The sequence below is a fragment of the Listeria sp. PSOL-1 genome, from assembly GCF_902806445.1.
GTDB lineage: Bacteria > Bacillota > Bacilli > Lactobacillales > Listeriaceae > Listeria.
Genome location: NZ_LR760298.1, coordinates 807,401 through 1,038,086, shown reverse-complemented (window position 1 = coordinate 1,038,086; position 230,686 = coordinate 807,401). Strand labels below are relative to the sequence as shown.

The following is a 230,686-nucleotide window of genomic DNA, read 5'->3' as shown; positions in this document are numbered from 1 at the left end:
GTTTTAAAGAAGAGTTTGGAGCAAAAGGCAATGCACCTGATGCGATCGTCACCACTTATAAAACAGCAGGGAAAACGGTCATTTATAGCGCGATTGCTGTTTTAGTTGCTTTTGTTTCACTTTATTTTGTCCAGTTTGACCTTTATCGTTCTGCTGTTGCTGTAGGCGTGGGCATCGTTGTCTTACTTCTTGGACTTTACACGATTGTACCCTTTTTTATGGTACTACTAGGACGTTATTTATTTTGGCCATTAAGTAAAAATATCGAGCACAAAGAAAATAAATTATGGGGATTTGCTGGGAGCTTCGCCTTTGCACGCCCATTAATAGCACTACTTATCGTTGCCATTATCACAATTCCACCAATTATCTTGTACACAGGGCAGGAAAATTTTAACTCACTTGATGAAATTAGTGATAAATATCCATCTAAAAAAGGATTTGAAATTGTTTCTGATCGTTTTGGCGCTGGAAAAGTTGCACCAACGCAAATTTTTCTCGAAAATGATGACAATATGAAAACGGGCGAATACATTGCACTAATCGAAAAAATTTCTAGCGACTTAGCTGGTTTAAAAAACGTGGACATGGTCATGAGTGCAAGTCGACCTGCTGGCGAAAGATTAAAAGATATCTATGTTAATAACCAAGCAAGTGGCGTTCATCAAGGTGTGAATAAAGCGAACGATGGGATCGGACAAGTACAAAAAGGCTTGAACTCAGCAAGCCAACAGTTGGATAAGTCGACACCACAATTAAATCAAGCTGTGTCAGGAATAGATGGTTTACAAAATGGAACAGATCAAACCAAAAACGGTATAAACAATTTGCAAAAAGCTTTCACTCAAATCTCCACGGGGATCAAACAAGGGGCAGCGGGTGCAAGCGATTTAAAAGATGGTGTGAAAAAAGCAAGAGCTGAACTTACTAAATTGCGTTCTGGAGAAAAAGCGATCCAATCTGGCTATCGCCAAGTTCAGCAAAATTTAACAAAAGTGGCAAATGGCTTAAATCAAATTGGTGGTAGCAATCAACCCGCCATCGATACAAGCGCGTTAGAAAACCAAATGAAAAAAGTAGCTGCTTCTTACCAAGCGCTAGCAAAAGAACATCCGGAACTTGCAACGGACTCAAGCTTTGTACAACTTGGGAAAAATATTCAAGGTTTGAATGGGGCGACTAGTCAATTTCAGCAAAATTTACAAAAACAAATGTCTACCATGAAAACGCAACTACAACAATTAAATCAAAATATTTCGAGCCTCTCTTCCGCGATGAAACAATTAAATGAACAATCAACGCAGATCGCAAATGGCCTTGATTCTTTTGATTCAGGACTGGCTCAATTAGAACAGGGCTTAAATCAGCTTGAAACAGGCCTAAATCAAACAGCTGCTGGACAAGATCAAGCGATTAGTAAGATGCCACAAATTACGGCTGCTCTCGACCGAATTTCAACCGGCCAAAATGAACTTTCTAAAGGTTTTTCCAGTATGGGATCACAAATTGGTCAGTTAACAAGTGGTTTAAAAGATGGAGCAAGCGGTCTTGGTCAAGTGAAAACAGGCTTGAATTCGGCAAACAGCTTAATTTCTGACTGGTCAAAAGAACCTTATGCCAACTCAGGAATCTATGTACCTGATCAGCTCATGCAAAATAAAAATTACCAAAAAGCGCTTGAACAGTATATTTCAAATGATGGAAAACTTGCCACAATCAATGTTGTTTTAAAAGAGAACCCCTATTCCAATCAAGCAATGAAAGCAATGGATCAAATTAACGATCGACTAGATGCAAGCTTAAAAGGAACAAAGCTAGAAAATGCTCATATTGGTATTGGTGGAATGACGAGTATGAATCATGATACGAAACAAATGTCGAGTGCCGATTATCACCTTGTTTTAATCGTTGTTCTTGCGAGTGTTTTCGTTACATTAGTTCTTTTACTCAGATCGATTATTATGCCAATTTATTTGATTGCATCGCTTGTCTTAACTTATTTTACAGCGCTTGGCTTTACGGAAATCATTTTCGTCCGAATGCTTGGACAAAATGGAATCACTTGGGCTGCTCCGTTCTTTGGCTTTGTTGTACTCGTTGCGCTGGGTATTGATTATTCGATTTTCTTGATGAATCGTTTTAATGAGTATGTAGGCATGCCAATTAAAGAACGTATGATTTTAACAATGAAAAATATGGGTGGCGTGATTTTCTCAGCAGTCATTATTCTTGGTGGAACATTTGCCGCAATGATGCCAGCTGGAGTATTGTCACTTCTTATTATCGCAACAATTGTTTTAATCGGATTGGTACTTTACGCGCTTGTGATATTACCACTATTTGTACCAGTCATGGTGAAATTGTTTGGTAGAGGGAATTGGTGGCCATTTACATGGCGCCGTGGCGATCGTTAAGGTTTGTTGACATACACAAAATAAATCGGCGACAAGCGCGCTCGTATTGAAGCAGTTGGCCAGACTTCCGGTTCTCACGTACAGTCGTACGCTCTGCTTCCGGCTTCTGGCCAACTGCTTCAATACAAACGCTTTCGCTCGATTTGTCGTGTTTGAAATGTAGCACCTACGCTCTATTTTTTAAATCGTAGGAAGCCTTGACTCTTGTTTTTTAATTGAAAGTAGGTAAAGACATTTTAATTTTTAGGAGCACACAAAAAATGAAAAAATGGAAACGCATCTTAATTCCTTTATTCATACTTATTGTCTTAAGTATAGGAGGTCATTATTTGTATGTACATATGATTACAAAACGTGCAGATAATGAAATAAATAAAGTTATTCATAAATCAGGAATTCCACAAGATGAAATCATTGCTATTAAAAATATAAAATGCCATATTCCTCCATTTGCATATGGCCATGAATGGTTTTCTAAAACGATCACAACGAAGAAAGATTACGCAAATTGGCAAAAATGGGTAAAGGAAAAAAACATTTTGTTAATGGACAGCCGTTAACCAGTAAAAATGAACAAAAATTAAATTCACCAAACAACTGCGAGCTAGCGTATTCTTTTGCTTATTACAATGATTCTAAAAGGATTTATGCTTACTATGCTGTTGGTAATGACGCTTTAATGAAAGAAGACCAAGTAAAAGGAAGGTTTGCTTATACCATCCTTTCAAGTGTTTTATATTATTCCTATTGAGCATTGAAGTGCTTCATTCATCAAATAGTACAATCTCCATGAATAAAAAGTGCTTCTTGTTCATTTTTTTTGTATAATAAAGGAAAAAAGATGGGGAGACTAAAGCATGATACATATTGGTAATGATTGGGACGAGTTATTAGCAAACGAATTCAAGCAAGATTATTATTTAAAGCTTCGTGAGTTTTTAAAATCTGAATATGGGACAAAGCCAGTTTATCCAGACATGTATGATATTTTTAATGCGTTAAAATATACTTCTTTTCATCATACAAAAGTAGTCATCCTTGGGCAGGACCCGTATCACGGAAAAGGGCAAGCTCACGGGCTTTCGTTTTCTGTGCAAAAAGGGGTTAGAACGCCACCTTCCTTGCAAAATATTTATCAGGAGTTACAAAATGATTTAGGCTGTTACATCCCAAATAACGGCTATTTAAAGCATTGGACCGATCAAGGCGTTTTGCTATTGAATACAGTTCTCACTGTTCAAGGAGGTCAGGCTAATTCACATAAAGGAAAAGGGTGGGAAGCGCTAACAGATAAAATTATCCAGCGATTAAATGATAAGAAAGAGCCGCTTGTCTTTTTGCTGTGGGGGAATAATGCCAAACAAAAGCAAGCGCTGTTAAATAATCCAAATCATGCTGTGTTTACTTCAAGCCACCCAAGCCCTTATTCTGCTGATTACGGATTTTTTGGTTCAAGGCATTTTTCAAAAACAAATGCTTTTTTGGCGGAACATGACTTAACGCCAGTTGATTGGCAAATTCCTAATGTTTAATGGTTTTTAGCAATCTGTTTGGCTTTTTCAGTGTTAGCAAAGTGTTGTTTTGTGTACTTAGACAGCGTTTCTAGGCCGTACCGCTTGATAATTTCAGCAGCGACCTGATCAACGCGTGAACCCGCTCCTTTTGTAAGAGGCATGCCTAGTTCGCGTTCCATTTCCAAAAAGGCTTCAACAAATTTATAACGAGCAATAATTGAAGCGGCAGCAACGGCTAAATGTAAACCTTCCGCTTTTGTAGCGAAATAAACATCTTCGCGAATAATTTCAGGTTCTTCAGTAAGATAACGATAATACGTATTTTTTTCGGCAAATTGGTCAATTAAAATGGCTTCGGGTTTTTCTGGATAAATGCGTTTTAGTACATTACTAAGTGCGCGGTTATGTAATAGTGCTTTGATTTTGCCTTGGTTCATACCTTGGTGCTCGATCTCATTGTATTTTGGGTTTGGACAAATAAGGACGCTGTTTGGAATAATTGGGATGATTTGTTTTGCAATCGCACAGATTTCTTGATCTTTCATTGCTTTGGAATCTTTGACGCCGAGCTGTTTTAAAAGTGGCATTTTTTCGCGTGTAACATAGCAAGCGGCAACAGTGATTGGGCCGAAGAAATCGCCAGTTCCAACTTCATCTGAGCCAAGAACATTTTTTTCAGCAAAACCTTGGGGCAATACAGGTCGCTGTTTTTGTGGTTTGGTGTTGGGGAGAGAAGTTGCTTTACCCCAGAGAGCCGCTTCATTTTGACTATTTGTACCTTGAAACATCACTTTACCTGATTTGTAAGCTGTAATCGTCATTCCTGCTTTTTTTGCGCTAAAAATGGCACCAGGAGGAACCTTGGCTATTAAAAAAGGGGAGTAGCTTTCTTTCATTTGCATCATACATGACATTTCTACTTGGATAACAGTATTCATTGTTAAACGCTCCTTCTTTTAATTAGTCCCTATTGTATCATATTTAGGGATAAGAAAGCAGCTCCGTCTCTAGATGGATTATTTTGGCAAATGATGGCTCATTCTTTCATTTGAGTGTTTTTCATGATACTATTGAAAGAAGTAAAGGTAACATTTTCAGTTAAAGGAGCGATTTTAGTGGCTGATGAGCAAAAGAACCGAATAACAACGACAATTTATGGACGCGAATATACCATTGTCGGTACTGAATCTGCCGCACATCTTAGACAGGTTGTAAGAGCTGTTGATGATAAAATGCACGCGATTAGCTTACAAAATAAAACGCTTGATAGTGGAAGATTAGCGGTTCTAACTGCGGTTAATGCCACACATGATTATCTTCTGCTCGAAAAAAAGGTTCGCGATTTGGAAGAACAACTAGCGAAATATAAAGGACTAGATTCATGATTTTAAATATTATTATTATCATTTTACTTGTTTTTGGATTGATGAATGGCTATAAAAATGGCTTTATCCGACAGTTGATTTTAACCTTAGGCTATATTCTGTCGCTGTTTGTTGCTTATAAATATTATGCGATGTTAGCCCCGCACTTGTCTTTTATTCCATATCCTTCAGCGGATAAGTCAAAAGAGGTTTATCAGTTACTTGAAGTACTTCATACAAAAGAAGCGTATTATAATGTGCTTGCTTTTATTTTGATTTTTCTTGTTGCGGTCATTATTGTGCATATGCTAGCATCACTTGTTACTGGTGTTACGCGCATTCCTATTTTACGTCAAGTAAATGGGCTTATTGGCGGGTTATTAGGACTTGTTCAAGTTTATTTGATTATTTTTTTAGTGTTATATATCGGTGCGATTTATCCAGCACATTGGATGGTTAACTTTATTCATGATTCTAGTATTGCCCAGTGGATACTAGAAAATACACCAGTTTTATCAAAGCGTTTTTATGAATGGATGACTGGAGTAATTCCTAAATAAAAGAACTAGGAAGCTTAGATGATTATGAAATAAATGAACGGCAAGCGCTTTGTTTTCTTTGGTTTCTCATATTTCCGGTTTATAAGCATCTACTTCCGGATTTTGTCAAACGCTAGAAAAACAAGCGCTTTTGTTTGCTTATCTGAAAGAATCAATATAAGAGGTGAATTGAGTGGTAAAAAGTAAAAAAGAAATCATTCATTTATTAGAAGAGATTGCCACATATATGGAATTAAAAGATGAAAATCCATTTAAAATTTCAGCTTTCAAAAAAGCAGCACAAAGTATTGAAAACGATCAACGTAGCTTAGCTGAGATGGATGATATCCTCTCTCTTAAAGGAATCGGAAAAACAACAGGACAAATCATTCAGCACTTCCTTCAAACAGGAAAATCACCTGAACTTGATCAGTTAAAAAAAGAAGTACCAGCTGGTTTAATACCACTTCTAGACGTCCAAGGCTTAGGTGGAAAAAAACTAGCTCGCTTATATCATGAGCTAGGTGTTATCGACCGAGAAACGCTATTACGTGAAGCTCAAAATGGACATATTGAAGCGCTAAAGGGGTTCGGGGAAAAATCAGTTCAAAAAATAATGGAAGGTGTAAAAGAGCTTGGAACACGTCCGGATCGTTATCCAATTGACGACGTGCTTCCGGTTGCTGAAGAGATTGAAGAATATTTAGCAAGCATTCGTGAAATTAAGCAGTTTCACCGAGCTGGCAGCTTACGACGTTTACGTGAAACCGTTCGTGATTTGGATTATGTGATTGAAGCTGAACATGCAGATCAGGTTCGGGCGTCATTACTTCAATTACCGCTAATCAGTGAAGTAACAAATGCCGGTGATACAAAAGTTTCGATCGAGGTAAATACATCCATTCAAATTGCTATTGATTTTCGTATCGTAAAACCTGATAAATTTATAACAGCATTGCATCATTTTACTGGTTCTAAGGATCATAATATTCGCATGCGTCAAATTGCTAAAGATCAAGGTGAAAAAATCAGTGAATATGGCGTTTTAGAAGCAAATGGCCATACGCTTACTTTTTCATCCGAAGAGGCCTTTTTTAAACATTTCAAACTACCATTTATTCCCGCTGAACTAAGACTTGATGGAACAGAAATTGAAAAAATAAAGACAAAGCATGACTTTGTTTCAGTGGCAGATATTCGTGGTGATTTGCATATGCACACAACCTGGTCAGATGGTGCTTATTCTATTCAAGAAATGATTGAAGCCTGCATAAAAAAAGGATACGAATATATGGTGATTACGGATCACGGCAAGTTTTTACGAGTAGCCAATGGGTTAAATGAAAAACGATTACTCGAGCAAAATCAAGAGATAAAAAAAGCAGCTGCAAATTATCCTGAAATTGATGTTTATGCTGGAGTTGAAATGGATATTTTAACAGATGCAACACTTGATTTTTCAGATGAAGTGTTACAGCAATTGGATTTTGTGATCGCTTCGATTCATTCTGGTTTTTCACAAACTGAACAAGAAATTATGAAGCGCTTAGAAACAGCCTGTTCAAATCCGTATGTTCGCCTAATCGCTCATCCAACTGGCAGAATTATTGGCAAGCGTGAACCTTATAAAGTCCGTGTGAAAGAACTTATAAAAATGGCAAAAGAAACCCATACGGCACTTGAGTTAAACGCTAACCCAAAACGCCTTGATCTAAACGCAGAACATCTACAAATGGCGCAAGAAAGCGGCGTGAAACTGGCTATTAATACAGATGCCCATGACACGACTCACCTTGATTTTATGGATATTGGCGCACGAGTTGCTGTGAAAGGCTGGCTTTCAAAAAGTGATATTATTAACACGATGACAAGAAAAGACTTTAAACAGTTTTTAAAAAAGAAATGAACCAAAAATGAGGAATGACAAATGAAAAAAAGAGTTGAAAGTCTACTTGAATTTGACAAAATAAAAAAACAACTTGAAGAATATGCTGCCTCACCACTTGGTGTAAAAGCGATTAAATCCCTTTCACCAAGCATCAATTTTGATGAGGTAGAAAAAGCACAAGCAGAAACAGAAGAAGGGGCAAAAGTGATCAGATTGCGTGGTAGTGCCCCAATTGCTGGTCTATATGATGTTGCCGCTCAGCTGAAGCGCCTTGAAATTGGTGGAGACTTAAATGGGCTTGAAATTTATCAAATTGGTAGTAACTTGCGTGTTAGTCGAACAATGAAAGATTTTATGGCAGATTTAGTAGAGCAAGGCGTATTGTTGCCGCGCTTAGAAGCGTTGGCAGCTGAACTAATGGTATTACGTGAATTAGAAGAAGTCATCACGCTGTCTGTTGATGAAACAGGGCTTTTGCTTGATACAGCCAGTGAAACCTTAAGAAGCATCCGGCAATCGCTTAGTCGAACGGAAGGACGTGTACGTGATAAATTAGAGTCCCTTTTACGTGATCGAAATGCAAGTAAAATGTTAAGCGATGCTGTGATCACGATTCGAAATGATCGCTATGTTTTACCAGTTAAGCAAGAATATAAAGCTCATTATGGCGGGATCGTACATGATCAATCGGCTTCTGGGCAAACTCTTTTTATTGAACCACAAAGCGTTGTTGATTTAAATAATCAACGACGTGAGCTCCAGGCAAAAGAAAAGCAAGAAATTGAACGCATTTTAGCTGCGATTTCTGCTGAACTAGCTGAACACGTTCAGGAAATCCATCATAATACGTATGTGCTTGCTCAATTCGATTTTATTATAGCTAAGGCAAGGTATGGTAAAGCAATAAAATCTGTCACACCTAAATTAAATCAAGAAGGGCAAATTAAACTTTGGGCAGCAAGGCATCCTCTGCTTGACCCTGAAAAAGTAGTAAGTAATGATATCATTTTAGGTGAAGATTACCAAGCTATCGTTATTACTGGTCCAAATACCGGTGGGAAAACCATCACCTTAAAAACACTCGGCTTACTTACATTAATGGCTCAATCTGGTTTACAAATTCCAGTCCAAGAAGATTCTGTTATTGCCATTTTTGAAGAAATTTTTGCTGATATCGGTGATGAGCAGTCAATCGAACAGAATTTAAGTACATTTTCTTCACATATGACAAATATTGTCGAGATTATCAAAAAAATGAATAAACGCTCGCTTATTTTGTTTGATGAACTTGGTGCTGGAACAGATCCACAAGAAGGCGCTGCGCTGGCGATTGCTATTTTAGATGCTGCACTTAGGCAAGGAGCGACAATCGTTGCAACCACACATTACCCTGAATTAAAGGCCTATGGTTATGAACGAAAACAAGTGACAAATGCTTCTGTTGAGTTTAATATTGAAACACTTAGCCCAACTTATCGATTGTTAATTGGCATACCAGGTCGAAGCAATGCTTTTGACATTTCTAAGCGTCTCGGATTAAATGAAACGATCATCCAAGAAGCACGTTCTTTAATTGATACAGAGAGTGCTGATTTAAATGAAATGATTTCAAGCTTAGAAGAAAAACGCAACTTAGCAGAAAAAGAATACCAAGAAGCGAAAGAAGTCGCACAAGGTGCAGAAAAGTTACTACAAGATTTGCAAAAAGAAATTCGTACCTACTACAACCAAAAAGACAAACTCATAGAAAAAGCGAACGAACAAGCAAGAGAAATTATTGAAAAAGCAGAAGTTGATGCTGAAGCGATTATTCATGAGTTAAGGACACTGCAATTGCAGGGAGCAAGTGGTGTGAAAGAGCACCAACTAATCGATGCTAAAACAAGACTCACCCAAGCTAAACCGAAGACGATACAAAAAAATGTGATTCATTCGCCAAAACAAGTAGATCATAAGCTAACATCAGGGGATGCAGTCCGTATCTTGTCACTTAATCAAAAGGGGACATTGCTGGATAAAGTAAATCAGCATGAGTGGAACGTTCAAATCGGGATGATTAAAATGAAGATCAAAGTAACAGATCTTGAATATATTGCAAAAGAGGAACCAAAAAAAGAACGAATCATCACGAATATTCGCGGCAGTGATCCAGTGAAAGCCGAGCTCGATTTAAGAGGCGTACGCTACGAAGATGCATTACAACAACTAGATAAGTACATTGATGAAGCACTTTTAGCAGGTTATGGACAGGTAGCGATTATCCATGGTAAAGGAACAGGAGCACTTCGAACAGGTGTCACTGAATTCTTAAAAAATCACCGCATGGTTAAATCGTTTCGTTTTGGCTCAGCAGCAGAAGGTGGAAACGGCATTACAATTGCTGAATTAAGGTAAACAATAAGCAAATAAATAGCGAATTCACTAGAACGAATGTATACTAAGATAAGAGAGTATTTTTTGAAGGAGATGGTGTAAAATGGCAATTCAAGAAATTACAGATGCACAGTTTGAACAAGAAACAGGAACTGGCCTTGTTCTAACTGATTTTTGGGCGACTTGGTGTGGCCCTTGCCGCATGGTAGCGCCTATTTTAGAAGAAATCGCAGCAGAACGCGAGGGTCAATTAAAAATCGTTAAAATAGATATTGATGCTAATCAAGAAACACCAAAACAATTTGGTATAATGAGCATCCCGACACTTTTAATAAAAAAAGACGGAGAAGTAGTCGATAAGGTTATCGGTTATCGTCCAAAAGAAGATTTGGATGAAGTTATCAATAAATATTTATAGCTTATGCTAAAGTGAAAGAGAGTTTGTGACATAAAGCGATTTAGCCATTTGAAGAATATGGTGTAAATACGCCGATTTCAAGTGATCAATCGAGCGAGAGCGAAAATCTCGTCGCCGATTTATTTCGCTTATGTCCCAAACTCTCCTTTATTTTATTAAGAAAAATGGAGTTGGAATTACATGGTATCTAGTCATATTCAAAATAAATTAGCATTGCTTCCAGATCAGCCAGGTTGCTACCTAATGAGAGATAAGCAGGGAACGATTATCTATGTAGGGAAAGCAAAAATTTTAAAAAATCGCGTCCGATCCTACTTTACAGGCACCCATGATAGTAAAACACAGCGCCTTGTCCAGGAAATTACTGATTTTGAATATATTGTCACTTCGTCTGATGTTGAAGCCCTTTTACTTGAAATTAATTTGATCAAAAAACATGATCCACGCTTCAATATTCGTTTAAAAGACGATAAAACCTATCCGTTTATCAAAATTACAAATGAGCGGCACCCACGCCTCATCATTACGCGTCAAGTAAAGAAGGACAAAGGCAAATATTTTGGTCCCTATCCAAATGTATATGCCGCAAATGAAGTAAAAAAAATCCTTGATCGCCTTTATCCACTTAGAAAGTGTACAACATTACCAAACAAAGTCTGTTTGTATTATCATTTAGGACAGTGTTTAGCACCATGTGTTTTTGAAGTAAGCAAAGAAACATACCAAAAAATGTTTGACGAAATTGTTAGTTTTTTAAATGGTGGTTATAAAAAAGTAAAGCAAGAACTGCTTACAAAAATGAACCATGCCGCTGGATCAATGGAATTTGAAAAAGCTGCTGAATTTCGTGATCAAATTAACGCGATTGAAACAACAATGGAAAAACAAAAAATGACGATGAATGATTTTGTCGATCGTGATGTATTTGGTTATGCTATTGATAAGGGCTGGATGTGTGTTCAAGTATTTTTCATTAGACAAGGGAAGCTCATTGAACGCGATGTATCGCAATTTCCTTTTTATAATGATGCAGATGATGATTTTCTCACATTTATTGGCCAGTTTTACGAAAAAGCAAACCATATTGTTCCAAAAGAAGTTTTCTTGCCAGATGATGTGGATCAAGAAGCTGTGCAAGCGCTTTTACCTGATACAAAAGTACTTGTCCCCAAAAGAGGGAATAAAAAAGAACTCGTAAAACTCGCTTATAAAAATGCTAAAATTGCCTTAAATGAGAAATTCATGTTGCTTGAGCGCAATGAAGAAAGAACGGTGGGCGCAACAAATAAACTTGGTGAACAAATGGGAATCCCCACACCAACACGCATTGAAGCGTTTGATAATTCTAATATCTACGGAACAGACCCTGTTTCAGCGATGGTCACTTTTCTTGACGGAAAACCAAGCAAAAATGATTATCGCAAATATAAAATTAAAACCGTAGCAGGTCCAGATGATTATGCAACCATGCGTGAAGTAGTAAGAAGGCGTTATTGGCGCGTGCTAAAAGAAGGTTTGCCACTTCCAGATTTAGTCTTAATTGATGGTGGAAAAGGACAAATTGACAGCGCAAAAGATGTTTTAATTAACGAACTTGGACTGGATATTCCAGTTGCAGGCTTAGCTAAAGACGATAAACATAAAACAAGCCAATTACTTTTCGGTGAGCCACTTGCGATTATTCCCCTTGAACGAAATAGCCAAGAGTTTTATTTATTGCAACGCATTCAAGATGAGGTCCACCGGTTTGCGATAACTTTTCATAGACAACTACGCAGTAAAACAGGCTTTCAATCAATTTTGGATGGTATTCCAGGTGTTGGACCAGGACGTAAGAAAAAAATCTTGCAACATTTTGGTTCCATGAAAAAAATCAAAGCTGCATCAGTTACAGAATTGCAAAAAAGCGGAATACCAAAGCAAGTTGCCGAAGCCGTTTATCAAAAAGTTAGCGATTTAAGTAAAGAAATGAACAACAATGAAGAATAGAGGGAGGAAAAAGTATGGGGCTTGTAGTCTTAAAATTTGGTGGAACTTCTGTAAGCACTACCGGAAAAATTGCTAAAACAGCAGAGCAAGCAATTCGTGAACAAAAAGCAGGGAACAAAGTGATCGTCGTTGTTTCAGCAATGGGGAAGTCCACTGATAAATTGCTGGGAATGGCAAATGAAATCAGCCAGACTCCTGATAAGCGCGAGATGGATATGTTACTTTCAACCGGAGAACAAGTTACGACTTCGCTACTTGCAATGACACTTAAAGCGCACGGACAAAAAGCGATATCACTCACTGGCTGGCAAGCAGGAATTGAAACGGAAGAACTTCATGGTAATGCCCGAATTTTAGATATTGATACAGATCGTCTTCAAATGGAGTTAGATGCCGGGAATATTGTTATTGTAGCAGGATTTCAAGGAATAACGGCTAGCGGTGAACTAACAACGCTTGGCCGCGGAGGCTCTGATACAACAGCAGTGGCGCTTGCTGTTGCGATGAACGCAAATAAATGTGCAATTTGTACAGATGTTGATGGTGTTTATACAACAGACCCCCGTTATGTTAAGCGTGCAAAAAAATTAACACAACTCACTTATGATGAAATGCTTGAATTAGCCCATTTAGGAGCAGGAGTACTACATCCGCGCTCCGTTGAATACGCGAAAAACTTCCGTATACCACTGGAAGTACGTATGAGTCACGGAACAGAAGTAGGGACAATGATTGAGGAGGAAATAACAGTGGAAAATACGAAAGTTGTAAGAGGCATTGCTTTTGAAGACCAGATGACTCGTGTCACGATTCATTGGGAAGATAAAAAAGAAATGCACGTCTCAAAAGTATTTACAGAACTTGCCCAAAAAAATATTGATGTTGATATTATTATTCAAGGAATTACTGGCCTTGGCCATGGCAATCTTTCTTTCACAATCAAAAGTGCTGAATTACTCGATACACTTACTGTTTTAGAAGATAAAAAAGCGGAAATAGGCTATAGCGACTTAGAATCTGAACAAAACCTTGCTAAAGTTTCGATTGTTGGCTCAGGGATGGTATCAAATCCAGGTGTTGCAGCCCGCATGTTTGAAGCATTAACCGAAGTGGATATTCCAATTAAAATGATTAGCACCTCAGAAATTAAAGTTTCAACCGTAGTCCCCGATAAAAAAATGGTAGAAGCCGCTCAAGTTCTTCATGATATATTTGAGCTAGAAAAATGAGTCTGGATATACACAAAATAAATCAGCGACAAGCGCTCGCAATTCGCATTGAAGAGGATTGCCAGACTTCCGGTTCTCACGTACAGTCGTACGCTCCGCTTCCGGGTTCTGGCAATCCTCTTAATCGTGTTCGAAATGTAGTATCTACGCTCTATTTGTTGAATCGCATTTTCTCATTATTATTCTATAGTTTCTTTACGATCCCATTTAACAATGAGAACGGCTTCTTTTTTACGTGAATTAATTTCATCATAGGCTTCTGTATAAAGCTTTTTTTGTGATTGTAGCGATTCTGCAATAAAGCCTGCTTCTAATTTAAAAGTTGGTGAATTTTGTTTTTCAAAGCGGCCTGATATTTGATTTCCAAAAAGGCGAATATGAAGTTCATCTTTTTTATCCTTCATGATTTCTAAATCACCGAAAGAAGCTTTTTTAAAGAAAGCGACAACCTCATCAAATGTTTCAAGTGGAAACTGACGAGCGAGATCTTTTCCTGCCCAATATAAAATATGAGGAGCTTCTTCACCAAGTAATTCTGGTAGCAAATAATCACGATATAATTCATGCGCAAAACTAGGAACAAGTTCAAGCTCCATTTGTTCTACGTCGTTATTTTCAATTTTGTCTGTCATATGGTTAACCCCACTTTCCTGTAACTATTATAACCAAAATTGTCCATAAATTGGAAGCAAAATTATAATTTCACAAAAAATACTTGCTAAATGCAGAAAAAAATAAGAAAATATATACGTATAGTTTTTTGGTATTAATAAATAGAAATTGAGGCGAAACTGTGAAACAAGCAATTGGTTTTATTGATTCTGGGGTAGGCGGTTTGACAGTAGTAAAAGAAGTATTAAAACAGCTTCCTCATGAACAAATTTATTATTTAGGCGATACTGCACGTTGTCCTTATGGCCCGCGTGATATAGAAGAAGTGAAAGAATTTACTTGGCAAATGACTAATTTTTTAGTTGAACAAGGTGTTAAAATGATTGTCATTGCCTGTAATACAGCAACAGCAGCGGCGCTAAAAGATATTAGAGCGAACCTTAATATCCCAATTATTGGTGTTATTCAACCTGGTTCACGTGCTGCACTGAAAGAAACACGAAACAATCACATCGGCGTGATCGGAACGGTTGGTACAGTACAAAGCCTAGCGTATCCTAATGCTTTACGAGGATTAAATCAATATGTTGAAGTAGACTCGCTTGCTTGTCCAAAATTTGTTCCTATTGTTGAATCCTTTGAATATAAAAGTCCTATCGCCAAAAAAATTGTTGCCGAGTCTCTTTTACCACTTAAAAGCACAAAGATCGATACGCTTATTTTAGGCTGTACTCATTATCCGCTTCTTAAGCCAATCATCGAGAATGTTATGGGCGACGATGTAACTGTTATTAATTCTGGTGAAGAAACAGCCAGCGAAGTAAGCGCATTACTTGATTATCATGATTTATTAGAAAAACAAGTAGGCAAAATCAATCATCGTTTTTTCACGACCGGATCGGTAGATATTTTTAAAGATATTGCTTCAGACTGGTTAGATTTTAAAGATATGGTAGTAGAACACATCCATTTAGGATAAACAAAGGAGATTAGATTTTAAGATGAGAGTCGATGAACGAGAAAAAAACCAACTACGCGAAGTGATCATTGAAAAAGATTATTTACTTCATCCAGAAGGTTCTGTTTTAATCACTTTTGGCGATACAAAAGTCATTTGTTCTGCAAGTATTGAAGAAAAAGTCCCTCCATTTATGCGTGGAGAAGGAAAAGGCTGGATTTCAGCAGAATATGCTATGCTACCAAGGGCAACACAAACACGTAATATTCGCGAATCTGCAAAAGGAAAAGTGACTGGTAGAACAATGGAAATCCAGCGCTTAATTGGACGAGCATTGCGTGCTGTCGTTGATCTTGAAGCACTAGGCGAAAGAACAGTATGGCTTGATTGTGATGTTATTCAAGCAGACGGTGGCACAAGAACAGCTTCTATTACAGGAGCTTTTGTCGCAATGGCCCTTGCTATTAGCCGCCTAAATGAAGAAAAGCCATTTGAGAAATTTCCAGTTCAAGATTTTCTTGCCGCTATTAGTGTCGGTATTTTAGAAGATGAGTCTGTGGTTTTGGATCTGAATTATATAGAAGATAGTCGAGCAAATGTTGATATGAATGTAATTATGACCGGTAGTGGCCGTTTTGTAGAACTTCAAGGCACTGGAGAAGAAGCCACTTTTTCAAATGAAGACCTTACTGAATTACTCAAGCTTGGTCAAATCGGAATCAACCATTTAATTGATCTACAAAAAGAGATTTTAGGTAGCGAAATTACTGCCCAAATCAAAGGAGCCGAATGAATGAAAAAATTGGTTATCGCCACGCATAATCGCGGAAAAGCCAGAGAATTTGAAGCGATGCTAGCTAAATATCAAGTAGAAGTTTTAACACTAGCAGATTTCCCAGATATTAAAGAAATTGAAGAAACCGGGACAACATTTGCCGAAAATGCTGCGTTAAAGGCGGAAACAGTAGCTAAAAAACTAGGAACAACCGTTATTGCTGATGACTCTGGCCTCATTGTGGATGCGCTTCACGGTGCTCCAGGCGTTTACTCAGCTCGTTACGCTGGATTTGATCATAATGATGCTAAAAATAACGAAAAATTACTAGCAGAATTAAAAGGAATTCCAAAAGAAAAACGAACCGCTCGTTTTCATACAACGTTAGCAGTTAGCTCACCAAGAACGACAACTGATTTTTATACTGGCGAATGTTCTGGCCTTATTGCTGAAAAACCATCTGGAGAAAATGGCTTTGGCTATGATCCACTTTTTTATGTCCCTGAAAAAGGAACAACGATGGCCAATTTACCTTCAGAAGAAAAAAACAAAATCAGTCACCGAGCGAATGCACTAAAAGAACTTGCAAAAAACATCGAAAAACTACTAGCAAAAATTGAAGAAAAATGAGAAAATATAACACAGAGCACAAAAGGAAGGACGATAAATTTGAAATTATTAGTAGTTAGCGATAGTCACGGGGAACAGGACTGTTTACTTCATTTGAAAGAAAAATATGCTAATGATACCGATGCGCTAATCCATTGTGGCGATTCAGAACTAGAAGCGAGTAATAACGCAATAGATGGCTTTAAAACAGTACGAGGTAACTGTGATTTTGGTACAGATTTTCCAAATGAACTCGTTTTTGATGTGGAAGGTTATCGGGTTTTTGTAACCCATGGCCACTTATACAATATCAAAATGACGTTAATGAATTTACGTTACCGTGCGCGTGAATTAAATGCTGATTTTGTATTTTTTGGGCATTCACATGAACTTGGCGCCGATATGATGGATGACACACTAATTTTAAACCCTGGCAGTATTTCATTACCACGTGGCCGCGTCAGAATAAAAACCTATGCCCTTGTTGAAAGTGCTGAAAATGGCGTTTGTGTACGTTTTATGGATAACAACGATCAAGAGCTAACGGAGCTAACGCAAATTTTTCCATTAAGAAACGCATAAATTCATCTTTTTGGGAAATTTTTCTAAGAACTTTTAGAAAACCATTGACAAAAGCGTAGATTCAACATAGAATGATAGTTGGCTGTGAATTTTTAGCCATTTGTCCTGATAGCTCAGCTGGATAGAGCAACGGCCTTCTAAGCCGTCGGTCGGGGGTTCGAATCCCTCTCAGGACGTTGATTTTAAAGATATGCTATTACCGAATGGGGCAGAGGCTGGGCAGAAAAGGTTAAAATGGGTTTTAAACTCAATTTAACTTTTTCTGATCAGTCTTCTTTTTAGTTCAAGTGCAGTTAGTTTCCCAGCACGACAGCTTGTAATTAGAGCGACTATTTTATCATCTCGCTCATTATTTTAGACTGAAAAAGTATAAATACCTTGTTCTTGGACACTTTGAAATGGGGCGGGTAAGTTATTCTACTGAATCACTAAAACTTTAATTTGTGAGGAGCTGAATTGAGTTGAAAAATATAATTTTTGGCAATGTATTTAATTATTATGACGCTGCTTGGGTAGTGATTGCCCCGATTATTTTAATTGCTATTTTAGTAGTAGCATTTATGTCAATACGTTATTGGATAAAGAGATTTAAGAATAAAAAGTTTATTAATCATAAACAGTGATAAAAAAACAGAGCTTTAAGAGTGTGAAAATTAATTACTCTTAAGGCTCTGTTTTACTCTATATCATCTCAAATGTAGTAGAAGGCCACTTCTATTCATGATATAATAATTATGCAGTGGTAAAGCAAGAAAGATGGTGGCTAAATCTCTAATTAGGGGTGATGCCTATGGTTTTGCTTCCAGAAAGGAACACACATGTCTTCTTACGAAGCATTGATGTTTGCGGTAGCATTTGCTACGCTCATCGTGTTATAGTATTAGACTTCAATAAACCAAAAAAGTAACCATCAATTTTAGCGAGGCGATTAATGGTTACAACGTAACTTTATAAAGCTAGCTACCGTCTTTTAAACGGTACCACTGCAGTTTAGAGAGATATGTTCGAGCATGTCTCTCTTTCCATAGTTTATTGTAACATATATTTGTGTTTACGTAAATCTAAATATACGCATTGCATTTGAAAAATTATGCCTAAAAAGTTTGGAGCAGAAATGGGGAAGAACTTAACAACTTTCAACTATTTTTGACTTCTTTTATCTGCTTTGTTAAAACCCCAAATGGCTTTAAATAGCGGTTGAATTCTCTAAAATTCGGTTTTCTCTATGGGCATCTAAGCCGTTGGACAGGAGTTCGAATTCCTCTCAAGATGTTTTTTAATGATTAAATTTATATAGTATATTCGTGGCGTTTTTTGTGACAAAATATCTTAATCATAATTAAAGAATTTATCAGCTTCAACTAATTATTTTTAAGTGTGCCATTACTTAAATAACTATAATATGTCCTAATCGATCTACTACTCTAGCTTCAACACATAATCTTCTATATGTGTGACAAAATTTATTTGCTTATTTTTTTCGTTGCAATAGTTCTGGGAGACTATTATCGATTTCGCAAAAAAACGATCAAAATAAGGAATTAATCTTCACACTTTGACTGTATGCAGTTTTAATGTAAGAACTTACTAAATGAAGGGTGTTTTAACTATGAAAAAGTGGAAAATTATTCTAGGAAGTTTACTGTTATTCATCGTTTTAGCAATAAGTGGCGTTTATCTGTATATTTATCTTACTACAAAGCACGCTGATCAAGAGATTGATAAAGTCATTCATCAATCTGGAATTCCAAAAGATCAAGTGATCGTTATTCAAAAGACAGAATGTAACTTTCCTTCTGTGTCTTTGGGTTACGAATGGTTTACAAAAAAAATCACGACAAAAAAAGATTATGCAAACTGGAAAAAATTAGTACAGACAAATCATCGTTTTCTAAACGGCCAAAGATTGACAGATAAGAATAAAGAAAAATTAAATTCTCCTGTTAATTGTGAGCTTATTTATTATTTTAGCTACTCTAACTACACTAAAAAAGTGGATGCACGTTATGTTCCTGCTACTAAAGCAAAAGAAGTAAAGAGCAAGTTTGCTTATACTTTATTGGATAGCGCTTTGGTTGTGGATTGATCTTATGTTTATCCTTAAAGCAGACATCCAAAAACAACTTATCAGGCTAAACAGAATGACGTTATTGACGTATCAAAACCAATGGATTTCCCGTGTGTTATTTGCATGGGAAGTTTTTACTTATGGATGTGCTAGTAAAGCAAATGCAACAAATACTAAAAATGTTGAGCCTTATGAATATGTCTAGATGACAAAAGTGTAAGGATATATGCTTGGCCATTCATGATATAATAATAAAAAAATAGATTGGAGAGAGTCGATATGAAAAAAATAATTTTTCCAATTTCATTATTGATTATAGCTGTAATATTACCATTAATTGAATTGTCAGGTCGTTTTGATTATCTTGATGAAAATAACGTACTACATGAAAATGGTTTTTTTAGTGTTCAACTAGCAGTATTACTATTTACCACTGGATTAATATGGTTAGTTATCATTTGCGTCAGGTCTTTTTTTAACAAAAAGAAGTTGAATAAGGCAAGTTGATTCTGTAGAGGTTTACAGGATCAAGTTATTTTCACGAATGGGTTTGTTATATTCCTAATAGTGTAAAGAAAGTCTGAATTGCAGTTTGCAAGATCTTTAAATAGAAAAAATAGCACCTAGCCAATTTTTTGGCTGGGAGTTATTTTTAATAACTATCACTAAAAATAAAAAATAAAAGTAACTCTTGGAGTAGTACTCGAGATTTTTTTAGTTTTAATATAAATATTTAAGAAGTTTACGCTTATATATTTAACGTTTATGATAAAAAGTGGGTCATTCATTATATTTTTTGTTTTGTATCCGATTTCATGATATGATGAAAATGGAAATAAATAACAAAAAAGGAGAGAGTAGAAATGAGCATGAAAAAAGGAGTTCTTGCTTTGGTTATATTTGGATTGTCTTTAGTTTTAGGCATGTCTAGTCTATCAATTGTAGCTGGGGCTAACAATGATCTTTCTCAGAATGAAACTCAAGCGAGTCAGGATGCAGTTATTCATGCCCTCTATGAAAAAGCAATTAGACAGGGGAAAGTTGTTGAAAAAAAATATAGATACGCTGCATTTAAAGAAAATTATAATCTTTCGAAGCAAGATTATGAAACATGGAAAAAGGCTCTTGGAAAAGGGCTCAGTTATGATGAATGGTTTGATAAGATTGTTAATTATGGTGCATTTCCAGATGGGGAGGGGCATTCACCATCTGAACCGAAATTGAGCTTACGTGGTACGCAAACACAAAACGGAAATAAATTAAAAAACGCGATCCAAAAAGGTGATATCTTGATTATATCTAACGGAGGATTCGGGCACGCAGCTATAGCAACTAGTGATAATTATATTCTTGAAATGTATGGTGGAGGGAATATTTGGAACTGGACGACAAGTGGTATTAGCAATAATAATCGACAGTTTAGTAAAAATAATTGGATTTTTGGTGAAAAAGAACAGGGATTAACATCAAGAAGATATATCGATAATTGGATACAACTTTGGCGAATACCTAATAAAAGTATGGCGAATAAATGTGCGAGCTATGCAGATGCTACATTTTGGAATAGTTCTCATGGTTATAAGAAAAATAAGTACATTAATTATCGTGTAACATCTGCGACAACAACAAGAGATCCTAACTATTGTTCCAAAATGATCTTTCAATCCTTTTATTATGGTAGTGGAAGTGCTGAAGTAGTTGATTCTGCAATGGCAGGTTTAACTTTTATCAGTCCAGGCGCTTTGCCAAATGTATTTACAGGAAAATATACACCATATAAAGTAGGGACTTACTAAATGGAGGAAGTGACAACAATGAAAAAGTGGAAAATTGTTTTACTAGTTTTACTTATTTTAATTGTGGTGGCAGTTCTTGGTTATCTTGCTTATACTCACCTTAAAACAAACCAAGCTAATAAGCGAATAGATCAAACAATTAAATCAGCAAATATCCCGGACAGTGAAATTATTGTTTTGCGTAAGCCTACTTATAATTCTGAAGTTTTTGGTTCAGAATGGTTTACAAAAGTTATTACTACTAAAAAAGATTACCAAACTTGGAAGAATATGGTGAAGAAAAAACATAAATTCTTAAATGGTGAAGAATTAACAAATAAAAATGAAGCTAAATTAAATTCTGTTAAAAATTGTGAATTAACCTATGAATTAACTTATGAATCGGTAAATCGTTCTGTGAGATCTGTTTATGGATATGGTGAAAACTCTGCTACAAAGCAGCAAGTAGAGACCGATTTTTCATATAGAATATCTAGGAAAGATTTTTAGTAGTTTTCATTTAGAGCTATAAAAAAATGTTGAATTCACTTTTATGCGAATTAGAATAATAAATAAATTTTTGCACAACTCATAATCAATGGATTAGGGATTTTGGTGTCCACACAATCCACTAGTTACAGAGTCTCAGGACGATTGGCGTTTAATGACGTTTAGAAAATCGGTCTTGAGGCTCTCTTTTGTTCTCTGGTACAGGGCCTTAATCTTTAAGTCCACTTATCGATATCATCTAAATAACACCTCGTATAATGATTTGTAGGTTTTTTGCGAGCTCTTGGTTAGGGAGGGCTAGACGATTGATTTGTAGCTAAACTATTTAAAAATAAAAAAAACATGCCCAAAACGGGTTACTAACCTTCTTAAGCCTTTGTGTGATTTTTCCTTTTGCTAAATTAAGTATATTTTAAAGTAATGTATATTTACCACTTGAAATGTAAGCGGTTACATGATATTCTTTAATTAAAGTAAGCGCTTTTAAATTTAAAATATCAATAAAGAATAATAAAAGCACCTTAAATAACCAATAAATGACCATACTCAAAGGAGGTGTATCTCATGTGAAAAATAAATCCCAAATGTTTCTTGTCTAAGGAAATTATAAAAACACAACACGAGATTAAAGGAGATGAATACAATGAAAAGAAAAGTTATCCAAACACTTAGTATTGCTACAGTCATTGGTTTAGGAGGAATGACTCTCCCACTTGACCAAGTAAGCGCTAAAGGAGAAAATGAAAGCGCATCTAAAAGTAAACAACAACAAATCACTGAGCTTCAAAAGAGTACAAATAAAGCACAACTACGCGTATTAGGAGATATTGGAAATGGATACGAAGCCATTTCACATAAAATGGTCAAGCGCGATAAATATGCTAAATGGGGCATTGAACCCCTTAATTTGACAAAACAGCTTGTAGATGGTTGGTATGCAGCTTTACCCAAAAAATTTAACGATGGCAAGATCTCATTTGATAAACTAATTTGGTTATTGTGGAATTACCAAAATATAATGAAAGCAGCAAAAAATGAAGACGCAGCATATGATTTCCTAAAAGATGAGATCGGTCTTAAAATACAAGGCGGCAATATGGAAACAGTTAAAACAGATTTACAGAAAGCAACTAAAAAAAATCTATATACAACGATTTCTAATCCTTATATTAATCGTACAAGTGATATACAAAAATTCAATACCTCTTCTTTCCAAAAAAAATATACGCAAACGATTAATACCAAACTAACCAATGGCTTAAAATCTACTTTTGGCTATAAAGTAACAACTTCTGCTACACTTCCAGGTGTTGGAGGTGTAAGTACAGAATTAAGCTTTGGTCTAGAATATAATATGTCTCATGAACAAGGAACAATCACATCAGAAGAACGCACATACACTGCTCCAAGTCAAACGGTTACAGTGAATCCGAAAAGACAAGTTAAGGTAACCGAAGTTTTGGATCTTTATTCACAAGGTGGAACACAGAAAATGAAAGGTAACTTTACAGTAACATTTGACAAAAATAAAACAGGCATTGCTGTTAACCTAAATGATATCAATTCCGGTCTGATTTGGCTTGAAGTTGACCAAAATCATATGAATAGTGTGTACGGACTAACTGAGATCTTAGGACCTGATACAGGCCAAATTGATGGGAAAACAATTGAAACAGAGGGCTTAGGAGGAACTTTCAATATTGACGGGACAGTAATCGGGCATACTGTATTGCTCCAAGAATTCGATTTAGATGGAAATCCTGTCTCAGGATCTAAAGTTCTTAGTAAAAAATTTGTTAAACAGTAAACAATAAGTTGTATGGGAAATATTCAAAAAAAGAAAGCTAGCGAGATAAATTGCTAGCTTTCTTTTTTTGATAAGCTCTATTAAGCGCCTATATGTAGCATCGAAAATATTTCATTTTTATAATAATTTAGCGTGGGCACTTCATATCATTTCGTATGCAATTGTGATAAAATAAAAGCTGAAATTATGAAGGGAAATCAGATCGTAAAGGTATCAAAAAAATACCGATCAATGATAAAATAAGAAATCACATATATAAGGAGAACGTGATGAAATGACCTATGCACTTGAAATAAAAGATCTAAAAAAAGTATATTCATCAGGAGTTGAGGCGTTACGTGGGATCAATTTAACTGTAGAAGAAGGAGATTTTTATGCACTTTTAGGGCCTAATGGTGCCGGAAAATCAACAACAATTGGCATTATTACTTCACTTGTTAACAAAACATCAGGAAAAGCAAGTGTTTTTGGTTATGACTTAGACAAAGACTTGGTTCAGGCTAAACAGCAGATTGGCTTAGTTCCTCAAGAGTTCAATTTTAACCCATTTGAAACTGTCCAACAAATTGTTGTTAATCAGGCTGGATATTACGGAGTTTCGCGTAAAGAAGCATTAAAGAGGAGCGAAAAATACTTGAAACAATCAGACTTATGGGAAAAACGTAATGTCCGCGCTCGAATGTTATCAGGTGGAATGAAACGCAGACTAATGATTGCACGTGCATTGATGCATGAACCAAGCTTACTTATTTTAGATGAACCAACAGCAGGAGTTGATATTGAATTAAGACGAGAGATGTGGAAGTTCTTAAGAGAATTAAATCAAAAAGGAACAACGATTATTTTAACTACGCATTACTTAGAGGAAGCAGAAATGCTTTGTCGCCATATTGGGATTATTCAGTCAGGTGAGTTAATTGAAAACACCAGCATGAAAGCGCTCCTAGCAAAATTACAGTTTGAAACATTTATTTTTGACTTAGCACCTTTTGAAAAAAAACCAGAAATTATCGGATATAAAAGTTCTTTTGAAGATGAGTTAACACTTGCAGTAGAAGTCGAACGCAATCAAGGAGTTAACGAGATATTTGAGCAGCTCACAAGGCAAGGAATAAAAGTCCTTTCTATGCGTAACAAGTCCAACCGGTTGGAGGAACTATTCTTGAAAATCACAGAAGAAAAACACCAAATGGAGGAGAAAAATGTTTAATCTTTATTTTACAGCCTTAAAAAGCTTAGCGGCAAAAGAAACCAGTCGCTATATGCGTATCTGGGTGCAAACACTAGTACCACCAGTCATTACGACATTGTTATATTTTGTTATTTTTGGCAACCTAATCGGGGGACGTGTCGGACAAATGGCAGGGTTCTCTTATATGGAATTTATTGTACCAGGACTTATTATGATGTCAGTCATTACAAGTGCTTATTCTAACGTGGCTTCATCTTTTTTCTCGCAAAAATTCCAGAAAAATATTGAAGAATTGTTGGTTGCACCTGTTCCTGCACACATTATTGTTTGGGGGTTCATCATCGGGGGGCTTGGAAGAAGCGTTCTTGTTGGGGCACTTGTAACCATGATTTCGCTGTTTTTTGTGCCACTTCATGTTCATTCGTGGTTTATTGTTATTATTACACTGCTTATGACAGCTGTTTTATTCTCACTTGCAGGTTTATTAAATGGCATTTTTGCTCGGTCTTTTGATGATGTGTCCATTGTACCTACATTTGTTTTGCAGCCATTAACTTATCTTGGTGGTGTATTTTATGCGATTTCAATGCTCCCACCAATATGGCAGGCCATTTCAAAAATCAATCCAATTGTTTATATGATTTCAGGATTTCGATATGGATTTCTTGGAACAATCGATGTACCGATTCTATTATCTATGGCCATTCTTATTCTTTTTATCGCAGCGCTTTATATTAGTTGCTGGTATTTGATTGATAGAGGGCGAGGATTGCGAAGTTAGTATCCTATTTCCGGGGAATCATAACGGTTCGCTTGATTAAAAAAACAATTATAAGGGGATGAGCAGATGGTTATGATTGTGATTACGGTTATCGTTACAGCATTGATTATCGCTATTGAAGTCATTCAAACAGCAAGGAAGAAAAAGAGACAACAAGTGAAAAAACGCGATTTAAAAGAAGTCATGCAAACCAAACATTTATCACATATTGTTGCCTCTTTTTTATCTGAAATCGTGTTGTCAGTATTACTTGTTGCTTTAGTTTGGATGTTATATTTTCTAGCAATAGTGATTACAGAACACAAAGAGGCAGCCTATGCCATGGATGTTACGACAGTTATTGTTGGGGTTGTTACCGTTTTTTCTGCATTAATTGCTTTTTATGAGTTCAAGCAAAGAAAATAAAGGCCGGTAGTAGAAACGCGTGCGATTTGTAAATGATTCATTGAATATTTTCGAATTAAATATGTAATAAAAATAACTAATTATAACTTTAAAGATTCAATTTATACAAGAGTTTTACACAATGGATGTGCACGTAAAAATTATTAAATAAAATAATTTTTATAAAAATTGGGGTGACATATTCGAAAAGCTAAGGTACAATATGATTACTGACTGTTATAGAAAAAGAAAGAATGATAGGTTTATGCTATCATCTATTTCTTTTTTCTAAATATCATAGCAGCTTCATTTGATTGAGAGGAGAAAGATGAAGAAAAGAACGATTGGTGTACTGTTTCTGTTAGTTAGTTTTTTGACATTGTCAATATTTGGGGGGCAAGTAAATGCAAATGGAATAATTAAACCTGATTCTAAATTAGGACCTGGTTATTATTCTGCCAATACCCAAGAAAGAGCTATTAAAGCAACAGACCCTACTAAATTTTTGGCTGACATAAAAAATGGTGCACTAGAAAGTTGGAAAAAATATCATGTTCTTCCATCAATTACTGCTGCTCAAGCGGCACTTGAAAGCGGATGGGGAACTTCGGAGTTATCTACAAAAGCACATAATCTTTTTGGTATTAAAGGTGACTATAACGGCCAATATGTAATGATGCCAACGAAAGAATTTATTAATGGGCAATGGGTAACAATAGAAGCTAAATTTAAAAAATATCCAAGCAAAAATGAAAGCATGATTGATCATGGTGATTTTTTACAAAAACCACGTTATCAAAATATTATCGGTGAAACTGACTATAAAACTGTGGCTAAAAACTTACAAGCTGATGGTTATGCAACAGATCCAGAATATGCTAGTAAGTTGATCTCAATTGTTGAACGTTGGGGCTTAGTTAATTGGGATAAAGAAGCTTTTACTAAGGGCAATTTAAAATGGATCTGGGCTTTAGATGTGATGAGTGTTAGAGAGCTTCCCGATTGGAATTCAAAAACAGTATTCCAAGCATATAAATACAAGTCTTTACAGGTTGATTGGGATGTAAAAAAAGATGGTTGGTACCAAGTTCTACTAGATGGTAAAGTAGGGTGGATGAAACCGGCTTATTTTACAAATAAACAACCTTTTGATGAATATAAAGTTCGTGATGCAGTAGCAAATTTCCGCACAGGAGCTGATTGGAATACTCCAGTAGCCTATCAATTACAAAAAAACCAAGTAGTAAGTGTTTCAAAAATAGAGAAGCCAAAAAATGGTTTTTATCCTAGTTATTTCCGAGGCAAGCAAGGGTTTATGCCGATTCAGTATTTAGTTAAATTATAATTCGTGTCATGAATAAAGAAGATAAATCAATGATGATTTATCTTCTTTTATTTGTCGTTTAAAAAAATAAGATGTCAGTATACATGATGTACTATTATTTGATTTTGTATAAATTAAATATATAATAAAGTGCTTTTTAATATGATTTTAACGAAAAAACAATAGAATTTTAACATATATATGCAGGGAGATGCAGTATAATAAAATTACATAAATGACAACAAACTAGTTTTTTGAAAGCGCTTTTTTAATGTGGAATAAATTGTTCCTAAAGATAAGGTTAGGCTAACAGTTTATTTATAAAAAACGAAACGAGGTGAAATTGGTTACGATGTTTTTGTTTTAATAAAATGCGAGGAATGAGGGTGAAATGGATAAAATGAAATTAAAGGGGTTAATTGTTGTTGGAGTAGCATTTGCCATGAGTGTAACTGGATCTGGAATAGCTGAAACCGCTAGTGCGCATGGTTTTATGAGTTCACCAGGCGGAAGAGCTTATTTAGGAAGTAAGTACTTTACACAAGATACTGGCTCAAGACCAGTAAATGAAAATATTGGTTTGGTACAATATGAGCCTCAAAGTATTGAGGCGTTAAAAAACACATTTATTTATGGCAAAATAGCAAGCGCAGGTATTGGCCATTTTAGCCAATTAGATGAACAAAATGAGTCAAGATGGTATAAGACGAATATAAACAGTGGCCCATTAACGGTGAAATGGCGTTTAACAGCTGCACATAGAACATCCACATGGGATTACTATATGACCAAACCAACGTGGAATAAAAATCAACCTTTAAACATCCTTAACTTCGAAAAGATTGCAAGCATTGATGATCACGGATTAATTCCATCCAAAAATGTACAGCAACAAATTAACGTACCAACAGATCGAAAAGGATATCATATCATATTAGCTGTTTGGAATATCCAAGATACAAAAAATGCTTTCTATCAAGTAGCAGATGTTAATGTAAAATAATTTCCAATCGATGAAAAGCGTGTATTTAAGGTTAACAAGAGCCTTAAATACACGCTTTTTATCGCTCTTATTCACTACTAATCTGTTTTGAAAAACCTTCACCAATCACGCTTTGAGCATCATTAATAATAAAAAATGCTTTTTTATCATGTTTATTTACAATTTTAGTTAGTGAAAGCAGTTGTTGTTTGCTAACAACAATATAAAGGATCTTTTTTTCTTGACGCAAGTAATAGCCTTCACCGTTAAGAAGTGTGATGCCGCGCGAAAGTTTCAGGTCGATTTCACGAGCGATATCTTCGTATTTTTCTGAAATGATTGTAACCGATTTTTTGGGGTTGTAACCCTCTAAAATAAAATCAAGAACTTTAGTGGAAATATAAAGTGATACGATTGTAAATAACATATTTTGGAAACCTATCACAATCGTAGAAGGGACAACAACAATTAAGTCAAAGAAAAGAAGGGCATAGCTTGTATTCCAGCCAAGATATTTATTAGCAATTTTTGCTAAAATTGCACTTCCAGCAGTGGTACCACCGCCTTGCATGATTAATCCCATGCCAAGTCCCATTAGCGCACCAGCAGAAATGGCTGATATAATCGTTTGATCTGTATGAAAAGAAAGCATTTTGGTTAACTGTAAAAATAAAGAAGTAAAACTAATGGCAACGACTGTAAGAATAATCGTTAGGCGATCCAAAAAGCGATAACCGATAATAAGTAAAATGCCATTAAACGCTAATGTAGTCAAAGCAGGAGCAATTTTAAATAGGTAAAATAATACCATTGTAAGCCCAGTAACGCCACCTTCACCAAGATCATTTGGCAATGCGAAAACATTTACAGCAAGTGAAAAAATAAAGGCGCCAACAATGATTTTAAGAAAAGTATATCCCCATTCTTTTGGTTTCATAGTGATTCTCCTTTCAAATGGGCGAGACAAAAAAACTCCGAACAACCTAAGTGGAAGTCGGAGTCTTTTTTATAAAAAAGCATTAACAGATGATTATCTATTAACTATCTCACCATAAAAAGTCAATTTATTCTACTTATAATCATAGCATAATGGCACTGAAAAGACAACGCAATCAACCAAAAATAGCAAGAAGTGGCATTAAGTTTAAGAGAAAAAGTCCGATAACAACACCAATAATAATTTTAATAACCATGGGTTTTTCGCTTTCTGCATTTTTCATTATCCAAAACCTCCTTAATTGATCCAGTGTGCGAATTCATTTTTTAACGGCATGTAATTTGCTGTTTTTTTCTTATAGATTTGATAAATAACTAATCCACATAAAAAAGCAGGAAAAATAATAGCAGTTAATATTAATATAATACGAAGCATAAAAACTCCCCCTACTCGTATGAAGCGTAATAATATATTTAGTATATCATAAAATGGCATTGCAGGGTGTAGATATCCCTTCTTAACAATGAAATGTGCTACAATAATTTTGGGTGAGTTGATTTGAATAAAAAAAATAAATTTTATGATATCTATTTAAAACTTGAAAATGATATTAAGTTAGGTAAATATGCCCCTGGTGAACTTTTGCCAAGTGAAAACGAAATGGCAAAATATTTCGCTGTGTCACGTGAAACCATACGAAAAGCATTGGTTTTGTTGCTTGAAAATGGTTATATTCAGAAGATGCAGGGTAAGGGTTCTGTTGTCATTGATCGTAAGCGATATGCTTTTCCAGTGTCAGGTTTGACGAGCTTTAAAGAATTACAAGAAACACAACATTTGAATGCGGCAACGAAAGTAATTAAGAATACATATGAAGTGCTTCCAGAAGACATCAGGAAGTATACTAGCTCAGCTCAAGGTACGTATGCTTGGCACATTGAGCGAGTGAGATATTTCCAAGATGAAGGAACGATTCTTGATTACGATTATTTATTAGACCCTAATATCAAGCGAATAGATAATGCTGTTTTAGAAGACTCTTTATACGCTTTTTTAGAAAATGCGTGTGGTTTTGAAATTAGCTATGCACAAAAAGAGATTACAGTGGAGCGAATAACTGAGAATGATAAAAAATGGCTCACACTAGATCATGATACACATATTGTCGTTGTACGAAGTGCTGTTTTTTTGAAAGATACTACTTTATTTCAATATACAGAATCGAGGCATCGATTGGATCGCTTTCGCTTTATTGATTTTGCAAGGAGGAGGTAAAGATGTCTGTTAATTTTCTTGGTATGCGTATCTGCCTTTATATAAAACAAAGGCAGCAGCTGTGATAAGGAGTACTCCCATCATTGCTGGGGCAGCATGACCAAATGTCACATAAATTTGACCACCGATAATAGGACCGATAATTCTTGCTAGCGACTGGATAGACTGGCTCCCCCCTTGGATTCGCCCTTGCTCACTAGAAGCAGCGGATTTTGAGATCATCCCATTAAATGATGGCCCAAATATCGAATCTCCAAAACCAAAAATAAACATTCCGATAATAAATAATGGATAGTATGAGAATAAAGCAGATAAAGCAATTAAGGCGTAACCAATGATTTCTGAGGTCATGCCAAGTAGCGTTATTTGCAGGTCGCTAAGCTTTAATAAAAGCTTTGGCATGATGAGCCCTTGGGAAATAATATCTTGAATTCCCATAATGGAAAACATGAAGCCAATGATTACTGGCGCCCAGTGGAAACTATCAAGTGAAAACTGTGAAAAAATCGCTTGAAAAGAGCCGTTTGGAATCCAGAGTAAGAATGCTGAAATAAGTAGTCTTTTTAGTGTTTTTACAGAAAGTACATGAGCAAGTTGGCTAAGAGGATTAAGCCTAATCACAGTGATTTTTTTCAAGCGGTTTTGCTTTTTGAGACTTTCAGGCATGTAAAAGAATCCATAAACAAGATTGAGTAAAGTAATAAGTGCGCCAAAAAACATCGGAACAGCGTAGCCAAAATGAGCGAGTAGACCACCAATTGTAGGGCCAATCGCAGCACCAACACCGACCATCGCGCTAGCCCAACCAAAATATTTTGTTCGTTCTTCTCTAGGAATAATATCAGCAAAATAAGCAAATATTGTACTAACAACGCCACCAGTTAGGCCTTCGATGATGCGGCCGAGAAATAGAATCCATAATGCACCGCCGATACCAAATATGAAGTATCCAATAGCGGATCCTAAAAGGCAGCTTAAAAGGATTGGGCGGCGTCCAAAACGATCACTTAAAGCGCCGATACCGGGAGCAGCAAAAAAGACACAAAACGCATAAACCGAGGTTAAAAGCGTAACGGAAATGGCTTGTGCTTCTGGGCTATTTACATAAGGTTTTACTAAAAATGGAACAACTGGTGCAATGATGCTAAAGCCTATTCCACAAAGGAATACGGCCATAAGTCCAAATATTAAAGCGCTTTTTTCAACGCTTTCTTTTTTATTATTGGATTTAAAGTTGAACATGAAGTTCTCCCCTCAACAGATATTTTTTATTTCCTTGGAAACATTAATAAGTTTATTCTATTTTTGTTTCTTTGTCAACAAAAAATAAAGAATAAAAAAAGCCTTCACAAATAAATGGAAGACCGCTTTTTCATTTCTATCATTTTAAGGCATTAAATTTCTCAGCTTGTTCCATTGAAAATCGCAAGCTATCGATAAGATATTGCGCTGAAAGATCCGTAATCACTTCACCAGAAAAGGTAAGTCCTTCTTCATTTTCAATGTCTTCGCAAATTTTATCCATTCGATATTTAATATCTTTACTCACTGCTTCATCAGATAATTTATACGAAGGAATACTATTTTCCCCTAACAAATAATCGACACTGACGTCGTAAAGGGCAGCAATCTGTGTAAGCCGTTCTAAATCTGGCTCACGAATCCCATATTCCCAGTTCCCATAAGTTGAAGGGGCTTTTAATCCTAACCGTTTCGCTGTTTCTGCTTTCGTCCAACCTTTTTTCTCTCTAAGTAAAGTTAAGCGTCGACTCAGTTTTGGCAAATTCATTCACTCCTTAGTTTGTTGTTTTACATAATAATGTGAATAAGATAGTGAAAATATGTAGTAAGATATCTTCTTTCACCATTATATAATAATTTCGTTATTTTAGCTATAATTCAACACATTTGGATCATTTATCGTTTGACATACACGATTTGAGTTTCTAAAATAGAATAAAGCATCTCAAAATGTGTTGGGAGGTACAAAATGAATGGTACAGCAGGGCATTAAGAGGGTCAACGTCAAAAAAATTAGAGAGATTAGGTTAAGCAGGGGGATTACACAAGCATTTATCGCAAGGAAGATGGGTTACCGTTACACATCTGGTTATTCCAATATCGAAAAAGGGGTCGTTAGGTTATCTTATAGGAACGCTTTAATTTTAAGCGAAATATTGATGTGTGATTTAGAGGATTTTTGTGACGAAACATCTTATATCCAAGGAAGAAACTAATAGGCGGTTGATGTGCGTTTTCGAAGTGAACGCGCATTTTTTATTGTAAGTGCTTTTGGCTAAATTGATTATATAGGAAGCGAGAGGAGCAGTTCTTTTTTTATGAATGGATGGTTCACGAAATCACAAGTTAGGGAACTATTCTTGATATGGAAGAAATACAGTGAAGTTTCATTGGATTTATGCTAAAGTAAAGTTATTAGTAAATACGAGAAATATTGGAAGCGGTTCATCGCTTGATGGTATTTGATGTAATTAAAGCAGTATACGATTAGGAGTGATTACATGTAGCTCTAACCTTATCTTGAGTGGTATGGATGGCAATAGATTTTAGGAGGTGTATCTTATGATGGGAAATCGTAATTTTTATATTAGAGCCCTTATCATTACTGCGATTTATTTATTGTGTGTATGGAAATGGGGAATTTATAACGTAACTCCTTTTTTGTTTGCCTATATTGTGTTACAGATATTAATTACTTATTTAATAACAAAAAAAAGTAAGAATAAAAGGTGCTAAATGAAGGTGATTATACATACTGGCTTGTGCCAATATCGAAAAAGGTTAGTGACACGATCACAGAGGTGCACTTTAATTTCACGTGAAATATGAACCTACATTTTTCTTACACCCCACATTTGGTACTTTTGCCTAAATTGATGATACCCAAAGTAGGACGAATGATCCTTTTTTTACGAATGGATTGTTCATGGAATCACAATTTGGTAAACTATTGGTATAAGGAGTGATAATGATGAAACAAAGTTTAGCCCATGCGCAAATGTTTGATTATTTATTAAAAAAATATCGCAACCAAGAGCTGTTTAAAGAAATACAAATGGTTGTTGAAATGGATGGCAAATTATGGACTGGCGATTTTATCCATTTAGAAGATTGTCATATTATTGAAACGGATTGGGAAGACCGCTCTTTTTCTCGAGTTGAGCGGACACGTGATGCGATTAATAGTGAGTTTGATCAAAAAATCCAGGCTTCAAATGTTAATGTCAGTCAGAATCGAATTGATGCAAAAATTGCGAGTTTAAAAACCAGTGAAATTCTTTATCAAGAAATTACTAATTTTATCCAAACCATTGAGGATGATACAACAACGCTTAAGCCTTTTCTTTATAACGCTTATTGTCTAGATACGCGTGTAAAATTGCCTTTCTTAGCTATTTCGAAGCAATCAATCAGCATTGTTTCTTTAACAAAATAATGATCTAAAAGAGTCTTTGACGTAAACAAAATAAATCGACGACAAGTACTTGCGATTAAAAAGATTTGCTAGACTTTCGGTTCCGTACGCTCCGCTTCTGGCAAGTCTTTTAAATACAAGTGCTTTCGCTCGATTTGTTGTGTTCAATATGCAGACCCTACGCTAATTTTTTAAATTATATTTTCTTAAAAAATAGCGTTAAATCGTATAATGTCTCAGACTCTTTTTGTGCCCAAAAAAATGGTTGCGCTTTCACTGGAAATATAGTATATTTATTATACAACTTGTATATACAAGTTTTGAGAGGAGGAAAAAGTTTTTATGGCAAATTATACTCAAGAGGCAAGCGAACTACTTCACTTAATCGGTGGAAAAGCTAATATTTCTTCTGTTACTCATTGTGCTACGCGGATGCGTTTTGTATTACAAGACCCTGCAAAAGCGGATGTTAAAAAAATTGAAGAGCTCACATCTGTTAAAGGAACGTTCACCCAAGCTGGGCAATTTCAAGTTATTATCGGAAATGATGTACAAGTTTTTTATAATCATTTTACAAAAGTTGCTGGAATTGAAGGCGTTAACAAAGAGGAAGTAAAAATGGACGCAAAAAAGAATATGAGCATTTTACAGCGCATGCTTGCAGCGCTTGCGGAAATTTTTACTCCGCTTATACCAGCGATTGTTGTTGGTGGTCTCATTCTAGGTTTTCGCAATGTAATTGGTGATATTAAAATGTTAGAAGATGGAACAAAGACGATTGCACAAGTTTATCCTTTTTGGAATGGTGTATATAGCTTTCTTTGGCTTATTGGTGAAGCTATTTTCCACTTTTTACCTGTTGGAATTACATGGTCTATTGCTAAGAAAATGGGAACAACACAAATTCTTGGGATTGTCCTTGGTTTAACCCTTGTTTCACCGCAATTATTAAATGCTTATAGCGTGGCAACAACTGCTGCAAAAGACATTCCAGTTTGGGATTTTGGCTTTGCGCAAGTTCCAATGATTGGTTATCAAGCCCAAGTTATTCCAGCCATGTTAGCCGGATTTTTACTAGCTTATCTTGAGATTGGTTTACGAAAAATAGTGCCCAATGCAGTTTCAATGATTGTTATTCCGTTTTTTGCACTTATACCAACAGTTTTAGCGGCACATATTATTCTTGGGCCAATTGGTTGGAAAATTGGTGATGTGGTAGCAAGTGTTGTTTATTCTGGTCTTACAAGTAGTGTTAGTTGGCTGTTTGCCGCCTTATTTGGTTTCTTGTATGCACCACTTGTTGTCACAGGCTTACACCACATGAGTAATGCCATCGATCTACAGTTGATGAGCCAATTTAATGGAACAAATCTGTGGCCAATGATTGCGCTTTCTAATATTGCACAAGGTTCGGCTGTACTTGCTATTTTCTTTTTACATCGTGGTAATGAGAAAGAAGAACAAGTATCGATTCCGGCAACAATCTCTTGTTATCTTGGCGTTACAGAACCAGCGATGTTTGGAATCAACCTCAAATATCTTTATCCATTTATTGCAGCGATGATTGGCTCGTCAGTTGCAGCGGTAATTTCTGTTTCAAGTGGAGTGATGGCGAATTCGATTGGGGTGGGTGGTTTACCAGGGATTCTATCCATTAAGCCACAGTTTTATGTTATTTTTGCCATTTGTATGATCATTGCGGTGATTATTCCATTTATGCTGACTATTTTATTCCGCAAATATAATATTTTTAATAAAGTTGATACTGCACCCATCAGCACATTTGGTAAAAATGAATATCGGAAAGCTGCTAATATGGTGAAGAAAGAGGTTTAATATTTATGAAAGATATCGCAAGCATGACCATTTATCAGGTTTATCCACGTTCATTTTATGACACCAATAAAGATGGGGTAGGCGATATTCCTGGGGTTACTGCAAAACTTGATTACATTCAGTCACTTGGTATTCAGATGATTTGGATTAACCCTTTCTATCCTTCCCCGCAAAATGACAATGGGTATGATATTTCTAATTATACCGCAATTGATCCACTGTTTGGGACGATGGCTGATTTTGAAGAACTCGTTTCCGAAGCCAAAAAAAGACAAATGGGGATTATGATTGATCTGGTTTTGAATCATACATCAACAGAGCATGAATGGTTTCAAAAAGCTTTAGCAGGAGATCCATATTATCGCGATTTTTATTATTTCCGAGAAGGCCGTTCGGATGGCTCAGCCCCGACAAACTGGGAATCAAAATTTGGCGGTAGCGCTTGGGAAAAGCTCCCGAATAAAAATGAATATTATTTGCATCTTTATGACGTGACTCAAGCGGATTTGAATTGGGAAAATAGGAATGTTCGTCAAGCGCTTTATGATGTTGTCCACTTTTGGATGACAAAAGGTGTGTCGGGATTTCGTTTAGATGTCTTAAATGTAATTTCAAAACCAGCCCGCTTTGAGGATGATCTTTTAGGTGATGGCAAGCGTTTTTATACAGATGGACCTAAGATTCATCACTATTTAAAAGAACTTCATGCAAGCACATTTGGTCCTTTGAGCTTAGTAACAGTAGGCGAGATGTCTTCTACAAATGTAGAAAACTGCATTCGCTACAGCAATCCAAATGAAAAAGAGCTCAATATGGTGTTTCATTTCCATCATTTAAAAGTAGACTATAAAGATGGTAAAAAATGGCAGCTTGATCGTGTGCGTTTTGCTGAGTTAAAAGAACTTTTTCATTCATGGCAAATAGAGATGGCAGATGGGGGAGGTTGGGATGCTCTTTTTTGGAATAATCATGATCAACCGCGGGCACTTGGGCGTTTTGTCTCTGATAAGTCAGAGTACCATTACCAGGCGGCAACACTTCTTGCAGCAACGATTCACTTTATGCGCGGAACACCTTATGTTTATATGGGCGAAGAGATTGGAATGATTAATCCAAAATTTACAGAAATTGATAAGTATCGTGACATTGAAACAATCAATCATTACAACATTCTCCAAAATGATGGCTTCACTGAACAGGAAACAATGAATATTATTAAAGAGCGTTCACGTGATAATAGTCGAATTCCGATGCAATGGGATTCTTCGCATTATGCTGGTTTTTCGAGTGTTGAACCATTTTACCCTATTTCAGATAGTAAAAAATGGATCAACGTAGCGGAAAGTGTAACAAATGAGCAAAGTATCTTTTACTTCTATAAAAAACTGATTCAGCTGCGTAAAGAACTCGATGTCATTCAAAAAGGAAGCTACATACCTCTTTATTTAGAACAAGAGCGAGTGATTAGCTATTTACGTAAAAATGATACAACAGAATTACTTACAATCCACTACTACGGAGAGGAACCTGTACAGCTCCAATTGCCTGACCATTTTTTAGAGGCAGAAATTTTATTAAGCAACAGTGATCGACAAGAACTTACAAAACAAATAAAGTTGAAGCCTTATGAAACTTTAGCTGTCATTCGGCAGGATTAAATCTTATAAAAAGCTTGGATATAAACGAATTAATTCAGTGATAACGCTTGATTACATCGTTTCGATCTCCAAGCTTTTTGTATCATTAAAAATAGGAATCGTGGAGTCATGTCAATTTGTAGCTAAATTCACTAAGTTGTTATATAATTGTAAAAGAATAAACTTTAATGTATATTTTGCTAATCAATAAAGTTTAAAAACGGGAAAGCAAGATATAACAACAAACCAAGGAGTGAATGAACTTGCCAAAACTGAACAAACGTTTAACTTTACTTAGAGAGAAAAAAGGTTGGACGAAAGCAGAAACAGCGAGACGGTTAGGATTAAAAGCCCCTTCAACTTATGGGAACTGGGAATATGGGATTCGTGAGCCAGATTTAGAACGGCTTACACAGATTGCTGCCCTTTACGACGTCAGTGTCGATTATTTGTTAGGAGAAAATAGTATTCCTTCGTATAAATTATCTGATGAAGCAGTGAGTAAAGATATTAAATATCGAATGGATAAAATTTGCGAAGACATTGAAAACGAAGAAGGACTTACCTTCTCTGGTGAAGTGATTACGGATCTTTCAGCGCAATATCTTATCGATAGCTTGCGATTTTCAATGGAGCAAGCTGAGAAATTTAATGCCTTAAAATGATACCGCTTTTCCAAGGGGTATTTTTTTTGAAAAAAAGCACTTCCAAAATCGCTAAATTTGTGTAAAATAAAATTAGTATGGAAGAGAGGATATTAAGTTATGCGCAGAACTTTAAAAAATTGTAAGCGAATTGTCATTAAAGTAGGAACCAGTACATTAATGCATGCAAACGGAAATATAAATTTACGAAGAATTGAAAGTTTAGCGATGGTTTTATCAGAACTTCGTAACGAAGGGAAAGAAGTTGTCCTTGTATCTTCTGGTGCAATTGGTGTGGGGGCACGAAAATTGCGATTAAAAGAGCGACCAAAGTCAATTCCAGAACAACAAGCCGTTGCAGCAGTCGGGCAAAGTGAGCTTATGCATATTTATAGTAAGTTTTTTGGTGAACTTGGTTATACGGTTGGGCAAGTTCTCCTTACACGCGATGTTATAGACTATCCAACGAGTAGGGAAAATGTTATTAATACATTAAATACATTAATTGAACAAGGAATTATTCCAATCGTTAATGAAAATGATACAGTTTCAGTTGATGAAATTGAGCACATTACTAAATTTGGTGATAATGATCGATTATCTGCCATCGTTGCTCGCCTAGTTGATGCTTCTTTGCTAATTATGCTTTCAGATATAAATGGTTTTTATGAAAGCGATCCAACTCAAAATCCACTTGCAAAAATGTTTCATGAGATTAACGCGATTACACCAAATCTCGAAATGCTTGCAGGTGGAAAAGGTTCAGATTTTGGAACAGGTGGCATGCTTACAAAACTAGCGGCTGCTGATTATTGTCTTAAATCTGGTCAGAAGATGATTTTAACAAACGGTGAGAACCCGAAATTGATTTTTGATATTTTAGATGGAAAAAAAATCGGAACATTATTTGCTGAGTCGAAAGAAATAAAGGAGGATATGTCTGGTGTCTGAACTCATTTTAAAAGGGAAAGCGGCAAAAGAAGCCAGTCAATCGCTTTCTTTAGCCGAAACAAATAAAAAGAACGCAGCGCTTGTTGCTCTTTCTGAAAAATTATTACAAGAAGAAGAGCGCATTTTAGAGGCTAACCAAAAAGACTTAATGGTAGCAAAGAAAAAAGGAATCGTAGAGGCGATGCTTGATCGTCTGCGTTTAACCAAAGAACGAGTAGCAGAAATGGCAGAAGCCGTAAAACAAGTAGCCAGTCTAAAAGATCCAATTGGCGAAGTTACCAATATGTGGCAAAATGAAGCAGGTCTTTCGATTGGTAAAAAGAAAGTACCGCTTGGCGTTATTGGTATTATCTATGAATCACGTCCTAATGTGACTGTAGATGCAGCTGTTCTTTGTTTTAAGACAGGGAATGCAGTCATTTTACGTGGTGGAAGTGATGCGATCCATTCGAATCAAGCACTGGTTGGAGTGATTAGAGAATCTTTAGCGCATTCTGGGTTTCCAGTGGATAGTGTACAATTAATTGAAGATACCTCTAGAGAAACCGCGCAAGAATTAATGCGCTTAAATCGTTTCCTTGATGTACTTATTCCAAGAGGAGGGTCTAAGCTCATCCAAAGTGTTTTAGAAACGGCCACAGTACCTGTCATTGAAACGGGAACAGGAAATTGTCATGTGTATATCGATCAAGATGCTGAAAAAGAGATGGCGATAAACATTACAGTTAATGCGAAGTGTTCACGCCCTTCCGTTTGTAATGCGATCGAAACACTTGTTATTCATGAAGATGTTGCTGCAAAGTTTTTGCCAGAAATCGAACAAGCATTAGCGCCTTATCATGTTGAACTTCGAGCAGATGCGCATGCTTTAAATTACTTAAGCCAAGCTAAGCTAGCAACAGATGAAGATTTTCAAACGGAATTTTTAGATTTTATTTTAGCAATAAAGGTCGTTCAGTCTATTGATGAGGCGGTTGCACATATTAATTATTATGGAACAAAACATTCAGAAGCTATCGTAACAACAAATTATTTTGCTGCTCAAAAATTTCAAAGAGAAATCGATGCGGCTGCGGTTTATGTTAATGCTTCGACTCGTTTTACTGATGGCTTTGAATTTGGTTTTGGGGCGGAAATTGGAATCAGTACACAAAAGCTTCATGCACGCGGACCGATGGGGCTTTCAGAACTTACATCAACAAAATATATCATTTTTGGTGAGGGACAAATAAGGTAAAGTTAATAATGAAAAAAGGAGTTCTACTGAATGACACAGTTTCCCGAGATTATTACACGTTTTTTAAAAGAAGGGATCTCAAGTTTAAGCTACTCAGAAGTGCAACACGCGATTGTTTTTTTAGAGAATTTGCACGAAGAGAATACGGCTGATGAAAAAGCTGTGGTGTTGCTTTTACAAATTTATAATCAATTAGAAGAATTTACACAAGCACTCCAGATTGGCCAGACCTTTTTGTTAGAATATGGTTATTCCAAACAGGTTTTAGCTGAGCTTTCAACGAGCTATCTGCAAACAGGTCAGATCGATACGTACTTTACATTAGTTCGTGATTTTATGGCAAAATCAGGGGTTGCAAAAAAAGAGCCAACCCGAAATAATGTGATTTTGTTTCCTAAAAAAAGAGTGGACGAGCATGTTATCGGCCAATTTTTAGAGATTTCAGTGCCAGAGCAGCTCGTTTTTTTACGAGGGATTCAAACAACAGATATTTCAAATTATGTTCCTTTTTTTCGTGATTTTTTACAAAATGATGAGTTGTCACCTTACGTGAAGACTGTTATTTTTGAGTTGCTAGAAATTGCAAACAGTAATGAAGAATTTTTAATAACTAAACTGAATTTAGAAGGAAGTTTTAATCCAAGTAAACTTGAAAAGTCCGACTTTATTAACATATTAAAAAAGGAGCTTGATAAAAGGTTAGAGAATGAAAACCCCATATTATTGGAGCAGCTTTTAACAACCGTTGATCGACATTTGTTTATGGTCTATCCGTTTACTTTTGAGCCGAATAGAGTCGAGTTGTGGGTCGAAGCTTATCTAAAGTGGGCGGAGGATTTATATCAAGATGCTAACAAAATAGATAGAATAAAAGATCCTGAATTAGAAAAAGCATTAGCATTTATCCATACCTTAGAAAATTATGAGCGAAATTCATTAATTTAACGGTTTCTTGTTTTCAATACAATGTAATTTATGCTATCATGAATTAGTATGGCTGAAACTTGCCATAAGAGCAGTGAATTGAACTAAATCGATGTTGGAGGGAATATACCATGTCAGTAAATTGGGAAAAAAAAGAAGGAAACATTGGGACCCTTACTTTTGAAATTAGCCAAGAAGAAATTAAAACGGGTTTAGATCGTGCATTCCAAAAAGTACGTAAAACGATTAATGTGCCCGGTTTTCGTAAAGGAAAAGTATCACGTCAAATCTTTAACCAACGCTTTGGAGAAGAAGCACTTTATCAAGATGCTTTGGATATTATGCTTCCTGAGGTTTATTCTAAAGCAGTCGAAGAAGCTGGAATCGAGCCTGTTGATACCCCACAAGTTAATGTTGAATCAATGGAAAAGGATGAAAACTGGAAACTTTCTGCTGAAGTAACTGTAAAACCTGAAGTAAAACTTGGTGAATACAAAGGTCTTGAAGTAGCCAAACAAGATGCTGAATTAAAAGATGCGGAAGTAGAAGCCGAGCTTAAAACATTACAAGAACGCCAAGCCGACCTCGTTGTAAAAGATGAAGATCAAGCCGCGGAATCAGGCGATACAGTTGTGATCGATTTTGAAGGACTTAAAGACGGTGTGGCTTTTGAAGGTGGTCAAGCAGAAAACTTCTCACTTGAGCTTGGATCTGGTCAATTTATTCCAGGATTTGAAGAACAATTAGTGGGAATTAAAACTGGTGAAGAAAAAGAACTGAATGTAACTTTCCCAGAAGAATACCATGCCGAAGATTTAGCTGGAAAGCCAGTTGTCTTTAAAGTAAAAGTTCACGAAATTAAAACAAAAGAAGTACCTGAATTAGATGACGAACTTGCAAAAGACATTGATTCCGAAGTCGAAACCGTTGCAGAACTAAAAGAAAAAGTAACAAAGCGCCTAAAAGATGCCAAAGAAGAAGCGGCTGTTCAAGGAAAAAAAGACGAAGTGATTGCTAAAGCCGTTGAAAATGCTGAAGTGGATATTCCGCATGCAATGATTCATCACGAAGCCGATCACTTAATGAATCATTTTGCGCAAGATTTAGAAGCTCAAGGTTTAACACCAGACCTTTACTACCAATTTACTGGGCAAACTGAAGAAGCAATGCACGAACAAATGGAAAAAGATGCTGAAAAACGCGTGAAAATGAATCTTGTTCTTGAAGCGATTGCTAAAGCTGAAAAAATTGAGCCATCCGAAAAAGAAGTAGATGATGAAGTGACAACACTTGCTGAAAAATACAACATGGAAAAAAGTGCTGTCTTAAAAGCTTTAGGGAATTTAAGCGAGCTAAAAGAAGATATTAAAATCCGCAAAGCAACAGATCTTCTAGTAGATCAAGCTGTAGAGAAATAATGAAGTAGCTTGATATAATTCGAGTAAAACGTTTGAATTTAAAGGTTTGACAGCATCATTTCGCTATGCGTCCTTTTATCATGATGGACTCACCACATGAAAAGTCTGCAAAAGCGTTTTGATCACTCTGTCAAACCTTTGAAATGCAAGCATTTGCGCGTCTTCTACTATGTTTTAGATTAAATAATGTACATAATAATCAACAAGTGATATGATAAATGAACATACCTATGCAAATATGTTCAAAAGACCAATCCTATGCGAAGGGGTGAATATTTTGTTTAAATTTAATGATGAAAAAGGTCAATTAAAATGCTCCTTTTGTGGTAAAACACAGGATCAAGTTCGTAAATTAGTGGCTGGCCCAGGAGTTTATATCTGTGATGAGTGCATTGAATTATGCAATGAAATCATTGAGGAAGAATTAAATAATTCTGAGTTTGTTGACTTTGGAGAAGTACCAAAACCACAAGAAATTCTTCGTATTTTAAGCGATTATGTTATCGGCCAAGAACGTGCTAAGAAGGCGTTATCCGTCGCTGTATACAATCATTATAAACGCGTTAATGCAAATGAAACAAGTACAGATGAAGTTGAGCTTTCAAAAAGTAATATTTGTTTAATTGGGCCAACCGGAAGTGGGAAAACCCTTCTTGCTCAAACGCTAGCTCGTATTTTAAATGTGCCTTTTGCAATAGCTGATGCGACGTCACTAACGGAAGCAGGTTACGTTGGTGAAGATGTCGAAAATATTTTGTTAAAACTGATTCAGGCAGCTGACTATGATGTCGATAAAGCTGAAAAAGGCATTATTTATATCGATGAGATTGATAAAGTTGCCCGTAAGTCAGAGAACCCATCGATTACACGTGATGTCTCAGGAGAAGGCGTTCAACAAGCCCTTCTTAAAATTCTTGAAGGTACAGTAGCTAGTGTTCCTCCTCAAGGTGGCAGGAAGCACCCGCATCAAGAGTTCATCCAAATTGATACAAGTAACATCTTATTTATTGTTGGCGGCGCATTTGATGGTATTGAACAAATCGTTAAAAATCGAATGGGTGAAAAAGTGATCGGTTTTGGTACAGATAGCATCTCACTAAAAAATGAAGAAACTTATTTGTCCAAAGTTGTCCCAGAAGACCTACTTAAGTTTGGTCTTATTCCTGAGTTTATCGGTAGGTTACCGGTTATTGCAACACTGGAACAATTAGATGTACAAGCTCTAATCTCAATTTTAACCGAACCAAAAAATGCACTTGTTAAACAATATCAGAAAATGCTAGAGCTTGATAACGTTGAGCTTGAATTTGAACCTGAGGCGTTAAATGAGATTGCTAAAGAAGCTATTGAGCGTAAAACGGGAGCACGTGGCTTAAGATCAATTATTGAAGGTATCATGCTTGATGTTATGTTTGAAGTTCCAACGCGTGATGATATTGTAAAATGTATTATCACCAAAGAAGCTGTTTCAGGCGAATCTGAACCTAAGCTGCAACTCGACGATGGTTCAATTATTCCAATTAAGACATCTGCATAAATTAAATGAGCTGCTTGGCTACTATGCCAGCAGCTTTTTTAATAATAAAGTGTTTAACAAAGACGATTTCATGGGTATAAAATACAAATTTAAAGGCAATAAGTATATGTAGAAAATAATATATGCTATAATCTAACAATAACGAGTAAAGAGGGAGAGGTTTTAATTTAAATGGGTAAAGAGAAAAAGAAAGGGACGAAAGCACGTGTTATTTGGGGATGGATGAAAGTCATTTTAATCGCATTAGTTATTGCTTTTTGTATTCGCTATTTTTTAATTTCACCTGTCACGGTTTATGGCGATTCAATGGATCCAACCTTACATGACGGAGAGCATCTATTCATCAATAAAGTTTCATCTCCAAAGCGATTTGATATTATCGTTTTTCCAGCACCAGATGAAAAAAATGCTGAATATATTAAGCGAGTTATTGGGCTTCCTGGTGATAAGATCGAATATAAAGATGACGAGCTTTACATTAATGGAAAAAAATATAAAGAACCTTATTTAGATAAAGAAAAAGAATCACTTTCAAGCGGCCTTTTAACTGAAAGCTTTAAGTTAAGCGATTTACCAGCTTGTGGTGGCCTTAAAAAAGTACCTAAAGGCAAACTTTTTGTTCTAGGGGATAATAGACGAATCAGCAAAGATAGCCGTTATATTGGTTTTATCAAAGAAAAAACTGTACTTGGAAAAGTTATTTCTTTCGGAGATTCTTTACAAAAATAAATAGAAATGGCATAATGAATCTAACAGAAAATAAGTTTTAGCTTAGAAATAGATTACGAGAGGAAGCAAGATATGACAGATAAAGTGAAAACAAAGAAATCGATCACCTATCAAATTGTTAGTTGGTTACTTGTTATTGTAGTGGCTTTTGCGGTTGCAATGCTTGTTCGTACTTTCCTTGTTGCGCCAGTTAAAGTAGATGGAAGGTCAATGGAGCCAACTTACCAAGATGGCAATCATTTATTTATAGAAAAGATCACAAAGCCAGATCGTTTTGATAAAGTCGTATTTGATGCACCAACTTCAACTGGTGATGAAGGTTCATATTTCATTAAACGCGTTATTGGAGTTTCTGGTGATAAAATTGAGTTTAAAGATAGCAAGCTATACGTGAATGGTAAAAAATATAAAGAAGATTATTTAGCAAAAGGCATGCCAACTTATAGTCAACCAGGTTCAAACAGAAGTACATTTACTTTAAAAGATATCACCGGTCATGAGAAAGTTCCTAAAGGTAAGCTTTTCGTCTTAGGAGACAATCGTGAAGGTAGCATGGATAGCCGCATGTTCGGATTTATTGATGAATCTGCTGTTGATGGTGTAGTTATCAGCTTTTCAAAAAAATAGGTAAAAGAAAAGACTGGGATATAAAACGATTTAGCTATATTTTTTAAAAAGATATAGCAGCAGTGCAGGTGTTTCAAGCACAACAAATCGAGCAAAAGCGATCAGCTTACCGCCGATTTATTTCGTTTATATCCTGGTCCTTTCTGCATTAAGAAGAGTATTTTTTAGGGCGGTGAAAAGGATGAAAGAAAAAAACTTAAAAGCGCTATGGAGTTGGATATGGGCCGCAGTCGTAGCCATTATTATTGCTCTTTTTATACGTTTTTACCTTTTTATTCCTATACTCGTTGATGGTGTTTCCATGATGCCAACACTTCATAATGCTGATCGTGTGATTATTAATCGCTTTGGTAAAATTAACCGTTTTGATGTCATCGTCTTTCAAGAAGGTAAAAATAAGTATATTAAGCGAGTCATTGGGATCCCTGGTGATGTCATTGAATATAAACAAGATCAGCTTTATATTAATGGTAAAAAGTATAGCGAACCATATTTAAGCGATTACCAGAAGAAGATGGAAGACGGCCCGCTAACGGATGATTATAGTACAAAAGAGCAACTTCAAGAAGGCAAAATACCAACAAAAAGTTATTTTGTCTTAGGAGATAACCGACGTGCAAGTAAAGACAGTAGAATTATCGGACCGATTCCAAAAACAAAAATAATGGGCAAAGTGCAGATTGCTTACTGGCCTTTAAAAAATGCTAAATTAATAAAGTAGGGGAAAAAATGACAATACAATGGTTTCCAGGACATATGGCAAAAGCAAGGCGTGAAGTAACAGAAAAATTAAAATTAGTTGATGTGATTTTTGAACTTGTAGACGCAAGAATTCCATACTCTTCTTCTAACCCAATGCTTGAAGAAATTATTCATCAAAAAAAGCGAATAATTATTTTAAATAAAGCGGATACGGCTGATGATAAAAGAACCTCAGAATGGATTGACTATTTCCAAAGTAAAGGATTAAAAGCAGTGGCTGTAAACTCATGGCAAGGAAAAAACATGCATGCGATTGAACGTGCAGCCAATGAAGTCATGGCAGAGAAATTTGCAAGACTTCGCGAGCGCGGGATGAAGCCACGTGCAATTAGGGCGATGATTCTTGGCATTCCAAATGTTGGAAAATCAACGCTTATTAATCGACTGGCACATAAAAATATTGCAAAGACTGGAAATAAACCGGGCGTCACAAAAAGCCAGCAATGGATAAAAGTAGGTAAAACACTCGAATTATTAGATACACCAGGAATTCTTTGGCCAAAATTTGAAGACCAGTCAGTAGGTTTTAAGTTAGCTTTAACTGGTGCAATTAAGGATGATTTACTACATATGGAAGACATTGCATCCTTTGGCTTACAGTTTATCCAAGAGAACTATCCTGAAGCGTTAAAAAAATGGCTAAAAGTAGCCGATTTACCAAGTGACATCACTACATTGCTAGCTTTTATTGCTGAAAAGCGTAGTTTATTTGATCGCTATCATGAACCTGATTACGGAAGGGCTGCTGAACTTATGGTAAGAGAAATAAGGCAACAGAAATTGGGAAAAATGACATTTGATTTCCCTGAACATTTAGGTGAAGAAAATGGCTGAAGCAATGGATGTAATCAAAGAGAAATGTTATTTAGCAACAAGTGAAGCCGATTTAATTCCTTTTCTTGAAGATTCACGAAAAGGCGTTCAAAAACTAATCGAACAAACAAAAAAGCGCTTCGAAAATGAAAAGAGACAGCTTACTCAACTTGAAACAATGAAATTTCATGAAAAAGAAGGTTATGCAAAAGGATATCAATGGATTGCAGGTGTTGATGAGGTAGGACGTGGACCACTCGCTGGACCTGTAGTCGCAGCCGCAGTCATTTTACCAGAATCTTTTGCCATTCTTGGTGTGAATGATTCTAAAAAACTGAGTGAAAATCAACGTGAAAAATTATTCGATCTTATTTCAGATTGTGCAGTGAGTATTGGGATTGGAATCATTGCTAATGAAATCATTGATCAAGTAAATATTTACGAAGCAACCAAGCTAGCAATGAATGAAGCGCTAGCACAGTTGAGCCCGCAACCAGATTTTACACTCATTGATGCTATGCCACTTCATTATAGTGATTGTGAGCTTTCGCTAATTAAAGGAGATAGCAAAAGTGTTTCGATTGCTGCTGCTTCGATTATTGCAAAAGTAACACGAGATCGCTTAATGAAACAATATGACCAGCTATATCCCGGGTATGAGTTTGCTAGAAATATGGGTTATGGAACGAAAAAGCATTTGGAAGGACTCCAAATGTTTGGAAGTTGCCCCATTCATCGTTATTCATTTGAACCTGTAAAAAGTCATTTTATGAAAATATAGATCGATAAAAAAAGTTAGTTTATCGTTAAAAGAAGATTTCCAAAAGAAATCTTCTTTTTTATGGCTATGAAAACGTGATTTTTGCCATTTTACCATCTATTTAAAAGTCGTTATACTATTAAAAAGGAGTGAGCGGGTTGAATTTAAAAGAAAAAGAAACGTGGTTACATTTGCTTCATTTATCCAGTAGAAGGCGTGCATCGATTTGGAATTTTGCTTTTAAAAAACAACAATTCATATTTTCTGAAAAAGAATTCCGCAAGCTATTTTTAAAGCCAGAAGAAGCGCTTTATACAAAGCGTTTTAAGCGAGAAGAAATATGTGTATTTATTGGTGAAGCTGATTATCCGCCCCTTCTTCGAGAAATTTATTTAGCGCCACCTTTACTTTTTTTTAAAGGAGATATTAAATTGGCCCATAGACGTGCTATGTCGGTTGTGGGTGCTCGGGACATGAGCGATTATGGGAGACTAGCGACAAATTATTTCGTCCGTGAACTAGTTTCGGCTAATTATACAATCGTAAGTGGCTTAGCCATTGGAATAGATGCGCAGGCCCATCAAGCCGCCCTATTTAATGAAGGGAAAACAATTGCCGTATTAGGTAGCGGATTAGAAAATATTTATCCAGCGTGCAATCAAAACCTCAGTCAGAAGATAAGTGAGGTAGGGCTTCTTTTAAGCGAATATTTACCAAATCAAAAAGCAAGGCGCTGGCACTTTCCGGATCGTAATCGTATTATTAGCGGCTTAGCACTTGGTACATTGGTTATTGAGGCATGCGAACGGAGTGGCTCTCTTATTACTGCAATGAATGCACTTGAACAAAATCGTGAAGTTTTTGCTGTCCCTGGTAACATCTTTTCACCATTTTCTGACGGCACACATGAACTTATTCAACAAGGTGCAAAATTAATCTTTAGAAAAGAACATATAATGGAAGAATTGAATTATTTTTGTAGGTAAGTGATTTGACTTGCAATTCTCGTTTTTTTAAGATAAGTTTGCTAAGAAGTAGTAAAGGCAGTGGAGCATTTTCAAAAATTCCCATTGACAAACTGATTTGAAAGAGCTATCATTTACTACTGAATTATCTCATCGCTAAAATGTTGAGAAAAACGAGACCTAAAATAGCAGATAGAGACTCTATTTAGTCCGTTTATGACCCATACAGGGAGGAATTTAATTGGCAGATTATCTTGTAATTGTTGAGTCACCTGCAAAAGCAAAAACAATTGAAAAATATCTTGGTAAAAAATTTAAAGTAAAAGCATCCATGGGCCACATACGCGACTTACCTAAAAGTCAAATGGGCGTTGATGTTGAGCACGATTTTGAACCACGTTACATTACAATTCGTGGTAAAGGCCCTATTTTAAAGGAACTAAAGCAAGCCGCCAAAAAAGCAAAGAAAGTCTATCTCGCAGCTGACCCCGACAGAGAAGGAGAAGCGATTGCTTGGCACTTAGCAAACAGTTTGAATTTAGATCAAAATGATAAGTTACGCGTAGTTTTTAATGAAATTACGAAAGAGGCTGTCAAAGAATCTTTTAAAAGCCCACGTAAAATCGATATGGATTTAGTTGATGCCCAACAAGCACGCAGAATTTTAGATCGACTTGTTGGTTATAATATTAGCCCAATTCTATGGAAAAAAGTAAAAAAAGGATTAAGCGCCGGAAGAGTTCAATCGATTGCTCTTCGGCTTATTATTGATCGAGAAAAAGAAATCAATAACTTCAAGCCTGAAGAATACTGGACGATCGATGGCAATTTTAAAAAAGGTCGGAAAGCATTTCAGGGTAGTTTTTATGGCATCGATGGCAAAAAGAAAAAGCTTAAAAATGCAGAAGATGTAAAAGAAGTGATGTCAAAAATTAAAGGAAAAGAGTTTGACGTCGTTAATGTAACGAAAAAGGAACGCCTAAGAAATCCAGCTGCCCCTTTTACAACCTCCTCTCTGCAACAAGAAGCAGCACGTAAATTGAACTTCCGCACACGAAAAACAATGATGCTTGCGCAACAACTCTATGAAGGGATCGCTCTTGGGAAGCAAGGGACAGTCGGTTTAATCACGTATATGCGTACTGACTCGACAAGAATTGCTGATTCCGCCCAAGCAGAAGCTCATGATTACGTTGTTAACCAATTTGGAAAAGAATTTGCTCGAAATAAAAAGCGTACAGATAAAAATCAAAAAGGCTCACAAGATGCGCACGAAGCCGTTAGACCAACAAGTGTTCTCAGAGCTCCACAAGAGGTTAAAGAATATCTAAGTCGTGATCAATTGCGTTTATACAAGCTAATCTGGGAACGATTCATCGCTAGCCAAATGACTCCAGCTGTTCTCGATACAATGCGTGTCGACTTGGAAAATAATGGCGTTTCTTTCCGTGCAAATGGTTCTAAAGTAAAGTTTGCTGGATTTATGAAAGTTTACGTCGAAAGCAGCGACGATAATAAAGAAGAAAAAGAGAATATCTTACCTGAGTTAGAAAAAGGCGATAAAGTTACTTCAGAAAGCCTTGAACAGCGTCAGCATTTCACACAACCCCCACCACGTTATACAGAAGCACGGTTGGTTAAAACATTAGAAGAAATTGGTATCGGCCGTCCCTCTACGTATTCACCAACACTTGATACGATTCAGCGCAGAAACTATGTCTCTTTGACGAATAAACGCTTTACACCAACTGAATTAGGTGAAATCGTCAATGAATTAATCGAGGAGTATTTTCCAGAAATCTTAGATGTCAGGTTCACTGCAAACATGGAAGCAGAACTTGATGAGATTGAGCATGGGAAAGCAAAATGGGTAAAAGCAATTGATAATTTTTACAAACGCTTTGAACCAAACGTTGAACGTGCTGATAAAGAAATGGAAAAAATTGAAATAAAAGATGAACCAGCAGGGATTGATTGTGATGTTTGCGGAGCGCCAATGGTTTATAAAATGGGGAAATACGGTAAGTTCCTGGCATGTAGTCGTTTTCCAGAATGCCGTAATACGAAGCCAATTGTAAAAGAAATTGGTGTAACCTGTCCAAAATGTGGGAAAGGGCATGTGATTGAACGAAAAAGCAAGAAAAAACGTATCTTTTATGGCTGTGATCGTTATCCAGACTGCGACTATGTTTCTTGGGATAAACCAGTAGCGCGTCCGTGTCCAAAATGCGGCGAGCATGCTTTAGTTGAAAAGAAATTAAAAAAAGGTATCCAAGTTCAGTGTACAAATTGCGATTATAAAGAAGATACTCAAGAATAAAACAGCATCTTGTCAAGCTTTTAGGAGGAATTTTAGTGGAAAAAGTAACAGTAATTGGGGCAGGGCTTGCTGGAAGTGAAGCCGCTTGGCAACTAGCCAAAAGAGGCGTTCCAGTTGATTTGTATGAAATGCGACCGGTAAAGCAAACGCCCGCTCATCATACAGATAAGTTTGCTGAGCTTGTTTGCTCAAACTCACTTCGCGCCAATGGATTAACAAATGCGGTAGGCGTTATAAAAGAAGAAATGCGTGTGCTTGATTCCATTATTATGGAAGCTGCTGATCAGGCATCTGTTCCTGCGGGTGGAGCACTTGCAGTCGATCGACATCATTTTTCTGATTTCGTTACAGAAAAAGTAAAAAAACATCCTCTTGTAACAGTCTATACTGAAGAGGTCACTAACATTCCGGAAGGCCCTACGATTATTGCAACAGGACCGCTTACAAGCGAAATACTAGCTGAGCAAATTAAATCTCTTACCGGTGAAGACGATCTATACTTCTATGATGCTGCTGCGCCAATTATTGCAAAAGAAAGCATTGATATGGAGAAAGTTTATCTTAAATCGCGTTATGATAAGGGAGAAGCTGCTTATTTAAACTGTCCTATGACAGAAGAAGAATTTAATGCTTTTTATGAAGCGCTTATTACAGCTGAAACAACTGAATTAAAACAATTTGAAAAAGAAATCTTCTTTGAAGGGTGTATGCCAATTGAAGTGATGGCAAAGCGCGGAATTAAAACGATGCTGTTTGGACCGCTTAAGCCAGTTGGATTAGAAAACCCAAAAACGGGAAAAAGACCGTATGCTGTTTTACAACTTAGACAAGATGATGCGGCAGGGACACTCTACAATTTAGTTGGCTTTCAAACGCACCTTAAATGGGGCGAGCAAAAAAGAGTCTTTCAGATGGTTCCTGGGTTAGAAAATGCAGAAATTGTTCGCTATGGTGTTATCCATCGCAACACCTTTATCAATTCTCCAAAAGTATTACTTCATACTTATCAATTAAAGGCAAGAGCGGATTTGTTTTTTGCCGGGCAAATGACAGGTGTTGAGGGGTATGTAGAATCTGCTGCTAGCGGACTAGTTGCTGGTATTAATGCTGCAAGATATGTTACCGGCGAAAAACCCATCTCATTTCCTGAAGAAAGCGCAATGGGAAGCATGGCTCGATATATTACAAGTACGAGCGCAAAAACATTCCAACCAATGAATGTTAATTTTGGACTTTTCCCTGAACTATCTGAAAAAATAAGAGCGAAACAAGAAAGAAATCAAAAATTAGCGGAAAGAGCCATAACAGCCATAAAAACACTTGCGGAGGAGCTATAAAACAACTATAATAAGTAATGGCTAGACCCATTGTCTAGCCATTACTTCATTCATTAGTTTGTGAGAGAGTAAACAGTAATCATTTTTGAATACTTGCTGTCATTAAAATTCAATTTTTTCAGTTATGAAGAAATAGTCTTTATTCATTCTGGATTAATTGGAAATGTTTCGAAAAATGTGTAAATTAATTGCAACTCAAGTTGAGTTGTGCTAATATGGTAGTGTTTGAAAGGTGTGACGATTTTGAAAGACTTGAATTCTTTGATAGAAGATTTTATGCAATATCTTCTAAATGAGCGAAATTATTCACAAAATACTGCACTTGCTTACAAACAAGATATTCTGGAATTTCAAACTTTTTTAATAGAACAAAACGCTAACTTTCAAAAACTTGACTATATTGAAATACGAATTTACTTAACGATGCTTAAAAAAGCAAGGTTTTCACGGAATTCTGTTGCTCGCAAGCTTTCTGGATTACGGAGCTTTTATACTTATTTATTGCGCGAAAAGCAAGTAGAGAATAATCCATTTTTGTCTATATCTCATGCAAAAAAGCAACTTAGGTTACCAAAATTCTTTTATTCAGAAGAAATGGAAGCATTATTCCAGGTGGTTTATGAAGATGAAAGGCCACTTACACTGCGAGATCGAGTTTTACTTGAATTATTATATGGTACTGGAATTCGTGTTTCTGAATGTGCGGGCGTGTTACTTACAGATATAGATAGATATTATCAAGCGATCTTAGTTAGAGGAAAAGGGAATAAGGAACGTTATGTACCTTATGGGTCCTTTTTAGAAGATGCCATCGCATGCTATTTAAAAGCAGGACGACAAGAGCTTATGGAACCGTTTCACAAGTCTCATCAGACACTAATTGTTAATCATTATGGTGACCCATTAACGACAAGAGGAATCAGATATTGTTTAAATAAAATCATCGAACGAGCTTCACTTACAAGAAAAATTCATCCACATATGTTAAGGCACACGTTTGCAACGGATTTGTTAAATAATGGAGCAGATATGAGAACGGTGCAAGAGCTTTTAGGACACGCCAGTCTTTCATCTACCCAAATTTATACACATATCACAAAAGATCATTTAAAAGCAACCTATATGAAACATCATCCAAGAGCATAATAGTAGGAGGCGAAATAAGTTGGAGATGCATGCAACAACTATATTTGCTGTTCAGCATAATGGAAAATGCGCAATGGCTGGAGACGGACAAGTGACGCTTGGGGAATCAGTAATCATGAAGCATACAGCAAGGAAAGTTCGACGGCTATTTCATAATAAAGTAATCGCTGGCTTTGCTGGTTCTGTAGCAGATGCTTTTACACTTTTTGAAAAATTTGAAACCAAGCTAAATGAATATAATGGTAATTTAGAACGGGCTGCGGTTGAACTTGCTCAGCAGTGGCGTAGCGATAATGTTCTTCGGAAATTAGAAGCGATGTTGATTGTAATGGATGAGGAGACTTTATTGCTTGTATCTGGTACAGGAGAAGTTATTGAACCTGATGATGGCATCCTTGCTATTGGTTCTGGAGGAAATTATGCTTTGGCGGCTGGTCGAGCGCTTAAAAGGCATAGCGCTAAACAAATGGAAGCTAAAGACATTGCAAGGCACGCTCTTGAAATTGCATCAGAGATTTGTGTTTTTACAAATAACAACATCATTGTAGAAGAGTTATAAAGGAGTGATAAAGTTTGAGTAATAGTAGCTTAACGCCTAAAGAAATTGTCGAGCGGCTTGATCAATATATCATTGGGCAAACAGGAGCTAAAAAATCGGTTGCTGTTGCCCTTAGAAATCGTTATCGTCGTACACTTATGGATGATGATATTCGCGATGAAGTCATTCCCAAAAATATTTTAATGATTGGTCCGACTGGTGTTGGAAAAACAGAAATTGCTCGCCGTATTGCTAAAATTGTGCGTGCACCTTTTTCAAAAGTTGAAGCAACGAAGTTTACAGAAGTAGGTTATGTTGGTCGTGATGTTGAATCAATGGTTCGTGATTTAGTTGAAGTTGCTGTCCATTTGGTAAAAGAAGAAAAGATGCAGCTTGTTCGTATTCAGGCTGAAAAAAATGCTGAAAAACAGCTAATCAAACTTTTAGTACCAGGGCAAAAGAAAAAACAAACGAATACGCAGAATCCATTTGAAGCTTTGTTTGGGGCGGGAAATCGTCAAGAAGAACCTGAAGAAGCTGAAACGGATGAGCTTCAAAGTAAGCGTAGTAAAATCGAGTGGCAGCTTCAAAATGGTGAATTAGATCATGAGATGGTTACAGTCGAAGTGACCGAGCAACAAAATAAAATGTTTGACCTTATGCGCGGCAGTGGCATGGATCAGATGGCTGGGATGCAAGATGCTTTTTCAAGTCTTTTTCCAGCGAAGAAAAAGAAACGCAAAGTCACAGTGAAAGAAGCACGCAAAATGTTATTTGAAGACGAGGCAGCAAAGCTGATTGATCAAGATGAAGTCGCCTCAGAAGGTATTAGACGTGCTGAGCAGATGGGAATCATTTTTATTGATGAAATTGATAAAATTGCAAGCAAAGAAGGCTCGGGTAATGGGCAAGTTTCACGAGAAGGAGTTCAGCGGGATATTTTACCAATTGTTGAAGGTTCACAAATTGCAACCAAGTATGGTACAGTAAACACAGAGTTTATTTTGTTTATTGCTGCTGGTGCCTTTCATATCTCAAAACCTTCTGATTTAATTCCAGAGCTTCAAGGTCGTTTCCCGATCCGGGTTGAACTTGATAAACTTACACAAGATGATTTTATTAAAATACTTACAGAGCCTGATAATGCACTTATTAAACAATATAAAGCCTTGCTTCAAACAGAAGGCATTGAACTTGTTTTTACGAAAGAAGCTGTGTTTCGCTTAGCTGAGATTGCTTTTCAAGTAAACCAAGATTCAGACAATATTGGTGCACGGAGGCTCCATACCATTCTTGAAAAACTGCTTGAAGATTTATTGTTTGAAGCACCTGAGATCAATTTAGACTCTGTTACTATTACTGAAAAATATGTAAATGATAAATTGCAATCTATTATGAACAATAAAGATTTAACACAGTTTATTTTATAATATATAAATTAGGAGGTTCTAATAATGTCTTTATTAGAAAAAATAAGAAAAATTAATTCAATGTTACAAAATACAACATCAAAAACTGTAAATTTTAAAGAAATGGCAGACACACTTGGTAATGTAATCGATGCTAATGTATATATCGTTAGTCGCAAAGGCCGGCTGTTAGGTTTTTCCGAGAAGACGCGGATTGAAAACGAGCGCATCCAGCAAATGTTAGCTGATCGCATGTTCCCTGAAGAATATACTTCAAGCTTATTTAATGTTAGTGAAACTTCGGCAAATCTAGAAGTATCTAGTGAATATACAGCATTTCCAAGTGAAAGTAGTGGTTTATTTACAGATGGTTTAACGACGATTATCCCAATCATGGGAGGAGGAGAACGCTTAGGGACACTCGTTCTTTCACGTCTTGGTGAAAGATTTAATGATGATGATTTAGTTCTAGCTGAATGTGCCGGTACGGTTGTTGGAATCGAAATTTTATATCAAAAGTCAGGTGAAGTTGAAGAAGAAGCTCGTAGTCGTGCTGTCGTCCAGATGGCTCTAAGCTCTCTTTCTTTCAGTGAACTAGAAGCGATTATCCATATTTTTGAAGAATTAGCAGGGGATAAAGGACTCCTTGTTGCTTCAAAAATTGCAGATCGTGTGGGGATTACTCGTTCTGTTATTGTTAATGCGCTTCGTAAGCTTGAGAGTGCAGGTGTTATTGATTCTCGTTCGCTAGGAATGAAAGGCACATACATTTCTGTATTAAATCGAAAATTCATTCCTGAACTCGAAAAAATCAAAAATAGATAAGCTTTTTAACAAGAGAAGTTGGAGCGTAAGGTGATTCAATTTAGTGTTCAGTGCTAACTTGCTTTATCTATGTTTTAACTTCTTTTTTTACGGGAAAAATGATACATAGTCCTGTTTTTTACTAACATTGTTTTGAATTGTGATGTGTGGAGGGAGGAAAAAATATGGCATATAGTGAAACGACCATTGAAGTTCGTTATGCAGAAACGGATCAAATGGGCGTTGTTTATCATGCCAATTACCTGGCATGGTTAGAAATTGGTAGGAAAAATTTTATGGATGACCTGCATCTTAGCTATTATGAAATGGAGCAAGAAGGTTATTTTATGCCGGTTTTAGATGTCTCATTACATTATGTAAGCCCCCTTCGTTACGGACAAAATGCAGTAGTGAGGACGTGGTTAAAAGGGTATGATGGGATTCGCACCATTTATGGTTATGAGGTGCGCATCGAAAAGACTGGACATATTGCGCTTATCGGTGAAACAAAACACGCATGTGTCCGTAAAGATAATTTTAAACCCGTTGCAATGCGCCGTGTTCTGAAGAAATGGGATAATAAATATCAAGAACTTATAAAGGCAGGAAGTGAAGGATAATGGCATTTGGTGTGACTCGGAGCGAACTTGAAGCTTTTAAGCAGAAAGCAAGTGAAGGAGGTATCGCTATTTTAACCCATTACTGGATGGATGAACGTTTTCCAAATTCTGAAACGGTTACTAAAGTAGCGAGTTCTAATTTAGAGAATCTTTTAGAATGGGGGGCAAAATATGATTTACCAAAATCTTATATTGATTTTGGTCATACGGGTTTACCGCATTATGATTTATTCGGTGAGCTCCAATTACGGATTTTAAAAAAAGAAGGAAAGCATGAACAAATTGAGCGCTTTCACTTGGAAGGAGAAGACAATGATTAAATTAGAGAATGATGCGCTAATTGTTGAATTAAAAGAAGAAGGTGCGGAATTAACGAAAATTTATTATAAAAAAAGCAAACTTAACTATCTATGGAATGCAGATGAAACGTTTTGGGGAAGACACGCTCCTATTTTATTTCCAACGGTCGGGAAATTGGTAAATGATACGTATTATGTAGATGGTGAGGCATTTCATTTGCCACAGCATGGTTTTGCGCGTGATCGTGAATTTACTGTTGTTGAATTGCTGAAGGATAAATGTGTTTTTGAGTTAGTTGCTGATGAAAAAACAAGATTGGTATATCCTTATGATTTTCGCTTACAAATAAGTTATACACTTCTAGAAAATCAAGTACAGGTTGAGTATAGTGTGGAAAATATTGATTCCAAGCGAATTTATTTTTCAATTGGAGCACATCCAGCGTTTAATGTGCCGCTTACTGATGATACACACTTTGAAGATTATTATCTTGATTTTTTTGAGACGGAGAAGCTTGAGTCATTGTTGCTTGATGGACCTTATCGTAATGGTCGAGTTAAACGAGTGAAAGAGCAACCGGCGAGATATTTGCCACTTACTTATGATTTACTTGCAGATCGTACACTTATTTTTGAAGGTTTAAAAACCAACGTTATTGCGATACGTTCTGATAAACATAATCACGCTGTTAAGATGACATTTCCTAACTTTTCATTTGTAGGTATTTGGACACCAGGAAAAGACGCTCCATTTGTTTGCATTGAACCGTGGTATGGCATTGCAGATGGTGTTGGAAGCTCTGTTGAATTGCGTGATAAAGCAGGAATTGAACAATTAGAACCAGAAGCCATCTTTAGTGCGAGTTATACTATTGAGGTAAACTAAGTGAGGTGCAGGACATAAACAAAAGAAACCGACAATAGACACGGACATTTTCATTTTTTATCCAAATTAAGAAACCGGTTTCATAAAAGGATTCACATCATCGAGTAAAAGACGCTCTACCCTGTTTTCAACGTCGATAGCTCACGCAGAAAACAATGGAGATGCTTTTACTCGATTTTTGGTGCTATTCTGGACATTTAAAACCAACTAATTTTAGGTTCTTCACCATTTTTAATGCGTGTAATATTTGCTCGATGACGCCAGATGATAAATAAAGCAATAAAGACCATTAATGTGATAAGAAGTAAATCACCAGTAAACAAAGAAGCTACAAATGCAAAAAGCGCAGCAACCATTGAACTAAGTGAAACGTATTTGCTTAACTTCAGCGTTAAGAAAAAGATGATTGCAGCGAACAGGCATACAAATGGTGCATAAGCTAAAATGACACCGGCAGAAGTAGCTACCGCTTTGCCACCACGAAAACCTGCAAAAATCGGAAAGCTGTGACCAATGATGGCACAGATCCCGGTTAATAGCAAGTAATGATGGTCTAAGTTTAACGCAAAGAAAAAAGGTAATAAAGTGGCGACTGTACCTTTCAAAATATCGATAACTGTTACTGCAATCCCTGGTTTTACACCTAGTACACGAAATGAATTCGTTGCTCCTAAATTTCCGCTGCCAAATTTCCGGATATCTTTTTTATAGAATAACTTTCCAATCCAAAGACCTGATGGGATGGAACCAATAAAGTAACCTAGAATCATCAGCAATATAAATTGAATGCTCATACCAAAACTCCTCTAATTTAACAGACATTTTATGTTGAAATTATAGCATACATTTGGCTATTCAGGTAAAAAACTTTGTGTTATTTTAGAAATCTTACTTTACTTTCTCACGATATAAAGCTAAAATTAATTTAGGAATACTAAAAAAAAGAAAGAAGGGAACAGCTTTGAAAACAACAGTTGCTGGTATTCAGTGGATGATTTTTATGATTGCAGGAGCAGTAGCTGCGCCGATTGCTATTTCTGATATCTATCATTTATCCGCTTCTGAAACCGCTTTTTTTATGCAACGCACTATTTTTGTCCTTGGAATTGCAGGCTTCCTCCAAGCGTTATTTGGTCATAAATTACCGATTCATGAAGGGCCAGCTGGTCTTTGGTGGAGTGTATTTACCATTTACGCTGGTTTTATTGGGGTAATGTATTCGACTAATATCGCAGCACTGCAAGCTTTATCTGGTGGAATGATCATTAGCGGCATCTTTTTCATTGTTTTAGCATCATTTGGTGTTATTGAAAAACTTGCCAAATTATTTACACCAACTGTGACCTTTATTTATTTGGTGCTACTCATCTTGCAATTAAGTGGCTCGTTTTTACGTGGGATGTTTGGTTTAACTGCGAAACAACAAACATTGGATCCAATTGTGGCTTTGCTTAGTTTTCTTGTTATTTTGTTAACTTTCTTATTCGGGCGCTCGAAAATTATGTGGTTAAGACAATTTTCAGTTATTTTTGCTTTAGTTATTGGTTGGCTCTTATTTATTCTTTTTGGTAAAAATTCGCCAATTGTTGCAGCTGATCATTGGTTTTCTATGCCGAAAATTTTTGCTTTTGGCTCTCCTCATTTTGATTCTGGTAGCATTACAACAGCGATTTTCATCACCTTATTGCTCATTACGAATTTGGTTGCTTCGATTCGCTTGATGGAAGGGATTGTACATCCTGAGGAGGCAAGTGCAACTAGTCGTTATCGTCGTGGTGGTTTTATTTCTGGGATTAATCAGTTGCTTGGTGGAACGTTTGGAGCAATTGGCTCCGTTCCAATTAGTGGGGCAGCTGGCTTTGTTTCACAAACTGGTGAGAAGCGGATTCAACCGTTTATTATCGGCTGTGTGCTAACGGCGGGTATTTCTTTGTTGCCACCGATTATGAATGTCATGGCTTCACTTCCAGCACCTGTTGGTTACGCGGTTACATTTGTATTGTTTTCAAATATGTTTGTTATGGCACTTAAGGAATTAAAAAAAATAACAACACTTGAAGATAATCGCTATTTGACCATTGGTATTTCTCTTCTTACAGGTGTTGGTACAATGTTTATCCCAGCAGCAGCAACACAAAATTTACCAGCAGCGCTTGTTGCTATTTTAAATAATGGATTGATTGTGGGTAGTGTTATTGGTATTATTTTAGAACAATTTTTCATTTTTATACATAAGCCAAGCGAATGAATGCTGTTATTGTTCTTAGTGTGTTGCTTTTATCAAGATTCGTGCAACTCGGAAACAGGCTCATCAATTGAGCCTGTTTTTTAAGTCATTCTTTCATTAAGGAGAACTAGTTAACTGATATTTGTTTTGATTATTCTTCATGATAGTGCTATTCTGGAAAGGTAACTTTTAAAGCGATAAGCTTGAAGTAGGAAATGACTTGGAAGGAGAATTTTAAATGGTCAATGAATATAATGATGATTCCATCCAGGTGCTAGAAGGATTAGAAGCAGTCAGAAAGCGCCCAGCCATGTATATTGGATCAACGGATGTACGCGGCTTACATCATTTAGTATATGAAATTGTCGATAACTCAGTCGATGAAGCTTTAGCAGGCTTTGGTAATGAAATTAAAGTGATTTTACATGATGACTATAGCGTTAGTGTATCTGATAAAGGGCGCGGTATGCCTGTTGGAATGCACAAAATGGGAAAACCAACTGTTGAAGTGATTTTAACAGTTCTACATGCTGGAGGAAAATTTGGACAAAGTGGTGGCTATAAAACAAGTGGTGGCCTGCATGGTGTCGGTTCTTCGGTTGTTAATGCTTTATCAGAATGGTTAATTGTCACGATAGAGCGTGATGGTGCTGTCTATGAACAGAAGTTTAAAAACGGCGGGATACCAGACGGAACACTTCGTAAAATAGGGAAGTCGAAAGAAACAGGGACAACGATTCGTTTTAAACCTGATCCAACCATTTTTCCAACGACTTCTTTTAACTATGAAACATTATCTGAACGCCTTTTAGAATCTGCTTTTCTATTAAAAGGAATGCGGATTGAATTGATTGATGAGCGTGTCAATATGGGAGAAGTTTTTCATTTTGATGAAGGAATTAGAAACTTTGTCGAATACATCAATGAAGGAAAAGATGTGCTTCATCCAGTTGTTTCTTTTGCAGGTGAAAGTGGAACGATTGAAGTTGAGATGGCTTTTCAGTTTAATGATGGCTATTCAGAAAATACTTTAAGCTTCGTTAACAATGTGCGCACACGTGGGGCAGGTACGCATGAAGCCGGGATGAAAGCAGCAATAACCCGCGTCTTTAATGAATATGCGAAACGCGTTGGCCTTTTAAAAGAGAAAGATAAAAACTTGGAAGGAAGCGATATTCGAGAAGGAATTTCTGCAGTGCTTTCTATTCGCGTTCCAGAAAATTTACTACAATTTGAAGGACAAACAAAAGAAAAGCTAGGGACAACAGAAGCTAGACAAGCAGTAGATGCTGTTACTTCTGAACATCTTGCTTATTTTTTAGCTGAAAATCCGGAAACAAGTGCGTTGCTTGTTAAAAAAGCAATAAAAGCACGTGAGGCTCGCGAGGCAGCCAGAAAAGCACGTGAAGAAACAAGAAGTGGCAAGAAGCGCAAACGTTCTGAAACCATTCTTTCAGGGAAATTAACACCCGCTCAGTCACGGAATCCCAATAAAAATGAACTTTATCTTGTCGAAGGAGACTCTGCAGGAGGATCTGCTAAGCAAGGTCGAGATCGGCGTTTCCAAGCGATTTTACCTTTGCGTGGAAAAGTCATTAACACTGAAAAAGCAAAATTACAAGATATTATGAAGAATGAGGAAATTAGTACGATCATCCATACTGTCGGTGCTGGTGTTGGCGCTGAATTTGATGTAGCTGATTGTAATTATGATAAAATTGTCATCATGACCGATGCGGATACAGACGGGGCGCATATTCAGGTGCTTTTACTTACATTTTTCTACCGTTATATGAAACCATTAGTTGAAGCAGGGAAAGTCTTCATTGCTTTACCGCCTTTGTATAAAGTTAGTAAAGGTACTGGAAAAAAAGAAGTAACTAGTTATGCTTGGACAGATGATGAGCTAGATAGTTCGATTAAAAAAATTGGTAAAGGTTATATTATTCAGCGCTATAAAGGTTTAGGCGAGATGAACGCAGATCAACTCTGGGAAACGACAATGAATCCTGAGACGCGGACGTTAATTCGGGTACGGATTGATGATGCTGCAAGAGCTGAAAGACGTGTTGCAACGCTTATGGGTGATAAAGTTGAGCCTAGACGTAAATGGATTGAAAGTCATGTTGAATTTACTTTAGAAGAGGATCAAAGTATTTTAGAAAATGAAAATATGTTAAACGGGGAGGCGAGTGAAGCTTGAGCATGCAGGAAGAACACATTCAAGATCTTGCATTAGAAGAGGTAATGGGAGATCGTTTCGGAAGGTATAGCAAGTATATTATTCAAGAAAGAGCTCTGCCAGATGTGCGTGATGGACTTAAGCCTGTACAGCGACGCATTTTATTTGCGATGAATGAGGAAGGAAATACCGCTGATAAAGGATTTCGTAAATCTGCTAAAACAGTAGGGAATGTGATTGGTAATTACCATCCACATGGTGATAGTTCTGTCTATGACGCGATGGTACGGATGAGTCAGGACTGGAAAGTACGTAATTTTTTAATTGAAATGCACGGTAATAATGGTAGTGTCGACGGGGACCCACCAGCAGCAATGCGTTATACAGAGGCACGCTTATCTGCCATTAGCTCTGAATTGTTACGAGATATTGAGAAAGAAACCGTTGATTTTGTCCCTAATTTTGATGATACATCAAGTGAGCCGACCGTTCTTCCAGCGCGTTTCCCTAATTTATTAGTAAATGGTTCGACTGGGATTTCAGCTGGCTATGCGACAGATATTCCACCACATAATTTGACCGAAGTGATTGATGCTGTGATCAAGCGAATCGATCAACCAGATGCTGATTTAAACGATATAATGAAAATTGTAAAAGGCCCTGATTTTCCTACTGGGGCTATTATTCAAGGCGCTGAGGGAATAAAAAAAGCTTATGAAACTGGAAAAGGCCGTGTTGTTGTTCGTTCTAAAACGGCAATTGAGGATCTTCGCGGTGGTCGAAAGCAAATTACAGTTCATGAAATCCCTTATGAAGTAAACAAAGCAAATTTAGTAAAACGAATGGATGAATTACGAGTTGAGAAGCGAATTGAAGGAATTTCCGAAGTTCGCGATGAAACGGATCGAACGGGATTAAGAATCGTCATTGAGCTAAAAAAAGATGCGAATGCTGAAGGTGTTTTGAATTATCTTTTTAAAAATACGGATTTACAAGTAAGCTATAACTTCAACATGGTAGCTATTTACAAAAAGCGGCCTAAGCTACTTGGACTACTTGAAATGATCGATGCCTATATTAATCATCAAGTTGAAATGATCACGAAGCGCTCGGAGTTTGATATTAAAAAAGCCAAAGCAAGGCAACATATTTTAGATGGTCTAATGAAGGCTTTGTCGATTCTTGATGAGGTCATTAAGCTGATCCGTTCTTCAAAGGATAAACGTGATGCAAAATTAAATTTGCAACAAAGCTTTGATTTTAGTGAAAAACAAGCAGAAGCGATTGTTTCTTTACAGCTTTACCGTTTGACCAATACAGATATTACTGAACTTCGTAAAGAAGCGGAGGTATTAACAACACGTATCGCTTTTCTTGAAAAAATTTTAAGCGATAAAAATGAACTGCTGCTTGTGATCAAAACAGAGCTAAATGATATTAAGAAAACGTATAAAAGTGAACGTCGTACAGAAATTCAAGCCGAGATAGCTGAAATTAAAATTGATACAGAAGTTTTAGTAGCAAGTGAAGATGTGATCGTTTCTGTGACGAAGGAAGGTTACATTAAACGCACAAGTATTAGATCTTATACAGCTTCAAAAGGCGAAGAACTAGCAATGAAAGAAAGCGATCGTGCGCTCTTTATTCAAAAAACAAATACGATGAACGCTCTTTTATTATTCACAAATAAAGGCAACTATATATACCGTCCTGTTCATGAACTTCCAGACATTCGCTGGAAGAACTTAGGGGAGCATATTAGCCATTTAGTAAGTGAAATGACAAGTGATGAAGAAATTATCGCAGTCCAAAGTCTTGCCGATTTTAGCGAAACAGAATACTTTTTATTTATAACCAAAAATGGCATGATTAAAGCTTCAAAAAGCATAAATTATAAGCCACAACGTTATTCTAAAGCGATGATGGCGATCAAGTTAAAAGATGATGATGCGCTTTTAAACGTATTCCAAATGAATGGCAGAGAAGACGTCTTTTTAGCAACAAAAATGGGGTATGGGCTTCGTTATCATGTAAGTGAAGTCCCTGATTCAGGGGCAAGAACTGCGGGTGTTAAAGCTATTAATTTAAAAGATCGGGATCAAGTTGTTGGTGGTGTTTTGCTTGCTGAAAATGAAATGCGCCATTTAGTAGTAGTGACACAACGCGGTTCATTAAAACAAATGAAAACAAGAGAATTTGAGCCTATTTCAAGAGCAAAGCGAGGCCTGTTAATGCTACGGGAACTGAAAAACGATCCTCATCGATTTGTCAAAATCATACTTGCAGGTGTCAATGATGAGCTTGTTGTTGAAACAAATAAGGAACAACGAATTGGTTTAGATATAGCAAGTATAAGAACAACCGATCGCTATTCTAACGGCTCGTTTATACTGGATGAAGCGCTCGAAGGCAGTCCAATTGATATGTGGCTCGTTATTCCAGAAATTACCGATGATGTAGACGTTGAAGAAAATAAGGAGGGAAAATAAAATGTCTGAGAAGATGAATGTAGAAAGTTTCAACCTTGATCATACAAAAGTAAACGCCCCATATGTTCGCTTAGCTGGAAAAAAAGCAGGGGTCCATGGTGATGAAATTTATAAATATGATGTCCGTTTCAAACAGCCAAATCAAGAGTATATGGATATGCCAGCACTCCATTCACTTGAGCACTTAATGGCCGAGCTTTCTAGGAATCACTCGGAAAAAATTGTTGATATCAGTCCGATGGGGTGTCAAACAGGATTTTATCTCTCACTTATTAATCATGAGGACTATGAAGATGTTCTAGCGATTCTTGAAGCAACCCTAACAGATATTTTGGAAGCAACTGAAGTCCCTGCTTGTAATGAAGTTCAGTGCGGTTTTGCTGCAAGCCATAGCTTGGAGGGTGCACAAGAACTTGCTCGCGAATTTTTAGCAAAAAAAGCGGAATGGAAAGATGTCTTTTAGTAAAATCTAAAAATAGTGGGTCAGTTCTTTCGTCAAAGAACCGGCCCACTATTCATTTTTGCTTCATGGCACCTGATAATAAATTAACATATGCTTGTGATCCCGTTTTGGTTAAGTGAACGCCATCGCGAGAAAAATAACTAGAGTGTTTGCTTGCTAGTGAATACCAGTCAACAAGCGTTACATTGTTTCTTGATGCTTGGTTTCTAATTGAAGCGTTGACTTCAGATTCCCAGCCCCGTGGAACTCTTGTATTGACGAGGTAGATATCAGCTTGGTCAAATTGGTCGAGAAGTGTTGTCAATTGTTTTTCTGAAAATGGGCCATTTGTACCTAGTTCGATGATGACAGCACTACCTTTTGTATTAAATTTTTTATAGCCAGTTGCAACATTAATCGCATCGGCAAGCTGTCGACCAACTTTTCCATCGATGGTTATATTAGGAATGGCTTCTTTTAAAAATGGCTCGATATCAATCATGATGGAATCACCAATAGCAAATGTTTGCGTGTAGTTAATTTTACCAGTAACCGGTTTTGGTTGTTCCGGTTCTTCTGGTTCTTTTTTTTCTGGTGGCTTTTTCTCTTCGGCTTTTTTGGGCTCTGGTTTTTTTGCTTCTTCATTTTGCTTTTGTTTTTTCTTTGGTTCGCTTTTTGTTTTAACTTCAGTTACTGTACGCTCGGCATTTGTTTTAACAGAAAGAATGCCACTTATCCCTACTGAAAAAATGCCAAAAACTAAAACGAGCGAAACAATAGCAGCCCATTTACCAATCGGTTTTTCGTTAATCACTGGGAACTTTCTATGTGTAAACCCTTTAATATAGGCAATGAATCCTTTTTTTCGAATTGGCATTTCAATAAAACGATAAGAGAGCTCTGCGATGATAAATGTAGCGGCTACTTGGATGAGCGCGCGTAAAATAGTTGGTTGGCCAATGGAGGTAACTGGGGTAGTCAGTGTGATAATTGGATAATGCCATAAGTAAATACCATAAGAGCGTGTCCCAATCCAGCGCAGTGGACGTAAACTAAAAACACGGCCCAAATAACAAGAAGGATGAACGATCGTAGCAATCATGATAGCACCTAGTAGCGCAACAACAAGCAAACCACCTCGATATAACATGGTCTGATATTCATTTAAGTTGATAACAAAAAGAATAAACAAGACGATACTGAGCGTTCCAGCGCTATTCAAAACAACTTTACTTTTTAAAGGGATATGTGGACTTAGACGTGTAAATGGCCAAACAAAAGCGAGGGCGCAACCAGTAAGTAGATCAAACATTCTTGTATCTGTACCGTAATAAACGCGACTAGGATCTGTACCAGGCTGGTAAAGAATGGCCATCAGCAGTGCTGAAAATAACGCAATGCCAACAATTACGCGTAAAAGTAACTTTGGCCTTCTGATCCAGCGCATGAAACCATATAAAAAAAGCGGCCAAATAAGATAAAACTGTTCTTCAATTGCAAGTGACCATAAATTCTTTAGTGCTGATGGGATCCCAAATGAGTCAAAGTAGGAAACATTATGAAAAATAAACCACCAATTGCTCATATAAAAAAATGAAGCAATAGCATCGCCGCGTAATGTTGTAAGCAAACTCCGATTAAAGATGACCGCAAAAATGACAACAACAACAATCATGACGTAGACAGCTGGAATTAATCGCCTAAAGCGGTGTAGCCAAAATCGCTTTAAATCCAATTTATTTTTATTATCCCACTCTGTGAGTAAAAGATTTGTGATTAAATAACCTGAGAGTACAAAAAAGATATCAACACCAATAAATCCACCTTTTGCCCAGGAAAAATTTAAATGGTAAAAGATAACGGCAAGTACAGCTAATGCACGGAGTCCATCGATACTCGGTACATATTTTCTATTATAACGAGCTGTTCGTTTCAAAATAACATCTCCTAAATCTATGTTTGTTTATAAAAGATTAAATTTCTCTCTCAATCATAATACCATATAACACCTGTGTTGTAACGCGAGAGAGCCAGCTTTTTTAGCTAGAAAAACAATTTGAGACTATCGTCATATTTGAAGAAGATTCTCTGAGCAAATGGCTTTCTTTTTTTTACTAGAAAGCGCTATAATAAGGTTAAGTTAATAAAGGATGATTGTCTAAGATTCGGAGAGACTACAAAAGCGAACAGGTATCGCTTCATTTGTAGTCTCTTTTTTGTTTTATATCCTACAAAATGGCGAAAGTGTTTAACCGCCTTAATTTAGTGGAAAAGTAGCAAAGAAGAGGATGACAATAGTCCAATTTGGAGGGGGCAAATTTAACATGGTACAATTATTTTCAGCATTTGATCGAGAAACAATTGCTAAAAAACTAGAAGACAATACATACGACATGGTTGTTGTTGGAGGTGGAATTACAGGAGCAGGTGTTGCACTTGATGCCATTTCAAGAGGGCTATCTGTGGCTTTAGTTGAAATGAATGATTTCGCAAGCGGAACTTCTAGTCGTTCAACAAAGCTAGTTCATGGCGGACTTCGCTATTTACAGCAATTTGAAATAAAAGAAGTAGCAGAATTAGGGAGAGAGCGTGCGATCGTTTATGAAAATGGACCACATGTTACAACACCTGAAAGGATGATGTTGCCATTTCATAAAGGCGGTAGCATGGGTAAAAGGACAGCTAGTTTTGGTATCAATTTATACGATCATTTAGCAGGTGTTAAAAAAAGTGAACGACGTCAAATTTTAAATCCAAAACAAACGCTTGCTAAAAATCCTTTCATTAAAAAAGCCGGGTTAAAAGGTTCAGGTTACTATGTTGAGTACAAAACAGATGATGCTAGGCTCACCATTGAAGTCATGAAAAAAGCCGTTGAACTTGGTGCCCAAGCGATTAATTATACAAGGGCAGAAAACTTCTTATATGATAGTAAAAAAGTAAGCGGCGTTACTGTAACAGACCTCATTACGGGTAAAGCTTATGATATTAAAGGTAGAAGAGTCGTCAATGCAGCGGGACCTTGGGTAGATAAAGTGCGGAAACTAGATAACACAGCTGGAAATAAGCATTTACGGCTTACAAAAGGCGTCCATTTAGTCATTGATAAAAAAAGATTCCCCATGGAGCAAGCTGTTTATTTTGACACAGAAGATGGTCGCATGGTTTTTGCAATCCCGCGTGGTAAAAAAGTTTATGTTGGGACGACAGATACCTTCTATGATGAAGATCCAATTAATCCAAAAGCACTTGAATCCGATCACAATTATGTTATTAAAGCCATTAATTATATGTTTCCAGATATTAAAATTACAGAAAAAGATATTGAGTCAAGCTGGGCTGGCGTCCGTCCCCTTATTTATGAAGAAGGAAAAGACCCATCAGAAATTTCACGAAAAGATGAAGTATGGATTTCTGAGAGTAATCTAATTACAATGGCTGGAGGAAAATTAACAGGATACCGTAGAATGGCTGAAAAATTACTTGATAAAGTTGTGAAAAGTTTAAGCAAGGAAACCGGTAAAAAATATAAACCAGTGCAAACCAAACATTTACCGATTTCTGGTGGAGACATTGGAGGTTCTAAACATTTAGATTCATTTATTGATAAAAAAGCGAAGGAAGGAAATCATCGTTTTGGTTGGACAATTGAAGAAGGTCGCGAGCTAGCAAAACGTTTTGGCACAAATATTGATCAACTCTTTACGTATGCACAAGAACATAAGGAAAAAGGGAATAGTCAATTACCAAATCGTTTGTACGCCGAGCTCCACTACTCGATTTATTATGAGTCAACCATTCATCCAGTTGATTTCTTATTGCGTCGAACAGGCTATTTATTGTTCGACATGCCATATCTACTACAGTGGAAGGACGCTGTTTTGGAAGAAATGAATAATCTATTCCAGTGGGATGAAGAAACGAAAGCAAAGCTAGAACAAGAATTACAAACACAAATTGATGATGCACGTGAACCAGCCGATTGGCATGATCGTAAGCCATTTTCTGAGAATGAAAAAGAAGCGAATTAAAAGATTATGGAATATCACATGATTCAGCTATATAGAGCGTAGTTTTTACATTTTTGAACATGACAATCAAGCGAAGGCGTTTGTATTAAAGAAGTTTGCCAGAAGCCGGAAATAGAGCGTACGATTGTACGCGAGAGCCGGGAGTTTGGTAAACTTCTTTCATGCGAATTGCGACCACTTGCCATCGATTTATTTTACGTATATCAAAAAAAGCTCTTTTTATTTTTTTCATTCCGTAGTCATGATCTAGTGTTTTTGCCATGTTAGCAGGATGGGAAATGCTTTTAGACGTGTGATCAAATTGTTTTTAATAAATTTCTATTTTCATTCTGTCACTTTCATGATAAATTAGTAGTAGACGAAAAGGAGGGTTTTTTTTGAATAAAATTCCTGTTGTCGTCCTTCTCGGCCCAACAGCGGTCGGGAAAACTGCTTTAAGTGTGCTTCTTGCCAAAACGTTTCATGCTGAAGTTATTAGTGGGGATTCAATGCAAGTATACCGTGGCCTTGATATTGGTACTGCTAAAATCACTACAGAAGAAATGCAACAAGTGCCTCACCATTTAATTGATATTTTAGATCCTAAAGATGCCTACACAGCAGCAAAATTTAAAAGCGATGCAGTAAAGCTTATTCATGACATTGCAGAACGCGGTTATCTACCAATGATTGTTGGTGGGACAGGCCTTTATATTCAATCTGTCTTTTATGATTACGCTTTTGGCGGTGTAAAAGAGGATCCAGCTTATCGAAAAAAACTGGAAGCGCGCTCAGAAGAAGAGCTTTGGCTTGAACTTAAACGGCTTGACCCTGCAAGTTCTAAAGTGATCCATCCAAACAATAAGCGCAGAGTGATTCGAGCCCTTGGCGTTATCCAGCAGACAAAGCAACCATTTAGCGCTTATCAAACGCACTTGACGCTAGGAGAGCAATTTACGCCTTGTTTTATTGGTTTAAATTTGCCACGTGAAAAGTTGTACGCTCGGATTAATCAGCGTGTTGACATGATGTTAGAACTAGGACTATTAGCAGAAGCGGAAAAACTATTTCATATGCAGCTTCTAAATGCACCGGCAACTCGTGGCATCGGTTATAAAGAATTGTTTCTTTATTTTGAAGGTAAGTTAACCCTTGAAGAAGCGACTGAACAAATGAAGAAAAATTCGCGTCATTTTGCTAAAAGACAATTAACTTGGTTCCGAAATCGAATGGATGTAACTTGGATTGAAGCAGAGCAACCAGAAACTTTACAAACAGCAAAGCAGGTTATAAAAGAATTTTTACAGCTGGATGACCGTTTACGGTTTTAGTCATCCAAAATCGGGGTAAGAGTTAGAGAGCATAGTGCTTATATAGTTTTTCACTACTCTAACTGGGAGTAAGATGATAAAGAGAGATGGGAGAGAAGTTAGATGAAACAAGGTGGGCAAGCTTTACAAGATCAATATTTAAACCAACTTAGAAAAGAGAAAAATCCAACAACCGTTTTTTTGACAAATGGTTTTCAATTGCGTGGACGTGTCGTTAGCTTTGATAGTTTTACTGTGTTGCTTGATGTCGAAGGAAAGCAGCAGCTTGTTTTTAAACATGCGATTTCAACATTTTCGCCGCAAAAAAATGTAGCTTTAAATCAAGAATAAGAAACGATCCAAGAAGGGCAGGCATTGATCCTGCTTTTTTTGTGTATGAAGGGATTTTATGATGGAAAAAGAGCGTGTTATTTTAGTTGGCGTGATTTTACCAAAAACAGAAGAATCACAATTTCAATATTCAATGCTTGAGTTGAGACGATTAGTCGATACCGCTCATGGAGTGGTCGTCCAAACATTAACGCAAAAAATTGAACGAGTCAATCGTGCCAGTTTTATTGGATCAGGTAAACTAGAAGAACTGGCGACACTTGTTGAAATGGAAGAGGCAGATACCGTCATTTTTAATGGCGAATTAAGTGCTACGCAAATTCGAAACCTAGATCAGACGCTTGGTGTTAAAATCATCGATCGGACGCAACTTATTTTAGATATTTTTGCGATGCGTGCTAAAAGTCGTGCGGGAAAACTTCAAGTTAGCTATGCCCAAGCTAAATATCTTCTTCCACGTTTAGCAGGCCAGGGCGTTACACTTTCAAGGCTTGGTGGCGGTATTGGTACAAGAGGTCCAGGTGAAAGTAAGCTAGAGCTTGATCGACGTTTTTTAAGACGTAATATGAATGAAATAAAAAAACAACTTATTGAACTAGAAAATCATCGCAGTCGTTTACTTAAAAGAAGAGTAGAACAGAAACCATTTCGCTTTGCTTTAATTGGGTATACCAATGCTGGCAAGTCAACCATATTTAACCGCCTATCATTAGCCGCAGTTTTACAAGAAAATCAGTTGTTTGCGACACTTGATCCAACAACACGCAAGGTGAAGCTAGACGGTGGTTTAGAGGTGCTTTTAACGGATACAGTAGGTTTCATTCAAGATTTACCAACCACTTTGATTGAGGCTTTTAAATCGACGCTTGAAGAAAGCCGTGAAGCAGATTGCCTGCTTCACATTGTGGATAGTTCTAATCCTGATTATGTTAGTCATGAAAAAACGGTCTATGCCATTTTAGCTGAACTAGAAATGGGCCATATTCCTTGTGTGACAATTTATAATAAAATAGATAAGAAAACCGCGAGTTTTACACCAGATCAACCCTATTTTGAAGAAATTTCTGCTGTTAGCGAGGCGGCGCCGAAATATTTAAAACAAATGATGGAAAATCAAGTTCGTAAAGTCTGGAAACCTTATTATGTAGAAATAAAGGCAACAGAGGGCAAAACTTTAGCAAAATATAAAGCGGAAACTTTAATAGATGAGTTATCGTTTGATGAAACAACTGAAAGCTATCACCTTCGTGGCTTTTACTCAGGAAAGGACAAATTAGAATGAACATAGCAGAAAAGCGAGCACGCGTTGAGCAAAAAATCGCTAAGCTAAATCAAGAAACAGATCTCATCGCTGAAAAAAACCAAGCAAAGGTACTTAAGAGTTTTAATAAAAATAAAGTAAGTGATTTTCATTTTAACCCTTCAACAGGATATGGATATGATGATGAGGGCCGTGATACATTAGAGCGTGTCTATGCTGATGTTTTTCACACAGAACATGCGCTTGTTAGGCCACAATTAATTTCTGGAACGCACGCCATTAGTACGGTTTTATTTGGTGTTTTGCGCCCAGGAGATGAGCTTCTTTATATCACGGGCGCTCCTTATGATACGCTTGAAGCGATTGTTGGAATACGTGGAGATGGGCATGGCTCGCTTAAAGAATTTAATATTGGTTACCAATCTGTTCCTTTAAAAAATAATGAAGTTGATTTTGAACGTGTAAGTGAAAAAATGACACAAAAAACAAAAATGATTGGAATCCAACGTTCAAAAGGGTACGCTAGCCGCAAATCTTTTACAGTTGAACAGATTGAAGAAATGGTTTGTTTTGTCAAAAAAATCAATCCTCATGTGATTGTATTTGTAGATAATTGTTACGGTGAATTTGTAGAGGAAAAAGAGCCAACTGATGTGGGTGCAGATATTATGGCTGGTTCACTTATTAAAAATCCAGGTGGTGGCTTGGCTAAAATTGGAGGATATATTGCAGGAACCCATGAGTTGATCAAGCTTTGTGGTTACCGTTTAATAACGCCTGGAATTGGTATGGAAGCCGGGGCCTCACTTTATAGTCTACTTGAGATGTATCAAGGTTTCTTTTTGGCGCCACATGTAACGGCTCAAGCTGTTAAAGGAGCACGTTTTACAGCAGCTTTACTTTCAGAATTTGGGATCGTAAGCACGCCGGCATGGAGTGATCAGCGCACAGATTTAATTCAAAGTATTACTTTTGAGGATGAGAAAAAAATGGTCGCCTTTGCTCAAGAAATTCAAGCAGCATCTCCTGTAAATGCCCATGTTTTGCCAGTAGGTGCTTACATGCCAGGGTACGCCGATGATGTGATTATGGCAGCAGGGACGTTCATTCAGGGCGCTAGCTTAGAATTAACAGCAGATGGCCCTATCCGTCCACCTTACGAACTGTATGTCCAAGGTGGTTTAACGTATGAACATGTTAAAATAGCCATTACACAAGCTGTTTGCAGATTGATTGAAAAAAAACTTTTACCTTAAAATGGAGCGAGTCTTTATCACCATCTTTTTTAGTTGTTTTTTACTAAAAAGATGGTGAAATTGTTTTATGTTAGATAATGTAACATAAATTTGACAAAACTTCTTACATATATTAAAATGCAAGTATTATCAAAACATATGGGGGAAAAATGCTATGAGTGAGAAGGAAATTCGGCGGAATATGCCTCTTTTTCCAATAGGGCCCGTAATGAAGCTAACCGATTTGACGGCTAGACAAATACGCTATTACGAAGACCAAGGTTTAATTCATCCCACTCGAAACAAGGGAAATCATCGCCACTATTCTTTGCAAGATATTGACACATTACTTGAAATAAAAGACTATCTAGATGATGGGCTGAATATTGCCGGGATTAAAAAAATGTATCAGCTAAAAGAAAAAGAACAAAAATCTTTGTTAACTGATGAAGATGTTCGAAAAATCTTGCGTGCAGAAATGCAGCAAGCTGGCCGTTTCATCAGACGTGATCAGACAGGAAAGCAACAGTTACCTAAACTTTAGATATTTACTTTTTTAAGTTAATATAAAAATTAATTTTAGGAGGGTTTTATTATGGCAAATTATACGAAAGAAGATATTTTTCACTTTGCAGAAAAACAAAATGTTAAATTTATTCGACTGCAATTTACGGACATTTTAGGTGTTATCAAAAATGTTGAAATTCCAATTAGTCAGTTAAAAAAAGCCTTGGATAACAAAATCATGTTTGATGGTTCATCCATTGAAGGTTTTGTGCGTATTGAGGAATCAGATATGTACTTGTTTCCTGATTTAAACACATGGGTTGTTTTCCCATGGACTGCCGAAAAAGGAAAAGTTGCACGTATGATTTGTGACATTTACAATCCTGATATGACACCATTCCTTGGCGATCCAAGAATGAATTTGAAACAGGTTTTAGCAGAGATGCGAGAGCTTGGTTTTACTGATTTTAATTTAGGACCTGAGCCAGAATTTTTCCTCTTTAAATTGGATGAAAATCGTAAGCCAACGCTTGAATTAAATGATTCAGGTGGCTACTTTGATTTAGCACCAACAGATTTAGGAGAAAATTGTCGTCGTGATATCGTGCTTGAGCTAGAGGAAATGGGCTTTGAAATTGAGGCTTCCCATCATGAGGTAGCTCCAGGTCAGCATGAAATTGATTTTAAATATGCAGATGCCGTAACCGCTTGTGACCATATCCAAACATTTAAGCTCGTAGTAAAAACGATCGCTCGTAAACACGGTTTGCATGCTACGTTTATGCCAAAACCTTTATTTGGAGTCAATGGTTCTGGTATGCACTTTAATATGTCTTTATTTGATGAAAAAGGAAATGCTTTTTTTGATAAAAAAGGCAAACTTGAACTTAGTACAACAGCTTATCAATTTTTAGCTGGAATGATCAAACATGCAAAGGGTTATACGGCGATTACAAATCCAACCATTAATTCTTATAAGCGCTTGGTACCTGGTTATGAAGCACCTTGTTACATAGCTTGGAGCGGTAAAAATCGTAGCCCGCTTATTCGTGTTCCTAGTTCCCGTGGATTAAGTACACGCCTTGAGTTAAGGAGCGTTGATCCCACGGCCAATCCATATCTCGCGATGGCTGTTCTTCTTAAATCAGGTCTCGATGGGATTAAAAATAAGCTAACACCACCGACACCAGTAGATCGTAATATTTATGGTATGAATGAAGAGGAACGCCATGAAAATGGGATTTATGATCTACCTGAGAATCTGAGTTGCGCACTTACTGAACTGGAAAAAGATGATATTGTGTGTGAGGCGCTTGGCGATCACCTTTTTGAACACTTTGTTGAGGCAAAAACGATTGAATGTGATATGTTTAGAACAGCTGTCCATCCATGGGAGCGAGAGCAGTATTTAGAAATTTATTAATTTGTGCTATAAATAACGATAAGCCCTTTGGTTTACGAGTTTTGATGATAACTCGTAAATCAAAGGGCTTATGCATGATACTCTATAGCTGAATGTGATATAAAACGTGTTCTTGCAAAGAAGATATGGGATCAACTTGCGGATGAAAAAAAGTTTTTTCATAGCTTAAACCAACTTTTTCCATAACACGTATGGAAGATTTGTTTAGTTTAGCAGTCAAGCTATAAAGTTCTTTTAAATCAGTTTTTGTTTTAGCAAACTGAATAACTGCGAGTGCTGCTTCGGTTGCTAAGCCTTGATTCCAATGTGAGCGAGCAAGCCGCCAACTAATTTCTGTTGCAGGCGTGAAGTCCATTTGAAAGGTTATCTGATGTAAACCAGTAAAGCCAATGAATTGGTCGTTTTCTTTCATACGGATAGCAAAAAGACCATAACCAACTGTATCGATTTCTTTTTGGATTGCACAAATTTGTGCAAGGCTTTCCGCATGAGTTAACGTGTTTGGGAAATAGCGCATGATCTCTTTATCGCTATTCATCGCTGAAAAATGCGGTAAATCAGCTTCAGTATAGCTTGTTGCCAGAAGACGCTTAGTTTCAAAATAAATCATTTTTGAGTTTACCTTTCTACAAATAAGTGGGTAGCTTCTTCAGCGAAAGAAGCTACCCACTTATTTGTTTTCATTAATAAACGTCACGGAACAAACCGATGACTTTGCCTAAAATAGAGACTTGACTTAAAATAATGGGCTCCATTGTATCATTTTCCGGCTGTAGCCGAAAATGATCTTTTTCTTTAAAGAAACGTTTGCAGGTGGCTTCGTTTTCGTCTGTCATCGCAACAACAATATCGCCGTTATTTGCATTTGATTGCTTGCGGACAATGACTTTATCACCATCAAGGATTCCAGCATTAATCATGCTTTCACCGGCAATTTCCAGCATAAAAATATCTGATTCACCAGCTGCCATGTATTCTGGTAATGGAAAATATTCATCAATATTTTCAACAGCTGTAATTGGCATCCCAGCTGTGACTTTCCCGATGATTGGGATGTTTACAACAGGTGGTGTAGGTGCTTCCTCTTCTAAAGCCAAAATTTCAATGGCACGAGGTTTGGTCGGATTGCGGCGAATTAAGCCTTTTCCCTCTAGACGAGCAAGATGACCATGGACGGTTGAGCTCGATGCAAGTCCTACCGCTTCACCAATTTCACGGACGGATGGCGGATAGCCTTTTGTTTTAACTTCGGATTTTATAAAATCATAAATATTTTGTTGGCGTTTGGATAATTTCATGCTTTCACCCCGTTATTTTTAATTCAGTATAACCTGTTTCAAGTATAGCAAATGTTTTCTGCATATGCAAACAAAGGTTCGATTTTTTTATTGACATTTAGGAACAAACGTTCTATACTAATAAAAAGCGAACGTATATTCTTTTGGAGGGATGAAAATGGTGCTTAAAACAATGTGGAATAAATATTATGCAACAATAATTTTTACAGTAGGTTGTTTAGCGATGGGATTAGTTGTTTTACTGTTAAATATTTCAAATAATGGTACGGATTATACAAAAATAGCAGTGGCAAATGGGGAGTCTGTATGGCAAATTGCTGAAAATTATGCAGAACAAACCAATATGGATAAAGTAGCTTTTGTTAAATGGGTAGAACAAGAAAATAACCTTATTGATGGCCAAGTTAGAGAAGGAGAAGACCTCGTTATTCCTGTGAGAAGTAATATACAACAAAATAAATCAACCATTCAATTAGCAAACAAGTAACCTTCTGACTTTATTTTCTTTCTGAAATTCGTTAAAATGATTCATGAAAGGGATGAAGTAAATGAAATCATTATTTAGTGAATTTAAAGCATTTATTGCAAAAGGAAATGCACTTGGAATGGCTATAGGGATCGTTATTGGTTCGGCTTTTACTTCGATTGTTAATTCATTAGTCAATGATATTCTTATGCCCCCACTTGGTCTACTTATTGGGAATGTGGATTTTAGCAACTTATTTGTCAGCCTTAATGGGAAGAGCTACTCATCTTTAAAGGCCGCTCAATCAGCTGGGGCTCCGACCATTAATTATGGTATGTTTTTGAATAATTTAATCAGCTTTGTCATCATTGCTTTTGCAGTATTTATATTGGTCAAATTAGTCACAAAATATATCATGGCTCTTGAACCAAAAGCACCAGCGACAAAAACTTGTCCATACTGTCAATCTGGTATACCCGAAGCGGCAACAAAGTGTCCCAATTGTACATCAGATCTACCAGCAGAAGAAGTAACGATTGAAAGCTAGTCAAACTTGGTATTCGGTAAGAAAGTATCCATCGGTGCTTTCTTATTTTATTATATGGATAAGGGTGATTTTTTATGTTGGAAAAAGCAAAAATAGAAAGAATCAATGAGCTATCAAGAAAGAAAAAAGCAGGTACATTAACAGCGGAAGAAAAAATAGAGCAAGAAAAGCTTAGAAAAGAATATATAGCATCCTTCAGAAATCACATGGAGTCAACACTTCAAAACACAACCATCGTTGATCCGCATGGCCAGGATGTTACGCCTCATAAGATTAAAAAAATGCGAAATAAAAAACATTAAATGAATAGAAACACTTATATTTCAAGCTTTTTAGTAGTATTTTTTCTATTTTAAGATTAAGATAAGTATATCTAATATTTTTAAAAGAGAGGATGTTTTTTTTGTTCGATAAAATGGATCAATTAGCTATTAATACGATCAGAACTCTATCAATTGACGCGGTGCAAAAAGCAAATTCTGGTCATCCTGGTTTACCTATGGGAGCTGCTCCAATGGCTTATGCACTTTGGTCACGTGTTTTAAACACGAATCCTGCCCATTCTAAGTGGTTTAATCGTGATCGGTTTATATTATCAGCTGGTCATGGTTCAATGTTGCTTTATAGTTTATTACATTTAAGTGGGTTTAAACTGAGTTTAGATGACATTAAGAATTTTCGGCAGTGGAATAGTTTAACACCAGGGCATCCGGAATATTTACATACAGATGGTGTTGACGTAACAACAGGGCCTCTTGGCCAAGGAATTGCAATGGCTGTTGGTATGGCAATGGCTGAACGTCATTTAGAAGGGCTTTATAATCAAGAAGATTTTGCGATTGTTGATCACTATACATATGTTTTATGTGGTGATGGAGACTTAATGGAAGGCGTCGCATCTGAGGCTGCATCTTTAGCTGGTCATGAAAAGCTAGGTAAGCTAGTTTTACTCTATGATTCAAATGATATTTCTCTTGATGGAGATCTTAATAAATCATTTTCTGAAAACGTTAAAGGCCGTTTTGAAAGCTATGGATGGGAACATTTATTAGTCAAAGATGGCAATGATACAGCAGAAATTTTAGCTGCGATTGAAAAAGCCAAACAAAATACAACACAACCGACCATGATTGAGGTTAAAACGGTCATTGGTTTTGGTTCACCAAATGCTGGTACAAGTAAAGTTCACGGAGCACCTTTAGGCGAAGAAGGTGTGAAAGTAGCAAAAGAAGTTTATGGTTGGGAATACAAAGAACCTTTTTATGTTCCACAAAAGGTTTATGATCGCTTTAAGGAAAGAGTAGCCGATCGTGGAGCAAAACGAGAACAAGAATGGAACCAACTGTTCACAAAATATAAAGAAAAATTCCCTAAATTAGGAAAGCAACTTGAAGAGAGCATAAAGAATCAACTTCCTGCGAATTGGGATAAAAAACTACCAGTATATGGTGCAGATGATTCCCTTGCTACGCGAGCTTCCAGTGGTGAAGTGATTAATGCCCTAGCTGAACAAGTTCCAACATTGTTTGGAGGCTCAGCTGACCTTGCTGGTTCTAATAACACGACAATTAAATCAGATAAACAGTTTACAAAAGATGCAAAAAAAGAACGTAATATCTGGTTTGGCGTTCGAGAATTTGCTATGGGAGCAGCTCTTAACGGAATGGCTCTTCATGGCGGGCTAAAAGTATATGGTGGTACATTCTTCGTCTTTTCTGATTACATGAGACCTTCCATTCGTCTTGCTGCGATTCAGCATTTACCAGTTACGTACGTGCTTACGCATGACAGTATTGCTGTTGGAGAAGATGGACCAACACATGAACCGGTAGAGCAATTAGCTTCTCTTAGGGCAATGCCTGGACTTTCTGTGATTCGCCCTGCTGATGGAAATGAAGTGGTTGCAGCTTGGAAGTTAGCGATTCAATCAACAGACCTGCCTCATGCTTTAGTTTTAACACGGCAAGGGCTACCAACACTTCCAAATTCTGCTAAACTTGCAGATGAAGGTGTAAGTAAAGGCGCTTATGTTCTTTCTCCTGCAGATAAAGAGACACCTGATCTTCTTCTTTTAGCTAGTGGATCAGAAGTCAACTTAGCAGTAAAAGCACAATCTAAATTAAAAGAAAGTGGCATTTCTGCTTCTGTTGTTAGTATGCCGTCATTTGACCTTTTTGCTAAACAAAGTGATGAATACAAAGAAAGTGTGCTTCCAAGCGCAGTTAAAAAACGGGTGGCTATCGAAATGGCTGCAAGCTTCGGATGGGAACGTTATGTTGGTACAGACGGAAAAATTATTGGCATTGATAAATTTGGTGCGTCTGCTCCTGGTGACACAATTATTGAAAATTACGGATTTACAGTAGAAAATGTGGTTTCTATTGTAAAATCACTACTATAGTGTAAAAACACATATTATAATGTGTCAGACTGTAGACAAAGTAAATAAAAAACTTTGTTTACAGTCTTTTTTAATTTATAATAAAATGGTATTTCCGCACAGTTTCTTCAATATACGTAAACCCAAATATACGCATTGTTTTTGAAAAGTTATGAGACGGTCGAGAGATTGAATTTAACAAATTTAATTAACTTTTTAATATAAATCAATAACTAAATATATAAAACTTACATTTATATATTTAACGTTTATGACAAAAAACGGCTCATTTATTATATTTTTCGTTTTTGTATCCGGTTTTATGCTATGATGAAAGCGTAAATCATTATAATTAAAAAGGAGAGTTTAAGTGGTGGCTTAATAAGTAAAGTCAATAGTTCTCAATCTTCTGTTGTCTATAATCACAATCCTATAGTACAATTATCTCTAAAGAATCGAACACAGTATATTTCTCACGACAAACAAGCTTATGCTCGTGCTAAGTATAGTTTCAGAGTCGGCCCTATAAAAGGATTATCAACACAAGCAGGTATTGAAGCGGTATCTGTTGCTGGAAATAGATTCGGTAATCTTAGTTATACAAACGCTTGGAAGGAGCATTAATAATGAATAAAAATGAGAGTGTTTTAAAAGTTAGTTATACTCAAATTATTTGTTTCTTAATCTTATCATTTGTTTTGCCGTTTCTCGGAATCATTTTTGCTATCTTACTTTTTACTTAGCAATACCAGAGATTCAATAAATCTCTAAGATTTTTGAACATATATCTAAGTTTACAATTGTACTCATAGTTGCTATAATAATAGTACAAACGAAAAATTGATAATCAGAGATTCAAAAGCACAAAAACCCATCCTACTGGGAATAGGATGGGTTTTCTTTATGCCCGAATTTTGCTGAACATGTGGGCTGGAAACAACTTGCTTAATTGCCTTCTCTCTTCTCTAGCCAAAAAGAAAATAGTCTAAGTATTATACCTACTAGGATAGGCGCGATAACTAACGTGAAAAATTCATACATCTAGGTTCATCCCGCTCTCGTGGCAATTGCCAATTGAATTGCACTATTTTTATATCAATAACAAATGAAAATGGTCCTATCACACATACTAGTTCTTTTCAGAAAATGAAATAAAAATTATTTTTATTTCAAAACCACAAAATGGTATTTCCACACAGTTTTTCCTTTTCAGCCTAAGGTAGGAGTAAAAAAATGTTGTTTGTTCAAAGCAAATCAAGTACAATGAAAGAGGTATATTCGTTCAAGGAGGAGAAAGAAACTATGTGGATTTACATTCTTGTCGGTCTGATTTGCTTACTTGTAGGGCTTGCAGGCGGTTTTTTCATTGCGAGACGCTATCTAATGAGCTATTTGAAAAACAACCCGCCAATTAATGAGCAAATGCTTCAAATGATGATGGCTCAAATGGGTATGAAGCCTTCGCAAAAGAAAATCAACCAAATGATGAGTGCAATGAGTAAGCAACAAGAGAAAGAAACCAAGAAAAAGAAAAAATAATTCTTTGTATAATGAGGGATTTCATCGCTTTTTAGCATCTTAAAAAAGAGTTGCATTATCTCAAATTAGATTATTTTAGTTAAATCTTATACAAAGGAACGAACCATTATAAATATTTTTGGTCGATTACGATATCAAAAAAGGTAAAAATCGCCAGCATGAACTAAATTACTTTACTTCATATTTCTCGTATAAAAGAGAAATATCAGTGGTTGAAGAAAAGGCGTTAAAACGCACGATATAAAAGGTTACTAAGCTCATAAATAGCCAAGTAACTTTTCTATCCGTGCGTTTTATTTTGCATTTCGCATCTTTCTAAATGACCGCTTCTTAGCCAAAAAAGTCCTTATTGCTTTTACTTAAAGGTGTATTTATGCGCTCAAGTGGTGACAATAAAACATTCGAAATATAAACCTTACCAAAAAGATCGTTTAACGAGAAGACCTACTATGATTGGTCTCTTTCTTAATGTATTCATTTTTAGGAAAGCGCTTGCTATTTTAGAATACAATTTAGTATACTTATGGTGTAACTTTTTTTAAGAAAGAAGGGCTTCAAGTGAAAACAAGAAAAGTTTTAAAAATTGCAGCACCAATCATGGTTGCTTCATTAGTCTTTGCACCAATAGCCTCGCCAATTTCTGCATATGCTTCTGAAAATGAAAGTATTGTTAGTCCTAAGTTAGAAAGTGAAGCAACTGAAATACTAAATAGCATAAATATAGAACAACTTCAAAATCAAGCAAAGCAAATGGGTACTTATGATTCAGAAGGAAATGTAACAATAACAGATTCAAAGCTAGTTAGGTTAATGCAATCACAGAATATCCAAATACCAGTGGAATTGAAAAAAGCTGTGATACAAAGAAAAGCTGATGTGACAAAGGTTGTTAGAAAGAATGGTTATACAACTTTTTATTTAAGTGCAACTACTGCTAGTGCGATTTGTGGCGGGAGTATAGCTGCTGCGATGTTTCTAACTGCAATTACAGGAGGTCTAGGCTTTCAACTTGCTATTATCGTTGTGAGTACCGTTTCTTCGATGTCATGGTCGTACATGAAGGGCGGTATTTGGCTTAAATTTAAGGGACTAAAATTAGTAAGTAAAGGAAAACAATAAAACAATGAAATTAAGTAAATTGCAAATTACATTGATGGTAATAATTGTTTTAATAACGATTATTAGTATTATTGGGATTTATAACCAATATCAAATCTTTAATTATATATGGAATGTCACTTTAATTATTGTAGCGCTAATCTCAATTTTTAGTAGCAGAAAAAATAAATGATGACAACATTAAGAACACGTACTTTAACATAGTATAACCGTTTGTCCCTTAATCAAAGATCACACACTAACTTACCAGTATGTATCCTCCGTTCATGCTGGTTTTTTATTTTTTCATCACCATCAGCCATCGCTTGTTCTCTTTCTGTGATTCATTTTTTAAGTTCTTCTAAATACTCTTTGGTTATACATGATTTTGCGGATGAATGGCTACTGTAATATCGTGCTTGCCCTTTGTTGTTTTCCTCTCACTTTCTTGTGCTCCTTCCCAGCAAATGATCAGCGAAGTAGTTCGCGATTTTTTTGTTAAAGGATTGTTGGTTTTTTAATAAATCCTTCTTTTAAGCTAACGATTGTCATTTTTAAAGCAAAGCGTTTCTCTTTCGTTAAAATTTGAACTATAATAACAACATGTAGTACGTAAGGGGGAAAGAAAATGTCGCTTTTGTTATCTACTGCGATTACATTGATTTTTGGTTCGATGATTATTGTTATTCGGATGAAAGCTTCAAAACGGCCTGCGAGTGTCAAGGGGATTTTGATTCCACCTGTCATGATGTCAACAGGGGCTTTCATGTTTATTGTGCCATATTTTCGTGTAACAATGATTGATATTATTGAAGCCGTTTTTATGGGGCTCATTTTTTCGCTTATTTTAATTTGGACGACGAAATTTGAAATGAAAGATAAACTTATTTTTATTAAGCGGACAAAAGCTTTTCCAATTCTGCTAATGCTGCTTTTGTTTATTCGCTTGCTTTTAAAATACTGGATTAGTGGAAGTGTTGAGTTAGGTGAGCTCTCTGGTATGTTTTGGATTATGGCGTTTGCAATGATTGTTCCGTGGCGCATTGCGATGTATTTTCAGTACCAAGCTGCGACAAGGAATTTGGAAGAACCAAGCGCTTCGGCTGAATAAAAAAGGGCCACTTGAAAAATAGCAACAAGACTATTTTTCAAAATGGCTCTTTATTTTTTCATGGTTTTGATCTCTTGACGCAGTGTGTCAAAAGTAGCTAATAATTCAGTTGATTTTTCTTCTAAAATATCTTTTTGCTCGCGAGATGATTCATTTAAATGAATTAGGTCACCAAAACGAATGATAATTTTTTTGCGTTTGAGTAACTCTTTTATTGTTTTTGGACCGTCATAAACAGCGGGTAGCAGGGGCACACCTGCTTTATAGGCAACGGTTACGGCTCCACGCTTTAATTGGATATTGCTTTGGTTGCGTGTACCACTTGGGAAAATACCTACTACTTTTCCGTTTTTTAAAAGTCTAATCGGCGCTTTAAGTGAGCTTGGACCAGGTTTTTCACGGTTTACTGGAAAGGCATTGAGATGAGTCATTAACCAGTTTAAGAAACGTCCTTTAAATAATTCTTGTTTCGCCATGTAATGAATCGATGTTGGATAAAGGGCAAAGCCTAGATAAATAATTTCAATCCAAGTTGTATGTGGCGAAACAACAACAAAAGGAGCTTTTGGGATTTTATTTTTATTTTGTACTTGAAATCGTCCACCAATAATGGCTAAAATAACATGAACGACTGTTTTGGCAAATTTGTAAAACAACTTTTTCACTCCCTAATTTTTGTAACTATTTATAGTATACTTAAAAAAGAGCAAATTTGCATCAAAAAATATGCACAGAAAAGAGGATATCATGAAACTTTTACATACAGCGGATTTGCATTTGGGAAAAATAGTAAATAGTGTGTCGATGCTTCCTGATCAACGCTATATTTTAGAGCAAATAACGGCGATTATCGAAAAAGAACAGATCGATGGGATTATTCTTGCCGGCGATTTATACGATCGAGCAATTCCGCAAGTAGAAGCGGTTAATTTATTAAATGATATTTTATTTCAGTGGAATGTGAAAAAGCAGTTGCCAATTTTTGCCATTAGTGGTAACCATGATAGTGCTGACCGACTTTCTTTTGGATCAGCATGGTATGAAAATCATCAATTTTATATGGCTGGAAAGTTAACCGCTGAAATCAATCCTATTCCATTTATGGATAGCGAAATTTGGCTTATTCCTTTTCATGAACCAGCCGTTTTACGCGATTTAACGGGAGACAAAACGATTCATAGCTACGAAAATGCCATGCAAAAGATTGTTCAACAAATTAAACAGAAATGGAATCCCGCAAAATGTCAGATTTTCGTTGGTCATGCTTTTATTAGCGGAGGAATTCCAAGTGATTCTGAACGGCAGCTTTCAATTGGTCATGTAGATCGTATTTCAACAGATTGTCTAGCAGATTTTACTTACACGGCGCTTGGGCATTTGCACCATCCTCACGCCATCAACCATCCGACGATTTTTTATAGTGGATCACCACTTAAATATTCATTTTCAGAGGTCAATGATAGAAAGAGCGTTCGAATTGTTGAATTTTCAGGTGTAAAATTAAAAAAGGTAAGAGAAATTCCATTAAAACCAAAACGTGATTTACGGATAATTGAAGGGACGCTTGAAGAGTTGACAACAGAAATTGCTGAAAATCCAAACGATTATTTGCAAGTCAATTTAACAGATCAAGGGGCACTTGTTGATCCAATGGGAAAATTGCGTCAATTTTATCCAAATATTTTACATTTAGAAAGAACGACAGCAATACTTTCAGAGGGGAAGCCCGAGACATTCACCGAAGTGTTGAAAAAAGAAGACATACCACTTTTTGCGCAGTTTTTTGAATACGCAAGCGGGCAAGTTTTGACAGAGGAACAGAAAGAAAAGATGCAGCTAATCCTAAATGAAGTAAATAGGGAGGCTAAAGATATATGAGGCCGCTTAAACTAACGATGACTGCTTTTGGCGCTTATGCTGGAAGAGAAACCATTAATTTTGAAGAATTAGGAAACGAGCGGATTTTTGTTATTTCTGGCAAAACAGGCGCAGGAAAATCGACCATTTTTGACGCGATTAGTTACGCTATTTTTGGTAGAAGTAATACATTTGATCGAGAAGGTTTTTCAATGCGTAGTCACTTTGCAGAAGCTAGCGAAATGACACAAATAGAATTAACTTTTCTTTTGCGCCAAAAAAAATATTACATTAAGCGCACACCGCAGCAAGAAATAGCTAAAAAACGGGGAAGCGGAACAACAACACTCCCCCAAAAAGCTGTACTTTATGAACTGCAAGATGATAAAGAAATTTTGCTTGCAAGTTCTGTACGAGATGTCAACATAAAAATGGAAGAAATCATTCAGCTTAATGTTCACCAATTTCGGCAAATACTGATGATTCCTCAAGGTGAATTTCGGGAGCTGCTTGTATCTGAAAGTAAGGAAAAAGAAGTCATTTTACAACGCTTAGCTCATACGGTTTACTATAAAAATATCGAAGAAAAACTATTTGAGAAGCAAAAACAAGCAGAAATAGAAGTTAAAGAATTACGTGCGGAAATCAACCAGCTACTTCTAGAAAGTTTTGCTGATGAAGAAGGTTTAACCGATGCTAAAATCGAAAAGCTGTTTACTGAGAAGATCGCACAACTTATTGAGCTGGAAGAAAAAGCAGATCAAGAGCTTACTCATATCCAAAAAGAAGCTGAACTAGCTATTCAGCAATTAGCAATAGCCACTCAGCAACTTGCTGATTTTGAAGAGTTCAAGCAAGTCAACATGCAACTTGCTGAACTAAAAAAAGAAGCAGAGCTGATAACAAGTTTACAACATAGATTAACTAGGCAAAAACGTGCCGAAAAGATTCGGCCATTAGATGATTTATGTAAAAAATTGACGCAAGAATTTGCGACAAGCAAAACGCAGTACACAACAAGTCAAATGAAGCTTGAACAAGAGAAAAAGATGTTATCTGAGCTTGAGCAAGAACAAAGCGATCATGAAAAGTTGGCTGAAACAGCAGAGAAGTGGCGCCGGAATTTGTTTCAATTTGAAGAAATGGAAAGTAATATTCATGCCTTAGCGAAAATCAACCAGCAGGAAGAAGAAGCCCAAAAAGCGATGATTCAAAAGGAAAATAATTTTTCTTTACAAGAAAACGAATACCATCATTTGATTAGCGAGCAAACAAAAAATGAACAAGCACTTGCTGCATTTGAAAATCTTGAATCCAAGCAATTAACAAACAAAATGCAACATGATGAAACGTTACGTACAATAACAGAGGTAAAAAAACAACTTGAACAAAAAATGACTTTAAATCAACTTGAGCAAAAAAAACGTCATCTTATCGAAAATCACAGTCAACAAATGAAAAAGCTAAGCAAGGTAGCTGAACAAAAAAAAGTGATTGAGCAAGCTTTTTTAGAAGAACAAGCTTATCTTCTTTCTAAACATTTAGTTCATGGAGAGGCTTGTCCGGTTTGCGGAGGTTTAGAGCACCCTCATCCAGCCGTGAAACATACGCTATATTCAGCAGCTCATGAGAAAGAAATTAACGAAAAATACGCAGCTTTACAACTTGATGTGGAGGCACAAACAAAAGAAATTGATAAAGTCACTTGGCAAATTGATGGACTAGCTGATTTGAAAGAACAATCGCTTGAAACGCTTCAGGAAAACTTGAAACAAAACGAACAAACTTTAAAACACTATGTAAGTCAAAAAAAAGAATTTGAAAAACAAATAATCGCTAAAAAGAAGCGACAACAAGCGCTTGCTCAAATAAAAGAAGAAGTCGTAGTCATTGAAAAAGCGCAAAAAGAAGCTTTAGCTGAACGAAATAAAAGTAAAGAAGAACATACAAAAATAAAAACAAAACAACTTGTCTTAGAAGAGAATATTCCAGCACAATTGCGCGATTTAGCAATGTTTATCAAAACTAAACAAAGAATTGTGCATTCATTAAAATTATATACAGAAAAAGAGCAGCAATTAATAAAAAAAATTAACCTTGCCAAAGAAAAACAAGCGGCATTAAAAGCAAATGAAAAACAACAATATGAGCAAATGATTCAATTTGAAAATAAATTATCACTTGAAGAAAAAAATTTTCAAACAGCCTTATCACAAGCCGGATTTAACGAATATGATGACTTTAAGCAAAGTCTTCTAACCGATACAGAAATAACCGAGTTTGAAGCAAGAATTGAAAGTCATTCCCATAAAAAAATACTTGCTGAAAATGAACATGCCCGCTTACAAAAGAAACTAGAATCACTAGAAAAACCAAATATTGAGGAACTAGAAGCTCATTTTGCAACAATTAAGCAAATACGCTTGCAAAAAGAACAGCTTTTATCTGAAATAAAAACCAAACACAAAGAAACGGAAAGACAGCAACGAAACTATCAGCAAAAAAATCAAAGACGAAGTGAAGCCGAAGAAAAATATCGTGATATCGGTCTTCTTGCTGATGTAGCAAGAGGAAAAAATGAACGTAGGATTACATTTGAACGTTACGTGCTTGCTACTTTTTTAGATACTATTGTCCGTCATGCCAATACAAGGCTTGCAAAAATGACAAATGGACGTTTTTGGCTACACCGAAAAGATGAAAAAGCGAGAGGAAATGCCCAAAGCGGATTGGAGCTTGAAGTGTACGATGAATATACAGGTTTATTGCGACACGTTAAGACTCTTTCTGGTGGAGAATGTTTTAAAGCGTCACTTGCTCTTGCTTTAGCATTGGCTGAAGTTGTACAAGAAATGGCAGGGGGTATATCTCTTGAGACGATGTTTATCGATGAAGGATTTGGAACGCTTGATCCCGAATCTCTTGACATGGCAGTCGAGTGTTTACTAGAGACACAAGAAAAAGGTCGAATTGTTGGCATTATTTCACATGTCCCAGAACTAAAAGAGAGAATCCCTTCACGCTTAGAAGTAACGGCAACAAATCATGGAAGTAAAGCACATTTTATCGTACCAGTCATTTAAAAGAGAGGTGGATTGAGTTTGCCAACGATTAATATTTTAGATAAAATGATTCCTTATCATATTAAACAAGAAGGAAAACAGCTTTTACTTGAAACAAAAATCATCAGGACAGAATTAGAGAATGAGCGGAAATATGCTTTTTCTGATGGTGAAATAGTAACCAGTAAAAAAGAAGATCATTTCGACTGTAGTTGTCCTTTTCATCAAGAAGAGGGAAGTGTTTGTAAGCATATTTATGCAGCTTATCTTGATGAGAAAAAATGGCAACAGCAGGTCAAACAAAAAAGCATAAAAGAACGGATTTTAGAACAAGAAGCAGAGACGATGTTATCGCTTTTTCAAACGAATGTGGCAAAGCAATTTGATCATCGTACCTATATACCGAAAATGAAATTACATGTAGAATATATTCTAAAAATCAAGCAACAACTGCTTTCTTTGGAGTTGAAAATTGGAATGACACGCACGTATGTTGTCAAAAATATCAATGCATTTTTAAAAGCCATTTCAAAACAACAACTTCTTGAGTTTACAAAAAGTTTTACTTTTGACCCGAGTGAGCATGATTTTTATGAAGAAGACAAGCAAATTTTTGAAGCGTTAATCCAAATGAATGACATCGCCAAGTTATACGAAACAGAAGAGGATTATTGGATGAAAAGCTATGCATCAGATAAAATGCTAACCATACCAAGCAGCATGGCTTCTGATTTCATTAAGCAGCTAACAACACGTGATACACAAGTTCAAATCCTTTCAGCGAAAAATGAACTTCAATTAAAATATCTAAATCCAAAATATAGCGAAGGAAAATTAGCGCTTGATTTTTCTTTAACCGAGCGTGAACATCAACAATATACATTAGAATTGGATGCTTTTAGGCAAGCTGTTTTTTTAGAGAACTATTATCTTATTTTTTGCGATGGCATTTTTTATACCGAATTAAAACCTATCTGGCATGAACTCACACCGTTGATCGAGTTTTCCAAGATCACACATGCTGAATTTATCCAGTTTAATGAAGCAAAACTTAGCGAAGTCATTTCTTATATTCTTCCAGCACTTGAAAAATGTGGGCATGTCGATATTGATGAATCAATAAAAGCACGAATGATGAAGCCTCCGCTAAAAGCTAAGCTCTCTCTTTTTCTACAAGATAAAAGACACGCGCTTAGACTTAGATATCAATACGAGGATCAGACTTTTGATCCGTTTGTAGAGGAGGGGATCCCTTCCAACCAAAAGGCTATTATGATTCGCGATATTGAAAAGGAATCTTTAATTATGCATTTAATTGAAAATGCTCCAATTCAGTTTTCAAATGGCCAAATGGTTGTAAGCTCGAAAGAAGAAGATTTGTATTTATTTTATTATGATGTGCTTCCTGAGCTTTCTAAAGTACTTGATGTTGAAACAAGTGATGCACTAGATCAAGTTATTTTAAACACAGTAAAGCCGCATACCTCGCTTGAATTAACGAATGATCACCACTATCTTGCTATTTCGTTTGATTTTGAAGGGATCCCAGAGCAAGAGATCAACGCCGTTTTAGAATCTTTACGTGAAAAAAGACGCTACCATCGTTTAAAAGACGGCCGCTTCATTTCTTTAGAAAGTAAAACGTATCAGCAACTAAGCAATGTCTTTGATTTACTTGAAGTTCGTAAAAAAGATGTCAAGAAAAAATTAATTGTGCCATTTTATCGTGGTGTTCAAATTTATCAAGCCCTTGATGCAGAAAATGAACAAAAATACCAACATATTAGTCATCAGATCTATCAAGCGTTAACGGAGATTACGACACAATCAAAAACGCAATATTCACCGCCTAAGGGATTACATGCCAAGCTACGTGATTATCAAATAACGGGCTTTAGATGGCTCAAAAGCTTAGCTAAATATCGATTAGGTGGGATTTTAGCAGATGATATGGGGCTTGGAAAAACAGTCCAAACGATAACGTATCTTTTATCAGAGTTAGAAGATGAGCCTGAGTTAGCGCCTATTTTAATTGTTACGCCGGCTTCTTTATTATACAATTGGTTAAATGAATGGCAAAAGTTCGCGCCAGAAGTTCCTGTTACTGTGATCCATGGAACAAAGGAAACGCGTAAAAAACAAGTTGCAGCGATCACATCTGGCCAAGTCTATTTGATTTCCTATCCTTCGCTTAGACAAGATGATGCTTTTTTCAAAAACCATCACTTTTCGACAGTTATTTTAGACGAATCCCAAGCGATTAAAAATTATCATACAAAAGCAAGCCAGGTTGTTCGATCACTAAAATGTGAAAATATTTTTGCGTTAAGCGGTACACCACTTGAAAATTCAACCGACGAATTATGGGCAATCTTCCAAACCATTATGCCGGGCTTTTTCCCTTCATTACGCAAATTCAAAGAGCTAAGTCATGAAAAAGTAGCCAAAATGATTGCTCCATTTTTGATGCGGCGATTAAAGCAAGAGGTTGTCCGCGAGTTACCAGAAAAAATCGATACCAACTTATACTCTGAGCTAACCACAGAACAAAAAACCATTTACCTTGCTTATTTAGAAAAAATTCAACAGGATCTTTCAAAAACGGAATTTAATCAAGGAGAGGAGCGAATGAAGCTACTTGCTGGCCTTACTCGCTTACGGCAAATTTGTTGCGATCCTAGCCTTTTTATTGAAAATTATCATGATGATTCTGGAAAGTTGTTGCAGTTATTTGATACAATACAGACAGCAGAAGAAAATAATAAGCGAATCTTGATTTTTTCACAATTTACAAGCATGCTTAAAATTATTCGTGATCGCCTTACGCAAGCAGGGTATCATTCTTTTTATATGGATGGTAAAACACCAGCCAAAGAGCGAGTGGAGCTTGTAGAGGCGTTTAATCAAGGAGAAGAACGACTCTTTTTGATTTCTTTAAAAGCTGGCGGAACAGGATTAAATCTAACAGGAGCAGATACGGTTATTTTATATGACTTATGGTGGAATCCTGCTGTTGAAGAACAAGCGGCATCAAGGGCCCACCGAATTGGCCAAAAAAATGTGGTTCAGGTCATCCGTATGATTGCAAGAGGTACAATAGAAGAAAAAATCTATAACCTACAAAAGAAGAAACAAGCGATTGTAGATGATCTCATTCAACCAGGTGAAAAGTTACTAAATAAGTTAACGATAGCAGAAATTAAAGAGATTTTGAAAATCGATTAGAAGGGAAGCGTTTTAAATGGATAAATGGCAAGTTTTTGTAGCAGAAAATGAGGGTATGGCTACAGTAAAGATTGAAGAGCTAACAAAACAAGGTTACAAGAAGGAAGATATTTCTGTCTTAGCCAAACATCCTAAAGATTTAACTGAGCTTAAAGAGAAGGAAGAAGTAGAGATTGAAAAACCAGTGAACGAAGAGGCCTTTGGTATTATTTCGGGTATTTTGCAATCGCTAAGTGGCGGAATTGTTATCCCTCAAGTATATAATCCAAATTACGGAGCGCTTTATGCAGCTGGTCCTTTTGCTAAATGGTTTTCGAGAACAGACGATAAAAGTGTGAAACGGTTATTGGAGGATTTTGATCTAACAACAGAGCAGATAGAAGATTTTGTTCGTTATTTAGATCAAGGTGAGATTTTAATTCTCGCTCGATAAGATGATAACAACGAAACAAAAAAAATTATTTTTCGCTTGTTTATTCTTTACCTTCTTAATTTTTATTTTAATTGTTGTCATGCAAACGAAAACTACAGATATTGCTCAAAAATATGAAACAACTATTCCGCAAGAATACATCCCGATTTATCAAGCGGCTGCGAAAGAGTATCATATTAGCTGGTTTTTGCTTGCTGCTATCCACCGCGTTGAGACCAAATTTTCAACTTCTGAGCCCATGGTCTCAAAAGCAGGTGCTGTTGGGCCAATGCAATTTATGCCGTGTAGCTTTGTTGGCTGGAAGGAAAAAAGTTGCCCACTAACAAACGGTCTAGGAGCAATTTCTGAAAAAAATATGACGGATCCTGCTTATATAAAAAAACATGGGGGATATGGTGTAGATGCTAATCATGATGGAAAAGCAGATCCATGGGATTTAGAAGATGCCGTGTTTAGCACAGCCAATTTTCTTGCGGATAACGGTGCAGCACAAAAGGAAGAGTCAAAAGCAATTTATGCTTATAATCACAGTAAGAAGTATGTTCGCGACATTTTATCTTTTAAAACAAAATACCAAAAAGAATGGCAGAATCATAAGTAATGGATCTGCTGTTTTTTATAACAAAAACTTATGAATTTTAAATAATTCCCCTTGATTTACTTATCGTTTTATTTTCTGTACAATTAAAGCAGAATGTTATTTCTATTTTTAAAGAAGGAGACATTAGTGGTGAGTTGGAAGAAAAAAGCAAGATCATCTTTTACGTTAGGTAAAAAGAAATATAACTATTATCAATTAAGTGCACTTAAAACGGATATCAGTAGGTTGCCTTATTCTATCCGAATTTTATTAGAATCTGTACTTAGACAAAGTGATGGGCAAATCATTACAGATAAGCACATTGCAGATCTAGCTCATTGGTCAAAGGAAGGTAATGAAGGTGAAGTTCCTTTTAAGCCAGCGCGTGTTATTCTACAAGATTTTACCGGCGTTCCCGCTATTGTTGATCTTGCCTCCCTTAGAAAAAGTGTAGCAGATATGGGGGGAGATCCTGAAAAAATAAACCCCGAAATTCCAGTAGATTTGGTAGTCGATCATTCTGTACAAGTAGATCGTTATAGTAATCCTGAAGCATTAAAAATGAACATGGATCTTGAATTTGAACGAAATATGGAACGCTATCAGTTTTTAAATTGGGCGCAAAAAGCCTTTAGTAACTATCGTGCAGTTCCTCCTGCAACAGGTATTGTTCATCAAGTAAACTTAGAATATTTAGCGCAAGTCGTTTTAGCAAAAGAAGATCAAAATGGCAGTACAGTGGTTTTCCCTGATAGTTTAGTAGGAACAGATAGTCATACAACAATGATCAATGGAATTGGTGTGTTTGGCTTTGGTGTTGGTGGTATTGAAGCAGAAGCTGGTATGCTTGGGCAACCCTCTTATTTCCAGATTCCAGATGTAATCGGTGTAAAATTAGTAGGTGAACTAAGCAGTGGCAGCACAGCAACTGATTTTGCTTTAGAAGTGACTAAAATTCTCCGCGAAAAGAAAGTTGTTGGCAAATTTGTTGAATTCTTTGGTCCGGGCGTAACAAGTCTTCCTGTTGCAGATCGTGCAACAGTTGCGAATATGGCACCAGAATACGGGGCAACGTGTGGTTTTTTCCCAGTAGATGACGAAGCGCTTCTTTATCTACGCTTAACAGGACGAACAGAAGAACAAATTGAGCTTGTTGAGACCTATCTCAAAGCAAACGACTTATTTTATACACGCTATTCAAAGGAACCAGAATATACAGAAGTTGTTGAAATTAATTTAAGTCAGATTAAAGCGAATTTATCTGGGCCAAAACGCCCGCAAGATTTAATCCCATTAAGCCAAATGAAAGAAGTATTTGAGCAAGCTGTAACAAGACCAGTAGGAAATCAAGGTTTTGGTTTACAAGAAAATGAGTGGCATAAAGAAGCAAGGGTTACTTTTGGAAATGGCGATGAATCAAGGATGAAAACGGGATCTGTTGCTATCGCTGCCATTACAAGTTGTACAAACACATCAAATCCCCATGTGATGATCGCATCCGGCCTTGTTGCCAAAAAAGCGGTTGAATTAGGATTAGAGGTCCCCAAGTTTGTTAAAACATCGCTTGCACCAGGCTCAAAAGTAGTGACAGCTTATTTAAAAAAAGCCGGCTTGTTACCTTATTTGGAAAAACTAGGTTTTGATTTAGTCGGGTATGGTTGCACCACATGTATTGGGAATTCTGGCCCTTTAAAAGAAGAAATTGAAGCAGCGATTCAAGAAAATGATTTGCTTGTTTCTGCAGTATTAAGCGGTAATCGCAATTTTGAGGGACGGATTCATGCTTTAGTCAAAGCTAATTTCCTTGCTTCACCACCACTGGTAGTCGCTTATGCACTTGCTGGAACAACAAACATCGATCTATTAAATGAACCACTTGGAAAAGGACAAGGAAAAGATGTTTATTTAAAAGATATTTGGCCTAATCGTGAAGAGATCGATGCATTGATCAAAGACACCGTAACACCTGCTCTTTTCCGTGAAGAATATCAACGTGTATTTGATGAAAATGAAGCATGGAATGCAATTGAAACGACAAATGAAGCACTTTATAAGTGGGATGAAAATTCTACGTATATTGCTAATCCACCATTTTTTGTTGATTTATCTCCTGAAATAGGCCGCGTGGAGCCTCTGCTTAATTTAAGAGTCATTGGTAAGTTTGGTGATTCTGTTACAACAGATCACATTTCCCCAGCTGGAGCGATCGGAAAAGATACGCCCGCAGGAAAATATTTAAAATCATGTGGTGTAGCCATCCGTGATTTTAATTCTTATGGTTCAAGACGAGGGAACCATGAGGTAATGATGCGTGGCACATTTGCCAATATCCGCATTAAAAATCAACTTGCAGGTGGGAAAGAGGGTGGATATACTACGTACTTTCCAACAGGTGAAGTTATGCCTATTTATGATGCTGCGAGGCATTATCTTGCTAGTGATACCGGGCTCGTTGTTTTAGCTGGAGATGATTATGGTATGGGGTCTTCTCGGGATTGGGCAGCAAAAGGAACAAGATTACTTGGTATTCAAGTGGTTATTGCCAAAAGTTATGAAAGGATTCATCGCTCGAATTTAGTGATGATGGGCGTTTTACCCTTGCAATTTAAGCCAGGAGAGAGCGCAGAAACCCTTGATTTAACCGGTCCTGAAACCATTTCTGTTCAAATTGATGAAAATGTTCGGCCACATGATAGCGTATCCGTTATAGCTGCTTTAGAAGATGGTAAAGAAATTAAATTTGAAGCCGTTGTCCGTTTTGACTCGGATGTAGAAATTAATTACTATCGACATGGAGGAATTTTGCCAATGGTTTTAAGAGATAAATTAAAAGAATAAGGAGCTGAAAAAGATGACCGGGTTGCCATGTGCTTGGGCAAGGAATAACCCATTAATGTTAAAGTATCATGACGAAGAGTGGTGTGTTCCAAGTTATGATGATCGCTATTTATTTGAAATGTTAAATCTAGAAGGAGCACAAGCTGGACTATCTTGGCAAATCATTTTAAACAAGCGTGCAGGGTATAAAGCTGCATTTAAAAACTTTGAAATAGAACGTTGCGCAGCTTTAACTGATAAGGAACTTGAAGAAATTCGTTTACGTGGAGATATTATTCGTAATCGTCTAAAAATCCAAGCCGTCCGAACAAATGCCAAAGCTGCACAAAATATTCAAATAGAATTCGGTAGCCTAGCTAATTATATGTGGCATTTTACGAATCAAAAAAGAGTGATTCATCAAGTGACATCAGAGCAAGATAGGCCTGTGAAAAATAACTTATCTAAGCAAATTAGTGCTGATTTGAAGAAGCGAGGATTTAAATTTGTAGGAGAAATCATTATTTATTCCTATTTGCAGGCGATCGGAATCATTGAGGATCATCAAGTGACTTGTCCAAAGTATAACCAATCTTTGACATAAAAAAATCGGCGACAAGTGATCGTATTGAAGAAGTTTACCAGACTTCTTCAATACAATCACTTTCGCTCGATTTATCGTGTTCGAGTGTAGAACCTATTAAGTTAAAGCAACATCACGCTTTTTGAAAATCGTAAATGTTAGGATTAAAATAGCAATCATATAAATAACAATGCCAATCCCCATTTGCCAAATCGCTAACTCTCCAGGTGTCATGTTACCCTGAACCGTTTGATTGAGATTGAGTAGGTTAAAGACTAACCATTTTAGCCAATCATATTTTTCAATAGCAAGCGGAAGTAAGCTTGCCAAAATACTACTTGAAAATAATGTACCAATGCCGACGCCGACTGCAAGTGCTTGTGAACGAACAACACTTGAGAAGAAGAAAGCAACAGTAACATAGAAAATCATTAAGAGCAAATTGCTAAGCGAAAGTTGGATAGCAAGACTAAGTGCAGTTGTTGCACCCAAATTAGCCGCAATTGGTAAAAGAACAGAGTGATACGGCAACATAAACGAGAACACAAGAGAGCTAATAAGTAGGACAAACGCAGTCAATAGTGCATAGATAAAGCAAGTAATATATTTAGACCACAAAATCTGACTACGTGAATACGGTCGTGCTAAAAGAAGCTTAATTGTACCACCAGAAAATTCAGCGGCAACGATTGTACTTGCAACAATCACAACAAAAATGGTTGCAATACTTGTTGCAGAACTAAGGTAAGAAAAGAAGTTAGCGCTAGTTAAAGATTTGTTAGCTGGTTTTTCTCCGGCATCGACATAAGCTTGGTAATAATCAATTTGCTTTTGTAAACTCGCTTTTTCTTTCTTAGAATGAACCGCTTGTTTTTGTTGCTTTAAAAATGTAAGTGTTTCTTTTAATGTTAGTTGTTTTTCATTTACTTTTTCATCATTCATTTTTGCTTCATTATACTGGTCTTCATTGAGTGTTTTTCCGGATTGATCTTGATAAATGGTCATACCAACATCGCTTTTATTTCCATCCGTTGAAGGGGCTTCTGTGTTGTTAGCAGACATCATCATCATCGCTAGTAAAAAGACAATGGCAACTAGCATAAGTTGCATAATCCAGCTTGATTTTCTCTTAAATAGCTTAATCAGTTCATTTTGTATTAAATTTCCCATTATTCTTCACCTCTGTTAGTAAGTTGTAAAAAGCGCTCTTCTAGGGAGGCTTGTTGTCGTACAAGCTCTAGTAAATCAATATGATTAGCTACTAAAGCTTTGGCAACTTGTGCAATTTGTTCTTTTTCAATTTCAAATTCTAACATATCTTCTTGGCTATCTGTGATATTTAGATTTAGCGCAAGAAGTGCTTGTTTTGCAGCATTTACGTCTGATACGCGAATGCGGTAAAGCATTTGCGCTGTATTTTCTAAATCGCTAATCGTTTGAATATGAGTTAATTTACCTTTTTCAATGATAGCAAAGCGATCCGTAATTTGTTGAATTTCACTTAGTAAGTGGCTGGAAATCAAAACGGAGGTTCCTTGATTAGCCAGTAAGCGAATAAGTTCACGGAATTCAGCCATGCCTTGAGGATCTAATCCATTCGTTGGTTCATCGAGGATAAGTAAAGTCGGGTTGTGAAGTAGTGCTTGTGCTACGCCAAGGCGTTGACGCATACCAAGCGAGTAAGTTTTTACTTTTTGATGAATGGCATTTGTTAATTTAACTTGTTCAATGACCTCATCAATTCGTGCAGCACTAATTTCTTTCCGACTCATTCGTGCAAATTGCTTTAGATTATCTAAACCACTCATATATAAATAAAATTCTGGATTTTCGATGATTGCACCAATATTTGCAATGGCTTCTTTAAAATGGTTATCAATATCCTTGCCATTTATGATCACTTTCCCAGAAGAGCGATTGATCAGACCGACAATGGATCGAATAATGGTTGTTTTACCAGCACCATTTGGGCCAAGAAGTCCAAAAACTTCACCTGGTTCAATGTCGAAGCTGATATCATGTATGATCGTTTTGCTGCCGATTTTTTTAGTTATTTCGTGTAATTGTAAAACAAATTGTGCCATTTTGTCACTTCCTTAGTTAGAGTTAGGTTTTATTATATCAGAACATTTCACATTTTGCCTAGGTCGTAAGATGTAATACATGTTATTTTTATAATTTAACTGAATTATAAGAAATTATTTTAAAAAAAAAACGATAAACAAGCTTTTCTTATTCTTTGTTTATCGCTCTTTTTCAAGTCATACGCCCTTATAAGCCTCGACATAAATTTGTTTCAATTCGCTTACAAGTGGTTGCTTGGGGTTTGCAGTTGTACATTGATCCATGAATGCTCGGTCAGCTAAAGTATCAACTACAGTATCAAATGTTTTTTTATCAACATTTTGTCCCATGAGACTCATATTGATGCCAATATCTTTACCAAGTTTAATAATTTCATTCACAAGGGATGTAACGCCATCTTCTATTGTATTTGCTTTTAAGCCAAGAATGCGAGCAATGGCTTGATAGTCCTTGTCGGCGGTATAGTTTTCATATCTTGGGAAGAGGGCATGTTTTCTAGGTTTTGCTGCATTATAGCGAATGACATGAGGCATTAAAATCGCATTGGCGCGTCCATGAGGGATATGGAATTCTGGCCCAATTTTATGAGCTAAGCTATGATTGATTCCTAAAAAAGCATTAGCAAAGGCCATACCTGCAATTGCTGAAGCATTATGCATTTTTTCGCGAGCATCTGGATCTCTTTTTAAAACAGCGTCACGAAGGTTTTCAAAAACAAGCTCGATAGCGCGAATAGATAAACCACGTGTATAATCACTAGCCATGACAGAAACAAAGGATTCCATTGCGTGGGTTAAAACATCCATCCCTGTATCTGCTGCAATATGAGCTGGGACCGTAGTAACATACTGGGCATCAACAATAGCAACATCAGGTGTTAATTCGTAATCAGCTAATGGATATTTAATGTTATTCTCTTTATCTGTAATGACTGCAAAAGGGGTGACTTCTGATCCGGTACCACTAGTTGTTGGAATCGCAACAAATTTAGCTTTTTCACCCAGCTTAGGATATTTAAATGTCCGTTTACGAATATCAATGAATTTTTGTTTTAAGCCAAAGAAGGAGGCTTCTGGATGTTCATAAAAAAGCCACATACCTTTAGCTGCATCCATTGCTGAGCCGCCACCTAAAGCAATGATACAATCAGGTTTAAAAGCTTTCATCATTTCAGCCCCTTTATAAACGGTTACATCAGATGGGTCTGGTTCTACATCAGCAAATACTTGAAAGCTCACTTCATTTTCACGGCGTTTTAAATGGTCAATAACTACTTCTACGTATTTAAATTCAACCATTCCAGGATCAGTTACAATAAAAACACGATTTAAACCTTCCATTTTTTGTAAATATTGTGTTGAATATTTTTCGAAAAACACTTTGGGAGGGAGTTTAAACCATTGCATATTATTTCGCCGATCTGCCATACGCTTTATGTTAAGTAAATTTGTTGCGCTCACATTTTGTGATATGGAGTTTTTTCCATAAGAACCACAACCAAGTGTAAGGGAAGGAATGAAATGATTATAAATAGCACCAATTCCACCTTGTGAAGATGGTGCGTTAACAATGATTCGGCAAGCCTTCATGTGTAAGCCAAATTGTTTTTGTATTTCTTGATCTGTTGAGTGAATAACAGCTGAATGTCCTAAACCACCATATTCTAGCATTGCTTCAGCATAATCAAAAGCAACTTGTTGATTTTTTGCTTCAATAAAAGCAAGGATAGGGCTTAATTTTTCATGTGAAAGAGGATAAGAATCACCAACGCCACTAATTTCTGCCATTAAGATTTTTGTTGTTTCTGGTACGGTGAACCCAGCCTGTTTAGCAATCCAAACGGGAGACTTACCAACAATATCAGGATTAAGCGCGCCTTTTTCTGGAGGGATGACATAACTTTCTAATTTCTTTAATTCGCTGCCTGTTACAAAATAGCAATCATTGGTTGCAAATTCTTCTTTGACGGCTTTGACCACCTCTTTATCAACAATAACCGCTTGCTCAGAAGCACAAATCATTCCTTGATCGAATGTTTTAGAAAGAATAATATCATTCACTGCTCGTTTAATTTTTGCTGTTTTGTCAATATAAGCTGGGACGTTTCCTGGGCCAACACCAAGTGCAGGTTTGCCCGTTGAATAAGCAGATTTAACCATTCCTGAACCTCCAGTAGCAAGGACTAAAGCTACTTTATCATGATTCATTAATTGTTTGGTTGCTTCAAGGGATGGCTTTTCAATCCATTGGATCGCGTGCATAGGAGCACCAGCTTGAATAGCAGCTTCATAAACAATACGCGCAGCTTCTCTGGAACACTTTTGAGCGTTTGGATGGAAAGCAAAAATAATTGGATTACGGGTTTTGATAGCGATGATTGCTTTAAAGAGGGTTGTGGAAGTTGGGTTAGTTACAGGTGTGACACCTGCAACAACGCCCACTGGTTCAGCCATTTCGATGATACCAGTTTGTTTATCCTCATTGATAATGCCAACTGTTTTATTTGTTTTTATATTATTCCAAATATATTCAGTTGAAAAAATATTCTTGATACACTTATCTTCGTATAGGCCTCGACCTGTTTCTTCGACAGCCATTTTTGCAAGAGACATATGTTGATCAAGACCGGCAAGTGCCATTTGATGAACGATATTGTCAATTTGCTCTTGTGTGTAACTTTCAAATGATTTCAGTGCCTCTTGACCATTGTTGGCTAATAGATTGATTGTTTTTTGTACCTCTAAAAATTCTTGAGTCGTTTCTTCTTTAACTGCCATAATATTGTCCTCCTCGTGTTGTGGGACCATATAGGACCACCATGTGTGCTATATGACCCTTATGATGTGAAAAAATCGTAACCCCTTTGGTTACATTGTTAGTATAACTGATCCAAAAAAGTTTGTCTATTCCTTCACGTGAAAACTATCACAAAAAGAAAAAAGGGGAATAAAGGCCTATATTATTATTTTTTACTCAAAAAAACTTGCTAAATAAAAACGAATCTGTTAACATAAAAACAACCTAAAAAGAGGCGATGAAAAAGAGTAAGTAGCATGATGGAAGTTTTAAAGAGAGCTGATGGTTGGTGCGAATCAGTAACGGAAATGATGTGAATGGACTTTGGAGCCACTGGTCTGAACGAATTTTTTCTAGTAGGATACCAGCGATTAAGCCTTATCGTTATACAAGGCACCATTTACGAAAAAAAGTAATAGATGGAATGAAGCGAACTAATAATTGTTAGTTAACCAAGGTGGCACCACGGGTCTCTCGTCCTTGTCTTTGATAGACATGGAGAGAGGCCCTTTTTTATTTGCCGCCATATTTAAAAATCGTTAAGCAAGAATAGTAGAATATGAAAAGTTTTCTAAGAGAGCCGGTGGTTGGTGCAAATCGGTATTCTTTTCTATTCGAATGGGCCTTGCAAGAGTTTCCTTGAACAATCGAAGTAGGGGAAAACGGGTGCCTCCGTTATTTGGCGAATGAGATGGGAACGAGTTTCCTAATATGAGGTGGTACCGCGATAATTCGCCCTCTACAAAATAAATTTATTTTGTAGAGGGTTTTTTAATTTTTAAAAAGAGAGGAGTAAAACAATGCGTAAAATAAAAAAATTAGCAGCCGATACACTTACGATGATGTTGATTTATCAAAGAATATCAGGGACATATAAAAGTTTGTTAGAAGGAACAGAACAAAATACCGAGACAGGTCGTTATTCTATTTTAGCGTATAACCCAGTACATGAAATCAAGGTGTTTGGCACGAACTATATCATAGATGGGGAAATGAAGATCGTTTCTGATCCGCTTGCTGAACTTGAGCGCTTAATTCGCAGAAAAACACAGGTAGAAGAGCTACCATTTGAAGCTGGAGCTATTGGTTATGTTGGCTATGATGTTGCTTCATTGTATGAAAAGATTGGTGATGCACCGTATGACTCGCGCGAGTTACCAGATATTCACTTTTTCTTGTATGATTCCTATTTAATATTTGATCATGAAAAGGAAACAGTAACGTTGGTAGAAGAAAATACGTATAGCGGGCGTCAAGAATCTGAATTAGAAGCAGCCTTGATAAAAAAACAACAAGAATTAGTGATAACAAAGCTAGGTGAACATCAGCTTATGCCAGTTACTCCAATGGATTTTAAAAGTAATTATACACAAGCTGAATATATGGCTTTAGTAGAACGTGCGAAAAGTTTCATTAAACAAGGAGATTTTTTCCAAGTCGTATTATCACAGCGTTTAGAAGCGGATTTTAATACCGATCCATTTACCTATTATCGACATTTACGCAAACTAAACCCATCCCCTTATCTATTTTATATCGATTTTGGCAAAACAAAGCTAATTGGTTCATCACCAGAAAGCCTAATTAGCAAGAAAAATCAAATGATTTCAACAAATCCTATTGCAGGAACGAGACCTCGTGGCAAAACAAAACAGGAAGACACAGCGCTTGCTTATTCTTTATTACATGATGAAAAGGAGTTAGCCGAACACCGCATGCTAGTCGATTTAGGCCGTAATGATCTTGGGCGCATTTGTCAGACTGGAAGCGTAGAAGTCCCTGTATATCTTGCAATTGAGCGTTATCGCTTTTTAATGCACATTGTTTCGGTTGTACGCGGAAAGCTTAAGCCAGGCCTTTCAGGAATGGATGCTTTAAAAGCAACCTTGCCAGCTGGAACCGTTAGTGGGGCTCCAAAAATACGCGCGATGCAGCGGATTTATGAATGGGAAAACGTCAAACGCGGGCCATACGCAGGAGCTATTGGTTATTATACACACCGCGGGAATTGTGATTTTGCACTTGCCATCCGCACACTCGTTTTAAACAATAATAAAGCTTATGTGCAAGCTGGTGCTGGGATTGTATTTGACTCTGAAGCTAAAAGTGAATATGCTGAAACCTTACAAAAAGCAAAAGCATTAATGGAGGTGGGGAAATGATTTTACTTGTTGATAACTATGATTCATTTACTTACAATTTAAAACAATATCTAGAAGTAGAAAAGGAAGTGGTTGTCCTTCGAAATGACGATCCTGATTTACTTCAAACGGCACACTTAGCAGAAGCCATTTGTTTTTCCCCAGGGCCAGGAAAACCTAGTGAAGCAGGACAGATGAAGGAAGTCATCGAGCAATTTATTTTTAAAAAACCGATGCTTGGAATTTGCTTAGGCCATCAAGCGCTTGCGGAAGTTTTCGGTGCCACTATTTCTCAAGCAAAAACAATCAGACATGGAAAAATCTCACCCATTAAACAGAATGATCCCGAGTTATTTCATGGTCTCAAAGCCGAGCTTCGAGTCATGCGTTACCATTCGCTTAGCATCAAACCAGAAAGTTTATCAGAATTGTTTGAGGTGACAGCTGTAGCTTTAGATGATCAAGAAATTATGGCCATAAAATTACAAGGTTATCCAGTTTATGGCATCCAATTTCATCCGGAATCGATTGGAACATTAAAAGGAAAGCAAATGCTGAAAAATTTTATTGCAGTGATAGAAAGGAGCAAATTCAATGCGTCAACTTATCCAAAATCTATATGATCAAAAAAATTTAACAGAAGAAGAAATGAAACAAGTAGCCATTACTATTTTTTCCGGCAAACTCTCAGATGCTGAAATGGGCGCGTTACTCCTAGCACTCAAAATCAAAGGCGAAACGGTTGAGGAAATTACTGGGCTTGCGAAAGTTATGCAAGAATTAGCACTTAAAATCCCTGGTGTCGCGTATCATGTCATGGATAATTGTGGGACAGGTGGTGATCGCTCCGGTAGTTTTAATATTAGCACAACAGCTGCTTTTATTTTAGCCGCAGCGGGAATTCCGGTGGCTAAGCATGGGAATCGGAGCATCTCAAGTAAATCTGGAAGTGCAGACGTTTTAAGCGAATTAGGGATAGAAATGGCTACGACGCCTGAAAAAATAGCTCATTTACTAAAAAAAGCAAATCTTACTTTCTTATTTGCGCCAAATGTTCATCCAAAAATGAAACAAATAACAGCTGTGCGAAAACAACTAGCAACAGCAACCATCTTTAATATCATTGGCCCTCTAACCAATCCTATTCCATTAAATTCACAATTAATGGGGGTTTATCGCAGGGATTTATTAGAAGTTATCGCATCTGTTTTGAAAAATTTAGGAAGGGAGCGAGCTGTTGTTATAAATGGACCAGGTGGTATGGACGAAGCAGCACTTCACGGGGTCAATCATCTTGCCATTTTAAAAAAAAATGAAATAACAAAATTGCAGTTTACGCCAGAAGATATTGGCTTGCCCTCTTATTCTCTTTCAGAAATTCAAGGCGGTGATGCTCGGTTTAATGCCGAGATTTTGCAAAGTGTACTTCGTGGGGAGCCTGGTGCTTATCTTGATACAGTGTTATTAAATGCAGGGCTGGGGCTTTTTGCTTGTGGAAAAGCAAAAACGATGAACGAAGGCATAAGAGAGGCCAAAGACATCGTAGCTTGCGGAAAAGCACTTGCTAAACTAAAAGAAGTACAAGAAAAACAAAAGGAGATTAGATCATCATGCCATTTTTAAAAAAAATTTTACAAGAAAAACAAAAAGAAGTTGCTCATTTACCAGATGAAAAAGTTTATGATAGTAAGCATAGAAAAAAGTTTTTTGAAATTTTACAAGAAAATGCAAATCAAATCCAAGTGATTGCTGAAGTAAAACGAGCTTCACCTTCAAAAGGCGTGATTGATTTAAACGTCGATCCAGTAAAGCAAGCACAAGCATATGAACAGGCTGGTGCAGCAATGATTTCCGTATTAACCGAACCTTATTTTTTTAAAGGAAACATAACGGATCTAAAAAAAGTAAGTGATGCGGTCACCATTCCGGTGTTATGTAAAGATTTTATCATTAGCAAAAAGCAACTCATTCGCGCTAAAAATCATGGAGCTTCTGTTGTTTTATTAATTGTTGCTGCACTTTCGCCTGAAAAATTGAAAAGTCTTTATGAAGAAGCGATCCATCTTGATTTAGAAGTATTAGTTGAAGTGCATAATCAAACAGAATTAGAGCTAGCTGAGCAGATTGATGCGAAATTGATAGGCGTTAATAATCGGGATTTGCACCATTTTACAGTAGATATTTCAACCAGCGAAAAACTCCTTTTACAAGATAAAAAAGATCGTTTTTATATTAGTGAATCTGGCTTTAAAACTAGAGAAGATGTCACACGAATAAAAGAGTATTATGCAGCTGTTTTAGTTGGAGAAACACTTATGAAAAGTAGCCATATCGCACAAAAAATATCAGAATTGCAGGTGGAGAAATGACCCTTGTCAAAATTTGCGGCTTACAAAATGAACAAGATATAAAAAGTGCAGTAAGCGTAAAAGTAGACTTTGTTGGATTTGTCTTTGCAACAAGTAAACGGCAGATCACAATGGAAACGGCTGCTAAACTAGTGAAAGAATTACCAGGTTCTATCAAGAAAGTGGGAGTGTTTGTAAACCCAACATTAGAGGAAGTAAAGGAAGCCATCAATAAAGTACCACTTGATTTGGTCCAACTTCATGGAGAGGAAACGGGAAACTTTATTGAACAAATCCCTATTCCAACCATCAAGGCAATCAAAATCGTTAATGGTAAGCCAAATGTAGCGATAGGTGATTATCCAAAGAGCATGATTTTACTAGATGCTCCTACGCCAGGAGACGGTAAAACTTTTAGCTGGGATAAAACCGACTTAGCAATACTTCCAAAAGAAAGATTAATCATTGCTGGCGGATTACAAGCAGCGAACGTTCAAGCGGCTATCCATTATTTCCATCCACTGGCAGTCGATGTTTCTAGCGGTGTCGAAACGAATCAACAAAAAGACCCTCAAAAAATAAACGCTTTTATAAAAGCAGTAAAGGAGTCAGAAAATGAATTATAAAATGCCAGATAAACAAGGATTTTACGGTGACTTTGGCGGGAAGTTTGTACCAGATTCGCTAATTTATGCGATCACTGAATTAGAAGAAGCCTACAAGAATGCCCAAAACGAAGAAACATTTAAAGAAGAGTTAAACGCTTATTTAAAACATTATGTAGGCCGAGAAACACCACTTTATCTTGCTGAGAGGCTAAGCGCGCATGCTAACGGTGCCAAAATTTACTTAAAACGAGAAGATTTAAATCATACAGGGGCACATAAAATCAACAATACAATGGGCCAAATTCTCCTTGCTAAAAAAATGGGAAAAGAAAAGATCGTTGCAGAAACAGGTGCTGGGCAACACGGGGTGGCGACAGCGACTGTTGCAGCTTTATTTAATATGAAGTGCACTATTTTTATGGGGGAAGAAGATGTCAAAAGGCAACAGCTCAATGTTTTTCGAATGGAACTTTTAGGTGCAAAAGTAATTAGTGTAGCCTCAGGGAGCAAAACGCTAAAAGACGCAGTGAATGCGGCCTTACGTTATTGGGTAAGTCATGTAGAAGATACGCATTACATTATGGGCTCTGTTCTTGGACCGCATCCATTTCCAGAAATGGTTCGCGATTTTCAAAGTGTCATTGGCCGTGAAGCAAGAACACAACATCTAGCGTTTGAAAATAAATTGCCAGATGCGCTTGTTGCTTGTGTTGGTGGGGGAAGCAATGCGATGGGCTTGTTTTATCCGTTTGTAAACGATCAAACAGTCAGAATGTATGGTGTAGAAGCTGCTGGAAAAGGATTAGATACAAATCAACATGCAGCCACGATTGCTAAAGGGGAAAAAGGAATTTTACACGGTGCAATGATGGATGTTTTACAAGATGAAAGCGGGCAAATCCTTGAAGCTTTTTCTATTTCAGCGGGATTAGATTATCCAGGTATCGGGCCAGAACATAGTTATTTTCATACAATCGGCCGAGCAAAATATGTTTCTGCAACAGATGATGACGCTCTTTTGGCCTTTCAATTATTATGTGAAACAGAAGGGATTATTCCTGCACTTGAAAGTTCACATGCGATTAGTTTTGCTGTTAAATTAGCTCGTAAAATGAAAAGAGATGAAAGCATTATTGTTTGTTTATCTGGCCGGGGAGATAAAGATATTGACCAAATAAAAGCAAAAATGGAGCGTGAAAAAGCATGAAAACGTTAACTAAACAATTGCAAAGTTCCCATAAACCACTTGTTGTTCCATACATTATGGCAGGAGATACAGGGTTAGATCATTTGGAAGAGCAGCTTCTTTTTCTAGAAAAAAATGGGGCGGTAGCCATTGAAGTAGGCGTCCCATTTTCTGATCCAGTAGCAGATGGGCCTGTCATCCAAGCAGCAGGTCTTCGTGCTTTAAGTCATCAGGTTACACTGGAAAAAATATTGACGGTTCTAGCTAAAAGCCAAGTGAAGGTTCCGCTTATTATCATGAGCTATTTTAACCCTATTTTTCGTTATGGTTTGGAAAAATTTGTGACAATGGCAAAGAACACGCAAATAAAAGGTGTGATTATTCCAGACTTACCATTTGAACACCAAACCATGTTTGCACCGTTTTTAGCAGAAAGTGATGTGGCGCTCGTTCCACTTATATCGTTAACAAGTCCGACTAAGCGCATTGAAGAAGTAGCTAAGCAAGCAGAAGGTTTTATTTATGCCGTGACGGTTAACGGGATCACTGGAGAACGAAAAAGCTTTCATCATGACTTAAAAAAACATTTAGCTTATATAAAAGAAGTGAGTAGTGTGCCTGTGCTTGCTGGATTTGGTATTTCAGAATTGCAGCATATTCAATTTTTTTCTGAGGTTTGTGACGGAGTGGTGATTGGGAGTAAAATCGTGCAAATGTTTCATCAAGGAAAACAGGCAGAACTAGAGAACTTTTTAAAAGCAGCTACAAGTAAATAAATTCCTGTAGTTATTTTCTTCACAAAATTAGCAGTTAGTTCTTTTTTTTTAAATCATTAAATGGTAAAGTAAACAGTGAACTGTTAATTTAATTGTAAAGGAAGTTTTTAATTGATGGGGTCAAAACTACTAAGAGGTACCTTTATCTTAACGCTTGGTACGTTAATTTCTAAAGTGTTAGGGATTTTATATGTTATACCATTTTATGCCATTATTGGTGGAGATAAACCAGCGCTTTTATATAATTTTGGCTATGTGCCGTATCAATTATTTTTAAGTGTAGCTACAGCAGGGATTCCACTTGCCGTTGCGAAATATATTGCCAAGTATAATGCCATGGAAGAATATGCGATTGGTAGACGCTTATTTAAAACGGGTGTCTACTTGATGATCCTTTCAGGGATTTTATGTTTTGTGGTTATGTACGCTCTTGCCCCAGTGCTTGCTAGTATGCAGCAGCTTCAAGGGGGGTATAGCTTAGAAGATGGCATTCAAGTTATTCGTGCGGTAAGTTTTGCACTGCTTATTATTCCTGTCATGAGTTTACTTAGAGGTTTTTTCCAGGGCTATAATTCAATGGGGCCTTCTGCAATTTCACAAGTATTAGAACAAGTTGTTCGGATTTTCTTCTTATTATTAAGTACTTTCATCATCATCTACGGCTTAAAAGGAAGTGTAGTAACCGCTATTAGTATGGCGACATTTTCAGCTTTTGTTGGGGCTTTTGCTAGTTTATTACTTCTTTTATGGTACTTTTTTAGTCGAAAATCAAAGCTTGATGAGATGCTCATTCATGACCGGAGTGAATTACGAGTTTCCATTTCAACGCTTTATAAACAAATTATTTTGTCGGCGATTCCTTTTATTATTGTAGGATCGGCCACTTCACTTTATCAATTAGTCGATCAATTTACATTAGGCAGAGTATTAGAGTACATTGGAATTACTGCAAAAGAGGTTAATTCTTATGTTGCGATCATCAATTTTGATGTGCAAAAATTAATTATGATTCCTGGAACGCTTGCCATTGCTTTTTCGATGGCACTCGTTCCTCTTGTTACAGCTGCTTATGTAAGAAATGAACGTAAACAAGTGAAGCGGCAGTTAAATGATGTTTTTCAAATTCTATTATTCTTGACCATTCCTGCTTGTTTTGGCATTGGATTACTAGCAAGGCCACTATTTACCGTTTTTTTTAAAGCAAGTGAAGCAGGGACTGATTTATTACAATTTTTTGCACCAATTGCTGTACTCTTCTCACTCTTTAGCGTGACAGCTGCTGTGCTTCAAGGTATTGATGAACAGCGCTATACAGTTTTAGGACTTTTACTTGGTCTTCTTACAAAATCAGTGTTGCAAATGCCACTTATTATGTTGTTTGAAGCAAAAGGGTCTATTCTTGCGACAGGCCTTGGTTATGCGGTTTCTTGCATTTTTATGCTTTATATTATTAAACATTATGTTCATTTTTCATTCTCATTAATTTTTAGAAGAGCCGTATTATTCCTTGTACTTACAGGCGTTATGGCGATTGCGGTCATGATTACTTACTTTATTTTTGGTTCATTTATTAGCCCAGATCATAAATTCCAAGCTTTAATTTTGACAATGATTTGCGGTGGTGTAGGTATATTTGTTTATGGGTACTTAGCACTGAAATTGCATTTATCAGATAAACTTTTTGGACCACGTGGGACGGCTTTACGTAAACGATTAGGAGTTCGTTAAAAGAAGAAAGACGCTTTTAGTTTCCTTTTTTGTGGGGAATTAGGGGCGTTTTTTATGTTGTGGTTGGATCATGTGATTTAGAAATAATACGACAAGAGGTTTGCCAGAAACCGGGAGTCTGGCAAACCTCTTCAACACGCGAATGCTTGTTATCGATTTATTTTGTTTAGGTCAAAACGCTACTGCTCTTCCATTTCACTAAATATCTTCAAATACGTTGGTAATTGTTCGGCGATTTCAGTAGGCAAGACAACGAATTTCTTTTTCGCCAAAATATCACCAATGTAACTATGGAAAAATACAGCAGCAAGAAGACCACTAAGCGGTTTTTCCGTTTGTTTCAATAAACCACCAATAATTCCAGCGAGCATATCTCCCATGCCACCTGTTGCCATGGCTGGAGAACCGTATATATTTTGCCAAGTTTCTTCTTGGCCATAGACTTTCGTGCGATGTGATTTTAAAACAACAATTCCATTTAATAGGTGAGCAGCTTCTAAATTATTATTTGCATCTGGTACAAGTTGTAACAATCTTTCCCATTCACCAATATGCGGTGTGAAAATTAACTGGGCTTTTGTTTTAGGAAGATCTCCTTTAGCATAAAGCGTGATTCCATCACCGTCAATGACAAGGTTTTGATTAGCTGTTGCTCTTGTTAGAATGAGTTGCATCAATTCATAGGCTCGTCCATCTAGCCCAATTCCAGAGCCAATAACAATCGTATCATACGTTGGAATAGCATCGCTTAAAAAAGTCAGATCTTGTGTATCAAGAAACATACATTCTGGAATTCTAGCATGTAGTGCCGCCCTATTTACAGCGTCACTAGCAAGCGTTGTTAATCCAGCTCCACTATATACTGCGCCTTGTGCGACCATAATCGCCGCGCCACCATACATTTTATTTCCAGCAACAATAAGGACTTTACCAAATTGGCTCTTATAGGCCTCGTCGTCTCTTTTTTTAATCACTTGACAGACAAGTTTCGGCGTGATTTTCTTCATCACAATCTTCCTTTCTGCTCACGTAAATTGTTTTTTCTAAGTGAACACGGTAAAATAGATGTCTAAAAGGATTATACCTATCTTAAAGGAAGAAGGGATTTTTGTAAAATGAAACCAGTTATTCCCGCTGTTAAAGCGGTTATTATTCAAGATGGAAAATTTCTTGCTTTAAAAAGAACACAACCTGAAAACGGCAAAATGGATTTGCCAGGAAGTCAAATGAAATACGGAGAAACACATGCTGAATGTCTATATCGTAGCGTTAAAGTTGATACAATGTTAGAAGTACAACCTTTTATCTTATATGATACATGGGAAATTTTTCTACCTGAATTTCAGCTAACCGGTGTTTTTTATCTTGTTGAAATGCCAAAGGAAAAAGTCATCACATTATCTGATGAATACATTGAATATCAGTTTTTACCGCTTGAAAAAGAAGTGTTAGCGAGTATCGAGCCTGTCTTTGCTGAGCGCATGGCAAGATGGGATTTTGAAGCGATTAGAGGCTTCATGAACAGGTGAATTTTAACAAATAGAAAAGTTCCTGCTTTAAACCGTTGTTAAAACAGTTTACAATAGATAAGGAAAAGAACTTTGTGGAAGGACTGAATAAGCTAATGAGTGAAATCGATTGGCAAAAAGAAGTAGAAAGTCGTAAAGAAGATTTTTTGAAAGATTTGAAAGGATTACTTAAAATTCCAAGTGTTCGTGATGATAGTAAAAAAACAGAAGATGCCCCGTTTGGCCCGGATGTACTACGTGCGCTTCATTACATGTTAGAACTAGGCGAAAAAGATGGTTTCAAAACAAAAGAAATCGACCATGTTGCTGGACATATCGAATACGGGGAAGGGAAAGAGCTAATTGGCGTTTTAGGCCATGTCGATGTCGTTCCTGTTGGCGATGGCTGGAGCCACGATCCATTTGATCCCATTTTAAAAGATGGGAAGCTATATGCGCGTGGCGTTGCTGATGATAAAGGACCAACTATTGCTGGCTATTATGCTCTAAAAATCTTAAAAGAGCTTAATTTACCTATTTCGCGCCGTGTTCGTGTAATTATCGGCTCTGATGAAGAGAGCGGCATGAGTTGTGTAGAGCGCTACTTTGAGAAAGAAGAACAACCAACGATGGCGTTTGTTCCTGATGCGGAATTTCCGATTATTCACGCTGAAAAAGGGATTTCCGAGCTTGATGTTTCCTTTAAAAATGGTGAGCAAACGGAAGAGGCCGATTTCCATTTAATTAGCTTTGAATCCGGTGCACGTTACAATATGGTACCAGACCATGCGAAAGCCATTCTAGAAGGTATCAAAGATCCTCTAACACTTGAAAAAGAATGCAAGGCATTTCTCGACAAGCATGAAGTCAGTGGTGAAGTAAAAACAAGCGATAATCAAATAGAAATTACATTTGTTGGAAAATCAGCTCATGCGATGGAGCCAAAAAATGGGATCAATGCTGGATTATACTTAGTTGCTTTTCTTAGCCAGTTCCATTTAACAGGAAGTGCAAAAGATTTTGTTACTTTTGGTCATGATTATCTGTTTGCTGATTCACGTTCAGTTAAGCTTGGCATTCGCTATGAAGACCAAGAAAGCGGTGAACTGACAATGAATGTCGGCATCATTCGTTACAGTAAACAAGATGGCGGCAAATATGGCCTAAATTTTCGCTATCCAGTAACAGCTAATATGGATGAACTAAAAGAGAAGATGGAACCAGCCGTACTTAAATATCGCGGTGAATATACACATTACAGTAATTCTAAACCACTTTTCGTTCCACAAGACCATCCGCTTATCCAGACACTTCAAGAAGTTTATACAGAACAAACTGGTGAAAAAGCAACTCTTCTCGCTATTGGTGGTGGCACGTATGCACGTCACTTAGAAACAGGCGTTGCTTTTGGAGCACTTTTCCCAGGCCGTGAAGATACAATGCACCAAAAAGACGAATTTAGCTACTTTGAAGATTTATTAAAAGCAACAGCGATTTATGCTGAAGCGCTTTACAAACTAGCAAAATAACAGGTATAATTAAAAAGTGTTTGAGAAATCCATCCATTTCACAATTAAAAAATCTGACATAGGTATGTGCATGTAAGGTACAATCCATGCGCGCTCAAACCCTTTGTTTCACAGAAATTAGGAGTGATTCGAAATGAAAGTACTAGTTAATGATCAACTGTTAGAGCGAGATCAAGCGTTTGTTGACATAGAAGATCGTGGTTATCAATTTGGTGATGGGGTCTATGAAGTGGTTCGTCTATATAATCGCCGTTTTTTCACATTTAACGAGCATATTGACCGTCTATATGAAAGTGCGGCTAAAATCGAACTAGCCATTCCTTTTTCCAAAGATACGTTGCGTGAATTACTTACGACTTTAGTCAAAGAAAATGATATTCATACTGGAAATGTTTATTTGCAAGTTTCACGAGGCATTCAAATGCCACGTAATCATATTATTCCTGATGATTTTCCGTTAGAAGGCGTGCTTACCGCGTCAACCACAGAAGTCCCACGTAACTTGGAAAAATTTGTTTCTGGAGGCTCAGCAATTACAGCAGAAGATGTTCGTTGGCTTCGTTGTGATATTAAAAGTATCAGCTTACTAGGAAACATTATGGCAAAAAATAAAGCCCATAAAGCAGGTGCGCTAGAAGCGATTTTACACCGAGGAGATATTGTAACGGAGTGCTCCGCGTCAAATGTGATGATCATTAAAGATGGTGAATTATGGACACACCAATCAGATAATCTCATCTTAAATGGGATCACACGCCAAGTTATTTTAGATGTCGCTAGAAAAAATGGAATCACCGTGCACGAAGCTGATTTTACATTAGCTGACTTACATGGAGCAGATGAAGTCTTCATTTCTAGTACAACCTTAGAAATTACACCCATTACGGCCATTGACGGTACTGTGATTGGGAATGGCTTGCGTGGACCGATTTCTGCGCGTCTCCATGAACTATATGAACAAGAAGTGATTCGTCAATGCGGCGAATTTGAAGCCGTTAAATAAAAATAGATCCTCTTCAAAAACTAATTTAGTGATTGAAGGGGTTTTTTTATGTGCTGAAAGAGGGTTGACTTTTTTTCCTTAAGGCGTATAATTTAATACGATAATAGTTCGTATGCGAAATGTTTTTATGCGAACAAAAAGGAGCATGCAAAAAATGAATGAAAAACTCGTTCGTGAAGTGATTTTATCATTCCGTGAAGTCCAGCGAAAAACGCATTATTTTCTTGCTGAAGAGGCAAGTAGACGTGAAATTACAGTGATGCAGTTACTTGCACTTAGTACAATTAAAAAGGAGCCACATTTGACATTAGGAGAGCTAGCTGAGCGGATGAAATTAGGAAAAAGCACTGTTTCAGGTATTGTCGATCGCTTAGTTAAAGCAGGTTTTTTATCGCGTACACGTAATGATCAAAACCGACGTACTTTAAATTTAAAGTTAACAGAAATGGGCGATCAAAAAGCAACAGAAACCTATGATCTTTTTTTCAAAAGACTTGATCCCATTTTAGAAATTGATGAAAAAGAATTGCAAAATATGCTAAAAACCCATCATAAAATTTTAACAATCTTAGAAAGAGAGGGAGCCAATAAATGAATATGAAAGCTTCAACAAGTGCTGTAAAACGAGACGGAATTTTAATTGTGATGTTAATGGGCGCTTTTGTAACAATATTAAACCAAACATTAATGAATGTTGCTTTACCAAGTATCATGCGTGATTTTAATATTACTGCAAGTCAAGGACAGTGGCTTTCGACTGGATTCATGCTTGTAAATGGCGTGATGATTCCGACCACTGCTTTTTTGATTGAACGATTTACAACACGGCAACTTTACCTATTTGCAATGATGACTTTTGCCCTTGGGACGCTCATTGGAGGATTTTCTTTCAATTATCCGATGTTAATCGCAGGAAGAATGATACAAGCTATTGGAGCAGGGATCGTTATGCCTTTACTTACAGTTGTCGTTTTAAATTTATTCCCGCTAGAAAGACGTGGTCGGGCAATGGGATTGATTGGACTTGCAATGAATTTTGCGCCTGCTATTGGTCCGACGCTTTCTGGTTGGATTGTTCAAGACTTCGATTGGCGCGATCTTTTTTTCATCATTATTCCTTTTGCCGTATTAGATATCATCGTTGCGATATTCTTACTTAAAAATGTTGGTAAACGTTCATTCCCACGATTAGATATTCTGGGATTAATCATGTCGACGATTGGCTTTGGTAGCTTATTACTTGGATTTAGTAATGCTGGGGATCATGATTGGTTAACCTTTAAAGTAGCCGGTTTTATTGTCATTGGATTAATTGTCCTTACACTTTTTGTCACTACCCAAGATAAAAGGAAGGCACCACTCCTTAATTTTAAAGTGTTCAAGAATGTGACATTCACTTTAACGACAACCATCAGCTTTTTCGTCATGATGGGCCTTTATGGTGGTATGTTATTACTTCCTATTTTTTTGCAAAATGTTAGAGGCTTTTCACCGCTTGAATCAGGGGTAGTACTTCTTCCTGGTGCTTTTATGACAGCACTACTTTCACCAGTTACAGGAGCTATGTTTGACAAATTTGGCGCTAAGTATTTGTCGTTTGTTGGTTTACTTATTATGACCATTACAACCTTTATGTTTACCAATTTGGATGAAGAAACAACACTTGTGTATGTTGTGATTGTTCAAACCATCCGTGCTAGTGGCATGGCAATGGTTATGATGCCGCTTCAAACCGCTGCTTTAAATTCGTTACCATTAAGTGCAGCAAGTCATGCTTCAGCGATGTTTAATACAGCCCGTCAAGTTGCTGGATCTATTGGGACGGCTGCGTTAATTACAGTCATGTCAAAAAGCGCTACAAGCTTTTCAAAAAATTTAACGTTGGCTGAGGTAGCAGGAAAAAGTAAACAAGAAATTGCTAATCATGTTCTTATTCATGGTATCGAAATGGCCTTTATGGTTGCTGCCATTCTATCAGCAGTTGCTGCGGTTTTAACACTTTTTATTAAGCGAAAAATAAATGGACTAAAACAAGTTTAAAAATGGTTGATAAATTAAGCGAAAACATCTCAATTTCAGAGCTTAGATGTAAAACTTCAAAAGCCCTTGTAAAGCGAGTGTTTATCGCTGGTTTATTTTATTTAGGCAGTAAATTCGAACATATGTTGACTTGACTTGCTCCGTTAAGAGAAGTAAAATTTAATTTAACAACAATCATTGAACGTTCTTAGGATTACTTTTGGGATGAATGAAAAAGTTCTAAAAGAAAAAGGTGTGTTTTGTTATGAAGGATTATTTTTTCGGAACTGAATATGATATTAGTCCGGCTGGTGGAGAGACCGGCCAAGCATTTGTAGCCATCCATAAGGACGAGAAATTCTTCTTAAAACGAAATTCCTCGCCTTTTTTAGCGGCGCTTTCTGTTGAAAAAATTGTCCCTAAGTTAATTTGGACAAGGCGCGTTGAAAATGGGGATGTTATCACTGCTCAAAAATGGATTAACGCTCATATTTTAACTGCTGATGAAATGACAGACCCACGTGTGACTGAAATCCTTTTTAAGATCCATCAATCCAAGCCACTTCGAGCAATGCTTGCTAAAATTGAAGATCGTGATTTATCTGCACCCATTTTGCTTGAACGATTAAAAGAGAAACTTCCTGTTGTTTTGACTGAAGTAGAACAAGCCGCACTCTGCTATTTAGAAGAAAAAGTATCCGAAATCATTGAAGAAGTCCATACTGTTTGCCACGGTGATATTCATCATAATAATTGGATTATCTCAGAAGCAGGCGAAATGTTTCTTGTTGATTGGGATGAGGCTTTGCTGGCTGATCCGGCCATTGATCTGGCTATGCTTCTTTATCAATACATACCGAAAAACAAATGGGAAGAGCTATTATCTTCTAGTGGAATTATCCTTGATGCAGCTTACCAGCAAAAGTTGAAGTGGTATGCCTTTTTACAAATTCTTAACAGACTGCACACAAAAAACCATTTTGCAGAAAAAGAAAAACTACAACATCTGTTAATAAGTATCACAAACGAATAAGGAGAAATGAAATGCGCGTAAAACATAAGCCTTGGGCAAAAGACAAATTACTAGCACACCCTGAAATTTGTGTGCAAAATCCTACAGAGCTAAAGGGAAATTGGCATACAGTATTTGGCAACCATCATCCGATTCATATTGAGATTGGTTCTGGCAAAGGACAATTTATCTCTGGGATGGCGAAACAAAATGAACGGATTAATTACATTGGAATTGAAGTAGTAGAAAGTGTTTTGGTCCTTGCACTTGATAAAGCACTGGCCGCTGATGTGAAAAATCTGCGCCTCCTTGCTGTAGATGGAGGCAACTTAACTGATTATTTTTCACCAGATGAAATCGAACGTATTTATTTAAATTTTTCTGATCCATGGCCTAAAAAAAGACATACTAAGCGAAGGTTAACCAATCCTCGTTTCTTAACAATTTACCAACATCTTCTACCGCAATCAGGTGAAATCCACTTTAAAACAGATAATCGCGGTTTGTTTGAATATACACTCCAAGCTTTTTCTGAGTATGGCCTTTTACTTCAATATGTTTCATTAGATTTGCATCAAAGTCAGTTTGAAGATAATATCATGACAGAATACGAGGAGAAATTCTCTAAACAAGGCTATCCTATTTATCGGTTGGAAGCTTCTTTTAAGGCAAATTAAAGTCTCTAGATCTTGTTTCTTCACGAAGCAAGGTCTATTTTTTTAAAAAGATAACAATAATTATATTATGTAAACTAAGAGGTGGGTAAAAATGGATAAACTGCAAATAGGTGAAATTACTATTTATTGGTTAAATGGAGGAATTACTGGTTTTGATGGTGGAGCGATGTTCGGTGTTGTTCCTAAAGCGCTTTGGCAAAAGAAATATCCAGCAAATAATAAAAATCAAGTCCTAAACGTTACGGATCCAATGTATTTTACTTACCAAAATAAGCATTTTCTAATTGATGCAGGGCTTGGCGAGGGGCGTTTGACTGATAAACAGAAAAGAAATTACGGCGTAGTAGCGGAATCTTCTGTTATTAGAGATTTGGCTGCACTTGGTGTTGCACCAGAGGAGATTGATTTTGTTTTAATGACGCATCTTCATTTTGACCATGTTCTTGGCTTAACCGCTTATGATCATGAAAAAAAGAGTTACCATTCCCTTTTTAAAAATGCTCAGATTATTACTTCTGAAATAGAATGGCAAGAAATGCAAAAACCAAATATCCGTTCAAAGGCAACCTATTGGGAAGAAAATTACCAAGCAATTAAAGAGCAAATCGTTTGTTTTAAAGAAAATAAAGAAGTTGCACCTGGTATCAGTTTACGTCATACTGGCGGCCATAGCGCTGGGCACGCAGTTGTTACAATCGAAACAAATGGAGAGCGTGCCATACACATGGGTGATATTTTTCCAACAAGCGCGCATCAAAATGTGCTCTGGGTCACAGCTTATGATGATTATCCCATGGATTCAATTTACAAGAAACAAGAAATCTTTACCAAATGGATGGATGGGAAAAGTTGGTTTTTATTTTATCATGACTATTTTTATCGTGCTGTTAAATTTGATGTTTTTGGAAATCGGGTGGAGGAAGTAAAGCGAATGAAATGAATGGATGTTTCAGGGTATAATGCTTTTTTATCAAAGGAAACCTAAGGACCGTCGACATTGCTAGACTTTTTATCCCGGCCCAGGGGTTCTTCTGAATATAGGGGGGGTGGGTATCCGTGGACGAAATCAAACGCACAAAAATAATTCATCGCATGGCGAAAATAGAAGGGCACGTTCGGTCGATTAAAACAATGCTTCAAGATGAACGCGATTTAGCAGATATCATGATTCAAATAGGCGCAGTAAAAAAAGCATTAGAAGGAACGCAAAAAGTCATTTTTGAAGAGCAAATTACAAGCTCGACTAGTGCTAAAATCAATAAAGTCGATTTGAAGAAACAAATTGATTCATTTTTGCGCTAAAGATAAAGCGGTTGTATTTGTGGATTTTGATCATTTCCACAAATACAACCGCTTTACCTTCGTTTTTCTAAAGCAATTAAGTTAAATAAACATCAATAATGGTACCTGTGTTTACATCTGCAATAAATTCAAATTGCAATTTCTCCCCTTCACGAACTGCGGTAATGCCACCATGGTAAACAAAAGTGTCAATGGCATACTTTTTGTAGTGCTGTTTTTTTAATTGAATCCATGAACCTTCAATAGGTCCTTCTTTTTTAAACGCCTCTTTCACTTTTTCTAAAATAACATCGCCTGAGATGGCTTTATCCTCTAAAAGATAATGATAAATTAAGTGACCGACTGCCGCTCCTGCTAAAGATCCGGCAATAAAAGTTTTCCAGTTCATTGTATTCCTCCCTAGTTTTTATTGCGATTAAGCTTTGTAGTTTCTACTTATCATTATACTATACTTTAAAAGAATGAAAAGTTTTTTGTTAGACGCTTTCAAATGAAAACAACAAAACAGTTTTTATCACTAGAGTCTGCTATAATAAAGCTGAAAATAGAGAAAAGGATGATTAAAAGGTGAATAAAGAAACGTTATCAATGTTTAAAACACTAACTGAATTACAGGGTGCCCCAGGTGATGAATTTCGCATTCGTGATTATGTTATGAAAATGATTCAACCATTATCAGATGAAGTCATTCAAGATGGGCTAGGTGGTATCTTTGGTGTGCGTTATGGTAGCGAATCAGGACCACGCATCCAAGTCGCGGGACATATGGATGAAGTTGGTTTCATGGTTACGCGAATTTCTGAAAATGGGATGCTCTATTTTGAGGCGCTTGGTGGTATAAGCCCGCAAGTTATACAAGCGCAACGTGTTCAAGTCATGACAAAAAGCGGTCCTGTGATTGGTGTTATTTCCTCCATTCCGCCGCATTTACTTTCTGCTGCTGAAAAAGCAAAACCAATTGAGATAGGAAAGTTATTTATTGATATAGGCGCTGATTCCAAAGAAGATGTTTTAAAACTAGGGATCAAACCTGGTCAATTCGTTGTCCCAGTTGCAGAGTTTACACATCTAGCCAATCCGAAAAAAATCATGGCGAAATCTTGGGATAATCGCTATGGAGTAGGGCTTGCCATTGAGCTTTTAAAAGAGGTTCAGGGTGAAAAATTACCTAATACGCTTTATGCTGGCGCTAACGTGCAAGAGGAAGTAGGATTACGAGGTGCCGGTGTTAGTGCACACCTGATTAAACCTGATTTGTTTTTTGCATTAGACGCAAGTCCTGCAAATGATATGATTGGTGACAAAACACAATTTGGACAATTAGGCAAAGGATTTTTGCTGCGTATTTATGACAGGACAATGATCATGCATCGTGGTATGCGTGACTTTCTTCTTGATACAGCAGAAACAAATAAAATTAATTATCAATATTTTATTTCCCCTGGTGGAGGGACAGATGCAGGGAAGGTTCATACTTCGCTAGCTGGAATTCCAAGCGCAGTGATTGGTGTTCCTGCTCGTTATATTCATTCTTCTAATTCAATTTTGCACATGGATGATTATGTAGCTGCTAAAGAAATGATCACAACGATTATACGAACGCTCGATAAAACAACTTATGAAACGATAAAAGATAACGCCTGATGGAAAAATGGTTAAAACAACCGGTCGTTTGGCTTGGCAGTATTTTAGTGATAAGTTCACTTGTTTTTTTACCTGCTCATTTATGCGAATGGCTTATTTTAAGCAGACATCTTTTGGATGGATCATAACGTCATTTTGTAGTGGCATCTTAATTTTAGCTGTTAGTGCTTTTGATTTTTATAAATATGAACGCAAAAAGAAATAGAGTGAAGGAGCTGCATTTTTATGAAAAATTTAGAAACGGTTGAACAGTTCAAAAAAATAAAAGCACAAGGAAAGAACGTTTTCATGTTTAGCGCTGACTGGTGTGGTGATTGCCTTTTTATTAAACCGGCCATCCCTGAAATCGAACAAGAAAACCAAGATTTTAACTTTTATCTTGTTGATCGTGACGCCTTTATTGACCTTTGTTCAGAGCTCGCCATTTTTGGAATTCCAAGTTTTGTTGCTTTTGATGATGATGAAGAAATTGGACGTTTTGTAAGTAAAGAACGCAAAACAAAAGAACAAATTAATGATTTTTTAGCAGCGCTTTAAACGGGGGATAAAATGAAGATCACGACTTTAATGATGAAAGAGAAATTAGAAGCATGCCTCAAAGGCGAAAATCGCACCTTTTTGTTTCAACCTGATAAAGAACAACTCGTTGTGACGGAGCAAAATAAAAAGATCACCTTGCAAATCCCCCAAATTATTCACCGCTTTGAAGAAGAAGGCGAAAGTGCGCTACAAAATATCGTTTATTATGTCAACGAAGGATTCAGAGCAGAAAATTTAGTGGTTGATTTAAAAGGACATCCAGAAAAAATATTTCCTGTCATACGAGCAGCTTCTTTCCCAAAAAGCTCGAAACAAGGTGAAAAATTCATTTCTACCGAACATACAGCAGAGACAGCGATTTATTATGTCTTCGATAACCAGCATGCTTATCGCTTTATTACAGAAAAAGATATCAACAAAGCGAACTTCCAAATTTCAGATATTAAAAAAATAGCTCTTCATAATATCTGCAAATTAGAGACAACGCTAAAAAAAGATCATGTTGGGAAAAATGATTTTTATTTCATGCGGGCTAACGATGGCTATGATGCAAGTCGCTTACTAAATGCTCCATTTTTAGAAAAATTAAAGCAGCAATTCCAAGGGGAGATGGTGCTTTCTATTCCGCATCAGGATGTTTTAATCATAGCGGATATTAAGGACGATAGTGGATACGATGTTTTAGCACATATGACCATGCAATTCTTTGCAGAAGGCTTTGTTCCGATTACGTCTTTACCATTCGTCTATCATCATGGTAAACTTGAACCAATCTTTATTATGGCAAAAAATAGACCAAAGGAGTAAGAAAAGTGATTGTAAATTTATTTTATAACAAGGAAGGCATCGGCGACACATTAATTGTTGCGATTTCTGATGTCGAAAGAGAGAAAAGAACCTTTATCAAAAAAGGAGATGTAGCTAAAATAATGAATCAAGAAAATGGTGAACTTAGTGGATTCAACATTTTCAATTGTTCAAAATATCTTCAAATTACTGAAACAGGCAAAGTAACACTTGATGAGGAGCTACTTCTTAAAATCAATCAAGTAATCCATCATAGTGGCTTCGATGACACATTAGTAGCTGATCTAACACCGAAATTTGTTGTAGGTTATGTAACCAAAAAAGAAAAACATCCTAATGCTGATAAATTGAGTATTTGTTTAGTAGATATAAAGGATGAGCAACTCCAAATCGTTTGTGGCGCTCCAAACGTGGCTACTGGTCAAAAAGTAGTTGTCGCTAAAGTAGGGGCTGTCATGCCAAGTGGTTTGATTATTAAGCCCTCTAATTTACGTGGAATTGAGTCATTTGGTATGCTGTGTGCAGCGCGTGAACTTGCTATTCCTTTAGCTCCAGAAGAGAAAGGCATTTTAGTTCTAAGTGATGAATATGAAATAGGCGATATTTTCCCTGTTACTGGAACAGACACAAAATAATGAAAGAGGTTTGCTAGATTTCCGATTCTCACGTACAATCGTACGCTCTGATTCCGGCTTCTGGCAAACCTCTTTCATTGTAAACACTTTCCATTGATTGGGCATGTTCGGAATGTAGAGCATACGCTATATTTTTTTAAATATAGCTGAATCGCATGATGTTCTAGACTCTTTTTAACTCAATTAAATGTACACAATATAATAAAAAAATGTACTTTTTTGTATGAGAAAACGAAAAATAAGTAAAAGTTATACCAGGGAAACCCGCTGTATTACAACTATTTTGGCGTCTATAACCACTCTTTTTATCAAATTAATTAGCTAACAATAGATTATTTTAAAAATGTCTGGTAGAATCAAACAAGAAATTAATAATTAGGTGTGATAATTATGGGATGGTTTAAAGACTTTTTCTTTGGAGACATGGAAACGGAAGAAGAATATGTAGAAAAACCAGCAAAAAAAATTCTGCCAATTAAAAAAGCAGAGCAAGCAACAAAAAATAAAGTAAAACATTTACATGTAGCCGAAGAGAAGCAGAGAAATCATCAGCAAACCATACAACGAAGCAAACGAACGGTACAAACAAAAATGACGTATCAATATCCAAAAGGAGAATTTCGTTTTCCACTGATACCCGATGAACCAAAAAAAACTGTAAAAATACAAGATATTGCTCATGATACGCACATATCTCCCACACAAGAAGCTGAGCCAATATTAAAAAGCCCTTTTACTGCAACAGATGTTCCTTCTCCAGTATTTGCATTTAACAAACGCCCAAGCAATTTTGAGTTCAACTTAGAGAACAATGTAGAAAGTACGTCTTTACCTGAAATCGAAGAAATTATTTCAGAAGTGAAGGAGAGCGAAAGAGAACGAACTTTTGAAAAAAATGAACAGCATAAAATGGTTTCCATTGAAAAAGAAGAAAAACCAGCTAATTTAGACGCTCAATCAAAAGAAAAAGAACGGTCAAATGACCAAGAACAAGTAAAGTCTTTCACAAAGCAGACAGAAACAAGACAAAAAAGCCACATTCCATTTAATGTCATGATGGTCAATCAAGATTTGGAAAAAAATGGAGTAAACGCAGAAAAAGAGGGTAATAATCAAATGTTATCCAATTATAATTTTCCTTCTTTTGGCTTATTAACACCTCCTGTTACAACAACTCATGATGAAAAATGGCTCGATCATCAAGAAGTACTTTTAAATGAAACATTACAAAATTTCAATGTCAAAGCGCGTGTCGTTAATCGAACGCAAGGACCCGCTGTTACTCGCTTTGAAGTTCAGCCAGAAAAAGGAGTTAAAGTTAGTAAAATAACCAACTTAACAGATGACATTAAATTAAATTTAGCTGCTAAAGATATTCGTATTGAAGCACCTATTCCTGGAAAGAGTACAGTTGGCATTGAAATACCTAATCTCAGAAGTCGACCCGTTATGCTTTCTGAAATTATGAATACAGCTTTATTTCAAAATAATTCATCACCACTAACAGCTGCACTTGGGCTTGATATCTCAGGTACACCAATTATTACGGATTTACAAAAGATGCCACACGGGTTAATTGCAGGGGCAACCGGTTCAGGTAAAAGTGTATGCATCAATTCACTGCTTGTAAGCTTGCTATATAAAGCAACACCAGATGAGTTAAAATTGCTTTTAATCGATCCAAAAATGGTAGAACTTGCACCATATAATCGAATCCCACATTTGGTCAGTCCGGTTATTACCGATGCCAAAGCTGCAACGGCTGCTTTAAAATGGGCTGTAGAAGAGATGGAACGCCGCTATCAGCTATTTTCTCATACAGGTGTACGTAATATGGAAAAATATAATGAATACGCTAGCCATCCTGATCATAGTGGTGAAAAATTACCTTATGTACTCATTGTGATTGACGAATTAGCTGATTTGATGATGGTAGCTCCATCAGATGTGGAAGAAGCCATTAGTCGAATTGCTCAAAAAGCCAGAGCATGTGGAATCCATATGATCGTTGCCACACAACGCCCATCTGTTGATGTCATTACTGGTTTAATCAAAGCAAATATTCCAACTCGTATTTCATTTTCAGTTTCGAGTTCAATTGATTCACGTACGATTCTTGACTCAAGCGGCGCTGAGAAGCTACTTGGAAGAGGGGATATGCTCTTTTTAGCAAATGGTGCAAACAAACCAGTGCGTTTGCAAGGGACATTTGTTAGCGATGAAGAAATTGATGCAGTTGTTCTTTCTGCAAGAGAGCAGGGCGAACCGAGCTATCTTTTTGAAGAACAAGAGTTACTAGCAAAAGAAGTATCTCGCGTAGAAGATGATGAATTATTTGACGAAGCGTGTGACTTTGTGATGAAACAAAATGCTGCTTCAACGTCTTTACTTCAAAGACACTTTAGAATCGGTTATAACCGTGCAGCGCGCTTAATGGATGCACTTGAAAGTAGACAAATTGTTTCTGGAACAAATGGTTCTAAGCCTAGGGATGTCATTATTACACGCGAACAATTAGAAAAATTACGAGAGAAAAAGGAAGCTATAATTAGTTATTAGTCCTAGTGCTAAAATCGCACTTAAAAACATTATCTGGTAATTGTAAACCGTTTTTGTGCGACCTTTTTCGTGAATTACGACAATTATTTTTTATATTGCCAGTAAAATGCTATAATGAATTATTACAGTAACGTTACAATATTTTAGTAAGTAAGATGATGTCTAGAAAACAGTTTTTGTTTTCCCACTTTTAGTTGCTTTTATTAAGCAATTTTTGAGGTAAATAGACACCCTCTTCCAGATCAATTTATGGGGGCCGATTAGATATGACAGTTTATCATTTTATTGGAATTAAAGGAGCTGGGATGAGTGCCCTTGCACAAGTCCTATTCGATAAAGGTTATCAGATTCAAGGTTCGGATGTTGAAAAATATTTTTTCACTCAAAAAGCTTTAGAAGAAAAGCAAATCCCAATTTTGCCTTTTTCAGAAGATAATATTCATGAGGGCCTAACAATTATTGCTGGGAATGCTTTTCCTGATACGCATGAAGAGATAAAAAAAGCATTAGAGCTTGGTTTACCCGTTGTTCGCTATCATAAATTTTTGGGGCAATTTATTGAGGATTATACAAGTATTGCAATTACTGGTTCACACGGTAAAACGTCGACAACTGGCCTTCTTGCGCATGTACTCGAGTCGATTCGTCCAACTTCTTATTTAATTGGTGATGGTACAGGTAAAGGTGTAAAAAATGCTGAATACTTTGCGCTTGAAGCTTGTGAATATCAGCGACATTTCTTAGCTTACAAACCAAATTATGCCATTATGACAAATATTGACTGGGATCATCCGGATTATTTTAAAAGTGTAAATGATGTTTTTAATGCGTTTGAAACGCTTGGAAAACAGGTGAAAAAAGCTGTTTTTGCGCTTGGTGATGATGTAGAACTACGTCGTTTAGAACTTGATATTCCAACGATTTACTTTGGGTTTGGCGAAGAAAATGAGTTTCAGGCAAAAAAAATTATCAAAAAAACAACAGGAACAACCTTTGATGTTTATCACGAGCAAGAATTTTTAGGAACTTTTGAAATCCCAACTTATGGTGACCATAATGTGTTAAATGCACTTAGCGTTATCGCTCTTTGTCATTATGAAGGTTTAAGTATGGATTTAGTACGAGCGGAATTAAAGACATTTCAAGGTGTTAAAAGACGCTTCAGTATTACTGAAAAAGCCCATCAAATTTTAGTCGATGATTATGCACATCATCCATCTGAAATTCGAGCTACTGTGAATGCTGCACGTCAAAAATATCCTGATAAACAAATCATTGCTGTTTTTCAGCCACATACATTTACAAGGACGGAAGCTTTCTTACAAGGCTTTGCGGACAGTCTTAATCTAGCTGATAAAGTTTACCTATGTGATATTTTCGCTTCTGCACGTGAAAGAACAGGGAACTTATCTATTTTAGATCTTGCGCGGAAAACAAAAGGACATCATGTTATGAAAGAAAATCATACAGAAGAATTATTGCCATATGAAGATGCAGTTATTCTCTTTATGGGCGCAGGAGATGTGCAAAAATTTCAGGCAGCCTATGAGAAAATACTTGATGAAAGTCCTATTGCATTAAAAAAGCAGACGGCTAATTAAATAAAAAACCTAGATCGAGAATAAGTCTGGACATAGACGAGCTCATTCGTTTTATGTCCTAGCACTTTCATTATATATCTAGGCTTTTTTTATTTTTTGCAGGCTACCATGATTAAATCGAGAAAGTTTTCTGTCTCTTAAAATTAAATGAATATTTGCTATCCTAGTAATTGAAAAGCGAGTAGTTCAATAACGGCAGCTGAACCTTAAATCAATGCTAATCTACCATTCATGGACTAAATCTCTTCATTTACACGAACAATCCATATTAGTTTCTTTTTTAGTGTATCCTTGCTAAAATGTAGCTAATGGTAACTTTGTTTTACGACAAAGGTTCCAAATAAAAGTTTTACATACTTTAGCTTAGGGTAAAGAAGTAGGAATATGGAGGTGTGGATGATGATTGTTATTTTATATATTGCAGCATTAATTGCAGGTATTGCATTATTTGTAATTGCACTTTCTGTCAGTAAAACATTGAAGGCTACTGCGCAAACGATGGATGAAGTAAGTAAATCAATCGACAAAATGACGGTAGAAGTACAGGGAATTACTGATCAGGCACAAAAAATGCTCGATAAAACAAATCATTTACTAGAAGATGTTAATGGCAAAGTTGCCAAAGTGGATCCTGTATTCGATGCAATTGGCGATGTTGGGGTTTCCTTACTTGGCTTAAGTCAATCTGTTCGTGAATTAACACAATTGGCTACGAATAAAGTTCAACATAATGAGACAAAACTTGCGCGAGCAGTCTCTATAAGCAATTCAATTCTTGCTTTTCGAGATAAAATGAAAGCAAATAAATCCACTAAGGAAGCAGTTAAAGAAACAGAATTTGGAGGGATTAATGATGGCAGATAAAGACGGTATGAATGTAAAAGATTTTCTAATCGGTGGATTAATTGGAGGAATTGTTGGTTCCGTGACAGCACTTCTTCTGGCACCAAAATCTGGTAAAGAACTTCGCGGAGATTTAAACGACCAAGTAGACGTACTTAAAGAAAAAGGAACGAAGCTAAAAGACGTTGCTTATGAAAAAGGTATTGAAATTGGAAACGTAGCAAAAGAAAAGAAAGACCGATTAGTAGATACAGCAAGTGGTCTTGTTGATGTTGTCAAAGATAGATCAACTCGTTTAGCTGATACAACTGCAAAACAAGGCAAAGCAGTAAAAGAACAAGTTGTTGATCATGCTGAAGAAAATAAGCAAGCAGTAAAAGAGGCCGCAAACGAGGTAAAAGATGAAGCCGAGTCGGCTTCTGAAGATGTTGCTAAAGCTGCAAAAGATGCTAAAAAAGATACAAAAAAAACACTTAAAGAAGGCAAGAAAGAAGCAGAAAAGATTGCTAAAAAATAATGAATAAAAATGAGTTTGAGACGCGAACAGTTTAGCCATATTGATCTTGAAAATATGGCATAGATGCCAAGACAAATCAAAAGTTTATCACTGATTTGTTTCGTTTGTGTTTCAGACTCATTTTTTGCCGTTCTTTTGTTGTATACTCCTTGCATTTTATGCCTTTAGATGCTATTATAATAAATAACGCATCACTTTAATGGTTAAAAGCGGTTAAGCATAAAAGTGATCAAGATAAAAAGATATGTCCGATTTATGATGAATCGTAAACTTAGAAGGGTGGAAATCGCATGGCAAATACAGATTTAGATCAACTTAGAAATGAAGTTAATCGCTTAAACATTGAGTTGCTTCAATTAATTAACAAACGTGCAGATGTTATACAAGAGATTGGAAAGATTAAAGGCTTACAAGGTTCTCTCCGATTTGATCCTTTGCGTGAAAGAGAGATGCTTAATCAAATTGTAGATGCCAATCATGGACCTTTTGAGAATTCTACGATTGAACATTTATTTAAGCAGATTTTTAAAGCAAGTTTAGAACTACAAGAAGAGGACCACTCTAAGGCCTTACTTGTTTCACGCAAAAATAAAAAAGAAGACACAATTGTTGAAGTAAATGGTTTATCAATTGGTAATGGCAAACCGGTATTTGTATTTGGGCCATGCTCTGTTGAGTCTTATGAACAAGTTGCTCAAGTGGCTAAAGAGATTAAGGCAAAAGGTTTAAAGCTTATTCGCGGAGGTGCGTTTAAACCACGTACAAGTCCATATGATTTTCAAGGACTCGGGCTTAATGGACTCAAAATTTTAAAACAAATTTCTGAAGAGTACGGGCTAGGTGTGATTAGTGAAATTGTAACACCTGCTGACATTGCGACAGCTTTAGAATATGTGGATGTTATCCAAATCGGTGCACGTAACATGCAAAACTTTGAACTGTTAAAAGAGGCTGGGCGTGTTGATAAACCGATTCTATTAAAGCGTGGTTTATCAGCGACAATTGAAGAATTCATTGGCGCTGCTGAATATATCATGTCACAAGGGAATGGCAAAATCATTCTTTGTGAGCGCGGCATTCGCACATATGAAAAAGCAACACGAAATACACTTGATATTTCTGCTGTTCCCATTTTGAAAAAAGAAACGCATTTGCCTGTTATGGTTGATGTTACACATTCAACAGGGCGCAAAGACTTGTTGCTACCATGCGCAAAAGCTGCTCTTGCAATTGGTGCAGATGGCGTTATGGCAGAGGTTCACCCTGATCCAGCTGTTGCTTTATCTGACTCTGCTCAACAAATGGATATTCAAGAATTTGACGCTTTCTGGAAGGAAATTTTGGCATCTAATTTAATGAAATAACAAGTAAAATAAAGCTAGGCTTTTTGCAAACTTGCTTTTTAAAGCGAGTTTGCCTTTTTATTCTAAAGGGTATTTGGTTTGAAAAAGAGCTATACTAGTTTGCTATGAAAATAAAAGTTGAAAACCATTGCATAACGAAAAAAGTTAGCGTATTATACAATAGAGGACAACTTTGATTACGTTTACAAGGTGGTATAGAAATTTTTTATGATGGAGTGTGAAGATGATGAACGTAACGATTTATGATGTTGCCCGAGAAGCAAGTGTTTCCATGGCGACAGTTTCGCGAGTAGTTAACGGAAACCCTAATGTAAAACCTATTACACGAAAAAAAGTATTAGATGTGATTAAACAGTTGGGCTATCGTCCTAATGCTGTAGCGCGTGGTTTAGCAAGCAAGCGGACAACAACAGTTGGTGTCATTATTCCGGATATTTCAAATGTATTTTATGCTGAGCTTGCGCGTGGCATTGAAGATATTGCTACAATGTATAAGTATAATATTATTTTAAGTAGCTCTGATGAAAATGAAGATAAGGAATTACAAGTTTTAAATACTTTATTAGGTAAACAAGTAGATGGAATTATTTACATGGGTGAGAGAGTGACAGAACAATTACAAGAAGAATTTGAACGTTCCCCTGCGCCAGTTGTTCTTGCGGGAGCGGTAGACTTAGCTCAAAAAGTGGCTTCTGTCAATATTGATTATCAAGCCGCTACGAAAACGGCTGTTAAACACTTCATTAAAAACGGTCATAAAGAGATTGCTTTTGTAAGTGGTGCATTAAATGAACCGATCAATGGGAAACTTCGCTTAGCAGGTTATAAAGAAGCCTTAAAAGAAGCTGGTATCGAATATAACGAGCAATATGTTGTTGAAGCAGGAAGTTATCATTATGATGCAGGTATTGAGGTATGGGATAAATTAAATCGCCTAGAAGTTAGACCAAGTGCCGTTATTGCGACTAATGATGAACTTGCTATTGGTATTTTAAATGCTGTTCTTGACGCAGGCATACAGGTACCAAAAGACTTTGAAGTCATGACTAGTAATAATACAAAATTGACATTAATGGCGCGTCCTCAGCTTTCAACCATTGTACAGCCACTTTATGATATCGGTGCAGTTGCGATGCGGCTTTTAACAAAGTTAATGACCAATGAAGACGTTGAGGAAAAAACAGTGATTTTACCACATAATGAAAAATTGTACGGTACAACAAGATAATTTGTAAATGGATACGCTAAATATTATGCATATGCCTTTTTGTGTTTATTGACGTTATAAATAAGGGAACCACGCCCAAAAATATGCTTTTTCGTATTTTTTTGCGTACTGAAAAGGAGATAAGAAAATGAACATTATTGATGAATTAGAATGGCGTGGCGCGATTTATCAGCAAACGGATGAAACCGGCTTAAGAGAACTGATAAATAAAGAGGCGATTTCGCTTTATTGTGGCATTGACCCAACTGGGGATTCAATGCACATTGGCCATTTAATTCCTTTTATGATTTTGTGCCGCTTTCAAAATTATGGGCATAAGCCGATTATTGTCGTTGGCGGGGCTACTGGAACAATTGGGGACCCAAGTGGTAAAAAAGAAGAGCGTAAATTGCAGTCAATTGAGCAAATTAATCAGAATGTTGCTAGTTTACGTGCGCAATTAGAAAAAATATTTGACTTTACAGGAGCTTCTGCAGCGATCATGGTTAATAACTATGATTGGACAAAAGATCTTAGTATTTTAGATTTTTTAAGAGACTATGGTAAGAACTTTAATGTGAATACGATGTTGGCTAAAGATATTGTAGCCAGTCGTCTTGAAATAGGAATTTCATTTACAGAATTTGCTTATCAAATTTTACAAGCGATGGATTATAATTATCTGTATGAGCATCATCACTGCAAGCTGCAGATTGGCGGTAGTGACCAGTGGGGAAATATTACAGCTGGCCTTGACTTAATTCGTAAAAAACAAGGCGAAAATGCTAAAGCGTTCGGTTTAACTATTCCGCTATTAACTAAAGCTGATGGAACAAAATTTGGGAAGACAGAAGGTGGGGCAATTTGGTTAGATCCGGAAAAGACAACACCATATGAGTTCTATCAGTTTTGGATCAACACAGATGACCGCGATGTGATTAGATATTTGAAATATTTCACGTTTTTATCGCAAACAGAAATCGCAGAATTAAGCATACAAGTAGAAAAAGAACCTCATCTACGTGCTGCTCAAAAAGCACTTGCAAGCGAAATGACGGAATTTATTCATGGAAAAAATGCGCTTAAACAAGCAATTAAAATTTCACAAGCCTTATTTAGCGGTGATGTAAAGTCGCTTACTGCAAGTGAAATTGAACAAGGATTTAAAGAGGTACCAACTTTTGAAGCCGCTGATGAAGATGCTTTGTTAGTTGATTTTCTTGTGGAGCTCGGTATTGAACCTTCTAAACGACAATCACGTGAAGACATTGCGAATGGAGCGATTTATTTAAATGGTGAACGTACCCAGAATTTAGAAAAAGTCGTCAAGGCAACAGATCGAATTGAAAATAAATTTATTATTATTAGGCGTGGAAAGAAAAAGTACTTTCTTATAAAATTCTAGAAAAAAGCAAGCGATTCTTTGGATCTGCTTGCTTTTTAGCGTTAATCTAGCTGTTTAGCAGCTTTTGTTGGAATTTCTTTTTGCTTTACTTCTTCATATGAAGTAACACCTTTGCCTTTTTTATAGAAAATTTTTAAGTAAGCTTTTTTTCGTAAGTTTTTCTGGGCTGTGAATTCTAGCTTTTTGGGGGTGCCATCGTCTTTATAGCCTGTTAGTTGATATTTATAATTCATAAATTTTTGGCCATCATCCGCGGTAAAGGCCGCTGCTTTTCCGTCTTTTGTGACTTTTAGGTAATAATTTTCGGCACCAATGCGATTGAAATCGAGATAAAAGAAAGCAATGACTCCAATAGCTAGAAGGATAGCAATCGCAATAAATACTTTTTTCATGTTTGTCACCCTCTTCCTTTTTAATATTATAAAGATATTAGGGGAAAGAATCATGCGAAATAGATGACAAAAACGCTGGTTTAGCTTACAAAATTGTCATTTAGCGCATAAAAAAAACTGCGATAACCAAAAAATGATTATCACAGCTTGAACCTTAACGGCTGTAAAATTCAACGATAAGTGCTTCGTTAATTTCAGCAGCAATCTCAGAACGTTCTGGTAGGCGTTTTAAAGAGCCTGTAAGTTTTTCTGCATCAGAAGTAACATATTCAGGAACGAAGCTTGAAACTTCAATACTTTCAGCGATTGCAGAGTTTTTAGCAGATTTTTCACGAACAGAAACCACTTGACCAACAGATAATTGGTAAGATGGAATATCTACGCGTTTGCCATCTACTAAAATATGACCATGGTTTACTAATTGACGTGCTGCGCGACGTGTACGCGCTAAGCCCATACGATAAACAACATTATCAAGACGTTGTTCAAGTAGGATCATGAAGTTTTCACCATGTTTACCTGGAAGTTTACCAGCTTTTAAGAACGTATTTTTAAATTGACGTTCAGTTAAGCCATACATATGACGTAACTTTTGTTTTTCCGCTTGTTGTAAACCATATTCAGACATTTTTTTACGTTGATTAGGACCATGTTGTCCTGGAGCATACGGGCGACGCTCTAATTCTTTACCTGTGCCGGTAAGTGAAATCCCTAAACGACGGGAAATCTTCCAGCTTGGACCAGTGTAACGAGCCATTAATAGACTCCTCCTTTAATTTGTTTTAGCATAAAACAAACGAGTATGACATGAGGTTAGGGCAGTTTATCTTTATATATCTTCACCTTAGCAGCCGCAGGGTTACACAATATACCACAGTGTTCTGGGGATAAACAACACACCAACTTCAAGATTTCATACAAGCTGCATTTTACACGAATTTTAGTATAGCTGAAAAACAAGCGAATGTCAACTGATTACGGCATTTCATTTACTAACAGTTCACAAACTTTTTCAAGCCATTTTTGGTCAGTTTCATCAAATCGATTCATATTTGGACTATCTATATCAAGTACGCCAACTCGTTGTCCATTTTTAAAAAGCGGGATAACAATTTCTGAATTTGTTTTAGCATCACAAGCAATGTGGCCGTCAAATTCATTAACATTAGCTACAATTTGAGATTTACCACTTTCAGCTGCAACTCCGCAAACACCTTTTCCAAGTGGGATACGGATACATGCAGGAAGCCCTTGGAATGGGCCCAAAACCAATTGATTGCTTGTTTCCTCGTATAAATAAAAGCCCACCCAATTAATTTCAGTTAAGGCTTGATTAAGTAACGAGCTTACATTGCTTAAATTGGCAATGATACTTGGCTCACCGTTAATCATTGCTTTAATTTGTTTCAAACATAATGCGTAATTTTCTTCTTTTGTGCCGTTGAATTTTGGGACTTCAATCATCTGTTATACACCACTTTTCTTGAAATATAAAATATTTTCAATTATATCATATCGCTATAAAAAACAAAATAGCCGTCCCTTAGTAGAAAAATTTAAGAGAATGATGAATATAAGAAGTAATTATTGAAAAATCATGTTAAAATAAAAAATGTATATACTCAGTATGTTAGAAGTAAAATAGAGGGGAACGCAGCGTTACATACATAATATGAATAAATATACTAAGTTCAAATAGTACATGTTGATTGGAGGATTTTTGATGCTTTATTTGTTAATCGGTTTTATTGTTTTAGTTATTATTCTTTTTAGTGCCGGTTATTTTTTGAAGAAAAAACATTATACGCGAATAAATGAGTTAGAGGAACAAAAAATAGAATTACGGGACCGCCCAGTAATTAGCGAACTTTCTAAAGTGAAGAAATTAAAATTAACAGGAGAAACAGAAAAGTTATTTGAATCATGGCGCTCTTCTTGGGATGAAATTGAAACAAAGCTTTTTCCAGATGTAGAAGAAGTGATTTTAGAGGCAGAAATGAGTACGGATCGTTATAAATTTCGTGATGCAACAAAAAGCGAAAATGATATCAGTCAAATGCTTGCTATCATTGAGCGGCAAATAAATCAAATTCTTAGTGGCTTGAGTGAACTTCTTACAAGTGAAGAAAGAAACGCAGAAGAAAGTCGTTTGATAAAAGAACAGTTTTCTGAACTTAAACGAGAGGTTTTGGCTAGAGGCTTTAAACTTGGCGATGTACTTGAAACAGTCAAGCATGAACTAGATAAAATCACGCTTGAGATTGACCGTTATGATGAGTTAACAGATCAAGGCGATCACTTAGAAGCACGCGAATTAATCATCGGTGTAAAAAAAGACGTTGCCTTAATTTCCGAGCAAATCGAACGTATACCAAGCCTTTTACATGAGACAGAGATTGTTTTACCCAATGAATTGAAACAGCTTCAAGCTGGCTACGATGAAATGGTACATAAAGGTTACTACCTAGAACAACTTGAATTAAGTCGTGAGCTAGAGCGAATGAAAGCGCAAATTGCGAAATTGCGAAAAAATATTCATGATCGTGAACTTGATGTTGCCGAAGTTGGTAAAAAGGAGCTTCATACGATCATTAATTTATTTTATGATATGTTAGAACAGGAAGTGGATGCTAAGGCTTTTGTAAAAGAAAACCGAAGTATTATTTTTGATCGCTTAGAAGCGCAAACGAACGTTTCTTCTGAACTAGCGGAACAAATCGCAGAAGTGAAGCAAACCTATCATATCAGTGAAGAAGAGTTAGCTGCCTATTTAAAGACTTCTGCTATGTTAAGTGAACAAAAAGAAAATTTGAATCAGTTAACTACTTTGCTTTCCAATCTAGAAATTGCTTATTCAGCAGCACGTGACACATTAAAAGAAATCAATGTGACCTTAGACCAAGTAGCAAGTTCACAAGATCAATTAAGAGAAGACTTACGGTCACTTCGAAAAGATGAACTAGAGGCGCAAAATGAAGCTAAGCGGATGCGTAGTGAAATTACTAAGTTAAATCGCAAGCTAAGTCGCGCGAGGTTGCCAGGTCTTCCAGAAGAATACGTTTCATTACGAGATCACATGGAAACCTCCATTGTTGCACTTGAAGAACGCCTTTCTGAAAAACCACTTGATATGAAAGCCGTCACAGAGAAGCTACGCACGGCACATGAAGATTTGTCGCATTTGGTTCAAAGAGCGGACGAAATGGTCGAGAATGCTCGATTAGTCGAACATGTGGTTCAATACGCTAATCGCTATCGATTACAAAACCCAGAATTAAAAGCTGAACTTGATAAAGCTGAAAGTCATTTTTACCGTGATTTTAATTATAAAAAAGCACTTGAAATTGCAGTAACGGCACTCGAAAAAGTAGAAGCTGGCGCGTTTAAAAAGATTGAAAAGATGTATGCCGCAGAAATTTCTACCGAAGAAAGTATGGCATAGATACGTACAAATCGAGTGAAAACATTCTTTAAGTTCGCCAAACCTTACAAAGGATGAGATTGTTGTGTCTTTCTTCCAACTCTTTTTTAGTTTGACAAATAGGATAAAATATTGGTTCAGGGAGAAGAGACTTTATGATTTATTTTGATAATAGTGCAACGACAAAACCATATCAGGCTGTACTTGAAACATACACAAAAGTAGCTAGTCATTATTTTGCCAATCCGTCTTCACTCCATCAGTTCGGTCAAAAGGTAAGAGAATTGCATGAGGAAGCACGTAAGCAAACTGCTCAATTACTTGATGTGAAACCAGAAGAAGTTATTTTTACTTCTGGCGGAACAGAAAGCAATAATTTAGCAATCAAAGGCATCGCGCGTCGTTATTCTGCAAGAGGCAAACACATGATTACAACAGAAATTGAGCATCCCGCTGTTAAAGAGGTGATGAAGGAGCTCGCTTTAGAAGGGTTTACCATCACTTATTTACCCGTTGATCAAAACGGACGGGTATCTTGCTTAGACTTAGAAAAGGCATTAACTGCAGAGACAATTCTTGTTTCAATCATGCATGTCAATAATGAAGTAGGTGTGATTCAACCTATTGAAGAACTTTCTGAAATAGTAAAAACAAAAACCAATGCCTATTTTCATGTTGATCAAGTACAAGGAATTGCCAAAGTTCCGCTACAGTTAAAAAATGTTGACTTGCTAAGTATATCTGGACACAAATTACATGGCTTAAATGGCACGGGGATTTTGGTTAAACGCAAGAATGTAGAACTTCATAGCGAAATAAGGGGCGGTGGACAAGAGTTTGATCTTCGGAGTGGTACGGAAAATACAGCAGGGGCGGTCGCTTTTGCAAAGGCACTTCGACTGGAATTAGAAAATATGGCGAAGCATTTAAATGAAATGAAAGCAATCCAGCGATTTTTGCGACAAGAATTAACAAAGATCCCCCATGTTGTTTTGCATACATCAGAAAATTTTGCTGCACCGCATATTCTTTGTTTTTCAGTAAAGGGACACCGAGGAGAAGTTCTTGTTCATGCTTTAGCGAAAGAAGAGATTTTTTTGTCGACAACCAGTGCTTGTTCTTCTCGTAGTAAATTAGAAAATAGTACGCTTCGGGCGATGGGTGTACCTGATCATATAGCAGTTTCTGCAATTCGGCTTAGTTTATCTTATACAAACCAATTAGCAGAGGCAGAAATTTTTGTTCAAACGTTTAAGCATGTGATCCAAAAATTAAATGAAGTGGTGAAATAAGTGGAATTTGAAAGAATATTAATTAGATATGGCGAGCTTTCAACAAAAGGTAAAAATCGTAAACGTTTTGTTGCGGTGCTAGCCAAAAATGTCAAACGTGTGGTCAAAGATTTTAAAGAAGTGAAAGTGCATGGTGAAAGAGACCGGATGCAGCTTTACTTAAATGGAGCAGATCATAAAGCTGTTCTTCTGCGTCTCACATCTGTTTTTGGAATTCAATCATTTAGCCCGGTTGTTAAAACGGATTTAAGTTTAGATCAAATAAAAGAAGCTGCAACACAACTTGTCAAAGATAGCCATCAAAAAGATGGAACATTTAAGGTGGCTGCTAGAAGAAGTAATCATTCATTCGAGCTTGATTCGAATGAGTTAAACCAAGAAATCGGCGCACATGTTTTAAGAGAAATTCCTGACCTCTCTGTAAACGTCAAAAATCCAGATGTGAAATTAAATATTGATGTAAGACAAGATGGCGTCTTTTTATCATGTGAACAAATAAAGGGAAGTGGTGGTCTTCCCGTTGGTTCATCTGGTCGAGCGATGCTAATGCTTTCAGGTGGCATCGATAGCCCTGTTGCTGGTTACTTAGCAATGAAGCGCGGTGTGGAAATAGAAGCGGTTCATTTTCATAGTCCGCCCTATACAAGTGAGCAAGCAAAACAAAAAGCCATTGATTTAGCGCGGAAATTAACCAACTATAGTGGTCAAATCCAAATGAATATCGTCCCTTTTACAGAAATTCAAGAAGCGATAAAAAAACAAATTCCAGAAAGTTATATTATGACCGTTACTCGCCGCTTAATGATGCAAATAACCGATCAAATCCGTGCGAAGCGAAATGGACTTGCGATTGTAAATGGGGAAAGCTTAGGCCAGGTAGCGAGTCAAACGTTAGAAAGTATGGTCGCGATTAACGCTGTAACCAATACACCAATTATTCGGCCCGTTGTTTCTATGGATAAAAATGAGATTATTGAAATTGCACAAAGAATTGACACATTTGAGCTTTCTATTCAACCATTTGAAGATTGCTGTACAATTTTTACACCAAGTGCGCCAAAAACAAAACCTAAACTTGAAAAAGTAGAGTACTACGAAAGTTTTATTGATTTTGAAAGCTTATTACAAAAAGCGATTGAAAACACAGTGACATTTTCTGTTGAAATGACTCAAAATCAAGAAATAAAAGACGAATTTGCTGATTTATTTTAATTTTATTTGTAGAAATTAATTTTTTAAAAGGGGGAGAAAATGATGAATGCAAAACGTTGGATTGCACTAGGACTGGTTGCTTTGCTTTTGGTTGTAAGTGGGATAACGAAGCTTGCCACAACAATGCTAACAAGTGATCAAGAAAAAAAGGGTTCGCTACTTAGTCATTTATTTTCAGCAGATGATGAAATAAGTGAAGTTGTTGTAGAGGACGGGAATGAGAATGCGATCGCACTGTTAAGTGTAGATGGGACCATTCAAGATACTGGAGAATCAAGCTTATCGCTAGGCTCTTCTGGGTATAATCATTCTTTTTTTATGGAACAGCTTGAAACGATTCAAAACACGCCTGAAATAAAAGGAATTTTGCTTACGATCAATTCACCAGGTGGCGGCGTTATGGAATCCGCACAAATTCATGATAAATTAGTACAAATAAAAAAGAAACGTAAAATTCCTATCTATGTTTCAATGGGGAGTATGGCTGCTTCAGGTGGTTATTATATAGCCACTGCTGCTGATAAAATTTTTGCTAGCAAAGAAACAATGACAGGGTCTCTTGGCGTCATTATGCAAGGATATGATTACAGTGAATTAATGAAAAAAGTTGGCATTAGTGAAAATACGATTAAAAGTGGTAAATACAAAGACATGATGAGTGAGACGCGTAAAATGACCACAGATGAACGTACAGTTTTGCAAAATATGATTAATGATTCTTATAATGAATTTGTACACGTTGTTATGGCTGGCAGACATTTATCAGAAGCAGAAGTTCGTAAAATTGCAGATGGCAGGATTTATGATGGTAGGCAAGCAAAAAAGGTTGGTTTAATTGACGATTTTGGTTACCAGGAAGATACGCTTCATGCGCTTAAAAAAGAAAACAAATTAAAGGGAGCAAGTGTCATTCGCTATGAATCAAATTCGGGTATCGGATCGCTGTTTGAAGCAAGTGCTAAAAGAATTAGCGGTTTAAATCATAGCGATATTATCACGATGATGAAGCAATTAGGAAGTGCTAAAGCTCCACGTATCATGTATCTTTATGGCGGATAGGGAGGGAAAAACATGGAAGAATCAGTCAAACAAGAACGACCAATTTATCACTATGTAAGCAAAGAAAAACCATTTGCTGACCTTGCTAAAGTGTACTTTGCTGGATTTTGGATTCGTTTTTGTGCTTATTTGCTTGATTTACTTATCATTGCAGCATGTAATGGCATCTTTTTAAATTCGTTGTATCGTTTGTTTCAGTTACCTACACAAAATGGTCTTTTTTCGAGCTACTGGTTTTTCAGTACATTACTATTTTTGCTTTACTTTATTTTAATGACAAAATTTTTTAGTCAAACGCTTGGAAAGATGTTATTTGGCTTAAAAGTTATTCGCTCTGATAAGAAGACGCTGACATGGGGCAATGTTTTCATTCGTGAAGGTGCACTGCGCTTTGTGTTAAAAACGATTTGGCCACTTTATCTTGTCGTCGCTTTTACACCTTTCAAACAAGGGATACAAGATTTAATAGAAGAAACAGCAGTTATTCATGAAGGATTTTTGAAGGAAAATAGTAAATGGAAAAAAGCATTATAATTCGTAGTCAGCTGCGTTTTGATAATCCTTCTTTTGCTTTAACATGATTGTGTTGTTTGTTTAGCTAAAATGCTTTTAACTTCACTTTAAATAAGGTATAATATTCCTTGATATTAGTAATGAAAGAAATTAGAGGTGTTACTTTTGACAAATGGAGAAACCTCTGAACTGTTCCAAGTCTTGGATGAAACAGCTATTGTTTTGCAAAATGAACTTGAAATAAGTTACTTGGAAGCTGTTTATGAGACAAGCGAGAATCTTTTTCAGAATGAAATTTTGCAGAAGGAAGAATTACCTACTGAAAAGGTCAATAAACTTTCTCTCGCCTATCAAAAAATTAACCTTGAGCATTTTGCAGCTGAAGATATCCGTAAAGGGCTTCAACTTGCATTTTTAAAAGGGATGAAACAAGGGATTCAAACCAATCATCAAATGACGCCTGACTCGATCGGGTTTATTATTGCGTACTTGGTCGAAAAGTCCCTCGCAGGAAAGAAACAAATCAGTTTACTTGATCCAGCTTGTGGAACAGGGAATTTACTGACAACGGTTATCGGACAGTTAAGACTTGATGGGCAGAAAGAAATCATGGCAACGGGGGTTGAAGTTGACGAATTATTAATATCGCTTGCACTCGTTAGTTCAGATTTGCAAAAGCTACCAACAAGCCTCCTTCATCAGGATGGTCTAAGCAATTTATTCGTTGATCCGGTAGATGTTGTGTTTAGTGATTTACCGATTGGTTATTACCCAGACGATAAACGAGCAAGCGCTTTTGAATTAAAACGACATGATGGACATTCTTTTGCGCACTTCTTATTTATTGAGCAAGGCCTTCGTTATACTAAACCAGGAGGCTATTTATTTTTCCTAGTACCAGATGCGTTATTTAGTACAGGGGATTTTGCTGAATTAGAACGCGTCATTAAAAAACATGGTTATGTAGAAGGGATTGTTAAGTTACCAGAAACACTTTTCAAAAGCGAAAAAGCACGAAAGAGTATTTTGATTTTGCAAAAGAAGGCAGAATTATTAAAACCACCACAGGAAGTTCTTTTAGCCAACCTTTCAAGCTTGTCTGATCCAAAAATTACGGCTCCGATTTTAGCACAGATTGAAAATTGGTTTAAATTGAAAAATCAGGAAGGGAATTGAGAAGAAGAATATGGAAAAAACAATTGCAATTAATGCGGGAAGTTCATCACTAAAGTTCCAATTATATAACATGCCCTCTGAAGAAGTGATTACAAAGGGTATTGTTGAAAGAATAGGTCTTAAGGATTCAATTTTTACAATCACTGTAGATGGAGAAAAAATAACGGAGGTTATCGATATTCCCGATCATGAGGTCGCTGTACAAATGCTCCTTGAGAAATTAATTTTGCATCATATTATTAAAGCTTATGATGAAATTACCGGAATAGGGCATCGCGTTGTTCATGGAGGGGAAAAATTCCCAGATTCTGTTTATATTGATGATCAGGTAATTGAAGCGATCGAAGCATTATCTGAACTTGCACCACTTCATAATCCAGCAAATGTTACAGGTATTCGTGCCTTTCGTAAGGTATTACCTGATGTTATTTCGGTTGCTGTTTTTGATACAGCATTCCACCAAACAATGAGTCCTAAGAGTTTCCTTTATAGCCTGCCATATCATTATTATAAAGATTATGGCATTCGTAAATATGGTTTTCATGGAACAAGTCATAAATATGTTTCTGAGCGTGCGGCAGAACTACTTGGGCAACCGATTGAAAAATTACGCTTAGTTACTTGTCATTTAGGAAATGGAGCCAGTATTGCAGCGATTGAAGGCGGTAAATCGATTGATACTTCTATGGGATTCACGCCACTTGCCGGTGTTTCAATGGGAACTCGTTCTGGAAACATTGATCCTGCGCTTATTCCATTTATCATGGAAAAAACGGGTAAAACAGCGGAACAGGTACTCGATGTTTTAAATAAAGAATCTGGTATGCTTGGTGTTTCTGGAATTTCAAGTGATCTTCGTGATTTAGAAGAAGCGGCATCTAAAGGAAATGAGCGCGCTGATTTAGCACTCGAAGTTTTTGTAGATCGCATTCATAAGTATATCGGTTCTTATGCTGCTCGCATGAATGGGGTTGATGCGATTATTTTCACAGCAGGTATTGGTGAAAATAGCTCCTTTATTCGTGAAAAAGTGTTGCAAGGATTAGAGTTTATGGGGGTATATTGGGATCCAGCATTAAATCAGGTTCATGGTGAAGAAGCATTCTTAAATTATCCGCATTCTCCTGTTAAAGTACTTGTTGTCCCAACAAATGAAGAATTAATGATTGCTCGCGATGTTGAACGCATAAAAAATGAGCGTGCTTAATCTAGAAGATAAACAAAATAAAGAAAGAGGTTTATCAGACTTCCGGCTCCAACGTACAGTCATACGCTCTTTTTCCGAATTCTGGCAAAAACCTCTTTAATTTCAAAATATAGAGCCTATGATAGCTGAATCGCACGCTGTCCTAGGCTCTTTTACTTAAGTTATTTTGCTTCTTCACTCCGAACAACAAGAACATCACAAGGAGCGTGTGTAATAATTTGTTGTGATACACTACCAATAAGTAAGCGTTCCACCGCGTTTAAACCAGTGGCCCCACACATAATTAAATCCGCTTTAAATGCTTGAGCAGCGTCGTTTGTAATCGCTGTTTTAGGTGAGCCATATTCAATAAAAGTTTCGACATTACTAACACCAGCTTTTGTTGCTTCCTCTTTATAGCTAGTTAGTAGTTCATCTGCATATTCTGTTGCTTTGTCAGCCATGCTTGTATCGTAATTTGCTACCGAAGAAAAGGCGCGAGTATCAATGACATTGACAATTCCAAGTGCGGCATTATTTCTTTTAGCCACTTGTATCGCTTTTTTAAAGGCAGCTTCGGCCTCTTTTGATCCGTCAACAGCAACAAGTACACGTTCGTATTGTTGTAACATCTTACATCCCTCCCAAAGGAAATATCTTTTTTGTCATTTCTATTTTACCCTTTTTTAACTTAATCAACCATCAAAACGATTTCACTTAAGCGGTTCCTAATAAAAATCTTTTTTATAAAACGAAAACCTTCTATTTGTTCATTTTGGATTATCTATGTTAACATAGGAAATGTAAGCGATTACTATAAAGGAGAGGGTAACATATGATTATAGGGGTACCAAAAGAAATTAAAAATAACGAGAATCGTGTAGCCATGACACCTGCAAGCGTATTATCTTATGTAAATGCTGGTCACAAAGTATTGATCGAAAAGGGAGCAGGCATAGGATCTAGTTTTCATGATCATGATTATGAAAAAGCAGGTGCGACGATTGTTGATACAGCTAAGGAAGCTTGGAGTGCAGAAATGGTTGTTAAAGTAAAAGAACCAATCGCCTCTGAATATCAATACTTTAGAGAGGGCTTATTGCTATTTACATATTTACACTTAGCAAATGAACCTGAACTAACCAAGGCGTTAATTGACAATAAAGTAAATAGTGTCGCTTATGAAACCGTAGAATTAGAGGATCATTCATTACCGCTACTTAGTCCAATGAGTGAAGTTGCTGGACGAATGGCGACACAAATTGGTGCGCAATTTTTACAAAAGATAAATGGTGGGATGGGCGTTCTTTTAAGTGCTGTACCTGGCGTTGAAAGAAGTAATGTCACCGTTATTGGTGGCGGAATGGCAGGAACAAATGCTGCTAAAATAGCCATTGGACTAGGCGCACGTGTGACGATTTTAGATTTAAATTTGAATCGCTTACGTGAATTAGATGATATTTTTGGTAATGCGGCAACAACATTAATGAGTAATGATTATAATATTGAAATGGCGGTAAAACGTTCTGATTTAGTAATTGGAGCTGTTCTTATTCCTGGGGCAAAAGCACCAAAACTTGTAAAAGAAGACGTCATTAAACAAATGCAGCCAGGATCAGTTCTTGTAGATGTGGCGATTGATCAAGGTGGCATTTTTGAAACGACAGATCGTGTAACGACGCATGATGAACCAACTTATACAAAACATGGTGTCGTCCATTATGCTGTAGCGAATATGCCGGGTGCTGTACCAAGAACGTCTACAACAGCATTAACGAACGCTACACTGACTTTTGGATTGAAATTGGCAAATCTTGGCTTGATTAAGGCTGTAACGGATGATTATCATTTATACCGAGGGGTTAATACATTTTCTGGCCATGTAACGTATAAAGCAGTAGCAGATGCACTTGATTATGAACATCAGGAGTTGAGTATTCTACTACAAAATGTTCACTCTTAAAGGAGGAAGAGCTTGGGAGATACACTAATGTCTCTCAAGCTCTTTTTGTCATACATATTGAAGTTCTTTTGGAAACTCTGTTAAAATTTCATAACCATTTTCGGTGACAACAATGTCGTCTTCAATTCTAACACCAGCAACACCGGGAACGTAAATCCCAGGTTCGATCGTAAACACCATGTTTTCTGTTAGCAGCATTTCGTTTGTTTCAGTAATGGAAGGGAATTCATGGACACCCATGCCTAGCCCATGCCCTAAACGATGAGGAAAGTAGTCCCCGTAACCTGAATCTCGAATAATCTTTCTTGCAGCTAAATCAATTTCTTTTGCTTTTGCACCAGCTTTCACTTTTTCAATGGCTGCGAGTTGTGCTTTTAAGACTGTGTCGTAAATTTCTTTTTGCTGCGTACTAATTTCTCCAAAAGCGATCGTTCTTGTCGTATCTGAACAATAACCTTTATGAACAACACCAAGATCAAATAAAACAAAATCGCCTTTTTGGATTTGGGTGTCTCCCGGAGTGCCATGTGGGGAAGCCCCATTTTTTCCAGTTAAAACCATTGTTTCAAAACTCATGCCACTCACGCCTTTTTTGCGCATTTCATAATCGATTTTAGCAACAATTTCTGCTTCTGTCTTACCTGCTGCGATTTCATTTATTCCAATTTGAATGGCTTCATCGGCTAAAAGTGCCGCTTCTTTTAAAATTTTTATTTCATCTTTTGTTTTTACTAAACGAGTCATTTGGATTTTGTTTTCAATATCAATGAAGTTCGCGTTGGGAAAGCTTTTTGCAAGTTGTTCATAGTATCCTACATTCATATGCGACTTTTCAATGGCGATTTTGGTTATGCTTTTTGCGCGGTTTTGGATTTGTTGTGTGATGATTTCAAATGGATTTTCTGTATCGCTATAACCATAAATAGCGTGGTTAAATCCACTACGCTTGGCTTCTTCAACTTCAAGCCCAGGTGTAAATAAAAAAGGTGTTTCATTGCTAAAGACAGCTAAACCGAGCACTCTTTCATGGGGATCACTATGAAAACCTGCAAAATAAGCGATATTTTCAGGATTTGTAATAAAAGCGACTTCAGCTTGTTCTTTTTCGAGCCAGTTTTGTAAAAGATTGATCTTTTTTTCCATTGTTCAGCCTTCTTTCAAATATTTCAATTCTAGCGTAATCATAACATGAATGATAGGCTGATGCAGTTGATTTGAATGATGTGAGATTTTTATTTATAAATGTTATAATAAGAACATAATTTAAAAGTTGGAAGGGAAGTCATTTTATGAAAATTTCGTTTCATGGCCAATCGTGTATTAAAATTATGACCAACCAAGAGACCATTTTGGTGGATCCATTTATTTCTGGTAATCCAAAGTGTGACTTAAAGGTTTCGGATCAAAAACCTGATTATATCGTTTTATCCCACGGACATGATGATCACGTTGGCGATACGATTGAAATTGCCAAAAACTCAGGCGCTACACTGATTTGTAATGTTGAATTGGCGACTTTTTTAAATCTAAATGGTGTTGAAAAGGTTGCGCCACTTCATATTGGTGGGGAAAGAGCATTTGATTTTGGAAGCATTAAGTTAACACAAGCTTTCCATGGATCCTCACAAGTAGTCGATGGGAAATTGATTGACCTTGGCTTACCAACAGGAATCATTTTTAAAATTGAAGGAAAAAATATTTATCATGCCGGAGATACCGGTTTATTTTCAGACATGAAATTAATTGGTGAACTAAATCCGCTTGATCTGGCCTTTTTACCCATTGGTGATAATTTTACAATGGGTCCAAAAGATGCAAAAATAGCGGCTGATTTCTTGCAAGCAAAACAAGTTGTTCCAATGCACTACAATACCTTCCCGCTGATTGAACAAGATCCAGATGCTTTTGTTGCTTCTTTAGGTAAGGGAATAATTGGGAAAGTAATGCAAATTGGTGAGGAAATAGCATTATAATTTATAACATAGAGATAGGTGAAAAATGTGGCAACTAAACATGAACAGATTTTGAAATATATTGAAAACCTTGCCGTTGGAGAAAAAATATCAGTTCGTAAAATCGCAAAGAATTTGTCTGTTAGCGAAGGAACAGCCTATCGTGCAATTAAAGATGCAGAGGCGCTTGGTTTTGTTTCAACGATTAAACGCGTAGGCACATTACGAATTGAACGTAAGCAAAAAGATAGTATCGAAAAGCTGACCTTTGCTGAAATTGTTAATATCATTGATGGGCAAGTTTTAGGCGGACATGAAGGCCTGTATAAGTCACTAAACAAGTTTGTCATTGGAGCAATGACCGTCGAAGCAATGGAGCGCTATACAGAATCCGGTAATCTATTAATTGTTGGGAACCGAGTGTCTGCTCATGAACTTGCTTTAAACTTAGGTGCGGCTGTATTAATTACAGGTGGTTTTGATACAAGTAGCGAGGTAAAAAAGCTTGCTGATGAGAAAAAGCTTCCAATCTTGTCCACTTCCTACGATACATTTACTGTAGCAACGACGATTAATCGGGCTATCTATGACCAGTTAATAAAAAAAGAAGTAGTTTTAGTAGAAGATATCTTAATGTCTCTTGAAAAAACAGCCTATCTTGAAGTCGGTCAAAAAGTAAAGGATTGGCATCGTTTACAAGAAAAAACAGGGCATAGCCGTTTTCCAATAGTCGCGCATGATATGCGTTTAATGGGTATGGCAACAAGTAAGGATATTTTAGAAAAAACGGCATCTACACCCATCGAACGTGTCATGACGAAAAATCCGCTAACTGTGGGTAGAAAAATGAGTGTTGCTTCTGCTTCTCACATGATGGTTTGGGAAAGTATAGAGGTAATCCCAGTTGTTAAAGATGATTTAACATTAATCGGTATCGTCAGTAGGCAAGATATTTTAAAAGCCATGCAAATGATTCAAAAGCAACCTCAAGTTGGCGAAACGATTGATGATATCATTACTGGCCAATTGGAAGAACATCATGAAAAAAATGGTTATGATTTTAAAGTCACACCACAAATGACAAACTCCCTTGGCACCCTATCTTACGGTGTCTTTATGCAAGTCGTCTGTGATGTGGTTCAACAAAAGCTTTATGCCATGAAAAAAAGAAATATTGTCATTGAAAGTGTAACGCTTTATTTCTTAAAGCCAGTTCAAATGGATGCTGTGATGTATGTCATGCCCCGTATACTTGAAATGGGACGTAAAGCTTGTAAATTAGATATTGAGCTTTATTTAGAAGGTGTTTTAGCAGGAAAAGCTATTGTTACCTGCCAAATGATGGAACGTTAGACAAGAATTGAGGTAAAAACAAATGGAGCAAGCGATATTAAATGAAATAAAAAAGTACCAAACCATTATTTTACATCGTCATGAAAGGCCTGATCCGGACGCATATGGTTCTCAAATGGGACTTGCTGAGATTATTCGGACAAGCTTTCCTCAGAAAAAAGTCTTTTCTGTTGGTGAAAAAGAAGCGTCCCTTGCTTTTTTAGGTGAACCAGACGTAATCGATGATGATGTATACAAAGATGCGCTTGTTATTATTTGTGATACAGCAAATACCGCAAGAATTGCTGATAAACGCTTTACCCTAGGCGGAAAATTGATTAAAATCGATCACCATCCAAATGATGATCCTTATGGCGATATTCTTTGGATAAATACAGGCGCTTCAAGTTGTAGCGAAATGATTACGGCTTTTTATGAAAATTTTAAAACTGAACTAATATTAAATGAAACAGCAGCCAGATTATTATATGCGGGTATTGTTGGCGATACAGGACGTTTTCTTTATCCGAGCACAACAAAAGAAACAATGCGGCTTGCGGCGATTTTAGTTGATTACCCGTTTAATAGGCCGGCGCTTTTTAATGAGATGTACCAGCAACCAGTAAATATTATGAGGCTTGCTGGCTACATTTTTGAACACTTTCAAATAGATGAAAGCGGTGCAGCAACGATCTTTTTAGAAAAAGCGATTTTAGAAGAATTTCAAGTAAATCCAAGAGATGCGTCAAGCCTTGTTTCAGTTGTTGAAAATGCACAAGGTCTAAAAGCATGGATTATGTTTATTCAAGAGGGAGATTTGATCCGAGCAAGACTAAGGTCGAAAGGGCCCATCATTAATACGCTTGCTAAAGAGTATCACGGTGGTGGACACCCCCTTGCTTCTGGTGCGACGATTCACTCGGTTAAAGAAATAGAAGAAATGCATAGCAAGCTCATTGCTCTTTGTAACCAGTTTTAATGGTGACGCGAACAAACTTTCTTTTTTTTGAAATTCCAGATATAATAGAAATGAAAAAGAAAGGATGAGCTGCATGGGATTTGTTCACTTACAAGTAGCAAGTGCTTATGATTTACTATCAAGCACAGCGCAAATCGACCGCCTAATAAAAAAAGCTAAAGAAGCAAATTATCAAGCTTTAGCGATTACAGATAAAAATGCCTTGTATGGCGCCTTAGAGTTTTATCAAAAGTGCCTAGCAGCAGATATTAAACCAATTATTGGTATAACCATCACGATCCCCGGTATCATTAATCCTTTAAAAAGTTATGAACTTGTCCTCCTTGCTGAAACAGATCTTGGTTACCATCAGTTACTTAAAATAGCAAGCGCCATCCAAACACGTGAAGATAAGCAGGAACTTCCGCTTGAATGGCTTGCTTCGTATAAAGAAGGTTTAATCGCTTTAACACCCGGTGTGACAGGTGAATTAGAAGATTTATTACTAGAAGAAAATGAATCAGCAGCAAAGGAAGTTTTCACTTATTTTAAACAGTTATTTGGTGTCGATCACTTTTATTTAACACTCCAAAAGGATTCCCCAGATTTAGCTCAGAAAATGATCCGTTTTGCGGATAAAATGGAGATGTCGCTAGTTGCGAGTAAAAATGTCCATTATCTTCATGCACGTGATGTCCAAAGCTTTCATATACTAGAAGCCATTCGTGATAATACAACCGTTGATTGGATGAATTTGCCACTTGTTGGTTCTGCTTATTTTGCAACACCAGATGAAATGGCACAACAGTACACAACTGAAATCGAAAAAAAAGCACTACTTGAAACTGAGCGAATTGCTGCGCGTTGTCATGTAGAAATTAAGCTTGATCAACATCTTTTACCACGTTTTCCACTTCAAGAAAATGAAAAAGCAGAAGAAGTCCTTTATGAAATTGCTTTTCAAGGGTTAAAAGAACGAAGGTTACATGAAAAAGAGTATGTTCAACGTTTAGAGTATGAATTAGATATTATTAATAAAATGGGCTTTGCCGATTATTTTTTGATCATTTGGGATGTGATGAAATATGCGCGTAAGAATGAGATTTTAACTGGACCTGGAAGAGGATCAGCAGCAGGGTCACTTGTGAGTTATGTCTTACAAATTACAGATGTGGATCCCATTCGTTATCAGCTTTTGTTTGAACGATTTTTGAATCCAGAGCGCATTACAATGCCTGATATCGATTTAGATTTTCCAGATAATCGGCGTGATGATATTATTTCTTATGTTGTTTCTAAATATGGATCAGCACATGTTGCTCAAATTGGAACATTTGGTACGCTCGCTGCTAAAGCGGCAATTCGCGATACTGCGAGAACATTTGGCCTAAATACAATAGAACTAGCTGAATGGGCTAAGCAAATTCCAAATCAATTAGGAATAACACTTGAAAAAGCCAAAGAATTAAACCCAAAGCTCGACTATTTTATTCATTCAACCAAACAAAACGAAATGATCTGGGAGATTGCTACACAAATCGAAGGCTTGCCAAGGCATATTTCGACACATGCTGCGGGGATAGTCATTAGTGACCGACCACTTGTTGAACAAATCCCACTTCAAAATGGTAGCGGAGATGCTTTTTTAACGCAATATGCTATGGGTGATCTTGAGAAAATTGGCTTGCTTAAAATGGATTTTCTAGGCCTTCGTAATTTGTCCTTACTTGATCGTGTTTTGCGATCAGTGAATTATCACCGTGATCTTAAGCTTTCTATTCGTGATATTCCACTTGATGATGAAAAGACATTGAAGCTTTTCAGATCTGGAGATACGACGGGTGTTTTCCAATTTGAATCAGATGGGATTAGGCGTGTTTTACGCCATTTAAAACCAACCAGATTTGAAGATATTGTTGCTGTAGATGCACTTTATCGTCCTGGACCAATGGAACAAATTGATACATTTATTGCTAGAAAGCAAGGAAAAGAAGCCATTCATTATCCGCACCCCGATTTAAAATCAATACTCGCGGTAACGTATGGTGTTATCGTTTACCAAGAACAGATCATGCAAGTTGCAAGTCAAATGGCTGGATTTACGCTCGGGGAGGCTGATTTATTAAGGCGAGCTGTGAGTAAGAAAAAAGCAGATGTTTTAAACGAACAGCGTCAATTCTTTGTAACCGGTGCAAAAAAGAAAGGTTACGCTGAAGAAAGTGCAAACGCTGTTTATGATATGATCGTTCGGTTTGCTAATTATGGTTTTAACCGAAGTCATGCTGCTGCTTATTCAAAAATTGCTTTTCAGCTTGCTTACCTTAAAGCGCACTTCCCAGCTGAATTTATGGCCGCTTTACTTAGTTCTGTTTTTGGAAATGATACTAAAATCTCGCAATATATTACAGAAGCGAAAAAATATCAAATTGAGATGCTGCCACCAAGCATTAACAAAAGCCACCTTTTCTTTCAAGTAGAAGGAAACTCAGCGATTCGTTACAGTTTTCGCATCATTCGCAAAGTATCCAATAAGTTTATTGAAGCCATTTTAGAAGAACGACAAAAAAATGGTTCTTTCCACGATTTTTTTACCTTTTGTGAGCGAATGCCAGCTAAAATGCTAAATGAAACAGTTTTAGAAGCACTCATTTATTCGGGAGCCTTTGATGAATTTGGAAAAGACCGTGCTACTTTACAAAATTCGATTCAATCCGCTTTAAATTATGAAGCGCTACTTGGAAGCGATGAAGGGAAAATCAATTTATTTGAAGGCGATGACGTTTTTTTACCAAAACCGCGCTATAAAGAGATTACCGCACTCACAGAAGATATCAAATTAGAATATGAAAAAGAATACACAGGACAATACGTCTCTGCACATCCTATCAATCAATATAAAGACCAGCTTGATTATTTTAAAGCAACGCCGATCGTCAATGTTAAAAAGGGGAAAGTTTATCAAATTGGTGCTTATGTTCACGATAAAAAAGTCATTCGCACAAAAAAAGGCGAGGCGATGTGCTTTTTAACAATTAGTGACAACACAAAAGAAACCAGCGCCGTGTTATTTCCTGAAAGTTATCGTAAATTTGGCGAGGCGATAAACAAAGGGGATAAACTTTTTTTGAAAGTTAAAATTGACCAGAGAAACGGAGAGTTACAAGCGATTGTTCAAGAAGCCATTTCGCTAAATGAGCTGATTGTCCCGAAACGTCTATTTCTTAAAATGACTGGAAATGTTACTTTAGATGAGATTAAAGCCATGCTTATCACTGCAAAAGGCGAAAACCGTGTTATTGTTCATCATGCAGACACAAAACAAACCATTGAGCTGCAACAAAAGTTTGCAGTAGATGGAACAGAACCATTGTTACGGGAGTTAAAGCAGTTATTAGGGGATGAGAATGTTATTTTAAAATAAATTTCATTTCCTAAAAGAGTGGGAAATGTGGTATAGTTTAAAATGGAAAATAGGAACATCACTCTTCATTAGCAGGATTGCTGTTTTTATCCAAAGCTTTTTTCATAGAAACAAAGTGTATTGCCATTATTCTTTTTTATTGTCTAACTATGTTAAAAGTAAAGTGTAAGCAAGGGAGGGTTTCATCTTTGTTAGGAGATTTATTCACGAAACCAAAGAAGAAAAAATATGCAACAATCCCAGTAAACGGTGCAAAGACTGATGTGCCAGAAGGGATTATGACGAAATGCCCAAATTGCAAAAAAATCATGTATACAAAAGAGCTTGAAAAAAACTTGATGGTTTGTAGTCATTGCGGGTTTCATCATACCATTGATGCTTTTAAACGAATTGAGTTTTTAGTCGATAGCGGCTCTTTTAATGAAATGGATAACAATTTGACAACGGCTAATCCACTTCAATTTGATAATTATATGGAACGCATAGAAAAAGATAAAGCAAAAACGAATTTAAACGAAGCCATTATAACAGGCCATGCTAAAATTGAAGGACTTCCTTTTGTGATTGCTGTAATGGACTCACGCTTTCGCATGGCGAGTATGGGTTCTGTCGTTGGTGAAAAAATTCTTCGTGCTGTTGAAGAAGCTGACAAGGCGCGTGTGCCATTTATCATTTTTACAGCTTCAGGTGGCGCAAGAATGCAAGAAGGTATGGTTTCACTTATGCAGATGGCAAAAACTTCTGCAGCATTTAAGCGTTTTAGTGACCATGGAGGCCTTAGCATCACTGTTATGACGCATCCAACAACAGGAGGGGTTTCAGCTAGTTTTGCATCCCTTGGTGACTTCAATTTTGCCGAGCCAGGTGCATTAATTGGTTTTGCTGGCCGACGGGTTATCGAACAAACTGTACGCGAGGAATTACCAGATGATTTTCAAACCGCTGAATTCTTATTAAAGCATGGACAATTAGATGATGTCTTAAATCGGCTTGATTTAAGAAACGCACTTCATTTTGTATTAGAAACGCACACGAAATTGGAAGACGAGGAGGTAAAAACAGAGGATGAATGAAATGGAATTCGAAACACCAATCCTTGAATTACGTCATAAAATTGCTGATTTAAAGGAGTACAATGAAAAATCAGAAGTCGATTTAACAAGCGAAATTGAAAAGCTAGAGAAACGCTTGCAGAAATTGGAAACTGAAATCTATAGCAATATGTCTGCTTGGGATAAATTCCAGGTCGCACGTCATCCTGATCGTCCAACAACACGGGATTATATTCCTCTTATTTTTGATCAATTTATGGAGCTTCACGGGGACCGTACTTTTGGTGATGATCCTGCAATTGTTGGAGGCATTGCTCAATTTAAAGGAATGCCTGTAACCGTTATTGGTCATCAGCGCGGGAAAGATACAAAAGATAATTTGTATCGCAATTTCGGTATGCCTCATCCAGAAGGCTTTCGCAAAGCTTTACGTCTGATGAAACAAGCGAATAAATTTGGGAGACCCATTATTTGTTTTATTGATACAAAAGGAGCTTATCCCGGAAAAGCCGCGGAAGAACGCGGACAAAGTGAAGCCATTGCTCGTAATTTATATGAAATGAGTGATATGGAAGTTCCGATTATTTGTATTGTTATTGGTGAAGGTGGTAGCGGGGGAGCCCTTGCTCTTGGTGTTGGAAACCAAATTTATATGCTTGAAAATGCCGTTTTCTCGGTTATTTCTCCAGAAGGTGCAGCAGCTATTCTTTGGAAAGATGCAAGTCAAGCTAAAAAAGCAGCTGAATCGATGCGGATTACAGCAGCTGATTTGTTTGACTTAGGAATTACAGACGGCATTATTGAAGAAGTAAAAGGTGGCGCCCATCATGATTTACAAAAACAAGCAGAGTTTATTAGTCAAACGATTTCAAAAGCGTTACATACACTAACCCCTTTTTCAAAAGAGCAGTTGGTTGATCAACGTTACAATAAATATAAACAAATCGGTGTCTTTGAAACAATGTAAAGAAGGCGAGGAATCGCTTTCTTTTTTAAAATAAAGTTCTTGTTTTGATGTAAACCAATTGGCTCCTTTTAATGGTTCTCTGTTCATGAGTGCACATACCAATATTCAATGTTTTAGAAGGACCTTGAAATAGAGCTTCCCATTTAAATCAATTTCATGTACAATAAAGCATGTGATAAAAAATATCATTGTCTGAAGGTGGTAAATAAAATGAAACGTATTGCAATACTGACAAGTGGTGGCGATGCACCAGGAATGAATGCAGCTGCCCGAGCGGTTGTAAGAAAAGGAATTAATGAAGGACTAGAAGTTTTTGGCATTGATTATGGCTTCTTTGGACTTGTAACTGGAAAAATTCGTAAGCTTGAGTTAGGTTCTGTAGGCGATTTATTACATCGCGGGGGAACTTTTCTTTATTCAGCTCGTTACCCTGAATTTGCAACGGAAGAAGGACAACTAGAGGGAATTGAGCAACTTAAAAAGCATAAAATTGAAGGACTTGTAGTTATTGGTGGCGATGGTTCTTATCACGGAGCAGAAGCGCTTACAAAGCGTGGCTTTAAAGCAATAGGGGTTCCGGGGACCATTGATAACGATATTTGTGGTACAGATTTTACGATTGGCTTTGATACAGCTTTAAATACAGTACTTGATGCACTTGATAGAATTCGTGATACAGCGACAAGCCATGAGCGTACTTTTATTATTGAAGTAATGGGACGCGATGCTGGTGATATTGCTCTTTGGTCTGGTCTTGCAGGCGGAGCAGAAGCGATCATTGTCCCAGAACAAGATTTTAACATGGATGACGTGGTTAATCGTTTGGAACAAGGGCGCAAACGTGGCAAGAAACACAGTATTATCGTTGTTGCTGAAGGCGTTATGTCTGGAAATGAGTTTGCTGATCGTTTAGCTGAATATGGCGATTACCATGCGCGTGTAACAGTTCTTGGTCACGTCCAACGTGGTGGTAGCCCGACTGCTTTTGACCGTGTTCTTGCTAGTCGCTTAGGTGCGCGTGCAGTTGAATTACTGCTTGAAAATCGTGGAGGCCTTGCAGTTGGTATTCGCGAAAATAAAATTGTTGAAAATGACATTACTGAAGTGTTAAAAGAAACGCATGTACTTGACAGGTCCATGTTAAACTTAGCTTCAATCCTGTCCATTTAATTGTGAAGAGTCACCGGTTAAGGTGGCTTTTCGTGTGCGAAAAATAATTTTATTTAAAATCGTGAAGACGTTCCATACACGAATACAAAGCACTTTTTGAAAGTTTTATTCGCGAGGCTTGGCTGTTTAATTATGATAAATTTTTCACAAATAACTTGTATCACAAAGGTCTTGCTGGTAAAATGTAGAAGATGTGTTTATAATTATACTATAAACGATTAGGTAAGTTTTTTAGGAGGAATCAGAAACATGAAAAAAACGAAAATTATTTGTACAATCGGACCTGCTAGTGAGTCGGTTGAAACACTAGTAAAATTAATTGAGTCTGGTATGAATGTTGCGCGTCTTAATTTTTCTCATGGCGATTACAAGGAGCACGGTGCTCGCATTAAAAATATACGTGAAGCTGCAGAAAAAGCTGGAAAAATGGTTGCTCTATTATTAGACACCAAAGGTCCAGAAATTCGGACACATGACATGGCTGAAGGCAAAGTAGAATTTGCAAAAGGCGATGTTGTCCGTATTGCCATGACACAAGTAGAAGGAACAAAAGAGAAATTCTCGATTACTTATGAAGAATTATTCGATGATGTTGAGGTAGGGTCTATTATTTTACTTGATGATGGCTTAATTGGTCTTGAAGTTATCGAAAAGGACACAGCTAACCGTGAGCTTGTAACAAAAGTTCAAAACCCTGGAACCTTAAAAAACAAAAAAGGTGTCAATGTGCCAAACGTTTCAATTAATTTACCTGGGATTACCGAAAAAGATGCGAATGATATTCGCTTCGGTTTAGAACAAGGCATTGACTTTATTGCAGCATCCTTTGTTCGACGTGCATCTGATGTACTTGAAATCACAAAGATTCTTGAAAACAATGATGCAACACATGTTCAAATTATTCCTAAAATCGAAAACCAAGAAGGCGTAGATAATATTGATGAAATCTTGCAAGTTTCCCAAGGCTTAATGGTCGCTCGTGGAGATCTTGGTGTTGAAATCCCAGCTGAAGAAGTACCTATCGTCCAAAAAGAATTAATTAGAAAATGTAATAAACTAGGGAAACCTGTCGTAACCGCAACGCAAATGCTTGATTCAATGCAACGTAATCCACGTCCAACACGTGCAGAAGCATCTGATGTGGCCAATGCAATTTTTGATGGTACAGATGCAATCATGCTTTCAGGAGAAACAGCAGCTGGGGATTATCCAGTAGAAGCCGTTCAAATGATGGCAAAAATTGCTTTACGTACAGAAGAAGCATTAATCGCACAAGATAAATTCGCGCTTAAAATGCACGCAAATACAGACATGACAGAAGCGATTGGGCAAGCTGTAGGTCATACAGCGCGAAATCTGGATGTACAAACGATTGTCGCTGCTACTCAAAGTGGGCATACAGCACGAATGATTTCAAAATACCGTCCCAAATCTCATATTTTAGCTGTCACTTTTAATGCTCATGTTTGCCGTGCATTAGCTCTTTCTTGGGGCGTTTATGCTCGTCTTGCTGAACCGGTTAAAAATACAGATGATATGTTTGATTTAGCTGTCAAAGAATCTGTTGCTTCTGGACTCGCGAAACAAGGTGATTTAATTATCATCACTGCTGGTGTACCAGTAACAGAGAGCGGTACAACAAACCTAATGAAAATTCAATTGATCGGTGAAAAAGTTGTCAAAGGACAAGGGATCGGTCGCGCATCAGTTAGCGGCAAAGCGATTGTTGCAAATACAAATGAAGAAGCGCTAAAAAAAGCTGAAGAAGGCGGTATTTTAGTCGTTAAAACAACGGATAAAGATATTTTACCAGCATTTGAGAAAAGTGCCGCCGTTATTGTTGAAGAAGGCGGTTTGACAAGCCATGCAGCTGTTGTTGGCATCAACTTAGGAATCCCTGTTGTTGTCGGCGCAAAAGATGCGACGAAACGTATTAAAGACGGTGAAACAATCACAGTCGATGCTCGTCAAGGTAATGTTTATAATGGAAAAACAGCAACCCATTAATTGATGTCATAAAAACGAGTTTGAGATGTAAAACGAGGAATCTCGGTTACGTTTCAAACTCGTTTTTTTTGCGTTATATTTTAGAATTTTAGTAAAATAAGTTATAATAAAAAGCAATACAGGACTGGAGTTGAAACAAATTGAAGCGAATCATATTATATTGGGCGATTTATGGTTTTATTGAATTAATTATTTATGTTTGGTTGTTTAAATGGTTGGGTTTTTTACCACTTTTACTCATTCAAGTTCTTTCCACCGCTCTTGGAATTTATATGATCAAAAAGCTAGGCGCCAATTTTTTGTTCAATTTAAGAGATGGCCGAACAGTAGCCCCATATTTACTTGATGGTATTTGTTATATTTTTGCGGCGATCGGCTTTATTATTCCTGGCATAATGACGACCGTTTGCGCTTTATTTCTTTTTATTCCATTTGTAAGGAATTTAATCAAGCCAAAATTAACGAACTGGTTGAATAAAAAGAGTATCAAAAATACGCATATTTACTTTGATATGTAAATACGACTTTGAGCCGAACATAGATTTAAAGCAATTGCGTTTTCTTATAAGATTTTAAAACTTCAGATAAGTTTTTCTTTACGGTTTATGCTATACTACTTCTAGTTGATGAAAGGTGCCGCTTATATGTTTACAGAAAGTATGTTGTTTTTATTTTTGTTTTTGCTTCTTGGATTAGTTGCAAAAAATAATTCGCTTGTTATTGCTGTTGCTGTTGTCATTTTATTAAAGCTTTTTCACCTTGATGGGAAAGTAATGGATGCAATTGGAGCAAAGGGAATCAACTGGGGAGTCACCATTATAACGATCGCTATTTTAATTCCAATTGCGACAGGACAAATTGGTTTTAAGGATTTATTTGAGTCCTTTAAATCTGCTGCTGGTTGGATCGGATTAGGTGCTGGTATTTTAGTTTCGATTTTGTCACGTAAAGGCGTAGATTATATGGCAGGGGATCCACAAATTACAGTTTCTTTAGTGTTTGGGACGATTCTTGCGGTTGTTTTGTTCCGAGGGCTTGCAGCTGGTCCTGTCATTGCTTCTGGCATTGCGTACATGGCGATGCAGCTTGTCCCACTTTTTCATCGGTAGTTTACATAAAGATACTTTTTCATTATAAAGGAGAGGAACGATATGCCACTTTCTAAAGGATTAGAAAATGTTTATGTAGCTGAAACTTCAATTAGTTCCATTATAGATGATAAACTTAAGTATGTTGGCTATGATATTAATGATTTAGTCGAAAATGATGTCACATTTGAAGAAGTGATCTATTTGCTCTGGCATTTACGTTTGCCAAATCAAGCAGAGCTAACTCAGTTTAAAGAGGAACTTCAAGCGAGTATGGTCGTTCCTGAAACAATCATTTCAAGTTTGCGCATGCAAAATCATCAACAATTGCATCCGATGAGTGTACTTAGGACAACGGTTTCTATGTTAGGCGTATTTGATAATGAAGCAGAAAAGGATGATGGAGAAGCTGTTTACCGAAAAGGATTGCGCCTCCAAGCAAGAATGCCAACACTTGTTGCTGCATTTTCACGAATTCGTCGCGGCCTAGATCCGATTATGCCAAAAGAAGGGCTTAGCATAGCCGCTAATTTCCTTTATATGATTACTGGGGAAGAAGCAGATGAGCTTTCTACGCATGCAATGAATCAAGCCCTTGTTTTACATGCGGATCATGAGTTTAACGCTTCAACATTTACAGCCCGAGTATGTGTTGCGACGCTTTCTGATGTTTACTCTGGTGTTACAGCAGCAATTGGTGCGCTAAAGGGGCCGCTTCATGGTGGAGCAAATGAACGTGTTTTTGATATGTTAGAAGAAATTGATCGTGCTGATTCTAACGTGCGAGATTATATTCGTTATAAAGTGAATCATCATCAGAAAATCATGGGTTTTGGTCATCGAGTTTATCAAACTGGTGATCCTCGCGCTAAATATTTACGTACTGCAAGTGAAAATTTAGCAAAAGCAAAAAATGAGGAAAAATGGTTTCAATTATCACTTGAAATTGAAGAAGCTGTATGGGAACTTAAGCATTTAAGGCCAAATGTTGATTTTTATTCAGCATCTGTCTATCATGCATTAGGGATTGATGTTGATCTTTTTACACTTGTATTTTCAGTTAGTCGTGTTTCTGGATGGCTCGCTCATATCTTTGAACAATATCGTGATAATCGCTTAATTAGGCCGCGCGCAATTTATGTGGGGCCGAAAGATCGTCAATATTTGCCGATAGAAGAAAGGGATTAGCGAAGGAGGCAAAATAATGCAACCTAAAAAGATTACATTTACAAAAGGTAAATTGAATATACCTGACTGTCCAATTATTCCTTTTATTGAAGGAGATGGCATTGGACCTGATATTTGGCAAGCGGCAAAACGGGTGATTGATCAAGCTGTTTGGCATGCCTATCAAGGTGAACGAGAAATTTCTTGGAAAGAGGTTTTAGCTGGTGAAAAAGCTTTTAAAAAAACAGGTAAGTGGCTTCCAGAAGAAACATTAACAGTCATTAAAGAGTATTTGATTGCATTAAAAGGGCCTCTTACAACCCCAATTGGAGGAGGTATACGCTCCTTAAATGTAGCACTTCGTCAAGCACTTGATTTATATGTTTGTTTACGGCCAGTTAAATATGTAAATGGCGTTCCATCACCTGTTAAAAAACCGCAAGATGTTGACATGGTTATTTTTCGTGAAAATACAGAAGATATTTATGCTGGCATTGAATTTGCAGAAGGAAGCCCTGAAGCTAAAAAAATCATTCGCTTCTTGCAAGATGAATTTAAGATTGACAACATTCGTTTTCCTAAAACTTCTGGTATTGGAATTAAGCCAATTTCAAAAGAAGGGACTGAACGCTTGGTACGAGCTGCGATTCAGTACGCCATCCATGAAGGCAGAAAATCAGTTACGCTTGTGCATAAAGGAAATATCATGAAATTTACCGAAGGAGCTTTTAAAAAGTGGGGCTACGAATTAGCTGAAAAAGAATTTCCGAATCAAGTTTTTACGTGGGATCAATATGAAGAAATTAAAGCAAAAGAAGGAAAAGAGATAGCTGATCAAAAGCAAGCCGAAGCTCTTTCAGAAGGGAAAATTTTAATAAAGGATGCCATTGCGGATATCTTTTTACAACAGGTTTTACTTCGTGCAGATGAATTTGACGTTGTCGCAACGATGAATTTAAATGGAGATTATATTTCTGATGCTTTGGCAGCGCAAGTAGGCGGAATTGGTATTGCACCTGGAGCAAATATCAATTATACAACGGGTCATGCTATTTTTGAAGCCACTCATGGAACAGCGCCAAAATATGCAGGCCTTGATAAAGTAAATCCTTCATCTGTTATTTTGTCTGGAGCACTTCTTTTAGCGTACATTGGTTGGAACGAAGCTGCTCATTTGATGACAAATGGGCTAGAAAAAGCGATTGCTGCCAAAACTGTCACCTATGATTTTGCACGTTTAATGGATCAAGCAACTGAAGTGAAATGTTCGGAATTTGCTGATGAAGTCATTAAAAATTTTTAAATAAGCAAAATTATTTTTTTAAAACTAGTTCGTAATTTTGTTTTTCTAATTTAATATTCGTTATTTTTTAGGGCGCAATGTTGACTTGTTGGCATTGCGTTTTTAGTGCGTGCGCGTTATTTCCGTGAGACTCTTTCTTGTGATAAAATAGTAACAAGTGAAGAAGACGATGAGGAGGAAATCCCCTGTGAATAAATTAGTTTTAATCGATGGCAATAGTATTGCTAATCGAGCCTTTTACGCATTACCCCTTTTATCCAATCATAAAGGAATCCATACTAATGCCATTTTAGGTTTTACGATGATGGTAAATAATGTCATTACAAATGAACAGCCAGATCATATCTTAGTTGCTTTTGATGCTGGGAAAACAACCTTTAGACATAAAACATATAAAGAATATAAGGGCGGGCGCCAAAAGACGCCACCTGAGCTTTCTGAACAATTTCCCTTTATTCGTGAATTATTAGACGCGTATGATATTCCTCGTTATGAACTGGCTGATTATGAAGCTGATGATATTATTGGAACACTAACAAATCGCGCTGAAAAAGAAGATTTTGAAATTGTTATTATCACTGGGGATCGGGATCTTACACAATTAGTAAGTGAGAAAACAACGGTATATATTACGAAAAAAGGCATTGCAGATATGGAAAAAAACACACCTAAAACACTACAGGAAAAATATGGCCTACATCCTCATCAAATTATTGACATGAAAGGATTAATGGGTGATTTATCTGATAATATTCCTGGCATTCCAGGTGTAGGTGAAAAAACAGCATTAAAATTATTACATCAGTTTGGTGGCACGGTGGAATCTGTTTTGGAACATAGTGATGAGATTTCCGGAAAAAAATTAAAAGAAAAAGTAGAAGAAAATAAAGAATCTGCAATTTTAAGTAAAAAATTAGCAACCATTCACACGGATTCCCCGATTGAGGTGAACTTAAAAGATACAAAATATAATGGCTATCAAGAAGAAAAAGTCATTCCCTTTTTAAAAGAAATGGAATTTAAACAAATGCTAAGAAACTTTGAAGATAGCGAACAAATAACAAACAAAGCAAAATTAGAAGCGACTGATTTTGAAATCTTGACTGAAATTAAAGCTGAACATTTTGCTAAAGAAACAGCCCTTTACATCGAGCTTGAAAATGACAATTATCATACGGCTAACTTTGTTGGGATCGCGATTCATTCAGAAAAAGGCAGCTTCTTTTTTTCAAAGGAAACCGCATTGAAGAGTTCAGATTTCAAAAAATGGTTAGAAGATGAAAAGCAAACAAAATTAGTGTATGATGCTAAAAAAATTATAGTTAGCACAAATCGTTTAGGCATCAAAGGTCAAGGGATTACATTTGACATCATGCTTGCTTCTTACCTGCTTAATCCATCTGAATCGATTGATGATTTTTACAGTGTAGCCACTAGACATCAGTTTGAAAATATTGAATCGGATGAAGCGGTTTACGGTAAAGGTGCAAAACGAAAGATTCCTTCTGAAGACATTGTTGCAGAACATCTTGTTCGTAAAGCATTCGCCATCGCAAAACTCACAGAACCGTTAATCACTGAACTTGAAAATAATAAACAACTTGAACTAATGGAAGAACTTGAATTACCACTTAGTTTTGTTTTAGCACAAATGGAAATTTATGGCGTAAAAGTAGATACATTACGTCTAGAAGAAATGAAAGACGAATTATTAAGCCGTTTAACCAATCTCGAAATCTCTATTCATGCGCTTGCTGGGAAAGAATTTAACATTAACTCTCCAAAACAATTAGGGAGCGTTTTATTTGAAGATCTAAAGCTTCCTGTGATCAAAAAAACAAAAACAGGCTATTCAACGGCTGCTGATGTTCTTGAAAGTTTATCTGGACAACATGAAATCATTGATGAAATTTTAACGCATAGACAGCTTGGAAAATTACAATCGACATATATCGAAGGCTTGCTAAAAGTCACCGATAAAAATACTAAAAAAGTCCATACACGGTTCAACCAAACGCTAACCCAGACAGGAAGGTTAAGTTCAGTGGATCCAAACTTACAAAACATTCCCATTCGTCTTCCAGAAGGACGTAAAATTCGCGAAGTTTTTGTGCCAAGTGAACCCAATTGGAAGATTTTTTCAGCTGACTATTCGCAAGTAGAATTACGCGTTCTTGCCTATATTTCGCAAGATAAAGATTTGATTTATGCTTTTCAACATGATTATGATATTCATACGAAAACAGCAATGGATGTCTTTCATGTAGGAGAAAATGATGTAGATGCTTTGATGCGACGTCAAGCAAAAGCTGTTAATTTTGGAATTGTTTACGGCATCAGTGATTATGGCCTCTCGCAAAATTTAGGAATTACACGTAAAGAAGCAAAAGCTTTTATTGACCGTTATTTTGTGAGCTATCCAGCTGTTAAAGAATACATGGAAGAAATTGTTCGTTCTACCAAAGAAAAAGGCTATGTCGAAACGATTTTACATCGACGTCGCTATATTCCTGAAATTACAAGTCGTAATTTCAATATTCGTAGCTTTGCCGAAAGAACTGCGATGAATACGCCCATTCAAGGCAGTGCAGCAGATATTATCAAAAAAGCCATGATTTTAATGAAAGAGCGTTTGGAAAAAGAAAATTTACAAGCCAGACTTCTCTTACAAGTACATGATGAACTTATTTTTGAAGCGCCTGAACAAGAGATCGAGCTACTTCAAAAAATTGTTCCTGATGTTATGGAAAATGCAGTAACGTTAAGCGTGCCACTCAAAGTAGATAGCGCGTTTGGAAATACTTGGTATGATGCAAAATAGGAGGATAAAATGCCAGAATTACCAGAAGTGGAAAATGTCAGACAAACACTACAAAAATTAATCCCTGGAAAAATCATTGACCAGGTTATCGTCCAGGTCCCAAAAATGGTTCAAGGAATGAACGCAGATGAGTTTGTCCATGCTTTGGTTGGCCAAACCTTTGAAGCGGTCAGACGCAGAGGCAAGTTTTTGCTATTTGATTTAACAAATGCTACGCTCATTTCACATTTACGAATGGAAGGGAAGTTTCGTTTGAATCATGAAACCGATGAAGTAATGAAACATACACATATTATCTTTCATTTTACCGATCATACTGAATTACGCTTTTTAGACGTTCGCAAATTTGGAACGATCGAAATGACGCATAAACAACAAGAAGAACAAACAAAATCGATTCAAAAGCTTGGACCAGAGCCGATATCAGTAACCTTCAAAATAACTGATTTTGCTACTGGTTTGAAAAAAACCACACGTTCGATTAAAACCATTTTATTAAGTCAATCCCTTGTCGCTGGTGTAGGCAATATTTATGCAGATGAAATTTGTTTTCAGGCAAAGGTTATGCCAACAAGAACAGGCCATTCATTAAGCGATAAAGAAATCAACCGCATTTATGAAGCGACAAAAGCTATTTTGAAAGAAGCTACAGCACTTGGCGGTTCAACGATTCGTACGTATGTGAATTCAGAAGGTCGCCTGGGTGAGTTTCAAGATAAGCTAAAAGTATATGGACGAAAAGGAGAGCCTTGTTTCGTATGCAAAACGCCAATCGAAAAAATAAAATTAAACGGTAGAGGCACGCATTTTTGTCCATATTGCCAAAAATGAGGTGTAGAAAAAATGAAAAAAACAATTGGCCTAACAGGTTCTATTGCAACCGGAAAATCAACAGTAAGTAACCTATTTTCAGATAAAGGAATACCGGTGATTGATGCTGATGTTGCAGCAAGAGAAGTTGTGCAAAAAGAAACAGTGGGCCTAAAAAAAATTGCTGTTTTTTTTGGTGAAGAAGTCTTAAATGATGATGGGTCATTAAATCGACCTTATTTAGGAGAGCTCATTTTTAACGACCAAAAGAAACGTGAGGCATTGAATAAAATCGTTCATCCCCTTGTAAAAGACAATATGTTAGCTAAAAGAAATGATTTGTTTCAAAGTGGTGCTAACATCGTTATTTTTGATATTCCATTGCTCTTTGAAAGCCATTTAGAAACTCTAGTTGATCAAATTATCGTTGTGAAAACAAGCAGAGAAGTGCAACTAAGCCGCTTGATTGCAAGAAACCATTTAAATAAAAAACAAGCGATCGTTCGGATCAATAGCCAAATGTCGCTTGCTGAAAAATGCAAGCGAGCTGATTATGTTATTGATAATAATGGGGACCTTAATGACACAGAAAAACAAGTTAATATCATTTTAGCCAAGCTAACCAACTAAAAATAGCCAGCAATAAAGTTCTCATGATATAATAAGGCGGAAGTGCTTCGAATGATAGGAGTTGAAATGAGATGAAATGTCCATCTTGTAAGTACAACGGGACAAGAGTGATTGATTCAAGACCTGCTGATGATGGTAATTCTATTAGAAGAAGGCGTGAATGCGAAAAATGCAGTTTTCGTTTTACCACTTTTGAAAAAGTAGAAGAAAGCCCATTAATTGTTGTAAAAAAAGATGGTGCACGTGAAGAATTTGCCCGTGAAAAAGTGAGACGTGGTATTATTCGTGCTTGTGAGAAGAGACCGGTTAGCATTGAACAATTAGAAGAAGTTGTCACAGAAATAGAACGTGAATTACGCAATATTGGCGATAGCGAAATCCCCTCTGATTTAATTGGCGAAAAAGTGATGGATAAACTCGCGCTTCTTGATGAAGTCGCTTACGTTCGTTTTGCTTCTGTTTATCGACAATTTAAAGATATTAATGTCTTTGTTGATGAATTAAAAGATTTAATGAGAAAAAACAAGAAAGTTTAAAAAGGTGAGGCAATTGACTGAATTTTGGATGGAACTGAAACCGCTTGATAGCTATCAAGTGAAATCAAATGGGGTTCTTTCTTCTTACGATTATAAAGTGATCACAATGTTGTATCAGCCACTTATGGGTTCAAATTGCCTAGCACTTTATCAAACGCTAGCCACAGAAATTGAAGAAAATCGCTTATGGAGCGAGGCACATACACATACGCAATTATTAAATTTATTAAATATTGGTTTAAAAGATTTTTTTAGCGCGCGTTTGAAGTTAGAAGGTCTTGGCTTACTAAAGTCTTACATTAAAACAGAAGCTGATGCGCGTCATTACATTTATGAACTAATACCGCCGCTCACACCAGATCGCTTTTTCTCGGATGGGTTACTTAACATTTATTTATACGGAAAAATTGGCAGTAGACAATATCAACGACTGCGTAAATTTTTTTCTGATGATCATGAAATCAAACCAGATTTTCATGAGATAACACGTTCCTTTCAAGATGTCTTTTCTCCTTTCAATAGCAATTTAAAAGCTCCTGAAATCGTGCAGACAAATGAAACACCCATCAATCGGACGAAAACACCTTTTATTGAGCTTTCGGAGGAAGAAGCCGATTTTGATTTTTCGTTATTCTTTCATTTACTTTCACCAAACATGATTGCTCGTAATAAGATAACCGCAGAAGTCAAGCAGACCATTTTAAAACTTCATGCGATTTATCAATACAATGAGAAAGAAATGGTCTCCTTTTTATATCGAGCCATTCTTGGAGATGGGAATATTGATTTAGCCTATTTACGCAAAATTGTTCGCGATGATTATCGCTTGCACCACCAAGCTTATCCGGAGCTCCATGACTTTAATTTAGATGAAGCCACTCCGAATAAAACCGAATTAAACGATGAGGAAGCTTTACAAGTTTACTTAGAAAATGTCTCGCCATTTCAATTATTAGTGGATATAACTGATGGAGCCACCCCCGCTGAAACCGATCTTCGTGTCATTGAGGAAGTCATGACCAAACAAAATTTGCCAGAACCGGTCATGAATGTCTTAATTGAATATGTATTATTAAGATTGGACGGCAAAATCGCGCGTAATTATATGATGACTATAGCTGCTCATTGGAAACGAAAAAAAGTAAAAACAGCAAAAGAAGCCATGGAGCTAGCGCTTAGTGAACACGAAAAATACAAACGCTTAAAAGAAGAAGGCCCTAAGACGACAAGCTATCAAAAAAATAACCGTGTGGAAGTATTACCTGATTGGTTTGACCGAGAAGAAGTCACACCAGCAGAAGAGAAAATGTCAGAAAAAGAAAAATTAGCTTTAGAAGAGCAAGTGCGTCAAATCAAAGAAAATTTAAAGAAAGGTAGGTGAACAAGATGGATAACATTGAACGTACGCTTGGACAATTATTTGCAGATCAGAATTTTGAACAAAGATATCAATCTTTAAAGGAAGCCGTTCTTCGCTATGAGCCAATCAAGCAATTTTTAAAGGCGCATCAATCTGAGCTGTCAGATACAATCATTAACCAAAATATTTCTAACCTATATGAATTTATGACGCAACATAAAGCATGGCAAGAGCAGGAGCCAACACTTATGCCTGGCTATGCGCCAAAACTTGTGCTTAGCGGTGAGTTTATTACAGTAACGTATTATCCAACGCCTGAAAAAATTGCATCTGACCGGAGAAAAGCGATTGAAAAACGCGTTCGCTCACTTTATATACCAAAACAGATTGTCGAAGCTTCGCTAGAAAATTTTTATACAGATGAATCTTCTAGACTTAGAGCTTTAGTCAGTGCCAATGAATTTATTCACACGTATCAAGAAAAGTCAAATACGCGGATTAAAGGTTTATATATTCATGGCAGTTTTGGAACAGGAAAATCCTATTTATTAGGGGCTATTGCGCGGGAATTAGCGTTACGTGGCGTTACATCTACGCTTGTTTATTTGCCAGAATTTATGCGCGAGATTAAACAAGCCATATCCAACAATACGGTAGATGATAAAATTCAATTTGCTAAAGAAACAGAAATTTTAATGCTCGATGATATCGGTGCAGAATCGATGACAGCTTGGACAAGAGATGAAGTATTAGGCACGATTCTTCAATTTAGGATGCAAGAAGAGCTACCCACATTTTTCTCTTCTAATTATAATATGAATCAGCTTGAAAATCATTTGACTTTTTCACAAAATGGCTCAGAGGAAAAGCTTAAAGCACGACGAATTATGGAACGAATCCGCTTTTTAGCCGATGAACTTGAGCTAGAAGGAAAAAATCGACGCCGTTAGTTTAAAAAGCACTTGCAAAATGAATCAACTAGGCTTATAATTTATTGTAATAATAAAAAGTGACGATAAGGACAACCTGCTTAAAGAGCGATGAAAGAGAAGGAGGAGTAGCTGCGAACCTCCGCATCAGCCTTTTGGTTTGGACCACCTTTGAACTTCTGATAGGAATGCTTTTGTGCTAGTAATATCAGACGATTCGCTCCCGTTATAGGCGACAAGAGAAAACAACCTAATTCATCGTTGTTTAAAATCTTGGGTGGAACCACGAGTCAAGCTCGTCCCAATTTCTGGGGCGGGCTTTTTTGTTTTTTCTAGGAAAATGTCCCTCACTTTTAAAAAAATTTAAGGAGTAGATTAAAATGAAAATTACTTTTCCAGATGGCGCGATAAAAGATTTTGAAAAAGGCGCTTCCACTGCTGATATTGCTGAATCAATCAGCCCAAGTTTAAAGAAAAAAGCCCTTGCAGGTAGCATTAATGGCCGCTTAGTTGATCTTGTAACACCCATTGAAGAAGATGGTGCAATTGAAATTATAACACCAGACCATCCTGAAGCACTTGGGATTTTGCGCCATAGTACAGCACACCTCATGGCTCAAGCGTTAAAGCGTCTATATCCAGATATTAAATTTGGCGTTGGTCCAAGCATTGAAACTGGATTTTATTATGATGTTGATACAGAAGAAACCATTAGTGAAGAATCATTTTCAACCATTGAAAAAGAAATGCAAGCGATTGTCCGTGAAAACTTACCTATTACCCGTGAAGTTGTATCACGCAACGAAGCGATTAAACGTTTTAAAGCGATTGATGATTCTTACAAATTAGAGCTTATTGAAGCCATTCCTGAAGACGAAACCGTAACAATTTATACACAAGGTGAATTTTTTGATCTTTGCCGTGGTATTCATGTCCCTTCCACCGGTAAGATTCAGGTATTCAAACTTCTTAGTGTAGCAGGTGCTTATTGGCGTGGGAATAGCGATAATAAGATGTTGCAACGCATTTACGGTACGGCTTTCTTCGACAAACAAGCTTTAAAAGAATTTTTGAAAATGCAAGAAGAGGCAAAAGAACGCGATCATCGTAAATTAGGTAAAGAGCTTGATTTATTTACTAACTCACAAGAAGTTGGCCAAGGCTTACCACTTTGGTTACCAAAAGGCGCAACCATTCGCCGCGTCATTGAGCGCTATATTGTTGATAAAGAAGAACGCTTAGGCTATAACCATGTTTATACACCAGTTATGGCCAATGTTAAACTTTATAAAACAAGTGGTCACTGGGATCATTATCACGAAGATATGTTCCCAACGATGAAAATGGATAATGAAGAACTTGTTCTTCGTCCAATGAATTGCCCGCACCACATGATGATTTATAAAAATGATATTCATAGTTACCGGGAACTTCCGATTCGCATTGCTGAACTTGGCTTGATGCATCGCTATGAAATGAGTGGGGCACTTTCTGGTTTACAACGTGTTCGTGGGATGACTTTAAATGATGCGCATGTTTTTGTTCGCCCTGATCAAATTAAAGATGAATTTAAACGTGTACTTGAACTTATTCTTGAAGTATATAAAGATTTTAATATCACGGACTACAGCTTCCGTTTAAGCTATCGCGACCCAGAAAATACCGAGAAATATTTCGATGATGATGCAATGTGGGAAAAAGCGCAAAAAATGCTTAAAGACGCAATGGATGAAATGAATATGGATTACTTTGAAGCTGAAGGTGAAGCAGCATTTTACGGACCTAAACTTGATGTTCAAGTAAAAACGGCAATCGGTAAAGAAGAAACGCTTTCTACTGTACAGCTAGATTTTCTATTACCAGAACGCTTTGATTTAACTTATATTGGTGAAGATGGTGAAAAACATCGTCCTGTTGTTATCCACCGAGGCGTTGTTTCGACAATGGAACGCTTTGTCGCTTATTTAATTGAAGAATATAAAGGCGCATTTCCTACCTGGTTAGCACCAATTCAAATGGAAATTGTTCCTGTCAACGTTGAATCGCATCTTGATTATGCAAAATCTGTACAAGAACAACTCCAACGTGCTGGATTCCGTGTTGAAATTGATGATCGGAACGAAAAATTAGGCTATAAAATTCGAGAAGCACAAACGCATAAAATCCCTTATGCACTTGTTCTTGGCGATCAGGAAAAAGAAGCAAATGAAGTCAATGTACGTAAATACGGAGAAAAAGAGTCAACTACATTAAAATTGGCTGATTTCATCCAAAGAGTAGCTAGTGAAGTAAATAAATATTAATCTTAACAATTTGGGATAACCGGATGACAAGCGTTTTTATTTTAAGTGGTTAGTGGGAAAATTTTCTATCCAACACTTAAATAACGAACGCTTGTCTCATTTATGTCCTAAACTCTTTTTCAAATCGTGCATTTTAAACGTTTATCCGTTATACTAAAGAAAGATTAAAAATAAGGGTGGACAAAAATTTATGGATGTAAATAATGTAGAATTAGTAATTAGTGCGGTATGGAAAGAACAATATCCAGAAGGTTTGCTCCCTGAATTTGCACTAGCAGGACGGTCAAATGTCGGGAAATCTTCATTTATTAATAAAATGATTCGAAGGAAAAGCATGGCTCGTATTTCACAAAAGCCGGGAAAAACACAAACATTAAACTTTTATAAAATCGAAAATGCTCTTTATTTTGTTGACGTCCCTGGTTATGGTTTTGCCAAAGTTTCTAAGCGTGAACGTGAAAAATGGGGAGAAATGATTGAGACTTATATCACTTCACGTGAGCAGTTAAAAGCAGTTGTGCAAATTGTTGATTTAAGACACAAGCCAACAAATGACGATGTGATGATGTATGAATTTCTCAAGTATTACCAGATACCAACGATTATTATCGCTACGAAAGCGGATAAAATACCACGTAGTAAATGGCAAAAAAACGCTAAAATTATTCGAGAAACACTAGATTTTGATTCAAATGATGATTTCATTGTCTTTTCATCTGAAACTGGCATGGGAAAAGAAGAAGCATGGCAAGCGATTGAAGTTAAAATGCAGTAAAAGGCAGACGAGTTTAAAAGCACATTTAAAAATGATAAGATAAAAGCAATTGATAAGTTTAGGAGGATTGTTTCATGTATATTCTCTCCACTGGGCTAAATCACAAAACAGCACCCATTAATATAAGAGAAAAATTTATTTTTACAGATGATGAAAAAATACAAGCAGAGTCCGCTTTGCTCAAAGAAAAAAGCCTATTAGAAAACGTTATTATCTCGACTTGCAATCGCACTGAAATCATTGCTGTAGTGGATCAAATCCATACGGGTCGTTATTATTTAAAACGTTTTTTAGCCAATTGGTTTGATTGTAGTATTCATGACTTAGAGCCCTATCTTTTTTTTCATGAGGAAATAGCTGCTGTTAGACATCTATATCAGGTTACTGCTGGTTTAGATTCTCTTGTGCTTGGGGAAACGCAAATTCTCGGTCAAGTAAAAAAAGCATTTAACGAAGCGCATTTGGCAAAAACAACCGGCACGATCCTTAATTACTTATTTCGTGAAGCTATTTTCTTTGCCAAAAAAGCGCACCATCAATTTAAAATAAATGAAAATGCAGTTTCTGTGAGTTATGCTGCTGTAGAAATTGCCAAGCAGCTTTACACTGACATCGAAAAGAAAAGTGTTCTCCTTATTGGTGCAGGTAAAATGGGAAAGCTTGCTTTGAAAAATTTACACGGTAGCGGTGTAGGGAATATAACGATCACCAACCGAACAAATGAAAAATCAGAGAAATTAGCAAAAGAGTTCTCTGCAAAGACAATCGATTTTGGACAAATAAAAGATATTTTGCCTTCCATTGATATTATCTTAGTTTCAACGGCTTCTAGTGAGTATATTATCAACAAAAAGATGATGCAAGATGCACTTAAAAAGCGGAATAAAGAACTGTTAATGATTGATATTGCATTACCTCGGAACGTTAACCCAAATTGTGCAGATCTTCCCAATTTATTTTTGTATGACCTTGATGATTTAAATGGTGTGGTCACAGCCAATACAACAGAACGGAAACGCATCGTTCAAAAAGTACAACAAGAAATTGAACAAGCGGTTATCGCTTTTTATGAATGGGAAAAGCAGCTTGGCGTTATCCCATTGATTCGTGAATTGCGTGAAAATGCTTTAAAAATCCAGGAAGAAACGATGCACAGCCTTAAAAATAAGCTGCCAAGATTAACTGACCATGAATATCTGATTATAGGAAAACATATGAAAAGCGTCATTAACCAAATGTTAAAGCATCCTGTAACCGAAATTAAAGAAATGGCAGTACATGATCAATCGGAATTAAAGATTGAAGCCTTTAAACAAATTTTCGATTTAAGCGAAGAAAATAGAAATGAGGAATTAATCAATGAAACGGGAAATCATCGTTGGCAGTCGGAAAAGCAAACTAGCTCTTACTCAAACTAATTGGGTCATCAAGCAACTACAAGCCAAATTTCCTGACCAACACTTTAAGATTCATGAAATAATCACAAAAGGCGATCAAATTCTTGATGTAACGCTTAGCAAAGTGGGTGGAAAAGGGCTGTTTATCTCTGAAATAGAACAGGCGCTTCTTGATGGAGTGATCGACTTTGCTGTACATAGCATGAAAGACGTTCCTGCTGAATTAGCAAAAGGCCTCGTTATTGCCTCCATCCCTAAACGAGAAACACCATTTGATTGCCTCGTTTTTGACAAAGCAAATCGCTTGTCCGAACTAAAAAAAGGCGCTACCATTGGAACAAGCAGCTTACGAAGAGCAGCCCAACTAAGAAAAGTACGACCAGATTTAAATATCCATACAATCCGGGGAAATATTGATACTCGCTTAAAAAAATTAAAAGAAGAAAATTTTGATGCCATCGTTTTAGCTGAAGCTGGTTTAAAAAGAATGGGCTGGTTAACAACCGAATTAAAGGTTGAAAGGCTATCAGAAAACATTTGTTTACCTGCTGTTGGACAAGGCGCGTTAGCAATAGAATGTCGTGAAAATGATCAAGAAACAAGGCAAATGTTAAAAGCTATTCACGATTTAGAAACAGCGTACTGCGTCCAAGCAGAGCGAACTTTCCTTAGAGAACTTGATGGCGGATGTGAAGTGCCTGTCGCTTGTTTTGCAACAAAACAAGCAGATCATATTCAACTAGCCGGACTCGTGTCCTCTATCGACGGCTCAACGATTTTAAACGTATTTGAATCTGGAAGTAATCCGATTCAAGTCGGCAAGCGCGCCGCAGAAATTTTACTTGAAAAAGGAGCGGCTACTCTCATTAAGGACGCTAGAGAAAATGGCTAATTGGATCATTTTAACAAGGGAAGAGGAGCAAAATAAAATTTTTCGTGATCTGGTTAATCAAGCGGGCCTTGAATATTTTAGCTTACCATTGATTGAGATCGAAAAAATATCAGTCCCACAATCGATCTTGACACGTAAAACAGATTGGCTATTTTTCACAAGTCAAAATGCAGTGAAGTTTTTTTTCGAACAAGTAAATCGTACTTCTATTACAGGAAAAATTGCCGCAATTGGAACTAAAACAGCGAAAGCCTTGAATGAAAAGGCTATTCCAGTCAACTTTACAGCAAGTAAATTTCAAGCAGAAGCTTTTTTAAAAGATTGGTTGCTGGAAAATCCAACCCCAGTATCTGTTTTATTCCCACAAAGTGAATTAGGGCGTCCAGTCATTCAAAAAAATTTAGAACAAAAAGGCTATCCGATTTTTAGTTTTGCTATTTATAAAAATCGTTTACCAACGAATTTAGAAGCCCATTTTATCCATCTTGTAAAAAAAATCACGCAAAACGATCAAGTGATTTTTACTTTTGCAAGTCCTTCTGCTTGGCAAAACTTTGAACGGATATCAAAAAAACAACCATTTCCTTTTCATTTTAAAATTGCCGCCATCGGTCCGATAACTGCTAAAGCCATCGAAGAATCTGGTTTTACCGTAGATTATCAACCTGATGTTTATACAATGGAAGCTCTAATTAAGAAAGTAGTAAAGGAGAGATAAAGATGACTTTAGACTTTGATCGGCATCGTCGCTTAAGAAGTTCAAGCACAATTCGTGAGTTAGTGCGAGAAACGAGACTTTCGATGGATGATTTTATTTATCCACTTTTTATTAAAGAAAATGGAGAAGAGGTAACAGAAGTCGCATCCATGCCCGGCGTTTTTCAATTTCCACTTCATCACTTAGAAAAAGAGATTGATTCAATTCTTGCATTAGGCATTAAAGCGGTCATTTTATTTGGTATTCCGCATGAAAAAGATGCTGTTGGGACAGGGGCTTTTCATGATCATGGCATTGTTCAAGAAGCCACCCGTTTAATTAAACAAAAGTATCCAGAAATGCTTGTTATTGCTGATACTTGTCTTTGTGAATTTACGGATCATGGACATTGTGGATTAGTAGAGGATGGACAGATTCTTAATGACGAATCGCTTGCTATTTTAAAACAAACAGCCTTAAGCCAAGCCCGCGCTGGTGCAGATATTATTGCCCCTTCTAATATGATGGATGGTTTTGTCCAAGCCATTCGTTCATGCTTAGATCAAGCGGGATATACCCATATTCCTATCATGTCTTATACAGTTAAATATGCTTCTTCCTTTTATGGCCCCTTTCGTGATGCAGCAAATGGGGCACCACAATTTGGCGATCGCAAAACCTATCAAATGGATTCAGCAAACCGTAGCGAAGCATTTCTTGAAGCAGCAAGCGACGAAGCAGAAGGAGCAGATTTCTTAATTATCAAACCAGCACTTTCGTATCTTGATATTATGCGTGATATTAAAAACACCACTCACTTACCACTTGTTGCTTATAATGTAAGTGGGGAGTATGCTATGGTAAAAGCTGCTGCACAAAATGGCTGGATTGATGAAAAAGCAATCGTTATTGAAATGTTAACAAGCATGAAAAGAGCAGGAGCAACACTTATTATTACTTACTTCGCAAAAGACATGGCAAACTATCTAAAATAAAAAGGAGGGACTAGAATGAATCAGTATTCAAAATCAAAAAAAGCTTTTTCTGAAGCAAAAAAATTAATGCCTGGCGGTGTTAATAGCCCAGTACGTGCTTTTAAATCTGTTGACGCAAAACCACTTTTTATGGATCATGGGAAAGGCGCTTACCTTACAGATATTGATGGCAATCGCTATATTGATTATGTTTTATCCTGGGGGCCTTTAATTTTAGGACATGCTAACCCACAAGTCATCTTTGCTTTAACAGAAGCTGCTCAAAAAGGAACAAGTTTTGGAACACCTACTGAAATCGAAAATGAGTTAGCCAAGTTAGTTATTGAACGCGTTCCCTCCATTGAAGTTATTCGCATGGTTTCCTCTGGTACAGAAGCAACAATGAGCGCTATTCGCTTAGCACGTGGTTATACTAAAAGAGATAAAATCCTTAAATTTGAAGGCAGTTATCACGGACACGGTGATTCGCTTTTAATTAAGGCCGGCTCAGGTATTGCAACACTTGGATTACCTGATTCTCCTGGCGTAACAAAAGGGCTTGCACAAGATACAATCACGGTTCCTTATAATGATTTAGAAGGTGTTAAATTAGCTTTTGATCATTTTGGTGAAGAAATTGCCGCTGTTATTGTTGAACCTGTTGCTGGAAATATGGGTGTTGTACCACCAATTGAAGGTTTCTTGGAAGGCTTACGCAAGATAACAACACAATATGATAGTTTATTAATTTTTGATGAAGTAATGAGCGGCTTTCGTGTCGATTATTATTCCGCACAAGGTTATTTTGTTGTTACGCCCGACTTAACTTGTTTAGGAAAAGTCATCGGCGGAGGGCTTCCAGTCGGTGCTTATGGTGGAAAACGAAAAATTATGGAGCAGATTGCACCTAGTGGCCCGATTTATCAAGCCGGGACACTTTCAGGAAATCCTTTAGCTATGACTGCTGGTTACGAAACATTAAAACAATTGACACCAGAGCATTACGATCAATTTAGAAGGCTAATTAAACGAATGGAAAATGGGTTAACCACGCTTGGGAGAAAATACAATGTTCCACTTACAATAAATCAGGCTGGATCAATGTTTGGCTTTTTCTTTACTGAACAACAAGTAATCGACTTTGAATCAGCTAAGACGAGTGATTTAAAGTTTTTCAGCAATTATTATCGTGAAATGCTAAAACAAGGGATTTTCTTACCACCTTCGCAATTTGAAGGAATTTTCATTTCAACAGAACATACAGAAAAAGAAATTGATGATACTTTAGAGGCCTTTGAACACACGTTTAAGGTACTAACTAATTAAATTGACGAAATGGCTTTCTTCTGGTAAACTACAAACATTATCATACTTTTTAAATGCCATGACAAGGAAGAGTAAATTAGCACAATTTTATGTAGAGAGAAAGTGGTTGGTGAAAACTTTCAAAATGTCTAATTGAAGGTAGCCTTGAAGCAGCTTTTCTGAAATGATATTTAGTAGGAAAAGCCGGTGCTTATGCGTCGTTATTTCAATGAAGTGCTTGTTTTAACAAGTAAAAAGGTGGTACCGCGAAAACATACCCTTTTCGTCCTTTATTTTAAGGATGAAAAGGGTTTTTTTATTGAAAAAGGAGGGTTTTATATGACCGAAAATAGTGAGATAAACATGCCCACTAAATATGATCCACAAACTGTTGAAAAAGGTAAATATCAGTGGTGGTTAGAAAATCAATTTTTTAAAGCTGAAGGGAATCCGTCAAAAAAATCATTTAGTGTTGTTATACCACCACCAAATGTTACTGGAAAACTACATTTAGGACATGCTTGGGATACAACTTTGCAAGATATTATTACACGTATGAAACGAATGCAAGGCTATGATACCCTTTATCTTCCCGGTATGGATCATGCTGGTATTGCCACACAAGCAAAAGTGGAAGAAAAATTACGTGAAACAAACATCACAAGACACGACCTAGGACGTGAAAAATTTGTTAAGCAAGTGTGGGACTGGAAAGAAGAATATGCTTCTTTTATCCGTGAACAATGGGAGAAGTTAGGGCTTGGGCTTGATTATTCACGCGAACGTTTTACTTTAGATGAGGGGCTTTCAGACGCAGTAAAGAAAGTATTTATTTCGCTTTATGAAAAAGGACTAATTTACCGCGGACAATATATTATTAACTGGGATCCAGTAGCTAAAACGGCTTTATCAGATATTGAGGTTATTCATAAAGATGTCGAAGGACAATTTTTTCATCTAAAATATCCATTAACTGATGGCTCTGGTTATTTAGAAGTTGCGACAACAAGACCAGAAACCATACCTGGAGACACAGCTGTAGCAGTTCATCCAAAAGATGAAAGATATCAACATTTGATCGGGAAAACCATTACACTCCCAATATTAGGGCGTGAAATTCCGATTGTAGGAGACGAATATGTTGAGCGTGATTTTGGTTCAGGAGCTGTAAAAATTACTCCTGCACACGACCCAAACGATTTTGAAGTGGGGAATAGACATGATTTGCCACGCATTATCGTTATGAATGAAGAGGCAACGATGAATGAAAGTGCTGGTAAATATCATGGAATGAGCAGATTAGAAGCGCGCAAAGCCATTATTCAAGACTTTAAAGAATTAGGCCTATTTATCAAACAAGAGCCTCATCTTCATTCTGTTGGTCATTCCGAAAGAACTGGTGCTGTTGTTGAACCTTATTTATCCAAACAATGGTTCGTTAAAATGGCCCCACTTGCCAAAAAAGCACTTGAGTTACAAGAAAGTGAAGATAAAGTACACTTCATTCCAAAACGCTTTGAAAAAATGTATGTCACCTGGATGGAAAATATCCACGATTGGTGCATCTCACGTCAGCTTTGGTGGGGCCATCGTATCCCAGCGTGGTATCATCATGAAACTGGCGAAATTTACGTTGGCGAAAATCCTCCAGAAAACGTAACAGAGTGGCGGCAAGATGAAGACGTTTTAGATACATGGTTTAGTTCCGCACTATGGCCATTTTCTACGCTTGGATGGCCAAATATCGACAATCAAGATTTTAACCATTTTTTCCCAACAAGTACGCTTGTAACGGGTTATGATATTATTTATTTTTGGGTTTCACGCATGATTTTTGAGTCTGTTGAATTTACTGGAAAACGTCCATTTAAAGATACACTGATTCATGGATTAGTTCGCGATGCTGAAGGAAAAAAAATGTCGAAATCACTTGGAAATGGTGTAGATCCTATCGATGTGATTAATAAGTATGGAGCAGATTCACTGCGTTATACACTATCAACTGGAACAGCGCCCGGACAAGATTTAAAATTTAGTTTTGAAAAAGTAGAATCCACTTGGAATTTTATTAATAAAATATGGAATGCCTCTCGCTTTGCTTTAATTAACATGGATGGATTAAGCTACGATCAAATTAATTTAACCAATATAACTGCAGTAAGCGATAAATGGATTTTGACAAGATTAAATGAAACGATTGAAACCGTAACAATCTTAGCAGAAAAATATGAATTTGGAGAAGTGGGACGGACACTTTATAATTTCATTTGGGATGAATTCTGTGACTGGTATATTGAAATTGCTAAGATCTCACTTTATGGGGAAGACGAAAAAGCTAAGTTAACAACCAAATCAATACTTGCTTACGTATTGGATCAAACGATGCGCTTGCTTCATCCATTTATGCCTTTTGTTACAGAAGAAATATGGCAAAATTTACCTCACAACGGAAAATCGATTACAATTAGCTCTTGGCCAGAAGTAAATGCAAATCACATTGATCAAGATGCCTCGGAAGCAATGAAAGTATTGGTTGAAATCATCCGTTCGGTCCGTAATATTCGAGCTGAAGTAGGAACACCATTAAGCAAACCCGTAGCGATTGAAATTAAGCCAACAAACGAACACTATAAACAAATTATTGCAGAAAACGCATCTTATATTGAACGATTCTGCAATCCAGAAAAATTAACGATTTCTTCTGAAGTTAAACCAAGTAATACGGCGATGTCAGCAATAATTACTGGCGCTGAAATTTATTTACCACTTGAAGGATTAATTAACATCGATGAAGAGCTTAGTCGCCTAGAAAAAGAACGTGAGAAATGGCAGAAAGAAATCACACGCGTTCAAAATAAGCTTAACAACGAACGTTTTGTTGCTAAGGCGCCTGAAAAAGTAGTTCAAGAAGAACGCGAAAAAGAACAGGACTATCTTGCGAAAAAAGCTTCTGTTGAGGAACGCATGACGACACTCAGGGAAAATCGTTAAGACAAAATAAATCGAGTGACAAGTGTTCGCAATTGAAGAAGGCTCTTCGACTCTCACATGCAGCCTTCTTCAATACAAATGCTTTCGCTCGATTTGCCGTGTTTGAAATGTAGAACCTATACGCTATTTCTTAAAAAATAGAGCTGAATCTCATTTTTTATAGAGGAGGAAGAAAATGGAAATTCATACGTATGAAAAAGCGCTAGAATGGATCCATGGCACACTTAGATTAGGAATTAAGCCAGGATTAAGTCGTATGCAATTGATGCTTGAAAAATTAGGACATCCAGAAAAAGCACATTCATGGATTCATGTCGCTGGTACAAATGGCAAAGGTTCTACCTTAACATTCATCCGCTCAATGCTTGAAGCAGAAGGTTATCAAGTGGGCACATTTACTTCGCCTTATATCGAATCTTTTAACGAACGCATTAGCGTGAATGGAAAACCAATTTCTAATGATGAAATTCTCCTTCTCGTTCAACATATTAAGCCAATTGTAGAAGAAATCGCAAACAGCAAATTCGGCCCTCCATCTGAATTTGAAATCATTACAGCGATGATGTTCCTTTATTTCGCAAAGTATCATACGGCGATTGACTTTGGTGTTATCGAGGTAGGCCTTGGCGGAAGGCTAGATTCAACCAATGTTTTACAACCACTTATTTCTGTCATCACAACAGTTGGCTTAGACCACATGGAATTCTTAGGTAATACACTTGAACAAATCACAGCTGAAAAGGGCGGAATAATCAAGCAAGAAATCCCCATTATTTCAGGCGTTTTACAACCAGAAGCGCAAACAGTCCTTCATGACATTAGTCAAAAAAAACATGCCAAAATAAAGCAGTTAGGCGTAGACTTCCAAGTAAAATCCAGAAGACAAAACACATTTACTTTTATCGGTGAAACAAAAAGGTTGCCTGATCTAACGGTTAGTCTAGAAGGTCCTCATCAGGTGAATAATGCGGCTGTAGCTATTGCAACGTTACTAGAACTAAAGAATAGCGGCCAAATTCATCTGTCTGTAGAAGCCATACGTAGTGGCCTCATAAATGCAGCATGGAAAGGAAGGATGGAAACACTTTCTAAAGAGCCCTTGATTATTCTTGATGGGGCGCATAACCCAGAAGGCATACGTGCATTTAAAGAAACGGTAAAGCAAATAAATGAGGAAAAAATCATCTTGTTTAGTGCATTACAAGACAAAAATTATCAAGAGATGATCAAAGAATTAAAAACGATTCCAAACAGCAAGTTGTGTTTAACAACTTTCGATTATCCACGAGCAATGACAAAAGAAATCCTAACAGAAGTTGCTTTAAACAACCAAATTGAGAAAGTAGAGGATTGGCAAGTTTTTATCAAAGAACAAATTTCTTCGCTAGACTCAACATGTCTACTCATAACAGGTTCTCTTTATTTTATTGCTGAAGTTAGACAATTATTAACAGAAAATATTTTAGATTAACCATTTATAGGGCTGTTTCTAATCCCTAAATACATGAAATCGTTTTTTAACAGCAAAAAAGTTCTGAAAGTATTCGTTTTTTGTATGGAAAAAAGGATTTTATGAGCACTTTTCGCCCTAAAATTAGTTTTCCGCAAGATGCAAGTTTTTCTTCCTATTGATACAATCATGTTAATCATATGCAACGCTAAGATAGGAGGAATATACGTGATCATTTTTCTTATTTTTGTCTATACGTCCATTTTATATTCTTTTATCCAAGTAGCTGCCCAAAACTTCTCAATTCAGCAACCTTTCTTATTTAGATTTTCACATTGTGATTATTGTAAAAAAAAGCTCACCGTCCTTGAAAAAATTCCTATCTTTTCTTTTTTATACCAAAAGGGTAAGACAAGGTGTTGTCAGAAAAAACTAGCATTCATTTATTTATTTGGAGAAGTTTTCACACCTAGCGTCGTCGTTTTTCTCTATTTAAAATATCAATTCAGTCAACCTTTTTGGCACCTGAGTATTATCTTTTTAGTTTTAACCTTTTTTGTCATCAGTGATCTTTACTATCTCTTTGTCCCGAACTCCTTGTTAATTGGCTTATTTTTCTATATTTCTATTTATCGTTTATCATTTGAACTAACTTGGAGCAGCTATCTTTATCTATTAATGAGTAGCTTTAGTTTATTTATGCTCCTCTTTTTCCTTGTCAAACGTAATATTGGCTTAGGGGATATTAAACTGATGATCATCCTAACACTAGGATTTGGTTTCAAAAAGGGACAATACATCTTCCTCACTGCACTCATTATAGCACTGGTTGCAGTCACCGCTGCTTTATTGATGCGTAAAATAAATAAAAAAACCAAAATCCCTTTTATACCCTTTATTTATATTGGATACATCATTCAAATTATCTATCCATATGAATCATAGAAAGGGGTTGTGATAGGCATGTTAAAAAACATTAAAAAATCAGAAAGACCTCGAGAAAAAGCACAAAGCCTTGGCATAGAGTCATTGCTTACAACGGAATTAATTGCCTTAATCCTTGAAACTGGTACAAAAAAAGAAAATGTAATCGAAGTTGCAACACGAATGATCATGCAATTTCGCCATGTGACTGAAATGCAATATGCAACAATCGAAGAATTTCAAAAAATTAATGGCATTGGGCTTGCCAAAGCAGTTAAGATAATGGCTGCTATTGAGCTTGGCAAAAGAATAAACTTAGTGAACGAACAAGAGAGCATTGTCATCCGAACACCACGTGATGCTGTGAAAATTGTTCAACCGGAACTTAGCTTTTTATATCAAGAACACTTTCATTGCCTTTTCTTAAATACTAAAAATCAAATTATTCACAGGGAAACTATTTTTATCGGTAGCTTAAATATGAGCATCGTCCATCCTCGTGAAGTTTTTAAACTGGCACTGAGAAAGTCAGCAGCTTCTATTATGTGTTTTCATAATCACCCATCAGGAGATCCAACCCCATCAAGTGAAGATATCCTCGTAACAAAAAGGCTGCAAGAAGTAGGCGACTTAGTTGGTATTAACATTATCGATCACATTATTATTGCTCGATACAAATATTTAAGTTTAAAAGAACAAGGTTATTTATAAAAGAGTTCAAGAAAAATATAAATTTTAAGCTTCTAATTAAAAATTAATGTCTGAATCCAACACTTATGTTATAATGAAATGGTTGTCTATACACTTAGATCGAAACTTGACATGAGGAATAAGTGAACTAAACTGTGTAAAACCCATCGTATATACAAAAGATTAATTTGAGAGAAAAGGAGAATATAGATGCTTGGATTTAGAAACAGCGATATTGGAATTGATTTAGGCACCGTCAACACACTTGTTTGGTCAAAAGGAAAAAATATTGTACTTAGAGAACCTTCTGTTGTAGCGATGAATAAAGTTACACAGGAAATCGTTGCTGTTGGTAGCGAGGCAAAAAATATGATTGGGAGAACCCCTGGAAATATTGTTGCCATTCGTCCAATGAAAGATGGCGTTATAGCTGACTATGATACAACTGCTGCGATGCTGAAATACTACATTCAAAAAGCAATGCCAAAAGGAATGAGTGCTAGAAAACCTCGTGCCGTGATTTGTGTGCCTTCTGGTATTACAGGTGTAGAAAGACGTGCAGTCATTGATGCCACTCGCCAGGCTGGGGCAAAAGAAGCCTATGTCATTGAAGAACCATTTGCAGCTGCAATTGGGGCTGATCTGCGAGTTTGGGAGCCAACAGGTAGCATGGTTGTGGATATTGGTGGTGGAACAACCGAGGTAGCGGTTATTTCCTTAGGAGGCATCGTAACAAGTTGTTCGGTGCGCACTGCTGGCGATAACATGGATGCTGCAATTATCCAACATATTCGTAAAAAATATAACCTTTTGATCGGAGAACGCACAGCTGAAAACCTTAAAATTGAAATTGGTACAGCTGATGGTTCACCGGGAGTAGAGCTTGCTCCATTTAGTATTCGTGGGCGTGATTTAGTTACCGGGTTACCAAAAACAATTGAAGTGACTAAAGAAGAAATAGCAGAAGCGCTTGCTGACACTGTAGCAGCAATTGTTGACGCAGTAAAAAGCACACTTGAAAGCACGCCACCTGAGTTGTCTGCTGATATCATGGATAAGGGAATCGTTCTTACAGGAGGCGGTGCACTTCTTCGCAATTTAGATTCTGTCATTGCAGAAGAGGCAAAAATACCTGTGCTTATTGCCGATGATCCACTTGATTGTGTCGCTATCGGTACAGGGAAATCTCTTGAAAACATGGACTTATATAAAAAGAAAAAAATGAATTAAAGCAGAGCATACTCATTTTATTACAACAAATACTAGAACGAAAAAAGAGGATTATCGAGATGAGGTGTTCGTCATGCCGCAATTTTTTCTAAATAAACGTTTAATCATTTTATTAATTTCCATCATTGTTTTGGTGGCTCTTGTCGGCTTTTCATTACGAGATAGAGAAAATGCTTCCTGGCCTGAACAATTCGTAAAAGATGTTGTTGGCTTTGGTGAAAATATTGTTTCAAAACCAGTATCTTTTGTTTCTGGAACAATCGGCAGCCTCTCTAACCTAAAAAATACGTATCAAGAAAATGAACGGTTAAAAAAACGTTTAGAAGGATTAACGCAACTGGAAAGTAAAGTAGCAGATTTAACAAAAGAAAATAAGGATTTAAAAGAATCACTTAACATTCAAGATAGCATTCGTGATTTTGATCCAATCAATGCTACAGTCATTTCACGAAACCCAACAAATTGGAATGAACAAGTTGAAATTGACAAGGGATCAAGAGATGGGGTAAAACCCGATATGGCTGTCATGGTGCCAGGTGGTTTAATCGGTAAAATCACATCGACTGGAGCAAAATCTTCAACCGTTGAATTATTATCTTCCTCTGATACACGAAATCGTGCTTCGGCAATGGTTCAAAGCGATCCTAATGCTTATGGAATCATTAATGGTTATAGTAACAAAGACAAGCTCCTTCAATTAAAGCAACTTCCTTATAACATGAGCTTTAAAAAAGGAGGAAAAGTTGTAACATCTGGTTTGGGAGGAAAATTCCCAGCTGGAATCTTTATCGGTACTATTGAAAAAGCCGAAACAGACAAAATGGGTCTATCGCAAACAGCCTATATCAAGCCTGGTGCTGATTTATATCAACTAGATCATATCATCATATTAAAGCGCACAGCACAAACAACGGATAGTAGTGCTAGTGATGACAAAGGTAAAATGACGACTGGAGGAGAGTAAAGCATGGATGTTAAAAAAAACATTTGGCTTCCAGTAATTATGATAGGTACTTTCATTTTGGAAGGGATCATTGGCTTATTCTTTGCTAAACCACTATTTGGTGAGACAAGGCAATTTATTCCTCACTTTCTCCTTGTCTTACTTATCTTATTAACTGTTTTTTATCGGCGAAATCATGCACTTCTTTATGCTTTCATTTTAGGCATAGTGTTTGATATTTATTACACAAGTATCATGGGAATTTACTTTGCTATTTTCCCACTCATCGTTTACCTTACAGACAAGTTTATGAAGGTGCTTCATGACAATATTATTCTTGTAGGTTTAGTGACACTTTTCAATATTATTTTAACGGAAAGCTTAGTTTATCTTTTTTATACTTTAATCGGAGCAACAACAATGAGTATTAGCACTTTTGTAGATACGCGACTTGTTACAACTCTACTGCTTAACTTAGCCTTTTTTCTGCTTGTTTTCTTTCCGTTTCAATTCTTTATTGATAAACTAAAAAAATCGGAAAAAATTTAAAAGTAGCTTATCCAATGTATTTGGATTTAGCTGCTTTTTCTTTAAAAATTACCGCTAATTGATGGTTTTCTGGTATAATAAAAGCTGACAACGAAACGAACGGATGACAACTTAAAAATTTGCTTGTGGGGTGAAGGGATCACATGAAAAAAAATGTGCAAATCAAAGGCACAAAAGATGGTATCGTTGTTTTTTTAGATGATGAAGCTAGCGTGTCAGAAATTGAAACTGAACTATTTGAACGCTTAAAAGAACAAAACCAAGCTACCGAAAAAGAAGAGAAGCTGCTAGTGAAAGTTCAATTAGGCAATCGTCTGTTTTCACCAGAAGAAGAAACACGAATTACAAATATTATCAATGAAAATAGTCAGATGCAAATCAGCGCGTTTTATAGCGACGTAATAACTAAAAAAGAAGCACGCGAATGGAAAGAGCGTGAACAAGTTTACTCGATGGCAACAATTGTACGCTCTGGGCAGGTTCTTCATGTTCCAGGAGATTTCCTTTTAATTGGTGACGTAAATCCAGGTGGCCAAATTCGTGCAAATGGTAATGTTTTTGTCTTAGGTGATATTAAAGGCATTATTCATGCTGGTTTTGAAGGAAATAAACAAGCCGTTATTGCTGGAAAATTTTTATATCCTTCACAAGTTCGCATTGCAGATAAGTTTTTTGGTTTTGATAGCGAAGATTACAAAGAAATAGAAGACACAGAACTATTCTCAGCTTACATTTCTGAAAAAAATGAGATAGTCATTGATGAAATACATAAGATTAGAAAAATTAGACCAGAAATATCTAATTTTCAAGGAGGGCGTTAAATATGGGGGAAGCTATAGTCATTACTTCTGGGAAAGGCGGTGTAGGTAAAACTACTTCTACTGCCAATCTAGGGACAGCACTTGCGCTTCAAGGCAAGAAAGTCTGCTTGATCGATATGGATATTGGTCTCAGAAATCTGGATGTTGTACTAGGTCTTGAAAACCGTATTATTTATGATTTAGTAGATGTCATAAATGGCCGCTGTAAAATACATCAAGCCATCATTAAGGATAAACGATTTGGTGATTTACTATTCTTACTTCCTGCTGCGCAAACAACGGATAAATCTGCCGTTAACGGGGAACAAATGATGCAGTTAATTACTGAACTTCGCCCAGAATTTGATTTTATTCTTATTGATTGTCCTGCAGGTATTGAAACAGGCTATAAAAATGCTGTTGCTGGCGCTGATAAAGCAATCGTTGTAACAACACCAGAGATATCTGCTGTACGTGATGCTGATCGTATTATTGGTTTGCTTGAAAAAGAAGATATTGAAGCACCTAAACTGATCATTAATCGAATCAGAACACAAATGATGGAAAATGGCGATGTTATGGACATTGATGACATTACAACGCATTTATCCATTGAGCTTCTCGGCATTATCATTGATGATGATGAGGTCATTCGTTCCTCTAACAGTGGAGACCCCGTGGCTATGATTCCAAATAACTCAGCTTCTCAAGGTTATCGTAATATCGCTCGTAGGCTATTAGGTGAATCGATTCCGTTAATGTCCATTGAGACGAAAAAAACAGGCTTTTTCAGCCGGATTAAAAAATTATTTACTAGGAATAAATAAGAATTGGGGCATAACGATTGATTCGTTTATGTGCCCAATTTTTGTTATAAGGAGAATTTAAAATGAAACAGTTGATCATAAATGCACTAACAACTGAAAAAAGAGCTGCACTCCTAGAAAATGGAAAACTTATCGAATACCTCATCGAACAACCTAATTTAGAAAAATTACTTCCCGGCGATATTTATTTAGCTCAAATCGATAAAATTGATAAAAAAATTGCTGCTGCTTTTCTTACAATTGACCGAAAAAAGGCATTTATTCATTTGAAAGATTTCCCCAAAACAATAAATCCGACGCAAGGTGCAAAAATTCCTGTCATGATCGTTAGAGAAGGTACAAAAACGAAACTACCACTTGCCACAGCTTTTATTGAAATCAGTTCAGATTTTTTTATTTATATTTTTGGAAACCATCATGTTTCTGTTTCAAAACGATTGAATGACACAGAAAAAACGCGACTCACACAAATCATTACCCCTGAATTAAATAAAAATGAAGCCGTTATTATTCGTTCTGCTGCTGAAAACTTATCAAAAGAAACATTAATTAACCATTTAGATGAAATCAAAATCACTTTTAAAGAACTTCAAAAAAAAATAGCGGTTCAAAAAAAAACTGGCCTCATTTCACAAACAAATCATCATTTTTTAGGACAAATAGAAGGATGGATAAAACGTTATCATCCTGGTGAAATTATTTGTGACAACAGACAATTAAAGTTCGAAAATGCCATTTACAAATATACAAAAAACATTTTTAAAGATTATAAAATCGAATCGCAAATCAAGCAACTGTCTAGGCCAATTGTTCGTTTGGCAAATGGTGCCTCACTTGTTATTGAAAAAACCGAGGCCATGTGGGTCATTGACATTAATTCAGGACAATTTAATAAACAACTTGAAAAAGATAAAGTTATCATGCAAATTAATACAGAAGCCCTTCCAGAAATCATGCGCCAAATTCGGTTGCGTAACTTATCAGGATTAATTGTGATTGATTTTATCGGTCAGTTTTCAGAAAAAACATTAGCAGATTTTAAAGACCAAGCAGAAGCTGTCGTTTTAAATGAATACATTACCACACAAATTGCTGGCTTAACAAAATCTGGGCTAATGCAAATCACACGCCGAAAAAAGACAAAATCTTTATTAGAAGAAACGCATTCATTATGTTCGCTTTGTCATGGAAACGGTTATGTTGAAAGCGCCACTACATGCGCGTATCGCTTAGAACGCGAGCTAACCGAAATCATTTCTACTGATGTAGACTATATCAATATTATTTCAACAGAAGCTGTCTTGAAGGCTTTTCACGATTTAAACACTTTAAATGATTTCCCTCTTAACTTTGAAATTGCGAATCAAGAGACACCGTTTTATCAAATTAGCAGGATTAAATAGAAGATATTGACAGTTTCAAGCGAAATATGCTATTATTTTAATGTTATGTTTGTAGCGCACCATGGCTACAACCGCTCAAAAATGGGTCAAGTTATTTAGCTTTAAGTTAAATCCCCATCGCTGGCGAGTCTGAGTATGAGGAGGTGCAAGTATGTACGCAATTATTGAAACAGGTGGTAAACAAATCAAAGTTGAAGCTGGCCAAGAAATCTATGTTGAAAAACTAAATGGTGAAGTTGGTGATGTGATCACTTTGGATAAGGTTCTTTTTGTTTCTGGCGATGCTACCAAAGTAGGTGCCCCATTTGTTGATGGAGCAACAGTTACTGCTAAAGTTGAAAAACAAGGTCGCGCTAAGAAGCTTACGGTTTTCAAATATAAACCTAAAAAGAATTACCACAAAAAACAAGGTCATCGTCAACCTTATACAAAATTAACAATTGAAGCGATCAACGCTTAATTGAAAGGACGAACTTATGATTCAAGTGACTGTTGAACAGAAAAATGACCATATCATTTCTTTTACAATGAATGGGCACGCTAATTACGCCGAACATGGTAGTGATTTGGTTTGTGCCGGAGCTTCATCGATTGCATTTGGGATGGTGAATGCCATTTCTGAAGTATGTGATTTTGATCCGATTATAAAAAAAAGTGAAGGCTTCCTTCGTTATACTTTACCAGAAGCATATATAAAGAATGAAACAGTCCAAATTCTGCTTACAGGCATGGTGAATCAACTACGATCATTGGCGTATAGCTATCCTGATCATATAAAAATAAGCTCCAAATAGGAGGTGTCTTTTATGTTAAAATTTGATATTCAACATTTTGCCCACAAAAAAGGGGGCGGTTCCACTTCCAATGGTCGTGATTCCGAATCCAAACGACTAGGTGCGAAACGTGCAGACGGTCAATTCGTTACTGGCGGATCTATCCTTTATCGTCAACGTGGTACAAAAATTTACCCAGGGAATAACGTGGGTCGTGGTGGAGATGATACACTTTTTGCTAAAGTTGATGGCGTTGTACGTTTTGAACGTATGGGTCGTGACAAGAAAAAAGTTAGTGTCTACCCTGCAGCACAAGAAGCTTAATTTCAAAGGCTAAGATTTTTAATAAAATCTTAGCCTTTTTCCTTTTCTATCAATGCGTTTCACTTGCTTTATTAAGCATTTATTACGAAAATAGAAGTATAAAGTTTTACACCTATGAGATTAGGGAAAAAAAGAAAATCACCTCTTCCTATATAACTTTATAATAGCGCTTTCTTATTTGAGGTGACACAAAAAGGAGTTGAGGAAAATGATAGACACAAGTTTAGCAACACAATTTCTTGGGGAATTACTCGGTACAGCTGTTCTTGTATTATTTGGTGGTGGCGTCGTTGCAGGCGTCGTCTTGAAAAAATCAAAAGCTGAAAATAGCGGCTGGGTACTCATATCGCTCGCTTGGGGGCTAGCTGTTACAATGGGTGTATACATATCAAGTTATATGAGCATGGGGCATTTAAATCCAGCCGTAACGCTCAGTATGGCTCTTGTTGGCGATTTTCCGTGGGATCATGTTCTACCATATATCATTGCTCAATTTTTAGGAGCATTTATTGGGGCAACACTTGTGTGGTTACACTATTATCCACATTGGAAAGAGACAAAAGATCAAGCAACAAAGCTAGGCGTGTTTTCAACAGCGCCTGCGATTCGACATTATACCTCCAATTTTTTTGGTGAAGCATTAGGAACCTTTATACTCGTTTTTGGACTACTTTCGCTTGGATCAACTAAATTTACGGAAGGTTTAAATCCGCTCGTTGTAGGTGCCTTAATCATTGTCATTGGTATGAGCCTTGGTGGAACAACCGGTTATGCGATCAATCCCGCGCGTGACTTAGGACCAAGAATTGCTCATTTTGTCTGGCCTATTGCCGGAAAAGGTAAGTCAGATTGGAGCTATGCTCTTGTTCCTGTTTTTGGTCCACTCATCGGAGGAGGGCTAGGTGGATTATCTTATAATGCGATAATTCATGGCCATATCACTACTTGGTTCTGGCTTTTTGTTGTTTTATTTATTTTAATCATCATTCTAACAATGACACTTGATAAGAAAAAAGGATTAGCTTAAAAGAAGAAGGAGGAATTTTTTGTGGATAAAAAATATATTTTAGCATTAGATCAGGGGACAACAAGTTCTAGAGCGATGATTATTGATGATGAAGGGGAAATTATCGGTGTTCAGCAAGAAGAATTTGATCAAAAATTCCCTAAGCCAGGTTGGGTTGAACATGATGCGAATGAAATTTGGGCTTCCATTTTAGCTGTTATTGCTGGTGTATTATTAAAAACAAACATTTCTTCCAAACAAATTGCTGGAATTGGAATTACAAATCAACGTGAAACAACGGTTATTTGGGAAAAAGAAACAGGAACGCCTATTTATAATGCTGTCGTTTGGCAATCCCGTCAAACTGAAGAGATTTGTAACAAACTACGTAAAGATAATCATGAAAAAATGATCCGTGAAAAAACAGGATTATTAATTGATCCTTATTTTTCTGGAACCAAAATACGCTGGATTTTAGATCATGTAGATGGTGCACAAAAACGCGCTGAAAATGGCGAATTATTATTTGGCACAATCGATAGTTGGCTTGTCTGGAAACTAACAGGCGGCCAAGCACATGTTACTGACTATTCTAATGCATCAAGAACAATGCTTTATAATATTCATGAACTAAAATGGGATGATGAACTACTAAAAATGTTAAATGTCCCTGAAAAGTTACTCCCAGAAGTGCGCAGTTCTTCTGAAGAATATGCTAAAACTGTGCCGTATCATTTCTTTGGCGAAGAGGTTCCAGTCGCAGGAATTGCTGGAGATCAACAATCTGCACTTTTCGGACAAGGCTGTTTTGAAAGCGGGATGGCAAAGAATACTTATGGTACGGGTTGTTTTCTACTTATGAACACTGGTGATAAAGCTGTTCGTTCTAATAATGGTTTGCTCACAACGCTTGCTTGGGGCATCGATGGCAAAGTAGAATATGCTTTAGAAGGAAGTATATTTGTTGCAGGATCAGCTATCCAGTGGTTGCGTGATGGACTAAGAATGATACGGCAATCAAGCGATTCAGAAAACTATGCCAAACGAATTGACTCCACAGATGGCGTTTATGTTGTTCCAGCATTTGTAGGATTAGGTGCGCCACACTGGAACTCTTCAGTACGGGGGGCAGTATTTGGGATTACAAGAGGAACAGAAAAAGAGCAATTTATTCGAGCCACACTAGAATCCTTGGCTTATCAAACACGTGATGTGTTAGAAGTGATGGAAGATGATTCTGGCATTAAGTTAAAAACATTGCGTGTAGACGGCGGGGCATCAGCGAATAATTTCTTAATGCAATTCCAAGCAGATATTTTAGGTGTTCCCGTTGAAAGACCGGAGAATTTAGAAACAACTGTTCTTGGCGCGGCTTTTCTCGCAGGACTTGCAGTTGGCGTATGGAAAGATAAATCTGAGATTAAAAAACATTGGAAACTTGATCAAAAATTTGATGTCAAAATGCAGAAAAAAGAACGAGAAGACCTGTATGCTGGCTGGAATAAAGCTGTAAAAGCTGCAGAAGCTTTTGTTTAAATGTATAAACCAAGGAGGCCAGTTCATGTTGGCCTCCTTATTTTATAAAGAAAAAGATTGTGAAAATAGCAGAGCTAAAAAGTTAGAAATCTCCTTTTTTATGGTTTGCGAATCGACAATTTACTGATATAATGAAAGATAAGACTTTAAAGAACGGAGAATTATATAATGATGTTTGTAGATCAGGTCAAAATTTTTGTAAAAGCTGGATCTGGCGGCAACGGAATGGTTGCTTTTCGACGTGAAAAATTTGTACCAAATGGGGGTCCTGCTGGCGGGGATGGTGGTAAAGGCGCAAATGTAGTTTTTATCGTTGACGAGGGTATGAGAACATTAGTTGATTTTCGCTATAAGAGAAAGTTCAAAGCTGAAGATGGCGAAAATGGAATGAGTAAGAGCATGCATGGTCGCGGCGCTGAAGATTTAGTTGTGAAAGTTCCACCAGGTACCATTGTAAAAGATGTGAATACAGGAGAAACGGTTGCCGATTTAGTAGCTCACGGTCAAACAGCCATTATTGCAAAAGGTGGCCGAGGCGGTCGCGGTAACAAACGTTTTGCTACACCAGCGAACCCTGCTCCTGAATTATCGGAAAACGGCGAACCAGGACAAGAACGTGATGTCCAACTTGAGCTAAAAGTATTAGCAGATGTCGGTTTGGTAGGCTTTCCAAGCGTTGGTAAATCAACCTTGCTATCTGTTGTTTCAGCAGCTCGACCAAAAATTGCTGCCTATCATTTTACAACAATTGTCCCTAATTTAGGGATGGTAGATACAGGCGATGGCAGAAGCTTTGTTATGGCTGATTTACCTGGATTAATCGAAGGAGCTAGCCAAGGAGTAGGGCTAGGATTTCAATTTTTACGTCATATTGAGCGGACACGTGTTATCGTTCACGTGATTGATATGTCAGGTGCTGAAGGTCGAGATCCTTATGAAGATTATTTAGCTATCAATAAAGAGTTAGAAGAATATAATTTACGCCTACTTGAAAGGCCACAAATCATCGTTGCTAATAAAATGGACATGCCAGAAGCTGAAGAAAATCTTGCTATTTTTAAAGAGAAAATAGGCAACGATATAACCATTTTTCCGATCTCAGCACTAACAAAAACAGGTTTAAAAGAGCTTCTTCTTGATACGATTGATACGCTTGAAAAGACCCCTGAATTCCCACTCGATGAACTACTTGAAAAAGAAGAGGAAAATACGGTTTTATATAAATATCAAGCAGAAGAACCTGATTTTGAAATCAGTCGTGATGACGACGGAGCTTACGTACTTACAGGAGCTAAGATCGAGCGTTTATTCGCAATGACCAATTTTGAACGCGATGCTTCAATCAATCGTTTCGCTCGTCAACTTAGAGCAATGGGTGTCGATGAAGCATTACGGAAAAAAGGAGCCGAAGATGGCGATACCGTTCGCTTACTTGATTATGAATTTGAATTTCAAGAATAGAAGCTGTTAACAAAAGAGAAAAAGGGGGCTTCATATTATGAAAGTGGCTTATTTAGGTCCCGTTGCTTCTTTTACGCATAGCGGGGCAAAAGAAGCATTTCCACATGAAGAAATGGTTGCTAAAAGCACGATTCCTGATTGTATTGTTGCACTTGAAAAGTCAGAAGTAGACATCGCCATTGTCCCAATTGAAAATACAATTGAAGGAAGCGTGAATGTGACACTTGATTACTTATTTCATTTTTCAAATGTACCTGTTGTAGCTGAGCTTGTTTTACCTATAGCACAACATGTTATGGTTCATCCAGGCAATGAATCCGCGTGGCAATCCGTCCAAAAAGTCATGAGCCACCCACAAGGATTAGCACAATGTCATCGTTTTTTGCAAAATGAATTATACGGAGCAGAAAGAGAAGCGACCCCATCAACCGCCTATGCTGCTAAATGGGTAAGCGATCACCCAACTAAACTTATTGCAGCAATCGCTCCGAAAATGGCTGCAAAAGAATATCACCTAAAAATTGTTAAAGAAAATGCGCAAGATATCGAACTAAACCAAACTAGGTTTTTTGTATTAAGCCGAAAACAAGTGCATATCCCATTAAAGCAACAAGAAGAAAAAACATCGGTTAGTGTGATTTTACCGAATAATCTACCTGGTGCACTTCACAAAGTATTAGCCGCGTTTGCTTGGCGAAATATCGATATGAGTAAAATTGAATCAAGGCCACTCAAAACATCACTTGGCGAATATTTCTTTTTCATTGATTTATTATCGAATAATGCCAATAAATTAATTGAAAATGCCTTAGAAGAAATTGAGCTTCTCGGTGGGAAAACACATATTCTTGGCACGTATTACGTTTACCGAATCGATACCTTGTAAAGAAAGTTAGGAAATCACTATGGAAATTACATTAATGAAAAAAGCGCATTATCCACTAATGCAACAAATTTACCAAGAAGGAATTGCAACAAGGAACGCAACTTTCGAACAACATGTCCCAACGTTTTTTGATTGGGATAAAAAATATTTAAATGAGTGTCGGTTAGTCGCAGTAGAAGGGAAAGATGTGCTTGGCTTTGCTGCACTTTTACCATTTTCCTCGATGCATAGTTATCGCGGTGTTGCTGAATTAAGCATTTACATTGCAGAAAAAGCACGTGGAAGAAAGATCGGTGTCGCACTTATGGAACATTTAATAACAGAAAGTGAGCGCTCTGGTTTCTGGACGCTTCTTTCATTGGTTTTCCCTGAAAACAAAGCTAGTTTACACTTACATGATAAATTTGGTTTTCAGAAAAAATGTACGTATGATAAACTTGGCGAAATGAATGGACAATTTCGTGATGTCATTTTGCTAGAACGCCGTAGTCAAATGATAGGGAGTAATGGAAAATGAAGATTTTATTTATCGGTGATGTCGTTGGTTCGATTGGACGCGATGCAATTACTGACTATTTACCAAAATTAAAGCAGAAATATAAGCCAACTGTCACCATCATTAATGGAGAAAATGCAGCTTCAGGTAGAGGAATCACCGAAAAGATTTACAAACAATTCTTAGAACAAGGTGCAAATGCAGTCACACTAGGCAATCATAGCTTTGACAATCGTGATATTTTTGAATTTATTGATACAGCAAAATATCTCGTTCGCCCTGCTAATTTTCCAAATGATACAACACCAGGATCTGGGATGGTGTTTATCAAAAGTAATGACCACGAAGTCGCTGTGATAAATTTACAAGGACGAACATTTATGGCAGATTTAGATGATCCATTCCGCAAAGCGAGAGAGCTTATTGAAGAGACAAAAAAACGAACGAATATTATTTTCATCGATTTTCATGCGGAAACGACAAGCGAAAAAGAAGCAATGGGATGGTATTTAGACGGACAAGTTTCAGCTGTTATCGGAACACATACTCATGTCCAAACCTCCGATAATCGCATCTTACCAAAAGGCACGGCTTATTTAACTGATGTTGGAATGACAGGACCTTATGATGCTATTTTAGGCATGGAAAAAGAAGCAGTTATAAGACGTTTTCTAAGTTCACTGCCAACGCGTTTTGAAGTACCAAAAAACGGGCGTCCAGTCCTTTCTGCTTGCTTAATCTCACTTGATGCAACGACTGGAAAAGCCAAGAAAATAGAACGCATTTTAATCAATGAAGATCACCCATTTTATTAATTTGGAGGAAATCTCTTGGATCAAAAAGAAAAAATTATCAAGCAAGCAGAGCAATTACGCGATAAACTTGCCGAAACTGATGAAGTAGCTTTTTACCGGACTGCTGAGGCTCGTATTCATGAAAACGAAAAAATCAAACAAAAAATAGCAGCCATTAAAGATTTACAAAAACAAGCCGTTAATTTAGAGCATTACCAAAAACACGAAGCACTACGTCAAGTAGAACAACAAATTAAGGAATTAAACGAGGAAATAGATCGTTTGCCGATCGTCACTGAATATAGGAGAGCACAATTAGAAGCGAATGATCTCATCCAACTTTTAACAAAAGAGATAGCAAAACAAATCTCGCAACATATTGAGAAATAAAAAACTGTTTTTCTTTTAATAAACAAAAGTAAGGGATGATGAGGAAGATGACAGAATACACACCAATGATGAAACAATATCTTAGTATTAAAGAAAATTATCAAGATGCCTTTCTGTTCTTTAGATTGGGTGATTTTTATGAAATGTTCTTCGATGATGCACTAAGAGCTTCACAAATTCTAGAAATTACACTTACAGGACGAGAAGGTGGAGGAACAGAAAAAATTCCAATGTGTGGTGTTCCGTATCATTCTGCCAGTGGCTATATTGATACATTAATCGAAAAAGGTTATAAAGTCGCCATTTGTGAACAGGTAGAAGATCCTAAAACAACAAAAGGCATGGTTAAGCGAGAAGTTGTTCAATTAATTTCGCCTGGAATGGTTATGGATGAAAAAGGGTTAAAAGAAAAAGAAAATAATTATATTGCCTCTTTGTTTATCTATGAAAATAAAGAATATGGTTTTGCTTATTGTGATCTATCTACGGGTGAATTAAAATCAACGTTATTAAAGCCAGAAATTGGACGCTTAACAAATGAGTTAACAACGCTTTCAGTTAAAGAACTAGTTGCATCTTCAAATGATGCACTCATCATGGATGAAACACTAAAGGAACAGCTCGGTTTAACCCTTTCTATTTATGAAAATGAAGAACCAACGGAAGCCTTTACAAATCTTATTGATCGATCAATGACATTAACTGAAAAAAAAGCCATCAGCAAACTCTTAAATTACTTAATCGCAACACAAAAACGGGACCTTGGCCATTTACAAAAAGCGATTCATTACGAAACCAATCATTTTATGAAAATAGATTATTATTCAAAGCGCAACCTTGAACTTTCTGAATCCATTCGTGGGAAAGGACGTCAAGGCACACTACTTTGGCTTTTAGATAATACAAAAACTGCCATGGGCGCAAGGCAAATGAAACAGTGGATTGATAGACCTTTAATTGATCGAACAATGATCGAAACAAGACAAAAGGATGTCAATGAATTGATGGATCATTTTTTTGAACGCGTTGAACTTGTAGAAAATTTAAAAAATGTGTATGATTTAGAACGCTTAGCCGGTCGTGTTGCTTACGGGAACGTTAACGCACGCGATTTAATCCAATTGCGTAATTCACTTTATCAAATCCCTAAAATTAAAGCCACCCTGACCTCGATGAAAGACGCTAAAAACCTCACAGACCTGGCAAATAATCTTGATCCATGCACTGAGCTTACAGAATTACTAGAACGAGCCATCATTGATTTGCCACCGCTTTCAATTCGAGAAGGAGGAATTATTAAAGATGGCTATCATCAAAATTTAGACACGTATCGCGACGCCAGCAGAAATGGTAAACACTGGATTGCAGAACTTGAAAAAAAAGAACGCGAACGAACCAATATCAAATCGCTTAAAGTAGGCTTTAATCGAGTATTTGGCTATTATATTGAAGTTACACGTGCCAATACGCATCTGCTTGAAGAAGGGCGCTATGAACGAAAACAAACGCTTGCCAATGCAGAACGCTACATTACACCCGAATTAAAAGAAAAAGAAAAATTAATCCTAGAAGCTGAAGAAAAAAGCATAGAGCTTGAATATCAACTTTTCACAGAAGTCCGTGAAGTCGTTAAACAATTTATCGAACGTTTACAAAAACTAGCGAAACTAATCAGTGAAGTGGATTGTTTACAAAGCTTTGCTGAAATCAGCGAAAAAAATCACTTTATCCGCCCCATATTAAGTGAAACAGGCAAGCTATCGATCAAATCTGGCAGACATCCAGTGGTGGAAAAAGTAATGGGCATCCAGAGTTATGTAGCCAACGATTGCGAAATGAATAATGAACGAGAGCTTCTCTTAATCACTGGACCTAATATGTCTGGTAAAAGCACCTACATGCGTCAAATCGCTTTAACAGCAATCTGTGCGCAAATCGGTTGCTTTGTCCCAGCAGAAGAAGCAACCTTACCGATTTTTGATCAAATTTTTACAAGGATTGGCGCTGCGGATGATTTAATTGCTGGTCAAAGTACCTTTATGGTAGAAATGTTAGAAGCGCAAAACGCGATTGTTAACGCTACAGAAAACAGTTTGATTCTTTTTGATGAAATTGGACGCGGAACAGCCACCTATGACGGGATGGCACTAGCACAAGCAATCATCGAGTATATTCATGAAAACGTTCATGCCAAAACATTATTTTCAACACACTACCATGAGCTAACCGTCTTAGAAAAAACCTTGCCAAACCTAAACAATATTCATGTGAGTGCTGTTGAAGAAAATGGCAAAGTTGTCTTTTTACACAAAATCAAAGAAGGTCCTGCCGATAAAAGTTATGGGATTCATGTGGCAGAACTTGCACGACTTCCAAAAGCTTTAATTAAGCGTGCCAGTGAAATTTTAAATCAGCTTGAAACAAAAAACGAAAAAACAAAAGAAAAGGCACCACGTCAACAAGAAACCCAACTTGCCATGTTTCCACTTGAAGAAACAAAAACAGATACAAAACAAGCCAATAAAATTCTTAACCAAATTCGCACCTTAAAATTAATGCAAATGACACCACTTGATGCGATAAATAAACTTTACGAGTTACAAAATAAATTGGAGGACGAATAATATGCCTCATAAAATCATTGAACTAACCGATGCACTATCAAATAAAATTGCGGCAGGAGAAGTTGTGGAACGTCCTTCTTCTGTCGTTAAAGAACTACTAGAGAATGCGATTGATGCAGATAGTACGGTTATTGATATCTTAATTGAAGAAGCCGGCTTAAACAAAATCACTGTCATTGACAATGGAATCGGAATCAATCCAGAAGATGTTCCAACGGCTTTTTTACGACACGCAACAAGTAAAATTAAAAATGAACATGACCTTTTTCACGTTCATACCCTTGGCTTTCGCGGTGAAGCTTTGCCAAGTATCGCTTCTGTTTCACATCTAGAAATGACCACGTCAACTGGAGAGGGCCCTGGTACAAAAATTATTCTCGAAGGCGGCAAACAAAAAGAACTACAAAGCAGCACTTCACGTAAAGGGACACAAATTGAAGTGAGTCAGTTATTTTTTAATACACCCGCTCGACTAAAATATTTAAAAAGCTTGCCAACCGAACTTGGTAATATCACAGACATTATTAATCGCTTAGCACTCGCACACCCTGATATCAGCTTTAGACTAAGCCATAACGGCAAAGCCATTTTATCAACAAATGGAAATGGCGATTTACGGCAAGTGATTGCAGCAATCTATGGGGTTTCTATTGCTAAAAAAGCTGCTTCTGTTCATGCGCGTTCCCTTGATTTTACAATTTCCGGTTACGCTGTTCTGCCAGAAATAAATCGTTCAAATAGAAATTATATTTCAACCATCATCAACGGCCGCTACATCAAAAACTTTGCACTAGTTAAAGCAATCCAAGAAGGCTACCATACGCTTTTACCCATTGGCCGTTTTCCGATTATTATTTTACAAATTGAAATGGACCCAACCATTGTTGATGTTAATGTTCATCCAGCAAAACTTGAAGTACGGCTTAGCAAAGAGAAAGAACTTAGCGCTTTAATAACAGATATGCTCAAAAAAGCATTTCATAAATTACAACTCATTCCAGAAGGAGAAATTTCGAAAAAGCAAAAACAAGATTCTGAGCAATTAAATATGAATTTTGATCCTCCTAAAAATGTGGAACAACAAGATGAAAAACCAGCACCCGTACTTTTTCAAAAACCAAATATTCCTGACTTTGTGCCAGATCCAGACGTCCCAGTAATAAAAGAACAAGAAACACTTTATCAATCAGAAGAAACATTAGAGCCCGCACCTGCGACAAAAGAGCAAGTGAATAGAATGCCAAAAATGTACCCCATCGGCCAAATGCATGCGACTTATATTCTAGCGCAAAATGAAAACGGTCTTTATATCATTGATCAACACGCCGCCCAAGAACGGATAAAATATGAATTTTTCAGAGAAAAAATTGGAGAAGTTGCACGCGAATTGCAGGAGTTACTTGTTCCTATTGTCCTTGAATTTTCAAATGATGAATATATACGACTAGCTGAACAAAAGGCAAAGTTAGAGGAAGTTGGCGTATTTTTAGAAGACTTTGGCCAAAATAGTTATATTATTCGTTCACATCCTACCTGGTTTCCAAAAGGAGAAGAAGAAGAGATGCTACGTGATATTATTGATGAAGCTATTCACTCACCAAATATTAGCATTCACAAATTACGCGAAGATACAGCCATTATGATGAGTTGCAAAAAATCAATCAAAGCCAATCATTATTTGACCAATAAAGATATGGAAGTTCTTCTAGATACTCTTCGCGCGGCAAGTGATCCATTTACTTGTCCACATGGTAGACCCGTTATCATTCAGTACACAACTTATGAGCTTGAAAAAATGTTTAAACGCGTGATGTAGAATAATGAAAAAATTACAATTCATAAATCAACCTATTATCCCAGCAGCAAGACATCAAAAAGATATTGAAAAAATTTGTCAAAATGCCAATATACAATACTTCGTCATGCTAGAAAGTCATATTGCCCAGTTAAAGCCGTTACTAAAATTAGCACAACGAAACCATAAAAAGGTTTTATTGCACGCGGACTTAATTGCTGGACTAAAAAATGATGATTATGGCGTTGAGTTTCTTTGCCAAGAAGTAAGACCAGCAGGAATTATTTCAACCCGAGCAAATGTTGTGGCTAAAGCGAAACAACAGGGTGTTTTTGCTATTCAGCGTCTTTTTATGATCGATTCCAGCGCTTATGAAAAAGGGATTTCATTCGTTGAAAAAATAAAACCCGACGCCATTGAGCTTTTACCTGGGATCATTCCAACTGAAATAAAAAAAATGACAACAAAAGTTTCCATCCCAATTATTGCCGGTGGACTTATTACAACAAAAAAGCAAATTGATCAAGCACTTGCTGCTGGAGCTAAAGCCATCACCACTTCAAACAAAGAACTCTGGTCTAAAAGTCTGTTAAAAGGAAGCGATTCGTTATGACAACGATTTTTGGTGGAATCCACTCAGTAGAAACAATGGGAACTGTGGATGGCCCAGGAATTAGATATATTATATTTATGCAAGGGTGTTTATTACGCTGCCAGTTTTGCCATAATCCAGATACTTGGAAAATTGGCACTGGGACAAAACGAACAGCAGAGGATGTATTTAAGGAAGCGATTCGTTATCGTGAATTTTGGGATAACTCTGGTGGTGGAATCACAGTAAGCGGCGGGGAACCGTTACTTCAAATTGATTTTTTAATTGAATTGTTTACACTCTGCAAAAAAGCAGGTGTCCATACTACAATTGATAGCTGCGGTGGCTGTTTTACTCGTGACCCTATCTTCATTTCAAAGCTAGATAAGCTGCTAGCATTAACCGATTTAATCTTGCTTGATATTAAACAGATAGATCCCGAGAAACATCTCAAACTTACTACAAAATCTAATGCACCCGTTCTTGATTTTGCACATTATTTACGTGACAAAAACCAGCCCATTTGGGTTCGCCATGTATTAATTCCAGCAAAAACCGATGACCCAACTGATTTACAAAAACTCCATGATTTCATCTCAAAACTACCCAATGTAAAAAAAGTAGAAGTACTGCCTTATCATACAATGGGTGTTTATAAGTGGGAACAGTTAGGTATTCGCTATCCACTAGAAGGAACCCCTACACCAAACAAAGAGATGATTAAACTAGCTAACAAAATCTTAGAAACTGATAAGTATGCTAAAGTTCAAGTCAATAAAAAGTAAAATGAGCCTAAGACATAGCTATATTTTTTAAGAAACAATTTGCCAGAAACCGGAGAACCGGAAGTCTGGCAAATTGTTTAATATTAACTGCGAGCGCTTTCTACTTTGTTTTATTTACGTTGCAATAAGCGATCACACCATTCTATCTCAGCTGTAACTAAATCTAACCGCCGGGCATAAATCTGATATGGCATATTTTGATTGCATTCAGCTTCCGTAGTTAAACCCAGTGTTTTTTTAAATTTAAAAAGCGTTTCTGTGATCAAACTTTTTTGATTTTCTAAATATTTTTTTCGCTCATGTAGTAGTTCATTGGTCTGTTCAGGTTCCAACCAATCTAATTGTAGTTTAATAATAAATTCATCACGAATAACAGGGGGCTTTAAAGTACTATTAGCCCATTCTTTAAGCGCATTCAAGCCTAGCTCCGTAATGGAATAAACTTTTTTATTTGGTTTTCCTTCTTGCTTTTGCACATGAACAATGAGAAAGCCTTTTTCCTCAAGATCCGAAAGAGAAGGATAAATTTGACTATGATGCGTATTTTGCATGATTTTAAGTTGATGGGCAAGCTCATAGCCACTAGATGCTTCACGTGCAATCATTTCCAGTAGAGTAAACCCTAAAATATTTGGCATCTTCTAACCACCTTTAGCATTTCAATACTTTTATTGTATGACAAAAATTTAAAGAAAACAAATTATATGTCAATAATTATATATGTAATTATTGACATATATAACTCTTTGCCGTAAACTTAATAATAAGTAAGAAAATTATTTTAGGGGAAAGAAGTGCATACAAAATATGTTAGATGAACAAGAAAAAAAATTAGGGAAATGGATTACAGCACTTGCATCTTTGCTAGCGTTTATGGGGATAGGCATTGTAGACCCATTATTACCATCGATTGCAGCAAATATTGGCGCTACACATTCACAAGTGGAAATGCTATTTACAGCTTATATTTTCACAATGGCAATTATGATGATTCCAATTGGTATTGTCGCTGGAAGATTAGGAGATAAGCGCTTAATTGTCATGGGTTTATTTATTGTAACGATTTTTGCCTTACTATGTGGTTTTTCAGATAGTATAACAGCGCTTTCTATTTTTCGAGCTGGTTGGGGATTTGGGAATGCAATGTTTTTAGCCACTGCAATGACTATGCTAATTGGACTTTCTATCACACCAAGCCATGCGATTGGTCTCTATGAAGCAGCAATGGGGCTCGGAATGGCATTTGGCCCATTACTTGGTGGTATACTTGGAAATATTTCATGGCGTTATCCATTTTACGCTACAGCAACATTAATTTTTATCGCCTTTTTATTAATTTTATTCAAAGTAAAAGAACCTGACAGAAGAGTTGTTAAGAAGACGAAACAAAACGTTCCTATTAAACAAATGCTACACTTATTTACACATAAACCTTTTCTCCAAATTGCATTAAGTGGTATGTTTTATTATTATTGTTTTTTTACCATTTTAGCTTATTCGCCACTTATTTTAGGGTTATCAGCTATCCAAATTGGATTTGTATTTTTTGCATGGGGATTATGCTTAGCTTTAGGCTCTGCAAAAATTTCACATCTACTTGAACAGTATTTAAATCCTAAACTAATTCTTAAGTTTTCTTTATGTATATGCGCCTTAATCTTGCTGTTCCTTGGAGTGATTGATATACGCTGGGTCGATATATGCTTAATTATTTTGTCTGGTCTTGTATTAGGTGTTAACAATGCGTTATTTACAACAACCGTCATGGAACATTCACCACATGAGCGTAGTATCACAAGTGGTGCGTATAATTTTGTTCGTTGGTTAGGCGCTGCATTTGCACCGTTAATGTCAGGGCTTATTAGCGAAATGTTTGGTGCTAACATACCATTTATTGTCGCTGCCGTATTATGTATAGCAGCAATAGCACTTTTATTTTTAAAAATTAAACCGATTGAAGAAAAAGTGAAAGATAAAATCCATTCCATACACCAGGCTTCATAAGTGAAAGTGAGTTTGGTTTGAGTAAAAACCTGATCAGTTATTCAGGTTTTTATTTCGTTTATTACTTCCTATAATATATATTATGTAAACTAGAAAAATGAATTAATATTCGATAGCCGGATCCCATTAAAAAAATTCTAAAAATCATTTGCTTTACTTCTCCTGCTCTATTTTATTTAGAATAAAGCAAGTTGAAAATCAATTAACCAAAAAGAAATAATAATACTACTAATACAAGTGCAAATAAAATATTCCATTTAAATTTCTTCGTATCTTTTCGAATATACATAACAGCAGAGTCAATCAATACAATAATTATATATATCGCTAAGGCTACCCATAATTTTAAATCAAAAAATAAAACAAACAATAAAACTATAAACATAACAATGGGCCAATTTATGTAACTATACATTTTACTTAGTTTATCCATTTAAACACACCTTTCTTTTACAAATCTTCTTATTTCTCAAATTAGATTTGCAAAAAATGTTCCTATGGCAAAGCCAAAAACTGCAATAATAATATCCAAAACAAACTCTACAGGGGTTTCTTTTGTTTCCCTTCTCCATAGAAATATAGCCGCAATAATAATGCCCACTGGAACAGCTAAATAACTATAAAAAGTATTCAAACTATTTAAAAAACCAATTAACAACGATAATACAAGTGTTCCTAACAGTAACATATGATTCATTACTTCTCCACCTTTTTGTATATGGTAATTTAAGCATAGCACAAAGAGAAAATAAAAACCAAAAATGCCCATTTTTATTCATAAGTAACAATTAAAAACATAACTACAGAAATATTGATAATTTTCTTTTCTTACATTAAAAACCTCTACCCTTGCAAAAGGTAGAGGGCTCTTTTTCAGTTTCATCATTCTCCAATGCTATTTGAACGAGTTCCCCATTTATTCACTCGAAGCGTACAAAGAGCAATAAGTCTAACAATATGAATCGTAAAGAAATGAAATAGTCCATAGATCGGTGCTAGTAAATAACAAAACGGATACTTAAGCATATAATGAACGTTTCGCGCATAAGCGGATAAGCAAGCTAAAACCAAGTAAAATAACCAATCTTGCCATGTAAGATCAAAAAAGTAAAAGATAAGATTATAAGAAATGGCCAATAAAAAAACAAGCCAAAGTCCAAGTTCTATCACTGACCAAATAAAAATAACAGGTTTCTTTTTAACTAGCTTCATCGAAATAAAGGTTTCTCTAAAAAATGATTTGCTCCATCTTGTTTGTTGTTTCAAAAAAACACCTATTTTTTCAGGAACGTCTGTAATACATTTAGCCGTTTCTTGATATACGGTTTTACCAAGCTCATTAGCGTAATTGGTTAAACAACGATCATCCCCAACATGTGCTGGAGCTCCTAGGACCGTCTGATTTAAATATCGATCCAAGTTGTCTATAACAACAGAGCGACGATAACAGCTAATCGGACCAGAGCAAACCAAAATATTCCCTGTTACAGATTGTGAAGCACGCTCCACTCGAAACGCATTATCATATCTCATATCCAGTAAATAGGATAGTAAAGAATTTTTACGATTACGCGCATTGATGTGTCCTGTAACTGCCTGAACTTTTGGATTACTAAATGGGCGCATGAGTTCATAAAGGGTATCCGGATAAATTTCACCATCTGAATCCATTGTGAAAAAAATCTCTCCTTTACCTCGCTTAAAAGCATAGGCTTGAGCAACTCGCTTCCCTTGATTTTCCTTTAATTTGTGCATATGGATTTTTTCTATAAAAGCTGGATTCATGTTCTTCTTTAAATCTTGTTTCAAATCATCAATAATATCTACTGGGCTTCCATCATCGACAATAAAAATTTCTTGTACTGGATAGGTCTGCTTTTCAAGCCCAACTAAAAGCTTAAAAAGGGCCTCTTTCGATTCATTATACAAAGGGATCACAACCGTAACTTTTAAATCAGGTGGCGTACTTTTATCTACTTTATATAACATTGATAAACCAGTTTTAATGACAAGGTAAATGATCATTCCCCATCCATAAATACTGAAAGCTGTTGAAACAGCACCTGTTCTCCAGAATCCTATCATACCGATTAATAAAGCACATAACACAAAAGTAAATAGCGACAAAAATATGTGTGTTCCCTTTTTGTTCTCTTTTTCCATTAACACCCTCCACCAATTCTATGAACTTTATCTATCTTTTGCTCTTTATAAACATGACACATATCAACAATGATCTTACTTTCTTTCATTAATTCATCATAGTTGATCGTACTGTGTTTCGTTAAAAGGACCACACAGTCATATTGACTGAATTGACACATATCACTTTTTGCGACATGGACAAGCTTTCCGTTTTGGTCACGAAAATTCGCAACGAAGGGATCTAATACTGAAACAACGGCCTCTTGTTTTTTTAAAATTTCATATATATCTAAGGATGGCGATTCACGAACATCATTAATATCAGCTTTATAAGCGGCTCCAACTAAAAGTACCTGTGAATCTTTCAGCGATTTCCCCTGTGTATTCAGTGCATCTTGAATTTTATTCACTACATGATATGGCATATTCATATTAATTTCTTGTGCTGTTTCAATAAATTTATTAAAAAACTTATTTTGTTTTCCTTTCCAATGAAGGTACATTGGATCTAAAGGAATACAGTGTCCACCAACACCAGGACCTGGATAAAATGGCATAAATCCAAAAGGCTTTGTCGCTGCTGCATCAATTGCTTCCCAAATATCAAGTCCCATTCGCTCACACATCAATGCCATTTCATTCACAAATGCAATATTTACACTTCGGAATGTATTTTCAAGTAATTTACTCATTTCCGCTGTCTCTGGTGAACTTACAAGTACAACTTCATCAAGCACTTTACTGTACAATGATTCTGCTAATTCAGAACTTCCTGGAGTCAATCCACCGATAACTTTTGGAATACTTTTTGTTTGGAATTTCTCATTTCCTGGATCTACTCTTTCTGGTGAAAAACATAAAAAATAATCTTCATCTACCCTTTTTCCGGAATATTCAAATTTATCAGCAAACAGTTCACGTGTCGTTCCTGGATAGGTTGTACTTTCAAGTAAAATTAATAGTGGGTTCTTCATATGAGCAAGGATTTTTTCTGCTGTAAAGGTAATAAAACTTATATCTGGTTCTTGGTTTTCATTGAGTGGCGTTGGCACACATACACTCACCGTATCCAATTCACCTATCATTGAAAAATCATCAGTTGCTTGAAACTGACCTCTTTGAATTGCTTTTTCAATATGCTCTTCTGGCACATCTAAAATATGTGATTTTCCTTGATTTAAACTTTCTACCTTAGTTAAATCAATATCAATTCCAACGACTGTATATCCGGCAAAAACAAGCTCCATCGCAAGTGGTAAACCTACATAACCAAGACCAATAACACCTACCTTAGCTTCTCGTGCTTTAATTTTTGACAATAATAATTCTTTTGGTTGTTCTTGAATATTGACCGCTATATTAATCATTCCTTTCGCTTGTATTTAGGCAATAATTCCTTGAGAAAGAACCAATCGTTTTTTATGTAGTGGAAATTATCTAATTGTTATGATTGTTAGGATAACACATTTCATAAATCATAACAAGAATTTTTCGATAAAAGACAATAAATTTGACATTTAATTTTAAAATTTGTAGAATATAAAAAATATAGATATCCTTGTAAAATAAAATTTACTGTCAATGAAAAATAAAGAGATCAATAAAAATAGGATATAATATAAAAACAGCAAAAGAAGAAATACTATTTTCCCTTGCTGTTTTTTATTTTAATCTAAAAAAACACCCAGTGAGCGGTCAAAATAATAGTTTATAGAATATAATACTAAAAAATCGTTTTATTTCACACGTTTTGGCACTATCTTCATTATAATAAATGATCGTGTATAAAGCTTATAATAGTTAAGTAAAAATAGTACATAATATGAAAATTTTATGATAATTTCCATAAAATAATGATTGTCTTTAAATATTTGATTCATGAAATTGTTTTCATTAAAAAATAAGAATATAAAAAACAGTAAGGGAGATTACTTACCCCTTACCGTTTTTAAAACTATAAATTACAATAAATCAAGAAAAAAGCCTTCTAACCCCCCTCCTCCGATAAACAAAAAAATACATAGCAAGCGGCCAAAATAGGATGCCAAAAATTGGATAAATGGCCCAAATCACATGAGGGGTTGTAATCACATTCACCGTAATAAAGAAAATACTAAGAAGCAAAGTGGCTAAAATCGAATATGCAAAAAGATAACGTGCAAAAAACAACGAAAGCGGCCAAAATAATAAGGCAAAAACAGGATAAATCCACCAGATTGTATCAGTTGTGACTAGATTTGTAACCATAAAAAAAAGAGTCGTCCAAATTGTACCCACAACAGAGAATATTCGCAAAAACCTTGCAAAAGTAACGGCAAGTGGCCACCAATAGATGACAAAAGTGGTAAAAATACTAAATGGAAATCGAGTTTCAAAAGACAAATTTAAACCAATATAACTAAGGGCAAGCATTGTACTTATAAGAAAAGCATAGCCAGACTCCCCGCTCTTCTTTCCGCCAATAATAACCGCCGGCCATGCACATACTGCAGGAATCGCAAATACCACCCAGGCGTATATTGGTGATTCAAAATAATTGACTAAGGTAAGTGCGGTCAAAACGAATAAACTAGAAAAAACAGCATGGCTTTTAAAATATTTTTTCCCAAATAAAAAGAAATAAGCGGGTGATAAAAGTAAAATAGATAAATAAATAGACCAATGTCCCTTATCAAAAACAAGCAAATTCAATGCAACAAGAAAAGCAATGACCAAGCAGCAGCTAAAAAATAAAAAGCTACGTATACTTTTATCCATCTATTTTACCTCCTCTTTTTTACGATGCCAGTAATAAAACATGGCGAGTGGCCACCATAAAATGGTAAAGGTGGGATAAATAAACCAAATTGTTTTTGGTGTATAGTAAAAATTAATAAAAACAAATAACAGAATAAATAGCCCACTTCCCCAAATTGAAAAATCTAAATTTAGTTTTGCAAAAGCCAATTTTTTACTGTCTCCAATTTTAAGCGCTTCCTTAACCTCATCAAAATCGCCAAAATCGACCAATACTTTATTGATTGCATCTTCTTTTGACTTCCCTTCGTTCATTAAGTCATGTGCTTTCTCTTCCATATCAAGTAATATCTCTTCTTTCATTTGCTTAGCATGATGACTATCAGGTACATCTTTAAAAAGTTTATCAACAAATTCATATATTATTTCCAATTTTCTCTCTCCTCCAAAAACACAGCCATAATTTCTTTAATTTCTTGCCATTCTTGGGTCATATCATCTAGATACATTTTTCCTTGCGCCGTTATTGTGTAATACTTTCTTTTTCCACCATGACTTCGATCCCCATAGTAACTTTTGATAAAGTTCTTCTTTTCCAAGCGCTGAAAAACAGCGTATAATGTTGCTTCTTTGATTTGAAATCGCTCGTTTGTCCGTTCACTAATCTCTTTTGAAATTTCATATCCATAAGAATCATGATCTAGTAAAATACGTAAAATAATCGAATCCACATGGCCTCGCAAGATATCACTTCTTATCATGATCCCCTCCTAAAACAAAAAATTACTCTACCTGGTAGAGTTTAACATCAATTACTCTATCTGTCAAAGTAATTATCAAAATAAAAACCTCTAGCACATTTGCTAGAGGCATCAACCACTTATTTTTTCACTTTAGGGGTTTTTTCAAGTAAATGTTCAGCACGATCTGTGACACCAAGAATATCTAAGAAAAACATCACAACAGGAATCCCAATAATCAGACCCCAAACGCCAAACAAGTGCTCACCAAATATTAAAATAATAAATGTGTAAAACACCGGTAAATCCGTTTTTGCTGACATCAACTTTGGGTTTAAAATATAGGATTCAAGCGCATGAATCACAACAACAACAATAAGAATATAAATAACATATTGGATGTCTCCAATGGTGTAGGCGATGATAACAAGTGGAATCATTGAAATAATTACTCCAGCAACAGGGATCAAGCCAAGTAAAAAGACCATAATCGAAAGTGTGACTAGCTGCGGGAAACCAAGGATCCATAATGCAATTGTTGTCAGCACACAATTTACAATCGCAATCAGAAACTGTGCTTCAATCACTTTACCAAATGTCGCAGTAAATTTACTACCAAAATATTTCATTTCTTCATAAATAAAATCAATTTTACTTGTAGCAAATTGTTCTGTAAAACGAATTAAATGCGTTCTTCCAAGTGAGAAAAATAAACTTAAAATAAGCGCGATAAAAACATTCATAGCTACTGCACCAAGATTCTTTAAGTAGGTAATGGCCACTTGTACACCTTGTTCAGTATATTTCATAAAGTCAATTTCATTCGCTGTTTTGATAAGATAATTCACGAAGTCGTTATTCGTATTTGTTGTAAAAAAAGTATTAACAAATTTAAACAACTGGCTAAGCTGGTCAGCTAAAACAGGCGAATACGTAACAACGACAAACGTTAGCCCAGTTGCAATAAGCACATATAAAACAAGGACGATAATTGGTCGATAAATCGATACCCTTTTTAAAATAAAATTCTCTAAACGAGTAATTAAAAATGAAAAAATAAAAGTTAGTAAAATAATATTCATCATGCTACGCAGTAAATAAAGAACAAAAGCAAGTAAAATAAAAACAAATATCCTTCTTACGCCACGTTTTTTAAATAGCTCTGTTAATTCATTTATCAAAATTCTTCGTCCTCTCTTTAGCATCTTCTCCGATGATTTTTACTTCGGTTTCAAGTAACACACCAAATTTATCGAAAACAATCTGTTGCACGTGTTGAATTAGTCGCAAATAGTCAGTCGCCGTTGCATCCCCTGTATTGACGATAAATCCAGCATGCTTCATGGATACTTGTGCCCCACCGATCGACTCTCCTTGAAGTTTTGAGTCTTGAATTAATTTACCAGCAAAAAAGCCTGGTGGTCGTTTAAAGACACTTCCGCAAGAAGGATATTCAAGTGGTTGTTTCGATTCGCGCGCTTCTGTTAACTCTGCCATTTTCGCTTCAATGATTACATGTTCTTTAAGCGTAAGAGCAAATTTTCCTTCTAAGACGATATAGTTTTTTTCAGCAATTGTACTATGTCGGTATTGCGCTTTTAGTTGTTTACGATTAAGCTGAAGCAACTCACCAGACATGGTGAGGACGGTAGCCTCTTCTAATACATCACTAATCTCACCACCATAAGCACCAGCGTTCATATATAATGCGCCCCCTACTGATCCTGGAATGCCACACGCAAACTCTAGCCCGCTTAACTGAAAATCAAGTGCTGCTTTAGAAACTTGAATTAGCTTTGCCCCACTTCCAGCAATAATCGTAGTATTTTCACGTTTAATATGATCTAGTAAATCAAGATGGAGAACAACGCCACGAATGCCACCATCTTTTATAATTAAATTCGAGCCGTTTCCAAGAACAGTGAGTGGCACATGATTATCATGGCAGTACTTTACAACTTGTGCCGCTTCTTCACTTGTTTTTGGTCTGATGAAGTAATCAGCATTACCGCCCGTTTTTGTATATGTGTAATGAGCTAATGGTTCATTTTCTTGTATCAAAAGTTTCGCATTTATTCTTTTTAAATCATTAAGTATCATCATTACTCTTTCAAAACCTCTCATCAATATGTGTCTCCTTTTTTCATTTTAACATGATTATAAAGATAAAGCGAAGTTAAATATTTGTATTTATGGTTAAAAACTGGTAAATTCGGGTATGGAACAGATATTCGCTTTCTGGCATAAAAAGGAGGAACTTATGATTCGCTTTGAAAACGTTACAAAGGAATATATAGAAGATAAAATAGCTGTTGATCATATCAATCTTGATATTAAAGATGGAGAATTTTTTGTATTTATCGGCCCAAGTGGTTGCGGAAAAACAACGACGCTTAAAATGATCAATCGGCTTATCTCCCTCACAGATGGAACGATCTATATTAAAGAAAGACCAATCAGTGATTATGACATTCATGAATTGCGCTATAATATCGGTTATGTTCTACAACAAATTGCTCTTTTTCCGCATATGACGATTGAAGAAAATATTGCTATCGTTCCAGAAATGAAAAAATGGTCAAAAGAAGAAATTTATAACAGAACCACCGAATTACTTGAAATGGTTGGACTTGATCCTGCTAGCTACCGAACTCGGAAGCCAGAAGAATTGTCCGGTGGTGAACAACAGCGCGTTGGCGTCGTTCGAGCGCTTGCTGCTAATCCAAGTATTATTTTGATGGATGAACCATTTAGTGCGCTTGATCCCCTTTCACGGCAAAAATTACAACAAGATATTTCCAATTTACAGAAGAAAATAAAAAAAACAATTGTCTTTGTAACGCATGATATGCAAGAAGCGATTGCGCTTGGTGATCGGATTTGTTTAATGCAGGACGGAGAAATTGTGCAATGTGACACGCCAGAAAATATCTTAAAAAATCCTGAAACTGACTTTGTACGTGATTTTTTAGAATCAGGTAATATCGTAACCCCACAGCTTACGCCAAATGATGTGTTTGTACGAGACTTAGTTGAACGCGACTTCTTCTTACCTTACAAAAAAAACGATGGCGAAGCGACCATTTCATTAGACGAAACCGTTGAAACATTAGTAAAACGCTTAGCAAATGAGCATATTATTCCTGTTATGGATGAGAAAAAACAAATGGTTGGCGCCATTTCTGCACAGCATGTTATGAAATTTATGGCTGAAGAACTAGCAGGAGGTCACAAGCAATGAATACGCTTTTTCAAACATTTATCGAACGTAAAGATAGCTTGTTAACAGCGCTTATTGAGCATATGCAGATTTCATTTATTTCATTATTTATTGCTGTTTTAATCGCTTTACCGCTTGGAATTTTTTTAACAAGACATAAGCGCTTATCCGAACCCATTATTCAAATTGCAGCTATTTTTCAAACGATACCCTCACTCGCATTACTTGGCTTACTTATACCGATTGTCGGAATTGGAACTCTTCCTGCAATCGTAGCACTTGTTATTTACGCGCTCTTGCCAATTTTACGAAATACATATACTGGCATTAAAGAAGTAGACCCTGCCCTCATGGAAGCCGCTCATGCAATGGGGATGAACAGATGGCGCAGACTTTACAAAGTACAACTACCTCTTGCTATGCCTGTGATTATGGCTGGAATTCGAACAGCGATGGTTCTTATCATTGGGACAGCAACTCTGGCCGCTTTAATTGGTGCTGGTGGGCTTGGGGATTTGATTTTACTTGGAATTGATCGGAATAACAATAGCTTGATTTTACTTGGTGCCATTCCAGCTGCGTTACTTGCGATTTTATTTGATTTCATTTTACGCTTCTTGGAAAAAGCCTCCTTTAAAAGCACTTTAATTACAATTTCAATTGGCATTCTACTTACAGCAGCCATTGTCATTGTTCCTCATCTAACGACAAACAAAAAAGAAATTACAATTGCAGGAAAACTTGGATCTGAACCTGAAATCTTAATTAATATGTACAAACTTGTCATTGAAGACGAAACTGATTTAAAAGTTAATTTAAAACCCAATATGGGGAAAACAAGTTTTTTATTCAATGCTGTGCAATCTGGAAATATTGATATTTATCCTGAGTTCACGGGTACGGTGCTTGAGACTTTCCTTAAAGAGAAAGTTAAAACGCATAACGCTAAAGCAGTTTATCAACAAGCAAAAGAAGGCTTAAATAAAAAATTCGCAATGAGCTATCTTGAGCCGATGAAATATAACAATACTTATACGCTAGCTGTTTCTAGTCAATTTGCTAAACAACATCATCTGGAAAAAATTAGTGACCTAGCTCCTGTTGAAGATCAAGTAAAAGCGGGCTTTACACTTGAATTCAAAGATCGTAATGATGGTTACAAAGGGATTCAAGATAAATATGGCATTCAATTTGCTAATTTAAAAACAATGGAGCCTAAATTGCGTTATACAGCCGTTAAAGAAGGCGACATCGATCTTTTAGATGCCTACTCAACGGATAGTGAGTTAGAACAGTATCATCTTAAAGTATTAACCGATGACAAAAAGCTCTTCCCACCTTACCAGGGCGCTCCGTTAATGCTCACTAAAACATTAAAAAAATACCCTGAATTAAAAAAACCACTAAATAAATTAGCCGGAAAAATAACTGATGCTGAAATGCGCAAGATGAATTATGAAGTGAACGTTGAAAATAAATCAGCAAATGAAGTGGCTAAACAATTTCTAAAAACGCATCATTTATTAAAATAAATAAAAAAATCTAGGATATCATGCAATCCAAGCTCTATTTTCTTGAAAAATAGAGCTTGGATTTTACATTTTGAACACGACAAATCGAACGAAAGCGTTTGTACTAAAGAAGTTTGCCAGAAACCGAAAGCCTGGCAAACTTTTTTAATGCGAACTGCAAGCGCTTGTCGCCGATTTATTTTGTGTCTATCAAAGATTTTTATTTTAATCTTACATATTTAAAACTATAAGGAGAGCCAAATGAATGCTTTCTAACTCCTGTTAACTTAGGATTTTGTAAAACAGCTGTTTGATGCTGATAAAGAGGCACAATTGCCGCATCTTCATCAAGTAAAACTTTTTCAGACGCAATAAATGCTTGATAGCGCTCCTGTTTCTTTGTTGCAAGTTCAGTATCGGTTGATTTCACAAGCTGATCATATTTAGGGCTACTATAGCTCATGCTGTTGTTATAATAATCCGATAAAAATAAGCTGCTATACGTCCACGGATCTTTAAAATCTGGAAGCCATGAACTAAGTGACATATCGTAATGGCCATCAAGCGTAAGCTGCATCGCCGCTTTTGCAGGCATCGTTTTGATGTTGACAGTTAAGCCAGGAAGGTTTGCTTCCCACTTATCTTTTAAATAAGTAAATAGTGTTTTCGTTACTTCCTGATCATCGCCAAGAAGTTCAAGTGATATTTGCTTCATATTTAATTCTTTTTTGGCTTGCTGGAAGTATTCTTTGGCCTTGCTTTTGTTATAAACTAAATGGGACCCGCTATCTTTCCTGAAATCAGCACCTGTTTCGGGGTTTTGTGTGAAATCTTTTGGAATCCAACCATTGGCAGCAAAAGAGCCATCACCAAGGATTTCTTTTGTTAACTGATCTTTATCAATCGCTAAGTTTATTGCATGACGTAAAGCATTATTTGCAAGTGGTGTCTTTTCGCCATCACGTTTTTGGTTGAGTCGTAAATAAGTGATCATCGAATCTTTCTCTGTTTTAAAATCAGTGCGGTTTTTATAGCGTTTTGCATATTCTCCTGATAAAGGAGCAAGATCAGCTTCTTTTGTTTCAAATAAATTAATCCCAGCATTAATATCTTTGGACACATTCACATGAATCATATCTATTTTTACGTTATCTTTATCCCAATAATTTTTGTTTTTTGCATAAACCCATGATTTAGCAGTATTTCCCTGCCATTCTTTCATGATAAAAGGACCATTGTACAATGTATGACTAGCTGTTGTTCCATATTTATCTCCTTGTTTTTTGAGAAAAGCTTCTTTTTGTGGAAAAAATGTTTCAAAAGAAAGCAGTGAAAGGAAATAAGGAACAGGCTTTTTAAGTTCTATTTTAAGTGTTTCTTCATCTACTGCCTTTACACCCAATTGTGTTGCAGGGAGTTTTCCAGCATTGATTTCTGTGGCATTTTTGACTGTGTCTTTGAAAAGCGATGCATATCCAGTTGCTGTTTTTGGATCGACTGCTCTTCTCCACGCATAAACAAAATCAGCTGCTGTAAGTTTTGAACCATCTGACCATTTTGCATTAGAGCGCAAATGAATGGTATACGTTTTTTGGTCCTCAGAAATGACTGGCATTGCCTTTGCGACAGCTGGTACAAACTCATCTTTTTCATTTAATCCATATAATCCTTCAAATACTTGATTTTGAGCTGTAAAACTAGCAAAGTCTTCATCAGCCGTTGTATTTAATGTCAAAAGTTCGCTTGTCTCAAGAAAGTTTGCTTCTTTACTGCTTCCATTTCCCTTGTTACTTTTATTTTCACAAGCTGTAAAAGTAATGAATAAAAAAACAATGGCCATTAAAAAGGATACATATTTTGTTAAGCGTTTCATCTGAAAAACTCCCTTTCTGTGCATGATTGAGCTCATTGTACCATGAATTTGCTTCCCAACAAATCAATTAGGATCCAATGACATTAAATTATCATAAATAAAAAACCTTGAACTAAGAAAAAGGTCTTAGTTTCAAGGTTCAATTTCGGATTAAATGGCTTATTTTATTTGTATTTGGTTTAAAGAAATGGCAACGTGCTGCATATTCTTTATTAAATTCAAAAATACGCTTTGTTAGTATTTGCTCTTTATCTAGCATTAAGCCTTTTTCAAGTAAAGGAATCAGTGAAATAATTTGATCGAAAACAAGTCCTGCGCTCATATCACTTAAAAGAGATACTAGTTTTCCAAGATCTTTACGTTCACGATTTGGAAGCTGTTTTTGATTTTCGTGATACCATTTTATCAATTGATGCCGATTTTTACGTGTTTGTTCTAAAGCAATACTTTGTGCATAAGCTGTTGTTTTATACTCAATAGAAAGATTTTCTGCTGTTTTCCAGTCTTCTGAGAGGATTTCTTTTTGTTCTTTGATTTTTTCGTTTAATAATGAAATATCATCTTGGTAGATATCAAGCTTATGTTGCTCTTGCTTGTAGACTTCAAGTCCTAAAGCAAGCTCGTTTACCACCACTTGCATCTTTTGGCCGAATAGGTGTTGTTCATTTAAGATGAACTGGGATTGCTCAATCTTTTTAGCTACAACACTATCTCGTTCTTTAACAGAATGCGCTCGTTTACTTAAATAATCAAAGTAGAATGTATATTTCTGTAGTTGATGCGCAATTCGTTTAGCTTCATCCGATGTTGCTACGTTCCCCTCTTGATTAAAAATAACGATTCCAGAAATTTTGCCAAGCATTCGATAAATGGTAATTGAATAACGTTGATTTTCATCACTCAATGTATACGGCAAACGATGCTCTTGCTCTAATAACTTTTTCTGCTGTTTTGCAAATTTATTCGTCATTTTCATCACACCTTTATTCTTATATATCTTTATTATAAAGGATTGAAGTGAAAATTTCGAGGGAAAGAGATGAGTTATTTTTAATGTTTATTAAAAATCATAAAGCTTGTGTAAACGATTTTTTCTTATTTTTAATAGGACTTAGTAAACGCTCAACAAAACCGAGTAGAATATCAGCTAGAATGGCCATGATTGCTGTTGGAATGGCTCCTGCTAAAATAATAGCCGTTCCATTGGTCGCATTTGTACCACGAACAATAATATCCCCAAGCCCACCAGCGCCGATAAATGTCCCAATGGCAGCAACACCAATAGCAATAACAAGGGCATTTCTGATACCAGCCATAATAACAGATAAAGCAAGTGGCAATTCAACTAACCTAAGCACCTGCCATTTCGTCATCCCCATGGCTCGTCCAGACTCAAGCAATGCCCCATCCACATTTTTAATCCCAGTATATGTGTTTTTTAAAATGGGCAGTAAAGAGTACAAGAACAGTGCGATAATAACGGTATTTGTACCTAAGCCCATGATTAACATCAACACAGCAAGCATTGCTAAAGCAGGGATTGTTTGGATGATATTCGCTATTTGAATCACCCAACCAGCTAAACGTTTATTTCTTGCAATGTAAATACCTACTGGAATCGCCACAATGCTCGCAAAAAGGACACCATAAATACTCATCAGAAAGTGGCGCCAGAATTCGATCAGTACATAACTGCCATTTGTATCATAATAATTGATTAACTGTTTTAATGTCTCCATGCTCTAGGGCCCCTTCCTTTATTTCTTTTTCTCAAAGTAGTTATGTTTTTGTAGAAATTCTTTAGCAACCACTGCAGGTTCTTTTAATTTCCCATCGGCTTGGTAATTAAGACGCTGCATTTCTTCTGTTGAAATCGTCCCTGCTAACTTATTTAATGATTCTTTGATTGCAGGATGTTTTTTCAAAATTTGATCTGTTGCAACCGGTGAAGCGTCGTATGGAGGGAAAAATTTCTTATCATCTTTTAATACGCGTAAATGATATGTTGGAATCCGTCCATCTGTTGAGTACCCTAAGGCAACATCCATTTGTTTTTCTTTTAAAGCGGTGTAAATCAAACCGATTTGCATTGGAAAAATTTTTTTAAAGTCGATATGATAATCGCTGGAAAATGCTTTATAGCCATCGCCTTGTCTTTCCATCCAAGAATTGTCAACGCCTGCCACTAATTGATTTTGTACAGAGTGCATATCACTTATTTGTTTTAAATGATATTCTTTTGCGGTATCCTCGCGTACCATAAAAGCATAGCTATTCGCGAATCCATAGGAATTAAACCATGTTTGATGAAATTTCTCTTGAAAGCCTTTTTGAACAGCTAAAAGGGCTTTTTTAGGATCTTTGATGGGTGCCTCTTTTAATGGACCAACAAGATCTGTTCCTGTATAGCGGGTGGCGGTAATATCAACATCTCCATTAACCATTGCTTGGTGCTGTACAACGGATGAACCTAGGTTATTAACAAGCTCAACATTTAAACCTGTATCATGCTCAATTAGTTCCTTGACAATATTTGAAACAATTTGGGATTCAGTGGTCGTCATTGAGCCAATACGAATCGTATCCTTTCCAGCACCTCCAAGTCCAGGAAGTGCACATCCAGCCAAAATAACGGTGAAGGATAACAACAAGCTTACACATAAAATCAGTTTCTTCTTCATTTTGTTTTCCTCCTCACCCATCACTTCTTGATTCACGAATCGCTTTTGGTGTTAAATGAAATTCGAGTTTACCAAGTGCAAATTCAACAATAAGCGCTAAAATAGTAACAGGAATGGCTCCTCCAAGAATCAAATCTGGACGATATAAATTTAAACCATTAAAAATAAAATCACCAAGTCCGCCTGCACCAATGTAAGAAGCAAGTGTTGCCCAAGCGATAATATAAACTGCCGATAAGCGAATTCCAGCCATGATCACAGAAATCGAATTTGGAATTTCTACGTAAATAATAAGCTGGAAATTTGTCATCCCCATGCCGCGACCTGATTCGATCAAATTTTTATCCACAGATTTAACGCCAATAAACGTATTTCTTAGAATTGGTAAGAGTGCGTAAATAAATAACGCAATAATCGCTGGAAGTGTCCCGACTCCAAGAATTGGAATAATAAATGCTAAAATAGCAAGCGACGGAACGGTTTGTAAAACGCTAACAATTCCGATAACAAAATTAGCAACTTTAGGCGAACGCGTGAGGAGGATTCCCAAAGGAACAGCGATGACGATACCTAAAAGCACCGATGCAAGCGAGATATAAAGGTGTTGCCAAGTTTGAACGAAGAGATTGTGTCCATTTTCTTGAAAGAAATTAATGAATGTCTGCATTTAGTCTTCCCCCTGTCCGGATGGCACAGTTGTCTTCTCTTCTTCGTCCTCGCCCCATATTGAATCATATACCATATCAACTAAGCTAGCACGCGTTACAATCCCAACAAGACGTTTATTATCATCTACGACAGGTACATATTTATAACCTCGTTTTAATATTCTTTGCACTGTATCACGAAGCAAAGTATTTTGATTAACGTAAAACACATTCTTTTCTAAGATATCGATAACAGATTTAGCTGTTTTTCTGTTTAGATTAATTTGCTCCACGTCAATGAAGCCTTTAAGTACTTGATTTTCATCAACAACAAGAAGTGTATCTACGCGTCGTTCTTTCATTGTTTGAATCGCAATTTGTAATGATTTATCTGCTGTAATGGAGACTGGATTGGTATTCATAATTTGTCCTACTTGTGTTACATCTGGCTGCGCTTGGATAAGTCGATCTTTGCCGATGAAATTTTCAACAAAAGTATTAGCTGGACTTCTTAAAATCTCATCTGGCGTATCAAATTGGACGACTTCTCCTTCCTGCATAATAACAATTCGATCTGCAAGCTTAAGCGCCTCATCCATATCATGTGTAACAAAAATAATCGTTTTCCCAAGTTCTTGTTGTAAATTTTTAAATTCTTCTTGCAAAGTATCACGCGTAATTGGATCAAGCGCGCCAAATGGCTCATCCATTAGGATCAAATTTTGTTCTGCAGCGAGTGCGCGTAAAACACCAATTCTTTGTTGCTGTCCTCCGCTTAACTCATATGGATAACGATCTAAGTATTCTTCAGGTAAATCAACCAACTTAATCAGTTCTTTTGCCCGTTTTGTTTTACGTTCTTCTTTCCATTTTAATAGTCTAGGGACAAGAACAATATTATCACGGATAGTCATATGCGGCATCAAACCAATTTGTTGAATGACGTAGCCGATCGAACGGCGAAGTTTGACCGCATCTTCTTGCATAATATCCTTATCATTAATAAAAATTTGCCCTTCAGTTGGTTCAATGAGGCGATTGATCATTTTCATCGTCGTTGTTTTTCCGCAACCACTGGGGCCAATAAAACAAATAAATTCCCCTTCCTTAATATTTAAATTAAGGTTGTTAACCGCTTTTTTACCACCTTTATATATTTTAGATACGTGTTCAAACCTTAACACATGCTACACCTCCGTTTTTCTTTATCTAGTTGAAAATACAACTTTCCCAGATAACCTTTTTATTTTTCCCTACTTTTTTCAAATAAAACCTCACAAAAAAACTCTGCGTAAAAGCAGAGTCATTTAGGTAAAAATAAGCGGGGGGCGACTTTTATCATAATCGAAACAACTACTCCACAAACGATAATTGTCGCTAAACAACTAGCCCCATTCATAACAAGCGAAAATAACTGAGCGCTCCATCCTTTAAAAGCATAGGCACCCCAGAAAATAACACCCGCTACATAATGCCAAAAATAACGGGCAATGCCACCTAAAAGCATGGCAACCCAGGCTTTACCAATGGCTTGTTTAATCTTACTTTGTGAAATTAGTAAACGAATATTAGCAGCAAATACACCAGAAAAAGCAACAAAAACAAAAGCAACAATGTATTCAAGTCCTGCCTGAGACAGTGTTAAAATATAAGCTTTTCCCGTTAAGAAATGTAACAATCCCCAAAGCAGTCCAGCAAAGCAAGCGGCCCAAAAACCTCTTCTCATCGCCAAAATATAAATTGGAATCATCCCAAGCGATATCGCAAAACTCGAACCAATATCAAGCGGGATAAAGCTAAGAACCATCGCGATTGCTGCAAAAATAGCGCATTCAAGCAAAATAAGTAATCGTAAATTTCTCATAAAAAAATAAACTCCTCTCTTCTATAAATGGACAAAAGCGTACCCCAGAAGAAAGCAGTTTCACTTGGAAAATGCTACCTGCCACAATCCCTACGCTCGTATTAACGAACAGGTTCAAAGGGTTAGAAATCTAGTGAAAGACTCAATCTCAGCTTAAAGCTCCCCCTGTGGTAACATATTCATTTGTCGAATATATTATAGCATGCCTTTTCCAATTATAAAAGTTTTAAGAGAAACTTTCTTTAATAAAACGAACATGTTAAAATGAAAGTAATTGTGCTTTTAGATAAAAAGCAAGCATTGGAGGAAAAACATGTTAACTGTAAATAACGTTAGTCTGCGTTTTGCTGATAAAAAGCTTTTTGAAGATGTATCGATTAAGTTCACTCCTGGAAATTGTTATGGCCTAATCGGAGCAAATGGTGCAGGAAAATCCACTTTCTTAAAAATTCTTTCTGGTGAACTTGATTCACAGAGCGGCAATGTTCACATTACACCTGGAGAACGCCTAGCCGTTTTGAAACAAGACCACTTCCAATATGATGATGAAGTCGTTTTAGATACTATCATTATGGGTCATGAACAACTTTATAAAATCATGAAAGAAAAAAATGATATTTATATGAAAGAAGACTTTAATGATGCAGACGGGATTCGTGCTGCTGAACTAGAAGGTGAGTTTGCGGAGTTAAATGGTTGGGAAGCAGAAGCAGACGCTGCTGTTTTATTAAATGGTTTAGGAATTGAATCCGAACTCCATTCTAAACTGATGAAAGACTTAAGCGGAAGCGAGAAAGTGAAAGTCTTACTTGCTCAAGCCTTATTTGGTAAGCCAGATATCCTGTTACTTGATGAACCGACCAACCACCTTGATATCCGTGCAATTCATTGGCTAGAAGAATTTCTAATCAACTTTGAAAATACGGTAATTGTTGTTTCACATGATCGTCATTTTTTAAATAAAATTTGTACACATATTGCTGATCTTGATTTCAGTAAAATTAAACTTTATGTTGGTAATTATGATTTTTGGTATGAATCAAGTCAACTTGCTCAAACCATGATGTCCGATCGCAATAAGAAAAAAGAAGAGAAAATAAAAGAACTCCAAGATTTCATTGCTCGTTTCAGCGCCAATGCTTCAAAATCAAAACAAGCAACCAGTCGGAAAAAAATGCTTGATAAAATTACCCTTGAAGATATTGCGCCATCAAGCCGAAAATATCCTTTCATTCAATTTAAACCCGATCGCGAAATCGGAAATGATCTATTAACGGTTGAAAATTTAACCAAAACAATTGATGGCGTGAAAGTTCTCGATAACGTATCCTTTACAATTAACCGAGATGATAAGGTCGCACTAGCTGGTAATAATGAAGTAGCGAAAACAACGCTATTACAAATTTTAGCTGGTGAAATGGAACCTGATTCTGGTACTTTTCGCTTTGGTATCACAACTTCAACCAGTTATTTTCCAAAAGATAACTCCGCTTTTTTTGAAGAAAATGAGCTTAATCTTGTTCAGTGGTTACGTCAATTTTCACCAACTGAAGACAGTGAGGCTTTCTTGCGTGGCTTCTTAGGTCGGATGCTTTTTAGTGGCGACGAAGTTCTAAAAAAAGTGCGTGTTTTGTCCGGTGGTGAAAAAGTGCGTTGCATGCTTTCAAAAATGATGCTTAGCGGTGCAAATGTTCTTCTTCTTGATGAACCAACAAACCATCTTGACTTAGAATCGATCACTGCATTAAATAATGGATTGCTTGGTTTTAAAGGTGCTATTATTATCGCATCACATGACCATCAATTGCTTCAAAGTTTAGCAACGCGTGTGATTAATCTCGATCAAGATGCTTTTTACAATAAAGCGATTTCCTATGATGAATATTTACAGGAAACCTATCACGTTGATAAATAAAAAAGAACGCTAACATAAACAAAATAAATCGGCGACAAGCGCTCACATTTAAGGGGATTATCAGTCTTCCGGTTCTCACCCGGCTGCTGTTAATCCCCCTGCTTTCGCTTGATTTATCGTATTCGAAATGTAGAGTCTGCGCTCATTTTTTAAATCGTATTTTCTAAAAAAAGATAGCTGAATCACATGATGTTAAAGACTTGTTCTTTTTTATTCATTTAAGAAATCAAATTCGATTTGATCTTTATTTTTAGCGATACTATGAAGTAACAAATAAGTATTTACGATATCATCCATATGTGCGGTTTCAATGGGTGAGTGAGAATATCGTCTAGGGATGGCGATCGTTGCTGTTGCCATTTGGTTATTGACATAAGCTAAGCGTGAATTATCTGTTGTATACCCTCCACTTAGAATAACTGCTTTTTGAAGGGCTATGTTTTTTGTTTGTGCAAGATCTGTAACTAATTTTTTAATCGCTGGATGGAAGTTAGAGAAAAATTGACCCTGAACGCCGTCTGTTATTGAAAGTACTGGCCCTTTCCCGAGAGCTACGGGAAGTTCTTTCACACTGTCTACATCTGGTGTATCTCCTGCTGGTATCGTATCTAGCACAATGGCCAGATCAGCTTGACACTTTTCTTGAACAGACAAGGCACCGTATAAGCCAACCTCTTCTCGGACACTAAAAATACCAATGAATTGTCCTGTAAAATCTTCTCTTTTTAAATTCTTAAATAGCTCCAGTAAAACTGTGCAGCCCACTCGGTCATCGATTGATTTAGTTGAAATTAAATCCGGATTTTTAAATTCCATAAAATCGCTTTGCCAAATAATTTGATCTCCAATATCAATTCCCATATCAAGCACTTCTTGTTTCGAAAAAGCACCCACATCAATATAGCATTCTTCTACAGTTTTTACTTTTTTCAATTCTTCGCTCGTTTGTAAATGGCCTGGTTTAGAACCAATGACGCCTGGAATAGCTCCTTTTCCAACCGATACTTTTCGTCCTTGGAGTAAAGGTTCTGGTACTCCGCCTACCTTATCGAAAAGAATAAAGCCACTGTCTAAAATATTTTTAACAACGAGCCCTACTTCATCCATATGTGACATGACCAGCATTTTTTTCCCATTCTGGTAACCATTTTTTCGTGCAATAATATTGCCTAAAACATCTACTTCAATCTCATCTGCGTTTGATTTTAATAAAGTTAAAATTTCACGGATGACGTGTTGCTCTTGTCCTGATCCCCCGTTCAATCCTGTTAAGGTTTTTAACGTTTTTTTTAAATTATTTTTTACATTCATCAACGTATCATCTCTTTCCTTCTATTTTCCATGGATCTTCTACTAACACTGGACCTGATTTAGTTTTTACTAAAATTGTACGTGTTGTTTTATTCAACCATTCTTGTAAAGAGAAACCACCTCCTAAAGTTATGATTTGCACATCGATATGAACTGGATATTTTTCAAAAAAAAGCTGCCATTGTTGTAGATTTTCCTGTGATACTTTTTCTGGTAAATAAAGAAGTAGATCTAAGTCACTCGTCTTTTGTATGCTTTCTTGATGGGTCACACATTCGAATCCTACGCTTCCGCCAACACCAAATGGCAAGGTTGGATATTGCTGATAGATGTGACTAAGCGCTTTAATTCCTGTTAAAGATTTTCTTTCAACTGGTAATCTTTCCCACATTTTTTGTTTAAAAATATGATAAGGCGTTACTTTTTTAATGACATCTTGTAATGAAATTTCAAAAGCTAAACGTTGATTTCGCTTATGTCCTCTAATACCTACTGGGATATTTGTGGTTTCATCTCTTCGGACGACTACCCATGGAGCTTTATTTAGCGATTGTAATGCCCAGCTTGTCAGTTCTTTTTCATAAGGTTTTACATGAATTTGAAGTAGATCATGTGGACTTATTTCCATTCTTTTTTCAACTTCTTCCTCACTTCAATCGTCGCCTTTCTTCCATTCTCTTTTGCTAGTTTTGACTGGTAGCGAAATGATAAGTCTCTTGGTCCATTTTCTGCTTGGTTGATTGTATCTACTAAAATAGCATTTATTTGGTTAATTTCCAAATCATCAATGAGCTGATAAACAGCTCCTAATTGATAAAAGCTATGGATATCATAGCCAATTGCAGGGACTTCTTCTGCAGCTGCTTCGATTTCTTGTATGGTTCTTTGTGTGATTCGTGACGCACTTTCTTTTGACATCGCTTGAACATTTACAGCAGAATCGTTTAATGCAAGGATATAATTTGATTGTAAACCATGGGCTAAGAATCCACCTGAAATGGCATTGCCAACGATTAATGTAATGATAGCATGCCCTTTTTGGCGCGCTTTAGCATACTGTTCAACACTTGAAGCTAGTGACATATGAATACCTATTAATTCTTCGTTATAGCCATAAGCCTGACTAGGCACATCTACAATGGCAACAATCGCTCGTTTTTTTGCTTTTTCTTGGTCCTCAGAAATAATTTGTTGAATGGTCTTAGCTAATGTGAATCCTTCCATAAGACCCATTTCGCCTTTTTGGGCACGTGAAAAACGATTTCTTTTATCAGGAATAATGGTAAGAAAAGCGATTTCTTTGTTTTGTATTTTTTTATTTGCATATAAGACGGTTTTTGTTGGACTAACTGGATTTTTTATCCCTGTAAAAGCGGAAAACCATGTTTTTCCTAAACTCTGATTATCATTTTTCCCTTCGCTCGCTTCCGGGATTTTATGTTGAATCGACGTGTTTTCTTTGTAAAGCTGATTATATTGTGCGATTTCTAAAGGTTTGCTGCTATCTATTTTTTCTAATAATGAAAGATAAAAATCGATCTGCTCGCTGCGATATCCTTCTTTTTTTGGCGCCATCGCTTTTACAATGGCTTGCTTTATTGTATCAATGTCATCCACAACTAATTCATCCACACATCCAGTCGCTAGCCTTTGCTTTGCACCAATTGTTTTCCAAATAAGTGCTTTATCACTTGCATCAAATTCTTCAATACCAGCTTCTTGTTCGATAACTTCTGGCCCATTTAAACCAATTCGTGCTTTTTTAGTAACAATCAAATAAGAAAGTAAAGCAGAAGTAATGCTCATACCACCAAATGAACCAACAATTCCTGGAATAACACCGATAACTGGAACATATTCTTTTAAAGCAACGATCATATTTTGAATTTCCGAGATGGATAATAAACCATAGTTCGCTTCTTGCAAACGAACGCCACCTGTATCTAAAAGCAAGATCGGATAAAGCAAGCGTCCGTTTTGGTTTTCTTTAAGTACAAGTTCTAAAGAAGCACTAATTTTTGCACCACCTATTTCGCCAATTCCCCCTCCTTGGAATGTACCTTCAATTGAAATCATAAGAACATCTTTTTGATTCATCTTTCCTCTTACTAAAATGATGCCATCATCGCTTTCTGGAACAATATTTTGTTTCATTAAGTGAGGTGATATCAGATTAGCAAACGGCCCTAAAAGTTCAATCCCTTCTTGATCGTCTAACAAGCTAAAAGCCCGTTTTCGCGCACTTATCTCAACAAAACTATTTCTCATCGTTTAAAACCTCCACTGCTTGCATTAACCGTAAAGAAACAACACCTGGAGTCGCTCCAAAATCATGAATTTCAATTGCACAAAGAATAGGATAACGATCAAAAAAACGATGCAAGACATTTTCCCAAATTTTTTGAAAGCCATCGCTTCCAGTAATGACTTGAACAACGGTTTCTTTTTCTGTTGTTGGTTGGATCAAAATTTCTAAATCTCCAGAAGCAACAACACCGATATGGACTTTTTTCTGAACTTTATTATTTGCGCGATATGAAAATGTTAATTTTTCCAAGATAACCCTCCTCTTATAAATCAAACAAATGAATCAAAAATAAACTTGCAGCAAATAAATCTGCACTTCCTCCTGGTGAAAGTCGTTTTTCATGGAAATAATTTTCTAACGCTTGATCAGCTAATCTGTTTTCTGCTAAATTAAATTGTGCTAGTTGTTGAATACGCCTTAGATCAGCTAAACTGCCGCGATAGATGATGCAAGTGTCATCCAATGTAGCGATTAACTTAAGTAATATCCGCTGAAATGAACGTGTTTTTTCGTATTCTATTAGTGCTAATAAAATATGGGGGAATCCTGCTTCTGCTTCTTCTTTTGCCCCATTTATGAAGTATTTTTGCTTGATTAAGCTTCCATGTGTTAACTGTTTACCATTAAAATAGCGATCAGGATAAGTGGCTAGTTCCCCTGCTTTGGCCAAAAGCTCTAGATACGATTTGCTAGGGAAAGCGGCAACCGTTGTGATAATTAGACCAAGTGCCCAAATCGCTCCTTTATGTGTGTTAACTCCATTTGTAGTTACCAACATCGCTTTTTCTGCAGAACGACCAATAGCCGCAATTTCTTCTCGTAAAAGTTGATTAAATGGTAACTTTTCACCAGCTTGATACATCTGCTGAAAATAAGGTTCAAGTGTAACAGCCGAACGCTTAAAAAGAGCAACATCCATATCCGAATGACTTCCATTGCCACGCAAATCAACAAGTCCTGGCTTTGGTGTAAATGTCACCTCATCAATTAAAGCTTGTGTCACTTTTTGGGCCATTTGTAAATCTTTACTTATAACTAAATTTTCCATCAAGACCAGTTCCTAAAACGAGCAGGTGGCTGGTACAAACCACCAGACCAATCCACAAGATCATCAATGCTTTGCGCTGCTAATAAAGAACGCTTAGCTTGGCCACGTTTTACACCTAAATCTTCTGGTAAAGCAACTATGCCTCTTTTTTGTAAATCTTTGAGCTTTTTAATATCGCTTTTTAAACCAGCAGGCGTCACACCTGCAATGGCTGATATTGCCTGCTCTTTCTCGCTTTCACTTGTTGTTTTATATAAGTAAGCAACCCCTTCTTCTGTGACAATATGCGTGGTGTCTTCACTGTAAATCATGACAGGTGCTGTTTTTAAGCCTGCTTCTTTTTGGACCTCTAAAGCATCTAATTTAGAAACAAAAGTTGGTTTTTTATTTGTGCCATAAGTTTCAACCATTTGAACAACAAGTTTTTTTCCACGTGCCAATTCACTAGAAGAATTACATAAATCAAGCCAAGCTTTCGTTGTATGTCTTCTACCACTGGGGTTACTTCCCATATTAGGAGCTCCACCAAATCCAGATAAGCGACCATTTGTCACTGTTGAAGAATTTCCTTGTTGATCGATTTGTAAAGTTGAGCCAATAAATAGATCGACTGCATACTGCCCAGCAATCTGGCTAAGCGCACGATTCGAACGCATTGAACCGTCTGCACCAACAAAGAAAATATCTGGTCGTGCTGCGATATATTTTTCCATACCAACTTCTCCACCAAAGCTATGAATACTTTTTACCCAGCCAGATTCAATGGCAGGAATAAGCGTTGGATGCGGATTTAACGCCCAATGTTTGGCAATTTTTCCTTTAAGTCCAAGCTTTTGACCATATGTTGGTAATAATAATTCAATGGCTGCTGTATTAAATCCAATCCCATGATTTAATGATTCAACATGATGCTTTTCATAAATGCCACGGATAGCTAACATAGCCATTAAAATTTGAATTTCAGTAATATTTTGGGGATCCCTTGTAAAAAGCGGTTCTAATTGATAAGGTCTATCTGCCGGAACAATAACGTCTACCCAAGATGCTGGAATATCAACGCGCGGTAACTCATCTACAATCTCATTGACCTGGCAAATAACAATCCCATCTTTAAATGCTGTCGCTTCGACAATCGTTGGAGTTTCTTCTGTATTAAACCCTGTATATAAATTACCATTTTTATCAGCTTTATCAGCAGCTACTAAAGCGACATTTGGTGTTAAATCAATAAATAAACGCCCATAAAGTTCTAAATAAGTATGTAAATCTCCAACTTGGACTAAACCGTCTTTAATCATTTGCGCCATTCGAACACTTTGTGCGCCTGAATAAGAAAAATCGAGTTTTTTTGCGAGTTTTTTTTCAAAAATGTCTAAATGTTCTGCTCTTGAAACGCTTGACATAATCATATGAAGTCCTGAGACTTTCTCAGGATTTAAAGCAGCCAAACTACGAGAAAGAAAATCAGCTTGTTTTTGGTTATTTCCTTCAAGCGCCACTTTTGTTCCCGGCAAAAGAAGTTCTTCTAGCACTTTAGCGATATCTTTTGTAGCGATGAATTTTCCCTTTTGATAGCCCGCTATTTTTTTCATTAATTCTGCTTTGTTATCACGATTTTTTGTCCATGTTTGCTTCATTTCATTTTCCCCATTTTCTTATAAAAAATTTTGTTCCACTTATTCCAATCTGGCTGATTGAAACGGCTTTAACTTCTGTTGATTTTGCTTGGATTAGTTTACTTAGTGTATTTCCTGGGCCAAATTCTACATATAAAGTGCCGCCATTTTCAATAAGGACGTCGGTCATTTCATCCCACAAAACAGGATGGACTAAATTTTCACTTAAGTCTTCACAAACTGCAGCCTTTGTTTGAACGCTTCTAGCTGAATAATTGGTCACATACTTTATGCTAGGTTCTTGAAGTTCTACTTTAGCTAGCGCTTGTTTTAATTCCTTGACAGCAGGTTTCATTAACGGAGAATGTGAAGGAACAGTGATGTTGAGCTTTTTAGAATATGGCGCTCCATTTTTTTGAACAATAGTTAAAAGTTCAGTTAAAGCACTATTTTCACCAGAAACAGTAAATTGCTGTGCTGCATTTTGATTTGCTAAATAAAGGATTTCTCCACGTTTAGTAAGCTTTTGAATAAGTGGTTCTAATTCTTTCTTTTCTAAACCAACAATAACGGCCATCCCATAGCCACTTGGAAAAAGTTTCTCCATTTGTGTACTTCTTATATAAACAAGTTGAATGGCCTCCTCTAGAGAAAGAACACCAGCAATAACTGCTGCCGGATACGCGCCAATAGAATGACCTGCTACTTGTTCTGGAATAAAACCAGCATTGACTAATTCCTTTGCTTGAAAGGTTTCTAAAAGAAGTAAGCTCAGTTGTGTTACTACAGTCGATTGATAAGATTTCGCTGTATCTGGTAAAAGCACGCCTACCTTTTGAAAAACGAGTTTTTTGTCATCATTAGGTACTTCAGCAAGCATCCCTTCTTTTTGGGAGCCTTGTCCTGCAAAAATAAAAGCAAGTGACATCTTCTCCACTCCTTTTTATAATCCTCTTTTCTACTACCCATTTTAAATGAAAAGTAATATAATAAAAAATATAAATTTATGCATATTAAATAACCATTTAGCTATAAGGAGGATCTATGAATCTACTACATTTACGTTATTTTCAAGTGGTCGCAAGCACGCAAAATATCACAAAAGCTGCTGATCAGCTCTACATTTCACAACCGGCTTTAAGTAAGACTATCCATCAATTGGAAGAAGAACTTGACATCTCTTTATTTGATCGTAATGGTAAAAATATTTCATTAAATTCTTTTGGCAAATTATATTTAAGCTATATTAATGAAGGGCTAGCCTTAATTGATCAAGGAAAAACCGCTTTACAAGAATTAAATAAAGGCTCAGAAAATTCACTATCACTCTATACACCTGTTGGCTCTTTATTACTCCCTAATTTAGTAAAAGTACTTAAGCAAAAATTTCCTGAGATTCAAATTACATTAATCCAACATTCTGAAAAAAATATCCACAACGTATGTTATGATTTAGCAATCACAACCAACCCCTCCGAAGCAGATGTAGCACTTCCTTTACTGACAGAAAGCCTTCATCTCGCAATCCCAA

Annotated in this window: 212 protein-coding genes, 1 tRNA gene, 1 riboswitch and 4 other annotated features (2 of these 218 cut by a window edge); of the genes, 167 read left to right on the top strand and 46 right to left on the bottom strand. The window is 36.5% G+C overall.

Translation table 11 applies throughout. The features are described 5' to 3' along the window. The 4 genes from G6Q10_RS05045 to G6Q10_RS05030 all read left to right on the top strand — a co-directional run. Positions 1-2,414, top strand: the 3' portion of a protein-coding gene (locus G6Q10_RS05045) for an MMPL family transporter (protein ID WP_163653655.1). Its footprint begins 763 nt before the window's first position; the window shows 2,414 of its 3,177 coding nt (coding positions 764-3,177); the start codon falls outside the window, past its left edge; it ends in the stop codon at positions 2,412-2,414. A 329-nt stretch (positions 2,415-2,743) separates the two neighbouring features. Further along, positions 2,744-2,974 carry a hypothetical protein gene (locus tag G6Q10_RS05040; protein WP_163653652.1) on the top strand — a complete coding sequence of 77 codons (231 nt, stop codon included), beginning with the start codon at positions 2,744-2,746 and terminating at the stop codon, positions 2,972-2,974. Then, positions 2,923-3,165 carry a hypothetical protein gene (locus tag G6Q10_RS05035; protein WP_163653649.1) on the top strand — a complete coding sequence of 81 codons (243 nt, stop codon included), beginning with the start codon at positions 2,923-2,925 and terminating at the stop codon, positions 3,163-3,165. Before G6Q10_RS05040 ends, G6Q10_RS05035 begins: the two co-directional genes overlap by 52 nt. A 106-nt stretch (positions 3,166-3,271) precedes the next feature. After that, on the top strand, positions 3,272-3,946 hold the full coding sequence (locus G6Q10_RS05030) for a uracil-DNA glycosylase (RefSeq protein ID WP_163653647.1): 675 nt from the start codon (positions 3,272-3,274) through the stop codon (positions 3,944-3,946). Here G6Q10_RS05030 and rnhC read toward each other — a convergent pair. Then, the gene (rnhC, locus tag G6Q10_RS05025; RefSeq protein ID WP_163653644.1) at positions 3,943-4,866 is read right to left on the bottom strand and encodes a ribonuclease HIII; all 924 of its coding nucleotides are present in this window, start codon (positions 4,864-4,866) and stop codon (positions 3,943-3,945) included. The two genes, G6Q10_RS05030 and rnhC, sit on opposite strands and share 4 nt — an antisense overlap. Before the next feature lie 123 nt (positions 4,867-4,989). Between rnhC and zapA the strand changes: the two genes are divergently transcribed. The 7 genes from zapA to G6Q10_RS04990 all read left to right on the top strand — a co-directional run bounded on the left by zapA (position 4,990) and on the right by G6Q10_RS04990 (position 13,728). Continuing rightward, positions 4,990-5,313, top strand: a complete 324-nt coding sequence (gene zapA / locus G6Q10_RS05020; RefSeq protein WP_232057789.1) for a cell division protein ZapA — start codon at positions 4,990-4,992, stop codon at positions 5,311-5,313. Continuing rightward, positions 5,310-5,852 carry a CvpA family protein gene (locus G6Q10_RS05015; protein ID WP_163653642.1) on the top strand — a complete coding sequence of 181 codons (543 nt, stop codon included), beginning with the start codon at positions 5,310-5,312 and terminating at the stop codon, positions 5,850-5,852. Before zapA ends, G6Q10_RS05015 begins: the two co-directional genes overlap by 4 nt. Before the next feature lie 172 nt (positions 5,853-6,024). Beyond that, on the top strand, positions 6,025-7,737 hold the full coding sequence (gene polX, locus G6Q10_RS05010; protein ID WP_163653638.1) for a DNA polymerase/3'-5' exonuclease PolX: 1,713 nt from the start codon (positions 6,025-6,027) through the stop codon (positions 7,735-7,737). Positions 7,738-7,758: 21 nt separating this feature from the next. Beyond that, the gene (locus G6Q10_RS05005; RefSeq protein WP_163653636.1) at positions 7,759-10,113 is read left to right on the top strand and encodes an endonuclease MutS2; all 2,355 of its coding nucleotides are present in this window, start codon (positions 7,759-7,761) and stop codon (positions 10,111-10,113) included. A gap of 82 nt (positions 10,114-10,195) precedes the next feature. Continuing rightward, on the top strand, positions 10,196-10,510 hold the full coding sequence (gene trxA / locus G6Q10_RS05000) for a thioredoxin (protein ID WP_163653633.1): 315 nt from the start codon (positions 10,196-10,198) through the stop codon (positions 10,508-10,510). Between the two features lie 180 nt (positions 10,511-10,690). Beyond that, entirely contained in the window at positions 10,691-12,499 is a 1,809-nt protein-coding gene (uvrC, locus tag G6Q10_RS04995; RefSeq protein ID WP_163653630.1) for an excinuclease ABC subunit UvrC, read from the top strand. 14 nt (positions 12,500-12,513) lie between these two features. Then, positions 12,514-13,728 (top strand): aspartate kinase, encoded by a 1,215-nt coding sequence (locus G6Q10_RS04990; protein ID WP_163653628.1) that lies wholly within the window; start codon positions 12,514-12,516, stop codon positions 13,726-13,728. 179 nt (positions 13,729-13,907) lie between these two features. Here the strand turns inward: G6Q10_RS04990 and G6Q10_RS04985 are convergent, their stop codons facing one another. Then, positions 13,908-14,360: a YslB family protein gene (locus G6Q10_RS04985; RefSeq protein WP_163653626.1), complete on the bottom strand. Its 453-nt coding sequence runs from the start codon at positions 14,358-14,360 to the stop codon at positions 13,908-13,910. A 161-nt stretch (positions 14,361-14,521) separates the two neighbouring features. Here G6Q10_RS04985 and racE point away from each other — a divergent pair, with 161 nt between their 5' ends. The 9 genes from racE (at position 14,522) to G6Q10_RS04940 (ending at position 21,617) form a co-directional block, all read left to right on the top strand. Continuing rightward, positions 14,522-15,319 carry a glutamate racemase gene (gene racE / locus G6Q10_RS04980; RefSeq protein WP_163653624.1) on the top strand — a complete coding sequence of 266 codons (798 nt, stop codon included), beginning with the start codon at positions 14,522-14,524 and terminating at the stop codon, positions 15,317-15,319. A 22-nt stretch (positions 15,320-15,341) separates the two neighbouring features. Then, complete coding sequence (rph, locus tag G6Q10_RS04975) at positions 15,342-16,091, top strand: ribonuclease PH (RefSeq protein WP_163653622.1); 750 nt, start codon at positions 15,342-15,344, stop codon at positions 16,089-16,091. Next, positions 16,092-16,703, top strand: coding sequence for an XTP/dITP diphosphatase (locus G6Q10_RS04970; protein WP_163653620.1), 612 nt, complete (start codon positions 16,092-16,094; stop codon positions 16,701-16,703). 39 nt (positions 16,704-16,742) lie between these two features. Further along, positions 16,743-17,264 carry a metallophosphoesterase gene (locus tag G6Q10_RS04965; RefSeq protein ID WP_163653618.1) on the top strand — a complete coding sequence of 174 codons (522 nt, stop codon included), beginning with the start codon at positions 16,743-16,745 and terminating at the stop codon, positions 17,262-17,264. A gap of 102 nt (positions 17,265-17,366) precedes the next feature. After that, positions 17,367-17,440, top strand: a tRNA-Arg gene (locus G6Q10_RS04960). A 1,433-nt stretch (positions 17,441-18,873) separates the two neighbouring features. After that, positions 18,874-19,350 carry a hypothetical protein gene (locus tag G6Q10_RS04955; RefSeq protein ID WP_163653615.1) on the top strand — a complete coding sequence of 159 codons (477 nt, stop codon included), beginning with the start codon at positions 18,874-18,876 and terminating at the stop codon, positions 19,348-19,350. Between the two features lie 261 nt (positions 19,351-19,611). Next, positions 19,612-19,839, top strand: coding sequence for a DUF3955 domain-containing protein (locus G6Q10_RS04950; protein ID WP_163653612.1), 228 nt, complete (start codon positions 19,612-19,614; stop codon positions 19,837-19,839). 356 nt (positions 19,840-20,195) lie between these two features. After that, positions 20,196-21,128 (top strand): hypothetical protein, encoded by a 933-nt coding sequence (locus G6Q10_RS04945; RefSeq protein WP_232057788.1) that lies wholly within the window; start codon positions 20,196-20,198, stop codon positions 21,126-21,128. Positions 21,129-21,146: 18 nt separating this feature from the next. Next, complete coding sequence (locus G6Q10_RS04940; protein WP_163653609.1) at positions 21,147-21,617, top strand: DUF3139 domain-containing protein; 471 nt, start codon at positions 21,147-21,149, stop codon at positions 21,615-21,617. Between the two features lie 412 nt (positions 21,618-22,029). Here G6Q10_RS04940 and G6Q10_RS04935 read toward each other — a convergent pair whose 3' ends face one another. Then, the gene (locus G6Q10_RS04935; RefSeq protein WP_163653606.1) at positions 22,030-22,167 is read right to left on the bottom strand and encodes a hypothetical protein; all 138 of its coding nucleotides are present in this window, start codon (positions 22,165-22,167) and stop codon (positions 22,030-22,032) included. Between the two features lie 93 nt (positions 22,168-22,260). On the opposite strand from G6Q10_RS04935, the gene G6Q10_RS04930 reads away from it, so the two are divergent. From G6Q10_RS04930 to G6Q10_RS04905, 6 genes are all read left to right on the top strand, one after another. After that, positions 22,261-23,424 (top strand): ETX/MTX2 family pore-forming toxin, encoded by a 1,164-nt coding sequence (locus tag G6Q10_RS04930; protein ID WP_163653603.1) that lies wholly within the window; start codon positions 22,261-22,263, stop codon positions 23,422-23,424. A 274-nt stretch (positions 23,425-23,698) separates the two neighbouring features. After that, positions 23,699-24,634, top strand: coding sequence for an ABC transporter ATP-binding protein (locus G6Q10_RS04925; RefSeq protein WP_163653600.1), 936 nt, complete (start codon positions 23,699-23,701; stop codon positions 24,632-24,634). Continuing rightward, on the top strand, positions 24,627-25,397 hold the full coding sequence (locus tag G6Q10_RS04920; protein WP_163653597.1) for an ABC transporter permease: 771 nt from the start codon (positions 24,627-24,629) through the stop codon (positions 25,395-25,397). The genes G6Q10_RS04925 and G6Q10_RS04920 overlap by 8 nt, the downstream gene beginning before the upstream one ends. Before the next feature lie 66 nt (positions 25,398-25,463). Beyond that, positions 25,464-25,802, top strand: coding sequence for a hypothetical protein (locus tag G6Q10_RS04915; protein ID WP_163653594.1), 339 nt, complete (start codon positions 25,464-25,466; stop codon positions 25,800-25,802). 307 nt (positions 25,803-26,109) lie between these two features. Continuing rightward, on the top strand, positions 26,110-27,126 hold the full coding sequence (locus G6Q10_RS04910; protein WP_163653592.1) for a glucosaminidase domain-containing protein: 1,017 nt from the start codon (positions 26,110-26,112) through the stop codon (positions 27,124-27,126). Between the two features lie 370 nt (positions 27,127-27,496). Then, positions 27,497-28,108 carry a lytic polysaccharide monooxygenase gene (locus tag G6Q10_RS04905; RefSeq protein ID WP_163653590.1) on the top strand — a complete coding sequence of 204 codons (612 nt, stop codon included), beginning with the start codon at positions 27,497-27,499 and terminating at the stop codon, positions 28,106-28,108. 67 nt (positions 28,109-28,175) lie between these two features. On the opposite strand, the gene G6Q10_RS04900 is transcribed toward G6Q10_RS04905, so the two are convergent. Together G6Q10_RS04900 and G6Q10_RS10035 are read right to left on the bottom strand one after the other, a co-directional pair. Beyond that, on the bottom strand, positions 28,176-29,024 hold the full coding sequence (locus G6Q10_RS04900; RefSeq protein WP_163653589.1) for a YitT family protein: 849 nt from the start codon (positions 29,022-29,024) through the stop codon (positions 28,176-28,178). 297 nt (positions 29,025-29,321) lie between these two features. Next, positions 29,322-29,459 carry a hypothetical protein gene (locus G6Q10_RS10035; protein ID WP_197914078.1) on the bottom strand — a complete coding sequence of 46 codons (138 nt, stop codon included), beginning with the start codon at positions 29,457-29,459 and terminating at the stop codon, positions 29,322-29,324. 123 nt (positions 29,460-29,582) lie between these two features. Here G6Q10_RS10035 and treR point away from each other — a divergent pair, with 123 nt between their 5' ends. Then, entirely contained in the window at positions 29,583-30,299 is a 717-nt protein-coding gene (gene treR / locus G6Q10_RS04895; RefSeq protein ID WP_163653587.1) for a trehalose operon repressor, read from the top strand. A 9-nt stretch (positions 30,300-30,308) separates the two neighbouring features. Here the strand turns inward: treR and G6Q10_RS04890 are convergent, their stop codons facing one another. Both G6Q10_RS04890 and G6Q10_RS04885 read right to left on the bottom strand, forming a co-directional pair. Beyond that, complete coding sequence (locus tag G6Q10_RS04890; protein ID WP_163653585.1) at positions 30,309-31,541, bottom strand: MFS transporter; 1,233 nt, start codon at positions 31,539-31,541, stop codon at positions 30,309-30,311. Between the two features lie 139 nt (positions 31,542-31,680). Continuing rightward, positions 31,681-32,082 carry a helix-turn-helix domain-containing protein gene (locus tag G6Q10_RS04885; RefSeq protein WP_163653584.1) on the bottom strand — a complete coding sequence of 134 codons (402 nt, stop codon included), beginning with the start codon at positions 32,080-32,082 and terminating at the stop codon, positions 31,681-31,683. A 211-nt stretch (positions 32,083-32,293) separates the two neighbouring features. On the opposite strand from G6Q10_RS04885, the gene G6Q10_RS04880 reads away from it, so the two are divergent. The 25 genes from G6Q10_RS04880 to G6Q10_RS04760 all read left to right on the top strand — a co-directional run bounded on the left by G6Q10_RS04880 (position 32,294) and on the right by G6Q10_RS04760 (position 57,934). After that, entirely contained in the window at positions 32,294-32,536 is a 243-nt protein-coding gene (locus G6Q10_RS04880) for a helix-turn-helix domain-containing protein (RefSeq protein WP_163653583.1), read from the top strand. Positions 32,537-33,291: 755 nt separating this feature from the next. Beyond that, positions 33,292-33,756: a hypothetical protein gene (locus tag G6Q10_RS04875; RefSeq protein ID WP_163655745.1), complete on the top strand. Its 465-nt coding sequence runs from the start codon at positions 33,292-33,294 to the stop codon at positions 33,754-33,756. A 321-nt stretch (positions 33,757-34,077) separates the two neighbouring features. Continuing rightward, positions 34,078-35,571, top strand: a complete 1,494-nt coding sequence (gene treP, locus G6Q10_RS04870; protein ID WP_163653582.1) for a PTS system trehalose-specific EIIBC component — start codon at positions 34,078-34,080, stop codon at positions 35,569-35,571. 5 nt (positions 35,572-35,576) lie between these two features. Further along, positions 35,577-37,229 (top strand): alpha,alpha-phosphotrehalase, encoded by a 1,653-nt coding sequence (treC, locus tag G6Q10_RS04865; RefSeq protein WP_163653581.1) that lies wholly within the window; start codon positions 35,577-35,579, stop codon positions 37,227-37,229. A gap of 242 nt (positions 37,230-37,471) precedes the next feature. Beyond that, complete coding sequence (locus G6Q10_RS04860; RefSeq protein ID WP_163653579.1) at positions 37,472-37,873, top strand: helix-turn-helix domain-containing protein; 402 nt, start codon at positions 37,472-37,474, stop codon at positions 37,871-37,873. A gap of 99 nt (positions 37,874-37,972) precedes the next feature. Then, the gene (gene proB / locus G6Q10_RS04855; RefSeq protein ID WP_163653577.1) at positions 37,973-38,803 is read left to right on the top strand and encodes a glutamate 5-kinase; all 831 of its coding nucleotides are present in this window, start codon (positions 37,973-37,975) and stop codon (positions 38,801-38,803) included. Continuing rightward, positions 38,796-40,040: a glutamate-5-semialdehyde dehydrogenase gene (locus G6Q10_RS04850; protein ID WP_163653575.1), complete on the top strand. Its 1,245-nt coding sequence runs from the start codon at positions 38,796-38,798 to the stop codon at positions 40,038-40,040. Before proB ends, G6Q10_RS04850 begins: the two co-directional genes overlap by 8 nt. Before the next feature lie 30 nt (positions 40,041-40,070). Next, complete coding sequence (locus tag G6Q10_RS04845; RefSeq protein ID WP_163653574.1) at positions 40,071-40,985, top strand: tetratricopeptide repeat protein; 915 nt, start codon at positions 40,071-40,073, stop codon at positions 40,983-40,985. A 110-nt stretch (positions 40,986-41,095) separates the two neighbouring features. Next, complete coding sequence (tig, locus tag G6Q10_RS04840; protein ID WP_163653573.1) at positions 41,096-42,382, top strand: trigger factor; 1,287 nt, start codon at positions 41,096-41,098, stop codon at positions 42,380-42,382. Between the two features lie 277 nt (positions 42,383-42,659). Beyond that, complete coding sequence (clpX, locus tag G6Q10_RS04835) at positions 42,660-43,919, top strand: ATP-dependent protease ATP-binding subunit ClpX (protein WP_163653571.1); 1,260 nt, start codon at positions 42,660-42,662, stop codon at positions 43,917-43,919. Positions 43,920-44,090: 171 nt separating this feature from the next. Next, the gene (gene sipX / locus G6Q10_RS04830) at positions 44,091-44,648 is read left to right on the top strand and encodes a type I signal peptidase SipX (protein ID WP_163653569.1); all 558 of its coding nucleotides are present in this window, start codon (positions 44,091-44,093) and stop codon (positions 44,646-44,648) included. Positions 44,649-44,720: 72 nt separating this feature from the next. Then, positions 44,721-45,275 carry a type I signal peptidase SipY gene (gene sipY / locus G6Q10_RS04825; RefSeq protein WP_163653567.1) on the top strand — a complete coding sequence of 185 codons (555 nt, stop codon included), beginning with the start codon at positions 44,721-44,723 and terminating at the stop codon, positions 45,273-45,275. Between the two features lie 181 nt (positions 45,276-45,456). Beyond that, complete coding sequence (sipZ, locus tag G6Q10_RS04820; RefSeq protein ID WP_163653565.1) at positions 45,457-45,996, top strand: type I signal peptidase SipZ; 540 nt, start codon at positions 45,457-45,459, stop codon at positions 45,994-45,996. Between the two features lie 8 nt (positions 45,997-46,004). After that, a complete protein-coding gene (ylqF, locus tag G6Q10_RS04815; protein ID WP_163653562.1) occupies positions 46,005-46,871 on the top strand; it encodes a ribosome biogenesis GTPase YlqF in 867 nt (288 codons plus the stop codon). Then, entirely contained in the window at positions 46,864-47,631 is a 768-nt protein-coding gene (locus tag G6Q10_RS04810; protein ID WP_163653560.1) for a ribonuclease HII, read from the top strand. Before ylqF ends, G6Q10_RS04810 begins: the two co-directional genes overlap by 8 nt. A 137-nt stretch (positions 47,632-47,768) precedes the next feature. Then, positions 47,769-48,596 (top strand): DNA-processing protein DprA, encoded by an 828-nt coding sequence (gene dprA / locus G6Q10_RS04805; protein WP_163653557.1) that lies wholly within the window; start codon positions 47,769-47,771, stop codon positions 48,594-48,596. A gap of 220 nt (positions 48,597-48,816) precedes the next feature. Beyond that, positions 48,817-50,895 (top strand): type I DNA topoisomerase, encoded by a 2,079-nt coding sequence (topA, locus tag G6Q10_RS04800; RefSeq protein ID WP_163653554.1) that lies wholly within the window; start codon positions 48,817-48,819, stop codon positions 50,893-50,895. A 35-nt stretch (positions 50,896-50,930) separates the two neighbouring features. Beyond that, positions 50,931-52,232 carry an FADH(2)-oxidizing methylenetetrahydrofolate--tRNA-(uracil(54)-C(5))-methyltransferase TrmFO gene (gene trmFO, locus G6Q10_RS04795; RefSeq protein WP_370519512.1) on the top strand — a complete coding sequence of 434 codons (1,302 nt, stop codon included), beginning with the start codon at positions 50,931-50,933 and terminating at the stop codon, positions 52,230-52,232. Between the two features lie 243 nt (positions 52,233-52,475). Further along, positions 52,476-53,378 carry a tyrosine recombinase XerC gene (gene xerC / locus G6Q10_RS04790; protein WP_305068098.1) on the top strand — a complete coding sequence of 301 codons (903 nt, stop codon included), beginning with the start codon at positions 52,476-52,478 and terminating at the stop codon, positions 53,376-53,378. Between the two features lie 19 nt (positions 53,379-53,397). Further along, positions 53,398-53,937: an ATP-dependent protease subunit HslV gene (hslV, locus tag G6Q10_RS04785; RefSeq protein WP_163653548.1), complete on the top strand. Its 540-nt coding sequence runs from the start codon at positions 53,398-53,400 to the stop codon at positions 53,935-53,937. Positions 53,938-53,951: 14 nt separating this feature from the next. Then, on the top strand, positions 53,952-55,346 hold the full coding sequence (hslU, locus tag G6Q10_RS04780; RefSeq protein WP_163653545.1) for an ATP-dependent protease ATPase subunit HslU: 1,395 nt from the start codon (positions 53,952-53,954) through the stop codon (positions 55,344-55,346). A 24-nt stretch (positions 55,347-55,370) separates the two neighbouring features. Further along, the gene (gene codY, locus G6Q10_RS04775; RefSeq protein ID WP_163653543.1) at positions 55,371-56,150 is read left to right on the top strand and encodes a GTP-sensing pleiotropic transcriptional regulator CodY; all 780 of its coding nucleotides are present in this window, start codon (positions 55,371-55,373) and stop codon (positions 56,148-56,150) included. 164 nt (positions 56,151-56,314) lie between these two features. After that, positions 56,315-56,749, top strand: coding sequence for an acyl-CoA thioesterase (locus G6Q10_RS04770; RefSeq protein ID WP_163653541.1), 435 nt, complete (start codon positions 56,315-56,317; stop codon positions 56,747-56,749). After that, positions 56,749-57,069 carry a hypothetical protein gene (locus G6Q10_RS04765; RefSeq protein WP_163653538.1) on the top strand — a complete coding sequence of 107 codons (321 nt, stop codon included), beginning with the start codon at positions 56,749-56,751 and terminating at the stop codon, positions 57,067-57,069. Before G6Q10_RS04770 ends, G6Q10_RS04765 begins: the two co-directional genes overlap by 1 nt. Then, positions 57,062-57,934 (top strand): aldose 1-epimerase family protein, encoded by an 873-nt coding sequence (locus G6Q10_RS04760; protein WP_163653535.1) that lies wholly within the window; start codon positions 57,062-57,064, stop codon positions 57,932-57,934. Before G6Q10_RS04765 ends, G6Q10_RS04760 begins: the two co-directional genes overlap by 8 nt. A gap of 197 nt (positions 57,935-58,131) precedes the next feature. On the opposite strand, the gene plsY is transcribed toward G6Q10_RS04760, so the two are convergent. Further along, entirely contained in the window at positions 58,132-58,728 is a 597-nt protein-coding gene (gene plsY / locus G6Q10_RS04755; RefSeq protein ID WP_163653532.1) for a glycerol-3-phosphate 1-O-acyltransferase PlsY, read from the bottom strand. Positions 58,729-58,895: 167 nt separating this feature from the next. Between plsY and G6Q10_RS04750 the strand changes: the two genes are divergently transcribed. From G6Q10_RS04750 to G6Q10_RS04735, 4 genes are all read left to right on the top strand, one after another. After that, on the top strand, positions 58,896-60,182 hold the full coding sequence (locus tag G6Q10_RS04750; protein ID WP_163653529.1) for a purine/pyrimidine permease: 1,287 nt from the start codon (positions 58,896-58,898) through the stop codon (positions 60,180-60,182). Positions 60,183-60,399: 217 nt separating this feature from the next. Continuing rightward, a complete protein-coding gene (gene parE, locus G6Q10_RS04745; RefSeq protein ID WP_163653526.1) occupies positions 60,400-62,364 on the top strand; it encodes a DNA topoisomerase IV subunit B in 1,965 nt (654 codons plus the stop codon). After that, positions 62,361-64,832 (top strand): DNA topoisomerase IV subunit A, encoded by a 2,472-nt coding sequence (gene parC / locus G6Q10_RS04740; protein ID WP_163653523.1) that lies wholly within the window; start codon positions 62,361-62,363, stop codon positions 64,830-64,832. Before parE ends, parC begins: the two co-directional genes overlap by 4 nt. A 1-nt stretch (position 64,833) precedes the next feature. Further along, positions 64,834-65,295 (top strand): S-ribosylhomocysteine lyase, encoded by a 462-nt coding sequence (locus G6Q10_RS04735; RefSeq protein WP_163653520.1) that lies wholly within the window; start codon positions 64,834-64,836, stop codon positions 65,293-65,295. A 52-nt stretch (positions 65,296-65,347) separates the two neighbouring features. Here G6Q10_RS04735 and G6Q10_RS04730 read toward each other — a convergent pair whose 3' ends face one another. Continuing rightward, the gene (locus G6Q10_RS04730) at positions 65,348-67,210 is read right to left on the bottom strand and encodes an acyltransferase family protein (RefSeq protein WP_163653517.1); all 1,863 of its coding nucleotides are present in this window, start codon (positions 67,208-67,210) and stop codon (positions 65,348-65,350) included. A 388-nt stretch (positions 67,211-67,598) separates the two neighbouring features. Here G6Q10_RS04730 and G6Q10_RS04725 point away from each other — a divergent pair, with 388 nt between their 5' ends. The 7 genes from G6Q10_RS04725 (at position 67,599) to glnA (ending at position 75,371) form a co-directional block, all read left to right on the top strand. Next, positions 67,599-69,305: a glycerol-3-phosphate dehydrogenase/oxidase gene (locus G6Q10_RS04725; RefSeq protein ID WP_163653514.1), complete on the top strand. Its 1,707-nt coding sequence runs from the start codon at positions 67,599-67,601 to the stop codon at positions 69,303-69,305. Between the two features lie 377 nt (positions 69,306-69,682). Continuing rightward, positions 69,683-70,615, top strand: a complete 933-nt coding sequence (gene miaA, locus G6Q10_RS04720) for a tRNA (adenosine(37)-N6)-dimethylallyltransferase MiaA (protein ID WP_163653511.1) — start codon at positions 69,683-69,685, stop codon at positions 70,613-70,615. A gap of 102 nt (positions 70,616-70,717) precedes the next feature. After that, positions 70,718-70,945 carry an RNA chaperone Hfq gene (hfq, locus tag G6Q10_RS04715; RefSeq protein WP_163653507.1) on the top strand — a complete coding sequence of 76 codons (228 nt, stop codon included), beginning with the start codon at positions 70,718-70,720 and terminating at the stop codon, positions 70,943-70,945. A gap of 61 nt (positions 70,946-71,006) precedes the next feature. Beyond that, positions 71,007-72,227, top strand: coding sequence for a GTPase HflX (gene hflX, locus G6Q10_RS04710; RefSeq protein ID WP_163655741.1), 1,221 nt, complete (start codon positions 71,007-71,009; stop codon positions 72,225-72,227). Further along, positions 72,224-73,462 (top strand): methionine gamma-lyase family protein, encoded by a 1,239-nt coding sequence (locus G6Q10_RS04705; RefSeq protein ID WP_163653504.1) that lies wholly within the window; start codon positions 72,224-72,226, stop codon positions 73,460-73,462. Before hflX ends, G6Q10_RS04705 begins: the two co-directional genes overlap by 4 nt. A gap of 154 nt (positions 73,463-73,616) precedes the next feature. Next, complete coding sequence (locus G6Q10_RS04700) at positions 73,617-73,985, top strand: MerR family transcriptional regulator (RefSeq protein ID WP_163653502.1); 369 nt, start codon at positions 73,617-73,619, stop codon at positions 73,983-73,985. A 51-nt stretch (positions 73,986-74,036) separates the two neighbouring features. Then, positions 74,037-75,371 carry a type I glutamate--ammonia ligase gene (gene glnA, locus G6Q10_RS04695; protein ID WP_163653499.1) on the top strand — a complete coding sequence of 445 codons (1,335 nt, stop codon included), beginning with the start codon at positions 74,037-74,039 and terminating at the stop codon, positions 75,369-75,371. A gap of 82 nt (positions 75,372-75,453) precedes the next feature. Here the strand turns inward: glnA and G6Q10_RS04690 are convergent, their stop codons facing one another. Then, the gene (locus tag G6Q10_RS04690; RefSeq protein WP_163653497.1) at positions 75,454-75,981 is read right to left on the bottom strand and encodes a GNAT family N-acetyltransferase; all 528 of its coding nucleotides are present in this window, start codon (positions 75,979-75,981) and stop codon (positions 75,454-75,456) included. A 73-nt stretch (positions 75,982-76,054) separates the two neighbouring features. Beyond that, positions 76,055-76,669 (bottom strand): transcriptional repressor LexA, encoded by a 615-nt coding sequence (gene lexA, locus G6Q10_RS04685; RefSeq protein WP_163653496.1) that lies wholly within the window; start codon positions 76,667-76,669, stop codon positions 76,055-76,057. 157 nt (positions 76,670-76,826) lie between these two features. Here lexA and G6Q10_RS04680 point away from each other — a divergent pair, with 157 nt between their 5' ends. From G6Q10_RS04680 to tkt, 4 genes are all read left to right on the top strand, one after another. Continuing rightward, positions 76,827-77,156, top strand: a complete 330-nt coding sequence (locus tag G6Q10_RS04680) for a cell division suppressor protein YneA (RefSeq protein WP_163653494.1) — start codon at positions 76,827-76,829, stop codon at positions 77,154-77,156. A 61-nt stretch (positions 77,157-77,217) separates the two neighbouring features. Further along, positions 77,218-77,682, top strand: coding sequence for a large conductance mechanosensitive channel protein MscL (gene mscL, locus G6Q10_RS04675; RefSeq protein WP_163653492.1), 465 nt, complete (start codon positions 77,218-77,220; stop codon positions 77,680-77,682). A gap of 74 nt (positions 77,683-77,756) precedes the next feature. Beyond that, the gene (locus G6Q10_RS04670) at positions 77,757-77,984 is read left to right on the top strand and encodes a DUF896 domain-containing protein (RefSeq protein ID WP_163653490.1); all 228 of its coding nucleotides are present in this window, start codon (positions 77,757-77,759) and stop codon (positions 77,982-77,984) included. A 101-nt stretch (positions 77,985-78,085) separates the two neighbouring features. After that, the gene (gene tkt / locus G6Q10_RS04665; protein ID WP_163653488.1) at positions 78,086-80,083 is read left to right on the top strand and encodes a transketolase; all 1,998 of its coding nucleotides are present in this window, start codon (positions 78,086-78,088) and stop codon (positions 80,081-80,083) included. 924 nt (positions 80,084-81,007) lie between these two features. On the opposite strand, the gene G6Q10_RS04660 is transcribed toward tkt, so the two are convergent. Next, a complete protein-coding gene (locus G6Q10_RS04660; RefSeq protein ID WP_163653485.1) occupies positions 81,008-81,103 on the bottom strand; it encodes a type I toxin-antitoxin system Fst family toxin in 96 nt (31 codons plus the stop codon). 261 nt (positions 81,104-81,364) lie between these two features. Between G6Q10_RS04660 and G6Q10_RS04655 the strand changes: the two genes are divergently transcribed. The 3 genes from G6Q10_RS04655 (at position 81,365) to G6Q10_RS04645 (ending at position 83,810) form a co-directional block, all read left to right on the top strand. After that, entirely contained in the window at positions 81,365-81,601 is a 237-nt protein-coding gene (locus G6Q10_RS04655; RefSeq protein WP_163653482.1) for a YneF family protein, read from the top strand. Between the two features lie 558 nt (positions 81,602-82,159). Continuing rightward, the gene (locus tag G6Q10_RS04650; protein WP_163653479.1) at positions 82,160-82,720 is read left to right on the top strand and encodes a hypothetical protein; all 561 of its coding nucleotides are present in this window, start codon (positions 82,160-82,162) and stop codon (positions 82,718-82,720) included. Between the two features lie 607 nt (positions 82,721-83,327). After that, positions 83,328-83,810 carry a CcdC family protein gene (locus G6Q10_RS04645; RefSeq protein WP_163653477.1) on the top strand — a complete coding sequence of 161 codons (483 nt, stop codon included), beginning with the start codon at positions 83,328-83,330 and terminating at the stop codon, positions 83,808-83,810. A gap of 50 nt (positions 83,811-83,860) precedes the next feature. On the opposite strand, the gene G6Q10_RS04640 is transcribed toward G6Q10_RS04645, so the two are convergent. After that, complete coding sequence (locus G6Q10_RS04640; RefSeq protein WP_163653475.1) at positions 83,861-84,466, bottom strand: lysophospholipid acyltransferase family protein; 606 nt, start codon at positions 84,464-84,466, stop codon at positions 83,861-83,863. Between the two features lie 91 nt (positions 84,467-84,557). On the opposite strand from G6Q10_RS04640, the gene G6Q10_RS04635 reads away from it, so the two are divergent. From G6Q10_RS04635 to G6Q10_RS04605, 7 genes are all read left to right on the top strand, one after another. After that, positions 84,558-85,688, top strand: coding sequence for an exonuclease SbcCD subunit D (locus G6Q10_RS04635; protein ID WP_163653473.1), 1,131 nt, complete (start codon positions 84,558-84,560; stop codon positions 85,686-85,688). Continuing rightward, positions 85,685-88,750 (top strand): SbcC/MukB-like Walker B domain-containing protein, encoded by a 3,066-nt coding sequence (locus tag G6Q10_RS04630; RefSeq protein WP_163653471.1) that lies wholly within the window; start codon positions 85,685-85,687, stop codon positions 88,748-88,750. The genes G6Q10_RS04635 and G6Q10_RS04630 overlap by 4 nt, the downstream gene beginning before the upstream one ends. A gap of 45 nt (positions 88,751-88,795) precedes the next feature. Further along, on the top strand, positions 88,796-91,954 hold the full coding sequence (locus G6Q10_RS04625; RefSeq protein WP_163655739.1) for a DEAD/DEAH box helicase: 3,159 nt from the start codon (positions 88,796-88,798) through the stop codon (positions 91,952-91,954). Between the two features lie 16 nt (positions 91,955-91,970). Further along, on the top strand, positions 91,971-92,387 hold the full coding sequence (locus G6Q10_RS04620) for a general stress protein (RefSeq protein ID WP_163653469.1): 417 nt from the start codon (positions 91,971-91,973) through the stop codon (positions 92,385-92,387). Position 92,388: 1 nt separating this feature from the next. After that, complete coding sequence (locus G6Q10_RS04615; protein WP_163653467.1) at positions 92,389-92,988, top strand: lytic transglycosylase domain-containing protein; 600 nt, start codon at positions 92,389-92,391, stop codon at positions 92,986-92,988. A gap of 126 nt (positions 92,989-93,114) precedes the next feature. Further along, complete coding sequence (acnA, locus tag G6Q10_RS04610; RefSeq protein WP_163653465.1) at positions 93,115-95,805, top strand: aconitate hydratase AcnA; 2,691 nt, start codon at positions 93,115-93,117, stop codon at positions 95,803-95,805. A 13-nt stretch (positions 95,806-95,818) separates the two neighbouring features. Beyond that, positions 95,819-96,388 (top strand): DNA-3-methyladenine glycosylase I, encoded by a 570-nt coding sequence (locus G6Q10_RS04605; protein WP_163653463.1) that lies wholly within the window; start codon positions 95,819-95,821, stop codon positions 96,386-96,388. A gap of 96 nt (positions 96,389-96,484) precedes the next feature. Here G6Q10_RS04605 and G6Q10_RS04600 read toward each other — a convergent pair whose 3' ends face one another. The 3 genes from G6Q10_RS04600 to adhE form a co-directional block, all read right to left on the bottom strand. Next, positions 96,485-97,537, bottom strand: coding sequence for an ABC transporter permease (locus G6Q10_RS04600; protein ID WP_163653460.1), 1,053 nt, complete (start codon positions 97,535-97,537; stop codon positions 96,485-96,487). Then, complete coding sequence (locus tag G6Q10_RS04595) at positions 97,537-98,451, bottom strand: ABC transporter ATP-binding protein (protein WP_163653458.1); 915 nt, start codon at positions 98,449-98,451, stop codon at positions 97,537-97,539. The genes G6Q10_RS04600 and G6Q10_RS04595 overlap by 1 nt, the downstream gene beginning before the upstream one ends. A 177-nt stretch (positions 98,452-98,628) precedes the next feature. After that, positions 98,629-101,229: a bifunctional acetaldehyde-CoA/alcohol dehydrogenase gene (gene adhE / locus G6Q10_RS04590; RefSeq protein WP_163653455.1), complete on the bottom strand. Its 2,601-nt coding sequence runs from the start codon at positions 101,227-101,229 to the stop codon at positions 98,629-98,631. Between the two features lie 248 nt (positions 101,230-101,477). Then, positions 101,478-101,733 (top strand) — a binding site (T-box leader). 45 nt (positions 101,734-101,778) lie between these two features. Then, positions 101,779-101,991 (top strand) — a binding site (T-box leader). 57 nt (positions 101,992-102,048) lie between these two features. Here adhE and trpE point away from each other — a divergent pair. The 8 genes from trpE to G6Q10_RS04550 all read left to right on the top strand — a co-directional run bounded on the left by trpE (position 102,049) and on the right by G6Q10_RS04550 (position 110,035). Further along, on the top strand, positions 102,049-103,410 hold the full coding sequence (trpE, locus tag G6Q10_RS04585; RefSeq protein ID WP_163653452.1) for an anthranilate synthase component I: 1,362 nt from the start codon (positions 102,049-102,051) through the stop codon (positions 103,408-103,410). Then, positions 103,407-104,012 carry an anthranilate synthase component II gene (locus G6Q10_RS04580; RefSeq protein WP_163653450.1) on the top strand — a complete coding sequence of 202 codons (606 nt, stop codon included), beginning with the start codon at positions 103,407-103,409 and terminating at the stop codon, positions 104,010-104,012. Before trpE ends, G6Q10_RS04580 begins: the two co-directional genes overlap by 4 nt. Next, entirely contained in the window at positions 103,984-105,012 is a 1,029-nt protein-coding gene (gene trpD / locus G6Q10_RS04575; RefSeq protein ID WP_163653447.1) for an anthranilate phosphoribosyltransferase, read from the top strand. The genes G6Q10_RS04580 and trpD overlap by 29 nt, the downstream gene beginning before the upstream one ends. Continuing rightward, a complete protein-coding gene (trpC, locus tag G6Q10_RS04570; RefSeq protein ID WP_163653444.1) occupies positions 105,000-105,758 on the top strand; it encodes an indole-3-glycerol phosphate synthase TrpC in 759 nt (252 codons plus the stop codon). The genes trpD and trpC overlap by 13 nt, the downstream gene beginning before the upstream one ends. Beyond that, complete coding sequence (locus G6Q10_RS04565; protein WP_163653441.1) at positions 105,755-106,363, top strand: phosphoribosylanthranilate isomerase; 609 nt, start codon at positions 105,755-105,757, stop codon at positions 106,361-106,363. Before trpC ends, G6Q10_RS04565 begins: the two co-directional genes overlap by 4 nt. Further along, positions 106,353-107,552 carry a tryptophan synthase subunit beta gene (gene trpB / locus G6Q10_RS04560; RefSeq protein ID WP_163653438.1) on the top strand — a complete coding sequence of 400 codons (1,200 nt, stop codon included), beginning with the start codon at positions 106,353-106,355 and terminating at the stop codon, positions 107,550-107,552. Before G6Q10_RS04565 ends, trpB begins: the two co-directional genes overlap by 11 nt. Further along, positions 107,549-108,307, top strand: a complete 759-nt coding sequence (gene trpA / locus G6Q10_RS04555) for a tryptophan synthase subunit alpha (RefSeq protein WP_163653435.1) — start codon at positions 107,549-107,551, stop codon at positions 108,305-108,307. The genes trpB and trpA overlap by 4 nt, the downstream gene beginning before the upstream one ends. Before the next feature lie 114 nt (positions 108,308-108,421). Further along, positions 108,422-110,035: a putative polysaccharide biosynthesis protein gene (locus G6Q10_RS04550; RefSeq protein WP_163655737.1), complete on the top strand. Its 1,614-nt coding sequence runs from the start codon at positions 108,422-108,424 to the stop codon at positions 110,033-110,035. Positions 110,036-110,214: 179 nt separating this feature from the next. Here G6Q10_RS04550 and G6Q10_RS04545 read toward each other — a convergent pair whose 3' ends face one another. After that, positions 110,215-111,042, bottom strand: coding sequence for an NAD(P)H-hydrate dehydratase (locus tag G6Q10_RS04545; RefSeq protein WP_163653432.1), 828 nt, complete (start codon positions 111,040-111,042; stop codon positions 110,215-110,217). A gap of 108 nt (positions 111,043-111,150) precedes the next feature. On the opposite strand from G6Q10_RS04545, the gene G6Q10_RS04540 reads away from it, so the two are divergent. The 9 genes from G6Q10_RS04540 (at position 111,151) to G6Q10_RS04500 (ending at position 119,085) form a co-directional block, all read left to right on the top strand. Beyond that, positions 111,151-111,564 (top strand): NUDIX domain-containing protein, encoded by a 414-nt coding sequence (locus G6Q10_RS04540; RefSeq protein ID WP_163653429.1) that lies wholly within the window; start codon positions 111,151-111,153, stop codon positions 111,562-111,564. A gap of 95 nt (positions 111,565-111,659) precedes the next feature. Then, positions 111,660-113,072, top strand: a complete 1,413-nt coding sequence (pepV, locus tag G6Q10_RS04535) for a dipeptidase PepV (RefSeq protein ID WP_163653426.1) — start codon at positions 111,660-111,662, stop codon at positions 113,070-113,072. 133 nt (positions 113,073-113,205) lie between these two features. Continuing rightward, complete coding sequence (gene dat / locus G6Q10_RS04530; RefSeq protein ID WP_163653422.1) at positions 113,206-114,075, top strand: D-amino-acid transaminase; 870 nt, start codon at positions 113,206-113,208, stop codon at positions 114,073-114,075. 154 nt (positions 114,076-114,229) lie between these two features. After that, entirely contained in the window at positions 114,230-114,670 is a 441-nt protein-coding gene (locus tag G6Q10_RS04525) for a MarR family winged helix-turn-helix transcriptional regulator (protein WP_163653419.1), read from the top strand. After that, a complete protein-coding gene (mdrM, locus tag G6Q10_RS04520; RefSeq protein WP_163653416.1) occupies positions 114,667-116,115 on the top strand; it encodes a multidrug efflux MFS transporter MdrM in 1,449 nt (482 codons plus the stop codon). The genes G6Q10_RS04525 and mdrM overlap by 4 nt, the downstream gene beginning before the upstream one ends. A gap of 244 nt (positions 116,116-116,359) precedes the next feature. Continuing rightward, positions 116,360-117,127: a phosphotransferase family protein gene (locus tag G6Q10_RS04515; RefSeq protein WP_163653413.1), complete on the top strand. Its 768-nt coding sequence runs from the start codon at positions 116,360-116,362 to the stop codon at positions 117,125-117,127. 11 nt (positions 117,128-117,138) lie between these two features. Then, positions 117,139-117,783, top strand: a complete 645-nt coding sequence (trmB, locus tag G6Q10_RS04510; protein ID WP_163653410.1) for a tRNA (guanosine(46)-N7)-methyltransferase TrmB — start codon at positions 117,139-117,141, stop codon at positions 117,781-117,783. A 91-nt stretch (positions 117,784-117,874) separates the two neighbouring features. After that, a complete protein-coding gene (locus tag G6Q10_RS04505; protein ID WP_163653407.1) occupies positions 117,875-118,723 on the top strand; it encodes a YtnP family quorum-quenching lactonase in 849 nt (282 codons plus the stop codon). A gap of 152 nt (positions 118,724-118,875) precedes the next feature. Continuing rightward, positions 118,876-119,085 carry a metal-sensing transcriptional repressor gene (locus G6Q10_RS04500; protein WP_163655735.1) on the top strand — a complete coding sequence of 70 codons (210 nt, stop codon included), beginning with the start codon at positions 118,876-118,878 and terminating at the stop codon, positions 119,083-119,085. 76 nt (positions 119,086-119,161) lie between these two features. Here G6Q10_RS04500 and G6Q10_RS04495 read toward each other — a convergent pair whose 3' ends face one another. Then, the gene (locus G6Q10_RS04495) at positions 119,162-119,473 is read right to left on the bottom strand and encodes a PepSY domain-containing protein (RefSeq protein WP_163653405.1); all 312 of its coding nucleotides are present in this window, start codon (positions 119,471-119,473) and stop codon (positions 119,162-119,164) included. A gap of 179 nt (positions 119,474-119,652) precedes the next feature. Between G6Q10_RS04495 and G6Q10_RS04490 the strand changes: the two genes are divergently transcribed. The 11 genes from G6Q10_RS04490 (at position 119,653) to tyrS (ending at position 132,207) form a co-directional block, all read left to right on the top strand. Next, positions 119,653-120,729: a M42 family metallopeptidase gene (locus tag G6Q10_RS04490; RefSeq protein ID WP_163653402.1), complete on the top strand. Its 1,077-nt coding sequence runs from the start codon at positions 119,653-119,655 to the stop codon at positions 120,727-120,729. Between the two features lie 225 nt (positions 120,730-120,954). Beyond that, on the top strand, positions 120,955-121,266 hold the full coding sequence (locus G6Q10_RS04485; protein ID WP_163653400.1) for a thioredoxin family protein: 312 nt from the start codon (positions 120,955-120,957) through the stop codon (positions 121,264-121,266). A gap of 12 nt (positions 121,267-121,278) precedes the next feature. Continuing rightward, positions 121,279-122,076: a DUF1444 domain-containing protein gene (locus G6Q10_RS04480; protein ID WP_163653398.1), complete on the top strand. Its 798-nt coding sequence runs from the start codon at positions 121,279-121,281 to the stop codon at positions 122,074-122,076. 5 nt (positions 122,077-122,081) lie between these two features. Then, positions 122,082-122,711, top strand: coding sequence for a YtpR family tRNA-binding protein (gene ytpR, locus G6Q10_RS04475; RefSeq protein ID WP_163653396.1), 630 nt, complete (start codon positions 122,082-122,084; stop codon positions 122,709-122,711). A gap of 390 nt (positions 122,712-123,101) precedes the next feature. Further along, positions 123,102-125,270, top strand: coding sequence for a DNA translocase FtsK (locus tag G6Q10_RS04470; protein WP_163653394.1), 2,169 nt, complete (start codon positions 123,102-123,104; stop codon positions 125,268-125,270). 266 nt (positions 125,271-125,536) lie between these two features. Then, entirely contained in the window at positions 125,537-126,871 is a 1,335-nt protein-coding gene (gene murC / locus G6Q10_RS04465; RefSeq protein ID WP_163653392.1) for a UDP-N-acetylmuramate--L-alanine ligase, read from the top strand. A 399-nt stretch (positions 126,872-127,270) separates the two neighbouring features. Further along, positions 127,271-127,735 (top strand): DUF948 domain-containing protein, encoded by a 465-nt coding sequence (locus tag G6Q10_RS04460; protein WP_163655733.1) that lies wholly within the window; start codon positions 127,271-127,273, stop codon positions 127,733-127,735. Beyond that, a complete protein-coding gene (locus tag G6Q10_RS04455; protein ID WP_163655731.1) occupies positions 127,725-128,231 on the top strand; it encodes a YtxH domain-containing protein in 507 nt (168 codons plus the stop codon). Before G6Q10_RS04460 ends, G6Q10_RS04455 begins: the two co-directional genes overlap by 11 nt. Positions 128,232-128,521: 290 nt before the next feature. After that, entirely contained in the window at positions 128,522-129,595 is a 1,074-nt protein-coding gene (locus tag G6Q10_RS04450; RefSeq protein WP_163653390.1) for a bifunctional 3-deoxy-7-phosphoheptulonate synthase/chorismate mutase, read from the top strand. Positions 129,596-129,821: 226 nt separating this feature from the next. After that, positions 129,822-130,823: a catabolite control protein A gene (ccpA, locus tag G6Q10_RS04445; RefSeq protein WP_163655729.1), complete on the top strand. Its 1,002-nt coding sequence runs from the start codon at positions 129,822-129,824 to the stop codon at positions 130,821-130,823. Between the two features lie 127 nt (positions 130,824-130,950). Next, positions 130,951-132,207 carry a tyrosine--tRNA ligase gene (gene tyrS, locus G6Q10_RS04440; RefSeq protein WP_163653387.1) on the top strand — a complete coding sequence of 419 codons (1,257 nt, stop codon included), beginning with the start codon at positions 130,951-130,953 and terminating at the stop codon, positions 132,205-132,207. A gap of 41 nt (positions 132,208-132,248) precedes the next feature. Here the strand turns inward: tyrS and G6Q10_RS04435 are convergent, their stop codons facing one another. From G6Q10_RS04435 to G6Q10_RS04425, 3 genes are all read right to left on the bottom strand, one after another. Further along, entirely contained in the window at positions 132,249-132,599 is a 351-nt protein-coding gene (locus G6Q10_RS04435; protein WP_163653384.1) for a YxeA family protein, read from the bottom strand. A 154-nt stretch (positions 132,600-132,753) separates the two neighbouring features. Next, entirely contained in the window at positions 132,754-133,356 is a 603-nt protein-coding gene (gene rpsD, locus G6Q10_RS04430; RefSeq protein ID WP_163653380.1) for a 30S ribosomal protein S4, read from the bottom strand. A 218-nt stretch (positions 133,357-133,574) separates the two neighbouring features. Continuing rightward, a complete protein-coding gene (locus G6Q10_RS04425; RefSeq protein WP_163653377.1) occupies positions 133,575-134,063 on the bottom strand; it encodes a GAF domain-containing protein in 489 nt (162 codons plus the stop codon). A 259-nt stretch (positions 134,064-134,322) separates the two neighbouring features. On the opposite strand from G6Q10_RS04425, the gene G6Q10_RS04420 reads away from it, so the two are divergent. From G6Q10_RS04420 to G6Q10_RS04390, 7 genes are all read left to right on the top strand, one after another. Further along, the gene (locus G6Q10_RS04420) at positions 134,323-136,041 is read left to right on the top strand and encodes a septation ring formation regulator EzrA (RefSeq protein ID WP_163653374.1); all 1,719 of its coding nucleotides are present in this window, start codon (positions 134,323-134,325) and stop codon (positions 136,039-136,041) included. A 134-nt stretch (positions 136,042-136,175) separates the two neighbouring features. Further along, positions 136,176-137,312, top strand: coding sequence for a cysteine desulfurase family protein (locus G6Q10_RS04415; RefSeq protein ID WP_163653371.1), 1,137 nt, complete (start codon positions 136,176-136,178; stop codon positions 137,310-137,312). Then, entirely contained in the window at positions 137,313-138,524 is a 1,212-nt protein-coding gene (gene thiI, locus G6Q10_RS04410; protein WP_163653368.1) for a tRNA uracil 4-sulfurtransferase ThiI, read from the top strand. It abuts the gene before it with no gap. A 42-nt stretch (positions 138,525-138,566) separates the two neighbouring features. Beyond that, entirely contained in the window at positions 138,567-139,583 is a 1,017-nt protein-coding gene (gene sppA / locus G6Q10_RS04405; protein WP_163655727.1) for a signal peptide peptidase SppA, read from the top strand. Positions 139,584-139,595: 12 nt separating this feature from the next. Next, positions 139,596-140,117 (top strand): RDD family protein, encoded by a 522-nt coding sequence (locus G6Q10_RS04400; RefSeq protein WP_163653365.1) that lies wholly within the window; start codon positions 139,596-139,598, stop codon positions 140,115-140,117. Positions 140,118-140,261: 144 nt separating this feature from the next. Next, positions 140,262-141,272: a class I SAM-dependent methyltransferase gene (locus G6Q10_RS04395; RefSeq protein WP_163653362.1), complete on the top strand. Its 1,011-nt coding sequence runs from the start codon at positions 140,262-140,264 to the stop codon at positions 141,270-141,272. Positions 141,273-141,282: 10 nt separating this feature from the next. Then, on the top strand, positions 141,283-142,479 hold the full coding sequence (locus G6Q10_RS04390; RefSeq protein ID WP_163653359.1) for an acetate kinase: 1,197 nt from the start codon (positions 141,283-141,285) through the stop codon (positions 142,477-142,479). A gap of 161 nt (positions 142,480-142,640) precedes the next feature. Here G6Q10_RS04390 and G6Q10_RS04385 read toward each other — a convergent pair whose 3' ends face one another. Further along, entirely contained in the window at positions 142,641-143,090 is a 450-nt protein-coding gene (locus tag G6Q10_RS04385; protein WP_163653357.1) for a universal stress protein, read from the bottom strand. A 203-nt stretch (positions 143,091-143,293) separates the two neighbouring features. Here G6Q10_RS04385 and ald point away from each other — a divergent pair, with 203 nt between their 5' ends. Next, a complete protein-coding gene (gene ald / locus G6Q10_RS04380; protein ID WP_163653354.1) occupies positions 143,294-144,421 on the top strand; it encodes an alanine dehydrogenase in 1,128 nt (375 codons plus the stop codon). Between the two features lie 48 nt (positions 144,422-144,469). Here ald and G6Q10_RS04375 read toward each other — a convergent pair whose 3' ends face one another. Next, positions 144,470-145,564 carry a M24 family metallopeptidase gene (locus tag G6Q10_RS04375; protein ID WP_163653351.1) on the bottom strand — a complete coding sequence of 365 codons (1,095 nt, stop codon included), beginning with the start codon at positions 145,562-145,564 and terminating at the stop codon, positions 144,470-144,472. A gap of 146 nt (positions 145,565-145,710) precedes the next feature. On the opposite strand from G6Q10_RS04375, the gene G6Q10_RS04370 reads away from it, so the two are divergent. The 49 genes from G6Q10_RS04370 (at position 145,711) to pflA (ending at position 201,536) form a co-directional block, all read left to right on the top strand. After that, positions 145,711-146,394 carry a metal-dependent hydrolase gene (locus G6Q10_RS04370; RefSeq protein ID WP_163653348.1) on the top strand — a complete coding sequence of 228 codons (684 nt, stop codon included), beginning with the start codon at positions 145,711-145,713 and terminating at the stop codon, positions 146,392-146,394. A gap of 27 nt (positions 146,395-146,421) precedes the next feature. Further along, positions 146,422-147,726, top strand: a complete 1,305-nt coding sequence (gene ytoI / locus G6Q10_RS04365) for a CBS-HotDog domain-containing transcription factor YtoI (RefSeq protein WP_163653345.1) — start codon at positions 146,422-146,424, stop codon at positions 147,724-147,726. A gap of 22 nt (positions 147,727-147,748) precedes the next feature. Beyond that, a complete protein-coding gene (locus tag G6Q10_RS04360; RefSeq protein WP_163653341.1) occupies positions 147,749-148,684 on the top strand; it encodes a DHH family phosphoesterase in 936 nt (311 codons plus the stop codon). Between the two features lie 73 nt (positions 148,685-148,757). Continuing rightward, entirely contained in the window at positions 148,758-152,084 is a 3,327-nt protein-coding gene (dnaE, locus tag G6Q10_RS04355) for a DNA polymerase III subunit alpha (protein WP_163653338.1), read from the top strand. A 188-nt stretch (positions 152,085-152,272) separates the two neighbouring features. Then, positions 152,273-153,157: an acetyl-CoA carboxylase, carboxyltransferase subunit beta gene (gene accD / locus G6Q10_RS04350; RefSeq protein ID WP_163653335.1), complete on the top strand. Its 885-nt coding sequence runs from the start codon at positions 152,273-152,275 to the stop codon at positions 153,155-153,157. Next, positions 153,150-154,103 carry an acetyl-CoA carboxylase carboxyltransferase subunit alpha gene (locus G6Q10_RS04345; protein WP_163653332.1) on the top strand — a complete coding sequence of 318 codons (954 nt, stop codon included), beginning with the start codon at positions 153,150-153,152 and terminating at the stop codon, positions 154,101-154,103. Before accD ends, G6Q10_RS04345 begins: the two co-directional genes overlap by 8 nt. A gap of 210 nt (positions 154,104-154,313) precedes the next feature. Beyond that, positions 154,314-155,273: a 6-phosphofructokinase gene (pfkA, locus tag G6Q10_RS04340; protein ID WP_163653329.1), complete on the top strand. Its 960-nt coding sequence runs from the start codon at positions 154,314-154,316 to the stop codon at positions 155,271-155,273. 249 nt (positions 155,274-155,522) lie between these two features. Further along, positions 155,523-157,280, top strand: coding sequence for a pyruvate kinase (pyk, locus tag G6Q10_RS04335; RefSeq protein ID WP_163653327.1), 1,758 nt, complete (start codon positions 155,523-155,525; stop codon positions 157,278-157,280). A 140-nt stretch (positions 157,281-157,420) separates the two neighbouring features. Further along, positions 157,421-157,798 carry an FxsA family protein gene (locus G6Q10_RS04330; RefSeq protein WP_163653324.1) on the top strand — a complete coding sequence of 126 codons (378 nt, stop codon included), beginning with the start codon at positions 157,421-157,423 and terminating at the stop codon, positions 157,796-157,798. Positions 157,799-157,924: 126 nt separating this feature from the next. Continuing rightward, the gene (locus G6Q10_RS04325) at positions 157,925-158,389 is read left to right on the top strand and encodes a DUF441 domain-containing protein (protein WP_163653321.1); all 465 of its coding nucleotides are present in this window, start codon (positions 157,925-157,927) and stop codon (positions 158,387-158,389) included. A 42-nt stretch (positions 158,390-158,431) separates the two neighbouring features. Continuing rightward, positions 158,432-159,556 (top strand): citrate synthase, encoded by a 1,125-nt coding sequence (gene citZ, locus G6Q10_RS04320; protein ID WP_163653318.1) that lies wholly within the window; start codon positions 158,432-158,434, stop codon positions 159,554-159,556. A gap of 16 nt (positions 159,557-159,572) precedes the next feature. Further along, on the top strand, positions 159,573-160,838 hold the full coding sequence (gene icd, locus G6Q10_RS04315; RefSeq protein ID WP_163653317.1) for an NADP-dependent isocitrate dehydrogenase: 1,266 nt from the start codon (positions 159,573-159,575) through the stop codon (positions 160,836-160,838). Between the two features lie 187 nt (positions 160,839-161,025). Beyond that, positions 161,026-163,659, top strand: coding sequence for a DNA polymerase I (polA, locus tag G6Q10_RS04310; protein WP_163653315.1), 2,634 nt, complete (start codon positions 161,026-161,028; stop codon positions 163,657-163,659). 9 nt (positions 163,660-163,668) lie between these two features. Further along, positions 163,669-164,490, top strand: coding sequence for a DNA-formamidopyrimidine glycosylase (gene mutM, locus G6Q10_RS04305; RefSeq protein WP_163653313.1), 822 nt, complete (start codon positions 163,669-163,671; stop codon positions 164,488-164,490). 12 nt (positions 164,491-164,502) lie between these two features. Continuing rightward, positions 164,503-165,099 carry a dephospho-CoA kinase gene (gene coaE, locus G6Q10_RS04300; RefSeq protein WP_163653311.1) on the top strand — a complete coding sequence of 199 codons (597 nt, stop codon included), beginning with the start codon at positions 164,503-164,505 and terminating at the stop codon, positions 165,097-165,099. A gap of 71 nt (positions 165,100-165,170) precedes the next feature. Continuing rightward, complete coding sequence (gene nrdR / locus G6Q10_RS04295) at positions 165,171-165,635, top strand: transcriptional regulator NrdR (protein WP_163653309.1); 465 nt, start codon at positions 165,171-165,173, stop codon at positions 165,633-165,635. A 13-nt stretch (positions 165,636-165,648) separates the two neighbouring features. Next, positions 165,649-167,016 (top strand): replication initiation and membrane attachment family protein, encoded by a 1,368-nt coding sequence (locus G6Q10_RS04290; RefSeq protein WP_163653307.1) that lies wholly within the window; start codon positions 165,649-165,651, stop codon positions 167,014-167,016. A 5-nt stretch (positions 167,017-167,021) separates the two neighbouring features. Next, a complete protein-coding gene (gene dnaI, locus G6Q10_RS04285; RefSeq protein WP_163653304.1) occupies positions 167,022-167,945 on the top strand; it encodes a primosomal protein DnaI in 924 nt (307 codons plus the stop codon). Positions 167,946-168,304: 359 nt separating this feature from the next. After that, on the top strand, positions 168,305-170,227 hold the full coding sequence (thrS, locus tag G6Q10_RS04280; protein ID WP_163653301.1) for a threonine--tRNA ligase: 1,923 nt from the start codon (positions 168,305-168,307) through the stop codon (positions 170,225-170,227). 190 nt (positions 170,228-170,417) lie between these two features. Then, a complete protein-coding gene (gene yihA, locus G6Q10_RS04275; RefSeq protein ID WP_163653298.1) occupies positions 170,418-171,002 on the top strand; it encodes a ribosome biogenesis GTP-binding protein YihA/YsxC in 585 nt (194 codons plus the stop codon). Between the two features lie 74 nt (positions 171,003-171,076). Continuing rightward, positions 171,077-172,420 (top strand): glutamyl-tRNA reductase, encoded by a 1,344-nt coding sequence (gene hemA, locus G6Q10_RS04270; protein ID WP_163653295.1) that lies wholly within the window; start codon positions 171,077-171,079, stop codon positions 172,418-172,420. Then, on the top strand, positions 172,362-173,291 hold the full coding sequence (hemC, locus tag G6Q10_RS04265; protein ID WP_163653292.1) for a hydroxymethylbilane synthase: 930 nt from the start codon (positions 172,362-172,364) through the stop codon (positions 173,289-173,291). The genes hemA and hemC overlap by 59 nt, the downstream gene beginning before the upstream one ends. Continuing rightward, the gene (locus G6Q10_RS04260) at positions 173,284-174,009 is read left to right on the top strand and encodes a uroporphyrinogen-III synthase (RefSeq protein WP_163653289.1); all 726 of its coding nucleotides are present in this window, start codon (positions 173,284-173,286) and stop codon (positions 174,007-174,009) included. The genes hemC and G6Q10_RS04260 overlap by 8 nt, the downstream gene beginning before the upstream one ends. A 2-nt stretch (positions 174,010-174,011) precedes the next feature. Next, a complete protein-coding gene (gene hemB, locus G6Q10_RS04255) occupies positions 174,012-174,983 on the top strand; it encodes a porphobilinogen synthase (RefSeq protein WP_163653286.1) in 972 nt (323 codons plus the stop codon). Positions 174,984-174,998: 15 nt separating this feature from the next. Next, a complete protein-coding gene (gene hemL / locus G6Q10_RS04250; protein WP_163653284.1) occupies positions 174,999-176,288 on the top strand; it encodes a glutamate-1-semialdehyde 2,1-aminomutase in 1,290 nt (429 codons plus the stop codon). A 49-nt stretch (positions 176,289-176,337) separates the two neighbouring features. After that, positions 176,338-176,561 (top strand) — a binding site (T-box leader). A gap of 45 nt (positions 176,562-176,606) precedes the next feature. Then, positions 176,607-179,258, top strand: coding sequence for a valine--tRNA ligase (locus tag G6Q10_RS04245; protein WP_163653282.1), 2,652 nt, complete (start codon positions 176,607-176,609; stop codon positions 179,256-179,258). A gap of 175 nt (positions 179,259-179,433) precedes the next feature. Continuing rightward, complete coding sequence (locus tag G6Q10_RS04240; RefSeq protein ID WP_163653280.1) at positions 179,434-180,729, top strand: bifunctional folylpolyglutamate synthase/dihydrofolate synthase; 1,296 nt, start codon at positions 179,434-179,436, stop codon at positions 180,727-180,729. A gap of 207 nt (positions 180,730-180,936) precedes the next feature. Next, positions 180,937-181,653, top strand: coding sequence for a prepilin peptidase (locus G6Q10_RS04235; RefSeq protein WP_163653277.1), 717 nt, complete (start codon positions 180,937-180,939; stop codon positions 181,651-181,653). 18 nt (positions 181,654-181,671) lie between these two features. Continuing rightward, entirely contained in the window at positions 181,672-182,343 is a 672-nt protein-coding gene (gene radC, locus G6Q10_RS04230) for a RadC family protein (RefSeq protein ID WP_163653275.1), read from the top strand. Positions 182,344-182,532: 189 nt separating this feature from the next. Continuing rightward, a complete protein-coding gene (locus G6Q10_RS04225) occupies positions 182,533-183,552 on the top strand; it encodes a rod shape-determining protein (protein ID WP_163653273.1) in 1,020 nt (339 codons plus the stop codon). Between the two features lie 73 nt (positions 183,553-183,625). Next, positions 183,626-184,516 carry a rod shape-determining protein MreC gene (gene mreC / locus G6Q10_RS04220; RefSeq protein ID WP_163653271.1) on the top strand — a complete coding sequence of 297 codons (891 nt, stop codon included), beginning with the start codon at positions 183,626-183,628 and terminating at the stop codon, positions 184,514-184,516. Positions 184,517-184,519: 3 nt separating this feature from the next. Next, positions 184,520-185,044 (top strand): rod shape-determining protein MreD, encoded by a 525-nt coding sequence (mreD, locus tag G6Q10_RS04215; RefSeq protein ID WP_163653268.1) that lies wholly within the window; start codon positions 184,520-184,522, stop codon positions 185,042-185,044. Positions 185,045-185,187: 143 nt separating this feature from the next. Then, positions 185,188-185,865 (top strand): septum site-determining protein MinC, encoded by a 678-nt coding sequence (gene minC / locus G6Q10_RS04210; RefSeq protein ID WP_163653265.1) that lies wholly within the window; start codon positions 185,188-185,190, stop codon positions 185,863-185,865. A gap of 2 nt (positions 185,866-185,867) precedes the next feature. Continuing rightward, positions 185,868-186,671: a septum site-determining protein MinD gene (gene minD / locus G6Q10_RS04205; RefSeq protein ID WP_163653263.1), complete on the top strand. Its 804-nt coding sequence runs from the start codon at positions 185,868-185,870 to the stop codon at positions 186,669-186,671. 62 nt (positions 186,672-186,733) lie between these two features. Beyond that, the gene (locus G6Q10_RS04200) at positions 186,734-188,074 is read left to right on the top strand and encodes a ribonuclease E/G (protein WP_163653259.1); all 1,341 of its coding nucleotides are present in this window, start codon (positions 186,734-186,736) and stop codon (positions 188,072-188,074) included. 59 nt (positions 188,075-188,133) lie between these two features. Then, positions 188,134-188,215: a sequence feature (ribosomal protein L21 leader region), on the top strand. 10 nt (positions 188,216-188,225) lie between these two features. Then, entirely contained in the window at positions 188,226-188,534 is a 309-nt protein-coding gene (rplU, locus tag G6Q10_RS04195; protein WP_163653256.1) for a 50S ribosomal protein L21, read from the top strand. Between the two features lie 16 nt (positions 188,535-188,550). Next, positions 188,551-188,868: a ribosomal-processing cysteine protease Prp gene (locus G6Q10_RS04190; RefSeq protein WP_163653253.1), complete on the top strand. Its 318-nt coding sequence runs from the start codon at positions 188,551-188,553 to the stop codon at positions 188,866-188,868. 12 nt (positions 188,869-188,880) lie between these two features. Further along, positions 188,881-189,171: a 50S ribosomal protein L27 gene (gene rpmA, locus G6Q10_RS04185; protein ID WP_163653250.1), complete on the top strand. Its 291-nt coding sequence runs from the start codon at positions 188,881-188,883 to the stop codon at positions 189,169-189,171. A gap of 208 nt (positions 189,172-189,379) precedes the next feature. Then, on the top strand, positions 189,380-190,198 hold the full coding sequence (locus G6Q10_RS04180; protein ID WP_163653247.1) for an MIP/aquaporin family protein: 819 nt from the start codon (positions 189,380-189,382) through the stop codon (positions 190,196-190,198). 21 nt (positions 190,199-190,219) lie between these two features. Next, on the top strand, positions 190,220-191,713 hold the full coding sequence (gene glpK / locus G6Q10_RS04175) for a glycerol kinase GlpK (protein ID WP_163653244.1): 1,494 nt from the start codon (positions 190,220-190,222) through the stop codon (positions 191,711-191,713). Between the two features lie 171 nt (positions 191,714-191,884). Further along, positions 191,885-193,174 carry a GTPase ObgE gene (gene obgE / locus G6Q10_RS04170; protein ID WP_163655725.1) on the top strand — a complete coding sequence of 430 codons (1,290 nt, stop codon included), beginning with the start codon at positions 191,885-191,887 and terminating at the stop codon, positions 193,172-193,174. A gap of 37 nt (positions 193,175-193,211) precedes the next feature. After that, positions 193,212-194,060, top strand: coding sequence for a prephenate dehydratase (pheA, locus tag G6Q10_RS04165; RefSeq protein ID WP_163653241.1), 849 nt, complete (start codon positions 193,212-193,214; stop codon positions 194,058-194,060). A gap of 19 nt (positions 194,061-194,079) precedes the next feature. Continuing rightward, positions 194,080-194,577 (top strand): GNAT family N-acetyltransferase, encoded by a 498-nt coding sequence (locus tag G6Q10_RS04160; protein WP_232057786.1) that lies wholly within the window; start codon positions 194,080-194,082, stop codon positions 194,575-194,577. Then, positions 194,574-195,371 carry a TIGR00282 family metallophosphoesterase gene (locus G6Q10_RS04155; RefSeq protein WP_163653238.1) on the top strand — a complete coding sequence of 266 codons (798 nt, stop codon included), beginning with the start codon at positions 194,574-194,576 and terminating at the stop codon, positions 195,369-195,371. The genes G6Q10_RS04160 and G6Q10_RS04155 overlap by 4 nt, the downstream gene beginning before the upstream one ends. Before the next feature lie 15 nt (positions 195,372-195,386). Further along, positions 195,387-195,740: a YlbF/YmcA family competence regulator gene (locus G6Q10_RS04150; RefSeq protein WP_163653235.1), complete on the top strand. Its 354-nt coding sequence runs from the start codon at positions 195,387-195,389 to the stop codon at positions 195,738-195,740. Between the two features lie 47 nt (positions 195,741-195,787). Then, the gene (mutS, locus tag G6Q10_RS04145) at positions 195,788-198,364 is read left to right on the top strand and encodes a DNA mismatch repair protein MutS (protein WP_163653231.1); all 2,577 of its coding nucleotides are present in this window, start codon (positions 195,788-195,790) and stop codon (positions 198,362-198,364) included. Between the two features lies 1 nt (position 198,365). Beyond that, positions 198,366-200,180 (top strand): DNA mismatch repair endonuclease MutL, encoded by a 1,815-nt coding sequence (gene mutL, locus G6Q10_RS04140; RefSeq protein WP_163653228.1) that lies wholly within the window; start codon positions 198,366-198,368, stop codon positions 200,178-200,180. A gap of 4 nt (positions 200,181-200,184) precedes the next feature. Next, positions 200,185-200,772: a glycerol-3-phosphate responsive antiterminator gene (locus G6Q10_RS04135; RefSeq protein WP_163653226.1), complete on the top strand. Its 588-nt coding sequence runs from the start codon at positions 200,185-200,187 to the stop codon at positions 200,770-200,772. Then, entirely contained in the window at positions 200,769-201,536 is a 768-nt protein-coding gene (pflA, locus tag G6Q10_RS04130) for a pyruvate formate-lyase-activating protein (protein WP_163653224.1), read from the top strand. The genes G6Q10_RS04135 and pflA overlap by 4 nt, the downstream gene beginning before the upstream one ends. 110 nt (positions 201,537-201,646) lie before the next feature. Here the strand turns inward: pflA and G6Q10_RS04125 are convergent, their stop codons facing one another. Beyond that, positions 201,647-202,174, bottom strand: coding sequence for a PadR family transcriptional regulator (locus G6Q10_RS04125; protein WP_163653222.1), 528 nt, complete (start codon positions 202,172-202,174; stop codon positions 201,647-201,649). Between the two features lie 169 nt (positions 202,175-202,343). On the opposite strand from G6Q10_RS04125, the gene G6Q10_RS04120 reads away from it, so the two are divergent. Then, positions 202,344-203,540, top strand: coding sequence for an MFS transporter (locus G6Q10_RS04120; RefSeq protein ID WP_163653220.1), 1,197 nt, complete (start codon positions 202,344-202,346; stop codon positions 203,538-203,540). Positions 203,541-204,009: 469 nt separating this feature from the next. On the opposite strand, the gene G6Q10_RS04115 is transcribed toward G6Q10_RS04120, so the two are convergent. The 8 genes from G6Q10_RS04115 to murB form a co-directional block, all read right to left on the bottom strand. Further along, positions 204,010-204,237, bottom strand: coding sequence for a hypothetical protein (locus tag G6Q10_RS04115; RefSeq protein ID WP_163653218.1), 228 nt, complete (start codon positions 204,235-204,237; stop codon positions 204,010-204,012). Positions 204,238-204,422: 185 nt separating this feature from the next. Then, on the bottom strand, positions 204,423-205,703 hold the full coding sequence (locus G6Q10_RS04110; protein ID WP_163653216.1) for a glycosyltransferase: 1,281 nt from the start codon (positions 205,701-205,703) through the stop codon (positions 204,423-204,425). After that, entirely contained in the window at positions 205,703-207,052 is a 1,350-nt protein-coding gene (locus G6Q10_RS04105) for a nucleotide sugar dehydrogenase (protein WP_163653212.1), read from the bottom strand. Before G6Q10_RS04105 ends, G6Q10_RS04110 begins: the two co-directional genes overlap by 1 nt. A 604-nt stretch (positions 207,053-207,656) precedes the next feature. After that, complete coding sequence (locus tag G6Q10_RS04100) at positions 207,657-208,442, bottom strand: hypothetical protein (protein WP_163653209.1); 786 nt, start codon at positions 208,440-208,442, stop codon at positions 207,657-207,659. Continuing rightward, the gene (locus G6Q10_RS04095) at positions 208,443-208,853 is read right to left on the bottom strand and encodes a permease prefix domain 1-containing protein (RefSeq protein ID WP_163653206.1); all 411 of its coding nucleotides are present in this window, start codon (positions 208,851-208,853) and stop codon (positions 208,443-208,445) included. It lies immediately after the preceding gene. Beyond that, complete coding sequence (locus G6Q10_RS04090) at positions 208,844-209,182, bottom strand: PadR family transcriptional regulator (RefSeq protein ID WP_163653203.1); 339 nt, start codon at positions 209,180-209,182, stop codon at positions 208,844-208,846. The genes G6Q10_RS04095 and G6Q10_RS04090 overlap by 10 nt, the downstream gene beginning before the upstream one ends. Positions 209,183-209,301: 119 nt before the next feature. Continuing rightward, positions 209,302-210,339, bottom strand: a complete 1,038-nt coding sequence (locus G6Q10_RS04085; RefSeq protein ID WP_255464961.1) for an AI-2E family transporter — start codon at positions 210,337-210,339, stop codon at positions 209,302-209,304. Further along, the gene (gene murB / locus G6Q10_RS04080) at positions 210,332-211,261 is read right to left on the bottom strand and encodes a UDP-N-acetylmuramate dehydrogenase (RefSeq protein WP_163655721.1); all 930 of its coding nucleotides are present in this window, start codon (positions 211,259-211,261) and stop codon (positions 210,332-210,334) included. The genes G6Q10_RS04085 and murB overlap by 8 nt, the downstream gene beginning before the upstream one ends. A gap of 160 nt (positions 211,262-211,421) precedes the next feature. Here murB and G6Q10_RS04075 point away from each other — a divergent pair, with 160 nt between their 5' ends. Then, entirely contained in the window at positions 211,422-212,402 is a 981-nt protein-coding gene (locus G6Q10_RS04075; RefSeq protein WP_163653196.1) for an ABC transporter ATP-binding protein, read from the top strand. Beyond that, positions 212,399-213,913 carry an ABC transporter permease/substrate-binding protein gene (locus G6Q10_RS04070; RefSeq protein ID WP_163653193.1) on the top strand — a complete coding sequence of 505 codons (1,515 nt, stop codon included), beginning with the start codon at positions 212,399-212,401 and terminating at the stop codon, positions 213,911-213,913. Before G6Q10_RS04075 ends, G6Q10_RS04070 begins: the two co-directional genes overlap by 4 nt. A gap of 199 nt (positions 213,914-214,112) precedes the next feature. Here the strand turns inward: G6Q10_RS04070 and G6Q10_RS04065 are convergent, their stop codons facing one another. The 7 genes from G6Q10_RS04065 to thiT all read right to left on the bottom strand — a co-directional run bounded on the left by G6Q10_RS04065 (position 214,113) and on the right by thiT (position 220,957). After that, complete coding sequence (locus G6Q10_RS04065) at positions 214,113-215,765, bottom strand: peptide ABC transporter substrate-binding protein (protein WP_163653190.1); 1,653 nt, start codon at positions 215,763-215,765, stop codon at positions 214,113-214,115. 139 nt (positions 215,766-215,904) lie between these two features. Then, positions 215,905-216,735 carry a hypothetical protein gene (locus G6Q10_RS04060; RefSeq protein ID WP_163653186.1) on the bottom strand — a complete coding sequence of 277 codons (831 nt, stop codon included), beginning with the start codon at positions 216,733-216,735 and terminating at the stop codon, positions 215,905-215,907. A 97-nt stretch (positions 216,736-216,832) separates the two neighbouring features. Beyond that, positions 216,833-217,504: an ABC transporter permease gene (locus G6Q10_RS04055; RefSeq protein ID WP_163653183.1), complete on the bottom strand. Its 672-nt coding sequence runs from the start codon at positions 217,502-217,504 to the stop codon at positions 216,833-216,835. Positions 217,505-217,522: 18 nt separating this feature from the next. Next, positions 217,523-218,446, bottom strand: a complete 924-nt coding sequence (locus G6Q10_RS04050) for an osmoprotectant ABC transporter substrate-binding protein (protein ID WP_163653180.1) — start codon at positions 218,444-218,446, stop codon at positions 217,523-217,525. 13 nt (positions 218,447-218,459) lie between these two features. Then, positions 218,460-219,113 (bottom strand): ABC transporter permease, encoded by a 654-nt coding sequence (locus G6Q10_RS04045; protein ID WP_163653177.1) that lies wholly within the window; start codon positions 219,111-219,113, stop codon positions 218,460-218,462. Next, positions 219,114-220,277: a betaine/proline/choline family ABC transporter ATP-binding protein gene (locus G6Q10_RS04040; RefSeq protein ID WP_163653175.1), complete on the bottom strand. Its 1,164-nt coding sequence runs from the start codon at positions 220,275-220,277 to the stop codon at positions 219,114-219,116. A 119-nt stretch (positions 220,278-220,396) separates the two neighbouring features. Next, the gene (thiT, locus tag G6Q10_RS04035) at positions 220,397-220,957 is read right to left on the bottom strand and encodes an energy-coupled thiamine transporter ThiT (protein WP_163653172.1); all 561 of its coding nucleotides are present in this window, start codon (positions 220,955-220,957) and stop codon (positions 220,397-220,399) included. A 69-nt stretch (positions 220,958-221,026) separates the two neighbouring features. Continuing rightward, positions 221,027-221,133: riboswitch (TPP riboswitch) on the bottom strand. Between the two features lie 137 nt (positions 221,134-221,270). Between thiT and G6Q10_RS04030 the strand changes: the two genes are divergently transcribed. Further along, positions 221,271-222,872, top strand: a complete 1,602-nt coding sequence (locus G6Q10_RS04030) for an ABC-F family ATP-binding cassette domain-containing protein (protein ID WP_163653169.1) — start codon at positions 221,271-221,273, stop codon at positions 222,870-222,872. A 210-nt stretch (positions 222,873-223,082) separates the two neighbouring features. Here the strand turns inward: G6Q10_RS04030 and G6Q10_RS04025 are convergent, their stop codons facing one another. The 7 genes from G6Q10_RS04025 to G6Q10_RS03995 are packed head-to-tail and all read right to left on the bottom strand — an operon-like array spanning position 223,083 to position 230,083. Next, complete coding sequence (locus tag G6Q10_RS04025; protein WP_163655719.1) at positions 223,083-224,183, bottom strand: M42 family metallopeptidase; 1,101 nt, start codon at positions 224,181-224,183, stop codon at positions 223,083-223,085. Between the two features lie 7 nt (positions 224,184-224,190). After that, positions 224,191-224,811, bottom strand: a complete 621-nt coding sequence (locus G6Q10_RS04020) for a malonate decarboxylase holo-ACP synthase (RefSeq protein ID WP_163653166.1) — start codon at positions 224,809-224,811, stop codon at positions 224,191-224,193. After that, positions 224,802-226,451 carry a biotin-independent malonate decarboxylase subunit beta gene (mdcD, locus tag G6Q10_RS04015; RefSeq protein WP_163653163.1) on the bottom strand — a complete coding sequence of 550 codons (1,650 nt, stop codon included), beginning with the start codon at positions 226,449-226,451 and terminating at the stop codon, positions 224,802-224,804. The genes G6Q10_RS04020 and mdcD overlap by 10 nt, the downstream gene beginning before the upstream one ends. After that, the gene (locus tag G6Q10_RS04010; protein WP_163653160.1) at positions 226,441-226,740 is read right to left on the bottom strand and encodes a malonate decarboxylase subunit delta; all 300 of its coding nucleotides are present in this window, start codon (positions 226,738-226,740) and stop codon (positions 226,441-226,443) included. The genes mdcD and G6Q10_RS04010 overlap by 11 nt, the downstream gene beginning before the upstream one ends. Positions 226,741-226,753: 13 nt before the next feature. Further along, positions 226,754-227,539, bottom strand: a complete 786-nt coding sequence (locus G6Q10_RS04005; protein ID WP_163653157.1) for a triphosphoribosyl-dephospho-CoA synthase — start codon at positions 227,537-227,539, stop codon at positions 226,754-226,756. Further along, on the bottom strand, positions 227,539-229,176 hold the full coding sequence (gene mdcA, locus G6Q10_RS04000; RefSeq protein WP_163653154.1) for a malonate decarboxylase subunit alpha: 1,638 nt from the start codon (positions 229,174-229,176) through the stop codon (positions 227,539-227,541). The genes G6Q10_RS04005 and mdcA overlap by 1 nt, the downstream gene beginning before the upstream one ends. 1 nt (position 229,177) lies before the next feature. Then, positions 229,178-230,083: an ACP S-malonyltransferase gene (locus G6Q10_RS03995; protein WP_163653151.1), complete on the bottom strand. Its 906-nt coding sequence runs from the start codon at positions 230,081-230,083 to the stop codon at positions 229,178-229,180. A 116-nt stretch (positions 230,084-230,199) separates the two neighbouring features. Here G6Q10_RS03995 and G6Q10_RS03990 point away from each other — a divergent pair, with 116 nt between their 5' ends. After that, positions 230,200-230,686: the 5' portion of a LysR family transcriptional regulator gene (locus G6Q10_RS03990; protein WP_163653149.1), read on the top strand. 386 nt of this gene lie beyond the right edge of the window; only the first 487 of its 873 coding nucleotides appear in the window; its start codon is at positions 230,200-230,202; the stop codon falls past the right edge of the window.

Bases quoted from the DNA above. Each gene is read 5' to 3' on its own strand.
- G6Q10_RS05030 (WP_163653647.1), top strand. From the start codon at position 3,272: ATGATACATATTGGTAATGATTGGGACGAGTTATTAGCAAACGAATTC.
- rnhC (WP_163653644.1), bottom strand. From the start codon at position 4,866: ATGAATACTGTTATCCAAGTAGAAATGTCATGTATGATGCAAATGAAA.
- zapA (WP_232057789.1), top strand. From the start codon at position 4,990: ATGATACTATTGAAAGAAGTAAAGGTAACATTTTCAGTTAAAGGAGCG.
- G6Q10_RS05015 (WP_163653642.1), top strand. From the start codon at position 5,310: ATGATTTTAAATATTATTATTATCATTTTACTTGTTTTTGGATTGATG.
- G6Q10_RS05005 (WP_163653636.1), top strand. From the start codon at position 7,759: ATGAAAAAAAGAGTTGAAAGTCTACTTGAATTTGACAAAATAAAAAAA.
- trxA (WP_163653633.1), top strand. From the start codon at position 10,196: ATGGCAATTCAAGAAATTACAGATGCACAGTTTGAACAAGAAACAGGA.
- uvrC (WP_163653630.1), top strand. From the start codon at position 10,691: ATGGTATCTAGTCATATTCAAAATAAATTAGCATTGCTTCCAGATCAG.
- G6Q10_RS04990 (WP_163653628.1), top strand. From the start codon at position 12,514: ATGGGGCTTGTAGTCTTAAAATTTGGTGGAACTTCTGTAAGCACTACC.
- G6Q10_RS04985 (WP_163653626.1), bottom strand. From the start codon at position 14,360: ATGACAGACAAAATTGAAAATAACGACGTAGAACAAATGGAGCTTGAA.
- rph (WP_163653622.1), top strand. From the start codon at position 15,342: ATGAGAGTCGATGAACGAGAAAAAAACCAACTACGCGAAGTGATCATT.
- G6Q10_RS04970 (WP_163653620.1), top strand. From the start codon at position 16,092: ATGAAAAAATTGGTTATCGCCACGCATAATCGCGGAAAAGCCAGAGAA.
- G6Q10_RS04955 (WP_163653615.1), top strand. From the start codon at position 18,874: ATGAAAAAGTGGAAAATTATTCTAGGAAGTTTACTGTTATTCATCGTT.
- G6Q10_RS04950 (WP_163653612.1), top strand. From the start codon at position 19,612: ATGAAAAAAATAATTTTTCCAATTTCATTATTGATTATAGCTGTAATA.
- G6Q10_RS04945 (WP_232057788.1), top strand. From the start codon at position 20,196: ATGAGCATGAAAAAAGGAGTTCTTGCTTTGGTTATATTTGGATTGTCT.
- G6Q10_RS04940 (WP_163653609.1), top strand. From the start codon at position 21,147: ATGAAAAAGTGGAAAATTGTTTTACTAGTTTTACTTATTTTAATTGTG.
- G6Q10_RS04930 (WP_163653603.1), top strand. From the start codon at position 22,261: ATGAAAAGAAAAGTTATCCAAACACTTAGTATTGCTACAGTCATTGGT.
- G6Q10_RS04925 (WP_163653600.1), top strand. From the start codon at position 23,699: ATGACCTATGCACTTGAAATAAAAGATCTAAAAAAAGTATATTCATCA.
- G6Q10_RS04920 (WP_163653597.1), top strand. From the start codon at position 24,627: ATGTTTAATCTTTATTTTACAGCCTTAAAAAGCTTAGCGGCAAAAGAA.
- G6Q10_RS04915 (WP_163653594.1), top strand. From the start codon at position 25,464: ATGGTTATGATTGTGATTACGGTTATCGTTACAGCATTGATTATCGCT.
- G6Q10_RS04910 (WP_163653592.1), top strand. From the start codon at position 26,110: ATGAAGAAAAGAACGATTGGTGTACTGTTTCTGTTAGTTAGTTTTTTG.
- G6Q10_RS04905 (WP_163653590.1), top strand. From the start codon at position 27,497: ATGGATAAAATGAAATTAAAGGGGTTAATTGTTGTTGGAGTAGCATTT.
- G6Q10_RS04900 (WP_163653589.1), bottom strand. From the start codon at position 29,024: ATGAAACCAAAAGAATGGGGATATACTTTTCTTAAAATCATTGTTGGC.
- G6Q10_RS10035 (WP_197914078.1), bottom strand. From the start codon at position 29,459: ATGCTTCGTATTATATTAATATTAACTGCTATTATTTTTCCTGCTTTT.
- G6Q10_RS04890 (WP_163653585.1), bottom strand. From the start codon at position 31,541: ATGTTCAACTTTAAATCCAATAATAAAAAAGAAAGCGTTGAAAAAAGC.
- G6Q10_RS04880 (WP_163653583.1), top strand. From the start codon at position 32,294: ATGGTACAGCAGGGCATTAAGAGGGTCAACGTCAAAAAAATTAGAGAG.
- G6Q10_RS04875 (WP_163655745.1), top strand. From the start codon at position 33,292: ATGAAACAAAGTTTAGCCCATGCGCAAATGTTTGATTATTTATTAAAA.
- treP (WP_163653582.1), top strand. From the start codon at position 34,078: ATGGCAAATTATACTCAAGAGGCAAGCGAACTACTTCACTTAATCGGT.
- treC (WP_163653581.1), top strand. From the start codon at position 35,577: ATGAAAGATATCGCAAGCATGACCATTTATCAGGTTTATCCACGTTCA.
- proB (WP_163653577.1), top strand. From the start codon at position 37,973: ATGCGCAGAACTTTAAAAAATTGTAAGCGAATTGTCATTAAAGTAGGA.
- G6Q10_RS04845 (WP_163653574.1), top strand. From the start codon at position 40,071: ATGACACAGTTTCCCGAGATTATTACACGTTTTTTAAAAGAAGGGATC.
- tig (WP_163653573.1), top strand. From the start codon at position 41,096: ATGTCAGTAAATTGGGAAAAAAAAGAAGGAAACATTGGGACCCTTACT.
- sipX (WP_163653569.1), top strand. From the start codon at position 44,091: ATGGGTAAAGAGAAAAAGAAAGGGACGAAAGCACGTGTTATTTGGGGA.
- sipY (WP_163653567.1), top strand. From the start codon at position 44,721: ATGACAGATAAAGTGAAAACAAAGAAATCGATCACCTATCAAATTGTT.
- sipZ (WP_163653565.1), top strand. From the start codon at position 45,457: ATGAAAGAAAAAAACTTAAAAGCGCTATGGAGTTGGATATGGGCCGCA.
- ylqF (WP_163653562.1), top strand. From the start codon at position 46,005: ATGACAATACAATGGTTTCCAGGACATATGGCAAAAGCAAGGCGTGAA.
- G6Q10_RS04810 (WP_163653560.1), top strand. From the start codon at position 46,864: ATGGCTGAAGCAATGGATGTAATCAAAGAGAAATGTTATTTAGCAACA.
- codY (WP_163653543.1), top strand. From the start codon at position 55,371: ATGTCTTTATTAGAAAAAATAAGAAAAATTAATTCAATGTTACAAAAT.
- G6Q10_RS04770 (WP_163653541.1), top strand. From the start codon at position 56,315: ATGGCATATAGTGAAACGACCATTGAAGTTCGTTATGCAGAAACGGAT.
- G6Q10_RS04765 (WP_163653538.1), top strand. From the start codon at position 56,749: ATGGCATTTGGTGTGACTCGGAGCGAACTTGAAGCTTTTAAGCAGAAA.
- G6Q10_RS04760 (WP_163653535.1), top strand. From the start codon at position 57,062: ATGATTAAATTAGAGAATGATGCGCTAATTGTTGAATTAAAAGAAGAA.
- plsY (WP_163653532.1), bottom strand. From the start codon at position 58,728: ATGAGCATTCAATTTATATTGCTGATGATTCTAGGTTACTTTATTGGT.
- parE (WP_163653526.1), top strand. From the start codon at position 60,400: ATGGTCAATGAATATAATGATGATTCCATCCAGGTGCTAGAAGGATTA.
- G6Q10_RS04735 (WP_163653520.1), top strand. From the start codon at position 64,834: ATGTCTGAGAAGATGAATGTAGAAAGTTTCAACCTTGATCATACAAAA.
- G6Q10_RS04725 (WP_163653514.1), top strand. From the start codon at position 67,599: ATGGTACAATTATTTTCAGCATTTGATCGAGAAACAATTGCTAAAAAA.
- hfq (WP_163653507.1), top strand. From the start codon at position 70,718: ATGAAACAAGGTGGGCAAGCTTTACAAGATCAATATTTAAACCAACTT.
- hflX (WP_163655741.1), top strand. From the start codon at position 71,007: ATGGAAAAAGAGCGTGTTATTTTAGTTGGCGTGATTTTACCAAAAACA.
- G6Q10_RS04705 (WP_163653504.1), top strand. From the start codon at position 72,224: ATGAACATAGCAGAAAAGCGAGCACGCGTTGAGCAAAAAATCGCTAAG.
- G6Q10_RS04700 (WP_163653502.1), top strand. From the start codon at position 73,617: ATGAGTGAGAAGGAAATTCGGCGGAATATGCCTCTTTTTCCAATAGGG.
- glnA (WP_163653499.1), top strand. From the start codon at position 74,037: ATGGCAAATTATACGAAAGAAGATATTTTTCACTTTGCAGAAAAACAA.
- G6Q10_RS04690 (WP_163653497.1), bottom strand. From the start codon at position 75,981: ATGATTTATTTTGAAACTAAGCGTCTTCTGGCAACAAGCTATACTGAA.
- lexA (WP_163653496.1), bottom strand. From the start codon at position 76,669: ATGAAATTATCCAAACGCCAACAAAATATTTATGATTTTATAAAATCC.
- G6Q10_RS04680 (WP_163653494.1), top strand. From the start codon at position 76,827: ATGGTGCTTAAAACAATGTGGAATAAATATTATGCAACAATAATTTTT.
- mscL (WP_163653492.1), top strand. From the start codon at position 77,218: ATGAAATCATTATTTAGTGAATTTAAAGCATTTATTGCAAAAGGAAAT.
- G6Q10_RS04670 (WP_163653490.1), top strand. From the start codon at position 77,757: ATGTTGGAAAAAGCAAAAATAGAAAGAATCAATGAGCTATCAAGAAAG.
- G6Q10_RS04660 (WP_163653485.1), bottom strand. From the start codon at position 81,103: ATGTATGAATTTTTCACGTTAGTTATCGCGCCTATCCTAGTAGGTATA.
- G6Q10_RS04655 (WP_163653482.1), top strand. From the start codon at position 81,365: ATGTGGATTTACATTCTTGTCGGTCTGATTTGCTTACTTGTAGGGCTT.
- G6Q10_RS04645 (WP_163653477.1), top strand. From the start codon at position 83,328: ATGTCGCTTTTGTTATCTACTGCGATTACATTGATTTTTGGTTCGATG.
- G6Q10_RS04635 (WP_163653473.1), top strand. From the start codon at position 84,558: ATGAAACTTTTACATACAGCGGATTTGCATTTGGGAAAAATAGTAAAT.
- G6Q10_RS04630 (WP_163653471.1), top strand. From the start codon at position 85,685: ATGAGGCCGCTTAAACTAACGATGACTGCTTTTGGCGCTTATGCTGGA.
- G6Q10_RS04625 (WP_163655739.1), top strand. From the start codon at position 88,796: ATGATTCCTTATCATATTAAACAAGAAGGAAAACAGCTTTTACTTGAA.
- G6Q10_RS04620 (WP_163653469.1), top strand. From the start codon at position 91,971: ATGGATAAATGGCAAGTTTTTGTAGCAGAAAATGAGGGTATGGCTACA.
- G6Q10_RS04615 (WP_163653467.1), top strand. From the start codon at position 92,389: ATGATAACAACGAAACAAAAAAAATTATTTTTCGCTTGTTTATTCTTT.
- G6Q10_RS04605 (WP_163653463.1), top strand. From the start codon at position 95,819: ATGACCGGGTTGCCATGTGCTTGGGCAAGGAATAACCCATTAATGTTA.
- G6Q10_RS04600 (WP_163653460.1), bottom strand. From the start codon at position 97,537: ATGGGAAATTTAATACAAAATGAACTGATTAAGCTATTTAAGAGAAAA.
- G6Q10_RS04595 (WP_163653458.1), bottom strand. From the start codon at position 98,451: ATGGCACAATTTGTTTTACAATTACACGAAATAACTAAAAAAATCGGC.
- adhE (WP_163653455.1), bottom strand. From the start codon at position 101,229: ATGGCAGTTAAAGAAGAAACGACTCAAGAATTTTTAGAGGTACAAAAA.
- trpE (WP_163653452.1), top strand. From the start codon at position 102,049: ATGCGTAAAATAAAAAAATTAGCAGCCGATACACTTACGATGATGTTG.
- G6Q10_RS04580 (WP_163653450.1), top strand. From the start codon at position 103,407: ATGATTTTACTTGTTGATAACTATGATTCATTTACTTACAATTTAAAA.
- trpD (WP_163653447.1), top strand. From the start codon at position 103,984: ATGCGTCAACTTATCCAAAATCTATATGATCAAAAAAATTTAACAGAA.
- trpC (WP_163653444.1), top strand. From the start codon at position 105,000: ATGCCATTTTTAAAAAAAATTTTACAAGAAAAACAAAAAGAAGTTGCT.
- G6Q10_RS04565 (WP_163653441.1), top strand. From the start codon at position 105,755: ATGACCCTTGTCAAAATTTGCGGCTTACAAAATGAACAAGATATAAAA.
- trpB (WP_163653438.1), top strand. From the start codon at position 106,353: ATGAATTATAAAATGCCAGATAAACAAGGATTTTACGGTGACTTTGGC.
- trpA (WP_163653435.1), top strand. From the start codon at position 107,549: ATGAAAACGTTAACTAAACAATTGCAAAGTTCCCATAAACCACTTGTT.
- G6Q10_RS04550 (WP_163655737.1), top strand. From the start codon at position 108,422: ATGGGGTCAAAACTACTAAGAGGTACCTTTATCTTAACGCTTGGTACG.
- G6Q10_RS04545 (WP_163653432.1), bottom strand. From the start codon at position 111,042: ATGAAGAAAATCACGCCGAAACTTGTCTGTCAAGTGATTAAAAAAAGA.
- G6Q10_RS04540 (WP_163653429.1), top strand. From the start codon at position 111,151: ATGAAACCAGTTATTCCCGCTGTTAAAGCGGTTATTATTCAAGATGGA.
- pepV (WP_163653426.1), top strand. From the start codon at position 111,660: ATGAGTGAAATCGATTGGCAAAAAGAAGTAGAAAGTCGTAAAGAAGAT.
- dat (WP_163653422.1), top strand. From the start codon at position 113,206: ATGAAAGTACTAGTTAATGATCAACTGTTAGAGCGAGATCAAGCGTTT.
- G6Q10_RS04525 (WP_163653419.1), top strand. From the start codon at position 114,230: ATGAATGAAAAACTCGTTCGTGAAGTGATTTTATCATTCCGTGAAGTC.
- mdrM (WP_163653416.1), top strand. From the start codon at position 114,667: ATGAATATGAAAGCTTCAACAAGTGCTGTAAAACGAGACGGAATTTTA.
- G6Q10_RS04515 (WP_163653413.1), top strand. From the start codon at position 116,360: ATGAAGGATTATTTTTTCGGAACTGAATATGATATTAGTCCGGCTGGT.
- trmB (WP_163653410.1), top strand. From the start codon at position 117,139: ATGCGCGTAAAACATAAGCCTTGGGCAAAAGACAAATTACTAGCACAC.
- G6Q10_RS04505 (WP_163653407.1), top strand. From the start codon at position 117,875: ATGGATAAACTGCAAATAGGTGAAATTACTATTTATTGGTTAAATGGA.
- G6Q10_RS04500 (WP_163655735.1), top strand. From the start codon at position 118,876: ATGGCGAAAATAGAAGGGCACGTTCGGTCGATTAAAACAATGCTTCAA.
- G6Q10_RS04495 (WP_163653405.1), bottom strand. From the start codon at position 119,473: ATGAACTGGAAAACTTTTATTGCCGGATCTTTAGCAGGAGCGGCAGTC.
- G6Q10_RS04485 (WP_163653400.1), top strand. From the start codon at position 120,955: ATGAAAAATTTAGAAACGGTTGAACAGTTCAAAAAAATAAAAGCACAA.
- G6Q10_RS04480 (WP_163653398.1), top strand. From the start codon at position 121,279: ATGAAGATCACGACTTTAATGATGAAAGAGAAATTAGAAGCATGCCTC.
- G6Q10_RS04470 (WP_163653394.1), top strand. From the start codon at position 123,102: ATGGGATGGTTTAAAGACTTTTTCTTTGGAGACATGGAAACGGAAGAA.
- murC (WP_163653392.1), top strand. From the start codon at position 125,537: ATGACAGTTTATCATTTTATTGGAATTAAAGGAGCTGGGATGAGTGCC.
- G6Q10_RS04460 (WP_163655733.1), top strand. From the start codon at position 127,271: ATGATTGTTATTTTATATATTGCAGCATTAATTGCAGGTATTGCATTA.
- G6Q10_RS04455 (WP_163655731.1), top strand. From the start codon at position 127,725: ATGGCAGATAAAGACGGTATGAATGTAAAAGATTTTCTAATCGGTGGA.
- G6Q10_RS04450 (WP_163653390.1), top strand. From the start codon at position 128,522: ATGGCAAATACAGATTTAGATCAACTTAGAAATGAAGTTAATCGCTTA.
- ccpA (WP_163655729.1), top strand. From the start codon at position 129,822: ATGAACGTAACGATTTATGATGTTGCCCGAGAAGCAAGTGTTTCCATG.
- tyrS (WP_163653387.1), top strand. From the start codon at position 130,951: ATGAACATTATTGATGAATTAGAATGGCGTGGCGCGATTTATCAGCAA.
- G6Q10_RS04435 (WP_163653384.1), bottom strand. From the start codon at position 132,599: ATGAAAAAAGTATTTATTGCGATTGCTATCCTTCTAGCTATTGGAGTC.
- rpsD (WP_163653380.1), bottom strand. From the start codon at position 133,356: ATGGCTCGTTACACTGGTCCAAGCTGGAAGATTTCCCGTCGTTTAGGG.
- G6Q10_RS04425 (WP_163653377.1), bottom strand. From the start codon at position 134,063: ATGATTGAAGTCCCAAAATTCAACGGCACAAAAGAAGAAAATTACGCA.
- G6Q10_RS04420 (WP_163653374.1), top strand. From the start codon at position 134,323: ATGCTTTATTTGTTAATCGGTTTTATTGTTTTAGTTATTATTCTTTTT.
- G6Q10_RS04415 (WP_163653371.1), top strand. From the start codon at position 136,176: ATGATTTATTTTGATAATAGTGCAACGACAAAACCATATCAGGCTGTA.
- sppA (WP_163655727.1), top strand. From the start codon at position 138,567: ATGAATGCAAAACGTTGGATTGCACTAGGACTGGTTGCTTTGCTTTTG.
- G6Q10_RS04400 (WP_163653365.1), top strand. From the start codon at position 139,596: ATGGAAGAATCAGTCAAACAAGAACGACCAATTTATCACTATGTAAGC.
- G6Q10_RS04390 (WP_163653359.1), top strand. From the start codon at position 141,283: ATGGAAAAAACAATTGCAATTAATGCGGGAAGTTCATCACTAAAGTTC.
- G6Q10_RS04385 (WP_163653357.1), bottom strand. From the start codon at position 143,090: ATGTTACAACAATACGAACGTGTACTTGTTGCTGTTGACGGATCAAAA.
- ald (WP_163653354.1), top strand. From the start codon at position 143,294: ATGATTATAGGGGTACCAAAAGAAATTAAAAATAACGAGAATCGTGTA.
- G6Q10_RS04375 (WP_163653351.1), bottom strand. From the start codon at position 145,564: ATGGAAAAAAAGATCAATCTTTTACAAAACTGGCTCGAAAAAGAACAA.
- G6Q10_RS04370 (WP_163653348.1), top strand. From the start codon at position 145,711: ATGAAAATTTCGTTTCATGGCCAATCGTGTATTAAAATTATGACCAAC.
- G6Q10_RS04360 (WP_163653341.1), top strand. From the start codon at position 147,749: ATGGAGCAAGCGATATTAAATGAAATAAAAAAGTACCAAACCATTATT.
- dnaE (WP_163653338.1), top strand. From the start codon at position 148,758: ATGGGATTTGTTCACTTACAAGTAGCAAGTGCTTATGATTTACTATCA.
- G6Q10_RS04345 (WP_163653332.1), top strand. From the start codon at position 153,150: ATGAATGAAATGGAATTCGAAACACCAATCCTTGAATTACGTCATAAA.
- pfkA (WP_163653329.1), top strand. From the start codon at position 154,314: ATGAAACGTATTGCAATACTGACAAGTGGTGGCGATGCACCAGGAATG.
- pyk (WP_163653327.1), top strand. From the start codon at position 155,523: ATGAAAAAAACGAAAATTATTTGTACAATCGGACCTGCTAGTGAGTCG.
- G6Q10_RS04325 (WP_163653321.1), top strand. From the start codon at position 157,925: ATGTTTACAGAAAGTATGTTGTTTTTATTTTTGTTTTTGCTTCTTGGA.
- citZ (WP_163653318.1), top strand. From the start codon at position 158,432: ATGCCACTTTCTAAAGGATTAGAAAATGTTTATGTAGCTGAAACTTCA.
- icd (WP_163653317.1), top strand. From the start codon at position 159,573: ATGCAACCTAAAAAGATTACATTTACAAAAGGTAAATTGAATATACCT.
- mutM (WP_163653313.1), top strand. From the start codon at position 163,669: ATGCCAGAATTACCAGAAGTGGAAAATGTCAGACAAACACTACAAAAA.
- coaE (WP_163653311.1), top strand. From the start codon at position 164,503: ATGAAAAAAACAATTGGCCTAACAGGTTCTATTGCAACCGGAAAATCA.
- nrdR (WP_163653309.1), top strand. From the start codon at position 165,171: ATGAAATGTCCATCTTGTAAGTACAACGGGACAAGAGTGATTGATTCA.
- dnaI (WP_163653304.1), top strand. From the start codon at position 167,022: ATGGATAACATTGAACGTACGCTTGGACAATTATTTGCAGATCAGAAT.
- thrS (WP_163653301.1), top strand. From the start codon at position 168,305: ATGAAAATTACTTTTCCAGATGGCGCGATAAAAGATTTTGAAAAAGGC.
- yihA (WP_163653298.1), top strand. From the start codon at position 170,418: ATGGATGTAAATAATGTAGAATTAGTAATTAGTGCGGTATGGAAAGAA.
- hemA (WP_163653295.1), top strand. From the start codon at position 171,077: ATGTATATTCTCTCCACTGGGCTAAATCACAAAACAGCACCCATTAAT.
- hemC (WP_163653292.1), top strand. From the start codon at position 172,362: ATGAAACGGGAAATCATCGTTGGCAGTCGGAAAAGCAAACTAGCTCTT.
- G6Q10_RS04260 (WP_163653289.1), top strand. From the start codon at position 173,284: ATGGCTAATTGGATCATTTTAACAAGGGAAGAGGAGCAAAATAAAATT.
- hemB (WP_163653286.1), top strand. From the start codon at position 174,012: ATGACTTTAGACTTTGATCGGCATCGTCGCTTAAGAAGTTCAAGCACA.
- hemL (WP_163653284.1), top strand. From the start codon at position 174,999: ATGAATCAGTATTCAAAATCAAAAAAAGCTTTTTCTGAAGCAAAAAAA.
- G6Q10_RS04245 (WP_163653282.1), top strand. From the start codon at position 176,607: ATGACCGAAAATAGTGAGATAAACATGCCCACTAAATATGATCCACAA.
- G6Q10_RS04240 (WP_163653280.1), top strand. From the start codon at position 179,434: ATGGAAATTCATACGTATGAAAAAGCGCTAGAATGGATCCATGGCACA.
- radC (WP_163653275.1), top strand. From the start codon at position 181,672: ATGTTAAAAAACATTAAAAAATCAGAAAGACCTCGAGAAAAAGCACAA.
- G6Q10_RS04225 (WP_163653273.1), top strand. From the start codon at position 182,533: ATGCTTGGATTTAGAAACAGCGATATTGGAATTGATTTAGGCACCGTC.
- mreC (WP_163653271.1), top strand. From the start codon at position 183,626: ATGCCGCAATTTTTTCTAAATAAACGTTTAATCATTTTATTAATTTCC.
- mreD (WP_163653268.1), top strand. From the start codon at position 184,520: ATGGATGTTAAAAAAAACATTTGGCTTCCAGTAATTATGATAGGTACT.
- minC (WP_163653265.1), top strand. From the start codon at position 185,188: ATGAAAAAAAATGTGCAAATCAAAGGCACAAAAGATGGTATCGTTGTT.
- minD (WP_163653263.1), top strand. From the start codon at position 185,868: ATGGGGGAAGCTATAGTCATTACTTCTGGGAAAGGCGGTGTAGGTAAA.
- G6Q10_RS04200 (WP_163653259.1), top strand. From the start codon at position 186,734: ATGAAACAGTTGATCATAAATGCACTAACAACTGAAAAAAGAGCTGCA.
- rplU (WP_163653256.1), top strand. From the start codon at position 188,226: ATGTACGCAATTATTGAAACAGGTGGTAAACAAATCAAAGTTGAAGCT.
- G6Q10_RS04190 (WP_163653253.1), top strand. From the start codon at position 188,551: ATGATTCAAGTGACTGTTGAACAGAAAAATGACCATATCATTTCTTTT.
- rpmA (WP_163653250.1), top strand. From the start codon at position 188,881: ATGTTAAAATTTGATATTCAACATTTTGCCCACAAAAAAGGGGGCGGT.
- G6Q10_RS04180 (WP_163653247.1), top strand. From the start codon at position 189,380: ATGATAGACACAAGTTTAGCAACACAATTTCTTGGGGAATTACTCGGT.
- obgE (WP_163655725.1), top strand. From the start codon at position 191,885: ATGTTTGTAGATCAGGTCAAAATTTTTGTAAAAGCTGGATCTGGCGGC.
- pheA (WP_163653241.1), top strand. From the start codon at position 193,212: ATGAAAGTGGCTTATTTAGGTCCCGTTGCTTCTTTTACGCATAGCGGG.
- G6Q10_RS04160 (WP_232057786.1), top strand. From the start codon at position 194,080: ATGGAAATTACATTAATGAAAAAAGCGCATTATCCACTAATGCAACAA.
- G6Q10_RS04155 (WP_163653238.1), top strand. From the start codon at position 194,574: ATGAAGATTTTATTTATCGGTGATGTCGTTGGTTCGATTGGACGCGAT.
- mutS (WP_163653231.1), top strand. From the start codon at position 195,788: ATGACAGAATACACACCAATGATGAAACAATATCTTAGTATTAAAGAA.
- mutL (WP_163653228.1), top strand. From the start codon at position 198,366: ATGCCTCATAAAATCATTGAACTAACCGATGCACTATCAAATAAAATT.
- G6Q10_RS04135 (WP_163653226.1), top strand. From the start codon at position 200,185: ATGAAAAAATTACAATTCATAAATCAACCTATTATCCCAGCAGCAAGA.
- pflA (WP_163653224.1), top strand. From the start codon at position 200,769: ATGACAACGATTTTTGGTGGAATCCACTCAGTAGAAACAATGGGAACT.
- G6Q10_RS04125 (WP_163653222.1), bottom strand. From the start codon at position 202,174: ATGCCAAATATTTTAGGGTTTACTCTACTGGAAATGATTGCACGTGAA.
- G6Q10_RS04120 (WP_163653220.1), top strand. From the start codon at position 202,344: ATGTTAGATGAACAAGAAAAAAAATTAGGGAAATGGATTACAGCACTT.
- G6Q10_RS04115 (WP_163653218.1), bottom strand. From the start codon at position 204,237: ATGAATCATATGTTACTGTTAGGAACACTTGTATTATCGTTGTTAATT.
- G6Q10_RS04110 (WP_163653216.1), bottom strand. From the start codon at position 205,703: ATGGAAAAAGAGAACAAAAAGGGAACACACATATTTTTGTCGCTATTT.
- G6Q10_RS04105 (WP_163653212.1), bottom strand. From the start codon at position 207,052: ATGATTAATATAGCGGTCAATATTCAAGAACAACCAAAAGAATTATTA.
- G6Q10_RS04100 (WP_163653209.1), bottom strand. From the start codon at position 208,442: ATGGATAAAAGTATACGTAGCTTTTTATTTTTTAGCTGCTGCTTGGTC.
- G6Q10_RS04090 (WP_163653203.1), bottom strand. From the start codon at position 209,182: ATGATAAGAAGTGATATCTTGCGAGGCCATGTGGATTCGATTATTTTA.
- murB (WP_163655721.1), bottom strand. From the start codon at position 211,261: ATGATACTTAATGATTTAAAAAGAATAAATGCGAAACTTTTGATACAA.
- G6Q10_RS04075 (WP_163653196.1), top strand. From the start codon at position 211,422: ATGATTCGCTTTGAAAACGTTACAAAGGAATATATAGAAGATAAAATA.
- G6Q10_RS04070 (WP_163653193.1), top strand. From the start codon at position 212,399: ATGAATACGCTTTTTCAAACATTTATCGAACGTAAAGATAGCTTGTTA.
- G6Q10_RS04065 (WP_163653190.1), bottom strand. From the start codon at position 215,765: ATGAAACGCTTAACAAAATATGTATCCTTTTTAATGGCCATTGTTTTT.
- G6Q10_RS04060 (WP_163653186.1), bottom strand. From the start codon at position 216,735: ATGACGAATAAATTTGCAAAACAGCAGAAAAAGTTATTAGAGCAAGAG.
- G6Q10_RS04055 (WP_163653183.1), bottom strand. From the start codon at position 217,504: ATGGAGACATTAAAACAGTTAATCAATTATTATGATACAAATGGCAGT.
- G6Q10_RS04050 (WP_163653180.1), bottom strand. From the start codon at position 218,446: ATGAAGAAGAAACTGATTTTATGTGTAAGCTTGTTGTTATCCTTCACC.
- G6Q10_RS04045 (WP_163653177.1), bottom strand. From the start codon at position 219,113: ATGCAGACATTCATTAATTTCTTTCAAGAAAATGGACACAATCTCTTC.
- thiT (WP_163653172.1), bottom strand. From the start codon at position 220,957: ATGAGAAATTTACGATTACTTATTTTGCTTGAATGCGCTATTTTTGCA.
- G6Q10_RS04030 (WP_163653169.1), top strand. From the start codon at position 221,271: ATGTTAACTGTAAATAACGTTAGTCTGCGTTTTGCTGATAAAAAGCTT.
- G6Q10_RS04025 (WP_163655719.1), bottom strand. From the start codon at position 224,183: ATGAATGTAAAAAATAATTTAAAAAAAACGTTAAAAACCTTAACAGGA.
- G6Q10_RS04020 (WP_163653166.1), bottom strand. From the start codon at position 224,811: ATGGAAATAAGTCCACATGATCTACTTCAAATTCATGTAAAACCTTAT.
- mdcD (WP_163653163.1), bottom strand. From the start codon at position 226,451: ATGAGAAATAGTTTTGTTGAGATAAGTGCGCGAAAACGGGCTTTTAGC.
- G6Q10_RS04005 (WP_163653157.1), bottom strand. From the start codon at position 227,539: ATGGAAAATTTAGTTATAAGTAAAGATTTACAAATGGCCCAAAAAGTG.
- mdcA (WP_163653154.1), bottom strand. From the start codon at position 229,176: ATGAAGCAAACATGGACAAAAAATCGTGATAACAAAGCAGAATTAATG.
- G6Q10_RS03995 (WP_163653151.1), bottom strand. From the start codon at position 230,083: ATGTCACTTGCTTTTATTTTTGCAGGACAAGGCTCCCAAAAAGAAGGG.